We start from the raw sequence: 230,686 nt of genomic DNA on the forward strand, positions 1-230,686 counted from the left end.
TGTGTCCATGTAATTGACTTTATTCATAAGCAGAATGAGCGTTTTCGGTTTTGTTTGAACATGATCCAATATCGAATTTTCTAATGAATCTGTTGTGCCGAAAAAGAGCGGCCCTTCAATGGAATACATACTGATCCCTTTCTCCTCTGTCTGTTTTTCTAAAGCAGCTGCTGTTTCCATTTGAGGAACGGCGACATTTGTATGGATATTGGTCGTCTGGCTCATTTTTTTGATAAAGGCGATAAACGCTAAAATGAGACCAGCAGTGACGCCAATAATCAAATCACCGATCACTGTGAGCAGGAAAGTCACGACCAGTACAAGCGAATCAGCATTTTTCACTTTCAAAATATTGATAAACTCTTTTCTCTCACTCATATTCCAAGCAACAAACATTAAAATCGGTGCCATAGCAGCAAGTGGAATCATCGACGCATACGGCGCAAATACCATTAAGATCAGCAAGACGACAACGCCATGCACGACACCAGAAATCGGACTTGCCCCGCCATTTTTTATGTTCGTTGCCGTTCGGGCAATAGCTCCCGTCGCTGGAATTCCTCCGAACAGCGGTGCCGCCATATTGGCAATTCCTTGCCCCACAAGCTCTTTATTGCTGTCATGCTTAGAGCCTTTCATATGATCAGCGACCATTGCGGATAAAATCGATTCCACGCCGCCTAAAAGTGCAATGACAATTGCTGGAGGCAGGAGGTATATCATTTTTTCAATCGTCAATTCAGGAAAAGCGAAGGTTGGCAGCTGACGAGGGATTTCACCATATGCAGAGCCAATCGTTTCAACTTGTCCTTGAAAAAAGAGAACGGCTAGAAACGTAGAAGCCAATAAACCTAATAGAGCACCAGGTATTTTGGGAATGTATTTTTGTGCCGCCAAAATCACGATGAGCCCGATGACGGCTGTGATAATGGCGAGACTGTTTGTGGTACCAAGATGCACCACGATTTCTCTCATATTGAGGAAAAAGCTTTCATGTTTTTCAACACCCTTTAATCCGAGGAAGTTGGCAATCTGTCCTGAAAAAATAATGACAGCAATGCCAGCAGTAAAACCGATGATAACCGGACGAGGAATAAATTTCATGAGCTTTCCTAGTTTGAATATTCCGAATAATACAAGCATACAGCCTGCCATAAAACCGGCAATGAGCAAGTTTTCAATACCGTATTGGCTGACGATCCCGAATAAAATTGGAACAAACGCCCCGGTCGGCCCGCCGATCTGATACTTTGAACCACCAAACAATGAAATCAAAATGCCGGCAACGATGACTGTGTATAATCCATATTCTGGTCCGACACCAGATGCAATGGCAAATGCCATGCCTAAAGGAATTGCCACAACGCCCACGACAAGCCCAGCGATTAAATCGCGTCTAAACTTTGATGAATTGTACCCTTCAAATCTTCCATAAAAACGCATGGTATGTGTTGGCCTCCTTCAAGTATGTGTAGATGATTTAGGTATACTGTGGGTCAATTTGTTTGTCTTTCACTACGATATCCAGCTTTCCTGTCGCTGGGTGAATCACCAGTCCATGAACTGCCACATCACTTGGCATCAGTGGATGCTCTTTCACTAATTTCACACTTTGGGCCACGCTTTCTTCAACTGAATCAAAGCCTGTCAGCCAGCCCTTTAAATCAACTCCTGAGTTTTTCACAATGCTTAAGCATTTCTCTTCGATTCCGCGTGCTTTCGCCTTTTCAAGTAAAGGGTCCGCCGCAAGACCTGCCATTCCGCATTCATGATGCCCTACAATGCATACTTCCTCTGCCTTTAGCTCATAGATAGCTAGCAGGATACTCCGCATCACACTGCCGAACGGATGTGTCACGATGGCGCCTGCATTCTTAATGATTTTTGCATCCCCGTTGCGCAGACCCATAGATTGCGGCAATAATTCCAAAAGACGGGTATCCATGCACGTTAAAATAACCAGTTTTTTCTCAGGAAATTTTCCCGCTTTGTAAGGCTCATAATGTCTCTCATTCACAAACTCTGAATTGTGCTGAAGAATCTGTTCTAATTTTGATCCCATTTTGCCATCTCCCATCTTTTTTTAAGTAACGTAAGCTCGTGCCTATCCTCCTTTTCTTTCTTGTGTTCTCAAGAATAGAGAAGAAAAATGATAGAAAAAAAAGAAAAAAATGAGAAAACGATGAGAAGAAATATCATCATTTTCTCTATTTTACGCTGCATCCCAACGGCTTCGCGGGTTTGTTTTCAATCTATTATTCTCATCACATCAAAAGACAATAAAATGGTTTAGTAGAAAATGGCCATCCCGTTTAATACATTTCAAATATAATAAATTTTCTATCAAAAAGTCTCGATCTATTTTCCAGTTTGTCAGATAACCTCTCGTAAAATCTTGCAATTTCACATGTCTCATCTACTATCAGCTTATTTTTATATAGATAAAAAATGCATCAGATGGCATAAGAATCTACTTTTTCACTAAGAAAATGTCTTTCTTTACCGTTATTTCAGTATATTAAATATTGAGCTGCTCACATTCAAACGTGTTCTGCCGAAATCGTTGCTTTATAATAAAAGGAGTAAGATGACCATGTGAAAGGAGCGAATTGACTGTGACACCACACATTTTTGTCGCTAAACCCTTGCCTGCCTCTTTTGAGGAAATGCTAAAGGAACATTGTACATACGAGGTTTGGCAATCCAAAGACCCTATTCCAAGAGACATGTTGTTTGAGAAGCTGCAGCACGCTGATGGTCTTTTAACGTCTGGAACAAAAATCGATCAAGAGCTGTTAGATCACGCACCAAAACTCAAGGTGGTGAGCAATAACTCTGTCGGCTATGACAATTTTGATATAGAAGCGATGAGGCAAAGAGGCGTGATTGGTACACATACTCCTTATACGCTCGATCATACCGTGGCTGACCTTGCCTTTTCGCTCATTCTCTCCTCTGCGCGAAGAATCGCCGAGCTTGACCGTTTTATCCGTGAAGGAAAATGGACGAAATTCGTACAGGAAGAAGAGATCTTTGGCATCGACGTACATCACCAAACGCTCGGTATTATTGGCATGGGACGTATCGGAGAACAAGTGGCCAAACGGGCAGCTCATGGTTTTGATATGAACGTTCTTTATCATAACCGAAGCCGGAATGAAAAGGCTGAATCGGCGTATGGCGCTGTCTATTGTGCACTTGATGATCTTTTAAAACAAGCTGATATCATCGTGTTGATTACACCGCTGACCGAGGAAACATATCATATGATTGGGGAACGAGAATTGAAGTTAATGAAGCAAACGGCTTTATTTGTAAACATTTCCCGCGGGAAAACAGTAGATGAAAAAAGCCTCATTCAAGCACTTCAGGAAGGATGGATCAAAGGTGCTGGTCTTGATGTGTATGAGCAGGAACCGCTTCAAGAAGATCATCCTTTCAAAGAGATGAACAATGTCACCTTAGCCCCTCACATCGGTTCCGCTACTGAAACAACAAGGGATCTCATGCTGAAACGAGCCATTCATAATGTGATTCATGGAATAGATGGGAAGGCGCCTGTTGATGTTGTGAAGGAGCTTGCTTTATCTTGAACAGATAAGACGCAGAAATTGCGTCTTTTTATTTATTTCTTTAAGGAGAAAAGACTCATTTTAGCAAAGATCCTGATTCTTTACATTTCCTTCATGTGCGGGTGCTATAATATGAGCTAGACAAGCATCAAGAGGACGGCATCCGATTTCCTTAATAGGAGGATGAAGATGAAAAGATTGAGTTCGGTTTTTACTATGTTCGCTCTGATCACTGCTATTCTGTTTTCTGGATTTGTCCCGCAGCAAGCTCATGCAGAAACACCTCTTACACCAACAGCCACAACTGAAACTGCTTCTATTCAGCTCACGCCAGATGTGCGTACCCTTGCCGTCATTAATACGTTTGATGGTGTAGCAGATTATTTAATTCGCTACAAACGACTGCCTGATAACTACATTACGAAATCACAAGCAAGTGCTCTCGGATGGGTGGCATCTAAGGGAAATCTAGCCGAAGTGGCGCCAGGTAAAAGCATTGGTGGAGATATTTTCTCAAACCGGGAGGGACGTCTTCCTTCAGCAAGCGGCCGAACATGGCGTGAGGCAGACATCAACTACGTTTCAGGCTTCCGCAATGCTGACCGCCTTGTGTATTCAAGCGACTGGCTCATTTACAAAACAACAGACCATTATGCGACTTTCACACGTATTCGATAATCAATAAAAAAGACAGCCCTATTTGATCTGGGGCTGTCTTTTCGTATGGTGGTTTACGGTATAAGCTTTTTTACGTAATCCTCAAAAGGAATCGGAAGCGGCTTTTTCGATACTTCTTCATGTTCATGTGTGGTGACATGATCCTCAGTAACGATCACACGTCCTGTTGGCGTGAGCTTTGACGCAAGCGGTCTTTTGTTAAATGGAGAGGATTCATTTTCATAAATCTCGTGTCTCATTTGGGCTAATACAGACTCGTCCACTTCGTTCAATGTGAAAGCATAGCCTGTTTCAGCGCCATCTCCCTTATCTAATTGGAGCAGATGTGTCCCTTTTTCGGTTTCCTCAGCTTTGACGCGAAACCGCATTGACGCCCCTTCCACCCAATCTCCTGTAAAAGGCACAGGCTGAAGAGGTAAATTCACACCAAATCCCGCATCAATGAGGAAGCGTTCGTTGTGATGCTTCAACATGATGGCTACGTGCGTGCCATCAATTGCCCACGTATCCGCTTCTTTGTTATACACTGTGCCTTGAAGAAGCTGTACAGAGAGCCCTGCCTCTTTTAACACATAGTATAAGAGAGGATTGAGATCGTAACAAAGACCTCCTCGGTTTTCTTCAAGTAGATGCTGCTTCAACCCTTCTTGATTCAAAGCGTAGGATTGTTTGTTCAAAACAGATCTATTTTCGAATGGAAAGGTATAGGCCATTTTTTTTAATAATACAGGCAAGTCTTTCAAGGTGATGGACTGGCCTTCATATCCGACCTTCTGTAAAAAAGCTGATTGAATCATGACATTCCCTCCTAAAAAAACTGAGCCTTTGAAGAGACTCAGTTTTCTTGATTGATAAAATCTGTTAACGCCTCAATGGCTTCTTGTTCATCCGCACCATCTGCAATCAGTGTGACAGTAACCCCAGAGCTGATCGCAAGACTCATGAGACCCATGATGCTTTTCGCATTGACTTTTTTCCCATCTTTCTCTAGAAAAATATCAGCACCAAAGCGATTGGCTTCTTGTACGAACAAAGCAGCTGGACGTGCCTGCAAGCCTGTTTTCAGCTGGATGGTGACCGTTTTTTCCACCATATGATCTGCCTCCCTTTTTCATTCTCCTATTTGAGTGTAACAGCTTGTCCGTTTCGTAATTGTTCTGCGATTTGATCTAGCTTTCTTAAACGGTGGTTAATCCCGGACTTGCTGATCTTGCCGCTTTCCACCATTTCTCCAAGTTCCTTCAGCGTGACCTCTTGATAGTCGACTCGCAGTTTGGCAATTTCACGAAGCTTTTCCGGCAGGGCATCAAGCCCAATTTTTTCATCAATGAATTGAATGTTCTCGACCTGACGCAGTGATGCACCTATCGTTTTATTCAAGTTTGCTGTTTCACAATTGACGAGCCGGTTGACTGAGTTCCTCATATCTCGGACGATCCGCACATCTTCAAAGCGAAGCAGTGAGTTATGAGCACCCACAACGCTTAAGAATTCCGTGATTTTTTCTGCTTCCTTCATGTACGTAATGTACCCTTTTTTGCGCTCAAGTGTTTTACTATTGAGATGAAATTGATTCATCAGCTCACAAAGGGCATCATTATGTTCTTTATATAGTGAAAAAATTTCAAGGTGATAGGAGGACGTTTCTGGGTTATTCACAGAACCGCCTGCTAAAAAAGCACCTCTCATATAGGAGCGCTTGCAGCATCTTTTCTTCACAAGTTCTTCTGAAATATTGCGCTCAAATACAAATTGCTCACCTAATATTTTTAAATCCTCTAAAATGGTTTTCGCTCGTTCTACCAGTCTGACAATATACACGTTATTCTTTTTCAATCTCATTTTTTTACGGACGAGCAGTTCGACTGTCACATCGTATTTCTTTTTGAGCAGCGTATAAATCCGTCTTGCAATGGCTGCGTTCTCTGTCTGTATATCTAAAATCAATTTTCGATTAGAGAAAGATAATGAACCGTTCATACGGATGAGGGCAGAAAGCTCTGCTTTTGTGCAGCAGTCCTTCACGTCCAGATTAGTCAGCTCTTTTTTTGTTTCGGATGCAAATGACATCCTTGCCACCCCCATTCCTATTTTTTCTGTTGCAGCAGATCGACAAGCAGCGAGGCTACTTTCAGCGTGTCATGACGAATGACATGCTGGTCATATGTAATGATTTCTCCAGGAATCACTTCTAGTCCCATTGCTTTTAGTGCATCTGTGTCGAATTGGACAGGCTGTGCCTGTTCTTCTGCATATTTTGCTTTGATTTCTTCTGGAATTTCTTTATTGTTCACAAAAATCGTATCGATAAATGGACGATCCATATGATCATTTAATGCCTGCACATGATCAGCTGCACTGTAGGAAAGCGTTTCCCCCGGCTGCGTCATGACATTGCATATATACACTTTTTTCGCCTTAGAGCGAATCACTTCTTCTCCAATATGCGGGACAAGCAAGTTTGGCAAAATACTCGTATACAGGCTGCCAGGCCCAATGACGATTAAATCCGCCTCACGAATGACTTGAATGGATTCTGGCAGCGGTTCAATCGTATCGGGTGTGAGGAACACTCGTTTAATTCGCTTACCATAGGTAGGAATTTTCGATTCTCCTGTCACCATTTGCCCATTTTCTAATTCCGCATGAAGAACAACACTTGAGTTCGCTGCTGGCAATACTTTTCCTCTCACATTTAAAACCTTGCTCATTTCAGTGACGGCATGAAAAAAATCACCGGTTATATTTGTCATGGCCGCAAGAATGAGGTTGCCGAGTGAGTGGCCTGTTAAGTCATTCCCTTTGTTAAAACGGTGCTGAAATAAATCTTCTACAAGCGGTTCAACATCAGAGAGAGCCGCAAGGACATTTCGAATATCACCTGGAGGGGGAATATTCAAATCATGCCGCAGTCTGCCTGAGCTGCCTCCGTCGTCAGCAACCGTTACTATAGCGGTAATGTCCACCGGCTTCGTTTTAAGCCCTCTGAGCAAAACAGATAAGCCAGTGCCGCCGCCAAGAATGACCACCTTTGGTAGTGTCGTCATCTATTTTCTGCTTCTCTTTTCAATGTCCCGGTGAGTGACATGTGTATAGTAATCGTTTTTAAAATACTCCGATAAATAGTTGGCCAGTGTCACAGATCGATGCTGTCCGCCTGTACAGCCGATGGCAATCACAAGCTGGCTTTTTCCTTCTCGTTTATAGGACGGAAGCATAAAGCTGAGGAGATCGATTAATTTCTCCGTGAATTTTTGTGTTTCACTCCATTTCATCACATAGGAGCGCACTTCTTCATCGTTTCCAGTCTGTGGACGCATGCTCTCAATATAGTAAGGATTCGGCAGGAATCTTACGTCAAAGACAAGATCAGCATCAATCGGCAGACCGTATTTAAAGCCAAAGGACATCACGTTTACTGTAAACACCTGTCCTTGATTCGTGGCAAAGTGTGTGACAATTTTTTCTCGCAGCTGTTTTGGTTTTAAATCCGATGTATCAAAAATCATTTGAGACCGGCCTTTTAACTCCTCTAACAGCTCGCGCTCCATTGCAATTCCTTCAAGCGGCAAACCTGTTGTCGCAAGAGGATGCGAACGTCTCGTTTCTTTGTATCTTGAGACAAGTACCTTATCATTTGCATCTAAAAATAGAATTCTTGGGGTGATCCAGTCAAGATCACTCATTTCATCTAACGCGGCAATTAAGCTGTCAAAAAATTCGCGTCCGCGCAAATCCATCACAAGAGCGACCTTGCTCATCTTGGAATTCGATTCCTTCATGAGCTCTAAGAACTTCGGTAAAAGTGATGGCGGCAGGTTATCAACACAAAAGTAGCCTAAATCTTCAAAGCTTTGAATGGCGACGGTTTTCCCCGCACCTGACATTCCTGTAATAATCACAAGCTGAATATCTTCTTGTTTGTGTGTATTCATGCCTGCTTCCTCTCCTTCTTTATGAAAACGGTTCATGTATTATTCTCCCTGAGGATCTAACCGATAAGCAATCAGCTCAAAGTCGGGTGTATACGTAAAAGTGCCGTGCAGAAGTCCTTTTCCTTTAAGCATGAAATCAAGAATATGGGAATCTCCTGGGGCCATCGGCAAATGAGGCACATCCTTTACATCATGCCATTTTAAAATGCCTTCCTCTGACTCTGTTACATTTTTTCCGGTAAATGAATCTGCCATAAAGGTGAACATCATCCATTCTTGAACGATTTGATCGCCTTCTTTTATGATAAAGGTAAAAACACCTTTCAGCTGCGGATTTAAAATATAAATACCTGTTTCTTCTCTATATTCTCGAACGACTGAATCCTTGACCGATTCTCCGCTTTCCATTTTGCCGCCCGGTGCTACCCACCAGCCCCGTCTTGGCTTTTGCAGCAAGAGAACTTGATCTTCGTGATGCAGCACACAATTGGTTACTCGTTGCATCAACTGTCACCTACTCTTTTATGTCTTTAACTTATTATACAGGTTCAACCTGACTCCCACAATGAACATGCCCGTTCTTCCCCGAAAACAGACCGGTTTTCGTTTGAATGAGGTCAAGGGCAATTTCTCTACTCTTTATTTTACAGCATCTAACGGTTCTCCATGCGTCATTTGTGAACATCTCGTGAATTTCTGATTTCAGGCAAAAAAAAGGACACGGATTCACATCCGTGCCAAACATGTATTCCTTATAAAAGGGGGTCAATTACTAGTTTTATCATAACGGAAAATTATTTCACCCGTGTTACATTCCAGTTAAAAGCCCATGACGCTATATTAAGGATTTACGACAGCCTTTTATTTCGCTGCTTTGAGTTTTTCAGCAAGCTCTTCTACATAATGCTGTGCGCTTTGTGCTGCAATACTTCCGTCACCTGTTGCTGTCACAATTTGACGAAGTGTTTTTTCTCGAATGTCACCAGCGGCGAAAATACCTTCCACTCTTGTTTCCATTCTTTCGTTTGTCTCGATGTAGCCTTCTTTATTTGTAATGCCGAGATTTTCAAATGGTTTAGACAGTGGCAGCATGCCGATATAGATAAAGGCGCCGTCTGTTTTAAAGTCTTCTTCTTCACCAGTCACCGTATCAACCAATGTCACACTGCCGACTTTTCCATTTTCTTCATTGATCTGTTTCACGGTTTTGTTCCACTTGAAGTCAATTTTTTCATTATCAAAGGCACGCGCTTGTAAAATGCTTTGTGCACGAAGCTTATCGCGTCTATGGATAATTGTTACTTTAGAAGCGAAGCGTGTGAGATACACACCCTCTTCTACCGCAGAGTCACCGCCGCCGATGACGACAAGCTCTTTGTTTTTAAAGAATGCCCCGTCACATACTGCACAATATGATACGCCGCGGCCGCCAAGTTCTTTTTCACCTGGTGCACCGATTTTTTTGTATTCAGCCCCTGCCGCAATAATGACAGAGCGTCCTTTGTATTCTTTTGACCCGGCTTTGACGATTTTGTACTCTTCACCGTTCACGATTTCTTTAATATCGCCATATGCATACTCTGCACCGAATTTCTTCGCATGCTCAAACATTTTATTTGAAAGTTCCGGCCCTAAAATGCTTTCAAAACCAGGATAGTTCTCAACATCTTCCGTATTCGCCATTTGTCCGCCTGGAATTCCTCTTTCAATCATTAACGTTGAAAGATTTCCCCGTGATGTATAAACAGCGGCTGTCATTCCGGCAGGACCCGCTCCAATGATGATCGTATCGTAGATTTTTTCTTCTGACACAACTGTCACTCCCTCTTCAATTGCTGCTCGCATTTCTTATTAGAATGCCCTTGGGTGATGCTTCCATTCATGGCAGAGAGCATCATTTCCACTGTTAGCTTTTATTCCTTACCCATATCCTATTAAATCTGCGGGGAATAAGCGAATCATTTGCTCACATCTTCAAAAAAAGAAAAAGCTTCCTTAAACTGCTGTTTAAGGAAGCCTGTTTACGGTTATATAAAAAGTAATGATTTATTCAACGACTCTTCTTACAACGCCATTGAAAGCTTTTTTCCAGTATACGTTGTTCATTGAGTCAACTGAAACACCGCGAGAGCTGTTATCGTTCAAGAATGTACCATTTCCTAAGTAAATACCAACGTGTCCATTTACTTTATACGTATCAAAGAACACAAGGTCTCCGCGTTTCATGTCAGATGCACTTACAGCTCTTCCTTTACCTACTAGCGTATCTGTTGTTGTACCGCCAACTGGTCCAAGGTTGATACCTGCTGATGCAAATGCCCAGCGAACGAATGAAGAACAGTCAAAACGACGTGCGTCAATATCGGCTTGTGATCTGCCGCCGCCCCATTTATATGGAGATTGTCCAACAATCGTAGAACCTGTGCTGATTGCACCTTCAATTCCGCCTACGTTACTGCTGACAGGTGATCCACCGCCAGAAGATGGCTTCTTGCTTGGTGCACTGCTGTTGCTGTTATTGTTGTCATTAGAAGATGATCCACTATTACTTGAAGACGGGCTGCTATCGTTATTTGAGCTGTTGTCTTCCGCTTGAACACTAGCTTGACGCTGCTGCTGTTGTCTTTGCGCTTTTTCTTCTTTTGCTTTTTGAGCTGCTTCTCTTGCTTCTTTCTCTGCTTGTTTTTGTGCAGCGATTGTTGCGTCTTTTTCAGATGCAATGCTGTTAGCCTCACTGTTTAACTCGCTGATTTCAGAAAAAGCACTTCCTTTTTGCTTTTTCACTTGCTTGAATAGCTTGTCTTTTTCATCAAGCTGTTTATTCAAGTCTGATTGAAGCGTTTCAAGCTTTGCAAGTGTGTTTTGCACATTTTCAAGCTTTGTGTTTAATTCGTTTTCAGACTTTTGAAGTTCTGCTTTGTCTTTTTCCTGCTCTTTAATGATTTCACTGTCTGCGTTGATCAGTGTAGATACTGCACCTGCACGGCTGATGAAATCACTAAAGCTTTTTGCTCCTAGTAATACATCTATGTATTTCGTAGAACCGCCGCTCTCTTGAAGGGCACGTACGCGCTTTTTCAAGAATTTGTTTCTATCTTCAATACGTTTTTCTGTATCGGCAATTTCTTTCTTCAGTGCTTTGATTTCTTTTTTTGTTTTTTCATTTTCTTTTTGTTTTTCTTCGATTTGATCACTTGTTTTTAAAGCTTTCTCATCAATATCTTTAAGCTTTTGTGCAAGTTCCTCTTGTTTTGCTTCAAGCTTTGAAAGCTCTTCTTTTTTCTTTTGAAGATTCTTGTTTACCTCAGATTGCTTGCTGTCTAGTTCTTGTTTCTTTTGTTCAAAGTTCTGTGCGTTTGCTTCATACGTAAATGGAATAAATAAACCGCTCGCTCCGATCACCGAAGCTAAACCGAAAGTAATAAACTTTTTCACGAATAGTTCCTCCTTTAACAATTTCCCAAGCGACATTAGAAAGCAGCAAATTCTCTGCGACCAATCTGTGCTCTCTATGTCTTTCTTCCTGATTGTTCAGTCAGATGTTGACCAGATTGTTTCCATCACTAGGTGTTTCATTATGTATAGTAAAATATTTAAATATCTATCTTTGTTTTATCCACGAGTTTCATTATACATGAGACATCGACAAAATGAGCTAATATTTTTATTACATTTATGTTTCAAAAACATGTCGTGATTGTCATACTTCGCCAATTCCTTGCAAATCCCACCTTTTTATCCAAGAAAAAAGCATGACCTTTTCGGCCATGCTGGGATGTTCTGAATCTATTTACCTATTAATCGATTAACGTACAGATCTCTCGTTCGTATTTAGACAGTGTTTGAACACTGATCCGAAAAGCGGACGCAACGTCTTTTTTGCTGACAGCTGATTCTTCTTGTTCTTTCATCCATAGATAATAAGATGCTGCTGCCCAGGCAGGCGCATTTTTCTTATCAATACCAGAAGCACGTGCCTGCTGAATAATATGGAATAACCAAAAATAAGGCATATGGCTGTCAGGCTGAACGGCTTCCTCCAGACTGGATGCCGCCTGTTTTGCAAAAACTGCATCTTCTGAAAAAGACTTTTCTTTCATTTCATCTTCATACAAAAGCAGTTCTATGAATTGTTGTTCAAAAGCCGTTTTCGCTGCGCGTGCATCAAGGACAGCCTGCAGAATGTCATGTTCCCCTTTTTGTTTACTGACATAGTACGCAGTCAGCCGTTCCTCAATCGAGACCATTGGCTCAGTCTCCTCAGGTTTATCCTGCCACGGCTTGATTTCATCTGCATCGATATCTTCTTCGACCATCTTATCCCAAACCGTTTGGGCGAGCGTCTTGCGGCCTGTATGATAGGCTGCGCTTGCAAGCCAGTATAAAAATGTACTATCTCCTTGAAAACCTGTTTTGTACAAAGAATAAAGCCATTTAAAGGCCCATTCAAATTCTCCCACAAGGGCAAATGTTGCACCAAGCTTATAACGCTGTTCACTTAGTATTGGATACACGTGCGTTAATTGCTTCGCTAACATGTTGACCTTTTCTTCTTCTTTTTCATAATGGTAGAAGACAAGCTGATTGCAAAGGGCATGCAGATTACCGGGATTTTCATGAAGGACCCGGTTCAACATTTCTTTCGCCTGGTGGATTCGGCCAGAATAAAAATAGGCCAAAGCGAGATTATTATACGCTGACCAAAATTCTGGGTACTCAACAATCATCTGTTCCAGCATCTCAATGGCTTCATCAAGTCTGCCGCTTTCTAGCAAATGGTTTGCTTGATCCTGCTTCACAATCAGGTCATCCTGATCATAAGGAAAATCTTCGTCCTCTTCGTCGCTCATATCGAGCAGGTCAAGAAGGTCGTCATTTTCATCCGCAAATTCCCCGTTCTCTTCCAGCGCGGCATAAGCAGTAGCTGATTTATATGCCTCTTGAAACAGTCCTAGATTCGCATAATTATTGGCTTTAAAATAGTGGCACTCAGACATGTTTTCATCGATGTGTTCAAGGATGAAATCAAGCAGTTCGTTTGATTGCTGGTAATGACCCATTTCAGTATAAATAATGGCAAGCTGTGACAGCATTTCTACATTTTCAGGCTCAAGTACGATGGCCCGCTGTATCAGCTTACTTGCCCTAGACAGATTTCTTTCTCTATATGCTTTAAGACCTTTATGAAAAAAGTAATGCCCATCTTGAAATAGCTGGACGACTTGTGTGTGTTTATTTTGAGAAGTGTATTTACTCACCGATACCCTCCATTTCGAACAGTGTACCGTGTGTAGTATAACATACTTCACTAGTCGTCACATAGAACAAAAGGAAAGGAAGGATTTGTTTTTCATTTAAAAATAAAAAGCCTGGGATCTCTCCCGGCTTTTCATCCACCTTGATGACGTTTTTTTAATACCTTTAATACCTCATCAAGCGGCAATTGCTGTTCGCGTAATAATACAAGGAGATGATAGAGGAGGTCAGCAGTTTCCCATTTCAATTCTTCTTGATCCCGATTTTTCGCTGCAATGATCACCTCGGACGCTTCTTCTCCTACCTTTTTCAGAATTTTATCGACCCCTTTTTCAAATAGATAGGTTGTATAAGCCCCTTCTGGCATTTCCGCTTGACGCTTTGCAATGACCTGTTCAAGTTCATTTAAAATCGCAAAACGATCCTGCTCTTCGCTTTGGCGCTTCACGCCTTCTTCCGAAAAACAGCTATAGCTGCCAGTATGGCAGGCTGGGCCGCTTGGCGCGACAAGGACAAGCAGGGCGTCCTTGTCACAGTCATATCGAATAGAAGTCACTTGCTGGGTATGTCCAGAGGTGGCGCCTTTGTGCCAAAGCTCGTTTCTCGATCGGCTATAAAACCATGTTTCACCTGTCTCCAGCGTTTTTTCATAGGATTCTTGATTCATATATGCAAGCGTCAATACTTCCTTACTTTGAGCATCCTGTACAATCGCCGGAATCAGGCCCGCTTCATTAAAGGTTAATTCATTTGCCTGTTTCATCTGACCTTCACCCCGTATTCTCTCAAATATGTCTTCACCTCTTGAATGGAGGTTTCTTTATAATGGAAAATGGATGCTGCTAATGCTGCATCAGCTTCTCCTTTTGTAAAGGCCTCGAGCATATGCTGAGCATTGCCAGCGCCGCCAGAAGCGATCACTGGCACATTGACCGCCTCTGATACAAGCTTTGTCAATCGATGGTCAAATCCTGTCTTTTCACCATCAGCATCCATACTTGTCAGCAAAATCTCTCCTGCCCCTCTCTGCACAGCTTCCTTCGCCCAGTCGCTGACCTCTAAATCTGTTTGACGGCGTCCTCCGTGTGTATAGACCATGTATGCTTTTTTCTCTTCATCGTATTTTGCATCAATTGCGACAACGATACACTGGGAGCCGAAAAAGTCAGCACCTTCTGAAATCAGTTCCGGCCTTAACACAGCTGCTGTGTTGACAGATACTTTGTCTGCACCCGCTCTTAATATACGCTTCATGTCATCAAGGTGGTTAATCCCGCCTCCCACCGTAAATGGTATCGCAAGCGTAGACGCGACTTGTTTGACTACATCCACCATCGTTTTCCTGCCTTCATGAGAAGCAGAAATATCAAGAAAGACGAGTTCATCCGCCCCCTCCTCATCATAGATCTGCGCCAATTCAACCGGATCACCAGCATCTTTTAAGCCAAGGAATTGCACCCCTTTGACAACACGCCCTTCCTTCACATCAAGACATGGGATGATTCGTTTTGTCATCATATACGGTCAAGCCCTTCAAAAGCTTCTGTTAAAGTAAACTGCTTTGTGTAAAGTGCCTTTCCAACGATCGCACCAGACACACCAGACTGTTTTTGCGCTGACAGCTTTTGAAGATCAGCTACTGCGCTGACACCACCTGAAGCAATCACTTGTTTGCCGGTTGCTTCTGCTAAGCGAACCGTGCTTTCTACATTGGGACCAGACAGCATGCCATCCATTTGAATATCGGTGAAAATAAAGACCTCTGCGCCTTCCTTTGCCAATTCCCTGCCGAGTTCCTCTGCCTTTACTTTAGACGTTTCAAGCCACCCTTCAGTCGATACAAAGCCATTTCGCGCATCAATCCCAATTGCGATTTTCTCTCCATATTGCGCCAGCATTTTTTTCACAAAGGCTGGGTTCGAAACAGCTGAGCTGCCGAGAATCACTCTATCTACGCCGCTCTTTAAATAAAAGGCAACGTCTTCTTCTGTCCGAATACCGCCGCCGATTTGTACCTTCACATCTAAGGAAGAAGCAATCGCCAGCACATGCTCATGATTGACACGTTTCCCTGCTTTTGCACCATCTAGATCCACAAGATGAATCCATGCTGCTCCATCCTTCACAAATTGCGCAGCCATGTCGAGCGGTGAATCTCCATAAATGGTTTCTTGATCATAATCTCCTTGCACAAGACGTACACATTTGCCATTTCTCATATCAATCGCTGGATATAATGTAAACTCACTCATTTGCTCACCCTCTGTTCGTTTGCTAATTGAATAAATTGTTTGAGCAGCGCCATTCCCGTTGTACTGCTTTTTTCAGGGTGAAACTGTGCGCCAAGCACATTCCCCTTGCCAACAACAGCTGGTACTTGAACACCATAATCCGCGCTTGCTAATTGCTCATCTGGATTCATATCGCTCACATAATACGAGTGAACAAAGTACGCAAACCCTTCTGGTACACCGTCAAACAATGGGGAGGGCTGATGAAATGTGAGCTCATTCCACCCCATATGAGGTACCTTCAGCCTTTGCCCGTCCTGATCACGATTCTTTAAAAGAACGACACGCCCTTTTAACAGCCCCAATCCTTTTGTGCGGCCTGCCTCTTCGCTTTCTTCAAATAACAGCTGCATGCCAAGGCAAATGCCGAATAACAGCTTTCCTTCCTGCACAACTTGATGGATAAACGCCTCAAGTCCAGTCTCTTTTAACAGCAACATTGCATCACGAAACGAACCTACTCCGGGCAAAATATAAGCATCTGCTTTTTTCAGCTCCTCCACATCAGAGGAGACGATATAGCGGGCACCTGCTCGTTCCAGTGCTTTTGATACGCTGAACAAATTTCCCATTCCGTAATCAATGACTCCAATCATTAGAGCATCCCCTTTGTTGACGGTATCCCTTTCACACGTGGATCAATGGTTGTTGCTTCATCTAAGGCACGTGCCATCGCTTTAAAAATGGCTTCAATTATATGGTGTGTATTGGTTCCGTAGTGAACAATGACATGAAGGTTGATCCGGGCTTCAAGTGCAAATTTCCACAGAAACTCGTGCACTAGCTCTGTATCAAAGGTACCAACCTTTTGACTCGGAAAGGCCGCTCTCATTTCCAAATGAGGACGATTGCTTAAATCGACCACGACCTGAGCAAGTGTTTCATCCATCGGAACAAAGCTTGATCCATACCGCTTAATTCCCTTTTTATCGCCTAACGCTTCCTTAAACATTTGCCCAAGTACAATGCCGATATCTTCTGTTGTGTGGTGATCATCAACATCCGTATCTCCTTTCGCATCGACGGTCAAATTAAAGTGTCCATGCTTCGTAAATAAATCAAGCATGTGCGTCATGAAAGGGACATCTGTTTGAATATCCGCTTTTCCTTCTCCATCAATTTCTAGCGCTAATGAAATGTTCGTTTCATTTGTTTTTCTCGTTGTTTTCGCCTGTCTCATTACGATTCCTCCCGCTTTCTCGCTTCAATCGACCTTGCATGTGCTTCAAGCCCTTCTAATCTGGCAAAAGCCGCAATGCTTTCCCGGTGTGTTTCAAAGGCTTCTTGACTATATGAAATAATGCTCGTTTTCTTTTGAAAATCAGTCACTCCAAGCGGGCTGGAGAATCGAGCTGTTCCGTTTGTCGGCAGCACATGATTCGGCCCTGCAAAATAATCGCCCACCGGCTCTGGACTATAGCGCCCCAAGAAAATCGCGCCAGCATGCTTGATTTGACCAAGAAGTGCTTCTGGGTATGCTGTCAGCACCTCTAAGTGCTCTGGTGCTAATTGATTGATGACATCTACTGCACGATCGATCGATTCTGTCACGTAAATACGGCCATGATCTTGTATAGATTTTGCTGCGATTGATTTTCTCGGCAAAGTATCAAGCTGCTTTCTTACTTCAGTCTGCACGCTTTCAGCAAGTGTCTTAGACGGTGTTACCAAAATACTAGATGCCAGCGCATCATGCTCTGCCTGCGAAAGTAAATCTGCCGCTACCTCATGTGCGACTGCTGTTTCGTCTGCTAGAACTGCAATTTCACTTGGACCTGCGATCATATCAATGTCTACCTGACCAAATACTTCCCGCTTTGCCAGCGCGACATAAATGTTGCCTGGACCTGTGATTTTATCAACAGGCTTGATGCTTTCCGTTCCATAGGCAAGTGCCGCAACCGCCTGTGCACCGCCCATTTTATACATTTCAGAAATACCAAGCTCCTTCGCCGCAGCCAAGACAGCGTCAGAGAGACGGCCATCTTTTCCAGGGGGTGTCACAAGTACGATTCGTTCAACGCCAGCGACCAGCGCAGGGATCACATTCATTAATACAGATGATGGATAGGCAGCTGTTCCACCGGGGACATACACACCTACCGCATCAAGCGGTGTCACCTTTTGACCAAGCATTGAACCATCCTTTTGGTGATAAAACCAAGAGGATGTCAGCTGACGCTCGTGGTATGTGCGAATATGCTTGATAGCCGTTTGGATAATCTGAACCATCTCTTTATCCAAGCGGTCACAGGCTTTTGCCATTTCATCCTCTGTGACAAGCGGATCTTCAATCAACACACCGTCAAATTGCTTTGTAAAAGACCGTACAGCTTCATCACCATTTGTTCTCACTTCTTGTATAATGCGCTGAACAGCCTGACGCTGCTCTTCTGTTCCTGTATCCAAAGACCGTTTGAGTGAGAGAGTATCTGTCTCACCTTCTTGTATGCAGGTGATGTTCATGATGATTCCTCCCCTTCTCCAATGATTCTTGCAAGACGCTGCGCCATTTCATCGATCACCGTATCCTTCATCCTGTAGCTCACAGGATTGACAATAAAACGTGACGTGATATCACAAATATGTTCCGTTTCCACAAGTCCATTTTCTTTTAATGTTTGACCTGTAGAGACAATGTCTACAATGCGATCGGCAAGCCCAATGAGCGGTGCCAATTCAATGGAACCATTCAGCTTAATGATCTCCACCTGCTCCCCTTGCTCTCTAAAATAGGACGATGCGACATTTGGGTACTTTGTTGCCACACGCGGTGCGACACTGCCCCAGCTCGCTCCTGGCAAGCCAGCAACAGCTAAATGACATTTACTGATGTTTAAATCGAGCACTTCGTACACATCACGAGCTTCTTCAAGCATGACATCCTTCCCTGCAATGCCAACATCCGCCACACCGTGCTCTACGTAGGTGGTCACATCCATTGGCTTGGCTAAAATAAAGCGGAGGTTTTCTTCTGGTACATCAATGATTAATTTTCTTGAATCCTCGAATTCCTCTGGCAGCTGATACCCCGCCTGTCTTAACAGCCCTGCTGCTTCTTCAAATATCCGGCCCTTCGGCATCGCCATCGTCAACACTTTACCCATTCCGCTCTTCCTTTCTAGCGCCGATAAAATAAGTCACCTGTTCAAATGCCTTGGTCATCGCGTCAATATTTTCAACCCCCGCTAAGTCTTGCAGGACGATCTTTTTCCCTTTTGTCCGCTCCTTTTCTGCAAAAGCAAAGGCTTCCAGTCTTTGTTCTTTACTAAAAATCACAGCCTCCTGCGGCTCATTGATTTCTTTTGCATCGAGCGCTTCAAGAAGACGGTCTAGTCGAAGTCCGAACCCTGTAGCTGGTGCAGGTGCATCAAAGTGAGCAAGCAATTGATCATATCTCCCGCCGCTTCCGATGACCGACCCAACATGATCTGCAAATACTTCAAACAAAATACCCGTATAATAGCTCATATGACTCACCATGCTTAAATCTAAACGGATATATTCTGTACAGCCGTAATCTTCAAGTGTCTCCCAAAGCGCCTTTAACTGTGCGAGCACCTCTTTTCCTTCTTGTGAAACGACGATTTCCTCTGCCCGCTCTATAACCTCTTGGCCGCCTCTTAACTCTAAAAGCTGTAACAGCCTCGTTTTATCGATGGAGGAAAGCGGTAATTGTTTCACATGCTGACGGTATCCCACATAATTCTTTTCATATAAGAAGCGGCGAAGGACATTTGCACGCTCTGTATTTCCGAGTACATCAACAAATAACGTCTCTGCTAAAGCGACATGCCCGATCGCGATTTTGAAGGACCTTAGCCCGGCATTTTTTAAGGCAAATACGGCAAGCGCGATGACTTCAGCATCTGCACTAATTGAACCATCACCAATCAATTCAATTCCGACCTGCTCAAATTCTGACGGCCTTCCGCCTTCTCTTTCCTGAGCACGGAACACATTTGCTGCATACCCAACACGAAGCGGATACGCCTGTTCATGAAGCTTAGAAGCCGCCACCCTTGCAATCGGACCTGTCATATCAGGTCTCAGCACAAGGGTTTGCCCATTTTGATCAAGAAGCTTAAAAAGCTGTGTATCAGTAATCGCCGATTGCACACCGACTGTATCGTAAAATTCAAGCGTTGGTGTCTCCATCAAACGGAAACCCCAACCAGTCATGACCTCTGTTAAAGAATGTCTCACTTTTTTCTTCGTCTCATACAATCCAGGTAATGAATCCCGCATACCATATGGTTTCTCAAACATAAACATGTTCTTCCGCACCTCCAACACATTAAAACAAAAAATTCCGAATCCTTTAGTTCGCTAATATGATAATATGCTAACAAAATAAAGTGATTAAATCAATCATTTTTATTTCTCCCTATTTTCATCAACATATTCTGGAATTATTACATTCAAGTGACACCTGTACCTTTTCTGTATGTTCGATGAAAGAACGTGCTATAATACTTAAAAATATTGAATAACACAGGAGATAAACAGTGAAGTTCATCCAGACATTCATCTTAACTTTGTTGTGCGCATGTCTTGTTTATTTCGGCTTTATATACGTTTCGCAAATCGATCAAGTCAAGAAAACAGCTTCTCCGCAAAAAGCAGCAAAAGAAAACGATACGGCACTCGCGGCTGAAGAAACTCGTTCAACGAAAAAAGCAGAAACTACACATCATTCATTAAAAGGAAGCAAAAAAGCCATGGACGTCATTCTGTACAATCAAATGGATGCACCAAGGCTTTATAACGGATGCGAAGTCACGAGTTTAGCAATGCTGCTTCATTACAGCGGCTATGAGCAAGTAACGAAAAATGCATTGGCAAATGAAATCAAACGTGTTCCGCTCAATTATGAAAATGGCTTAAAAGGAGACCCTCATGACGGGTTTGTAGGCGATATGGAGAATGGGCCGGGTCTTGGTGTTTACCACGAACCGATTTATCAGCTTGCGAAAAAATATGCGGGCGACCAAGTAGTCGATTTAACCGGAAAACCTGTCAAAAAAGCCATCTATCAACCACTTGAAAAAGGCTATCCTGTTTGGGTAATTACGACATCCACCTTTGACAAAACCAATAACATCGAAACCTGGAATACACCAAATGGCCAAATAGATGTAAGCTTTAATGTGCATAGCGTGGTCATCACAGGCTATGACAGGGAGCATGTCTACTTGAATAACCCCTATGGAGAAAAGAATCAAAAAGTCGACCGTGATCAATTTGAAGATTCTTGGGAACAGATGGGCAGTCAGGCGATTATCATTAAAGCGTAAAAAAACAACCTCTATTCACGTAGAGGTTGTTTCAGCTTGTAGACAAAGTCTACAAGCTTTTTTGTATAATAAGGGTATTAACATTTCTGTGGGGGATGAACATGTTATCGAAACGTGAAGAAGAAAGAAGAAATCAATTAGAAGTAGTGGCATTAGATGAATTAGTGCCTGAAGATCATCTTGTACGGAAAATAGATCAAGCAATCGATTTTGACTTCGTTTATGATCTTGTCAAAGATCATTATAGTTCCGACAATGGCAGACCAAGTGTGGACCCCGTTGTTCTCATTAAAATGGTTTTGATCCAATATCTATTTGGCATTCGCTCCATGCGTCAAACGATTAAAGAAATTGAAACCAATGTGGCTTATCGTTGGTTTATTGGGTATGGATTTTCGGAGAAAATTCCGCACTTTTCTACCTTCGGTAAAAACTACGTGAGACGTTTCCACGATACAGATTTATTCGAACAAATTTTTTATCGAATCTTAAGAGAAGCGATGAAAAAAGGCCTCGTTGACCCTTCTGTCGCCTTCATTGATTCAACACATGTCAAAGCGAATGCCAATAAGAAAAAACTTGAAAAGAAAATCGTTCGAGTTGAGACGAGAAGTTATCAAAATCAGCTTCATGAGGAAATTAATATTGATCGTGAAGAACATGGAAAAAAGCCTTTACCCCTTCAGAATAAAGAAGAAATAAAAGAAATCAAGGTCAGTACAACTGACCCAGAGAGTGGCTACTATGTAAAGGATGAACGTGAAAAGTCATTTGCTTATTCATTTCATACAGCTTGTGATTCAAAAGGATTTATTCTAGGATCACTGGTCACAGGTGGCAATGTTCATGATAGTCGTATGTTAGATTCACTCGTATCAAAGGTGACAGAGAAAATCGGAAAACCAAATGTAGTCGCAGTAGATGCTGGATATAAAACACCTTACATCGCTAAGTTTTTAATGGATCAAGAGATAAGACCAGTCATGCCTTACACTCGTCCAAAAACAAAAGCTGGTTATTTGAAAAAGAATGAATACGTGTATGATGCATATTTTGATTGTTACATTTGCCCCAACGGGCAAATTCTCTCCTATCGTACAACGACTAGAGAAGGCTATAAGCAATATGCGTCCGACTCAGAAGTATGTAAGTCCTGCTCGTTTTTAGATAACTGTACACAAAGTCAAAATCATACCAAACAAATTCATCGGCATATTTGGCAGGATTACCTAGATGAAGCAGACAACCTAAGACTCACTGAAATAAATAAGAGCATCTATGCAAAACGGAAAGAAACAATTGAACGCGTTTTTGCGGATGCCAAAGAAAAGCATGGTATGCGTTGGACGAAACTTCGTGGACTAAAAAAAGTTTCAATGCAAGCGATGCTTACTTTCGCTGCCATGAACCTTAAAAAGCTAGCAAACTGGACATGGAAAGGACCATGTCCAGCGTAAAACACATGATATTTTTATCAAAAAATGTGAAAACCCCACTTTTAATTGAAGTAAAAGTGGGGTTTGTCTACGGTCTGAAACAACCTCTATTCACGTAGAGGTTGTTTTTATTGCTTCATTTTCTAGTAATTCCTTCAGGCGGTCTTCAAGCTTTTCAGCCGTCATTGCACCTCCGCCCAGGCTGAAGTATTCATCCTCTCTTTTTAATAAAAGTGTAGGATAGCCGTTCACTTGAAGTTGATGAACCTTCGCAAAGTCGTCATACGCATCATTGTTCGCTTCTTTTGTTTTCATGCGTTCAAATGAAAGATCAATCATACGTTAGACTCCCCATTTATCATTTTTAGGCGGCCATGAACTGCTTATTCAGCTTCAGATACAACGGTAAAACGTTCTCCAACATGAGCTGCCTGCTCCACTTCATCAACAAGTGCAATGGCGTAGTCAGCATAGCTCACATAGCTGTCACCTTTAGAATTGACAATCAGATGGTCTTTCCCTTTCACGTAAGAACCTGTACGTTTGCCAGCTGGATTAAAGAATGCAGCTGGGCTGAGGAAGGTCCATTTTAATCCCTCTGTCTGTTGAAGATCTTTTAGGTTTTCTCCTTGCTGTGAAGCCGTAGCAACAAATTCTTTAGGAAACTCTGATGTGTCCACTAGTCTTGTTGTTTTCGCCTCATCTACAAATAGACTTCCTGCTCCGCCCACAACGATCAAACGAGTCTCAGGTGCCTCTTTTAAAATATCGATCAGCTTTTTCCCAGCTTCTACGTGAAGATGCTCTTTTCCAGCAGGTGCGCCAAATGCATTTACAATCACATCAAAGCCTTTGATGTCTTCTGCTTGCAAGTGAAACACATCCTTCTCAAGAACAGCTAGAGATGAATCTGTCACCTTTTGTGCATCACGGACGATTGCCGTTACTTCATGTCCTCTTGATTGAGCCTCTTTCACAATTTCTTGTCCTGCTTTACCTGTTGCGCCAATAATTCCAATTTTCATGTTAACTCCTCCTGCAATATGATTTTATGTTGATCAAGAAAGATGTAACTAATTCGGTTACAACAGAGGTAAAAAAAATTGAATAGATCATCCAATTTTTTTGATTAGCACATGCGTTAGTTCACTTAATTTGATCTCAGCAAGTACTTGCTCCATCGCGTTTTGAGCGCGGCATAAAATTAATTCAAGCACCGCTTGAATATTTGCACCGATCGGACAGTCAGGATTTGGGCTTTCATGAATTTGAAACAATTCTCCCTCATCCACGACTTCAACCGCTTTATACACATCGAGCAGTGTGATGTCGTCTTCACTGCGGTTCAGCTGAGAACCACCTTTGCCAAGACTCGTTGAGATTAGGCCTGCTTTTTTTAATTTACTCATAATGCGGCGAATGACTACTGGGTTTGTATTCACACTTCCCGCGATATCCTCCGATGTCTGTAATGATCCTTTTTCAAGTGATAGCAAGGCCAGAATATGGACAGCGACAGTAAATCTGCTGCTGATTTTCATGTTTTCTCACCTCTGTTGTAATCATTATAGTTACACCATGTCACATTGTCAACAAAAAAGTCTGCCGAGCTACTCAGCAGACGTAGATTGACGTGCTTCCATTTCTTCCTTCGTATAAATCATGCGCATTGGATTTCCTCCAACAAATGAGCCTGCTGGCACATCCTTATGAACAAGTGTACCAGCCGATACGATCGCTCCATCCCCAATGGTCACACCAGGTAAAATAGTTGAATTAGCTCCAATTAAGACTTCATCACCAATATAGACTTCCCCAAGTCTGTACTCTTTAATCAAATACTCATGGGTCAAAATGGTCGTGTTATAACCGATCACACTATTTCGACCGACAGTGATTTTCTCAGGAAACATCAGATCAACCATCACCATTAAGGCAAACGCCGTACCCTCGCCGACCTTCATACGAAGAAAGGTCCGGTAAATCCAATTTTTCATTCCCATAAAAGGCGTGTACCTTGCCATTTGAATAAAAATAAAGTTTTTCACCACTTTGAAAAAGGGAACTGTCCGATAGACTTGCCGCAGCGAATTGACCCCTTTTACAGGATAACGATCTGTTTTTCTCAACTTAATCAGCTCCAACAATCGCCAGGAGATCACTCATTTTCTTCAGCATGAAATCAGGGCGATGATTTAAAAGGGCCTCTTCTCCCTTAATCGACCAAGCCACACCTGCCGTTTTTGTCCCTGCCGCTTGACCAGACAAAATGTCGTGATAATTATCACCGACCATCACCGCTTCATGCGGATCACTGCCAAGCTTTGATAATGCCAGCTGAACAGGCTCCGGATGCGGCTTCTCATTTTGGACATCATCGAGCGTCACAATGACCTCAAAGAACGGCTCTAAACCGGTCAGCTTCAATCCCATTAAAACCGTATCCCGTATCTTCGTTGTGACAATACCGAGCTTAAATCCTCGATCCTGCAGGACTTTCAATGTGTCTAAAACGGTCTCATATTCAGTCACAAGCAGATCATGCTGCTTATGGTTAAACGTGCGGTACATCTGAATCATGTCATCTGTCAAATCAGGGTCCATCGCAGAAAATGTATCAAACAAGGACGGACCAATGAAATGAAGAATATCCTCACGGCTGTACTGGCCAGGGTAATAATGATCCAGCGTATGCTGAAATGAAGCAATAATTAATTCATTTGTATTGATTAATGTGCCATCTAAATCAAATAGCACTGTGTTGATCGTTGATTCGTTCATATGGCTTCCTTTCTAACAGCTGCATGTTCCCGCTTCCGCCAAATATAGCTAATGGCAGCTGTCAATAAAATTGCAGAAATCAGGCGGATCACAAGAAGCGGCCATACTGGAATACCAAGTGGAATAAAAACCAGCGTATCTTCAACCACCGCATGGCAGGCAACGAGAAAAATAAAGGCGAGAGTTAAGTCCTTTTTACTCACACCGTCCTCTTCCACTGCCTTCATCATCACACCGGCTCCATACGCCAGACCAATTGTTAATCCAGCCACCATCGTCATAGACGTATTTTCTTTCATTCCAAGCATTCTAGTAAAAGGTGACAGCCACTTAGACAGTGTATGAAGCCAGCCTAAATCTCTCATGAATTGAATGATGATCATGAGCGGGATAACGATACAGGCAAGCTGCAGCACACCGAGTACTGCTTTTTGTATAGCAAGAAGGACGATCATGTACCAGCTGGAAGGCACATCAGCCGCCTGAGCTGCACTAAGCAGTCCATATTGCGCCGGTTCCTCGCCTCCATGCCAAACGAGATGAATGACAATAGCCGACATAACAGCAAGACTGATTCTGACCAGCAAAATCACAGATACTCTCAGTCCAACCTTTGCTGCCACTGTCGATTCGATGATCAAGTTATGGCAAAAGGACAGCATCACTGCCAAAATAAACACTTCCTTCACAGGAAGCTCTAATGTCAAAATGGCAGCAATCCCCGCATACAAATTCAGCATATTTCCTAATACAAGCGGAATAGCCGCTTCCCCCGAAAGACCAAACAGCCCCATAAATGGCTGAATGAATCGGATGAGCCAATCCATAACAGGCGTATGCTGCAAGATACTGACGAGAATGGTCACTGGAAAGATGACTTTACCAAGTGTCCAAGTTGTCGACAGCCCTGCTTTCAAGCCGTTTTTCCATGTCTCTCCCATCTCTTCTGCCCCCCCTGCTTAATTCGATGAGCTGTTCTCTTTATACGGAATCGATGCGTATCCTTTCATTCTTCTAAAGAAAATCAGTAGAACAGCCACTGCAAATATCGCAATCGAAATCATCTGTGCGATTCGAAGGTGCTCTGTCAGCATTAAGCTGTCTGTTCTCATCCCTTCAATGAAGAAACGGCCGATTGAATACCAAATTAAATAAGACAAGAAGATTTCGCCTCTGCGCAGCGAAGTTCTGCGTAATAAAATCAAGATGACAACACCAACAAGATTCCATAATGATTCGTATAAGAACGTCGGGTGATAATAGGTCCCATCAATATACATTTGATTAATGATAAACTCCGGCAGATGCAAATTTTCTAAAAAGGTTCTTGAAACCGCCTCACCGTGTGCTTCTTGGTTAATAAAGTTCCCCCAGCGCCCAATGGCCTGCCCTAGTAAAATACTAGGTGCTGCGACATCAGCTATTTTCCAAAAGGATACCTTTCTCACTTTTGTAAAAATGATGGCTGTCAGCACGGCACCGATCAGCCCGCCGTGAATCGCAATTCCACCATTCCAAATCTTAATGATTTCGTTTGGGTGCTGCTGATAGTAATCCCATTCGAAGGATACATAATAAATTCGGGCACAAATAATCGCTATAGGAATGGCAAATAAGATTAAGTCAATAAACATATCTTTATTGATTCCTCTTTTTTCACATTCTCTCAGTGCAAGCCAAAGTCCAAGCAAGGCCCCGACCCCAATAATCACACCATACCAATGAACCGAAATAGGTCCGAGGTGAAAAGCAATCGGATCAATTGGCTGAATTGCTTCGTTCATATAGTCAACTCCTATTCATCCTGGCCATTGTCTTCAATGACATCGGCAAGTTTACTTGTAAATTGTTCCGCTGCATTATGTCCCATACGTTTCAGCCTGAAGTTCATCGCAGCCACCTCAATGATGACCGCTAAGTTTCGTCCTGGCCGCACAGGGATCGTCAGCTTCGGCACATCTGTATCGATGATGCGCATTTTCTCTTCTTCAAGTCCTAAACGATCATACTGTTTGCCCTGTTCCCAAAGTTCAAGGTTCATTACAATCGTAATTCTCTTATAGCTTCTGACAGCGCCTGCTCCAAATAAGGTCATCACATTAATAATGCCTAACCCGCGGATTTCTAAAAGATGTTCAATCAGCTCAGGTGCGCTCCCGACTAACGTATCCTGATCCTCTTGACGGATTTCCACGCAATCGTCTGCGACCAGCCGATGTCCTCTCTTCACTAATTCTAAGGCTGTTTCACTTTTTCCTACTCCGCTTTTCCCAATTAATAATACACCTACACCATATACATCTACGAGCACACCATGAATGGCAGTCGTTGGTGCAAGCTTACTTTCTAAAAAGTTGGTCAATCGACTCGAAAGTCTTGTCGTTTTTAGGCTAGATCGTAAAACGGGCACGCCATTTTCATTTGATGCTTCGATTAATTCCTTCGGGACATCACGATCTCGTGACAAAATAATGGCAGGGGTAATATCTGTACAAAGAGACATCATTCTCTGCTTTCGTTCGCGTTCTGGGAGCTGTTCAAAAAAAGAAAGCTCTGTTTTCCCTAAAAGTTGAACTCTTTCTTTTGGGTAATATGTAAAATAACCAGCCATTTCAATACCTGGTCTGGAAAGATCACTGATGGTAATGGGACGATTAATCCCTTCTTCCCCACTTACCAATTCAAGATGAAATTGTTCCATTATGTCCTTCGTACGAACTTTCGGCACGCTTCTTCCTCCTTTTATCACAGGCGATTCAGAAATACAGCTCTATTTTATCACTTTCAATGATGAACCCAAAACAGTATTTTATCCTGTTCCTGTTTCACCGCCCCAACTGGTATAGACAACTATACTTAAAAAGAGTAAACTTAATGAAAGATAACGAATAAGGGGGCTCAAACATGAGCGGTTCTTTATTGCTCTCCAATATTCATATTGTGACAAAGACAAAGATCATTGAAAACGGTTTTGTCGGTTTACGCGATGGCAAGATTGACTATATTTCAACATCACCACCGACAGGAAATTATGAAAAAGTATATATTTCCCGGGAAAACTTTTATTTACTCCCTGGAATGATTGATATTCACATTCATGGCGGATATGGTGCAGACATGATGGATGCGACAGCCGAAGCAATGAATACACTTGCTGACAACCTTCCTTCCGAAGGAACGACAAGTTTTTTAGCGACAACCATCACACAGAATCATCATGAGATTGAGCAGGCACTTAAAAATGTCGCTCAGTGGAAACAAAGTAATGAAGAACGAGCAGGAAGTCAGGCACAATGTATAGGAATCCACCTCGAAGGTCCATTTATTTCTAAAGATAAGGCAGGGGCACAGCCTGTTCAATGGATTAAACAGCCCGATATTCCGCTTTTTAAAAAATGGCTGGATGCAGCTGATCAGCTCATTCGAATTGTCACGTTTGCGCCTGAAGAAGACACAGATTTTGCTTTTCTTTCCCTGTTACAGGAAAAGAACATGATCCCTTCTATTGGACATACGAATGCCCATCATGACATGATCAATTTAGCAGCTAAGCATGGTGCACGCCATGTAACGCACCTTTATAATGCACTGAGTTCGTTTCAGCATCGTGAACCGAATGCTGTAGGTGCTGCTCTTACGAATGAGAACCTTTATACCGAGCTGATCACAGATGGGATTCACTCCCATCCTCTTTCCATCAAGCTTGCGTATTTGGCAAAAGGCAGTGATCGTTTAATCATGATCACAGACTCGATGCGTGCAAAAGGACTCGGGAATGGAACGTACGAATTTGGCGGTCAGACGGTCACAGTCAGCGGAGAAAAAGCATTGCTGGACGATGGTACACTTGCGGGATCAATTTTGCGAATGAAAGATGGCGTCAAACGGATGAAACAGCTCACAAATTGTGAGTGGACAGAGATTGCGAAAATGACCTCAACCAATGCGGCCGCTCAGCTGGGACTTGATCAGCAGCTCGGTTCCATCGAAGTTGGAAAACTAGCAGATCTGGTGATTTGGGATGAATCTGGTGAACTGATGATGACGATCTGCCGTGGACAAATCGTCTTTGAAAAAAAGGAGGCCAACCACTCATGAACATCATCGAATTTGAAAGCAAAGATCAATTAGGAAAAGAAGCAGCTGCCATTATTGCAAGGACAATAGCTGCTAAACCCGATGCCGTACTCGGCCTAGCAACGGGCGGTACACCTATTGAAACTTACAAAGAGTTAATTCAACTTCATCAAGCGCATCAATTGTCTTTCAAGCAAACAAAAACAATCAATTTAGATGAATATGCAGGACTCAATCCAGAACACGAAAATAGTTATATGACCTACATGAAACGTCATTTATTTGACCATATTGATCTCCCTCACGATCAGTATTTTCTTCCAAATGGCAATGCAGCTCATTTAGAAAAGGAATGCTTAAGATATGACCAGCTCATTGAGGATACAGGCGGCATCGATCTTCAGCTCCTTGGAATCGGTCAAAATGGGCATATCGGTTTTAACGAACCAGGTACCTCTTTCAACTCAAAAACGCATGTCGTGCAGTTAGATGAAAACACGAGACAGGCTAACGCAAGATACTTTTCTTCTATTGATGAGGTACCTACACATGCCATCACAATGGGAATTGCGAGCATTCTTTCAAGTAAAAAGATTCTCCTTCTTGCTTCAGGAAAATCAAAAGCGAAAGTGATACAATATTTAGAACAGGCAGAGATTCATCCGGACTTCCCAGCGTCTGCACTGAAACTTCATGAAGATGTAACGGTCTTGATTGATCGAGAAGCTGGATCACTACGCTAAAAACGAGAGGATTTTCACATGTTTATTGATAAGCAGTCACCTATTCCGATGTACCATCAGATTATGGAGAACCTGAAAAAACAGATTGAGGATGGAACATTAGCACCTGATACACTCATTCCTTCTGAAAGAGAATATGCCGAACGCTTTGGTATTAGTCGAATGACTGTCAGACAAGCCTTATCGAATCTTGTGAACGAAGGATATTTGTATCGACAAAAAGGAAAAGGCACCTTTGTAAGCCGAAAAAAATTTGAACAGCCGCTTCAAGGCTTAACAAGCTTTTCAGAGGATATGCGCCAGCGAGGGCTCAAAGCATCAAGCCAGCTGATTGACTTTAAAAAAAACGCATGTCCAGAGCACTTGCTGCCAGTCTTACATCTGTCAAATGGTGATGCTGTATTTGAACTAAAACGAATACGCCTTGCAAATGATGAACCGATGGCGATTGAAACGAGCTATATACCTGAAAGATTTGCAGGAGATTTAACAAAGGAACATTTAACTGGCTCTTTATATGAATATATAGAAACTCACACTGGCCAAGTTATTGCTCATGCCAAACAGGAGCTTGAAGCAAATGTTGCCTCAAGGGAAGAAGCACACTTGCTGTCTATTCTAGCAGGAGACCCTGTGCTGTCCATAACAAGAACGACTTTTTTTCAACAAGACATTCCATTTGAGTATGTTGTTTCCGTTTATAGAGGGGATCGTTATAAGCTCATTCATACAATGGAAAGATAAACAGTGCCCCTGACACGGAGCACTGTTTTTTTATTTCCTAAGAAATTTTGTTTCGCCATCATCTTTTGTATGAATTTTCCATATTGGTGAAATGGCTTTTCCTTGAAAACGATCTTTTGCTACAGTGTACCAATAATAATCTTCATTTGGCTTTAAGCCCTTCCACTCAAAGCTCGCTTTTTTGCCGCTTTTTATACCGCGCACTTCTCCTAGAAGAACATTCGTATACACATTGAGTTCAAAATAATTGGTTTTGACAGATTTCATTTTCGGTGTCAAATCTACATCGATTGAAAATTCATCCTGATCTCCATACGTTTTAAGATCATAAAAATGCTCTTGATTCAAGTAAGGAGAGTATGTCGTAAAATGAAGTTGATTTTTTTCTTGATCGGCTGTTATAACCCTCATAAACCCTTGACCACCTTCAGGTCCTGACTGGTAATCGGCGAGGATCTGATATACTTTCCTGTCTACTTTTCCATCATGATCATCATCAAGCTCATCTACTTTCCTGCTTGCTCCATGGTAATGGCCGCTAAATACGGCCACAATATTAGGATGGCGTTTCACCACTTGGTGGAAGATGAGGTCGCCAATCGGGCTCCGGTTGCCGCTCACTAACAAATACTCATGGAAATTTAAAATGACGATACGATCTGGATGTTCAGAAATGACACGGTTTAACCAATCAATTTCATCTTGCTTAATCCCCCAGCCCATGTACACCATCATATAATCATTACCGCCGGCAGAGATGAGATCATAATGACCTTTATTGTTTCGATAGGATTCACCATAGTAAGGTTTATCAGCAAAGCGTTTTTCCCCGAAATATTTCCCATATTCCGCATATAAACCGTCCTTGTGTCTAACATCATGATTTCCTGCTAAAACCCCATAGGGAATGTGATTCTGATCCAATACACGCATAAATGTATCAGCACGGTGCCATTGCTTATCCTTTGAATCATCCACAATATCGCCTGTATGGAACACATATTGAATGTTTAATTTTTCCCTTTGATCTCTGATCCATTCGACCATTTGTTTAAAGATATGAGGATAGCTCTTTGCATAATATTGAGTGTCAGACATCCATATCATCTTATACGGCTTTTGCGATTTGCTGATTTCATCCTGTATTAGCAAATCAAACGTTTGATTTTTCATGTACTGTCTGACTGACAGCAGCCCTTTCAGGTAAAATTCCTTTTGATCCTTGGCAAAGTGATGAGTGATTTTATCCCACTTTTCCTGCTGGTGATTCCATGCGTACATTGTCACCTTTCTCCCTGACAATGAACTCCCTTTCCATACCGCTTCGACGACATCCTTTTCACGTACATCATGATGAACCTTAATTTGAAAACGATGATAAGGAAAACGCTGTAAATCCTTCGTTTCAACTGCCTTCCCATCAACAAATGCAATGCGGTTCCTTTCTTGATCAGAAAAAATCATTTCTCCTTTTTGGAGATAACTCTTAGGCGGTTCTGTCTCTGCTGCATACTTAAAAATCTTCATTGAAGGATGCAGCGATGTATATTGATAGGCACGATAAAAAGAGTAATCTAACTTATCATTCGTTGGATCCTTGGTTAGCACAGTTTGTTTTGATGATTTCGTTTTCGTCTTATCTGCCACCCGCTCTGGTGTTTCAGGATGCTCATGTACCGTCTTGAACTCTTTTTTTAACGTCGACATGTTCCCAGCTGCGTCTTTTGCTTTGATCGTAAACGTGTGCTTCCCAGGCTTTAATTCACTAGAGGACGTCTGATATGGCAAAGAAACTGGCTTGCCATCTACATATGCCTTCAACTCCTCTATGTCACTCCAGCGATCCGTTACTTTTGCTTTTAAGGTAAAGGCGCCTTTATATTGATCTTTTGTTTGGACGTTGGTCTTAATTCTCGGCCCAGTGTTATCAACTTTCACACGTACTGAAGCGTGTTCGTCTGAGGTTTTGGCTTCAATCAGGTGCGGCCCTTCTTTCAGCCTTTTTGTGTCCCACTTTATATAGGTTGAAACATACGCCTCTTTTGGAATCTCAAATTGAAACGTTCTCACCTTTTTTGCGTTCCCGCTGTCTCCCATTCTCCATTCTTTTTGCGGCTTCGCATTGATTGGCGGAATTTGTGTTCCATTTGATAAGATCATCCTGACGTTTTTCAATTCAAAATCATCATGATTCTCTCCAGGCAGCCGGTCCACCGGAGAAGACTTTGTGCCAGCGTGGATAGAGATCGTTTGGAGACCTGCCTTTTTTATCTCTTCTTCGGGTATTGGCATTGTATAGGTACGGTATACTTTTGTCGAATCATCAAAAATAGAAAGTAAACGCTTACCAATAGACACACCATTTTTAAAATATAAATTTGTTCCTTTGACATCAAATGCGATATATGGATCTGCTTCAAGGGCAGAGGATACTTGCTGATTCCGTTTTCCATCTATTCGCAATTCGATGTTTTTTTTCTGATCAGACGTTGCCTTTAATGAAAATAAACCTGATACCGTATCTCCCTCTTCTACATTGAACCGGAGACCGTGGGCTTTGCTGACCTGCTCCACATCAATCGTTTTTTTCAACGTCTTGGTTTCATTTTCGCCGTCTGACGCTTCAAGCTGATATTCCAATTGTTCTTTCCCAATCAACTCAGGTGAATAAATAATATGATGAAATAACCGGTCATTATGGTCTTTTTGCAGCAGGATTTCCTTAAACGGATCTTTTCGATTCGTCCGATAGCGCAGCTTGACGGTTTTTACAGCCTGATCATCTTGGACATCTGCTTTAATCTCTACACTTTCAGTTGGTTTCACCGGTTTCCTTACCGTCATATCTTCAATTACAGGTTTATGGATATCTTGAGAAATTTCCTTTTTCTCAGATGGAATTTGTGCTTTTAGCACTTTGCCTGGAGTGGGTTCTTCCTCAATTTTCGAAATCAGCTTCGTCTGCGTTGTACCATCCATTGGATACTTAAACAGCAAGGATTTATGCTCGCTAAACCATGATGGCTTCAAACGAAATGCGGCAGAAGACATTTCTTCACCTATATTTGTTGTGATCGAAACAAGACGAGATTTAGAGTTGGACAGCCCTTTGCTCTCAATAATGGATAGATGCTCGCCCTCTTTTAATTGGCTTTTGTACATGGCATTAAAGTCCGCTGCCGTTAAATGCTCCTGCCCTTTTTTTCTCAGCCAAAATACATAAGGTTTTCCAGGTGAAATGGTGACTGGATTAGTGTGAAAGGAATATACATCATCCATTTCGATGCCCTGTGCAGGATTGCGGTAGCGGAGCTGATAATGTTTAAGAGAGATAGGCGCATGTGTCGTGTTATACACTTCGATAAACTCAAAAGCATCTTTGCCTTTTCGGTTTTTTGAATTGACGACCATTTCTGTGATGAATAAGTCCGGAATATGTGAAAGATCTTCTTCAAATCCATTTAAATGAACCGACTTCTCTGCCGTTTTGATTACTGATTTTTGCGTAAGGAACTCTGTATAGTAACGAACGGTTGGATTCCATAATTGATCTGGCGGAATTTTCGCTGTAAATTCTGGCTTCATCCCTGGCAGCCGTTCCATTGGAATCAAGCGGTACCCCAGTTCATCACTTTGTTTATAATACAAGTTCGCAGACAAAATCTGTTCTTGGTCACTAATGGACGCACGAAACTGTAGATCATGGCTTTTTCCTAGAACCGGTCGGACGTCCACATGAAATTGGTCAAAGATAAAAGGCGAAAAAGGCTTGTCCGGTACATTCACTTCTGTTTGAAGAAAAGGTCCTGCTGAAGCAGGCTGACTGAAACAAAAAAGAATGATAAAAAAACATAAAAGCATGATTTGTCTGCTTACGTTCACCATCTTGCACCGCCTCCCTTCGGATATTGTGTCTCGTGAAGGTCGTTTTTATGTCAGATGGAACGGAGAAACGATGCAAATTTGCACAAAAAAACCGTTAGCTTTTTTTCGCTAACGGCTCTACAATTCCTTTTTGTATCAACAGATGGAAAATGGATAAAATGACAGCCATCCAAATGGCCGTTCCGAATCCATCAATGTTAAAGCTATCTCCCATAAAGCTCGATGTCATCATGAGTGTAACCGCATTGATGACAAATAAGAACAAGCCTAGTGAGAGAACGGTCACTGGAAGCGTTAAAATGATCAAAAACGGCTTCACTAAAATATTGAGCAAGGACAAAACGATACTTGCCACAATGGCTGCGCCAAAACCTTCAATATACACGCTCCCGAGCCCAGGCAGAATGCCCGAATCAAAATATCCAGCAATGACGATTAAAAGTAATGCATTTACTAAAATACTGACGATCCATCTAAGCATTTATTTAGTGCCTTCTTCCGGAACAACAAAATACCAGATGAAGTAGATCAGGAAGATCGGCATAAATGCTGTCAAAAATCCGAGGATGACGGTTAAAATGCGAAGCAGGGATGCATCCACATTTAGATATTCCGCAAGTCCACCAACAACACCCGCTATTTTTTTATCTGTTGCTGAACGATAAAGCTTCTTCATGTAGAATCACTCCTTGTCTGATTGGTGCTTTACTTGTATTGAGCCTGTTTTTGTTTCTGCAAAAATGGATATACTGTGCACCGCTTGTTGATTGGCTTTGATCATTTTCTCTTTTTGTAATGTTTCATTTTTTTCTTTAATCATCTCTGCATCAAGTAAATCGTGAGAGATAGACCCGAGATTGCTTTTCAGCTCAGCGGTCACTGCACATGCACGCGGAATCTGAACGTCCACACTGCCTGTTGTCGTTTTCGCATAGATGGAACGGCACTTTTCATCTGACAGCTGAACAGCAATATTTCCATTAAAGCTTTGAGCATCAATTGATTCACTTTTCCCGCGCAGGTCTATGAGCCCATTGATCGTTTCTACTTCAATCATACCACACTCGTGATCTGCCAGTTTGATTTGTCCATTTGCTGTTTCTATTCCGACTTTTTCTGCTTGTAACGAAGCAAAAGAGACAACACCATTTGTCGTTTTTGCGGCAAGTTCTTTTGTCTTTAGCTTTTCCCCGCGAATCGGCCCATTAAACAGCTTGACCTTGATCTTATCATATTGGATACGCGGTACGTATAATGTAACATTGACTTTCATCGTCTTCTTTTCGGTTCGAATAAAAAATTTATCTCCTTCAAGCCCGCAGTCCAATTGATTGAGAAATTGCTGTCTAGCCTGCTCTCCATCCTCTGCACGGTAAATTTTTGCATGACACTCTGCTCGAATATCTCGATCGTCCCAAGGCATCACATTGAGGCTGCCGTTCGCCAATTGAATATCTAAATGGGAAAGCGATGCGTCCTTGAACTGAAAAATGTGCTCAACATCAACGGACTGTCCAAAGTTCAAATCAAGATCCACGTCTTTTACCTTTTTCACCGCAGAGTCTAACCAGCCAAACAGCTTCGCTCCAAGATTTTCGGTGCCGTTTCCTTTGCTCTCTGCTCCAGCTTTTTCTTCATGAAAGGTGTGATCAGCCGTAGACTTTTCTAATGAAACTGACTGACCTTCTTCTAGTTTTTCCAGCAGCGTAATTGCTTCTTTTGCTGATAATACTCCGTCTTCTACTAATTTTAAAATTCGTTCTTTTTCATTCATACAAAGCCCTCCTAAGATTTGATGGATTGAAGTACTTTAATACCTTGAATGATATTCCAAATGACAGAGATCAAAAAGCCAATGACTACTAAAAAGGACAAGATGAACACCGTCATGACTGGAATGAGCGAGTCACCTGCCTGTGTCGTCAATAAAAATGGGATAGACCCAAAAATCAACAGAATGCACGCTGCGACCGGCAAAAGATGTGACCATAATGCCCGCAATGCGTGCCGCTTCGTTTCCTTTTGATCTACTACAAAAAACGCCACGATCGGTACGATAAACGGCATAAATAATACACTAAAATAACAAATAGAAGCAATAATCGACTGATCTCTATTCATATATATTCGCTCCTTCATAACGAAAATCCCTTTCTAACTCATACGTTTATTGCGTATAAAAAGTTTCAAAATCATTCGATTTACATATGACCTTAGACACAAATTATTTCTTTTTGCACCTAAGAGTAGATTCTTCACAGATTACCCTTTAAAATATGTTGAAAAGATGGTGATTATCATTATAGGGGGTAATTATTTTGACAGATCATCATAAATCAAATCACACGGCTCAAACGCTTTTAGACCTTATACAGAAACAGAAAAGCATGAACAGCGATATGATCAAGGAGCTTGAGACCATTCATCCGTCTCATCCAAAGTATGGTGATATCCGTTATTTAAAGGTACTGCTCGACAGCAGCAGCACCCATATTTTAAAGGATTTAACGCACCTCAGTAATTTAATGCCGAAGGAAGATGTGCAGTAAAAGAAAAACCCCTCTTATCAAGGGGTTTCAGATTGTTGACAAAGGGCTAAAATCAAGATCATTTTAGCCCTTTGTCTTCTTTTCAGCGTGATAGAAAACCTTTGCAGCCCTAGGAAGGACGAGCACTGGCGCGGAGCGAATTTGACATTCGTGAGCACCAGCGCGCAGGACTGACAAAGAATGCGAGGGTTTGTCTACACGCTGAAACCCCTCTTATCGAGGGGTTTTCTTTATGAAGAAGTCACACTTTCCGTTTCTTTAACCAATTGTTTCATGCGTTTACGGTCACGCTCTAAAATAGGCTTCAAGTATTGACCTGTGTAAGATGCTTCTTCTTTTGCAATGTGCTCAGGAGTGCCAGAGGCAATGATCGTGCCGCCGCCTGCACCGCCTTCTGGTCCGAGATCAACGAGATAATCAGCAGCCTTGATAATATCAAGGTTGTGCTCAATGACCAACACCGTATCTCCGTTTTCAACCAAACGCTGAAGCACCTTTAATAAACGGGCAATATCATCCACATGCAGTCCTGTTGTCGGTTCGTCCAAAATATAAAGAGACCTTCCGTTTGAACGGCGGTGAAGCTCAGATGCCAATTTCACGCGCTGCGCCTCTCCTCCGGACAATGTCGTTGCAGGCTGTCCAAGTGTAATGTATCCTAGCCCAACATCATAAATCGTTTGAAGCTTCCGCTTAATTTTCGGGATATTCTCGAAAAATTGGAGTGCGTCCTCCACAGTCATTTCAAGCACATCAGCAATGTTTTTCCCTTTATATGTGACCTCGAGTGTTTCGCGGTTATAACGTTTCCCGTGACATACTTCACAAGGCACATACACATCTGGCAAAAAGTGCATTTCAATTTTAATGATGCCATCTCCGCGGCACGCCTCACAGCGGCCGCCTTTGACGTTAAAGCTGAATCTGCCTTTTTTATAGCCTCGCACCTTTGCTTCGTTGGTCTGTGCAAACACATCCCGCACATCATCAAAGACACCTGTATACGTGGCAGGGTTGGATCTTGGTGTACGGCCAATTGGAGATTGATCAATATCAATGACCTTATCCAAATGATCCATTCCTTTGATTTCTTTGTGCTGCCCTGGCTTCGCCTTCGCTCTGTGCAATTTTTGTGAAAGTGATTTTAATAGAATTTCATTCACAAGCGTACTTTTTCCTGAGCCGGATACTCCGGTCACAGCTGTAAAGACGCCCAGAGGGAACTTCGCATTCACGTTTTTCAAGTTGTTTTCTTTTGCACCTTTTATCTCAATATAGCGGCCGTCAGGCTTTCTTCTCTCAATTGGCAGCGGAATAAATTTCTCACCTGATAAATATTGGCCTGTTAAGGATTTCGGGTCCTTCATGACTTCTTCTGGCGTTCCAGCTGAAATCACTTCTCCTCCATGAACTCCTGCTCCAGGTCCAATATCTATTAAATAATCAGCGGCTAGCATGGTATCTTCATCATGCTCCACGACAATCAGTGTGTTCCCGATGTCACGCATATTTTTCAACGTCCCGATCAACCGGTCATTATCGCGCTGATGCAGACCAATGGATGGTTCATCTAATATATAAAGAACACCTGTCAGCCTTGAGCCGATTTGAGTTGCCAGGCGAATCCGCTGCGCCTCTCCACCTGATAGTGTGCCAGCGGACCGGCTCAAATTCAGATAATCTAAGCCCACATTATTTAAGAAGGACAAACGCTCTTTGATTTCACGTAAAATGAGCTGGGCAATCTGCAAATCTTTCTCAGACAACTCAATTTTTTCATAGAAATCAAGGGCATCAGAGACAGACAAATCGGTAATTTCTCCGATATGCTTGCCATTGATGAGAACCGCCAGCGTTTCTTTTTTCAGACGATATCCTTTACATGTCGGGCATGGCTGATTGGCCATATATTTTTCCATTTGTTCACGAATATAATCAGAGCTGGTTTCCTTATAACGCCGTTCAATATTACGAAGAACGCCTTCAAACTCAATTTCATTTTCACGTACCTGACCAAAATCATTTTCATATTTAAAATAAATCCGTTCAGATCCGCTTCCATATAAAATTTTATCAAATAAATGCGATGGGATATCTTTCACTGGAATGTCCATGTCAATGCCATAATGTGTACAAACAGCCTCAAGAAGCTGCGGATAGTATTGCGAGCTTTGCGGCTCCCATGGTGCAATGGCATGCTGCCGTAAAGTCAGATCTTTATTAGGAATGACAAGTTCAGGGTCGACTTCCAGTTTTGAACCGAGCCCATCACAGCTCGGGCAGGCACCAAAAGGACTATTAAATGAAAACATTCTCGGCTCAAGTTCACCAATAGAGAACCCGCAGTGCGGACAAGCATGATGTTCGCTGAATAACAGCTCTTCTTGTCCAATCACATCAATCATCACCCGGCCTTCGCCAAGCCGCAGCGCCGTTTCAAGGGAGTCAGACAGCCGAGCAGCAACGCCTTCCTTCACGACAATTCGATCAATGACTACTTCAATGGAATGCTTCTTGTTCTTTTCAAGCTCGATATCTTCTGAAAGATCCTCCATCTCTCCATCGACTCTCACTCGTACATAGCCCTGCTTCCGAATTTGATCAAGCACTTTCACATGTGTTCCTTTGCGGCCGGATACAACTGGCGCAAGCACTTGTAATTTCGTTCTTTCAGGATACTCTAAAATACGATCTGTCATCTGCTCAATCGTTTGTGACGTAATTTCAATTCCATGTATAGGACAAATAGGTTTTCCGACTCGAGCATACAAGAGACGCAAGTAATCATAAATTTCAGTGACAGTACCAACTGTTGATCTAGGGTTTCGGCTCGTCGTTTTCTGGTCAATACTAATCGCCGGAGAAAGACCTTCGATGGCATCTACATCCGGTTTATCCATCTGCCCAAGAAATTGGCGTGCATACGCTGAAAGAGATTCAACGTATCTGCGCTGACCTTCTGCATAAATGGTATCAAAGGCAAGCGACGACTTTCCTGAACCAGATAATCCCGTAATGACCACTAGCTGGTCACGCGGGATATTGACATCAATATTTTTAAGGTTGTGGGCTCTAGCACCTTTCACCTCTATTCGTTCCATAGCCATCAGGCAATCATCCTTCCGCTTTTAGCTCTAGCAATAAATCTCTTAATTCTGCTGCTTTTTCAAAATCAAGCGCTTTTGCTGCATCTTTCATTTCCATCTCGACTTTTTCGATCACTTTTTCTCGTTCTTTTTTGCTCATTTTCGACAGCTTTGGTGCTGCTTTTGTTTCGTATTCTTCTGAATCCTCATGTATCTTTGTTGCCTTAATGACATCTCGAATTTTCTTATGGATCGTTTGCGGGGTAATCCCGAATTTCTCGTTATATGCTTCTTGCTGTTCTCGTCTTCGCTTCGTTTCTTGAATCGCAATGTCCATCGATTTCGTCATATTGTCTGCATACATAATGACCCGGCCTTCTGCATTTCTCGCTGCACGGCCAATCGTCTGGATGAGGGATCTTTCAGAGCGCAAAAAGCCTTCTTTATCCGCATCTAAAATGGCCACGAGCGACACTTCTGGAATATCCAGTCCTTCACGTAGAAGGTTGATTCCAACAAGCACATCATATTTACCGAGACGCAGATCACGGATAATCTCAATCCGCTCAAGGGTCTTAATTTCTGAATGCAGGTAATTCACCTTGATTCCGATTTCTTTTAAGTAATCTGTGAGATCCTCAGACATTTTCTTCGTCAGTGTGGTCACGAGCACACGTTCATTTTTCTCAATTCGTGCATGAATTTCTCCGATTAAGTCATCAATTTGTCCTTCAATCGGACGGACTTCAATGATTGGATCAAGTAATCCTGTTGGACGAATAATTTGTTCCACAACCTCTGGTGTTTTCTCAAGCTCGTATGGACCAGGCGTTGCTGATACATGCACAATATGATGGATATGCTTTTCAAACTCATCAAAGGTGAGCGGTCTGTTATCAAGTGCTGATGGCAGGCGGAATCCGTGATCAACCAACACTTGCTTTCTCGCTTGGTCCCCGTTGTACATGGCGCGGATTTGCGGAATCGTCACATGCGACTCATCGACAACAATCATAAAATCATCTGGGAAATAATCAAGCAGTGTGTACGGTGTTGAACCAGGAGGACGCAAGGTCAGATGTCTTGAATAATTCTCAATTCCTGAACAAAAGCCCATCTCTCTCATCATCTCAAGGTCATATCTTGTCCGCTGTTCAAGGCGCTGCGCTTCAAGCAATTTTCCATTTTCACGAAGCTTTTCAAGCTGTTCTTCTAGCTCTTGTTCAATATTGATAATGGCTTTTTCCATTTTTTCTTCTCTTGTGACGAAGTGAGATGCTGGGAAAATCGCCACATGATCACGATCACCAAGTATTTCTCCAGTCAGCGCATCCACTTCACGAATACGTTCAATTTCATCACCGAAAAACTCCACTCTGATACAATGCTCATCTCGTGAAGCAGGAAAAATCTCAACGACATCTCCTCGGACTCGGAAAGTTCCGCGCTGAAAATCTATATCATTACGAGAATACTGAATATCCACCAGCTTACGAAGGAGCTGATTGCGTTCAATCTCCATTTCAGTACGCAAAGACAGCACAAGCTCTCTATATTCCTCTGGCGAACCTAAGCCATAAATACAGGACACACTGGCAATGATGATGACATCTCTTCTTTCAAATAACGAGGACGTAGCCGAGTGTCTCAGCTTATCAATCTCATCATTGATGCTGGCATCCTTCTCAATAAATGTATCGGTCTGAGGCACATATGCCTCTGGCTGATAATAATCATAGTAACTTACAAAATACTCAACAGCGTTATTCGGAAAAAATTCCTTGAATTCGCTGTATAACTGACCGGCAAGTGTCTTATTATGTGCAATGACAAGTGTCGGTTTGTTCACTTCTTTGATCAGGTTGGAGACAGTAAAGGTCTTTCCCGTACCTGTAGCACCTAACAGCGTTTGATGCTGTTTCCCCTGATGGATCCCCTCAACAAGCTTTTCAATCGCCTTTGGCTGATCTCCTTGGGGCTGATAGTTAGAAACTAATTCAAAGCGGTCACTCACATCAAAGCCTCCGTTTCGTTTACGAAATCTATCTAATGAATATATTATCATAAAAGAACACAAAAATACGAACTAAAGTTCGGCTCTTACTTGATTTTTATTTCCAATACAGTCATACCCTCTCTCCCATGCCAAATAACCCTCTTAAGAGAACCTTCCTTTCAGTATGGAACATTTTGGAGTGAGATATTCGATGAGCAGAAAAAGAAAGCTGTGCTTACTAGAAATCGTAAGCACAGCTCTTGTTTTGATGGTGGTGACATCATTGGTTTTTTTCAGCCTTTTCTCTTTTTTCGATTTCTTTCTTAGCCATAAACAAAGCCCCAGCAACTAAAGAAATAATATCTAATCCTACAATAAAGTAGGTTTCTGTATAGCCCTTCATGTACGAAGCAAATAAAAGCGCTGCTGTTAACGCAATGCCCACGTAATGATTATAAGTAACCTTTGAAAATAAAATAACGAGCAAGAAAGGAAAAACTAGTGCAAATATGGCTTTTGTAATCACAAAAACCCTCCCTCTTCATGGTCTACTTCCTTGATTATAGTAAAGATTGGCATATTGAACAATTCACAGTTTTCAATTTCGCCTTTTTTCTCCATGTTCGGAGACTTTTGTTTTAGAAATAGAAGGAAATTAGTGAGATTGTCCCCTTTGTAAAGATAGGTCTTTCCGTCTTTGACAATAACATCCAATTAATCCTATGATTAAAATGATAGTGCGCACTATCATTTTGAAAAATAGAGAGACATACAAACCATTGGCTATTTGGATAAGGGGGCATTCCCATGTATTCAGTTTTATTTCATGCGGCTGAAGAATCCGCATCACTCGCAGGGGCAAAAGGCCTGAATTTAATCAAATTAAACAATCACGGCCTGCCAGTCCCAGATGGATTTATTATCAAAACCAACAGCTTTGAAAGCTTTCTTTCATATCACAATCTGCAGCCAGCAGAACAAAACCTTTCTCAAAAAATCAAAGAAGCATCGTTTCCTTTACAAATGGAAGCAGAGCTGCTTTCGTCCTTTCAATCCTTGCGGAAGACTTACCCCTCAGTTGCAGTCAGATCCTCTTCTGTTGCTGAAGATCTCGAAGGCGCCTCATTTGCAGGACAGTACGAGACTTATTTAAATATCAAAACAAATGAAGAGTTTTTACAGGCAGTCAAAGAATGCTGGTCTTCTTATTTTGCAGCGAGAGTCACAGAATATAAGGAAGAGATGAATGAAAATGAGGAAGAGATGCCGCTCATGGCCGTTGTCGTTCAAGGATTGATCTATTCTGACGTCTCCGGTGTCATCTTTAGTGAGAATCCCGTATCGGGAAAAACAAATGAAATGATGCTGACCGCAAGCTACGGATTGGGAGAAGCAATTGTCTCCGGTCTTGTGACACCAGACACGTTTATTGTAGATAAAGAGAACTTTTCGATTGAAAAAACACTTGGGGCGAAAGAGCTGCAAATTGTTCCTTTCCAAGAAGGTGTCATCGAGGAGCCTGTCTCGAAGAAAATGGCTGGTCATTTTTGCCTAAACGATGATCAATTGAAAGAAATCACACAAATCACGAAACAAGTAGAAGAACTTTACGGACATGGAGTCGATATCGAATTTGGAATTGCAGATGGGTCGTTTTATTTACTTCAAGCAAGGCCGATTACTACAGCTATTCCAAAAGCAGTAAATGAAACAGCAGGGGCTTCTTTTCAAATGAAGCCAGAAGAGCTGCAGGATTTCTGGATTTCAATGGATGATCATATGCCTGGTCCAACGAGCCCTCTTTTCTCAAGCCTGATCATACCAGCCTTAAAAAGCGGGATGAAGAAAAATGGAGAAAAGTATCAAGTACCTGATATGAACATCAAAGATATTAAACTTTACAGAGGCCACCTATACTCCGCACCGGATCTGCCAGAAGCGCAAGAAGGAGCTGCACCCATTTTTGATGAAAGCATATTTGAGTTATTTCCGCATTTAAGTGAACGGATGTATGAGATTCTAGAGAAAAATTTCTTTCCATTTTACGAAAAACTCGATCGCCAAATGAAGGAACCTATGACCATTGAAAAAGCCATCATTGGTTTTGAAGAATTAAAAGATTTTTATATCCAAGCATATGATGATCATTTTGATATCGTCATACCACAAGTCATTCTATCAGCCATCATTGAAGACATGCTTGTAACGTATACTGGTGATCAAACCCAAGTCGTCTTGCTGCACGAAATGATGATAGGCGTGATGAACAAATCTCTTGAAACAGACAAGGTGCTATCTGATATCGCAAAGGATGTCCTTCAAGATCCAGAACTTCATCAAGCATTTATTCAACATGAAAAGAACTCGGAGCTGTTACATGCACTCAATCACTCAGAAAAAGGAAGGCATTTCATGTCGAAATTGGAGGATTTTCTCCAAGTTTACGGCTGGCGATCTGTTAAAAGTCATGACCTTACAGATGAGACTTGGGCAGAAAACCCGGAGTTTATATTAGATATCATCAGAAATAACATCCATTGCCATTGTGATTTTGATGAGGAATTTGCAAAAGCAGTGATCAAAAGACAAGAGACAAATAAACGTTTTAAGAGTCAAGTGAAGGATGAATCGTTTAAAACAAAATTTGAGACGCTGTATCAATTTGCCCTTCGAGCAGCGAATATCCGAGATGACCACCACTTCTATATTGATGCCATGTTAGATGCAAAGACCCGGGTATATTTATTAAAAATAGGTGAACTTCTTGTACAAAAAGGATCCATTCCTCATCAAGAAGATCTTTGGTATCTCTACGATGAAGAGGTACAAAAAGCGCTCACAACGTCTATCTCATTTGATTCAGTTATCCAGCAAAGAAAGATAGAAATGAAGGAAAATGAAGACATTCAACCACCGGCTTACATTGGTACACCAACTGAAGCAGAATTGCAGCAAGTAGAAAGAATGCTTGGTTCATTAAGAGAAAATGAAAACAACACACACGATGTGATCCATGGAATTGGCGCATCCAGCGGTATTGTTTCTGGAAGAGTAAAAGTCATTACATGTGCCGACGAATTCTCACAATTTCAAAAGGATGATATTTTAGTTTGTAAAACGACCACACCTTTATGGACGAGCTTATTTAGAGATGCGAAAGCAGTCATCACCGATGCTGGAGGCATTTTATCTCATTCAGCTATTATCGCAAGAGAGTATATGATGCCAGCTGTCTTAGGTACTAGAATAGCAACTGAAACACTTCAATCCGGTGACCTTGTGACAGTAGATGGCAGCAATGGACGCATTCAGATATTAAAACAGCATTCGCGTGCATAAACTTATCATTTTGGATGATATTGGCGGTCATAGGTTTTATCGGTATACTTACTTTGTTGCAAACACATTCATAACCTGAGGTGAGTATGCTTGTTAAAATCTACAAATCAACGAATCATTCGCGCAACAATGGATTTATTAACTGAAAAGGGCTATCAAAAAACAACAACCAAAGAAATAGCAACAAAAGCGAATGTGAGTGAAGCAACTATTTTTCGCAATTTTAAAAACAAACGCGGCGTCATTGCTGCCATTATGAAAATGAAATCAACACCGACAAAAACCCTAGAAGCAGAATTCAAAGGCGATTTATACACCGATTTGAAGTTTCTCGGTACCTATTTCCTTGAAGATTTGACTTCCAAAAAAGAATTTATTTATATCAGCATGCGAGAACCGGCTATGTTTAAGGATTTAACCAGTCATGAAAAGATTTATCCTCAAGAATTGAGAGAAATGCTCTTACAATATTTCAAAAAGATGAGTGCCAAGCATCATGTATTAAAAGGAAATGAAGACATTTATGCAGACATTTTCATTAGTACGTATTTCGGATTTTTCATTCAGCAGCTAGAGCAAGATTTTCAACTCGTTTTCACACAAAAAGAAGATTTTATTGAAATATGCACACACATTTTCATGAGAGGAATTTCTCCCGCTTAAAGGGTGGAATTCTTCTTTTTTACAAAAGGTGGTATACACATTGAGGTTAAAAAAAGAGAGTTTCGTCATCTATTCATTGTTGCTTGGAGCTATACTAGTTCCAGTCAATTCAACGATGATCGCTGTCGCTCTATCATCCATATCAACTTATTATGATCAATCCCTTGCAAACATCACTTGGGTTGTCACAATTTATCTTATTGTCATGGCAGTCACTCAGCCTATCGCTGGAAAGTTAGGAGATATATACGGACACAGGCGAATGTATTTAATTGGGGTCACGCTCTTTTTAATTGGCTCAATTGGATGTGCTTTAGCTCCTAATCTAGCTTTTCTCATCACTTTTCGTTCCATTCAAGCAGCTGGAGGTGCTATTTTAACACCGAATAGCATTGCATTGATTCGTGCAACAGTATCCCCCGAAAAACTGTCTAAAACAATGGGTTATTTTGGGTTTGGAGCCGGTATTGGTGCCGCACTTGGACCTTTTATTGGTTCGATTCTTATTCAGAGTTTTGATTGGCACTCTATATTCTTTGTCAATATCCCATTCTTGTTCCTTACACTTGTTACCGGCGTATTACTCATTCAAAAAACAAAGCATACACGCTTACAAGCAAATGTAGACATCATTGGTTCACTATACTTAACCATCGGGATTGCCACACTCATTCTATGCACTAAAAGCCAATTGCTAAATGAATACTTGATCTATGGAATTCTAGCGTTAATCGTCATTCCTTTATTCTTTAAACATGTACGAAAAGTAAAAAATCCGATCATCGATTTGTCGCTTTTTAAAAACAGTTCATTTACAAATGCAAACCTGTCGATCATGCTAAGTAATTTTGTGATGTATGCCATTCTTCTAATTATGCCGCTGTTTATGGAACAACAACTTGCACTTTCTCATACACAAAGCGGTATTATTCTATCAGTATTTTCTCTTTGCATGTCTATTAGCGGCTTGTTAGGGGCAAGACTCCATCCGAAAAAAGGCGCGAAAAAAATGATTGGCTTTTCATTTCTCTGTCTCACTTTATCAGGCATCATGTTAATTACACTCAGTCAGTTCCCTACCTTACCACTGCTTATCGTGACACTTGTCGCATGTGGAATTTCATCAGGGATTGGGATGACCAGTATGCAGATGGCTTCGTTAACGTCTGTTGATCAAAGCTTATCTGGTTCAGCATCTGGTATTTTCTCTACCTTTCGATATTTTGGCAGTATCATTTCGTCTACATTGATTGGGACCATGAGTGGTTTTCAATCTTTATTTATTGTATTACTGGGTGCAGGCATTCTTGGCTTCTTTTTATCTCAACGTGTAAGAACCAAATCAACCTCCCCATCAACCGAACATTCCGCCTAATGACTCCCTTGCTCTATGTTTTTTTAGAGCGGGGGGGTTTTCGTTTTCATCATTTGTATCACTGTAAGCTATAGGAGGTCATCCATCAAATCCCGAAAATCATCTTTTAAAGAAGAAAAAATGGCATATGACCAGAGAAAAAAGGAACTTGAGGTACAAATGGTCTCCCTCACTTACCTAAAAGCTTTTTTTCATTCTTTCAGCATAGATAACTTCAATTTTTTTTCACAATTTTTGTGGTATGATTTTGAAAATAGAGAACGCAAAGGAGAGGAAGAATGGAACGTGTGAAATATGTTTTGATCTGTTTATCAGCTCTACTTTTATTCCTGACAGGCTGTGGAAAAGAGCAGCAATTTACGCCGCCAGGCAGCTCTCAATCCATCGCTGTCATCTCTCAATTAAAAAAAGCCTCCTTTTCAATAGTTGATATACAAAAAAATAAAATGCTCACTTCTGTGGATTTAAAGCACCCACTTACTGATCTTATTCAAATCAATAAAGACGTCATCATCGCTACAAGTAAAGAGGGAGAATCCCTTATCGAAATTAATTTAAAAAACGGAACAGCAACAGATTATATGGATGTGGATAAAGGACTGACTTCCCTTACATATGATGCAGCTTCTCATACATTAATCGCTGCCAACTCACAGAAAAATGTCGTTTATTTTATTGATACGGAGCGCAAAAAAATAAAATCGACTGTGAAAACCGGAAAATTACCTTCTTCTATGACTCTTTCTTCATCAGGTATTTTATTTGTTTTAAATGCAGAAAGTCATACTGTCTCCGTCATAGATATTGAAAAGGAAAAAAACATACGTACGTTTTCTGTACTTGAACGGCCTTCTGGGATTCATTTTGATGGACAGTTCATTTGGATCGGCGGCCATGGTAAACAAGGCACATTAAATAAGAGTATTTTTGCTTATGACCCTAAAACTGGCAAAAAACAGCGAGAAATAAAGCTAGGCGTTATGCCTGTTGCATTTTTTCCAGAGAAAAATTCTTCTACTTTATATGTACTATGTCATGGAGATCATACGCTATACAAAGTAAATACCAAAACAAATAAACAGCTTGCTTCTATTGAAACTGGTCAAAATCCGAATTATATCACCGCTGATACGACATCAATTTATGTGAGTAACTTGGATGACAACTCAGTATCTGTCATCGATAAACACTCACTTATCATGAAAAATCAACTGAATGTCCCATCAGGACCTTATGCTATCGTGTTGGAGGAAAAGAAATGAAGGAACAAATGCGTATTTTAATCGTAGATGATGAGCTTGATATGCTTGAGTTAATCGGGTCTTTTTTAAAGAGACATGGCTTTCACATTATCACTGCGAATAATGGAAAAGATGCCTTGCATCAGCTTGAAAAGGAATCTGCTGACCTTGTTGTATTAGATATCATGATGCCTGACATGGATGGATTTGAAGTTTGTCAGCGTATTCGACAAACATCTCAAATACCGATTTTATTTTTAACAGCGAGGAGTTATGAAGAGGACCGAATTAGAGGACTTGAAATTGGAGCGGATGACTACATCATGAAGCCTTTCAGTCTGCGTGAGCTTGCAGCAAGAATCGAAACCACTCTGAGACGAATTAGAGGTCTTTCGCTAAAGCGCAGCCGAATACAGATTGGTGACATGGAGATTGATCAAGATGGCAGACAAGTTTACCTCCATCAACAGCCCGTTAATTTAACAAGAAGAGAATTTGATTTACTCATGTTTCTTTTGCTCAACCAAGGACAAGTGTTTTCTCGAGAACACCTTTATCAAAAATTGTGGGAATCACATTCAGTGAGCGGCTCTTTAAGAACAGTCGATACACATATCAAAACGCTGCGACTGAAGTTAAAGGAAGCAGAACGATATATTAAAACCGTTTGGGGTGTCGGCTATAAGTTTGAGGAGGAAGAATGAAGCCATTATCGATTAAAAAGAAAGTACTCTTCTTCATTCTTGCAGTGATCGGAATCGTTGCAGCCTCAGCGCTTGCCCTTACCTTTTACTTATACCAGCATTTATATATTGATAAACAGATCGATTCCTTAAGTTTGCAAGGTAAGAAGCTGGCAGAAATCTATCACACACACGGGAAAGACAAGTATTTTACCGACAGAATGAAATGGGCAAATGACTCAAGTCAGGCGAACGTTATTTTTACAGATGATCCAATGGAGCTTTCAAGTGGTCTTCCTTTTGATACGAACACAAATGATAATCTCATTACGTTCAAGGAACGCCAAAAGCTCCTTCAAGGTGAAACCGTCGTGTTAATTAGAGAACACCCACAGTTTCACCAAGATATTCTTGGCATCGCCATCCCTGTTTTCTCAAGCAATGATGATCTATCGGGAACTATTTTCCTTTCCATGCCCTTATCAGATGTATATGAACCCTTTGTCCAAATTAGATTGACACTTGGCATATCCATCTTAATGATTCTGCTCCTGATATTCGTGATCGGATATAAGAGCTCCAATAAAGTAGTGCAGACAATTAATAAAATGAAAGAAATTGCAATGGAAATGGAATCTGGTGATTTCTCAAAGCGAATGGCCGTAACCAAAAAAGGAGATGAGTTAAACCAGCTCAGCCGCTCCTTTAATAAACTATCTTCAACCCTCGAAAAAGTTGAACAGCACCGCAGGGAATTTCTTGCGAATGTTTCTCACGAACTTAGAACGCCTTTAAGTTATATGAAAGGCTATGCAGAAGGAATTGAAGAAGGGATCATTGATCAAAAAAAAGGAATGCAAATCATCCAAGATGAGGCCACACGTTTAAGCCGGCTTGTGCATGATCTTTTAGATCTTGCACAGTTAGAAGGTGACTCTTATCCACTTACGATGGAGCCAATCGTCTTTGCACAGCTCATCCACGATGTTCTTGATCAAATGGCATTCATCGCTGACAAAAAAAGCATTACTTTCAAACGAACGCTTGAAGAGGATTGTATTGTTTATGGTGATAGCGATCGTCTCCAACAAGTGATACGTAATTTACTGGACAATGCCATTCATTACACACCATCTGGGAAATCAATATCGATTGAATTACAAGTTCACCACGGTGTTGCTGAATTGAAAGTGACCGACGAAGGCAGCGGTATTCCACAAGAAGATCTTCCGCATGTTTCTAAGCGATTTTATCGTGTAAATAAAGCACGAACAAGAAAAGATGGCGGCTCTGGCCTTGGACTAGCCATTGTCTATCAAATCATCAAAAAACATCATGGGACATTCGACATTCAATCTGAACCTGGCTCTGGTACGACAGCCATCATTCAACTTCCCAATGCTCCATTCAATGAGAGCTCACCTACTCTATAGCTGCTCACATATTTTACTCTCATTGGACTCACTACTTTATCTGATAAATTCAGATCCATAGGACTTTCTACAACTTGAACAGCTCTTTTCAACGGAACTTTTTTCACAAAGCTCAAAGCGCTTCCCTTTTCTATCGTTTTACGTCAAATCACTGAAGTAGATATCCCAATCGACACTGGTGACTTCAGGTTAATGGATGTAGAGTGTGCCATGAGAGGAGAAAAATACGAGAAAAAAATCCATTTGTTCGCGGCCTAGTCAGCTGGGTAGGTTTCAAACAAATTGCAGTAGAGTACGTTCGAGATGAACGTCTAGCAGGAGAAACAAAATACCCGCTCAAAAAGATGCTCAAGCTCTCGATGGATGGAATCACTTCCTTTTCCTATAAACCTTTGAGGCTAGCAAGTATAGCAGGAATTGCCCTTTCCGCTATCGGATTCATTTCAATGTTTCTTGTACTTTACTTAAAGCTTTTTACAAACAGCACTATTACAAGATGGAGTTCATTAATTGTCATACAGCTGTTTTTTAGCGGCATCATCCTCTTTATGCTGGGAATGATTAGGGAATACATCGGCCGCATCTACGACGAGGCAAAAGATCGACCACTTACATCGCAAGAGAGAGTTACGGGCTTCAGTCAAAGCCACATCCTGTTCATTTCAAGTAATACAAACAGCATTAAAAAAGCGTGTGAGACCTCTTTAAAGGTCCCGCACGCTTTTTGTATTAAGCGGCTGTTTCAAACCGCTTTCTGTTGATGAAGAAAGAAAGAGTAATCATCAGATAAATGCCCATTGTGACCATCGTTTGGACAATTGGAGTTGTTGACACAACGCCGATGAAAATGGCAATGATCGCAATCACAGAAAACCATGTTGTGAAAGGATACAGCTTCACGCGATATCCTCCTGGTTCTGCTACACTTCGAGACTTTAAATGCCCGACAGCAATAATAAACCAGATGAATAAGACCGTATAGCTTAAAGATCCCATTAAATAATTAAAGGTTTGACTTCCTACAAAAAGAGAAATCAATACAGCGGCATACAATGTAGATGTACACACTAGGATCGCTCGAACAGGCACCTGCTGTTTTGATAGCTTTGAGAAGCCCTTCCATACACGCCCATCCATCGCTTGCGTATAAAGTACCCTTGAGGATGCGTACAGCCCAGAGTTCATAGAAGACAAGATCGCTAGTAAAATGATACCGTTCATAATGTCACTTGCATATGGCACGCCAATCGTTGCAAACACGGTGACGAATGGACTCACTTGCTCATTGTTTACTTGATTCCAAGGAATCAAGCTGACGATGATGAAGAACGGCAGTACATAGAAACCGATGATTCGTACAAATGTACTTTGAATGGCCTTTGGGATGACTTTTTCAGGGTTTTTTGTTTCTGCTAATGTGACCCCGATCATTTCAGTCCCGCCATATGAGTACACCACAACAAGCATGGCCGCAATTAAGCCGCCTGTTCCATTCGGGAAAAATCCTCCGTGGCCGGTTAAGTTGGATAATCCCGGTGCTGCATGCTGACCAAATGAGACAAACAGCATGGTGAACCCAATGATAATAAATAAAAGAATGACTGCAATTTTAATAGAAGCTAACCAGTACTCCGTCTCAGCAAACATTTTAACGGAACACACATTGATCAATGTCACAACAAGTGAAATGATTAACACAAGTATCGAAATCGGCACTTGTGGGAACCAGTACTGAATAAAGATCGCAGATACGATTGCTTCTGCTGCAATGTTCAGCACCCACATTTTCCAGTATATCCAGTCTAAGAAATAAGCCGGATATTTGCCTAACACCGGTTCAATTAAATCACGGAATGTTCTTGCGCCAGGTCGTGCAACCGTCATTTCGGCAAGTCCTTGCATAATAAATAATAAAATAAGACCACCAATCATATATGCCAAAATGACTGCAGGACCTGCGATATCAATAGCAGAGCTGCTTCCTTTAAACAGACCAGCACCAATTGCACCGCCAAGTGCGAGCATCATAATATGCCTTGACGTCATTGTTCGTTTTAACTGCACATGTTCCTTTTCCATTTTCTATAGCTCCTTTAAATTCGAATCTTCAGACAAATATAGGATAAAAGCATATAAAAAAGGCCAGTCATCTCCTTGAAGAGACGACTGACCTTGCAACCGCGTTACCACTCTAATTGATTCAGCCATAGCTGAATCCAACTTAAAACCCGTTAACGGAGGTCACACGTAAAGACTTACTATTCATTCAGTCTTACCGCTCTTTGAGCGAGTTCAATGATTCGTTTTACTGCGTTGCACCAACCCGCAGCTCTCTTAAAAAAACGGATATTCATCTACTATTCTCAAGTCAAAGCGTTTATAGTCAATTTGTATATTCATCAAAGATTTTATTTTTTAAATATACTGACTAACCACGCAATTGTCAACATCCTTTTTCAGACATTCTCTTTTAACGAATCCAAACAGCTACTTCATCCATCGGACGTCGCGTTTTGCCGCGCTTCGGCTCGGTGACACGATAACCAAAGGCCGCCATGACAGAAATATCATACTGACCATCCTCAAGCAGCCCTTCTTCATCTAGAATGCGATGAATCTCATCGTAGCTGAATCCTTCGACTGGACATGAATCAATGCCAATTTGTGCAGCGGCTGTCATCATGTTTCCAAGGGCAATATACGTTTGTTTTGAAGCCCAATCAAAGAGCGTACGTTCATTTTCTAATAAATGAAGATCATTCTCTTGGAATTCTTTGTAGCGTCCCTTCACCATCTCGAACGTTTCGTCTGACATTCCTTTGATTTGTTTGTTGATGTATTCTGCATATGCTGAATCATAACGGGCGTCTGTTCTTGCCAAGATAATCACAAAATGACTGGCAGTAGGAAGCTGCTTTTGCGCTCCCCATGTATACTCTTTTAATTTTTCTCTAAATGCTTCATTTTGAACAACGAGGAACTTCCAAGGCTCAAACCCTACAGAGCTTGGGGAAAGTCTTCCTGTTTCTAAAATAAACGCAAAATCATCCTCTGATATTTTTTTCGTTGGATCAAACTCTTTTGTCGCATGGCGGAACTCATACGCCTCAATGATTTCCTTTTTTAATTGCTCTTTGTCTCGCATTGTATTCATCCTTTCTATTTACCAATTAGGGTGTGTGTTTCATCAATCCAATTTCTTTCCATTCCCATATAGAAATTGTTATGATAAAAAAACAACAGCCCGAATGTGTGATGTGATATCTCTATGGTATAAGAAAAGCTTCGAGTGATTCAAGTACGCACATTTTTGTTCGTTAGTTACCATCTTGTTCGTGTATCACCAAATTTGTCTTAGAAAGGAGTGTTAAGATGAGTGCACCATCCAATCCAGTCAGTATTGTCAATCATGGCTGTCCCGTTTCAGTGACGACAAGTGTCATCGGAGGGAAATGGAAAGGAGTGATCCTTTATCATTTGACTTGCGGACCAAAACGCTACAATGAATTGCGCCGGCTGCTGCCAAGAATTTCTCAGCGTGTCCTCACACTGCAATTGCGTGAGCTTGAACAAGACGGCGTTGTTCATAGAGAAGTCTATGAGGAGATCCCCCCTCGTGTCGAATATTCACTCACTTCTCTCGGAGATACATTAAAGCCTATCATCTTCGCCATGCGGGAATGGGGCGAATCCTATGGGAAAGAAGCGCGCCCAAAAGAAAAAAGCTGCCATCTCTAGCAGCTTTTTTTTAAGATGAAATTGCCGTTGGCTCTTGCTGTGGATCATCCTTCACAAACAGGATGCCAAGCTGATGATGCTCCCCTTCGTAAGAAGCACGTTTCTCAAATCTTGTCTGACCATTTAAGCCAATGATCTCGAGCTTTGTTAGAGCACGATTGGTTTGAAGGGCTTCATAAAATTCCGACACGGTTTTGACTTCAATTCCATTCACTTTTGTGATGATTTCTCCGATCTCAAGCTTTAAATCAGCCGCTGGTGTATTTGGAATAATCCCCAGCACCATCAGCCCTTGATTACGCTTAGAGAAGTAGAACGGGGCAGCATTGTCATTGACCCTCTGTTTCCATGAGAGAAAGGCTCTTCCTATCACCGCAATCAATACAGCTCCCCAAGCAATCGGTTCAAACCAAATACTTGCAGCACCTAATAAGGCGACAGCGAGTCCTAGCATAAGAATACGCCGCGCTGTAATTTGAATACTAACAATTGGCAGTGAGCCTTGAATTCTCTGACCGAATCCGATGATATATGGAATCAAAATAAATGAAAAGCTTTGATCATGCACTTGAAGCACCGGCCACCATGGCAGAGAAGAAGTGAATTCACCTGCCGGCATCAGCAAAACAAGCGGTAAAAGCCACAGACGGTTTGCCCGCTGCTGACCAATTAAAAGTCCTCTCGCACTCATCACCATTGCAGGCGATGTACGTAAATGCGCCGTTCGATAGGCTAGAATCCCCTCGGTCATTAATAGAAGTCCTAGCAGAATGACAACGGCTGATGCATTCATCATTGAGAGCTGCGGCAGCCAAGATTGACTCACTTGGAAATGCATCAGTCCAAGTGCCGCAATAAAACTGAAACCGAGTGTGTATGCAGACGAAAGCGCACTCGCCTTAAAGAATAAAGAGAAAACGATGGTCATCGCTGCAATCAGCACGATGAATCCAGGGGGGAGGGCAATCCCTAAGCCTACTGAAATAACGGATAGGCAAATCCCTAGAATCCAACCCTTTGAATATGTAAATTTAAGTTCATCGTATACATCTTCTATTCTTGTTTGAAACGCTTTTCTCTCCCGCTTTACGCGGATGTAGCCATGCAATAGGCTGATTAATATCATGAAATAAAAAAGAGGATGGATTAAAAACAGACCGACCGCTTTTAATCCGGCTCCCATCCACTCCGAGCTCATTATCGTTCACCGCCCAAGTCAAGCATTTTCTCTTATTCTATCAAATAAATCGATGCTTGACATCAGGTTTATTTCTCCTGATTCATCCAAAGTGTGACATTCGACAGTGAAAAATCTTTTAAGTAATGATTGACATCTACATCTAGTATGCCGCCGAGCAGCTGCATCGACCTCTTGATGTCGGTTAAGTTTATACCAAGTCTCTTATGATTATCCATTAAATAATTGAAGTATATCTCAGCACAGTCTTCATCGATTTCGTCGACTGATTCTACCGTTGTGTAATTGACCAAGTACCTGCTTAACAGCATGAGCAGACTTAATGCCTTTGTAGCGGAAAACGTCACATCTTTCGTACGACTCTTAAGTTCCTCTACCAACTCGTAATATTTTTTCTCTCTCACAATACTTGCCCTTTTCAATTGTGTACCCCCATTTACTAGTTCTTTTAAGAAAAGCGCAAACCTCGGTACAGCTTAATGCTCAAGCTGAATATCCGCAAAAAATAAAATATTTAAAATGAGTGCTACTTTTTATTGTAAGAATTATTTATGTAACATACAACTTTCAAAAGTTTCATTTTCATGACATGTTTAAATCAACAGAAAGTCTCTTATATACATATGTTATCGGGTAAAATTGAAGGAATGTTATGTTTTTTGTAAAATAAATGAATATATTTCTCGATATAATTTATTTTTAATCATAAATTATTACATCTTCATGACACTTATGAACCAAAAAAAAGAGGCTATTATTCGCCTCTTTATTTTTTAAGATATAGTGCTTTTAGTGCAGTCTGTAATTGAAGGTCATTTTTTTCGTAAGATTTCACTTCATCCACCATGTTGTTCATCATTTCCGCTGTTTTCAAATCAATGACACCTGATTTATCGAGATTGTATGTGCTTTGGAAGGCAAGTACGGCCTTTTTCGTTTCTTCATCAAAGTATCCATCTACTCTGCCAGGGTCAAATGACAGTCCCTTTAACAGCGTCTGCGCTTGTCTTACTTCTTCATTGTTCATATCAAGCTGAAGCGGTTCTTTCAGCTGAAGCGGACCTGCGGTAAAGTAATCCGGCTGATGAATCGCAATTGTCGGTACGACGCCTTTTTTGTGAATCCAATTGCCTTTTGGCGTGAGCCATTTATACAGCGTTAATTTAATATTACTTCCATCTCCCATCGGAACCGCCTGCTGCACAGTTCCTTTTCCAAAGGAGACATCACCGACAACTTCATACTTTCCAGCTTCTTTCATGGCTCCAGCAAGTATTTCCGAAGCGGAAGCACTGCCTTTATCAATTAAGACGTTGACTGGGTAAGGCTTTTGTTCTTTCAGTTTTGAAAAATATCGTTTCCGGTCGCCATTCCGTTCTGCGATTTGAATATAGGGCTGATCCTTCGTAATAAAATGTTTCAAAATATCTTCCACACTTTGCAGATAGCCGCCAGGGTTTCCTCTCACATCCAGTACAAGACCTTCTATGCCCTTTTTCTCGAGCTGTTTCAGGCTTGACGTGAAATCCTTCGCCGTATCTTCAGAGAAGCTGGAGATCGCAATATAGCCTGTTTTATGACCATTGACCTCTTTTACAGAGGAAGTCACTGTTTCAAGCGGGATTTCTTCTCGTTTGATATGGAACGTCAGCTCTTTTTCAATCCCGTTTCGTTTGATTGTTAAGGCGACAGACGTTCCTTTTTTTCCTCTTATTTTCAGTACAGCATCGTTTAAGCTTTTTTCTTTCATCGGTTCACCGTCAATGCTGATGACCTCATCTTTTGGCTTTAGACCTGCTTTTGCCGCAGGGGATTTTTTAAAGGCGGAGACGATAATGATCTTTCCTTCATCCATCCCCACTTCTGCCCCAATTCCCTCAAAGGAAGAATCAAGCGAATCAGAAAATTGCTTTGCGGTCTGCTTGTCCATGTATACTGAATACGGATCGTTTAACGTCGAAAGCATTCCTTGGATCGCGCCTTCAAGCAGCTTTTGCCGATCCACTTCCTCTACATATTCATTTGAAATAAGGTCATAGGCTTTCTCAATCTTTTCCATCCCATTCTCTTTCGCCTTATCACTTGATTGAGCTTGTCCAGCCATTGCAGCGGCTGCTTGCGGTGACTCCGCATGAGTTCCCTCTTTATGCGTCATCACACCCGCACTTATTAAGAGAACGACACTTGCCATAATAGATGCGATTTGTTTTTTCATATTCGGCCTCCTTCTTCAACTCTTCCTGATGACCTGAGTTATTATATGCCAGAAGAAGGGATTTCATGTAAAGACATTCTCCCGTGAAGGCTTGACGAATCATTTTATTAGGTGTAATTTTTATTTTGTTATGATTGAGAAGGAGTCTTCGCTATGTATATTATCTTGACGATGCTTTTATTAGGAATTTTATTAGGTTTTGTAGGAGCAGGCGGGGCCGGATTTGTCATCGCATTGCTTACATTAATTTTTGATATCCCTATTCATACCGCACTCGGGACGTCATTAGCCGCTATGGCATTTACGACATTATCAGGTGCATACAGCCACTACCGGGAAGGGAACATTCAGCTGAAATCTGGTTTGATTGTCGGGGCTCTGGCTTGTATCGCTTCTTTTGCTGGGGCTAAGGTTGCTCCTTTTATTCCAGAAGAGAGTCTGCACTATTTAACAGCAGGGATGCTTTTTTTATCCGCTGTTTTTATGATGATCAAACTATTTGTTCTTAATGAAGAGGCTGAACAGCAGCCGCTTTCTTCACGTCAGCTGATGACAAGAGGCATTATTTTAGGCCTTGTGTCTGGGATGCTTTCAGGTATGTTTGGTATCGGGTCTGCACCATTCATTCAAGTAGGACTTTTGATTTTACTGAAGCTGTCGATTAGACAAGCCGTTGGCACGACCATGCTTGTCATTATTCCGATTTCCATCGGCGGCGGAATTGGATATATTTCAGAGGGCTATGTTGATTTTATCTTGCTGATCCAAATATTAATTGGAACGGTATTAGGCGCATTTATCGGCGCGAAATTCACACGCCTTGCACCGAAGCTCTTATTGAAATCAGCTGTTTTGTTAACACCTATTATTGCCGGATTACTGCTGCTGTTTTAATTCTATCTAGACCAAAAAAGCCGATAACATCATCATGTTATCGGCTTTTTGATTAGCGGATATATTGCGCTGGATCGACTGCATTTGATTTCGCGCCATTCCATAATCCTTTATGAACTTCAAAATGAAGATGCTGACCATGTGATTGGCCGGTATTCCCCATATAGCCAAGGAATTGTCCTTGTTCAACTCTCTGTCCTGTCGACACACTTCTTGTAGACAGATGGGCATATACAGTTTGATACGTCTGTCCATTGATATTGTGCGTAATGAACACAACATTTCCATAGCTTGATGAGTAGCTTGAGTTTGTGACGGTTCCAGATGCTGCTGCATAGACAGGAACTGTGCCCTTTGCTGCAATATCTAATCCGAAGTGGTTTCCGCCAGAACGTCCGCCAAAGCCAGATGAGAAACGCCCTGCAGCTGGTTTAATAAAGCCTGAGCTGCTTGCTGGTGTATCAGATACTTGATCTGAGCCGCCGCTGTGAGATGCAGGTGTATTTTTTTCAGCAGCTTGCTTTGCTTTCTTCGCTTCTTCCTTTTGTCGGTGTGCTTCCTCAGATTTCACAGCCGCTTTTTGATTCGCTAGGATTTCTTGTTCATTCTCAAGCTTGCCTAGTTCATCATGTGCATGATTTTTTTTATCTGTCACATCACCTAAAATGTGTTCTTTTTCTTTGTGTTTCTTAGATAAATCTTTTTTCAGTGCTTCTAGCTCTTTCAGAGATGTTTCAAGTCCGCTTAGCTGATTATTTAGCTCTGCTTCTTTTTGCTCCACCAGCTTTAAATCATTTTCATGTTCTGTAATCATGTCTTTGTCTGCTTCGACAATCGTTGTGACAGCCCCAACACGACCGACAAAATCACTAAAGCTGCGAGCACCTAGCAGCACATCTAAATAGTTGATCGTACCGCCGCTTTTTTGCATTGAACGAATTCGGTCTTTGAAAATGGCTTTTCTTTTTTCAATTCGCTCATTGATGACTTGAATGTCTTTTTTTAGCTTCTTGATCTCTTGCTTCGTTTTTTTAACTTCTTTCTCTTTTTCAGCGACTTTTTCAGTTGCAGTACTTACCTTTTGGTCAATTTGTTCAATTTCTTTCTTGAGCTTTGATTCTTTCTTTTCAAGCTTTGCCAGCTCTGACTTCTTCTTCTTCAAGCTTGATTCAGTCTTCGATGTTTTCTCTTCGATTTGTTGACGTTTTTGATCTAGGTCTTCGTATGCGAATGCACGATTCTCGTTCCCTGGAATGTATAGCCACGTTGTTCCAATAAACGCTGCCATTCCAGCCATCATCAGCTTTCTTTTCAAAACGATATTCCCCTCCCATGACAACTGTCGACATGAAGAGCCGACCGGATGAATCGGATCAACCGGTCACATCTTCTATAGAATCTTCGAATGCTGCCATCAAAATATATTTATACTTTTAAGAATTTACGGATAGACGTTAAGCTTCCCCATACACCAATGATTGCACCGATCACTAGCAGGATCAGTGATACTTGATAGACAAACGGGTTGTATGGAAGCATTGAAATAAATGAGCCTTGTACTCTCGGTGCGACCCAGCCTACTGCATATTGATACGTGCCAAGCAATAGGGCAATTGGTATAATGGAACCAAATATACCAAGCAATAATCCTTCAATGAAGAATGGCCAGCGGATAAACCAGTTCGTTGCACCTACCAGCTTCATAATCTCAATTTCTTTACGTCTAGCAAAAATCGTAATTTTGATCGTATTGGAGATTAAGAACATAGCTGTAAATAACAGCCCAATAATGAGCACAATACCGACATTACGCGCTACTCCGACTACATTAAAGAGTCGGCTGACCTCTTCTTTTCCATAGGTTACTTTATATGTACCCTTTAGTTTTTCTAATTTCTTCGCTACTTTTGGTGTATCGTGAGGATCTGTTGTTTTCACAATAAACGCATCGTTTAATGGATTTTCTTGATCAACAAGCCCCATGGATTGTCCATTTTCTCCAAAGCTTTTAATCAGTGCTTTCAGTTCGTCATCCTTAGATGAGTACTTCACATCACTGATTTCAGGAATCTTTTCAATTTCTGCTTTTAATTCATCCTGCTGCTTTTGATTCGCCGTTAATTCGATTAATACTTTTACTTCTACTTCTTTTTCAGCGTTCGATGCCATGTTATTCAAGTTGAGCATAATCACAAGGAAAACCCCAACTAAAATCAATGTGACAGTAACCGCACTAATTGATGCAAATGTCATCCACGTGTTTCTTCCAAGTGAACGGAAGCTCTCACGTAAATGCCGCGAGAGAGTTTTAATCATAAATTCCGTACTCCCCTCTAGCTTCGTCACGCACAATCATTCCATCTTCGATTGCGATGACGCGTTTCTTCATGGTGTTTACAATTTCTTTGTTGTGTGTCGCCATAACCACTGTTGTTCCGCGGTTATTAATCTCTTCGAGCGTCTTCATGATTTCCCAAGAAGTATCTGGATCAAGGTTTCCTGTCGGCTCATCTGCAATGACGACCTCAGGGCTATTGACAATCGAGCGGGCAATAGACACACGCTGCTGTTCACCGCCGGACAGCTGGTCAGGAAATTGACGCGCTCTGTGCTTTAGCTGAACCAGATCGAGAACATCAAGCACTTTTTTCTTAATGATATGAGGCTGTTCACCAATCACTTCAAGAGCAAATGCTACATTCTCAAACACAGTAAGAGTTGGAAGTAGCTTGAAATCTTGGAATACTACGCCAATTTCTCTTCTTACGTAAGGAATTTCTTTTTCCTTCATTGAGCCTAAATCTTTGTTATTAATTAAGATTTGCCCTTTGGTTGGCTTCTCTTCACGATACATCATTTTGATGAAAGTGGATTTACCAGCACCACTGGGACCAACAACATACACAAACTCTCCCGGATGGATAGAGACATTGATTCCATTGATCGCCTTTACGCCATTAGGATAGATCTTGTAGACTTCCTTCATTTGAATCATGTAATCACCTAATCTTTTCTTATTCGCTGACTTACAGCTTATCATGATGTTTTGACACATCTCGTGAAAAACGTTATGTATGGTCACGCACATACCCTTCGATACTTACTAACAATTTATGTCCTTTTCATCCAAAAAGATGAAAAAATTGAATCGTCTAAATTTCAACAACTCCAATTATACGTCATGAATCGACGCAATGGTATTACATTTATATTTCAAAACTTATAAATAAAAGGTAAATAGAACAAGCAAAACCGAAAAACGTGCCTTTATACCCTTATTTTTTAAATAAAATTTAATATAATGCGTTTTCATACTATCCAAAAGTCTTTTTTTACATATAAAAAACAAAAAACCTTGTCGATTAGACAAAGGTTTTATTTTTTCTCTGCAAGCCATTTTGCTACTTCTTTTGCTTGCTTCTCATCTACCATACCGCTTGGCATAGAGCCTTTACCGTTTTGCGCAATATCTGCGATTTGGATTTCATTATATTTCTTCCCTACTTCTTTTAGGCTTGGTCCGCCTCCGCCAGATAGGTCTTTTCCATGACAGCCAATACAGTTTTGCTGATAGATCTCCTCACCACTGCTCACAGATGAAGCACTTTTGCTGCCTTCTTTGTCGCTGCTGCTTGAATTTCCTCCACAAGCCGCGAGAACAAGAAGCATTGCTGCAAATAGTATCGTTAATCCGCTTTTTTTCATCTATTTCCCTCCCTTACAATCATTTGGTCAACGCTATTATATCCTTGTTTAAGCCCTTTTAAAACCCTCACCAAGCACCTCTTTTGCATCCATCACAATGACAAATGCTGATGCATCGATTGCTTTCACGACTTGTTTCAACTTTGTGAATTGTGACTGCCCAACAACACACATCAAAATTGGGCGGTCATGATCGGTATATCCTCCGACTGCTGAGATCTTCGTCACACCGCGGTCAATTTGATCAAAAACCGCCTGTCTGACCTCATCTTCATGCCCTGTAATGATCATAGCCATTTTTGAATGACTGAAGCCAGCCTGTACCACATCAATCGTTTTACTAGAAATAAACACACCAATGACCGCGTACAGCCCTTCTTCAATTCCAAAGACCGTCATCGCAGCCAGAACAATCAACCCATCCATCATCGCTAAACAGGTGCCTAGCGTGAGTCCTGTGTACTTATTGATGATTTTGGCAGCGAGTGCCGTTCCACCCGTTGATCCATTCCCAAGGAACACGAGCCCTATTCCGATCCCAATGACCACTCCGCCAAAAATAGCCGCCAGCAGTGCTTCATGTGTGACAGGTGCAATATGTCTTGTGACAAACACCATGAAAGGTAAAAAAATCGAACCAACGAGTGTTTTCACTCCAAATGTACCGCCTAATAAATAAAAGCCAGCGATAAACAATGGAATATTGAGCCCCCATTGCACATAAGCCGCTTCAAAGCCGAATGACTGCATAATGGTACTAATGCCGCTCACACCGCCTGCTGCAATCTGATTCGGCAATAATAACGTATTAAATCCAATCGCCACGATGGCCGATCCGATTAAAATGAACAAATAATTTTTCACTTCGATCCAAAATTGTGAATGTCCCTGCTTCATGTCTTTCTTCCTCCGTTACTTCTGAATGCACACCTATTTTAAGCCCTCTTAATACGATTGTAAATAACAGCCAAATGCAGTGCTAATGGATTAATACTTTATCACACAGACGGATCAGCGCACTTGTCGTTGGCACTGAAGTAAATGATGGTATATTTAATATGTACATGAGAAAGAAGGGGCATGCGATGAGGAAAATACTGAAGATAACAGGTATGACATTACTTACACTGATCATCCTAGCTTTTGGTGCTTTCTATACATGGAGCCGCTTTACGTATGGACCATCAGAAGCATTAAAAAAACAGGTGAACATGGAGCAAGTGAAACATAAAAACAATGTTTATACATTTGAAGCACCAAAAAGTGATACTGGCATCATTCTCTATCCTGGGGCAAAGGTGGAACCACTTGCATATGCCTATATCGGAGATACGCTGATGAAAAAAGGCTACTCTGTCTTTATCCCTGACATGCCATTTTCCTTTGCGATCTTCAATCCAAACAAAGCGCAGGACATCATCAAAGATCACCAAACGATCAAACACTGGTATATTGGCGGGCATTCACTTGGCGGGGCGGCTGCCGCTATGTTTGCAGAAAAAAATCAGAGCAAGCTCGATGGACTCTTTTTCCTAGCATCTTATCCAGCATCAGATGGCCTGAAACAATCTTCATTGAAAGTACTTTCGATTTCAGGTGAAAAGGATGGGCTGGCCACACAAGAGAAAATCAAGAAATCGAAAGCAAATCTGCCGTCTCAAACTGTTTATCATGAAATAAAAGGCGGGAATCATGCGCAGTTTGGCATGTATGGCAAACAAAAAGGGGATCAGCCAGCGGACATTCCAGCCCTGTCGCAGCAAAATGATCTCATTCAGACAATGCTTGATTGGCTGCTGAAGCCAGTAAAAAAGCTCCCATCATAGGAGCTTTTCATTTTTTATTTTTTCGTCACTTCTAAAAATTCTTCAGCATCTGCTACAGCCAAACGAATGGCTTCTTCCCAAAATGCTTTTTGGGTAAGATCAACGCCTAGATGCTTTTCGGCTAAATCTTCTACTGTCATTGAAGCAGTATCCTTTAATAATGCAATGTATTTCTTTTCAAAAGATGTACCAGCCTGCAATGCTTTTGCATAAATCCCCAACGAGAACATGTATCCAAAGGTGTATGGGAAATTATAAAATGGAACATTCGTGATATGGAAATGCAGCTTAGACGCCCAGAAATGCGGATGGTATTCATCTAATGAGTCACCGAACGCTTCCTTCTGCGCTTCGACCATCAATTCATTCAACCGGTCAGCCGGCACTTCTCCTTGTTTACGCTCTTCATAAAAGCGCTGTTCAAATAAGAAACGAGATTGAATGTTCATGAAGAATGCTACACTGCGCTGCAGCTTATCCTCTAACAAGCTGAGCCGCTCCTCTTCATTTGCCGCTTCTTTTAATGAGGCATCAGCTACAATCATTTCTGCGAAGGTTGACGCTGTTTCAGCTACATTCATTGCGTATTTGCGATTCAGAATGCGAACATCCTGCATCACTTCCTGATGGAACGAATGACCAAGCTCATGCGCTAGTGTCGCCACATTGGATGGACTTCCTGAGAAGGTCATAAAAATGCGTGATTCTCCGCTGTCGGGGAATTTGTACAAAAGCCGCCTACCCGTTTGTTTGGACGATCCTCAGCTTCTACCCAGCGTTCGTTAAAGGCTTTTTCTGTAAAAGCAGCAAGCTCTTCTCCAAATCCAGCGAAATGTTTCACAATAAAAGCAGCTGCTTCTTGATTAGGATAGATTTTGGTCTCACTGCCGATTGGAGCCCCAACATCGAACCAGCTCAGCTTATCCACTCCAAGCATGTCAGCTTTTCGGTGTAAATAATCAATGAATGGCTGCTTATGTTCATCAATCACAGACCACATTGCATCAAGGGTTTCTTGTTTCATACGGCAAATTTCAAGCGGCTCTTTTAAAATGTGATCCCAGCCTCTTGCTTCATACACTTGCAAACGAAAACCAGCAAGGTGATTGAGTGTACTAGCAAATAAATGTTCATCCTGCTTCCATGCATGCTCTAGGTTGTGGTAAACGGCCTTTCTGACTTCACGATCTGAATCATCCATCGCATTTTCTGCTTGGCCTACAGAGATCATCTGCGTTTCACCATGCTGTTCAAACGGAATGGTAATTTTATTCACTAAGCTGGAATAAAGCTCATCCCATGCATGGTACCCATCTACAGCCAGCTTTTGAATCAGCGTTTCTTGTTCAACAGGTAATTGATCCTTCACACGGTCTCTCCGCTCATTTAATATGTAGCGGACATCTGAAAAGGCTGTTGAATTCATCAGTTCTTCCCACTTGTTTGCTGGGATAGCAGCAAGCGCTTGATCAAACAGTGCAAGGATGGTTCCTAAATCAGCTTCCAGCTTGGCAATCGTACCTCGAAGGCTGCCTGCTTTCATATCCTTCGTATTTTGAGCCTGGAGGCAGGTTACAAATGAACCTGCTTGAGATAATTTTTTATATGTAGTTTCATACGTGTCAAGGACAGACGTTAATTTGCTTTCAATGTGTGTATCTTCTTTTGAAAAGACATTCACCTTTTGTCGTAATTCATCTAATAGCTGCTGAATATGTTGCAGGTATGTCTTAAATTCTGGTGAAGAACTGCCTCCTTTAAAAAAGGTATCTAAATCCCACGTTTCTTGCAATGGTGTTAATCCCAAAATATTTCCCCCTTTATTTGCTAATTTCATCATACAAAGGATATAGAATCAGTATGTCGTATGTATTCCTTTATATTCATTATATTTTCTCACAATTAAAAAAACCCGGCAAGAAGCCGAGTTTTTATGATAATTTCGAACGCAGGTATGCATCGATAAATGAATCTAAATCTCCATCCATCACTGCTTGAACATTTCCCATCTCCGTATTGGTTCGATGGTCTTTCACAAGAGAATAAGGGTGGAATACATAAGAGCGGATTTGGCTTCCCCAGCCAATTTCTTTCTGCTCTCCTCTGATTTCATCCAATTCTGCCTGCTGTTCTTCGATCCGTTTTTGATAAAGTTTCGATTTTAGCATTTTCATCGCACGTTCTCTGTTTTTAATTTGTGATCTTTCTGTTTGGCACGTCACGACGACATTCGTTGGAATATGTGTGATACGAACGGCAGAGTCCGTCGTATTCACGTGCTGCCCGCCAGCTCCGCTTGCACGATACGTATCTACCTTGATATCCTCTGTCCGAATATCAATATCAATTTCTTCATTGAATTCCGGCATGACATCACAGGAAACGAAGGATGTATGTCTGCGGCCAGAAGAATCAAAAGGAGAAATACGAACCAAACGATGGACACCTTTTTCAGCTTTTAAGTAACCGTACGCGTTATGCCCTTTGATAAGTAAAGTCACAGACTTAATTCCTGCCTCATCACCTGGAAGGTAATCAAGCGTTTCGACCTTAAAGCCTCTGCGCTCCGCCCAGCGAGTGTACATTCGCAGAAGCATAGAACCCCAGTCCTGTGATTCAGTTCCGCCTGCACCTGGGTGAAGCTCCAGAATGGCATTGTTTTTATCATAAGGTTCGCTTAAAAGAAGCTGCAGCTCAAATTCGTTAAACTGCTTCGTTAAGTTCTTCAGCTCTTTTTCAAGCTCTGCATGAAGCTCCTCGTCATAATCTTCCTTTAATAAGTCATGCGTCATTTGCAGCTCTTCATGCGATTCACTGAGCTCATGGTAGGAATTCACAGAATCCTTCAATGCATTGGCTTCATTGATAACGCCTTGAGCTTTTTGCTGATCATTCCAAAAATCAGCCTCTGACATCGTCGCTTCAAGCTCTGCGATTTTGGCCTCTTTTGTTTCTAAGTCAAAGAGACCCCCTAAAATCAGCTAGCCTGCTAGCCATATTTTCAAGCTCTTGTCTAATTTCTACTAATTCCATATCCTTCACCTCATAGATGTATGGGGGCTGACATGAATAGAAAGAGGTTTTCACCTCTTTCCATTACTTATTCTGTCTTCCCATGACAATTTTTATATTTCTTGCCGCTTCCGCAGTGACATGGGGAGTTTCGTCCAATGTCTACGACTTTACGTACCGGCTTCTTCTTCACTGTCTTCTCCTCATCGCCCTCTTGCGGCTGATGAGCCGTTGTTTGACCTTGAACCACTTCTTCACGTTCTAAGTTGTTTTGGATCTCTGATTTCAAGACATACTTGGCCACATCATCTTCAATTGAAGCAACCATATGCTCAAACATCGCAAATCCTTCCATTTGGTATTCACGAAGCGGATTCGTTTGTGCGTACGCACGTAAATGAATACCTTGACGCAGCTGATCCATTGCATCGATATGGTCCATCCACTTCGAATCCACCGCACGAAGAACGATGACTTTTTCAAATTCACGCATTTGTTCTTCGCCAAATGTTTCTTCTTTTGCATCGTATTTTTCTTTAATACGATCCATGATGAAGGTTGTGATTTCATCTGCTTCTTTACCGAAGATATCTTTGACCGTAATGGCACCTTCGTCTAAATAGTTCGTGTTGATTAATTCAACAAGACCATCTAGTTTCCATTCTTCAGGCAGCTCTTCTTTTGGCGTATAAGATCCCACAGCACGCTCAATTGAAGATTGGATCATATTGATGACAATTGATTTTAAGTTGTCAGAATCGATGACTTCAAAACGCTGTTTGTAAATGACTTCACGCTGTTGACGAAGCACATCGTCATATTGCAGAAGCTGCTTACGGGAATCAAAGTTGTTCCCTTCTACACGTTTTTGAGATGATTCAACGGCTTTAGACACCATTTTACTTTGGATTGGTGTAGAGTCATCCATGCCAAAGCGGTCAAGCATCGCCATCGTCCGCTCTGCACCAAATCGGCGCATCAATTCATCTTCCATGGAGAGATAGAATTGGGTAATCCCTGGGTCTCCTTGACGTCCAGAACGTCCGCGAAGCTGGTTATCAATACGACGGGATTCATGACGCTCTGTCCCGATCACAGCCAGACCTCCAAGTTCTTTTACACCTTCGCCAAGCTTGATGTCTGTACCACGTCCTGCCATGTTTGTTGCAATGGTCACAGCACCTTTTTGACCAGCCTCTTCAATAATTTGTGCTTCACGCTCATGGTTTTTTGCGTTTAACACTTGATGAGGAATGCCTTTATTTTTAAGCAGCTTAGAAATAAGCTCAGATGTCTCAACTGCTACTGTTCCGACAAGAACTGGCTGCCCTGTCATATAGCGCTGCGCAACATCCTCAGCCACTGCTTTAAATTTACCATCCATTGTGCGGTAAATTAAATCAGGTCTGTCATCACGAACCACTGGCTGGTTGGTCGGGATTGACACAACCTGCATGTTGTAAATGTTACGGAATTCTTCTTCTTCCGTTTTTGCTGTACCAGTCATACCAGATAATTTTTCATACATACGGAAGTAGTTCTGGAACGTAATTGTTGCTAGTGTCATGCTTTCGTTCTGCACTTCAAGACCTTCTTTTGCCTCGATGGCTTGATGCAGACCCTCACTATAACGGCGTCCTTTCATTAAACGTCCTGTGAAGGAGTCAACGATGACTACTTGGCCTTCTTCTACCACATAATCCACGTCTTTTTGCATCGCAACATGTGCCTTCAGCGCCTGAGCGATGTGATGGTTCAGCGCGACATGTTTGACATCAAACAGGTTCTCAATGCCGAATGCTTTTTCCGCCTTCGTCATTCCGCTTTCAGTCAGCTGCACACTTTTTGTTTTAATATCATACGTGAAATCATCTTCGATTTTTAATGTGCGGACAAATGCATTGGCTTGTACATAAAGCTTTGTTGATTTCGCAGCTTGTCCTGAAATAATAAGAGGTGTTCTCGCTTCATCAATTAAAATGGAGTCAACCTCATCGATCACGGCATAATGAAGCGGTCTCTGAACCATTTGCTCTTTGTAAAGCACCATGTTATCTCGTAAATAGTCAAAGCCGAGTTCATTGTTTGTTGAATACGTGATATCAGCGGCGTACGCTTCTCTTTTTTCATCTTTGTCTAAGCTGTTTAAGTTTAAGCCGACTGTTAAACCAAGAAACTCAAAAATTTTGCCCATTTCCTGCGCATCACGGCTTGCCAAATATTCGTTGACTGTCACGATGTGGACGCCTTTTCCAGAAAGAGCATTTAAATAAACAGGCATTGTTGATGTCAATGTTTTACCTTCACCTGTTTTCATTTCAGCGATGTTACCTTCATGAAGCGCGATGCCCCCCATGAGCTGCACCTTAAACGGGAACATTCCTGTTACGCGGCGGGATGCCTCGCGAACCGTTGCAAATGCTTCAACCAGCAGGTCATCCACGGATTGTCCTTTTTCAAGCTTTTCTTTAAATTCAATCGTTTTATTTCGTAAAGCCTCGTCAGATAATTTTTCAAAATCTTGAGCGAGAGCTTCGATTTCATTTGCCTTTTTTTCATATCGGCTGATCGTACGTTTCGTAGGATCAAACACTTTGTTTAAGATTCCAAGCATATAATAACGCTCCTCTATTTCATGCAATTTTTCGGCATGTCCAAAAGTTTGACAGGTCCATATTTACCTGCATTTATCATACCATACCTTTTTTCATTTCCAAAGAATTTGCCATAATTTCGCACAAAAAACCCGCCCCTAATGAAGGGAACGGGTTTACTTTATTTAGGTTGTTTTTAAATCAGCATCAACTGATATTTAAGCGTTTGGCTCAATGAGTCCATATTTACCGTCATTTCGGCGATAAACCACATTGGTCAAATTTGTCTCAGCATTTGTGAAAACGAAGAAACTATGACCTAACATGTTCATTTGGAGAATGGCCTCTTCACTATCCATCGGCTTTAAGTTGAAACGTTTTTGTCTGACGATTTCTGTTTCATCAATTTCTTCGTCATCTTGAACGGCTACTTCAGCCGTACCATTTCCTCCAGCAAATAAGTGCTTTTTGGCACCTTGCTCGCGGAATTTACGGTTTACTTTTGTTTTGTGCTTTCTAATTTGACGTTCTAATTTACTGGCTGCTAGGTCTACTGCATTGTACATATCCTCATTATGCACTTCAGCTCGAAGTGCTAGATCAGTCATTGGAATGGTAACCTCAACTTTAGATTCTTGATCGTTGTAAAACTTCAAGTTCACGTTGACTGAAGCATCTACATCTGTCTCAAAATAACGCTCCAGCTTTCCAATTTTTTTCTCGACATGATCTCTTAGTGCAGGTGTTACGTCGATGTTTTCTCCTCTGACATTGTAATTCATGTAAAGAACGCCTCCTTTAAAATTAAGGATATGTAAACCTATTTCTACTTTTCCCTCCTTTTCTCCTGCTCAAACGTAAAAAAAATGTGAATATTTATTGAAATTTGTCGAATTTTGCGGTGCTTCAACTGTTGCTTGATAGGTGATGAATATATATTCGGCTGAATCTTGAAAAAGACCAGCGCACATTAAATGGTAAAAGATGAAATCGATGTTTTCAGCGATTGAGATAAGGATTTTAAATCCTCTGCAGCGGCTTTCATCTCTTCATTGGCCGCTAATGATTCTTCAACAGCAGCAGACATGTACTCTGTTTCTTCTGAGTTTCGTTTCGCACCTTCTTCAATGACACCAACCGTTTGAGAAATTTCCTCTGTACTAGCAGAAATTTGTTCTGCAGTCGCTGACAGCTCTTCTGCTTTCATTGAAATATCACGAATAGATTCCAAGATTTCATGGAAGCTCTGTTCAGATAATTGTGATACGTTTACCCCCTCTGCTACATCCCGCTCAACCTTCGTCATCGATTGTGATGACCTTTCTGTATCTTTGTTCACGTTCTCGAGTAATTGACTAATTTGATCTGTCAACTGACTAGATTCTTCTGCCAGCTTCCTCACTTCATCTGCTACAACTGCAAAGCCTCTTCCATGTTCTCCCGCTCTTGCTGCTTCTATCGCTGCGTTTAAAGCAAGCAAATTCGTCTGGTCAGCAATGGCATGGATATGACCTAACAGATCTTGAATGCCTGTAAACTGTGCTTGCACATTGGCCATTGTGGAATGATGTTCATTCACAGACTCTTTTATAGAGCTCATTTGCTTCACAAATTGTTGAATAAGGGCGGCACCCTCTTCAGCCTTTTCAGTCACTGAAATTGAGTGACCCGAAACATCGGATGTGTGTACAGCTGCATTTTGCATGCCAGTCGACACTTCCTGAATGGCGGATGCCACTTTTCCGACCGCATCTGATTGTTCACGTGAAGCTTCACTGACCTGTTCAATCGAGCTAGATGTCTGCTCACTAGCCGATATCGTTTGGCTGATGGTTTCCTCAAATTGAGCAGCAGAATCAGCAAGCTGTCTTGATCCGCTTTGCACCTGCAAAATAAGCTGACGCAAATGAGCCGTCATTTGATTAAAGGCTGTGCCGAGTTGACCAATCTCATTTTTAGAGGTCACTTCAATCTCTTCAAGGGTAAGATCACCATCTGCCATCCTTTTTGCGGCATTTGTGACAGAAACAATTGGTTTTGTCATGCGATGAACAAATCTGATCCCAATCACCAAAAGGCCAGCAATAATCGCTGCACTGACCAAAATGAGTGTAAGTAATAATTGATTACTATCTTGATTGAGCTGATTGATTTTTTGATCACGTTGTTTTAGCTGGTGTTGAGCGAATTCTTTTGTAAGGGTATGTATTTCTTGTTCGATAGGTTGTAATTCTTGACTGAGGCGGGTGTTGAATTCTTTTTGATTTTGCATATTTAATGAATTAAATAATCGATTCGTTGAGGTGTAGTAGAGATAATTTTTTTCTGAGATTTGATCTAATAGATTTTTTGCTTGTTTGACCGTACTCATTTTCGAAGCTTCTGCTGTTTTCTTATTAATATCTTCATATGTTTGCTCAATTTTCTGCAAATTTTCAGCATCTTGTACGACGACATATGTTTTAATCTGTGCTTCCTGCTTTTGAAGAAGCGCTTCTAATTCCAGCGAGGTCTGATAAAGCTTCACTTCCTTGCTTAATAGCGCTTTATAGGATTGATCTGTTTTGTAATAGAGAAAGCTTGAGAATCCTAACATACTGACAAACAATACACATATGACAATAAGCCCAAATAAAAATTGATTTTTTAGTCTCATAATTTCCTCCGAATGGTCTGAATTGGACAAAAATTAATGAATGACATACGGCCACATACAGGCATGTATTTCATCCATCCACTTTCTATATTCAGGTATAAAATATGATTTCAGGAATGATTGGAAGTGATTTGAAGGGAATGTATAGAAAGCTAGTATATCAAAACTTAAAAATATATGATCAAACGAACGAATCGTATTGGCAAAGTGTTCATTATCAATAATTGAAAGCAGAAGAGGATGTGTTGTGTCTAAATGAAAGAAGGCATGGATCAGATCATTAAAGATCCGATCCCCTTCTGTTTTGTCAAAATCTTTCTCAATTTCATCTAAATAGTTTAGACTCTCTTCTATCGTGTATAGAAGTTCATAATATGTGGTTAATAAAATATAGTCATTTGAACGATACGCCACAGGTCTCACCTATTTATTTCCGTTTATCGTAGTATACGCCGTCACTTGTTATAGGCTGGTATGGATTTTGATAATTCAGCTGTTTTGTTTTCTTTTTTTGAATAGCTTGAATATCTGCTTTTATCCCATTTTGGATAACCGTTAATTGTTGCGCCATCTGTTGATCTGTTTGGATGATTTCTCGGATTTTCTCTTTTTCTTGATCCGTCAATTCATGCTGTATATCTCTCATTAATTCGTCTCTCTCAATTAAAAAGGCATCAAAGTCTTCAACCAGTGTCTCACTTTGCGGATTTTCCGCTATTTCGGCTGCCATTTTTAATGTTTGATCATGCAGCTGGTCCACAATACTCATAGAGAGCCCCCGATAGAGTGGTGACGTCCTTTTCGATCGGTTTGAATGACTTCCTTCCACGCATCACGGAAATCAGTTACGTACTCTTCTACTTCATTCAACATTTCTTCGTCATTTTGAAGATTGGCTTCTATCAGTCTGCGATAAATGTAATCATACATACTTGCCATACTCTTTGATACGTCATAGGAACGATTTAAGGTGACATTTAATTCTTGAATGATGTTTTGAGCCTTTTTCAGGTTCAAGTTTCTCGTTTCTGCATCTTCTTTTTGAATAGCATGCTTCGCTAGTCTGATGAACTTTAAGCAGCCTTCATAAAGCATAAGCGTCAACTCGGCAGGTGTTGCGGTCTCAATAGAATTTTTCTGATAGGCGGCATAAGGGTTCTGTATTGCCATATGTTATAAACCTCCAATTATTGTCCAAGCAGTTGAGAAAGGTAGCCAGATTGGTTGTTTAGCTTTTGAATTGCACTATCCATGGCGTTAAACTTTTTGTAGTAACGGGCTTCAACCATTTTTAAACGATCTTGAAATGTACTCATTCGTTTTGTCAAAGAATCAAGGTCCTTACCAAGTCCGTATTCCTTTAATTCCATTGTTGTGCTGCCAGCCTTTTTTTGAATGCTCTTCGAAAAGTCTGATAAGGAATTTTTGACACGATAGATGATTCCTTGTTCTTGATATTGCTGCTGCGCTTTGTCTTTATCTTTTGAATCCACATTTAAACTACCCGAGATGAACATTTGTCTGACCTTCTCCGGGTCTTCTTCAATGGCTTTTTTTAATTTCTCTACTCCATCACTATCCTTACTAAATTCAAGCTTTCCTCCATCTTTATAGCTGGATGATGTCGAAATACCGATTTGTGTGAGTTGAATTTTATTCGCATCACTTGTCGTAATATTAGCATACAAATCACTTCTTAATTTAGAGGCACCAGATCGTAAAATGGAATCACTTCTCAGCAAACCAGACTTCGCGGTCGTTTCCCAGAGCTCTATTTCTTTTTCAGACATCGCTTTTTTCTCTTCAGCCGTTAATGGATGATAGTCTCTGTTTTTCTTTTCATTGACTTTACCATTAATCTGCTCAACGAGTTCATTATATTTATCAACAAATTGTTTAATTTTATCAAAGATTGCATCCACATCTGTTGAAACGTTTAAGCTGACGGGCTGATCTGTGGTTGCTTTAAGTTCGTACGTAATATCAGCCTGTGTGAATGTATTGTTGTTATTTTCCATTTTCAGACCATTAATCTCGTATTGCGCCTTCTGTCCTTGAGTGGTTGCAACTAACTTGTTATCTCCATCTACTTGGAATCCTAATTGCGTTAAAAATGAAGCAGAATTACCATCAGCTGCTTTAATATTGACACCTTCACCAGTTGTACGAGAAGTAAGAGCGATGGTATCCACGTAGTTAGTTCCATCAAAGATTTGGCCTTTGTAAGCCGTCACACCTAATTGCGCGCTGTTCAGCTTTTTCACGATGTCATCAATTGTATCGGTATCAGAAGTATTGATTGTTACCGTTTTTGGTTTCGTCGAATCTGGTGTCGTCACTTCAAACGAAAACGTTCCGTTTGCAGGTGTAAATCCAGATGTACCAGAGGATTTGAAGACAGAAGCTGTCGCTAGTTGAGTGACATGAATAGAGCCAGAGGTCGCATTTGTTGACCCAGTTGCCGTGACAGCAGATTCATTAGAGCTTGTCACCTTTTTTGCGCCATATGTACTTGGACGCGTTAAGTTTAAACTATTGATCAAATCATCTAATTCTTTGATTTTCGAGTTAACCTCGCGATAGCTGTCTCTTTGCCATTCAAGTGTTTGTTTCTGGCGTGTCATTGTATCAAGTGGTGCTTGCTCCGTTTTCATCAGCTTTGATACGATTTCATCAATATCGAACACATTTGAAAATCCAGTAATACGATTGACCATTGTTTATGTTCTCCCTTCATTTACATTCTTTTATCTACAAATAGACCGACAATTTCTGTCATTGCCGCATAGAAATCAAGCCATTCCTTGGACGGAATTTCTCTAATGACTTCTTCTGTTTGGTTATCTACGACTTTGACATAATATTCGTTGAGTTTTTCATGTAATTCAAATTGAAGATGAAACTGAGTAGGTTCAATCAGCTTGTTTGCGCCTTGAAGCGTTTTTTCAATTTCTTCTTTTGAAACAGCCCTGCCATTTGCTTGTGAGTCAGAGTTTACATTGTCATTCTGGTTATTAGAAACACGGGTTTGAAATGCATCGATAATTGGCTCTAGCGATGTCAACTTACCAACAGACATAGTTATTCAGCTCCTGTGCTTTAATCTATCTTTTATATCGGCTTTGAATTTGCAAATTAAATATAGATGGACCGATTTGTTAAAGTTTCCTATAGATCATGAACATCTGTATCGAAACGCTTTCACACGGAGAAGACAGCCGAATGCGATAAAAAAATCCTCACTTTTTTTGTGAGGATAATTGAGAGAGGAGATCTAAGGATAAACTCGCAGCACGATTGTTCTCTTCTTGAATAGACAGGTACACTTCTTTCCTGTGAATATCGATGTGCTTAGGTGCCTCAATCCCGACTTTCACTTGATCGCCTTCGATTGAAATAATCTTGACTTCAATATCATCGCCTATTTGAATCGACTGGTTTAATTTACGAGACAGCACTAACATGAGGATGCCACCTCTAACAAATGTTTTGTATGATAGGCTGAATCATGCAAAATCACCTGCTTGGCTTTCATGTTTTTCCGGTTCACAATAATAGGCGCTCTTAAATTGGCTGTTGTTTTTTCAATAGATGATTCCATTGTTAAAATAACCATTACTTCCACATCATTGGCATCTTCTACATCCAGAATGTCTACAACCGTTTCGTCTAAATCAAATTCGTATTGATTGAAGAATAAAAACGGGCTGCTGACGATAAAGCCTAATGCCGAGTTTTTCAATGATTGAAGAACTAAAAATGGAGACTCTTCTGATAAAGGCAAAATGACAAACTGTTTTTGATCCAGAAATCCTGGTATCCCGTTAGAGAAGTGAATGATTTGCTCCTCTTTGATTGTCACTTCACCATGGTATTTTGTTTGAATGATCATAATTCACGACCTTTTTCGTTTTTCTTAACTATACCTTATCACCATTTTGGCCCGTTTCGTCAACTTCTATTTTTAATTCCGGGTATTGTAACATATCAATATTAACCTTACCTGGCTGGTAGTTAACGATTGGTTTATGAGGTGTGGCCTCTATGACAGCTTTTTGCGGCTCCACATCAATTTGAAGCTCAGAAGGCTGATAGTGAATTTTCACACTAAAGAATGAAGGTATCACACCAATGGTGAATTGTTTTGCTGGGGGACTGCCATTGATTTTGGCAAACTCAGCAATCGCATTCCCGCCATTCTCGATCTTGATGAGTTCACTTCCTTCTTCCGCTCTTCGACCCATTCCTTCTCCAACAGCACGCTTCCCCTCAGCTGCCCATTCCTCAGAACGTCTAAAAATTGACTTGATGTCCATATCGGCAAATGCCTCGGTTTGATCAATGGTTAATTTCGACGGTGTCCTTTTGATATTCATGACAGCTCGTGGCTGCTGAATCTCAAGGTCCGCTCGTGGCTGCTCTACTTCTTGCCGGGAAGGAGTTGTCGACATTTGAAGCTTTGCATAGGTTTGCTGCATTAACAATCTAGGGATTTGCATATGTTCACCTCCATGATGCAAAAAAGCACCCATCGGATGCTTTTTATTATCTTAAGAAATCAACAAGGGATGGCTGAATAACTTTAGCTGTTGTCGCTAAAGCAGCTCTATTCACCGTCTCTTGTTGAAGAAGATCAAGAATTGCCTTTTCACTTTCAACATCTTCATTATCTGATTTAGCATTTTTCAGTACTTGGTATTGTGAAGTCAAACGACTTCCTACTAAGTCAACACGATTCGAACGCGCTCCTAGGTCAGATCGCTCAGCACTCATCACTTCTTTAAACTGATCGATACTTCCTAGTGCATCATCAGAATTCGCAAACGTTCCATTTTTCAATGAGTTTTCTAAATCAGTCAGCATTTCAATGACATTTTGACCGTTTGCTTGTCCGCCAAACGCTGAGATTGGATTTGAGTTTACATTTAAAGTGATACCATCAGAAATATTCGCTTGAACAGCATTCGCATCTGTATAATTTTCGAAGTTAAATGTATACGTTCCGTCTGCATTCTCAACAACTGGTTTAACATTTGTATTTGTCCCATTAAATACGAACTTACCTAGCATTTGAGTGTTCATTGCATCAATGATTTGATTCTTCATCTGGCCAATTTCCACTCCGATAGCTGCTAAATCTTCGGGCTGCTTTGTTCCATTTGCCGCATCAAGCACTTTATCTCGTATATTTGACATAATATCAATGATTTCAGTGACACTTGTTTCAGATGTATCAATCCAGTTTTGTGCTTCGTTTAAGTTATTTTTATATTGTTCATTTCGAAACAAGGCAGTACTATATTGCAGGCTTTTTACTGCTGCAACAGGATCATCAGACGTTTTCGTAAAACGTCTGCCTGTTTGTGCCTGCTCATTAATTTTAGAAAGTTTTTCATAACTTTTACTAATATTTCGAAGTGAGTTTTGAGAAATCATTCCTTGTGTGACTCGCATCCGTTATCCCTACCTTCCTACGACACCCATGCCGTTTATGACCTTATCCAATACTTCATCTTGTAATGTCATAATTCTCGCAGCCGCATTATATGCATGCTGAAATTGGATCATATTCGTCATTTCTTCATCAATGGAGACAGCGCTAGTCGACATTCTACGTTCATTGGCTGAATTGACAAGAGCAGCTGAACTGCTTTCAAGCGTCATGTTCTTTTTCCCTTGTACCCCCATCTCAGCAATGACATTTTGGTAATAATCCTGAATCGTCGTTGTATTGCCGCCGATTGGTAACTTTAAGTCTTGTATATTAGCTAATTTCGTAGCATTCGACCCGTCACCTTGTGTTTGATTGAGAGATGCAGCAATATTATCCGTTGATGTTAAAATGACATCGCTCACTTTAATACGAGCTGCTAAACCTTTATTCAACTCATTGTTATTTTCGATATCAAAAAAGTCTTGTCCACTTGCACCATTTAACGTGTACCCCTGCTTATGTACATTGTTAAATGTATCCATGAATACTTTTGCTACTTCATCCAGCTCTGCAAGCATATCTGGATACATGCCTTTTTCAGCACCGTTTGACATGTAGCCATAAGCCTCAACAAGTGCTTTTACTTTACCATTCACTTGTAATTGATCCGCTGCAATTGTTGTTGTTCCGAATTGAAGTGAGTTAACAAGTCCCGTTGTATTATCATAAGAGATTTGCAGTTCAGACTTTTCGTTCGTAATACCATTCAAAATGTTTCCAGCAGATTGTCCATTTGCACCGATAATGTCGATGTTGACAGTTCCTTCAGCAATTTTAAGTGCATTACCGCCAGGTGGATTGTAGCTGACCTTAATATCAACAAGTGAGGATAATTGATCGACCAAAGTATCACGTGTATCATAAAGATCATTTGGAAGATATCCATTTGGCTCAACTGCTGCAATCTGTTTGTTCACTTCATCTATTTGAGATAAAAGAGTGTTTACATCTTTGGCTTTTGAATCGAGTTCCGTTTTTAAATTCTTTTGTATCGTTGTTAAAGAAGAATTGAGCAGACGGAATTGGTCAACTAGAGCCTGTGCACTTGTTTTAACAACTGTACGTGCAGAGGCTGTATCAGCATTTTTTGTTTCTGATAAGACCTGTAATGATTTCCATAGGTTATCAAAAGCTCTGTTCAAGCCTTCATCCGTCAAATCATTCATAACTCCTTCCATTTGTGAAAGGGCATCTGACTTCGTTGAGTAGTAAGACAAGTTGTTGTTATGGTCTCTATATTGTAGATCTAAAAAGCTGTCTCGAATTCTTTCAACCGTTCCAACTTGTACACCTGTCCCCATTTGGCCATACGTCTTGCCGTCATAAACAGAAATGACTGGATAAGGATTTTCTGCTTTAAAGGTCACTCTTTGTCTTGAGTAGCCATCCGTATTTGCATTGGAGACGTTGTTTGATGTGACATAAAGCCCTGCACGCTGGGCTGTGATTCCTCTTTTTGCTGTTTCTAGTCCCATGAATGTAGAACCCATTGGTATCCTCCTTGTTTACGCCTTTGAATCAAACAAAGCCCTTTGCTGTTTAGGCTTTGAACTCTCAAGACCATTTTGTCCGTAATTCATATTTTCTTTATTAGGGTTAACGAGATCGAATGTCAGTGAAATAAATTGAAGTGACTGCTGAATAAGCTGCTTGTTCAGTTCATTTACATCTTTTAGTTCCACCATGATGTCATTTAGTTTCTCATATAATGAAATGAGCTCTTCTTGATCTGCACCTTCAGCCTTTTCGATACATGCAGTGATGGTTGGTGATTGATCACTTTGTAAAAATTGAACGGTCGCTTCAATTCGTTTTTCTTCTAATTGAGAAATGGCCTGAATATACTTTTGCTCTAAATTCAGAACCTCTGAAAGAGCATCAATCTCATTGCTTTTCAGCATTTCTGTTTTATCCTTAGACAACTTTAAAAGCTGTTCATGCAATCCATAGAGACGATGCAGTTCTTCAATAATTATTTTAACTGACATTCACGCTGCTCCCTTTTGTTATTGTTGTTTATAAAAATTCAGCATTTTATCTGCAATGCCTTTTGTATCTACTTGATATGTTCCGGCTTCAATGCTTTTTTTAATTTGGTCAATTTTATCTTGGCGTTCTCTCATAATATTCGGCACCTTTTGCATTTCGATTGCCTTTTTAGAAATTTCGACTTTATCAGTTGATTTAGCTTGATTCGATTGCAACGTTTGTTTCTCATATGTTTTCTTGTAAGGATTTACTGGTTGTGTTCCATATCGATTAATTTTCACGGGATTCCTCTCGCTTTCCGTTACAGTCTGTCTTGATTCTATCCATTTTATCGACCAAACTGCAACTTAGTTTAGGGAATCAGTCGTTTTTAGGATTAATGGCATAATAGGTGTCTTTTTTCCTAGATTCAATCTCCCTTTTACGCTCCTCTTCTTGGTTCATTTGGCTGATTTGCGAATGAATATCCTGTTCACACTGGCTGCAAAGCTTGTTTTTTCTGATCGCTTTGCCACATCTTTCACAAGGATAATTAATATTCGGAAATTGACTAATTTGCAGTCTTTTCAAACGAATAAATTTCAAGATTAATTCTTCATCAACTTCTGTTGCTTCTACTATTTCTGCAATAGTTGATTGTCTATTACTTTGTTTTCTCAAGAATTTATATACGATATCAAAAGAACGTTCTTCTTCTTCAAAGCATTTGTTACAAACCGTTTGGATGGTGGTTTTTAAAAATAGCTGATTACATTGTGGACAGTTTGCCAATTGATTCATAACCAAAACCCCTTACGTTATTTTCTTTTCTTATTATCGGTTAATTATCATGATTTTTAACTACGTATCAACGTAAAAGAAGAAACACTTTTAGCACCTGCGTCTTTCAAAGTTCTTGCCGCATCATAGATGGTTGCTCCCGTTGTATAGATATCATCAACTAATATAATATCCCTTTGAACAATCACATCTGTTTGCTTTATTTGAAACAATCCTTTTTGATCTAGGCGTTCATTTTTCTTTTTTTTAGACTGCTTACTCTGATGTATTTTCACGAGTGGCTGCAATATTGGCTTACCTAGCAAGGAAGCGATTATCATGGACTGATTAAATCCTCTTTCTTTTAGTCTTTCATGACTTAAAGGGATCGGTATCAGCAATGGGTCTTTTATGCAGAAGGAATGTTTAAATGCTGCTTTTACATCTCGTTTAAACAGCTCAACTAAAGCCGTATCACCCCGAAATTTAAAGCGGGCAAGGACATCTTTCATCAATTCGTTGTAAGTATAAACTGACCTATTTTTTACAAGGGCTTTAGTAGAATCAGAACGTTCATTCCATCTATTACAGTCCTGGCACAATTGGTCATTTGACTGCGCCCTTCCGCATGTTGGACAAATAGGACGCTCAATCTTTACTAATTGATTCTTACATGCTACACAAAGACGATCATCATTTAATAGTAGGAATGATTTCCATGTAAAAGCAGGCACAAAATGTCCCTCGCAAATTTGGCAAATCAATTGGTTTCTTTGTCCAGCATCAGACGATTTTCACACCTTGGAAATGCGGAGACCTTGGAAGCTGCTTCTGTCAGAATGACCAGCATCGCAGTATTCTTCTGTTTATCCACTATCTCGGATTTACTGTAAGATACTTTATCGATATCTGTTATATATTGTGGTTTCACTTTATTCAGTGAAATCGCTAATACATCTTCCATACACTTTTCACAATGACAAATCATGTTTAATTGGTTGAGATATTGATTGAGAATTTCCTTGAGTAGTATTTCTTTTGCATTGAGTAGCATATGTTGTCTCTCCTGTCATTAGTGTATTGTGAATATAATGTACCATGATTTAGTTGAACCCACACTGTTTTTCAGAAAACTCTTTTGCAGCCGTATCATTCATTTTTACGATATGCTTCTTTGCTTGTTTCATACTTCTCGTTAAACCAAAATGAAAAAGGAAAACATCTCCTGTACTATAATCCGGGTGTCTGCCTACCCGTCCAGAAATCTGAACAAGTGCACTCTCTGTAAAAATAGTAGATTCCGAACCTAGTACCCCCACTTGAACATTTGGAATGGTTACGCCTCTTTCTAGAATAGTAGTTGTAACTAGTACATCGTATACGTAATCTCTAAAGTGCTGAACCTTTTGTTTCCTATCCGGATCATCGGCAGATACTCCTTCCACGTTTAAGGATTGTTCTCGAAGAATCTTCGTTACCTTCTTCATGGTAGCAATTGAAGGAACAAAAAGTAATATTCTTCTCTTATTTGCAATATGTCTCTGCATCCAATTCATCACTTTAGAGGGCAGCTGGTTCTTTTTTAATTTCTTTTTCCAATGTCCGATCCAATGAAAGGTCGGTACGGGTAATGGTTGCTCGTGAAAACGCAAAGGAATTTTTATCGCTTCCAGTTTTCCACGAGCAACCTCTCTCGTCATTCTTTTAGAGGGTGTCGCACTTAAATAAATCCTAACCCCTCCGTTCTTTCTCATCGCCTTTAGAACAGCAAATTGGAGACGCTGATCCATTGAATAAGGGAAAGCATCGACTTCATCTACAATGAGCACATCAAAAGCATTTTTGTATCTCATCAGCTGGTGGGTTGTGGTGATCACAAGCGGTGATATTTGAAATCTTTGAGAACTGCCTCCATAAAGTACGGTAATTGTCACCCCTTGAAATGCTTTTCTAAGCCGTGGTTCGAGTTCAAGCACAACATCTGTTCTAGGTGTCGCAATACAGACACTCATTCCTTGATTTAACGCATATTCGATTCCGTGAAAAAGCACTTCCGTTTTCCCTGCTCCGCAAACCGCCCAAACAAGTAGATCAAATTTGTTTTTAATAGCTTCAATCATTCTTTCTGACGCTCTTTTTTGTCCTTTAGACAGCTCTCCCTGCCATGTTAATTCGGCTCGACATGTTTCTACCATTTGTGGACCTGTCCATTCATAAAGAAACCCACATTCAGTTGCTTTTCCCATCATGATGCATGATCTACAGTACACACAATCCTTTTGACACACTTCACATGGAGAATGAGCGAAATACCGCTTGTGTGATACACCGCACCGGCAGCATGTAAAACCATTTGCTTTCTTCTCAATGGCAGGAGACCGATTGACTAAGCCCTTCTTCTCCAGCCAATCTAAATTGGACTGCAGGCACTTTGTTTCAACGGTGAGCAGATGGCGTGAATGCAGCTGCCGCGTTAGTTCCATTGCTTTGTCCATATTCAACTTCACCCAAACACCTTTCAATTGATGTTTGCCTATTATGCGCAGAGACATGACCTTTCGTCCAACAGGTAAAATAGAAAAACAAAACCTCTTTTCCATACGAAAAGAGGTTTTTTAATAATTATCTAATCACCCAGCCAAGGGCTAAAGAGCCTTCTCCTAGATGGGTGCCGATCACGGCACCAAAGTAGCTTTTATAAAATTCAACATGAGGATATTTTTCTGATAAGTGCGCAATTAATTCTTCTGCTTCTTCTTCTCTATTACCATGTATTAGTGTTGCTCTCATCGGAACACCACGTGATGCATCTTCATCAAATAATTCAAAAATACGTGAAATGGCTTTTTTACGTGTGCGAATCTTCTCAAAAGGAACAATTACCTTGTTGTCAAAATGCAAAATAGGCTTTACCTTTAAGAGGCTTCCAATAAAAGCCTGAGCACCATTTAATCTGCCGCCTCTTTGCAAATGAGTTAAATCGTCTACCATAAAATACGCCCGCTGACTTTCTTTCAGGTAATTTAGATGTGCTAACACTTCTTCTAAAGAAGCACCTTCTTGGATTTTTTCAGCAGCTTCTAACACATAAAAACCTTGTGCCATACAGCTTGTTTCTGTATCAAACGGGTAAATATCAATCCCGTCAACTAGATCATTCGCTGAAACAGCACTATTATACGTTCCACTAATTCCACTTGAAAGGTGGATACTAATCACGGCTTCGTATGTTTCACTTAGTTTTTCATATAAGGCTATTAATTCACCGAAAGCAGGCTGAGAGGTTGTTGGAAGATCTTTGTGTTTTTTGATTTCTTCATAATATGTCTTCCAGTCCATTTCTATTTCTTCACGGTATGATTCACTGCCAAAGATGACGTTAAGGGGGATCATATGAATATTATGTTTATCACGCAGCTCTTGTGGTAGATAAGCAGTACTGTCTGTTACAACGGCTATTTTCATTCTTAAATACCTTCCTTATTCGTTAAGTTACTCTTTTTTATTTTAAAAGAATGATCATTTTTTCATTAGATTTATAATAGTAATCAAAAAAGCCTGCCTAATCAATAGGCAAGCCCGCTATATCCGAAAAAGACTCCTTACCCTGTCTATCATTTCCCTCCACCTCAAATGTGAGAGAAGAAAAAACAGGCGAAAAAGGAGTACTTGTCCGGAACATTATCTCATTTCTACCCAGCCGTTTTTAATAGCTACAACAACAGCTTGTGTACGGTCGTTTACATTCATTTTTTGCAAAATGTTACTTACGTGGTTTTTGACTGTTTTCTCACTAATAAAGAGCGATTCACCGATTCCTCTGTTGCTCTTTCCGTCAGCTAACATTTGAAGAACTTCACATTCACGTCTAGTTAAGATATGAAGTGGTCTGCGAATTTCAGGATATACCTCGTGCTGTGGATGTGCTGAAACGCCGCTAGTTGCTAGGCGTCGGAATTCATTTACTAAATTATGAGTGACTTTCGGATGTAAATAAGAGCCTCCGTCAGCTACAACTTTCACTGCTTCGATGAGCGTGTCTGCATCCATTTCTTTTAACAGGTAGCCTCTCGCTCCTGTTTTCAATGCATGTGTTACATAGTTTTCATCGTCATGGATAGATAGAATAATGACTTTTGATTCGGGATAAAGCTCAACAAGCTGCTTTGTAGCCTCAACACCATTTACATTCGGCATATTAATGTCCATAATGACAACATCCGGATGATAGTGTTCTACGATACGTGCAGCTTCGTCACCGTCGTCTCCTTCTGCAACTACTTCAAAAGTAGGTTCAAAATCTAAAATCCGTTTGACACCTTCACGGAATAATTGGTGGTCATCAATGATTACAATATTTACTTTAGTCACAAGCTACGCCTCCCCATGTTTATTGTTCTACACCTGAACTTTATGGTCAATATGTCTTTTGACTCTATTTTACAATTTTATTTTGCAATGTTAATGGCACGCGAATCATGATGAATGTCCCTAGACCTATTTTTGAGTCTATGGTCATTTTACCTTCCAGTAAGTCTACGCGTTCTTTCATGCCAAGTAAACCGAAGGATTTGTTTTTGTTTGTTTTCACATCTTTCATATCAAAGCCTTTTCCATCGTCTTTAATAATTAAGGTCACAAAGTCTTTCGTTACTTCTACTTTGACAGAGATTTCTTCAGCTTCAGAATGCTTTAATGAATTTGTGACAGCTTCTTGGGCTAGTCTAAACAGTGCTACTTCAAATTGAGAAGCAATTCTTTCGTTTTCTGTATCACCTAGGCATTGGAACGTAATTTTGGTTTTCCCATCATATTCTTCAATTGTGTTTAAGTATTTTCTCAGTGTCGGAATCAGACCTAAATCATCTAAAGCCATCGGTCTTAAATCATAAATGATTCTTCTCACTTCGTACAGTGCATTTCGCACATTCTGTCTGAGACTTCTAATTTCTTTAAACCCTTCTTCTGTACCGCGGTCTCTAAAAATCCGTTCAATTAATTCGGAACGCATCATCACGTTTGCCAGCATTTGAGCAGGACCGTCATGAATTTCCCGAGACACTCTTTTGCGTTCTTCTTCTTGGGCTTCAATAATTCTCAGACCAAAATCTTGTTTTGCCTGAGCATCTTCAAGTAAAACGCCAACCTGGCGTAAATCCTGGTTGAGATAGTTGAGAACAACTGTAATCTGACTCACAAGCGTTTCAGAGCGTTCAATGACGTCTTGTAAGCTTAATAATCGTCTTTCCAGATCGTCTCTTCTTTCTCTCAGCTGCTTCTCGCGCTGCTGAATCATGGTGAGTTCCACTTGCAAGTTATGTGCTTTTTCGTAAGCCTCACGTATTTCTTCTTCGCTGAATTTGTTGAAGTTTCTGCTGACCTCAGATAAGCGGTTTCTAGCATGTCTTGTATGGACTTCCAGCTTATCCCCAAAATCAATTACTTCGTTTACTTGCTGTTTGATTTGCTTCAGCTCTTCTACTAGGCTTTCATATTGTTGACGGGACTGTTCGCCTATTCTAAATACTTCGTCCTTGCTGCCATCAACTGTACTTAGCATTTTCATGATGATTGAATCCAATAATTTCGGATCCATTTTGGGTGTTGTCATGGCTCTTCCCTCCCGTAACAGTGATGTCATCTTTTTTTATTATAAATGTCATTGATCTGCATTTTATGTCGAATTATAATGAAAGAATGCGTATAATCATGAAGTTTTTATGACGACCCTTTTTCCACTCCTATCATCATAACAAAATACGCTGTAAAATTCTAAAACCAATGCAAATTTTCACTAGTCTTACAATTTGCTTGTCAGGAGGGTATGTCTTTTGCTGAATCGCTATCTTACAGTAAAAAGTCGTGGTGAGCATGAGATCGTCATCGAAAAATCACGTTTTATTTGTCATATACAGCGTGCTGTCTCAGAAGAAGAAGCACAAGCATTTATACAATCCATTAAAAAACAACATTGGAATGCCACACATAATTGTTCAGCCTATCTCATTGGTGAACATGACCTGATTCAAAAAGCGAATGATGATGGTGAACCAAGCGGTACAGCAGGTGTGCCAATGCTTGAAGTGCTAAAAAAACGGAAGCTGAAAGATACAGTCGTTGTGGTCACTCGTTATTTCGGCGGTATCAAGCTAGGTGCCGGTGGATTGATTCGTGCCTACGGAAAATCTGTATCAGAAGCTATCAACCATGTTGGAATGGTAGAGCGCTGTTTAATGCGTACAATGCACACAACAATAGATTATACATGGCTTGGAAAGGTAGAGAATGAGCTTAGAGCCTCATCTTTTCAGCTAAAAGAAATCCATTATGCAGAAGATGTTATTTTTGAGACATATGTTGAAGAAACACAAACAGAGCAGTTCATTGAGTGGATGACTGAGCTGACAAATGGAAAGAGTGTTACAAAAGAAGGCGAACTTATTTATTTAGAAAAGGACATTGGTCCGATAAAGGAGACAGATGAATGGCACAACGAGTAAAAGTGCGTGTACGAAAGAAAAAGAGTAAGAAGAAGAGAATTATCAAACGTATTCTGGTCTTATTTTTGCTTCTTATCATCTGCATGGGCGGATTTGCAGTATATAAAATCGTCAATACTCTTCAAGCTGCTGACAAAACATATGATGAACTAAACCGCGGAGAGAAATCGAATCTTCGTGATGCTGTCATTGATATTAAGAAAAAACCTTTCTCTGTATTATTTGTCGGAATTGAGGATTATGCCACAAAGGGTGATCATGGCCGTTCAGATTCACTCATTGTTGCAACGATTAACCCTCAAGACAAATCGATGAAAATGGTTAGTATCCCTCGTGACACACGCGTACAGCTTGCAAGTGATACGACAGGAAGTAAAGAAAAGATCAATGCAGCATTTGCTAAAGGTGGTAAAGACGAAACGATTGAAACTGTCGAACAATTCTTGCATATTCCGATTGATAAGTATGCAACCGTTGATTTTGACGGATTCAAGGATGTCATTGATGAAGTCGGCGGAATTGATATCGATGTTCCATTTGACTTCAATGAAAAAAGTGATGTTAAAAAATCGAAAAAGATTTACTTCAAAAAAGGCAATATGCATTTAAACGGGGAAGAAGCTCTTGCTTATGCACGGATGAGAAAACAAGATCCCCGCGGTGACTTCGGACGTAACGATCGTCAGAAACAAATTTTACGTGCAATAATTGACCAAATGTCGAAGCCAAATAACATTGCGAACGTCGATAACATCGCTAAAGAGGTCAGCGATCACATTACGACCAATTTCCGTATCACAGAAGGTCTCGCGCTTCAGCAAATCTACAGCGGATTTAAAGGAGACGACACAGAAACACTCTCTATTAAAGGATCAGACCTTTACTTAGGGCCAAATCGGACATATTACTTTGAGCCAAATCCAACCAATCTAGCTAACGTCCGAAATGAATTAAGGACGCATTTAAAGCTGCCTGCTGAGTCTTCAACAGAAACAGATTCACAAACCAATCCGTCGTCTGGTGAAACAGGGTCAAGTGATACAACTAACTCTTCGACCAGCACACCTGGACAATAATAAAAAACAGCCCAGTTCCTTGGAACGGGCTGTTTCAGCTTGTAGACAAAGTCTACAAGCTTTTTTGTATAATAAGGATATTAACATTTCTGTGGGGGATGAACATGTTATCGAAACGTGAAGAAGAAAGAAGAAATCAATTAGAAGTAGTGGCATTAGATGAATTAGTGCCTGAAGATCATCTTGTACGGAAAATAGATCAAGCAATCGATTTTGACTTCGTTTATGATCTTGTCAAAGATCATTATAGTTCCGACAATGGCAGACCAAGTGTGGACCCCGTTGTTCTCATTAAAATGGTTTTGATCCAATATCTATTTGGCATTCGCTCCATGCGTCAAACGATTAAAGAAATTGAAACCAATGTGGCTTATCGTTGGTTTATTGGGTATGGATTTTCGGAGAAAATTCCGCACTTTTCTACCTTCGGTAAAAACTACGTGAGACGTTTCCACGATACAGATTTATTCGAACAAATTTTTTATCGAATCTTAAGAGAAGCGATGAAAAAAGGCCTCGTTGACCCTTCTGTCGCCTTCATTGATTCAACACATGTCAATGCGAATGCCAATAAGAAAAAACTTGAAAAGAAAATTGTTCGAGTTGAGACGAGAAGTTATCAAAATCAGCTTCATGAGGAAATTAATATTGATCGTGAAGAACATGGAAAAAAGCCTTTACCCCTTCAGAATAAAGAAGAAATAAAAGAAATCAAAGTCAGTACAACTGACCCAGAGAGGCTACTATGTAAAGGATGAACGTGAAAAGTCATTTGCTTATTCATTTCATACAGCTTGTGATTCAAAAGGATTTATTCTAGGATCACTGGTCACAGGTGGCAATGTTCATGATAGTCGTATGTTAGATTCACTCGTATCAAAGGTGACAGAGAAAATCGGAAAACCAAATGTAGTCGCAGTAGATGCTGGATATAAAACACCTTACATCGCTAAGTTTTTAATGGATCAAGGGATAAGAGCAGTCATGCCTTACACTCGTCCAAAAACAAAAGCTGGTTATTTGAAAAAGAATGAATACGTGTATGATGCATATTTTGATTGTTACATTTGCCCCAACGGGCAAATTCTCTCCTATCGTACAACGACTAGAGAAGGCTATAAGCAATATGCGTCCGACTCAGAAGTATGTAAGTCCTGCTCGTTTTTAGATAACTGTACACAAAGTCAAAATCATACCAAACAAATTCATCGGCATATTTGGCAGGATTACCTAGATGAAGCAGACAACCTAAGACTCACTGAAATAAATAAGAGCATCTATGCAAAACGGAAAGAAACAATTGAACGCGTTTTTGCGGATGCCAAAGAAAAGCATGGTATGCGTTGGTCGAAACTTCGAGGACTAAAAAAGTTTCAATGCAAGCGATGCTTACTTTCGCTGCCATGAACCTTAAAAAGCTAGCAAACTGGACATGGAAAGGACCATGTCCAGCGTAAAACACATGATGTTTTTATCAAAAAATGTGAAAACCCCACTTTTACTTTAAGTAAAGGAGGGGTTTGTCTACGGTCTGAAACAGCCCAGTTCCTTGGAACGGGCTGTTTTTTATTGTCTTTTGACCATTCGTTTATAAAATTTCGTAAATGGTTTGAACTCTTCATTCACCAAGCCTGTGACTTCCGCAATCACTTGCATGAACATGACCAGTAAAAAGATAATAATCAGTGATAACCAAATGGTGGCGCTTGTCAGCAAAATTGCACTTAAGCTAAAGACTAAGCCAATCATATAAATCACGATGACAGCCATGCGGTGAGACAAGCCAAAGGCCATCAGTCTATGATGAATATGAGACTTGTCAGGTGCTGAGATCGGCTGTTTGTTTAATATTCGTCTAATGATGGCAAAGGTGGTATCGAAAATAGGGACACCTAGAATGATCACCGGGACAACAACACTAAACAAAGTGACACTTTTGTACAGCCCTAATAGTGACAACACCGAAATCATATAGCCTAAAAAAAGCGAACCGGTGTCACCCATAAAAATCTTCGCCGGATGAAAGTTGTAAAAGAGAAAGCCGATGGTACTGCCAATGACAACAAGAGATAAAGAAAGAATCAAAATTTTATCAGCTGAAAATGCCATCACCGCAATGGTTGATAAACCGATGACAGAAATTCCGGCAGCCAGTCCATCAAGGCCGTCAATTAAATTAATGGCATTTGTGATTCCGACAATCCATAACACGGTTAGGGGATACGCCATCCAGCCTAACTCAATTCGATCTGTTAAGAAAGGAACAGAGAAAAAGTCCATTTTTAAGCCTGTGCTTACAATCAGACAAGCAACAAGAACTTGTACGAGAAATTTAAATCTTGCACTTAAATTATATTTATCATCAAATATACCTAGAATGACGATAAGTACGGCTCCAACTGAAATTGCTGTAATTTTATTATGTAGAAACAGCCCGCCTGCTAATGCTCCAGCCGCTACCCCAATAAAAATTGCCAAACCGCCCATTCGAGGCATTACTTTATCATGAACTTTTCGTTTATTCGGCTGGTCCACTGCACCAATCTTAATTGCAAACTTTTTGACGATTGGTGTCACAATTAAAACTGTAGCCAGAGAGACAAAAAACGCTAATAAGGCGCGTTCGTAATCCATAGGTCAGTCTCCTTCTAAATTGAAATCTGTATTTTGTATATTGGCCGCTCTTTCCATTATACAATTGAATAGAGGATGATCACAAGCTCCCCCTATGAAGAAGAATCAAATAAAAACGCACAATCCCTGATGAATTATGCGTTTTCTTTAATATTCGTTAATTCCACCATGTTTGTGAACAGCGCGTGCCAATCTTTTTTCTTCGCACGGCTTTGTCTTAGATGTCTATAGGTCATGTCGTCTTTTTTGCTGATCACTTTTTGACAGGCTTCTACGAAGAGGGCAGGATCTTCTCCCTCTAAATATTCATACACATCATTCTCTTTTAGCCTTTCCGTTGACGGAAGATTTAAACCGACAACCGGTATTCCTGCGGCTAAAAATTCATATAGCTTGAGTGGAAACACGGCTTGATTGTAAGGAGATTGTTTGTATGGCATCATGCCTACATCAATCAGCTTCATATACGCAGGCACTTCTTCTGGTGCAACAGCACCTGTCCAAATCACATTCGGCAGTTGAAGTGCATGCTGAAAAGATGGATCGCCATTTGTTCCATCCGGACCGACAAATAAAAATGTCCAATCAGGCTGCAAGCGGGCTGCTTCTGCTATCATGTCAAAATCCAGCTTCGGCTTGATGCCTCCAATAAAACCAAGAACAGTTCCTTCTCTTCCTTGCAGCACATTCTCCTTACTTGGAAGGTTGCTTTTTGCAAACACATCGTACTCGACGCCATTTTCAACTGTAAAGACATCTTTCGGTTCACCCATGAGACGCTTTTTGATTTGATCGTGTAAGTATTGAGAAGAGCATGTAATGCTGTGTGCGTATTTGATGATTCGATTTTCTGCTTTCACAATGACACGCTGTCTCATATAAGAAAGCAAATTATTTTTGCCGCTTATCGGCTCTCCCCACAGGTCACTGCAGTCATAGACAATATGTTTCCATTCAAATAAAGAAGATAAGAGCGGAAAGCCCGGAAACGTATACCATAAGCAAACAGCGATTCCCTTCTTTTCTTCCTGCCGCAAATGCTCAAGAAGAGGGGACAATTTATGAATATAGAACATGTCTTGATATCGGCCAAAGCGAAAAAATTTACTCTTGAGCACATCAGGAATGGTCAATTGCTTCATTCGATCGGTTATGGGCTGAAAGGGAGCTGTATGACGGGATGCAGATGGGCATACCCAGATGACCTCTTTCGTTTCTGAATCAGATGCTAGAAATTCCGCCAGTCGATGCCGTCTGTACCTCAAGCCGTCCTGTCCCCATTCTCCCGTCGCTACGATAACATGTATGATCGAGTCTGCTTTCACCTTTATCACCTTTTTTCCCTTCTGTTTATAAGCGCTTCTTCACAGCATTTGTCGCATAGTGCATAAAACACCAAGATGCTTTAACAAAATGAAGCTGCTCAATTTCTCTGTAGACGAACCACGTTTTTTTCGCTGCTTTCCACTTGTTACTAGAGATCGAGTTTCCAACGATGCGGTATTCACTGAGCGGTTCACTCATTCCATAGGCTGTAAACCCTCTTTTTAATATGGACAGCCATGTAGCTAAATCCTGTCTTGTGCGAATGTTCGGCATTTCTACATGTCCTATCTTCTGTACATCAAGCATCACCGTTAAACAGCCGATAATGGTATTTTTCAAAGCTTCATCATAAGTTAATCTCACTGGTGCAGTGACGGTTTTTTCTAACGGTTCTCCATTTTCTGCAATGATGTCATATGCCGTGAATGTAAAGGCATAATCGTTTGTCAGCATGAAGTCTACCTGCTTTTCAAGCTTCGTCTCTTTCCACTTATCATCGCTGTCTAAAAAAGCGATGAAGCGGCCTTTTGCCTGTTTGATGGCTGCGTTTCTAGCGATGGCGGCTCCCCCATTTTGCTCTAAATAAATGACGTTGATTCTGTCGTCTGCTTCACTTAATTCCCCAAGCAGCTTCCTTGTTCCATCTGTTGAACAATCATCTGCGATGATCAGTTCCCAATTAGAATAGGTTTGGGCAAGGACGGAATGAACTGTATCCGTTAAATAACGTTCCGCATTGTAGGCCGGTGTAATGATTGATACTAACGGTTGATTGTTCACCTAAGACTCATCTCCAGTTCATCATTAAGATTCTTTGAACACTTCGGGTAAGACCACAAACATGAGCGAGATACTAAAGCCAATGACAAGCCCAAGCAGAGCCCGCTTTTTCGCTGACATGCCTTTATTGCCTTCATCAAGAACTTGGGCAGGATCAACAATTTTCGCCTGTTTCATTCCAAGCTTTGTAGACTCCAATTCATATAAAAATCGCTCTTTATCTACTTTGGAATCGTTGCTGACAGATTCGTCTTCTAGAGCAGATAATCTACTTTCAATCACCTGCTGCCTTTTTGTAAATAATGCTTTGTCTTGCTTCAGAAATGTATCCGACACCTGCTTCACGACAGCTAAAGCATGATCCTTATCAGCATCTGTGAAGGACAGCTGTAATTGTGTATCTGATTGATTGGTGAGGATGAGGCGGCTTTTCACATCCTGCCTTTCTTCTTCTTTCACATCACTGAGTGCTTCATTTAAAAATGCATCGCTTTTTAATAGAGATGTCACTTCTGCGATATTGTTATACACTCCGTCATCATATTTACCAAGTGTAAGCGTAACGGCAGCTGTGTAACTAGACTGCTGCACTGTTCCTTTGGCAAAAAAGAATCCAAAAGCGCCCAATACGACAGGCAGCAGCACAAGCCATACAATATACTTTTTGATTCGCTTCCCTATTCTAGATATGAAACCAGACATGTTCATTCTCCCAACATTGACGTATTTGCTTTTTCATTAGTGTAGCCATACCAGCGCAGCATCACACACGGTTTACCAAGCGCTGTTTGTTTTTCAACATATTCACCGCTGCGATCACGAGTCCTAAAAAGACCCAGTGGAAATATAAATTCGAGACAGAACTAGGACTGATACTTGAAACGAGAAAGCTCAACATGGCAGCAAACAAACCTTCAATGATCATTTTTGCTGATCTTGTGTCAGCCCATTGGTATTGTTTATACAGCGTGAACATGAGATAAGCGTAGACGGAGATATAGCCCAGCATGACCGCAAATCCAAAGTTCGTCATCACTTCCAGCAGCCAATTGTGAACTTCAACGACTTGATCTGTATCAAAGATCGAAAAGTGGGCTAAGTAGTAAGACACATTCCCCGCTCCGACACCAAACCCGTATGAATCCGTAAAGAAATGCCATGCATTTTTGATTAAATTCGCTCTCGCAATGTTGGATGGGAGTGGTTCACTAAAAGAATGCGCGACCTGAGAAGCGAGAAACCAGTCATAATAGACTGAATAAATCTTGTCTGAAAAAACAGCGATACAGATGACACCAAGTCCGCCTGCTGCGATGAGTGACCACTTTTTGAGAAAGCGCGGCATGAGAAGCCACACATAGATGGCCGCTCCTGCAAATATGCCAAGCATGCTCGCGCGGGATTCTGTTAACAAAATGAGATACAGTGCTGCAATCGCGCCAAATAATCCAAATGCTTTGATATAGCCATTTTTCATTTGCCGCATACACGCTAAATACAAGAAAAAGCTAATCGATAAAAACGTCGCAAAGTCATTTTGATTAAAAAAGACAGCTGTAGGATAGTGCTGTTTATACGCCGGCCCAAGATACAATGAAGTATTCGGTAAATGGTTCAAAGTAAAGTGATTATAAAACCCTATCCCCATGACAAATACAGTCATGACGAGCCAAATGCTATAAAAGGTAACCACTTGATCGATTCGCTGAATGTACATGACCACAAGAAAGACAAAACCCATCCCCATAGCAAGCAGGGACATATATTTGAGACCGTCTGTCACCGAATGAGCCCACAGCAGTGAGATGAGCCCGTAAAGAAACCATGCAGCGAAAAAACCAAGAATCCCTTTGACACGAATCTGCTGCCACTGCGATATGTACGTCCCCTTATCTCTCATCCGCCATATGAATAAAGCAAAGGCGGCAATGAGCATGATACGGTAGAGAAAAAGACTAAAGAACCCGGCACTAATTGAAAAGAAAGCGTTGTTGAGAAAGGTCAATGCAATTAAAAGATATATGGCTGACATGAACACTTGCTCACCGTTCATGTATAGCTTCATTAACACGAGAAAAGCCGTCAGGACTAAAAGCAGGACCGGAATGGCGACGATCTTTTTGAACCCGGCGGGCTGCGCAGACGCCAATTGTACAAGTCCTAGCCCTGCTGCAAATAATATACATCCGATCATGATTTGCCATGCTGTTTGTTTCACACTCATACCCATTTTCCTCCTAAGCAACCCATCCGATTTGAGGGATTAAGCCTTGACTTCCTGTTTATAGTAGGAAATGGTACGAGCCAAACCTTCCTGTAAACTCACAACAGGCTCCCATGCTAAGACTTGTTTCGTTTCCTCATTTGCCAATGTACTATGCACGATATCTCCTGCACGCTGCGGCTTGTAAATCGGTTCAAGCTGTGATCTCGTTACCCGTTTCATTGTTTGAAACAGTTCATTCACAGTGATGGAATCACCACACGAAATATTTAAACAAACGTTTGATTGGGCTGTTAAAGCTGCAACATTCGCTGCCGCTAGATCACCCACATAGATAAAGTCTCTTGTTTGTTCCCCATCTCCAAAGATAAAAGGAGCCTCATCCTTTGCAAACTTATCAGAGAAAATAGAGACAACACCGCCTTCGCCAAGTGCATCTTGGCGCGGACCATATACATTGCTGTACCTGAGAATACAATAGTCCACATCATAGAGTGATTTGGCCATTTCTAAATACCGCTCTACTGTCAGTTTTGCTAAACCATATGGTGAACCAGGATTCAGCCGGTGAGCGGTGTCTACTGGCAGATACACCGGGTCTCCATAGACAGCTGCTGATGAGGCAAAGATGACTTTTTCCACTCCTGCTTCAGCCGCAGCTTTTATGACGTGCAGAGATCCTTTTATATTGACCTCTTCGTCATAGATGAAATCCTGAACAGAAACGGCTACACTTACTTGTGCTGCAAGATGAATGATATACTCCGGTGCAATTTGTTTGATCAAATCAATCGTCGCTGGCTTTGTGATATCCGCCTCCATGCATTGCACGGAAAGATGGGCAATATTTTCTCGAGATCCAGTTGAAAAGTTATCAAGAACGATGGGCTCATAGCCTTTTTCTAGTAAAGCCTCTACCGTATGAGATCCAATAAATCCGCTTCCCCCAGTAACCAATACTTTCTTCATCCAAGCTCCCCCTGTTATTGTGCCTTCGATACCAATTCTGCTTCCCATACACTTGGGCGGCCGATAGACTGGTAAATAAATCCTCTCTCTTTCATTTCTGCTGGATCAAACAAATTCCTTCCATCAATTACAATCGGCGAACGAAGCAGCTGCTTGATCTGGTCTTTATCCATCTTCTGTACGTCATCCCATTCTGTTAGGATGAGACAAGCATCCGTATCTTTTACTGTTTCGTACAGGTCGTTGCTGAAAACCGCCTGCGGGCCAAGCTCACGTTCAGCTTCTACATAAGCAATCGGATCATAAGCTTTCACAAAAGCCCCCAGCTCTCTCAGCATTGGGATAATATCTAGTGCAGGCGCTGAACGCATATCATTCGTATTCGGTTTAAAGGCAAGGCCTAAGACAGAAATGGTTTTTCCTTTAATATCACCGAACACACTCATCAATTTGCTGACCAGGTGGGCTCTTTGGTTGTTGTTCGTTTCAATGACAGATTCGATCAGCTTGAACCGGTATCCGGATGTTTCGGCAATTTTGAGAAGAGCCATCGTGTCTTTCGGGAAGCAAGAACCTCCAAATCCAATGCCTGCTTTTAAAAATTTATGCCCGATTCGGCTGTCTAATCCAACTCCTTCACTGACTTTTTCAACGTCAGCGCCTACCCTTTCGCAAATATTTGCAATGTCATTAATAAATGAGATTTTTGTGGCAAGCATGGCATTTGCAGCATACTTAATCATTTCTGCACTTTCTAAGTTGGTCTCTACAACCTCTGTTTGAAACGGATCATGCAGTCTTTTGATGATGCTAGAGGCATGAGTGCTGGTCGAACCAATGACCGCCCGCTCCATATTCATCGTATCTTGAATCGCTGAGCCTTCTCGGAGAAACTCTGGATTGGATACGACATCAAAAGGATATTTGCTGCGCGATGCCTTTTCTACAATGGCTTGAACGAGACGGCCTGTTCCAACGGGAACTGTGCTTTTATTGACGATGATTTTATAGCCATTCAGGTGTTCACCAATCGTTTGAGCGACAGCCTTCACGTACGTTAAATCTGCTTCCCCCTGTGGTGTCATCGGTGTCCCTACGGCAATATAGATAATCTCTGATTCCCTAATAGCGGCAGGAATATTCGTTGTAAAAAACAGTCTTCCTTCTTCTGTATTCTTTTCAATCAATTCTTTTAAACCTGGTTCATAAATGGGAACGACACCACTTTTTAAGCTGTTGATTTTTGATTCATCGATGTCACAGCAGATGACACGATTTCCGATATCAGCAAAACAAGTACCCGATACTAACCCGACATAACCTGTTCCAATCACAGCAATTTTCTTCAACATTTTTCATCCTCTCAGTAAAAGCATATTGTCCGTTCCAAGCTGTTTATCTATCTATCATTCTTTGCACATTTCATCTTGTTTAAACGATGGATGTTGATTGATTGAGCACCTTCTCATATTGCTGAATGAGATGCTTCGCATTATGTTCTGATGAATATTCTGTATGAACCATTTCATGAAGATCGTTCTTCACTGCTTCATTCCATCTATTTTCATAAAGACAGGCGTGAATCGCCTCTTTCAGCTGACGCGTCGAACGCGGTTCAACGAGCAGGTGTTGATAGGTTGAAAATAAGGATGGGAGACCACCAACCCGTGTTGCAATGACAGGTACTTTTAAAGCGAGCGCTTCTAGAACGACGGTTGGCATTCCTTCACTGTAGGAAGGGAGTGCAAACAGATCAGCTGCCATTAAGTAGTCTCTCACCTGCTCATTCGGCACCTGCCCTGGGAGTATAATAGATGCACCTGCCCGTTCCTTGAGTTCGTTTGCAAGGGGGCCTTTTCCAACAAAGACTGCTTTCACTCCATCCATGCTGCTGACAACATCAGCTAATTCAAGCAAGCCCTTCTCTTTCACTAAACGCCCGACGAAAACAACGAGCTTATCTTGAAGCGGTAAACGTAAGTGCTTTCTGATGCCTTCTTGACCTTCTTCCGTTCCGGAAAATGATCGGAGCGGAATACCAAGCGGAAGACATTTTGCTTCTACCTTCGTCATCTCATTTGTCTTTTTAGCCAGCTCCTCACTCACTGTCAGAACAGCAGATGCCTGCCTCACCGCCGTTTCAAAGGCTGCCTTCGCCCCTTTGCTATAGTTCGGATATACGTTCACATCACTGCCGTGCAAGGTCAGAAGATAAGGGATTTTCGTTTCTTTCTGAATCACAGCCGCCGCTCCGCCAGACGGCATGGCAAAGTGCGCATGGATAAAATCTGGTGACAACTGATGACGCTGCATTGCTCTGAGAACGGAAGCCGCTATTCGTTTACTCGGCTGCGCCCATTTCAGCTGTCCAGGGAGCGCTGGATAAGGCGGTCTGTAAACCTTCACTCCGTTCCTCACTTCCTGTTCAGGCAGATCCCTTTTCTGCCGATAGGATGCCTTGAGCATCCGTAAAATCGGCGGATTCACTGGATTAGGACAAATGACAGTCACTTCTATTCCTTGTTTGAGCAGCTCCTGTACTTGCGTTTCATGAAATACGCCCTCACTCGGATGTTTTTCACTAGGATATACACTTGTCAGCCATAGTACCTTCATGACGAACGACCTCTTCTCAATAATTTGCCTGCAGCCTGCGGATACATTTTGATGAGCAGCAAGCCATATAATGCAGCACTGACACAAACAGTCAGTAGTAATTGAAGTGAAATATCTGCTGACGTCAGCTTCATCCCTTGATGTAAAGCTACCGCACAGACCGCCATGAACAGCGTCATGACAGCAGGTTTTCCAAGTGATTTTAAATACACCTTCATATCAAGCTGAATGACATATGCCATAAGCCATCTGCCGACAATAAAGTTGAGCAGACTGACACCTGAGTAGATCCAAGCTACTGTAAGCAGACTGCCTGTAGTGACACCTGCATATAATGCGCAGCCATACACGATGAGCATCCCCGTATCCCAATAAAAGGCTAAGTCAGCTCTCCCTTTTGCAAGAAGGATTGAACCGTTTGGATTCATCAGCACACGCAGCAGGCCGACAATGCACAATATATTTAAAACCGGGACCGCTACTAGCCATTTCTCTCCAAACACGACTTCTATAAAGCTGTCTGATACGGCAGCAAGACCGATTAATAATGGAAAACTAACCAATGCGAGCATATTCGTCATACTTAGGAAGCCCTCTCGCAGCATGGAGTGATCCCGCTGACTTTTTGCGAAAACCGGGAAAGCCACTCTCGTCACAATCGGATTTATCTTCAGCACGGGTATTGTCACAATTTGATACGCCAAGCTGTAAATACCTAACGCTTCCGCTCCAAGAAACCGGCCGATTAAAATCATGTCGATGTTTGATCCTGCTCGGTTGACCAGTCTGGATGCGAGCTGGAATGCACCGAATGAGAAAAATTCCTTTACTTCTCCTAATGCAAAAACAGGTGCTGGACGCCACTTCTTCCAATAAGCCGCTGCATACATGAGACCTTTTCCTGATTGCAGCAGCACTTGAGAAATGACATAGGCGACAATCGGATTCATGAAGAAGGCGAAAACGAGTAAAACGAGCAGCGATATGATGGTCGCAATGGCTTCAATGGTGCTTAATGTTTTAAAGGCTAAGTCTTTTTGCATCATATACTGGTACTGCTGGCCAATCGGTGCGATCAGAAACATGATCGATAATAGCTTGAGCAGACCCTCTAGCTCTGGCCGGTTATAAAAAGCGGCTATCATTGGGCTTAACAGGATGAGCAGACAAAACAAGAGAATCCCTGTGAGCAGGTTGATCCAATATAATGTAGATAATTGACGTTCTGTCGTTTGTTCCTTTTGAATGATTGCTGCCCCAATTCCTAGATCTAGTAAAATCTGCGTAAATATTGTGACAGTTGTGATCATGCCAACAAGTCCAAACTCCTTGAGTGACATCACGTTCCCTAAAAAGGCGAACTGTGCAATTTGGATGATGGTGATGATCAATGCGGACAAGCTTGTCCATTTTGCCCCGCCTAGCATGCGTTTTTTCATACTTGCCATTTCTCTTCCCTACTTTACTTATCTGGCTCCGTCACCAGTCATGATGACTTTTAACGTTTTTACCATAATCTTCGTGTCGAGAGAAAATGTCAAGTTTTGAATATACTGTAAGTCGTGTGTTAATTTTTCACTTGGACTCATTTCATATCCGCCATTTACTTGAGCAAGACCTGTCAGCCCTGGCTTTACCGCCAACCTTTTTGTAAAGCCTGGAATCGTCCGATTAAATTCTGCGGTAAACATCGGTCTTTCTGGACGAGGACCTACGATACTCATTTCTCCTTTTAACACGTTGATAAATTGCGGAAGTTCATCAATTCTTGTTTTACGGATGAATGCCCCCACTTTGGTGATACGCGGGTCATTTTTTTGCGCCCATTTCGCTCCTCCGCTTTCTGCGTCAATTCTCATCGATCTGAGCTTCCATAATTTAAAGTAAACACCGTCTTTCCCGACCCTTTCCTGCATATAAAAGGCTGGCCCTGGTGTTTCCAGCTTAATCAAAAGAGCAAACAGCAAAATGATTGGCGTACTCAACATCAATCCGATGAACGAGAACATTAAATCTATGAAACGTTTTGCAAATAAATAACGAACCATATGTTCTGTTAAGGCAAAAGAGTGATTTCGTCTCACTTCATATTCTCTGTAAAGATTCATCGCTTTCTCTGCACTCACTGACCTGCACCTCACCATTCAAAGTAGTTGTTGTGTAAAGAGATGTTCTATGAAAGTCAGTTTAGCAGAGCAACATTAAGCAAATGTAAATGCGCTGTTAAGTCTTGTAAAACTGTGTTAAGAATGTGCACTTATATCAAGTTATGCCCTTTTGAACGTAAAAAAGACCCGCAATTCTGCGGGTCTCCGGGTCTTTTCTTTATTTTGCTTTTACAGATTCGATCGTTTTTAATCGAAGTGTTCCGTTTGCATCTTTTGTATAGGTTACTTTTACTTTTGATTCTTCTTTTAAGCTGTTCACTTGTTTAGAAAATGTATTTCCGAATTGAATAGCTACTTCTTTTCCATCAATGTTGACAGCAATTGTATGTCCATCAGCCAAACCGACATATGTGCCTTCTTTGGTGACTTCATTTTTCTTACTAGTCGTTGATTCTTTCTTTGTTTTAGAGTCACCTTTTGAGTCAGCTTTTGATTGGTCTTTAGCAGGTTCTTCTTTTGTAATTTCTTTGCTTGAGCTGTCTTTTGCCTCTTCATCAGACTGACTTGCCGGCTCTTCTGTTTGAGCAGTTGTTTCTTTACTTTGATCATCTGCTTTTTCATTTGACGATTGATCCTCTGATTTTTTGTCCGCAGCCTTATCTTTGTTTTGGTCGGCTGCTTCAGTTGTTTCTTTTTTGCTGTCATCCTTTTTGTTATCGCTTGATTGATTTGTTGTGCCGCACGCTGTGAGCAATACTCCTAGAAGCAATACTAGAAACGGCACTGTGATTAATTTTTTCAAGATCGTCACCTCTTCATGATTTGTCGGTTTGCTGTCGTTTGAAGATTTATGTGTAAACCATTCACCTTCTATGTTTCAATTATAACAAACATAACCAAAAATGAAATGTATTTTTAACTTGACACATCATTCATGATTCATTTTACGTCAAAGTAGTTGGACACACCAGTTGCAATTCCAGAAGCCAGCCGATCCTTTGCAGCGGTTGATTTTAAAATACTCGCATCAATTGGGCTTGTCACAAAGCCGGTTTCTAGCAAAATACTCGGCATTCTGGAATATTTGATGACGTAGAACCCTGCTGTTTTCACTCCGCGATCTCTTGTTCCAAGGGCACTGACCATTCGGGGCTGAACCTGTTGTGCCAGCTTGACACTATGAGCAGCCGCATATGTCGTATCATAATACGTCTCTGTTCCATTCGCACGGCTATTATCATTTGCGTTGGCGTGGATACTGATGAAAATATCAGCATTGGCCTGCGCTCCTTTACTGACACGTGTCTGCAAGGAGTCAAATGTATCAGAAGCTCTCGACATGACAATAAGGGCACCCGCTTGGTGAAGCCTTGACCGCAGCTTTAATGCTACTTCTAAATTGATGTTCTTTTCAAGCAGCCCATTCCCTACCGCTCCAGCATCCTGCGCACCATGACCTGGATCAATAAAAATCGTTTCACCTAACACTGCATTTTTCAACTGTGTGATGACATTTGATTGAATGGTTGATGTTCCGCCTACCACAGAAAATGCTGACATCTGTTTTGTTCCAATGATTTTTCTGATAGCATCCGGCACCGTTTGAGCGTCTGTGAGAAGAAGGGTTTGGCCCTGTTTCGCTGCTATACTTGCCGAAGCGGCTGCATCTGCATAGGCATACCCATAACTTATAAATGTTTGGCTTGTCTTCATTGGATACGTTTTAGCAATTTGGGCAGCCACCTCATACCGATTGGCTCCGCTTATTCTGACTGGTGATGGAAGCTATTGAAAAGCCGTTTTATTGATACTTGCTTCTCCGCCAATCACAATGGTCCGCTTGACTGCTTTGTTTTTTAATAGATTGGCTGTTTCCTCTCGCAGTCCTTTCGCATCTGTTAATAAAATGGGATAGCCTTGTTTGGCAGCGTATGGAGCAATCGCGACAGCATCAGCAGAAGCAGAACCATTCACGACGACTGCCGCACTAGCACTCTTCATGTGCTTCGCCACATTTGCCGCCAATTCATAGCGGTTCTTTCCTTGAATACGGGAAACGGATAAATTCATTGCTTTTAGCTGCTTCACGACGTTTTCAGAAATACTCGCAGTTCCGCCAAGAATCGTTACCCGCTTCGTTTTCAGCTGCTGCAGCCCGGTTTTTACAGCACCTGAAAGACTGCCAGCATTCGTTAACAGGACTGGGGCCCTTTGCTGGTAAGCATAAGGCACAGCACTCAGGGCATCTGCATAAGCATCACCGCCCACAAGAACAACGGCAGGCGCTTCCTGCCAGCCCCTTTTCGCGGTATTTACAGCCACCTCATATCGATTGCTTCCTTCTATCCTCGATACAGTGTGCTGCGCAAAAACGGATGGTGTATATAAACATAGTGAAACAGCAATCAGTAACATACATTTGATATCAAAACGCATGAAGTCAACCTCCTTGGTTTGAACCCTTCACCCAGGATGCTTCATGGACTTTTGAAAAAAGGCTGCCGAGTACGTTCTCGAGCAGCCTAAGAGGAGTATCTGAGGCACCCCTCAGGTTTGTGTTTTCTTATCTAAAATAACCTGACACACCACTTGAAATGCCTGACGCTAATCGATCTTTATACGTAGCAGATTTCAAGATGTTTGAATCAATTGGACTAGAAACAAAACCAGTTTCTAAAAGAACGCTCGGCATCTTAGAATATTTAATGACGTAGAAGGCAGCTGTTTTCACACCACGGTCTCTTGTACCTAGTGCACTGACCATTTTAGGCTGGATGTTTTGCGCCAGCTTCAGGCTGTTTGCAGCCGCATATGTTTTGTCATAATACGTTTCTGTTCCGTTTGCACTGCTGTTATCATTTGAGTTCGCATGGACACTAATGAAAATATCTGCATTTGCTGAAGCACCTTTGCTCACTCTTGTTTGAAGACTATCAAATGTGTCTGATGTTCTTGACATGGTCACAAGTGCACCAGCGTTGTTTAATTTCGTATTTAAACGCTTTGCTACATCTAAATTCAAATTCTTTTCATATAATCCGTATCCTACAGCTCCTGAATCATGTGCACCATGACCTGGATCAATGAACACTTTTTTCCCAACAGCCGGGTTTTTTAATTGTGCTAAAACCTTTGTTGAGATTACATTTGTACCACCAATTGTAATAAAACTAGTTATTTTTTTAGTGCCTATAGCACTTCTAGTTGCATTTGGTAGACTGTTTTTATTTGTGAACAAGAATGCTTTCCCCTTTTTTGCTGCAATACTTGCGCCTGTTACAGCATCTGCATATGCAAAACCGTTACTGAGGTAAGTGTTATTTGTACTTATATTATATTTATTTACAATACTTGCTGCTGTATCATAGCGAGTAGCACCGCTAACACGAGTTGGAGAAGGTAGCTGATTATATGTCGTTCTGTTAATTTTCGATACTCCACCAATTACAATCGTCTGTTTGATTCCTCTACTTTTAATAGTTGATGCTGTCACTTTAACTAAATTTCTATCATTTGTTAACAAAATTGGATATCCCATTTTAGCAGCATATGGAGAGATCGCTACTGCATCTGCATATGAAAAACCATTTGCAACTATTGCGGTGCTCGAACTCTTCATCTGTTTCGAGATTTGTGCAGCCGTATCATAGCGAGTTTGACCATAAATTCTCGATACAGAAATCCCCATTTTTTTCATTGAAGTTGCAACATTATTGGAAACTGTATTTCCACCACCAATGATAATGACTTTTTTTGTTTTTAGATCTTTCAACCCTTTTTTTGTCGCTGCCGACAATGTGTCTTTATTTGTAAATAAAACTGGTGCATTTTTTTGATATGCAAAAGGTACCGCACTAAGTGCATCAGCATAAGCTGTTTTTCCAACTAAAACAACGGTTTCAGCTGTTTTCCACCCTGTTTTGGCTGCATTTACTGCTACCGCATAACGTGTACTGCCATCTATTTTTGTTACAGAGTTGTCAGCTAATATAGATGGAGTAAACATAAACAGCGCTATTACACTGATAAAAAAAGCTTTAATAGTAGCGTGCATCTTATTCTCTCCCTGTTAATAATTTGTTAGTTTTGTACCAGGATAGTAGAACGAAAGTATGGAAGAATATGAGTTTCCAGATTCAGCTCTCGCTTTGGCTCCGTATTGGCTCATACCAATGCCGTGGCCATACCCTTTTCCTGAAATCGTGAAGTCGTTTGTATTGTTTTTGACTGACGCAAACGTGCTTTTCACCTTTGTTGCGCCCATGACTGATCGAAACTCGGTCATCTTCATACTTGCCGTTGTGCTTTTGTTTACCGAATATGTGCCTGTTTTGTTTTTCAGATGGTATGTCAGTTTGATCGATACCGTCTTCGCACGCTGGCCTTTTGTTTTCCCTGAGAACGTCAGGTTTGAGATCGATGCGATTTTCATATCAGATGCAGCAGTTTCTTTGTTTTTGAGCAGCCATGATTTCAGGCCGGCAAGGTCAGCTGCATTTGTCTCTTTTGCTTTAGACCACTCAGATGCTGCTGTGCTAGCAGTCAATGTCGTGCTCAGTTGTTTCTTAGAGAGTTTCAGTGTCCATGGATTGACTGGATCTTTTGGATCCTTTTTGGCCACTAAGTATGGCAGTGCATTTCCCCATACTTCTTCACTTGCCTCTGTATAACCGCCATTGCTAGAGTAATAGGTTGCTGAAATAAGCTGATTGTTGTATTTCAGAACCTTTCCTTTTGTGGCATCGACAGCTTTTGTCGAATTTGTGTACCAGTTATATCCTCCATATACTTGGAAGGCTGTTGTATCAGGGACAACTTTTCCAATACTTTTCACTGAATACGTTCTAGCGGCAACCGCCTGTGCTTTTAGCGCTTCAACATGCCAGCTTGCAGGCATTTCATTTGGCACTACGCCTTTTAGATAGTCTTCAAATGGAATATTTTCGAGGGTCGGCCTAATATACCCTGATTCAATTGCAAAATTTACGCTGCCTAAATACGGCTTTCCTGCAATTTGAAGGACATTCTTCGTTGAATATTTCTCAGGAACAACTCTTACTGTGCTATACGTCTTTATGCCTTTTAATGAAATTTTTCCGTTAGAAATATTCAATTGGTAAGGTGTGTTTGTTCGTAGATAAAATTCATTAGCTAATCCCTTTAGAACCTTCTCTGTGACAGCACCTGTTCCACCAGCTATATGAAATGAATATGTACCTTTTTCTTTAAGCAGCTTTTTTACAGGTGTTGTTACATCATCCTTTTTAATGAGAACCATAGGACTGTTATTCTTTGCGGCTAATAACGAGAGCGAAATTGCATCTGAAAAGGAAGAGCCCCTTGCTAAGTATATATTTTTTGCTTCCATATTTAATTTTTTAACAATATTTACAGCAACATCATATCGGGTCAATCCATCAATACGTGTAACATTGGATGTTTTTTTAATTTGATTTTCCACACTTTTACTTACTGCATTCTCCCCACCAATTATCATTACTTTTTTAGGAAGTGAATAATTAGGCAGCTTAGATTTCGGTGTAAGTAAGATTGGATAACCATTCCTTGCAGCATAAGGCGCAATAGCTGCTCCATCTGCAAAAACTCGTCCAGTTACCATAATTGCTTGACTATATGTACCCATTTCCTTAGCAATATTTTTGGATACATCATATCGGGTAGCACCGCTAATTCTCTTGATTTTTCCATATTTCTTTAAGGCTTTTTCTGTCTGTATTGATATAACAGAATTTCCACCAATAATTAATATATTATCAGGATTCATTTTCTTTATTTGCGCTTCTGTCGCCTTAGTTAAAACTGATTTTTCTGTATAAAGAATTGGTGCATTTAATTTATAAGCTAACGGAGCTGCTGAGATAGCATCTGAAAATGCATCTTTATTTACAACAACAATTGTGGCAGGTCTCTTCCAACTATTTGATGCAATCAGATTAGCAGTATCGTATAGTGTCTTACCAGCATAACGCTGCACTGTTGAGACATTGTTACCAACTACTTTATAAGCCCCAGAAGTGGATACACTTAAACTTTTTTGATTGCCTACGTAATTTGATAATTTAACTGAAATCACAGAATTTGACGCAAATATTTGCGTTGGTTGGAGAGTGACTGTCAACATAAATAGTACAATAATTGATAAAATGTTTTTCTTCAATTTTGTTCATCCCGCCCATCTTTTTTACTTCTGTTTTTCAATCTTCTGGATTTCCTTTTGACCATTGTCATTAATAAAGTAAGAGATTTCTACTGTGTCTCCTGGTTTAAATTCATTTAACACATCTTTAAAATTATCCGTAAATTCATAGCTCAAGGTTGTATTCACTTTTTTCACTTCGACTGTATGTGCATCAGCCATTCCAATAAATTCAGCTTTCTCTTCCAGTACCTGAGGAGTTGAACTGCTTGTCTTGTTTTCTCCTGAGGACTGCTCAGCCGTTCCACATGCTGTGAGCACGATACCTAGTAGCAGTATTAAGAACGGTAAAACGACGATTTTCTTCATTTTTTTCACCTCATGTCTTTGTATCGTCTTATAAGTTATTATTTTAAGGTAAAATTAAGGTTTTTTGAAACCTTTTTTTTGTTACAACGTCTATATCTAGGTTCAGAGTAAAAAAATAACTTGTTTATCAAGATTCGTAAACCTATAATCATGGAAGAATCATAGAAAAGGTGAGGGACATTATGAGAGCTGAAAGAAAAAGAAAGAAGAAAAAGGTTCTTTGGATTGTTTTATCGATTATTGGCTTATTCGTATTAGCAACTGGCGGATACGCATATCATCTTTGGAACACAGCAACATCGACCGTCGCAGGCATTCAGGAGAATTTAAAGAAGTCAGATAAGCGTAACAAAGATGTCGATTTAAGTAAGAAAGACCCGATTTCTATTTTAGTCATGGGTGTCGATGAACGAAAAAATGACAGTGGCCGTGCAGATACATTAATATACATGACAGTAAATCCGAAAACGAAAACAACCGAGATGGTGAGCATCCCGCGTGATACGTATACGAAGATTGTCGGAAAAGGCACTATGGATAAAATCAACCACTCCTATGCATTCGGCGGTACACAAATGGCAGCAGATACTGTAGAGGAGCTGCTTGATGTACCTGTTGATTACTTCGTTAAAGTCAATATGGAAAGCTTCAAGGATATTGTTGATACACTTGGCGGTATTACAGTAAATAGCACGTTTGCATTTAGTTATGACGGCCACTCATTTGGTACAGGAGAAATTAACCTGAATGGTGATCAAGCCCTTGCCTACACAAGAATGAGAAAGCAAGATCCAAAGGGTGACTTCGGACGTCAGCAGAGACAGCGCCAGGTCATTGAAGGCATCATTGCAAAAGGCGCCAACATTTCATCTATAACGAAATTCGGTGATATGTTCAAAGTCGTGGAAAACAATATGAAGACAAATATGTCATTTGACGATATGTGGACGATGATGAATGATTATCGTGATGCAAGACAGCATGTAAAACAGCACGAGCTGAAAGGATCAGGCACACGTATCAATAACATTTATTACTATCAGCTTGATGACAGCAGTCTTGCGAATGTGAAGAAGGAATTGAAGGAAAGTTTGGAAGCCTCTTAATAAAAAGACACCTTTCAGGAAGAAAGGTGTCACAGATTGTTGACAAAGGGCTAAAATGATCTTTATTTTAGCCCTTTGTCTTCTTTTCAGCGTGATAGAAAACCTTTGCAGTCTAGGAAGGGCGAGCACCGGAGCGGAGCGAATTTGACATTCGTAAGTACCGGCGCGCAGACCTGACAGCAAATGCGAGGGTTTGTCTACATGCTGACAACTTTCATGAAGAAAGGTGTTTTTTACTTAATTTCTTTTTCATCATCTTCACTTTGCTCTAATAAGATGGCATCCACTACTCTTTTACTCGAAAGACCATCCAAATCATCAAAGAAGTACTGTACAAACGAATCTAATTTTTCAAATTCGTATTGATTATTTTTAACAATTGACACCAACTCATTACATGTTTTAGCAAGTGGTCCCGGAATAAAGGAGAAATACTCATAATAAAAATCACGAGTCCGAATATACTCATCCACATCAAAGCTAAAGAAGATCATTGGTTTTTTCAAAAGTGCAAATTCGAAACAAACAGATGAATAGTCAGTTACAAGAACGTCTGCAATTAAAAGCAGCTCATTAATCTCTCTAAAATCAGAAAAATCGTAGAAAAATTCACTATATTGATAAGGAATATTTATTTGATTCTTAACAAATGGATGTATCTTGAACAAAAAGATATATTCATCATTCAGCTCTTGATAGAGCTGATCATAATTTAATACTTCAAACGGATAATGCGCGGACTGCTGACCATTCCCTCTAAATGTCGGAGCAAATAAAATCACTTTTTTCCCTCTTAAAAAAGGATATTCTTCGTACAATCTTGATCTAACTTCTTCTTTTTTTAATTCATCGAAAAAAAAGTCTGTTCTAGGTATTCCTGTGGAAATGACATTTTCGATATCTACACCAAAACCTTCCGCATAATGCTTGCGGATATGGCCAGAACTGACAATGACCTTTGTATAATTCTTATGATTTTTGGATGTTGGTGACGGTCCGCCTGGCCGACCTATACGGCTGTAACCAAATGTCTTAAATGCACCCACTGCATGCCACAGCTGGACAAGATCTGCATTTTTACGAATTTTCAATGGGTAGATGATAGGATAGAAATCATCAATTAAAATATGCCGACTTGTAGCAAAGTGATAGGCCATTCGTATATATTCCGCAAAACTTTTTTTCGTATTAATGCTTTCTTTTAAGAAAAAATGAAAATCAAATGTTTCTTCTCTATTTAAAAGCTCTTGATAGACATATTCAAAATTCCCTGATAAGTCAGTACGACTATCTGATGCGAAAGTAATTTTGTTTTGTTTTACTGGCAGGAAACAAAATAGTTGATATAAGATTTGAAACATAACACGTTTCATTTTACGTATGATTCGATTTTCATTTTTCATAGTAGTTTCTATTGCACCTTGGTCAATTTCTTGGAGTTTATGTGATGATACTTGTGCAGTTTTTTCCTCTTCATCATATTTGACGATGAAATTATATTTCACTCTTTTCTTGGCTGAAAAATGTTCCATTTTCGTTGCATAAATATCCTGCTTCAGGAATTTGTTTATATTACCCAACTTGTGAGTCTCATGGTATTTGATATTATTTTCATCTAGTACTTCTAATTCTATATATAAATGAAAGTTCCCTTGCGGTAATGGTTTTCCACCATTAACCTTTGAAAAGTTTATTTCCTGGTAAAAACCAGCCCATTCATATTGTTCAGAAAGCCCTAGTTGTTGTCTTTTCGTTTTGTTTAATCTTTGATTTTTTAGAGGAATAGATTTTATAATAGCCCCTTTTTGAACGATCAATAACTTTCTTCTTACCGTATCTTCTCTTTGCAAGGGAATACCTTCAATGTACATATATCCCTCAATCGTTAAAAATGATTCGTTCCATTGAAACTGTGTTATTGCTCTTTCAGGAATATTTTTATTGACGATTACATCTTCTGCTTTATCGAAAAGTGAGAATAACTTTTCTTCACTCACTTCATCGTCATGGTCAAGATTTTTTTGAACACTCCTTTTCCTAAAAAATGTTCCTAGCTTAAACTTCAAAAACTCCCTCTCCTTCATTCATTGTTTCATTTATTAAGCTTAGTATTAATGAAACAACACGCTCTGTAGAATGTCCATCACAACAATTCATAAACCGCTCTGAAAATGAATGGTAATTTATTTGTTTTTTATTCAACATTAAATTCTTCAAATCATCTATGAGAGGCTCTATTTTTGTTCTTATTGGTCCTGGTGCAAACTCTGGAAAAGAATAATAAAAATCTCTCTCCTGCATATAGTTCTCTAGATCAGGACAATAGAAAAACATTGGTTTATTCAAAAGACTATATTCAAAAATGACTGAAGAATAATCTGTAATTAATACATCAGAAATAATCATTAACTCATACAAAGAAAATTTCTTAGATATATTTATATCTCCAAAAAAACTTTTCCGCATATAAGGGTGCACATTAATTAGGAATTCATAATGCTCCTGGCTTAAATGTTTAAAAAGTGTTTCTTGATTCAATAGAAATTGCTCGCCATACTGCCTATTTACTCCCCCTCTATAAGTTGGAGCATATAGTACTTTTACTTTATTCTTCAATTCAGGATATTCCTTGTCAAACCTCTTTTTTACTTCATTTATGTGTTCTTCAGAATAGAAGAAATCAGTTCTTGGAACACCTGTTGCTAGTATTTTCTCTTTGGGCATATTGAATGCTTCAGCAAAGGGTTCAATTGCTTCTTCTGAGCTCACAATTGCATAATCATAATTTGAATGAACAGGCACTACTTTTAAATATTCTGATGAAGGTCCTCCCTGTTTGTCTTTAATACTGTGCCCAAATTTTTTAAATGCACCACAGGCGTGCCAAATTTGAACTACCTTTGTTTCCGGCCGCTTTTTTATTAAATAAAGAGGATAATAGTAATCATCTAATAAGAGCACCTTACAAGTAGCAATGTGATAAAGAGATTTTAACAAATAAATGATATAGAAAATTTTTCCTAGAAAGCCGCTTTCCGATTTTCTAAATAAGAGAATAATCTTCAAACGGGATTGACTTCTTAATTCATCATAAACATTTTTGAAATTATCGTTTATTTCATTATCTCTATAGGAAGCAATCACGATTTTTTGCTGACTGACTTGAAACAATTTAGAAAATATCTTATAGACTATTTGGAAAAAATTTTTTACCATTTTTGTCATATGCATTGTTGTTAGATTTCCCATTTCATTATTGTTTTTCCCCAAGAAGACGTCAGATCTTCTTCAAATGCCTTTCCGATGTCCTCTATACTCCTCACAGTATGGACTGTGCCAATCAATGTCTCCAAATAATCTGTAATCTCAGGAAATTCATTTAGTAGATTTACTGTATTAGCAAAATCTTTGCTACCGCTTCTACTGCTTCCAATGAGAATAATTCCTTTCTCTAGAACCATTCTTGTGGAAATCTTCACAGGATATTCTGAGACACCTAATAATGCTACAGAAGCCTCTGGTTGAGTGAAATCAATGATTTGTTCAATCGCACTTTCACTGCCACGTCCACCGACGCATTCAAATGCATGATCAACGCGAACTTCTTTTGGAATGTCATTAATTTGGTAAACTTCATCAACAAAAGAGAAATGCTCTAGTTTATATTGGTTCTTTCCAAAAACATATACTTTACAAGAAGGATAACGTTTCTTTAGTATTAAGGAGGTGATAAACCCTAAATTACCGTCACCCCAAACCCCAAAAACATCTCGCTTTTGGTGAGCCACTCTTTCAAATCTACTCATCGCATGAACTGCAATTGTGATCAATTCAATGAAGGCGGCAACATGAAGATTCATTTTTTCCGGCAGCGCTACAAGTCGATCAGGATTCATGAACATATAATCCTGCATGAAACCGTCAAAACCACTTGATCTAAAATAACTTGAGCGCAAGTAGTTCTCTGCAATAAATCCACTTTCTTCATTTGGTATATTTGGTACCATCACTACATGAGTTCCGACTTTGAAGGTTCCTGTAGGGTCATACATTACTCTCCCTACCCCCTCATGAATCAGCGCCATTGGAAGCTTTTTATCCATTGCTTCCTTACCTCTTGTTCCTGTAAAATAACGCTGATCTGCAGCACATATTGATAGATGAGTTGGTCTAACAACGACTTGACCAGAACTAAACTCTTTGTCCTTATAAGTCACTTCAAATTGTCTAGCAGAAACCAATCGATATGTTTGATTAATCATTTTTTATGTTCTCCTGTAAAATAGCGTTTGCCACTTTTAAATCATATGGTGTCGTTACTTTTATATTAAATACCTCGCCACGAACTAAACTCACTTTCTGCCCTGCTAAAATACAAATTTTACAAGCGTCAGATAGTACTTCTTTCTGTTCTTCTGTCAACTCGCTGTAAAGCCTTTTTAAGAGTGATATCTTAAAACTTTGAGGTGTTTGTCCTTGATACATAACATCACGTACTGGAATATCAGTGATATTTTTTCCATCTTCTGAAGTCACAATAGTATCTATAGCAGGTATAACAGTATCGACAGCATCATGTTCTAGAACGGCATTTATATTTTCTTCAATAATTCTATGGGTTAAAAATGGTCTTACTGAATCATGTGTCACAATGACATCGTCATCATTTAGCCCATACTCTTTTTCAATAAAACGAACTCCACTCATAATTGATTCGTTTCGATCGATTCCACCCTCTATTACTACTAGTCTATCATCAGCATGTATGTATTTTTCTAGTAAATTCTTCGTATGGTTAATCCATTCTTTAGGAGTTACAATGATAATTTTTTCAAAACGATCATTTAATAGGAATTTTTCAACAGTGTGAATAATGATAGGGCGATTATTTAACGGCAAGAACTGTTTTGGCATATTTACATTACCCATTCTAGAGCCTTTCCCACCAGCTAATATTTCTGCATAAATCATACTTAATACCCCTCTCAATCATGTCAAATAAAAAAAATGGCAACATTTCAATATGAACGGACTGTAAATTATATTACAAAAAAACCATTCATATCTTAATATATGCCATTATAATACCACATTTTTAAAATTTTTTAATTATTGATTTAGAAAATGTAACACTTGTCGAAAATTGTCCTCTAGCTGATAGGGCTATCAGTTTTTAGAATGAAAGTGGCTTGACGTCCGTTAAGCCATATTGGTAAAGAAGCATCTCAACAATTCGTTTTGATGCTTGTCCATCACCATATGGATTAGACGCCTTCGACATGTTGTCGTACTCTTTCTGATCGACTAACAGCTGTTTTGCCATGTTGTAAATGGTCTCTTCATCTGTACCCGCAAGCTTAAGCGTACCAGCTTTCACACCTTCAGGGCGTTCTGTTGTATCGCGCAGAACTAGTACTGGCTTTCCTAGAGAAGGCGCCTCCTCTTGGACACCGCCAGAATCCGTTAATATAAAGTATGATGATGCAGCGAAGTTATGAAAATCAACGACTTCAAGCGGCTCAATTAAGTGCACACGATCAAGATCACTGAATTCTGTCTGAGCCGCATCACGAACAGCCGGGTTTAAATGTACAGGATATACAACCTGAACATCTTCAAACTCTTCTACAATACGTCTAATCGCTCTAAACATGTTTTTCATCGGCTGGCCGAGATTCTCCCTGCGATGAGCCGTTAACAAAATCATTTTATCTGTGCCTATTTTCTCTAAAATAGGGTGTTGATACTGCTCTGTAACTGTTGTTTGCAATGCATCAATTGCTGTATTACCTGTTACAAAAATAGATTCTGTTTTTTTATTTTCTACTAAAAGATTCTGCTTGGCCTCATGTGTAGGCGCAAAATGAATATCGGCAATACTTCCTGTCATTTGACGGTTTAATTCTTCTGGAAACGGTGAGTACTTATTATGTGTTCTTAAACCTGCTTCAACATGACCGACTGAAATTTGGTGGTAGAATGCGGCCAAGCTTCCTGCAAAGGTTGTTGTGGTGTCTCCATGAACAAGGACAATGTCAGGTTTTTCCTCTTGAAATAGTTGATCTAGTTTCAAGAGTGCATTTGATGTGATTTCAGATAATGTCTGGCGTTCCTTCATGATATTTAAATCATGATCCGGTTGAATGTTAAAGGCTTTCAACACTTGATCAAGCATTTCCCGATGCTGTGCAGTCACAGTGACTGAGGATTTGATTTGCGGATGTTTTTTCAACTCTAGGACAAGGGGTGCCATTTTAATCGCTTCAGGCCTCGTCCCGAATACAGTCATTACATGTAATGGTTTCAATAGTCGATGCCTCTTTCCTTCTCATTTATCATAAGTGTATTATACAAAAGAATAGGAACGAATCCTAATCATTCTATTTTCAATTTTTACATCGCCTTTACTCTTTTCAACATAAAAATTTACACAAACTCTTTAAAATAGATATTGAATCAGATCATGCATTATCGTAAATCATTTGTCATTTCTATCATTTGTAAGTTACACTTTATGAAAGATGAAAAATGAAGCCAAATCATTTTTTCTATATGTAAGGAAGGTGCAAAGTTCATTGAAAAAAGTACGTAAAGCCATTATACCAGCTGCAGGTCTCGGAACACGTTTCCTCCCTGCAACAAAAGCAATGCCTAAAGAAATGCTCCCAATCGTTGATAAACCAACCATTCAATATATTATTGAAGAAGCTGTTGAATCAGGAATCGAAGACATTATTATCGTCACTGGAAAAGGGAAAAGAGCAATTGAAGATCATTTTGATTTTGCTCCAGAGTTAGAGCGCAATCTTGAGGAAAAGGGAAAGAGCGAGCTTTTAGAAAAAGTGAGAAAATCCTCTAACATTGCTGACATTCATTACATACGTCAAAAAGAGCCGAAAGGACTCGGACACGCCGTTTGGTGCGCACGCAACTTTATCGGTGATGAGCCTTTTGCTGTTTTATTAGGTGATGACATTGTGCAAGCCGAAACACCTGGGCTACGCCAGCTGATGGATGAATACGAAAAAACCCTTTCATCTGTCATCGGTGTTCAGCAAGTAGCAGACAGCGATACACATCGCTACGGGATCATCGACCCTCTTACACAAGAAGGCCGCCGCTACCAAGTCAAAAACTTTGTTGAAAAGCCGCCGCAAGGAACAGCACCATCGAACCTAGCCATCTTAGGGCGCTATATTTTCACGCCAGAGATCTTTATGTACCTCGATCAGCAAGAGATTGGTGCAGGCGGAGAAATACAGCTGACAGATGCCATTCAAAAGCTGAATGACATCCAGCGCGTATTTGCCTATGATTTCGAAGGGAAACGATACGATGTCGGCGAGAAGCAAGGCTTCATTGAAACGACGCTTGAGTTTGCTCTTCAGGATGAAGAATTGAAAAAGAAGCTCATTCCATTTATGAAACAGCTTCTCGAAAAAGAAGAAGCGAATTAAAAAAGCTGCCGGCATCGGCAGCTTTTTTATTTAATGACTGAAATAGTCAGTGTATGCTGTTCATTATCAATGACAAACAGGTTGTTTTCGCCCTTCACTGCGAATTTTGTTCGTTTCTTATTCATCCAGACATTTTGTTCTGTCAACCCAAGTGTGGAAGGAGAGATTGGCATAATGTCGCGAAACACAATGGTGTTTGCCTGACCCTTTTGAATGACATAGTCGGTTTTCTCTGTGGTCAAACGCTCAATCGTATCTCCTTGATCATTTTTCAATGAACTCAGCGTTTGCATTCTTTGTTTCAGCACAGATTCTTCTTTTCCAAGGAAAGACAGTAAATACTCATACGAACCTGCCGATGCAGGTGATACATAGGAATTAAACTGTCCTGATCCAATCGATAATGACTTTAAATCCTCTGCATTTTGAAGCGCAGCAGGTTTAACAAAATACGTTTCTGACGCTGTTTTAATTTGAACGGTTTGTTTATTTTCAGCCACAGCCTGTACTTCTTGTCCAAATGGCAAAGTGACATCAGCCTTTTTTTTCATGGCTTGGTCTTTGTAAACATTGAGTGGATCAGCGGTGACAATCACCTGTTGATCCACCTTTTTCATATCAGGCGATCCTTTGGTCTCTGGGTTCTTCGACTGAGACGCTTCTGTCTTATCTGATGGGATTGCACCAAATGTCGCCAGTGTACGAAGCGGGCGATCTGAAAACATCGATAAGGCTAGCAATATCGTTAAGACCGCTAAAACTGTCACTTGAAATGCGGGTCCGAACAATGAGCGGCGTTTTCCGTTCTCTTGAAAGCGAGACACCTTTTCTGTCTTTTGTACGCCTTTTCTGCCTTCCTTCTGTTCCATTTGGTATTTTTGTTTCTCTTTCTTAGAAAGCTTGTTAAACCAGTCAACAAACTCCTTATATTCCTTCACGACCTTTTCCGTATCATCAAACATACGAAGCTCACCATAATGCATCCAAGCCACCCTGTCACAGATTTTTTGGATTTGGCTAATGGAATGACTGACAAAAAAGATCGTCTTTCCTTGTTCCTTGAATTCTGTAATGCGGTCTACACATTTTTGATAGAAGGTTTGGTCTCCAACAGACAGTGCTTCATCAATAATCAGGATATCTGGATCGATATGCGCTGAAATGGCAAAGCCAAGACGTGATTTCATTCCGCTTGAATAGCTCTTAACCGGCTGGTCAATAAAGTCGCCAATATCCGCAAACTCTACGATTTTTTCATAAAGCTCGTCTATTTCTTTATTCGTCAGCCCCATCATTAAGCACTTTAAGCGAATGTTGTCTTTTCCGCTTAACTGGTTGTTCAGCCCTGCCGCAATGGCAATTAACGAAGGCTGGCCATCCATATCAATTTCACCACTTGTCGGTGGAATGATTTTCGCTAGAAGGTTCGACATTGTCGATTTTCCAGATCCGTTAATTCCTACAAAACCAATCGTCTCGCCTTCATATACATCAAAGGACACATTACGAACAGCAAAAAAACCTTTTTCATTTTTATTAGGTAAAAACAGTCCTTTGATCTTATCCGACTGTTTTTTATATAGGACGTATTGCTTGGATACGTTTCGAAACGAAACTTTTAGTTTCATCGTATAATCTCCTTACTTTTTAAAGAAAATCGACAAATTTATCCCTAAATTTCATATGAAGCAATGAACCGACTGTTAAAAGAAGAAGCGTGATCAGCCAAAAATAAAGTGTGTATTTGACATCATGGAAGAACCATTCTCCCTTTAACAAACTATTTCTAAAACCATCAATAATGTAGAAAAGAGGATTCAGTCTTAAAATATCTCCAATCCACGCCTTATCCCCAGTAAGTTTCTCTGAAATATTCCAAAAAATCGGCAGCAAAAAGAAAAGTAATCGTGTCACGGATTGTAAAAGAAATTGATAGTCTCTCACGAGTACGCTAATCGTGGAATTAAACAAACTAAACGAAAACATAAACGCGATCATACAAATAAAATAGTATATATATTGCAGCCAATGCGCGTCAGGGTAGATGCCATAGGAAATCAGCACAATCAAATAGACCCCCATCATGACAAAGTAGCTGAACAAGTTGGACATAATCACCACAGACGGCAGCGCACTAATCGGAAAATTCATTTTCGATACCATATTAATGCGTTTAAACACACTGTTTGATCCATCAAGAATGGTCGGACTAATGAAAAACCACGGGATTAATCCGGCAAGCATCCAGATGATAAATGGAATCTCCACGCCGCCAATGACAATTGGCTGTCCTCCGCGAATGCCCATACCAAAAACAAACCAGTAAGCCAGCATTTGAATCAATGGATTTAAAAACTGCCATAAAACACCTAAATAATTCATCTGATATTTTGATTTTGTTTCATAAACAGCAAGTCGCATAATCAGCGGAAATGAGCGGATTTGCTCCTTTAGTATCGTCAACATTGCGTTCATTGTTATCTTCCTTAGATATAAGTTTTGGAATTACTTTTTTAAAAAGCACCGTTCATAATTGTAACAGATGTTGAGGAATATTTCACTTTATATCATGATAAAAGGCTTACAAGCCATCAGCTGTAAGCCTTTATCCTGTTATTTTATTTATTCAAACACTACTTCAACAACCCGCTTCGAAGATTCTCCAGTCTCTAAGTAACAGAATTTTTCATAAAACGGCGCAAATGATTCTGGAAGTGTAAAGTCTGGCTGTTCTGTTTCTCTCACCCAGTCAATGACACTTTCTGTCTCTTTCACAAGTGGTCCAGGTGCTTCTTGTTCAAAGTCGAAGTAGAAGCCTCTAAGCTTGTCACGATATGTTTCAATGTCTGGCACATAGAACAGCATTGGACGTTTGAGGTTTGCATAATCAAAGAACACAGATGAGTAATCTGTGATGAGCAGGTCAGAAATCATATAAAGGTCTCTAATGTCTTCGTAATGAGAGAAGTCATAGGCAAAGCCTTTATACGGCCCTAAATCAAAGTTTTCAGCAACTAGATAGTGCATACGCAGAATGATGATATATTCATCTCCAATTGCAGCTCTGAGCTCATGCAGATCAAGGTCTAAATCAAATTTGTACTGCCCTTTTTTATAAAATTGATCGTCTCTCCATGTCGGTGCGTATAAGATCAATTTTTTATCCAGCGGCAAGTTCATTTTTTGTTTCAGTGCTCTCATCGTTTCTTCATTGTTTTGATTGTGAAGGAAGTCATTTCTCGGATATCCTGACTCAATCATGGTCTTTTGGAATTGGAACGCACGTGTAAAGATTTCAGTCGAGTAGGCATTAGGAGAAATGAGATAATCCCAATTCGATGCTTCTTTTGTGAAATTCTTTTTATATTTCTTCGTGTTTGTTCCAGGCATATGCACCTCGTCCATGTCCATTGCCAGCCGTTTTAACGGCGTACCGTGCCAAGTCTGCAAGTATGTTGTGTGATCTGGCTTTGGAACCCATAGCGGCAAACGGCTGTTTACGACCCAATACTCGGCTCTTGCCATCGCAAAGATCCATTTTAATGACAGACGATTGATATAGTAGATGCCTTTTTCCTTAAACGGTGCTTCATGACCCTTTTTAACGCTCCAGATCAGCGTATATTCAGGGTGATGTTCTTTCATATACTCATAAATCCCACGCGGGTTACAACTGAATTGTTTTCCGTTAAAACTTTCAAAAACAACCGTTTTCTTTTTCACAGACAGCTTACTCGCCAGCTTAAAAGTCGTTTTAAACGTTCTTGTCACAAGGCGGTTACGGACTTTTTTGATTTTACTGATCTTCTTTTTAAATTTCTTCCACTTGCTTTTGACGTAATACTTGGCACGTGTTTTCATTGTGTAATCATTAATACGGATGCCAAGCGTTTGTCTTTTTTTCTTTCGGTACACTTCATATCGAATCGGTACATCGTTTCGTTTATGAATTTGAACAAGTCCTTTAAGTTTGTTCGAGCGGTCTCCAAGCACTAAAGAAGTGGTTGTTAATGTTTCTTCTACTCCGTTTACATCGCAGATAAATTCAAGATAGAAGCGATATACAAAGCGTTTGTTTAATGAATAGGTCAATTCCTCTAAAGGGACTTCTGCTAAAAATTGATAAAGCTGTGGTACATGTTGATCATCACGGTATTCGATCACTTCTTCTTTTATAGGGGTGATATTGACCGGAAAGCGATGTTCAATTGGTTCTTCACCATTTTTCTTCAATAGAAGCTTTGCTTCTTTGATCTCATACGGATGTTCTGCACTTAGTACACCTGCATACCCGGATAAAGATAACATACACCCTTTGTTGAGTTCGATATGATTGAATTTCACAACCTTTAGCTCACGCTTAATTTTCAAAGAAGCATTCCCTTTGTCTGTACGGTATGGAATGATACACAGCATGGCGTCTTTATTTTCTAAAAAAGTCAGCTCAGGCTTTTCTATTTCCATTTTTAAACGTTGTTTATAGGTTGACGTTTTCTCTTCAGATTCAATATCTGTATTGATATCCGCTTCTTTTACTTCTTCTTCCTCTTCTTCGGAATCAGAATCATAAGCTGAGTCCTCAAGCTCGTCCTCATCCTCTTCTTTGTTTGTGCTCAAATAGTCCGTGACATACAAGTTATATGTCTGGCCTTGCTCTAACGCAAGCGGCAGCGATGCTTCATCCAATACCAATTTGAATAGATTCTCTTCTTGATGAACAAGCGGAAGGAAAAGTTCTTGTTTCGAAACTCTCTCCCTCATAAACAAATAAAATTCTCTATCTGTTAATGGCATGTCATCGTTGATGCGAATCAGCATTTCTAGTTTCTCATGGTGATTTTTTAACCCTTCAACGACACTCTTCTTATGAATTCCCTCTTCAATCATTAATCGTTAATCTCCTCTGTTCAGAAATCTTACCGTTGTGTTATATCACTATTTCACTTTCCAAGAATAGTTTCCTTGTTTCGTTTGATATGACCATCCATCGATGGACGATGGTTTATTCGTAAGCAGCTCACCTTCTATTTCTAGACGATGCAAAACCTCTTGAAGTTCTTCTGTTTTAAAACGAATGTAAAAATCCACAAATTTCGTTTGATTGATTTCAATGTTTTTCTTTGTTTGATAATGGCCGATTGGAAAGCTGACTTGATGGTTCTCATCGATTGTTTGAGAGATGATTTCAGCTCCATTCACTCGATCATATCCTGCAAAATCAATTTGCACATGATCCGCATGACTCATTTCATCTTTTAACTCGAGTTGAAGGTGAAGAACATGATGCTCAGAGCTTAGATCACGCAAGACCCATTTCATGCGGTCAACGATCCCTATCAGTTCATCTTTATGCTCACGATTTTCAAGCATATGATGAATCGCCGTATTCCAAACAATCTCTTCATCAGAAGGAACAAAATAAAAATAGGCTTGTTCTCCCAATAGTTTTTCGACATCTTCTTTATATTTAGTATCCCCAAAAAAGACAGCATCCACTTGCTGTTTTCTTATTTGTTTAAATAATTCTCCATATTGAGAATTAACTTGATGCAGATCTTCTTCATAATGTGCGTGATGCACAAATGCAGCGTAATAGGTGGTTTCAGGCTGATCGATTTTAAATAGGTGGCGGTCTTGATCACGGTCCTCTGTGATCATCAGTTTCAAACGGTCATTTTGTGATTGAATGCTGGATAGCCATAATTGTTTAATATCCGTCTTCTTTGTAAATGTTTGAATTCCTGTTTTTTTATACCAATTAATATGTCGAACTGGATTCTTTTTTGCATCACCAGGATAGATGAGCTCCATATAAATACTGCCATCTTCATTGATTAATTCCTCTAAGTATAGTGCACCTGTATGGGGAACAAAGCTTTGTACTCTGCATAAAACGCCCTGCCAATTGTATTCTTCCCTCTTCACCAGTTGCTGCTCTTCATTATATTGATCAATATAACAAATGGGGGAAGCAGGCAATTCATATCTCGTCACTTGAATCGTGGATTCATCTGCTGGAATCACTGCTTCATTGATCGAATGCGATGATTCACCAACAATAAATTCCGAGTAACGTCTTTTACTACCACTTTCCGGTAGAATATAGTGTTCATATACATTCAATATGTCAACCTCAGGAGAAAAGAACTCTCCCATGCGATGAATACGTTCTTTCACATTTGCATCATAATTTAAAGTTAAAATTGCCGTACGTTTATGCTGATCAGCCAAGGGCTTAATTCTTGCCTTTAAAGACTTCGTTAAGCTCTCATCCTGTTTTGGCACATCACCCATAATAAAGTAATAGTCCATATCAGGCACGTCCATTGATGCCATTGTTTCATGTTGTTCAGATTGATCCAATGTGTCTTCAACTTTTTTCTTCATCCAATTTTGAAACAAAGGAAGCTCTCCTTAAAAATAATGATGACTTGCTCATTGTATTTTACATGAAAAAGTACTTCTCACCAAAAGATAAGAAGTACTTTTTTTCGATCTATTAAAGCCCTGCAATTTCTTCCTTAATTTGTGTTGTCGAGATGCCTTCTGTTCTTTTCAAGTATACGACTTCGCAATGTTCTTTTAAGAAATCGAATTTACCTTCCCAGTCATCTCCCATGACAAACACATCGATATCGTGCTCTTGCACGTCACGGACTTTTTGATCCCAGCTGTTTTCTGGAATGACTTCGTCTACATAACGAATGGTTTCAAGAATCAGCTTTCTATGCTCGTAGCTGTGATAAGCTTTTTTTGATTTTTGTAAATTAAACTCGTCTGTAGAGATGGCCACTACTAAGTAATCTCCGAGCTGCTTTGCACGTTCTAGCAGCTTAATGTGCCCCCAGTGTAATAAATCAAATGTACCGTAAGTAATAACTTTCTTCATTGCAAACATAAACTCCTTTCTTCAATCCTTATTCGACTGCATTCGTGCAGTAATTTATCCGTAATTCTGTGATATTCGATTCGCTCTTCGGAACCTCATTATATCACAGTGCCCACCAAACGTTAAGCAGATGTAAAGACAAACTATTTCCAATTTATTGGGCACAGGAGGAAAAGTCCGAAGAATCAATGTTTCACAGAGAATCGTCATTATGAATTGATGAAAATGTCACGAAATTTAAAGGTTTGTAAAGTTATTGTTAATATTTCATGGAGCATCTGTGATAAAATGATGAGTAGGCGAAGAATGAATTTACAATGAACGTTCATAGATAACAAGTTAAAAAGGAGGTCTAAACAATGCAAACAGAAGTGGTCTCTAACCTTTCTTATGTAAACGGCGACTTAGATGAATTTATCAGCTACATGAACCAGCATCATATTTCTCAAAGAAGAGGCGCCATGATTGCGACTGTCAATCCAGAGATAGGCTATGCCGTCATGAAGGATCATGCGTACCATCAAGTCGTCTCATCTGCGGATTATGTACTGCCGGATGGTGTAGGCGTCGTATTGATGTCCCGCATGACCCAAAGTCCGCTGAAGTCAAGAATTGCCGGCTTTGATGTCTTCATGTCTATGCTTGACCTAGCAAACAAACAGTCTAAAAGAATCTTTTTATATGGTGCGAAAAAAGAAGTGCTTGAGGCTGTGAAACAGCGAATTGATACGGAATATCCAAATGTAGTCCTTGCCGGAAGCTGTGACGGCTATCAAGCAGATAAACGTTTTGTAGCGAAGCAAATCGCGCGCTCGAAACCTGATATGGTGTTCGTTGCATTAGGTTATCCAAACCAAGAGAACTTTATTTACGAATACCGCCATTTATTCCCGCAGGCTGTTTGCATCGGTTTAGGCGGAAGCTTTGATGTATTTAGCGGAACGGTGAAGCGTGCACCACGCTGGATGATTAAGACAAATACAGAATGGCTGTACAGATTGATTGTGAATCCATGGAGATGGAAACGAATGCTGAATATTCCTAAGTACGCTTTTGCCGTATTGAAGGAAAGCAAAGGAAAAAAACGTTACTATCCTGAGCAGGTAAAGGATCAAACGAAGCAGCTGTGAGAGACTGAGAAATGATGAATATACGCTCAATGATAATTTCATGTTACGCAGCATTTATTTCATTCATTGGATGGCTGATGAGCGGCGTGAAGCCTCGTGAGAACCAGGTGACGCTGCTTGTTTCATTCCAAGAGAATGCGGCTGCTCTCATTCATACTTATCAACAACAGGCGAACATGACAATGAAGCTTACTGTCCTTTATACGAAGCATGCTTCTGCGATAGAAAAGGACGGGCCTCATTTGTCATTTCGCTATTTTCATGAAAAAAATCCTCTCCATCTCATTCAATGTATGTATACGATGTTTAAAAGCAAGGTTGTCGTGACGGATAATTACTTTCTCATGACGAGTGTGCTCAGAAAACGGCCTTCTACTACCTGTATTCAAGTATGGCATGCCAATGGGGCTTTGAAAAAGTTCGGGCTTGAAGATGCTTCAAATTCTGAACGAAGTTCCCGTGACATCGAACGCTTTAAACGTGTTTATGCATCTTTCGATTACATTGTGACAGGCTCAGATCACATGCGTGAGATTTTCAAGAACTCGTTTGGGGTCAATGATGAACGCTTTTTACCAACTGGTGTACCACTGACGGATGTGTACTATGAACAGCACCAGCCTTCCTTGAAGCTGGATGATATCCCAAAAGGCAAAAAGATCCTGCTCTATACACCAACCTATCGAGACTTTGCAATGGACAGTCTTGTCCTGCCTTTTTCAAAAGAGCAATTGCAAACCGAGCTGAATGGCGATTACATTCTGCTCGTCAAGCTTCATCCTGCGGTCAAACATTTAGCGAAAGCAGAAACAGACGGTGAATGGATATTTGATGTGTCCGATCATCCGCTCTATCCACTGCTTTGTGCTTGTGATGTCCTGGTGACAGATTATTCGTCCATTGTGTTTGAGTATGCACTGCTCGAAAAGCCTGTCTTGTTCTTCACTTATGACTTAGACACTTATCGAGAGAAACGCGGCTTAGCCGACCGGTATGAAGACATCATTCCTGGTAAGGCTTGCGTCACTCAAGACATGCTCTTGCAGGAGCTTTTGCACCTAAACGTATCAACCAATAAAGAACGAATCAAAACCTTTGCTGAGGAATGGAACCAATATTCAAAGGGACAATCCAGTCAGCAGCTCCTTTCATTTATTGAACAGCAGCTGCTCTCACAAAAAAAACGTCCGGCTTCTCATTAGGAAGCACGGACGTTTTTTTATTTGTTATACACCGGGATATCGTAATACAGCGTATAGTCATCAAGCAGGTTATACAAACTATACATGCGAGTGACTTGCTTAGAAGCCCAGCCAATATCTGTTGCATATTGATGAGTTGCTGAAGCTGACCAGCGCATTTTATAAATTGTATCTTGCTTGTATGTGGCATTATTGATATAGCTGTTGCCAATGAATTTTGCTCCGCCAATGATGGCAGCCTCTGGCGTGAACCATTGCTGTTCATACGCATACTTTGCACCAAGATAGTTCGGATTGCTGTCATATGCGCCAATGCCATACATGTTATATACTTTCTTTCCATTATACATTGTACCATTCGCTAAAATGGAACTTCCGTTACCTGTTTCAAGCAACGCATGAGAAATAAGATATATTTCGTTGATATGATACGTTTTTGCTGCTGTAATAAAGGCTTGTCCTTTACCCGCAAGAATCCCTTTGCCTGCTAAAATCTTTGAATTGACCTCTGTTGGATTGAGATTCGCAGCTTCAGAGAGTTTCAGAAATTGAAAATAAGATTGCGTGCCTTCTGCAATATTGGCAGGATCTACATATTTTTTCACCTCTGCTACACTTGCATTTCTCCAGCCAAGGTTGATCCTGATCCAGTTCCCTTCTTTCCCAAGCTGTTTCACTTTTGCTCCTTTATTGAGCTGTGCCACAATGTTGCTTGCAGAGCTCGAATCAGGTGTAGAACGGACATTTAAACCGTCCGTATTCACTGTCGATGTTGCTTGGTCTACATATGCTGCATAGACATAGGCCGCACCATCTGTCTGTGGTGACACCTTCATTTGTTTGTTGACCATCTCATTGACAGTAAGATTGTAGTTCGTTTGCATGACCATTGGGCCATTTTTAATTTTTACGGCTGTGGCGGTCCAGCCATATTGGCTTTTCACAAAAGCAATGGCTTCATTTACAGTGGGTAACCCTGTAAATTGCTGCGTAATGTTGATTTTGTAAGTTGGTTTCGTTGTTGTTGTATACGCAGCGGTTTCATTCCGTTTTTTGAAAAATGCCAAGCCTTGGTCACGCAGTGCAGCGGTTGAGATGGCACCTGTTTTGATCTGATATTGAGCATAATCGGCTGCGCCTGTTTTTTGAACAGCGGCCTTCATTTTTTGTTTGGTCAAATAGCTGAGTGCTTGATTCAGTTTTGTCTGATTCACTGTCGGCTCTGTCGTGATACGGTATTGCTTGACCGCTTCTGTCAGCGTTTTTGTACTGCTGGCCACGCCATTTTTCTTGATGATCTCTTGAGCCTGCTTCACTTTACTTTGTTCATATACAGGTGTTGTCTTGAGACGATACGTTTTGCTGACAGCCTGTCCCTTACTTGCCTTGATGCTGCTTGTCAGCTTCTGCGTTTTTAAGTAGGCGGCCCCTTTATTCACTTTCGCTTGGTCCGCTGCTTGATTGACGACGAGTCGATACGTGCTGTCTGATACCTTGCCAGTTTTTTTCGTTGTCGCAGATACTTTTTTCTTTTGGAAGAAAGCCGCTGCTTTTTTCGCTTGGTCATCTCCTAAAAGGTTTCCCGTCACGACTTGGTATGGCTGTGTAGAAGAAATCTTTTTGGACGTGTAGCGCCATTTCTTTTTCTTGAAAAAAGCCACCGTTTTGGCGTAAGCTGTATCGTTCAATTGATTGAGTTTCACGATATAATTTTTTGTTTTTCCCACGCGCTGCACAGTACCTGCAGCACCGGTTTGTTTCTTCATCTGAGCTGCAGCTGAAGCTGCTTGTTTGTTGTCTTTAAAATAGCCTGATTCCAAGCTGTAAACATTTTTTAAGGCACCTGTCTTTTGAATCTTCCCGCTGATCTTTGCTTCTTTTTGCAGCTGGGTAAGGAGCGCCTGTGCTTTCGACTGGTTCGCTTGTGCAGCGGATGTGACGATGTAATACGGCTTACCTGCTGTCACCGTTTGAAGCACTGGTTTTAAACCAGATGCCTTTTGAAAGCCCTGCAGAATGGTATTCGCCTTGCTTTGTCCAACAATACCGCTTGAAATCAGCTGATACACAGTGCCAGCTTTCGTTTCGGTTTGGTATGTACTGGTGACGCCTGCCTGCTTTTGCAGCTCGGTTTGAATATTTTTCACTTTCGTTTCAGAATCAATGGTTCCTGATATGACCTGATAAGAAGGTTTGCTTTGATTGATGACTTCATAGGAGCTATTGAGCCCTGATGTTTTTGTTAGTTCAAGTGAGAGCTTTTTCGCCTGACTTTCATCCTTGACTGGGTCAGATACGACCTTTTGTAAAGGAAGACGGTCACCTACTGGAGACACCGTACCGCTTATGCCCACTTCTTTTTTTAATGCAGCTGCACTTGCATTCGCTGCTGCTTGCGACTCATATCCTGAAGCAGTAAGCTGATAGGTCGACGTATTTCCTGAGGTTTGATAAGTGGCTGTCCACTTTTTGTCTTTCTTTAGTGTTTCCACTGCTTTTTTCACTTCTGCTTCTGTTGTAAATACCTTTGAGGTGTTCATCGTATAAATGGATTGATCGACATAGGAGGCTGCTTGCGCTTCTTTACCCGTGTGTAATGTCATACCAAAGGCAGCTGCGAGTAACATAATCTTGATGGTTTTTTTCACGTTCCCTGTCCCTCTCTTAACTTTGCATAATAGTCTACTAATCTCTTTATCGACAAAAACAAGTACTCTTTCAAGTCATTTATGCAATAGAAAAATAGAGGACCCCCTCGAAGTCCTCTTTTCCTTATATATGCGACACAATCAGTTCACAAGATCCTTCAATTGAGAAGCTTCCTGTTTCAGCCGGCAGAATAAAATGAGCGCCCTTTGGCAGTGGATATGTGTGTCCGTCATGCTCTAAAGACCCTTCTCCATGAATCACACTGCATAGCAAAAACGGATAATCTTGCGAAAGCTCTACTTTTTGATCAATTTCCCATTTATACACAGAGAAATATTCTGCTTCGACAAATGTACGAATGGTCACTCCCCGGCGTGTTTCAACTGATTCATCTGCATACCCGTCTACATGAGGAACTGTTGTGACATCAATCGCTTGCGCAAAATGAAGTTCACGTTCGTTGCCATCTTGGTCTTTTCGTTCATAATCATATACGCGATAGGTTGTATCTGAGCTTTGCTGCGTTTCAAGGACAAGTGTTCCTTCGCAAAGCGCATGGATGGTACCGCTTGGCACATAATAAAAATCACCAGGCTTAATCTTCACCCGCCGCAAAAGACCTTCCCAATCTCCGCTATTCATCATGGTGACAAGCTCAGTTCTTGTTCTTGCATTGTGCCCATAGATCATTTCTGCTCCTTCTTTGCAGTCAATGATATACCAGCACTCTGTTTTTCCAAGCTCGCCGTTTTCATGTCTTTCCGCATAATCATCATCTGGATGTACTTGAACGGACAAGTCTTGGTTTGCATCTAATATTTTGGTTAACAGCGGGAAGCGGTCGCCTTCTATCCCCCCGAACAATTCTCTATGGTTGTCCCAAAGTTCGATCAGCGTTTTCCCTTTATATGGACCGTCTTTCACGACACTTGGCCCGTTTGGATGAGCAGAAATTGCCCAGCATTCTCCCGTTTGATCAGAAGGAATATCATAGCCAAATTGATCCCTTAAGGCTGTACCTCCCCATATTCTCTCCTTCAATTCAGGCAGTAAAAAAATTGGTGACTGCTTCATTCAGGATGACTCCTCCCTTTGCTACCCTTTGATAATTCCTACCTAGCTTGATTGAAAACTAGTAAGTCTCAACTTTTATTATGACGCTATCTAAAGAGAAGTCAATCCTTTCAGTACACCGAATGAAAACGATAACACAAAAATGTTTTACCCTTTGACAGAGCCTGCGAGAAGCCCTTTAACAAAGTATTTTCCAAGAAGAATATAGACGAGTAGTGTCGGCAGCGCAGCCAATATCGCCCCTGCCATTTGGACGTTCCATTGCACAATTTGACTGCCTGATAGATTTTGCAGCGCAACCATTACCGGCTGATGCTCCGCAGTGGTCATCGTAACCGCAAATAAGAATTCATTCCACACATTTGTGAACTGCCAAATGGCGACCACGACAAATCCTGTGATCGAAAGCGGAAGAATCATATGTCTGAAAATCCCGATAAACCCTGCGCCATCCATTTTCGCCGATTCAATCATTTCATCTGGGATACTCACATAGAAATTTCGGAACATGAGTGTTGTGATCGGAAGTCCGTATACGACATGGACAAGCACAAGCCCTGGAATTGAATTATACAATCCGACTTCACGCAAAAATTGAATGAGCGGGATCAGGATACTTTGATATGGAATAAACATTCCAAACAGCATCAGCGTAAAGACGATTTCTGATCCTTTGAAACGCCATTTTGATAATACATAGCCATTCATTGCACCTAAAACAGCTGACAATAAAGTAGCAGGAATGACAAGATAAAGAGAATTCATTAAATTGGGCGCTAGCTTTTCAAACGCGATTTGATAGCTTGAAAAGTCGATAGTAGATGGCAGCGACCACATTCGCTCAAGGGTGACTTCACCTAATGGCTTCAAGCTTGTGACGAGCATGACATAAACAGGCATCAGAAAAAAGAGACTGAACAATATCAATAAAGCATAAAGAACTGGACGAACAAACCATCTGGCTGTCATGATGAAGCCCCCTTCCGGCTCGACAGGAGATATGGCACGATAAAGACCGCAACAGAGATCAGCATGACAACCGCAATGGCGGCACCGCCTGCATAATGGTTTCCTCTAAAGGTCATTTCAAACATATACACGCCCGGAACATCCGTGACAAAGTTCGCACCCGGCCCTGTCATCGAATAAATCAAATCGAAAATTTTTAATGAAATATGAGCCATGATGATAACGACACTTGCAGTAATCGGTTTTAAAAGAGGGAAGATGATTTTCCAGTAAATCTGCCACTCCGTTGCACCATCCATTCTAGCAGCCTCTCTTACTTCCTCTGGAATTCCTCTTAGACCCGCCAAATACATCGCCAGAGAGAAGCCTGTCATTTGCCAAACTGCTGCAATCACAACAGCAATCATGGCCGCAGGTACACCAAACTCAATTTTCCCCCAGACAAATCCGGCCAATATGTTCGTATCCGTATACCACTTAGGCTGGATACCAAGTGTTTTCAAAAATAAATTCACCCCAGTTGACGGGTTTAAAATCCATTGCCATACGACTCCTGTGACAACGAAGGAAAGGGCCATCGGAAAGAAGAATAAATTCCGAAAAAGAGATTCCCCCTTGATCTTCTGATCTAGTAAAATCGCAAGTGCGAGACCAGTGACAATGACCGCTCCAATAAAAAATAAAGTAAAAAAGACCGTGTTTCGAAGATCTGATTGAAAGCGGAAATCTTGAAACAGCATGACATAATTGTGAAGACCTGCGAAAGAGAAATCAGGAACAAGCGTGGTCCAGTTTGATAATGACACATATCCTGTCCAGCCAATAAAACCGTAAACAAAGATGAATAATAAAACCGCTGACGGGGCTAAAAAGAGCAGCGCCAGCAGCTGGTCTCCATTCCATTTTTTCCGCATACGTTTAACTTTGGACACAGGTGTTTTTGTTATCGGCGATGTGTCTATGCGCATGAAACTGCACTCCTTTCTAAAAAAGAGGCGGTGCCTAGCCGCCGCCTCCTTCGTCTTTATTTCATTGCCTCTTTTAATGATGAAACAAACTGACTGCTGTCTTTTTGTGTCACGAAGATATTGACGGCTTGATTCGCTTTTGTCACAAACCCTTCTTCAGCAGCTGAGCCATGAGCAAGAGACGGCGCCAGTTTTGACTCTTTAAATGCCTTCATCGCCGATTTTCCGTATTCATCATATTTTGATACATCTGCATCCACACGTGCTGGAATCGATCCTTTTAGCGGATTAAACGCATCCTGTCCTTCCACAGATCCTAAAACGGATAAGAATTTCTTCACGTTTTCTGGCTGTTTCACACCCTTTGGCAGTCCAAATGTATCGGTGATCACCATAAAGCTTCCTTCCGTTCCAGGAGTCGCCGTGTATCCAAAGTCTTGATTCACCTTCAAATCAAGATCATTCACAAAGTACCCCTTCGCCCAGTCGCCCATGACATTCATTGCCGCTTCTCCTTTTGCCACGAGCTGTGAGGCATCCTGCCAGTTACGTGAACTGTGATCATCATTGACGTATTCGAGCATACGTCCAAAGATGTCTGCCGCTTTCTTCACTTTCGGGTCATCCATTTTCATGTCGCCAGCCCAAAGTTTTTGATAACCATCTGCACCTAATACACCCAGCAACACACTTTCAAACAAATGAGTCGCTGCCCAAGGCTCCTTATCTCCAAGTGCAAGTGGTGTGATTCCTTTTTTCTTTAATGCATCTGCTGTTTTGAAAAATTCATCAAATGTCGTTGGCGGCTCTAAGCCTGCATCATCAAATACCTTCTTGTTATACCAAAGCACATTGCCCCTGTGAATGTTTACTGGTACGGAATAGATTTTCCCATCTTTGCTGACAAGCTCAATCAGTGATTCTGGGAATTTGTCTTTCCAGCCTTCTTTTTCATATAAATCATCCAGCGGCTCCATTTTGCCTGCCGCGACCCAGCTCTCATTCAGCTCCGCCCCGCCATGCACTTGAAACGTAGCAGGCGGATCATTTCCCTGCATACGGCTAGTCAGGACAGCCTTTGCATTCGTACCAGCACCGCCTGCGACAGCTGCATTTTCAATTGGAATGTCTTTATTCTTCTCTTCAAACAATTGAATGAGTGCCTTCAGCCCGTCTTCCTCACCTGCTCCTGTCCACCAAGAGAAAATCTCGAGCTTTTCCGTTCCACCTTCTTTTTTTTCCTCTGAGTTCGTCGATGAACTGCAGGCAGTGACGATAAGCATACAGAGTGCCAGCAGCGTAAAGCCTAATTTGAACTTCATAATTGATCCCCCCGTCCCTATTTTGTAAGCGTTATCAAAATAAGTATAATGGCAGATCCTTGCTTTTTTTCAGGCAAACTTCTTCACTTTTTTATGAAATTCTTCATTTTTTTACGGCCTGTTTTCGATATTCCTTCGGTGAACAGCCGACCATCTTCTTAAACACACGGCTGACGTAATTAGGATCTGTATATCCTGCCTGATAGGTAATTTCTTTTAAGCTAAGCGAGCTGTCTATGAGAAGCTTTTTGATTTTATCCATCCGGCAGGCTGTCACATACTCTTTAAATGTCAGACCCGTCTCGTCTTTAAATCGTTTTGTGAAATAGGTCGGACTTAAATCAACATAAGCGGCCGTTTGCTCAAGTGTGATCTGTTCACAATAATGCGTTTTGATGTAACGTTTTGCCCGCTCGATGTCATTGATGGTCTGTGTCCTCGCTTCATACACATCAAATAGATGTTCACAGCACTGTCGGCATTCAGCTGCGGTGCTGATTGTCAATATCGATAGGTCTGTACGGAGGCGTGATTTGAAGAGAATCAGCAGTTCTTTTACTTGTGAAATCGTCGCTCCTTCTAATTGAAAAGCATCAAATAAAGCCAGCGCATCCTCTCTTCTCCCTTCCTCGAGCGCCTGCATCATGCTGTCTGCAAGCTCCGGCAGATGAATCAATGGACCGGGCTTCACCTCTGTTTGGTAAAAGCCATAACGAACAACGCCGCCGCTCTTTTTTCGCTGATAATAGGAAAGCTTCGCCTCTGCTGCACTTTTTTGAAGATGAAGCGGGTTTGAGACTGGATGCCCTATGCCAACGACAGGTGAAGGCTGACCGCTTGTCATGGCAGCTCGAATGGCTTGCAGCACCTCTGCCTTTAGCTGACCTGATCCCTGCTGACTATAAATGAGGCATGTAAACAGTTCTCCTCCCATCTGAATCGGCACCGTATGAAATCGTGCAGATTTCTGTAAATCGGTCAACAGCTGATCTCCTTTTGTTCGCTGCACAGCGATGATAAGACCTGCTTCATATTCGGAAAATAGTTGTTGAAACTCCATGGATGTATAGGATTGACCGTTCACGACATGCGCTTCAAGCCACTTTGACTGCTGATCGGCTGCTGCCGCCTGCCGGAGAGACGCCTCCTGCTGAATCTCTGCTGCTACAAATCGAATGGCTGCGATGGTTTCGTCTTTGTCAGCTGGTTTGACAAGGTATTGTTTCACCCCTTCCTGCATCGCTTGCTTGGCATAATCGAATGTATCGTAGGCTGTCAGCATAATGAATTTGGTATGAGGACTGCTTGCTTTGATCTGTTTGATCGCTGTCAGTCCATCCATGCCAGGCATCTGAATATCCATGAGCACAAGGTGAATGGACTCAGATCGCACGAATTCAACCGCCTTCTTTCCATTTTCCGCTTCTCCTGCTATATGACACTCTGGAACCCATTCGGTTAAGAATTTCCGCATCGCTAGCCGTTCTATTTTTTCATCATCGACAATCAGCACGTTCAGCATGCCGGTCCCTCCTTCATCGGAATAGCCAATTGTATGGTGGTGCCTTCGTTTGGTTTTGAATCAATTTGAAGGGCATCTTGCACCCCGTAAAACAAGCGCAGTCTTGACATTACATTTCGAAGACCGATTCCTGTCGAGTGGCCTTTACTCAGAATGTTCGGATCTTCGTCTTCTTTTTCTGACAGCAATCTTCTTTTCTCCTGTTCATTGATGCCCATCCCATTGTCCCGAATCCGAATCATCACATAGCCGCCTTCTTGATAGATCGAGAGCTCGACAAGTCCCTCTTCCTCCTTTGGTTCAACGCCATGAATGAAGGCATTTTCAACAAGCGGCTGTAAGGTGAGACTTGGGATATGCACAGATAAACACGATTCATCGATGGACGTTTTGCACGTAATACGATCGGCAAATCTCGTTTCTTGTATATGAAAATATTCTTTTACCACTTTCACTTCTTGTTCTAATGTAACGGATGTACTAAGAGCAGACAGCGAATACCGCATCAGCGTGGAAACGGATTGAATCAACCTCGATGTGGCTTCCGCTGATTCTAAGTAAGCCATACGTGAAACGATGTTTAATGTGTTAAATAAAAAATGCGGGTTCATTTGGTTTTGCAGCGTTTTTAGCTTCATATCTTTGATTTTTTGATCCAATGCTGCCTTTTGTTTGATCTCTTCAATCATCATTTTCATCTCTTGCCGCATTCGCTGAAAGGCTTCATTTAAAACAGATATTTCATCCTTTGAGGTAACATGCAAATTCGCTCCATCAAAATGTCCTTCTGATACTTCTTTTACGCTTCGGGACAGATGAACGATGGGTCTTGAGATCCCGCCAGCAATCATATACGCCATCCATAATGCGACCCCGATTGATAATGTAAACAGGCACAAGGTAAAGAGCGCATAGGTTTGATGCCTTTTTTGAAGAGATTGATAGAGTATCTGATACTCAGATAATTCATCATCAAGCAGGGTCATCGTCTGCTCTTGTATATAGGAGGAGACGGTTCTCACTTCCTTCACACTTGCAGCATATTCTTCGATTTTCCCTTCTTTCACATGTGTCATGGTCGCATCACTTTCATTGATGAGCGTCCGCATCATATATTGATATTTTTCAATAGAAGGAATTGTCGCATGAAGACCAGCATCCTTTCGCAGCGCTTGATCGTATGATTTCATTTTCTGTTTTGACGTAAGATATTCTTTGGCAAACTTCCGTTCCTTTTCAATGGCATAGGCATTGACCTTTTCATACATCGTTTTCGCCTCTGTTGATATATCATTGAGCAGGAGAAAAGAACGAAAGCTCCGGCTATATTCTGATGTGATTTTTGAACTGCTCCAGTAGACAAAAAAAGCGGCTACGTTGCCAAGAAGCACAAGGATTAAAAATGCCAACAACAGCTTACTTCGAATCCTTCTCATGGCTGCACCCCCTGCTTTCTGTCTGTTTGCTGAAGAGGCAGATCCCCGCGCCGGATTACACTCGTTCCCGTGTACTGAAGCGGTTCTTCTTTTTCACCTTTCTGCAAACGAACAAGCGATTCAACCGCTTGATAGCCCATTTCATAAGGATGCTGTACGACCACGGCATCAATTGTTCCATCATCAAGTGCCTGAATCGTGTCAGGCAATGTGTCAAATGCAAGCACATAAAAATCAGTGGTTGATCGATACTGTGCGATTGCTTGAATGATGCCTGCGCCATCTAATGCACTTGTGCCATAAAATGCGGTGAGCTTCTCATGATCGTTTAATAGTTTATAAGCAGCACCTGAAGCACCTGACTTCGTAATGGCTGATTCTTCTATTCCAGCAATATGAATGCGTTTTTCAGCAGCAACGGCATCTCGAAAGCCTTTGACGCGCAGCTTTTGATGAATGGCATCCAGCCTGCCTGTGACAATTCCTACATACTGTTCACCTTTTGTATCTGCGATGAGTGCCTGTCCTGCGATAAAGCCTGAATAGTAATTGTCCGTCCCTACATACACTTGACGATTGCTCCCCTCTGCATCTGTATCGACGGTGACGACATCAATTCCTTTTTCCCTCGCCTTCCGAAAAAGCGGTTTGTATTTTTTCGCATCAAGTCCCTGCGTCATAATGCCATCAACATGTCCAGCGATTGCCATATCAATGGTTTTCAGATGATCGTCCACATCCGCTTGTTTTGGGCCCAAATATTCTAGATACACGTGATGAACGTCTGCCGCATCCGCAGCTCCCTTTTGTACAAGCTGCCAATATTCGTTATCAAGTTCCTCCGGTACAAGGACAAAATGGTATTGATACGTTGACGCTGTTTTGTCGGAAGCGCTCTCAATTTGAAATAAATCTTGACCTAAAAACGTTAAAAAGATGACAGATACCACACAAAATGTGAGAAATGCACTCATTCCGAACCACTTAGATAATTTCACCGTACCCTCCTCCTTTCCACTATTTCCGCATAAAAAAAGAGCTGCTTATAAGCATACTCTCTCGACCTCTATAATTCCTTTGTCATAAATAAACTGTTTGGATCTTCTTGATATGTACCAAAAGGCGGGCAATACTGAAACCCAGCGCTCTCATATAGTTTTCTTGCTGGTTCAAAGAAAGCCATTGCCCCTGTCTCTAAGCTGACACGTGTGTAGCCGCGCCGTTTTGCCTCTTGGAGAAGATGATTCAGCATATACCTCGCTACACCTTTTCGCATATGGAGGGCTGCGGTTCTCATCGATTTGATTTCCCCATGTTCACTTGACAGTTCTTTTAACGCTCCGCAGCCAAGAAGCTCCTCTCCATCTCGCACACTCCACACCGTGACATCTTGCTTTTTTAAATCAGTCAACGGAAGGGCATGAATGCTTTCTGGCGGCGAATGCTCCTTCATCTCTTCTATATGTGCGGTAATCAGCTGGTCAATTCGTCCATCCGTGAGTTCATCTTGTAGAATGTACATTTTCAATCACTCCTTCACGATCATTGTACGTGAAGAGTTGAAATTTTATCTGCTGTTATGTCAGATAAACGAACAAACAACCGGCATCAACGAGCCAGTTGTTTGTTCGTTTGACAAGTATTTATGAGGAAAGAACGGCTTGTAATTCCTCTGCTGTACTGCTTTCAAGCTGACTTCCGACACCGACAGCCACCGCGCCTGCTTTGAGCCACTTTGGAACATCAGCTGGATGAATGCCGCCCGTAGGAATAAATTCAATTTCTGGAAATGGACCTTGTAAGTTTTTCATATAGGATAAACCGAAAGAGCCGCTCGGAAAAAGCTTGAGCAAGCAATAGCCATCTGCTTTAGCCTGCATGATTTCACTCGGGGTGAGAACCCCTGGTACATAGAGTGTGTCGTAAAATGAAAGATGTTCTCCAATCATAGGAAGATAGCCTGGGCTGACGATAAACTGTGAGCCTGCCTCAATGGCTGATTGCGCCTGCTCCAGCGTCGTAATTGTTCCCGCTCCTACTATGAGGTCCTGCTCCTCCTGGAAGGATGCGATGATGCGTTCAGCATTTGGCGTAGTATACGTTACTTCAATGGCACGAACCCCTTTTTTCTTTAAACGCTCAATCATTTCAATGCCTTCTGCTTCACTACCTGCTCTTACCACTGCAATTAATTTACAAGACGCTAGCTGCTTTTTAATGCTCAAACTTGCTGACTTTTCCATATCTCTCATCCCCTTTCATGTACTCCCGCCTTTGATATCGCTTGGCTTCTTTCATAAAAGCCTGAAGCTCCTCCCGGGTTGGCAGTCCGTCCTTATCGCCAGGTGACATCACTGCAAGTGCCCCGACCGCATTGCCTCTTGTCACGGATTTTTCATGTGATAAGCCGTCAAGCAAGCCGCTGATGACCCCCACTGCAAATCCATCACCAGCTCCAACTGTGTCTACGACATCCTGCACATAAAATCCATTCACAATCCCCTGACCGGCTGCACTTTTATAAAAGGCACCTTCTGCCCCTAGCTTAATGACCACTAGTTTGACACCTTTTTGCAAATAAACATCGGCAATCTCTTCTGGCTCGTGATAACCTGTGAGCCTTTGCCCTTCTGCAAGCCCTGGAAAAAACCAATCCGATTGTGAGGCGATATGATTCACCGTCTGAATCATATCTTTCTCCTCTTTCCATAGCTGAAGCCTTAGGTTTGGATCAAATGAAATGGTTTTGCCCGCTTCCTTCATTTCTTGAAGGGCATGAAAAGAAAACGCTCTCATTTCATTAGATAAGGCAGGCGGAATACCAGTCATATGAAGGTGGCCTGCCTGTTTGAAATAATCGGCGGGAAAGTCGCTTGGACTCATTGTGCTCGCAGCAGAGCCTTTCCGATAATACGTGACGTCAGGGTCTCCTTCCGTCACTTTTGATTTAAGTAAGATTCCCGTTTGAGACCCATCATTTGAACGGAGCACTGCACTTGTATCGACCCCTTCTTTTTGAAGCTCTTCTAAAATGAATGTGCCAAGTGAATCTGCTCCGACTTTGCTCATCCATCCCACATGAAAGCCCAGCCTCGCCAAGCCGACAGCTACGTTACTCTCTGCACCAGCAAGCGCCTTTTGGAATGTATGCACTTGATGAAGCTCTCCAACTTCTTTTGCATAAAACATCGCCATTGATTCCCCAAATGTGACCGCATCCAATGCTTTCATTCATTTCTCCCCTTTCTCGGTACCGGTTTCAAATCAGTTGAAAAAGAGAGAGCATGCACGTATGTATACTCTTCTCTGCCTATCATTTATAAAGATTTCCTCACAATGATTTCTCCATCAAGCTGAATGGTTTGGGGCGCACTTTCATCCCCTTCTAGCCGCGTCTTGATTTTTTGCATGGCTGCTTTCCCCATTTCATGAGATGGCTGGGCGACCGTTGTAATTCCAGGTCCAATCAGCTTATACCACTCTGTATCATCAAACCCTGCAATGCCGATCTCATCAGGAATCTTCACCCCAAGCTCTACAAGTTCACTAATCAGCTTCAGCATGAGTAATCCATTACCGGCTAAAATCGCTTTTTTCTGTTCGTTTGATTCTAAAAAACGGACAATCTCTTTACGCATTTGTTCCTTTTGCTTTAAATCAATTTCTGCAATGACCGGCTTCTTCTGTTTACTCAAAGCTGTCTGTTCATATGCTTCCTTTCGTTCTTCACGAGGGCTGATTCCATCGACAGGCTCAGTAAAGAAAGCAATGTGATCATAGCCTTTCTCATACATTTGTTGAAGCAGCCGGATGGTGATATCACGGTTGTTCGTGGTCACTGTGTCGACTTTCAGTTCAGGCAGCTTCCGGTCCACAAGAACAATCGGTACACCGTTTTTCTTAAAATTCCCCAGAATGTCATTGTTCTGTCCTGTCGTATTGATGATGAGCCCTTCAATATAATGTGCATTCAGTTTTAGGAGCATTTCCCGTTCTTTTTCTGGACGATTATCTGTGTTGCACACCATGATGCTGTATCCATATTCATCACAAATCTCTTCGACCCCGCGAAGTGTTGCCACAGAGAATGGATTCGTAATGTCGGCTACAATAAACCCAATGACCTTGCTTTTTCTGACCTTCAATCCTTGAGCAAGCTGACTCGGACGATAATGGAGTTCCTCAATGGCTTTCTTGATTTTTTTTACCTTTTCAGAAGAAATTTCATTTGTTCTGCCATTGATATATCTGGATACAGTTGATTTTGAGACCCCTGCATAAGCTGCAACTTCATTAATGGTGACTTTCGTTTGCTTTTTCTCTATCATTCAAAAAAACTCCTACAATTGATCTTCTCATTTGATTCGAAACCGATTTCAAATAAACTTAAAAAAAGCATATCATAATTGAATGCTTTTCAGAAGATTTTTTTGCATGATGAGGGCAAAAATTTGTTTAACCAGAGAAAAAGAAAGCGATTTCAAATTAACGGTTGACGACGCCCTCCTTTTCCTCTAGAATTTTCCTTGAAACCGATACCAAATAAATATCAATTTTTGTTTCAGATGGAAAGGGAGGCTTATCCAAATGGAAAATCGTTATGCTGTACATCCTGAGCAGGTCAAACGTTTTACAACAGAGGAACTTCGTCGACATTTTCATATTCCTACGCTGTTTGTCAGTGGTGAATTAAAGCTCTATTACTCGCATGAGGACCGCGTAGTGATTGGCGGAGCCATGCCGGCAGCAGAGCCACTCACACTAGATGCTGGTGACTTTTTACGGACGGAGTATTTTCTTGAAAGACGAGAAATCGGGATTGTGAATGTCGGCGGACAAGGAACGGTCACTGTTGATGGTGAAGCCTTTGTGCTGGAGCATAAAGATTTCTTATATATTGGTCTTGGTCACGAAGATGTACAGTTTGCTAGTTCGTCAGGCGAGCAGGCCAAGTTCTATTTAGTATCAGCCACGGCTCACAGGGCGTACCCTACGCAAAAAGCAGCCATCGCTGACTTAACACCAAACCACTTAGGGGAAGCAGCTTCCTCCAACGTACGAAACCTGTATCAAGTCATCCATGCAGACGGCATTCAAAGCTGTCAGCTCATGATGGGCATCACTCAGCTTGAAACCAATAATACATGGAACACGATGCCCGCTCATATTCATGATCGCCGGATGGAAGTGTACTTATATCTTGATATCGAAGAGGATGCACGGGTCTTTCATTTTATGGGGGAGCCATCTGAAACAAGACATCTCGTGGTGGCAAATGAAGAAGCAGTCATTTCACCTGCCTGGTCCATTCATTCAGGCTCAGGAACAGCGAATTATTCATTTATTTGGGCAATGGCGGGCGAAAACTATACGTTCAAAGATATGGACTTTGTCCCAATGGATCAGCTGAGGTAACGAGGGTGATGACAACTTCATATGCAGCGTCCCTCTTCTCCCTTGAAGGAAAAACAGCCCTTGTGACAGGTCCTGGAACCGGCATTGGGCAAGGCATTGCCGTGGCGCTTGCCAAATCAGGTGCAGATATCATCGGTACGTACCATCACACACCGCTTGAAGAAACAAAGACACTTGTCGAACAGGCAGGTCGATCATTTCATGCGGTTCAGGTTGACTTTTCTAATCCTCAGTCTGCAAAGCAGGCTGTCGATGCCATATTAAAGAAGCATACGATTGATATTTTAATCAATAATGCTGGAACCATTAAAAGAGAGCAGGCGTCTCACTATTCAGAGGAAGATTGGCATACGGTCATGGATGTGAATATCAACAGTCTCTTTTTCCTCACGCAAAAGGTTGGACAGCAGATGCTGAAAAATGGGCAAGGGAAAATCGTCAATATCGCCTCCCTTCTATCGTTTCAAGGCGGCGTCTTTGTCCCTGCTTATACAGCTAGTAAGCATGCTGTCGCTGGGCTGACGAAAGCTTTTGCCAACGAATGGGCGAGCCAGCATATTCAAGTCAATGCGATTGCGCCTGGGTATATTGCGACTAATAACACACAAGCCATTCGTGACGATGAAAATCGAAATGAAGAGATTCTGAAACGAATTCCCGCCGGGCGCTGGGGAAAACCTGAGGATCTAGCCGGTGTTGCTGTTTTCCTTAGCTCACCAGCTTCTGATTATATGAACGGCCACATTTTAGCTGTTGATGGCGGCTGGCTTGCAAGATAAACAAACGAGAGAATTCCTATCCGGGATTCTCTTTTTTCTATTTGCATAATTCTCCACCTTCCGAGTCACTCTATAAAAAACATGTGATGAGGGTGAGGTATTATGAAAAGTCGTATTGAACAAGATATAGCGTCCGTCATTAAGCGTGTCAAAAGCTTTGCCGGAAGAAGTGATGATATCGTGTTTCACTCTTTTTCATTTGGTCCTTCCACTATTTCTGCATGTCTCGTGTACGTTGAAGGACTCACAGAATTTGAGATGCTTTCTAAGCAAATCATTTCACCAATGCAAAAGGAAATCGACATCACAGAGGTGGGTTCTACTACACTTCCCTCCCTTTCAAAAACGTTCTTTGGCATTCAAAATGATGTGCTTGATGATATGAACCTTGCCATCGAGCAGTTATATAGCGGCAAGGCTATTTTATTTGTAGATGGAACGGATCAAGCGCTTGCGCTTCATACGAATCTTTTTCAATTTAGAGAAGTAGAAGAGCCGCAATCTGAAGTTCTTGTAAGAGGACCGCGGATTGGATTTATTGAAAACCTTGAAAAAAACACGGCTTTACTCCGTGAACGGGCAAACGACCCTCATCTTGTGATTCAAAAGGTGAGTATAGGTACTCGCAATAAAAAATCCGCTGCTCTTGTGTATGTTCGCGATATTGCTGATCCTAAACTAGTAGAAGATGTTCTATCACGCATGATGGAAATCAAAATGGATGACATCCCTGAAACCGGCTATATTGAACAGTTGATTGAGGACAGTCACATTTCTATTTTTCCACAGATTCAAAACACAGAACGTCCTGACCGGGTGATTGCATCTGTGCTTGAAGGAAAAGTCTCGATTTTGCTCGATGGGACTCCTTTTGCTCTTATTTTACCTATGACACTTACAGCTTTGATGCAATCTCCGGAGGATTATTATCAGAGGTGGACAAGTGCAACTCTTTTGCGTTTACTTCGTTATATTGCCGTGCTGCTCACGATTTTTTTACCCGGGCTTTACATTGCACTTGTCTCTTATCATCCCGGTTTATTACCGACAAGAATGGCACTCACCATCGCAGGCAGCAGGCAGAATGTTCCCTTCCCTCCTGTTGTCGAAGCCATTCTCATGTCTTTTACGATAGAGCTGCTGCGGGAAGCTGGGCTACGGCTTCCAAGAGCCATCGGACAGACAATTGGGCTCATTGGCGGCGTGATTATTGGTCAGGCAGCTGTCCAAGCCAATATCGTCAGTGCCTTAATGGTGATTATTGTATCGCTGACCGCACTGGCTGATTTCACGGCACCGTCATATGACTTTAGTTTCCCACTGCGTATTTTACGGTTTATGGCCATTTTTAGTTCAGCATTGTTTGGATTATACGGCTTAATCATGTGTTATTTATTTGTGCTTTGTCACTTGATGCAGTTAAAGACCTTTGGTTTCGACTATTTCACACCGGTATTGTCTTCACCGTTTTCAGATTTAAAGGATACGTACGTTCGTTTACCAATCGGGCTATTTAAATCCAGACCGAAAACAGCAAAAATAAAAAATCTCAAAAGACAAGGAGATTAAACGATGTACAGACCTGAAAAGCTATCATTGTTACAAGTCACCATTCTATGCAGCTCTACAATGATAGGCGCTGGAATTTTAACCATTCCACGCAGTTCTGCCAATTCAGGATTCCCTGATGGCTGGATCATTATATTAATACAGGGAGTCATCTTTGCTTTCGTTGCTTTTTTGTTGGGCTGGATTGCCGAAAAGAATGCACCAGACACCATTTTTGAGTCAAATACAAAAGGAGCAGGGGCATTCTTTGGCACGATCTTTAATTTAATGCTAATCGCCTATTTACTAGGCATTGTCGGCTTTGAGGCACGTGTTCTCGGCGAAGTGGTTCAGTTTTTTCTTCTGCAATCGACTCCCATGGCAGTGATTGTGATGATTTTTCTACTTGTAGCGATCTATCATTTGAAAAGCGGTATCTTTCCAGTCGTCAAAATGGTGACCTATATTTATCCAATCACGATGGTCATATACATAGCCCTCATGCTGTTTTGTTTGAAAATATTTGATTTTGATTATTTGCGTCCTGTGATGGCGCATGGTTTTAAAGATTTTAGTAAGCTGTTCTCTCAAACCTTTATTCAATTTACAGGCTTTGAAGTGATTTTGTTTATTGTACCGCTCATCTATAAAGATAAATGGTCGAAAGCAAAATGGGCTGCTGCGATCGGGGTAGGGATTACTTCTCTTGTATACTCCCTCACGCTTTTTGTAGTGATTGGCTCCATGACCGTTGGTGAAACGAAATCTCTCACCTGGCCGACAGTTTCCCTCATTCAAGCGCTTGAACTTGAAGGGGTGTTTATCGAACGATTTGATATTTTCTTACTGACAATTTGGACGTGCCAGCAGTTCATTTGTATGCTGGGCTTTTTCCAGTTTGCGATTAAAGGCTGCTTCACCGTTTTTAAAACAACCAATTTAACGAGACTGCTATGGCTGCTATTTTTGATTACATCAGCTCTCTCACTTTTCCCTAAAAATATCAATGAAGTCTTTTACTACTCTACTTTACTCGGCTACGCATTGTTCGTGATTTTAGCCATTCCTTTTATTACAGCTATCCTGCTGATAATACGTAAAAAATGGGGAGGTCGTTCTGCATGAGAGGAAGGCGTATGCTGTTATTCTTTTTTTCCTGCTGCCTTTTCCTTTTTTCAGCAGGCTGCTGGGACTTAAAGGATATTGAAAAACTATCGTTTGTACGCGGTGTTGGCATAGATGAGGAAGACGAGAATGGGGTTAAGCTGACCTATCAAAACCTTGTACCGAAAACGGGCGGATCACAAGAAGCCGATTCTCCCGGCTATGTGAATGTCGTCTCGAAGGGAAAAAATGTGCTGGAGGCTGTCAGTAATGTCGCCTTGAAGGATCCGCCGATCTATAGTGATCACCTGAAAATCTTTTTATTTGGCAGAAACCAAGCGGAGCATCACGATATTCAAGGAACACTCAATCATTTTATTCGAGATGATGAGGTTCGGCGCAGCAGCTATCTCCTCGTGTCACGAGGAGATGCTTCAAAAATTATTAACCAAAAACTGAAATCGCAGCAAAAGATCCCGGTTGAACATATCTTCGAAACATCTAAAAATCGAAGCTTTAACGGAAAGATCGCACTGCCAACTCGTATTGGCCGGGCGTCTGATTATTTTCAAATGGGTGTTAGCTTCCTTGTGCAAAGTGTAGATGCGGTAAACGGTGAACTTATTTATGATGGGGCAGGTATCATTCACGGAAAAACAAGAAAGCTGATCGGTTTCATCTCTGCGAAGGATGTCCAATATTTAAACTGGGTAATGAATCGGATCTCAGGCGGTGTTGTACCCGCCACCTACAAAGGCTTTCCGATTACGTATGAAATTAAGAAAGCCAAAACCAAGATTGAACCCTACCTGAAAGATGGAAAGGTTTCCTTTAAAATTAGCATACAAACAAATGGAAAATTGTCAGAGGATCAATATCCCCCTGAAAACTCATACGATGAACAGTACATCAAACGATTTGAGAAGGTTTTTTCTCGTAAAATTAAAGAGCGCATACAAAAAACGATCAGTCGTATGCAACATGAAGTAGGTGTTGATCCTATTTTTTTAAGCCGGCAGTTTCGTATTAAGTATCCAGAATATTGGGATCAGCATCGTGATGAATGGGACAAACTATTTCAAGAAGCAGACATAACGTATGACATCAAAGTGAGCATCTTGAACTTTGGTGCAGAAGGCGCAACAAAAAGCTTCAAGTGGTAATGCCAAAGGGCGGCTATCTCTCAGGAGAGCCGCTTTTTTTACATGCAACGATTAGAAGCTGGTATAGCGTCACTTGATCAGACAACGCTTTTGTTTGAAAGCCAAGTGATGCGCCTATTCTTGCCACCTCGTCAAAAAACAATTGGACGTTTTGATCAATCTGCACATTGATCCGCTGCTCGATCACACGTTCAAACAATGAGTCTGGGAAAAGCGCACGCATCGTGTTTGGTGTGAAGAACCGTATATGGGTTCGGTCTAAAATTCCTACATCTTGATACGTAAAATCCCCTGTCATCAAAGGAAGAAGCACCTCTGCATGCATCATGTTAGGCAAACAGCAAATGATAACACCGCCTGGCTTTAAAGAGGCGTGGGCTTGCTCAATGATGTGCCAAGGATCTGACACATGCTCTAAAACATCAGAAAAAATGACCGCATCAAAAAAGGCCTCTTTCTCTGACCATGGGTATTCATCCGCATTTGCCTCGATGACTTCTTCGTAATACGCCTTTGCGACCGCTGCTTTTAACGCATCCGCCTCTACCCCGTACATATGTACAGACTGACGATTCATTAGTTCAAGCCCGGTAGCCCCTGCGCCGCATCCAACATCCAGCACGTGTGCAGCGTCCTCAGGAAGTAATTCCGCAAAATACGGATGAGGAGTGATCAAATTTAGATCTATGCCCCACTTATCTAAAAATCGAAGTCGATTCTCAGTAAACAGTGTAGAGATGTTCGTTTCTTCGTTTGCATGGAACGTTGCATGACCATGATGATGCACAAAGGAATCATGCACAATTTGCAGCTGATATCCTTTTAGTAATGAACGTAAGCAAAGATCGTCATCCTCAAATGATCCATATACGAACCGCTCATCAAATAACCCCACATCCTCGATCAGCTTTCTTTTCACGAGCAAGCAAAACCCTACGAGCCGGTGCACATAAGTTCTCTGACCTTTTCTCTTAGACGTATACTCCTTAGCAAAGGCTGGGAGCTCCTTCACATCTGTATACGATGGCTGGACCATCTGAGGGCCGCTGACATAATTAGAGACGGGCCCCACCATCCCAATCTGTTCTGATGCGAATAGCGCCTCTTTTAATGGAGGCAGCCAATTTTCCGTCACGATCGTGTCATTATTTAAAAAGAGAATGCTGTCTCCTGAAGCTTTTTTTGCCCCTTGATTACATCCCTTTGCAAAACCTTCATTCTCTTCATTATCAATGAAAATCACATCATCCAGCTCTCTTACATATTCCTTCGTGCCGTCAGTTGACGCATTATCGACGATAATGAGTTCATATTGGCCGCTATTCGTATGCTGTTTCATGCTATCGATACATTTTTTCGTCAAATGCAGTTCATTGTACGTCAGCATGACAATGCTTGTTTTCCCTTTCATCTCATTTCCACCTTTCACCCGCCTGTTCCATATGTATGTGATAGGCAGCACGTTCAGAAGATGAGGGAATGTCCTTTCTTGATTAAACGTTTGTTTAACATAGAAAAACCAGCTGCACACAGCAGCTGGCCATTGTTCATACCGTTTTTCCTTCGCCACTTGCGACGGCACGATTTCTCTTTTTTAAATCTTCTTCGATTTCTTCAAGACTTTTCCCCTTCGTTTCGGTCACCAAGTATTTCACAAATAAGAAGGCGCCTACGCCAATGACCGCATAGATGAGGAAAAGATTACTGATACCAATCGCGCTTAATAAAGCTGGGAATGTCAGCGAGATGATTAAATTTCCTGTATGAAGAAGGAAGGTGGAGACACCTGTACCGATTCCCCTGACATGTACTGGGAACAGCTCTGGGAGCATCACCCAAACAACTGGCCCCCAGCTGACAGCAAAGATGACGATAAAGAGACCTAAACAAATAACGGTTGTCCATCCTGCAGCTGTTGATCCATCGAAAAACCGGTTGACCACTGACAGGACAATTAAACTAAGGACCATTCCTGCATTTCCAAATAGGAGCAGCGCTTTACGCCCTACACGGTCAATGATTTTAATGGCAACAAACGTCATGATGACATTCACTGCTCCAATTCCGACAGTTCCTAAAATTGCCGCTGAATTCCCAAAGCCAACACTTGTGAATGTTTTTGGTGCATAGTAAATGATCGTATTTGTACCGATAAACTGCTGCAGGAAGGCAAGTCCGACACCGGCAATCAATGCTGGTCGTACCCATGGCTCAAATAATTCCTTAAAATCGCCTTTCTCTTCACTTTCCGCCTTTTGAATATCTGAAATTTCTTCTTCCACTTCTTGCTCACTTTTTCTGAGTTGAGATAATATCTCCTTCGCACGGTCAGCCTGTCCGTGGACAAACAGCCAGCGGGGACTTTCCGGCATAAACAAAATCCCGAATAATAAAAGAACAGAAGGAACAACCGCAATTCCAAGCATCAAGCGCCATGCCTCTGCATCCGCTAAAGCGTAGTTCACAATATAGGCAAGAAGAATACCAAATGTGATCATGAGCTGGTTTAAAGAGGACAGTGCCCCTCGTGATTCCTTTGGCGCAAGTTCAGATAAATATAATGGAACAATCGTTGTCGAGCACCCGACAGCAAGCCCTAGTACAATTCGGAATAAGACCATCACTTCTGTATTCGGCGCAAGAGCTGTACCAAATCCGCCGATAATAAACAAAATAGCTGCGGCGATGATGGCTTTTTTCCGCCCAAATTGGTCTGTCAGCTTTCCAGAAAGTGAGGAACCAAGCATCGCCCCGATTAAAATCGAGCTGACGACAAGCCCCTCTGTAAACGCATTTAAACCTAAATCCTCTTTCATAAATAAGATGGCGCCAGAGATGACACCTGTATCATAGCCATATAAAGCACCGCCAAGGGCGCCGAAGAAATAAAGCCATCCATTCCGATTTTTCATATACATAACCCCACTTTTGTTTCTGTACTCTATGAAAAGTCATTTTCCTCACTTCCTGTCATTTCAAACATTTCGATGTTTTATGACAAATATATTTCATTTGTGTATCTTTGAAACTTTTTATAAGAAGGAAACGTCAATTAAGCGTTAGTGAAAAAAATGTCGCACTATATCCCGTTTTAAGGTATATTTGATTTAGTTTGTAAGCAGAAAGAAGGATATCTTTACTATAAAATCATAGCGAGGGTTTAAAATATATGGATCAATCACGAAGTAAACGCAAAGTGAAAAAGCGTTTAAAACCATGGGTGAAAGTCACTTTATTTATATTTGGTATTCTTTTGCTGACAACCGCTTCTGTTTCTGGCTATGCCTACTATAAAGTAACAAATGCTGCTAAAAAGACTCAAGTATCTCTTGATCGCGGCGCACAATCTGTGAAACGGATTGAAGCATTCGATCCAGGAAAAGACAGCTTTTCTGTCTTGCTGCTTGGAATTGACAGCAGACCGGGCGAAACAGTGAAACAAGCACGAAGCGACGCAATGGTTTTGGCAACCATTAACCGCACAAATAAAACCATGAAATTATTAAGTATTCCTAGGGACTCATACGTTAATATTCCAGGCCGCGGTTTTGATAAAATCACTCACGCACACGCATTTGGCGGTGCAGATTTAACAGTGAGCACAGTTGAAGATTTACTAGATATTCCGGTCGATTTTGTCATCCAAAGTAATTTCGTAGCGTTTAAAGAAATCGTCAACGAATTAAACGGTGTTCCTATTAACATCAAGGATGAGTATCTTGTGAAACAGATTAAAAAGGATACAAAAGGCAAGGTTGTGCTTCAAACTGGAACTCATACACTAGATGGTGATCAAGCGCTCGCATATGTGAGAACGAGAAAAGCAGATAGTGACTTGATGCGTGGACAGAGACAAATGGAAGTGTTAAAAGCCATTTTTAATAAATCAAAATCATTAACATCTATTCCGTCATACGACAATATCATTGATACACTTGGTGATAATGTGTCAACCACCCTTTCTATGAAGCAGTTAGTCGGCCTTTTCCCGCTTCTGACTTCATTGAAATCGGTTGACACCATTCAGCTTAAAGGAACTGATTACCAGCCAAACGGGGTTTATTATTTCCAATTGGATCAAAACCAGCTGAACGAAGTGAAAACTGAATTGAAGAAGCAGCTTGAATTATCAAAATAGAAGCGTCCCTTTGGGGCGCTTTCAGATTGTTGACGAAGGGCTAAAATGATCTTTATTTTAGCTCTTTGTCTTCTTTTCAGCGTGATAGAAAACCTTGCAGCCCTAGGAAGGGCGGCTACTTTTGCGGAGCGAATTTGACATTCGTGAGCACCTGCGCGCAGGACTGACAAAGAATGCGAGGGTTTGCCTACACGCTGGAAGCGTCCCTATGGGCGCTTTTTCTTATTTCCTTGATCATTCACTCATTTTTGTTTAGCCTTGATAGAGAGGAATCAACCATCCTTTTTATGAGAATGAAGGAAATCGTACATACTTTGAAGAGGTTATTGCATGAATGAAGGAGGATTTGACAGCGATGAAAAAAATGATTGCGATTGATTTAGACGGTACACTCTTAAATACAAAAAGTGAAATATCCGCTCAAAACCGCGAGGCATTGATTCGTGCGAAGGATGCTGGATATATTGTGACCATCTGTACAGGGCGGGCAACTTTTGATGTAAAGGAGCTGCTTGGCGATTTAGACATCCCCATTATTGCGGCAAACGGCGGGACTGTCCATACAGAAGGATACGAGCTCTTCAGCCGAATCACACTGGACCAAGAAGCGGGCAAGCGGGCCGCAAAGGCATTAGTGGAACGAAACATTTACTTTGAAGTTTATACAGATGATGCTCTTCTCTCTCCTTTTGATGGAAAAGAGAAGCTGAAAGCAGAATTTGACTTGATCGAGAGCGCAAACCCAAATGAGGATCTCGCTGATCTTTGGGAAGGGGCCATGACGCAATTTAAACAGTTTGGTATCAAACCAGTGGATGATATCCGTGAAATTTTTGAGTCGAACGAACCGACCTATAAATTACTCTGCTTCTCATTTGATATGAACAAACTGAACGAAGCTCGAAATCTTTTGGCAGACATGCCTGAGCTTTCATTGACCTCGTCTGGAAAACATATTATTGAAGTGCTGCCAAAAGAGTCTGGAAAAGGACATGCCCTGAAAAAGCTCGCAGCACATTATGGTGTAGACCGCTCACATATTTATGCAATTGGTGACAGCCCAAACGATCTTTCTATGTTTGAAGAAGCAGGCCACCGCATTGCAATGGGGAATGCGGTGGATGTCATTAAAGAAAAGAGCACCTTCATCACAAAAGGAAATCATGAAGATGGTGTCGCTTATTTTATTGATCTTCTTTTACAAAATCAATTCCATGAAAAAAAGACGCTTGTCTAGTCAGCGCCTAGAGAGAAGTCCAGAAGTCCGATACAAGTATTGTTCGGGCTTTTTTTTTATTTTTTGATTCTGACAGCCGTTTCATATTTGTCCTGCCAGTACGTACTTGTTTTCATATTAGTTAAAACAACACCGTTTGAAACAGTCACATGAATGACTTGATTGGATCCTGCATATATCGCCGGCATCAATGATGTTCCGCTGAAGAAGACAAGATCTCCCGGCTGAAGCTCAGAACGTTTCACAGGTGTACCTGCTTTGACTTGACCTGATGCATAGCGGGGCAGCTTAATGCCAAGCACTTCTTGATACACGTACTGCGTGAACCCTGCTGTATCAAATCCTTCCTTTGGGTTCGTACCGCCTTTAACATAAGGGACTTCGCCAATATACGTAGCGGCTTTTGATACGATAGGGTCCTCTTTCGAAAGCTCTAGATCTGTTAATCGTTTCGCACCTGTCCATTTCTCGCGCCAATACGATTCAGACAAATAAGATATTGTCACACTTTCAGAACGGCTCGCATGAATAAAGCGGTCGCCCCCAATATACATACCTACATGAGAAATTCCGGGCTTATATGTGTTGCTAAAAAAGACAAAATCCCCAGGGCGAATATCGTCTAATGCCACTTTTTCTCCAACGATCCACTGCTGTTCAGCACTTCGAGGTAGATAGATTCCAAGTGATTTTTCAAATAAATACTGTAAAAATCCTGAGCAGTCGAATCCAGTCTTTGGATCTGCTCCTCCAAATACATAAGGAATTCCTAAATAGGTCATCGCATCTTTCACAAGCGGGTCATCAGAAATTCCTTGTGTGCCGGGCAGGCGTTTAACCGCATAAAATCGATCAGTCCAATATTTGCTTTTGCTGACATCCGTTTTCACCACACCTTGACTAAGCGTGATGTGGATGATCTGATTGTTCCCAGCGTACAACGCCACATGTGTTGGGATATCCTTCGTTTCTTCAAGGCTTCGGAAATAAACAAGGTCACCGGGCTGCGCTTTATCCCATGATACCTTTTCTCCAATCTGATATTGGTCGATTACCTTCCGCGGCAAATCAAATGTTTCGGATGTCTTGTACACATATTGAATAAACCCAGATGCATCAAAACCCGTTTTCGGATCGGTTCCTCCTTTATAATAAGGTGTTCCAATCAGCTTTTCCGCTTGCTCCAAAAGAGATGGTGTTTGAGCAGATACCGCTGTTTGAGACATGAACATCAGCCCTACAAGCACACACCCTCCAATCAATATTCCTTTCCATTTCATGATCCTTTCCCTCCTATCTTCATAGTTTCGGCATGACACCTTTCATTTTACACCCTTTTTCGACAAAAAAAGAGCACGCGATGTGCGTGCCCTTTATCCTTTTCAGGTTATTTACCTGCTTCCGCTTTTGACTGCTTTTGCTGTTCAATTTTCTGCATTTCCACCGAAATCTTTTGTTTTTCGTGATCTGTCAGACTGTCACTAAATTTAAATGCAGACATAAAGACAAAGACTAAAATTAACGCAACAAACGGCCAGCTTGCTTTTAGGAATTTCATTTCTTCTTTTTCCCTCCGTTTTCTTTTAAGTTTTTAACTTTATCAGCGTGATCTACTTCAAAGAAAATGTGTCCGTCTTTTTCTTTCCAATCCGCATTCGTTCCATTGGTCAGCATACGGATAATGGCTTTTGATTCTAGAGATCCTGCTTTTACTGGAGCAGGTGTTGCTTCTTTGATGTACATTGGGACAATTTCAAATGTCGCTTTTCCATCTTCATTCAGATGATACTGAACAAGTGCAGAATCACGTGTTCTTGACCAGCCTTGGTCAAAAATAAAGTTGCCTAGGCTATAGAAAATCGCTGTTCCGTTATAGACTTCCATTGGTTCAAGGACGTGCGGGTGAGCACCGATAATGATATCAGCTCCGGCCTTAGACATCGCTCTTGCCAATTCTCTTTGTCTGTCGTTTACTTCATTGTTGTACTCCTGTCCCCAGTGAGCATGAACAACGACGAGATCTGCCTTTTCAGCAGCCTGCGAAATCATCGGAATAAAGATAGATGGATCGGCTGGCAGAATACCCGCCTGGCGATTCGTTGCTTTGAAATCTTTCCCATACACATCTGTAAAACCAAGTGTAGCAATTTTGACACCATTTACTTCTTTGTACGAAATGTTCTGCTTCGCATCTTGGAGGTTACGGCCTGCACCCGTATAATCCATGCCGGCTTGTTCAAAGGCATTGATCGTGTTGTTCAGCCCTTTTTCACCATAGTCTGCCGCATGGTTATTCGCAAAGTTTAAGACAGAGACATTTAAATCTTTCAACGCTTGGACAGAATCTTCATCTGTTTTTAAATGAATATTCTTTTGGGCTGCCTGTTCCTTATCTGATGCGACAGGATGCTCAAAGTTACCTGTCACATAATCTGACACATCAAAATATGGCTTGGCATAACGAAAGAGATGCTCTTTTCCATAGCGGTCTGTTACTTTCTCTACGTTTCTTCCAAACATAATGTCACCGACAAACGAAGCGGTCAGGATGTTTTCTGGATTCTTTTGTACAGTTGGCACTTGTGCTTTCCCGATAAACGTAAATAGAAATGTACAAGCAATGACGATCGGTAAAGCAATTAGTACGTGTTTATTCGTCTTTTTCTTTTGATTCTTTGTGATTTTCAGCAGTTTTTCCTGAAAGCTCAATTTTTTATTCATCATTGGACACACCTTATCTTAAAATAGATAGTAAACATACATGATGGCAAATGTTGCACCACTTAGAAGTAACGTGCTTCCAAGGGTAATTGTAAGACCTTGCTTTTGAATCGTATTTGCAATCAATCCAGGGACGATGATTCCGATTCCGCGGAATTCTGCTATTTCAAATGGGACCACTGGATAGAAGAAATCAAATATCAGCTTTAAGGCAATCCCTGTAATCAGCATCGCAGCAAACTTTCTGCGTCCGTATAAAATCATGAATTTTGATAAGCCAAAGCGAACGATCACATACGTAAGCAAGCTGACAGATAAGACGATTAAAATGAAGACTGGCTGGTTAAATACGAGCGCCAGATAACCCGGGACAACAAGTCCAGCTGGTACGATTCCTGTTTTTTCTGCAAAGATTAAACTAAGTAGAACACCTAAAATTAACGAGATATAAAGATCTGATCCGAACATTTTCTAAATTTCCTCCTAGCTGACAAGCTGCTTAATTTTGTATTCTTGAATTTTTTCGATTAACGGTTCAGCGGCACCATGGATATTGCCGACTCCATAAACCACTCGATTATGAAGCTTCTTCTCAAGCATATTCATAATTTCTTCTGTAGATTGATATTCAAGGTTGTGTAAGTGGTCAGCCGGAATTTTCCCTTCCTCATATGCCTTCACAATTGGATCAGTTGTTTCACCAATTAAGACAAGATCACTTGCTTCAATATAGGGAAGTACATCCTCCGCAAACTGGATCGTTCTATCTACTCGATCCGCACGGCAGTTCATAATAATAATCGGTTCATCTGTTGGATATCCAATTTCTTTCACACGCTTCCAAATATTCAATGTAGATGCTGCGTCATTTGCCGCAAATCCATTTACAAAGTGTCCAGGTGTTTTCGCGTCTATTAATGGAAGAATTCTCATCGCTCCTGGATCAGGCGGCGCATTTAACATTCCTCTGAATGCCGTATCTTCATCAATTCCTAATGCTTGGGCAACACCAAGTGCCAGTGAAGCATTATCTGGGAAAACCATGTACTCAAATTTCCGCAAAAACTCATCGGAAATCTTGGAATTATCTGCAACAATGACTTCTGTATTGCGTTTTTTCGCAATCTCTTTAAAGAAATCTGTATATTCACTATCCGTAATAACCAAGTGTCCATTGTAAGGAATTGTCGCTGTAAAAGCTTCTGCTATTTCATCAAGTGTCGGTCCCATAACGTCCATATGGTCTTCAAGAACGTTTACGATCACGCCAATGTTTGCTTGAAGCAGCTCTTCCTGAAAGATAATTTGGTAATCTGGATTTACCGCCATACATTCACTGACGATGGCATTTGCTCCTCTTTCAACTGTTTCTCTCATAACTTCTTTCTGCTCTCCGATATTCGGTCCTTGCGGTTTCCTTTTAATCGGTTTCTCCTCTGGCGTATCCCAATAAATCATTCTTGCATCCGTTCCCGTTGTTTTACCGACAGTTTTATAACCTGCCTCCATTAAGATACCGGTTGTCAATCTTGTGACGGTAGACTTTCCGCGAATACCATTAATATTGACGCGCACCGGCAGGGCATCGATATTTTTCTGATGACGCTTCTTTTCAATAAAGCCAATCCCTAACATGATGACACAGGCTATAACGATTAACCACATCGCTATCTACATCTCCTTTTTTTATGAGTGTGATATGTAAATTCAATCAACAGTATATCTGTTCAGCATAAAATCACAATCGGTATTATGTAACATAATCTTTCACTTCCTCGTATGCCAAATTCCTCTAATCAAAAGGCTTTTTTGCCTATCCTTCCTTTAAATGAAAAGGCCAAAAGACGGACAAAAATCAGTCTGAATTTCTGCTGAATTCACGAGAAAGCGTTACCATCAATAATCCGAAAATCTTTTGTCCTTTTCTCCCTAAATTTTTTGACAATTATTAAGATGTATTTTGAATCAATGTTTTAAAACCTGCTCTTCTCTATAACATCAGTCATATCAGCGCTTTAAATGAATAGTGCGTGTTTTGGAATGTTTTATATTTTTGAACGAACAGGTTAGAAAGTCATTCTCATTCGTCAGATTGCTATGTGTTGACCTATGACAAAGGTCACCTCTAAAAAAATCAAGTCATCTGCTTATTTTTAGGTCACGAAAAATTGGGATAAGATGTAAAAATTTGATCATTTCGGTATACCTTCTCTTTACGAGATTCGCACCTTATGACCTAAACAATGAAACATTATTCATTTGTTTTTATCAAGATTCATCATTTCTTAACATTTTTAATGTGAATTTAGTTGAAAGTTGTCAGCTTATGTCATGCTTTCCCCAAAGGAGACGAATAAAATCCGCTCCTCCGCTTACACTATGGTTAAAAATCGGTGAGAGGAGGCTAAAGATGCCAAACACCAATGAGCAGACACGCCTGCATTTTTTATCAGGCAGCTTTGAGGAAAAAATCCGTATCCTCAAAAAAACATTTCAGCAAAGCGGCGATTTTGAATACCGAGAGTTAATGGTGAATGAAACGAAATCTGTGCTGTTTTTTATTAAAACAAGAATAGATGAAGGCAAATTAAATGATTTCATTATCGGCAACTTGTTAGGTCCTCCTGGAAAGCAGAATTATATAAAATCTCTTAGCACACTTGAAACAGGCGACTTGACGCTGATCACAGACAGTATTATTGCGGGAAGTATTGCCTTTCTTGATGAAAACTCCTCGCAAATCAAGCTGTTTGCTGTCGGACAGCCGCCGCTGCGCTCTATTACAGAACCTTCTTCTGAAAGTATTATCACGGGTGCACATGATGGTTTTGTTGAAAGTCTTGATACCAATATCTACTTACTGCGTTCGCATTTAAATGATCGGAAGCTCGCCATTCAGTATCATAAGATTGGTACAAAATCAGAAACAAAGCTTGCAACGGTGTATATATCTGATATTGCCAATCAAGAAAAGGTCGAAGAAGTCAACAGACGGATTTCTTCTATTAAAGTAGACACACTGATAAGTCCTGGCTCTATCGTTGAGGCAATTGAGGATGATTCATTTTCTATTTTCCCGCAGCTGATTGATACAGAACGTCCCGACAAGGTGAGATCTGCCATTCTTGAAGGTCGGATTGTGGTGCTGATGGACGGGAGTCCTATGGCCATCATTCTTCCTGTGACCTTTTTTAGTTTTTTTCAGTCGCCAGATGATTATAACAGCCGCTGGATTCCTGCAACGTTTATTCGTGTTCTTCGTTATCTTGCCTTCTTCATCGCGGTTGTCTTGCCCTCTTTCTATATTGCTGTTATTGCGTTTCATTATGAGGTTGTCCCAGATGAACTAGCTATTACGATGAAGAACTCTATTATTGGCATTCCCTTTCCTCCATTGATAGAGGCCATGCTGATGGAAATCACAATTGAACTTATACGTGAGGCTGGGGTGCGTCTGCCTAAACCAATCGGGCAAACCATTGGAATCGTAGGTGGTTTGGTCATTGGGGATGCGGTTGTACAAGCAGGGCTCATCTCGAATGTCCTAGTAATTGTGGTTGCTGTAACCGCTGTTGCTTCGTTTGTACTTCCTTCATTTGAAATGACAGCCACTATCAGGATGCTTCGTTTCCCGCTCATGCTTATGGCATCAATGTTTGGGTTTATCGGCATCTCATTCGGACTCACTCTCATTCTCATGAATTTATGCCGCCTTGAATCACTAGGGGTGCCATACTTATCACCTCTTGCTCCATTTAACTGGCAGGATTTAAAAGATACGGTGATTCGTCTCCCAATGTGGATGTACAAGAACCGCCCTGTTTATTTAAATCCGCAAAAGAAAAAACAAGTTGAACAACTGAGAGGGTGGACAAAGAAAAATGAAAAATAAACTCTCTCCACCTCAAGCTGTCTGTTTTATCGTCCAATCTCAAATTGGTGTCGGTATTTTAGCACTCCCCCATTTGCTGATGAAAGACATGGGGCACGATGGCTGGATGGCGATTATTTTAGCGTGTTTTTTCATCCAAATCATCAATACGATTTTTCTTTATATTATCTACAAGTATCCTGAGACATCGTTCTTCCATGCGCTGGTTGAAGTCTTTGGAAAATGGATTGGGCGCACCTTGGTCGTGCTCTATGCACTCTACTTTGCCTCCGTTTGTATTGTTGTACTAGCTATATTCACTAGGATTCTTGGCATCTGGGTGCTCCCGCTCACACCAAACTGGGTCATTAATCTATTACTGGTCATATGCATCATCTATATCGCAAAAGAGCAAATTACAGCCGTTGTCAGGTTTAATTTTATTTTGACACCCATTATACTCTTCCTCTCTCTTTTGATGTTCTATGCATTAAAAGGCACCAATATTGACTACCTTTTGCCTTTTTTCAAAACAGATCTTTCTCAAATTCCGCTTGGGTTGAAGGATGTGGTACTGTCAATGAATGGATTTGAGATGATTCTGATGATCTCTCCGATGATGAAGGGAACCATTAAGGAACGATATAAAGTCATGACCATTTCAAATATATGCACGACCCTTTACTATCTATTTATTACCTTAATTTGTTTTATGTTTTTCAGTCCGGCTGAGCTTGATTTGATTCCCAATCCTGTTGTGTATTTATTAAAAACCATTACTTTTGGAGTCATCGAAAGAACCGATTTAATTTTTCTTAGTATCTGGGGCTTCGTCATTTTAGCCACACTCAGCAATTATCTGTACTTTTGTGCAAATGGTGTGGCCAGTATTTTAAAGAAAAAAAATCACAAAAAATATGTCTACTATTTCGCCATTTTGATCTATGCTGCCAGCAGTTATCTTTCAACCGATAATTTTAGAATTCAGCGCTTTAATGACTTTACGACCGTTGCACAATATTCATTTATTTACACACTTCCGATCATGATGGCCATTATCGTCTTGATCAAACACCGCAAAAAGAAGGTGAAATCACATGCATCATAAGTACATGTTGACGCTGCTTATGTGTGTTTCTCTCATTTTCATGCCTGGGTGCTGGGATCAAAACCTATTAAAAGACATCTCTCTCGTACTTACTTCAGCTGTTGATCAAGGAGAGGATGACAATGCGAGATATTCGATTACCTATCGAAAGGTGCAGCAGTCTCAAAGTATGCAGCAAGGGAATTCTGGCAGCTATTTAACCACTGTTCTCACAACCGATGCGCCTACTTTAAGAAAAGCAAGAAGCAACTTTAGCCGGAGTGTAGACCAAAAAATTGATATGTCGAAAATGAGGGTGCTGCTGATCGGTGATGAATTTGCCCAAAACCGGCTGCTCCCTTACTTAGATATGTTTTATCGCGATCCCAAAAGCCCTTTGCTCGCTAACATGGCGGTGGTGCAAGGGGGGAGCTGTGTGGACTTAATCAATTCTCTGCTCAAGGAAAAACTCATTGTGAGCGACTATTTAAACAACCTGATCACTTCTGCATCACGCTCCTCACAAGTTGCACCTAAGAACATTCAAAATATCCGGTCCAAAATGCTGCAAACCGGCGAGGATTTCACACTGCCATTACTCTACTACGATCAATCAAAAAAGTTAACGAGTATAAGGGGGGTCGCCTTATTTGATAATGAGAAAAAGAAAGGTGAACTTTATGCGCAAGATGCCATTCTGCTCACCATCATGGATGGCAAAATGGGCAGTTATGCAAACTTCACAAAAAAAGTAAGAAGTGATATGAAATCAAAGGAGAACAATTACATCAGCATTCAAGTTACCGATACAAAGAGAGACATTAAAATCGTCAATCCTGATCATCGAAACGTAACCTTCTCTCTTGAGTTTGAATTCAATACCTCTGTTATTGAATATCCGAAAGATAATTTAGATACAGACAAGAAAATTAAAATGTTAAATAAAAGGCTGTCAGCTATTTTGACTAAAGACGCCGAAAGAGTCATTGCGGCCCTGCAAGAAGCAAATTCTGACGTCCTAAGCCTTGGCAGAAAATATCGGGTAAAACACTATGATGAATATATGAAAATGAACTGGGTCACCGATTATCCGAAGGTGAAAATCATTCCAAAAGTGAAAGTGAACATTACACAGACAGGTATTATTAGTTAAAGAAAAGGAAGGAGCCATCTTTCTTTTCTTTTTTATTTTTTTTAGATTGTCATTTCGATGCGATCGTGATAATCTATGTGTGTAAACGGTTACACATTCATGAAGGGAGGCTCTCCATTGGCTACAATTAAAGATGTCGCAAAAGCTGCACAAGTGTCTGTTGCCACTGTTTCACGCGTGCTCAATGATACTGGATATGTTCATTCAGATACGAAAACCCGCGTGACACAAGCGATGCAGGAGTTGAACTACTTTCCCAATGAAGTGGCTAGATCCCTTTTCAAAAGAGAATCACGCTTAATCGGCTTGATCTTGCCTGATATCACAAACCCCTTCTTTCCTCAGCTTGCTAGAGGCGTTGAAGATGAGATTCATGCGCACGGTTTTCGGTTATTATTCGGAAACAGTGATGAAGATCGAGAGAAGGAAATGGCTTACTTACAAACCTTTAAACAAAATCAAGTAGTCGGTGTCATCGCGGTCACAAATGAACCTGAATCAGATATATACAATGATGATGATCTGCCCGTTGTGTTTTTAGATCGAACGGTTCCACATGCACCTTCTGTTTTTGCAGATGCTCTAGCTGGCGGACAAATGGCCGCAATGGAATTAATCAGACGCGGTAGCCGGCAGATCACACTGCTAAAAGGACCTGCCCATCTGCAAACAGCGCGGCAGCGATTCAAAGGCGCACTCGATGTTCTCACCGAAACAGGTGTCGACTTTCATGTGATGTCTAATGCTTCCTTTTCCTTTCAAGAAGCCCGAAAAAGTGCTAAGGCCCTTTTTCAGCTGTACCCTGAAACAGATGGCATCATTGCCAGTAATGACATCGTCGCAACAGCGGTCATCCATGAAGCACTTCGGATCGGAAAAGCCATACCAGAGGACGTTCAAATCATTGGATTTGATGATATTCCGCAAAGTGAGCTGCTCTTCCCTTCCTTATCGACCATAAGGCAGCCCGCCTATGAGATGGGAAAAGAAGCGGCACAGCTGTTAATCAAAGCGATTCAGAAACAATCAATAGATCAACCAGTTATCCAAATGCCCGTCTCTTTTATTGAACGAGAGACCACAAGAAAGGTGGATTCATAATGAGTCATATTGTTGTAGTAGGAAGCTGTTCAATGGATTTAGTCGTCACATCAGATAAACGGCCAAATGCCGGTGAAACGGTTTTAGGCGAATCGTTTAAAACGGTCCCAGGCGGAAAAGGTGCCAATCAGGCAGTCGCAAGCGCCAGACTCGGTGCAGATGTATATATGATCGGCCGAGTTGGTGATGACGCTTATGGCCATGATATTCTCAGCAATTTACAAGCACAAGGTGTCCGCACCTCATATATGAAACCGGTTACCGAAATGGAGAGCGGCACAGCTCATATCATTTTAGCAGAAGGTGATAACAGCATTGTTGTGGTCAAAGGGGCAAATAATGAGGTCACTCCTCACTATGTAAATGATGCTCTTTCTACACTTGATGATATTGGGATGGTTCTCATCCAGCAGGAAATACCTGAAGAAACGGTCGAAGCGGTCTGCGCTATTTGCAGTGAAAAAGAAATCCCTGTCATTTTAAACCCTGCACCAGCCCGCAAAGTATCAAAGCAGGTTTTAGAGCAGGCTGCTTACATTACACCGAATGAACATGAAGCTGTTCTGATGTTTGATGGTCTGTCAATTGAAGATGCCTTGCGTCAATACCCTAACAAATTACTAGTCACAGAAGGAAAAAATGGCGTTCGATATTTTGATGGAACGAAAGAAGTGCTGGTTCCAGGCATTCCTGTCGAAGCAGTCGATACAACAGGAGCTGGCGATACCTTTAACGGAGCCTTGGCTGTCGCTCTAACAGAAGGCAAATCTCTATATGACGCACTTGCCTTTGCCAACCTTGCAGCATCAATGTCCGTCACAAAGTTTGGCGCACAAGGCGGCATGCCAACAAAAGAAGAATTGGAGAAAAAGAAATGAAAAAAAACGGCATCCTAAACAGCCATATCGCCAAGGTGCTTGCTGACCTTGGCCACACAGATACAATCGTCATCGCAGACTGCGGTCTCCCTATCCCAAAAGGTCCAGTCAAAATCGACCTGGCGTTATCGATCGGTACACCATCCTTTCAGGAGGTCACCTCCCTCCTTCTTCAGGAAATGGCCGTTGAAAACATCACTGTAGCTAGTGAAATCAAAGAAGCCAATGAACGAGATCATTTGTTTCTTAAGAAAGCGTTCTCAAAAACGTTGCATGAAGTAGACCACGAGACGTTCAAAGACATGACCAAACAAGCAAAAGCAGTCATTCGAACCGGTGAAGCCACCCCATACGCAAACTGCATTCTACATGCCGGTGTCATTTTTTAAAAGGAGGAGCCAGATATGAACATAGAGATGCATAACATCCATAAGGCTTTTGGAAAAAACACCGTTCTCTCCGGGGTCTCCTTTGACCTCGTCACAGGTGAAGTCCACGCACTCATGGGTGAAAATGGTGCGGGGAAATCAACTTTAATGAATCTGCTTACAGGCCTTTATTCTTTAGATCAAGGAACGATACAAATCGACGGAAGAGAAACCGCTTTCAAAAATCCGAAGGAAGCGGAACAGCACGGCATCGCCTTCATTCATCAGGAGCTCAACATATGGCCGGATATGACCGTCTTGGAGAACCTATTCATCGGGAAAGAAATCTATACGAAACTCGGACTGCTAGATACTAAGAAAATGAAGACCCTCGCCCAAACGCAGCTGGCCCGTTTGTCTGTGAATCTCTCACTTGAACAAGAGGCAGGCAGCTGTTCTGTTGGACAAAAACAGATGATTGAGATTGCAAAGGCATTAATGACCGATGCAAAGGTCATCATCATGGATGAGCCGACAGCAGCTCTAACGGAACGGGAAATCGAGAAGCTCTTCCAGGTCATTGAATCTCTCAAAAAAGAAGGCGTTTCCATTGTCTATATTTCTCACCGTATGGAGGAAATCTTTGCAATCTGTGACCGGATTACGATCATGCGTGATGGGAAAACGGTCGATACGAAGGCCATACCTGAAACGAATTTCCATGAAGTCGTCAAAAAAATGGTCGGCCGGGAATTGACTGATCGATATCCTGAGCGAACGCCTTCTACAGGAGACATTGTCCTTGAGGTGAAACAAGCAGCGAGAAAAGGGCAATTTCAAGATATCAGCTTCTCAGTTAAAGCTGGAGAAATTGTCGGTGTTGCAGGCTTAATGGGTGCTGGCCGGACCGAAATGATGCGGTCGCTGTTTGGTCTTGATCCTCTTGACCAAGGAGAAATCTGGGTTCATGGAAAAAAGGCTGTGATTAAAAAACCAAGTGATGCCGTCAAGCTCGGTATCGGCTTTATCACAGAGGATCGCAAGGATGAAGGGCTCATGCTTGATGCTTCCATCCGAGAAAACATCGGTCTGCCAAACTTAAAAAGCTTCTCTCCAAAGGGACTGATTGATAAGAAAACTGAACAAGATTTTGTCGACCTTCTCATCAAACGACTGACGATTAAAACGGCTTCCTCTGACATCTCTGCCCGAAGCCTGTCTGGTGGAAATCAGCAAAAAGTTGTCATTGCCAAATGGATCGGCATACAGCCGAAGGTCTTGATTTTAGATGAACCGACACGAGGTGTCGACGTCGGAGCGAAACGGGAAATCTATCAGTTAATGAATGAATTGACCGATCGAGGCGTTGCCATTTTGATGGTCTCCTCTGAACTCCCAGAGATACTCGGGATGAGCGATCGAGTGCTCGTCATTCATGAAGGAACCATCAGCGGAGAATTAGACAAAACAGAAGCAACGCAGGAACGAATTATGACACTAGCTACAGGAGGGAAGTAACATGAAACCACTTACTTCAAATGGACGATTTGATCACATCATGCAAAAGCTTGGGCCATTCTTAGGACTCATCATCCTTGTCGCCATTGTTTCTATTTTAAACCCGGCCTTTTTAGAGCCATTAAACATCTTAAACTTACTGAGACAAATCTCCATTAATGCCCTCATTGCCTTTGGCATGACGTTTGTTATTTTAACTGGAGGTATTGATTTATCTGTCGGTGCCATTCTTGCACTGTCCAGTGCCCTGACTGCCGGCTTTATCGTTTCTGGCATGGATCCGATTTTAGCCATTATCGTCGGCTGTATCATCGGTGCCGTTCTTGGGATGATCAACGGTCTTTTAATCACAAAAGGAAAAATGGCTCCATTTATCGCAACGCTCGCGACGATGACGATTTTCAGAGGTTTGACACTCGTTTATACAGACGGAAACCCGATTACTGGGCTTGGCTCTAACTATGCCTTTCAGTTATTCGGCCGCGGATATTTCTTAGGTATCCCTGTTCCAGCGATCACGATGCTTTTCACCTTTATCGTACTTTGGGTACTGCTTCATAAAACACCTTTCGGCAGAAGAACATATGCCATCGGCGGGAATGAAAAAGCAGCTCTCATCTCAGGAATTAAAGTACCGCGCGTGAAAATGATGATCTATTCATTAGCCGGCTTCATGTCTGCCTTAGCAGGTGCGATCTTAACATCTCGCCTAAATTCTGCGCAGCCAACAGCTGGTACGTCCTATGAGCTTGATGCCATTGCTGCCGTCGTACTTGGCGGGACAAGCCTGTCCGGCGGAAGAGGACGAATTGTCGGCACACTCATCGGGGTGCTCATTATCGGTGTCCTGAACAATGGTATGAACTTACTTGGCGTTTCATCATTCTATCAATCTGTTGTGAAAGGGATTGTCATCTTGATTGCAGTCCTATTAGACAGAAAGAAATCTGCTTAAGGAGGCAGCCGCTATGAAAAAATATCTTATTCTCATCCTGACTCTCTCATTGTTCATGCTTTCTGCCTGCTCACTTGAACCGCCGGAGTGGGCCAAGTCATCAAAGGATGGCAAGAAAAAAGACATCAAAATTGGGCTGTCGATCTCGACGTTAAATAACCCATTCTTCGTTTCTCTGAAAAACGGTGTGACAAAAGAAGCGAAAAAGCTGGGCATTGAAGTCGTGATTGCAGATGCACAAAATGATTCAGCTAAACAAACAAGTGATGTAGAAGATTTAATTCAGCAAGGTGTCGACGCATTGCTCATCAACCCAGCGGATTCATCTGCCATATCAACCGCTGTCGAATCAGCAAATGCTTCAGATATACCTGTCATCACATTAGACCGCTCAGCCGAAAGTGGAAAGGTAGAAGCACTTGTCGCCTCAGATAACGTCAAAGGCGGTGAAATGGCAGCTAAATTTATCATCGACAAGGTTGGCAAAGGAGCAAAAGTCGCGGAATTAGAAGGCGTACCAGGCGCTTCCGCTACACGTGAGCGTGGAAAAGGATTCCATCAAATAGCGGATAAAGATTTAAAAGTGACAGCAAAACAAGCTGCTGACTTCGACCGGACAAAAGGACTGAATGTCATGGAAAACCTCCTTCAAGGAAACCCTGACATCAAAGCCGTTTTTGCCCACAATGATGAAATGGCACTTGGCGCACTAGAAGCGATTCAAAGCTCTGGGAAAGACATTCTAGTCGTTGGCTTTGACGGAAACGAAGATGCACTCAGCTCCATCAAAGCAGGAAAGCTCTCTGCAACGGTTGCGCAGCAGCCAGAGCTGATCGGTCAACTGGCAGTCGGTGCCGCAAACGATGTATTAAAAGGGAAAAAGGTACAAAAGAACATCGCAGCTCCACTCAAACTAGAACAGAAGAAATAAATAGAAAACCCCCGATTTCCTTCGGGGGTATTTTCTATTACTGTGGTCTTTTCAGCACAAATGACGTGCCTAAATGGGCATAATCATTACCTGCTAGGCGAGCGACTGGTTTCAGTTCATTAGTAGAAACATAGCCTTTTTCTGCATCATAAACACCCTCATCTAAATGTGCACATACAACCCGGCCAATGATATGATCAACTGTGATCTCCCCTTCATCATTTTGAAAGGTCAGATGTTTTTCCAGCTGACATTCAAAACGAATGCGCGCTTCCTTGATTCCCGGCACTGAAATGACATGACTCTCTACTTGATGAAGTCCGGTGCGATCCAGCTCACTCTCTTCCCGAGGCAATGTAGCAGCTGTTTCATTAATATCTTCTATCATGTCTTCATCACTCACATGGACGACAAACTCTTCCCTGTCAATGATATGCTGCGCAGTATCTTTCATCTGACCATCACGTCGTCCGATAGAAACCGCAATGAGCGGCGGGTGTCCGCTGATGACATTAAAGAAACTAAATGGTGCGGCATTGACAACATCTTCTTTAGACAGACTTGTAATAAACGCTATCGGTCTTGGAACGATAGAACCAGATAATAATTTATATGCCTCTTTTCGTGACAGCTGATCCATTTGCAATGTAATCAATTCAGGTACGCCTCCTTTTCATGTAACGACATCATACCATAACCCTTTCCCTATACCTCTTATTCCAGCTCGGTGCGATGCAGGATATGGTGAACAAGATGAAATAAAGCAGGATTATGATTTTCCCGTCTATAGGAAATCGTCCATTCCGCCAGAAGCTGTTCATCCTCAATGGCCCGATATACAACATCCAGATTAAATAAACGCCGGGCTGATTTTGGAATCACTGCAATACCGATCCCTGCTGTGACGAGGCCAATGATCATTTGATATTCCGCCGCTTCCTGCACGATATTTGGAGAAAACCCGTACTTTTCACATAGCAGGACAAAGTGCTGATAAAGAGACGGCCATGATTCCTGTGATAAAGAAATAATCGGTTCATGACGAATATCTTCAATCGCGACCGTCTCTTGATCAGCCAATCGATGATTTTTTGGAATCGCAAAAATACATTCACTTTGCTTCATCAAACGACTGACTAGTTCTTCATGCGGCGATGTAGGGTGTAAAAAGCCGATATCAATCTCACCATTTAATAGTGCCTCTAGCTGCTGCGGAACAGAAAGCTGCTGCAGCTCAATACTGACAGAGGGATACAGCTCCCTGAATTCACGTACAACGGGCGGCAGAATATCATACGTCGCCGTTCCAACAAAACCTATGATGATTTTCCCCAGCTCTCCTCTTGCTGTATGACGGGCATGATCAACGGCTTTATCAAGCTGCTGCAGCACTCCCCGAACCTCATGTAAAAAGACCTTTCCAGCTGCTGTTAGCTCCACCACCCGCTTCGACCGGTGAAATAAAGGAAAACCCAATTCTTCCTCAAACTGCTTAATTTGCTGACTAAGTGGAGGCTGTGTCATATTCAACCGCGCGGCTGCTCTGCCAAAATGCAGCTCCTCCGCTACTGTGACAAAATACTGCAAATGTCTCAGTTCCATCCTTTCACTCCTCCCACACTTATTCGTGAAACATATCAAAACCACGTTAAACATATATTGGAAAATTTATTTTATGAAATGTATAGTAAATCATATCATGAAAATATATTTTCATAAAAAATTTTACTTGCCGAAAGGAGTGCGGGGTAAATGAAATCTCAAGCACAACCCCTAACAAGACGAGGAGCAGAGTTGATTGTTGATACGCTGATTGCTCAAGGTGTGACCCATGTTTTTGCGATTCCAGGTGCAAAAATTGACGCTGTATTTGATGTATTAAAAGACAGAGGTCCAGAGCTTGTCCTATGCAGACACGAACAAAATGCAGCCTTTATGGCAGCTGCTGTTGGACGTTTAACCGGCAAACCAGGTGTATGTCTTGTCACATCAGGTCCTGGGGCATCTAATTTAGCAACAGGTCTATTAACAGCCAATACAGAAGGTGATCCTGTTGTCGCAATCGCTGGAAACGTCATTCGTGCAGATCGTCTGAAACGAACACATCAATCACTCGACAATGCGGCATTATTCAAACCAGTCACAAAATATAGCGTTGAAGTACAAGACGTTCATAATATACCAGAAGCATTAACAAATGCTTTTCGCGCGGCACAAAAAGGGCAGGCTGGAGCAGCATTTATCAGCTTTCCACAAGATGTCGTGACAGAACACACCACACAAACACCAGTGTCTGCTCACCCTTCTCCAGAATTAGGTCCTGCACCAGATGCTCTCATCAGTTCGGCTATCGCCAAAATTCAAAATGCACACTTACCTATTGCGATTGTGGGAATGAAAGCTAGTCGTCCAGCTGCTGCAAATGCCACAAGAGCATTATTAAAAACACTTGGTATCCCATTTGTTGAAACGTACCAAGGAGCCGGCGTTCTCTCAAGAGAGCTCGAGTCTCAATATGTAGGCAGAATCGGCTTATTCCGTAATCAGCCGGGTGATCTTCTCATTGAACATGCAGATGTCCTTTTGACCATTGGCTTTGATCCAATTGAATATGATCCGAAGCATTGGAATCTTCAGCCGCAGCAGCGTCAGATCATCCATGTTGATGACATGCAGGCAGATATTGACCATTTTTATGAGCCAGCGCTTGAGCTTGTAGGTAATATTTCTAAAACCGTCAAACATCTAGCGCATGACAGTGTTCCCCTTTCTCTAAGCAAAGAGAACATAGAATTCGTCACTGAATTACAGGAACTATTAAGCGACATCGAAAAGACACCAGAAAGAGAAAGTCATCGATCTCACCCGCTGGATGTCATTCATACATTGAGACGTTTGATTCCTGATAACACGAAGGTCACGTGTGATATCGGATCTCACGCGATTTGGATGTCCCGTCACTTCCGCGTCTATGAACCGAACTCATTCCTTGTGAGTAACGGCATGCAAACATTAGGCGTCGCATTACCATGGGCAATTGCGGCTTCTATCATGAATCCAGATGAAAAGATTATCTCGGTCTCAGGTGATGGCGGTTTTCTCTTCTCCGCAATGGAGTTAGAAACAGCTGTCCGCAAGAAAACAAACCTCGTTCACCTTGTTTGGAACGACAGCACATACGACATGGTCGCGTTCCAGCAGGAAATGAAATATGACCGTACATCCTGCGTTGAATTCGGGCAGATCGATTTAGTGAAATATGCGGAAAGCTTTGGAGCGACTGGACTAAGGGTCAACTCACCTGAGGAGCTTTCAACCGTCCTTCAAAAGGGTATAAACATAGAAGGACCTGTGATTATTGATATTCCGATTGACTATCAAGACAACCCTGACCTTGCCAGTCAAAAATGGCCAGAAGTCTTTCGCAAAAAACACGCAATGAACGTCAGATAAGACTTCGATACATTACATTAAAGGAGTGAGCGGTTATGGGTATGATGCACCCAATGAATCAACAGAATGACACAAGACAGCATGACAAACAGCAAGAGGTCTATCAAGTATCGACAATGACCTCCCTGCTGGAAGCCGTATATGATGGAGATTTCTCCCTCGCACATATTCCTGAACACGGTGATTTTGGCATCGGTACATTCAATCAATTAGATGGAGAGCTGATCGGCTTTGACGGCGCATTCTACCGGCTGCGCTCGGATGGAACAGCGACACCGGTCACCAATCAAGATTATTCACCATTCTGCTCTCTAGCATTCTTTGAAACAGATATCGTTCATCGAATTGATGCACCTATGACGTCCAAAGAACTGGAAGAAGAAATCGACCGCATTTTACCAAGTAAGAATATCTTTTATGCGGTCCGCATTGATGGATCATTCAAAAAGGTTCAAACACGTACAGTTGAAAAACAGGAAAAACCATATGTTCCGATGGTAGAAGCAGTCAAGTCTCAGCCTATTTTCGACTTTGAGGATATTCAAGGTACGATCGCGGGCTTCCGTACACCGCAGTACGCACACGGTATTGCGGTGAGTGGATATCATCTTCATTTCATTGATGAAGACCGAAGTGTTGGCGGACACGTATTTGATTACACCGTTGATCAAGTCACCATCCGAATTTCTCAAAAACGTCATATGAATTTACATCTGCCAAATACGCAGGAATTCCTCCAAGCAGACATTGATCGAGCTGACCTTGCACAGCAAATTGCCAGTGCAGAAAGCAGTCCGGATCAATAAATGAAGACACCCCGTTGAGCCCGGGGTGTTTTTTTATGCATAAAGACGATTTTCCACCCGCAACATTTTCGTTTCGATACCAAATAACAAATCATTCATTCTATTCGTAATAAAATATGATAGAATATCAACAGAAGAAAGGTGGTTATACGGTGTCAAAAGACTATAGCATTCCGAACCTAACATTAGACGAAAGAGATAAACAAATTTTATCCCTATTACACGAGGACGGACGTATGTCTTATACAGATCTCGGCAAACAGGTCGGTCTGTCACGTGTTGCCGTACAAGCCCGCATTCAGCAGCTCATTGAAGCAGGGGTCATTGAACGATTCACCGCTGTAATTAACCCCGCGAAGGTCGGCATTCATGTCTCTGTCTTCTTTAATGTAGAGGTAGAGCCGAAATTTTTAGAAGCGGTGGCCCTTCAGCTTGAAAAGGAAACGGCTGTCACAAGCCTTTATCACATGACAGGACCAAGCAAGCTGCATATGCATGGCATTTTTCAACATGAACAGGAAATGGAGACTTTTCTGACAAAAAAGCTATACCCGCTAGAAGGCGTTGTCAGTGTGGACTGCCAAATGCTCATTAAACGATATAAAAGCCGCATGGGCATGAAATTGTAGACAGGAGTTGAACCACTTGCAATCATATATCGAACTTATTATCGCTATGGTGCGAACCGGGATTCTCGGTTTTGGCGGAGGCCCTTCCGTCATACCGCTTATTCGCCATGAAGCGGTGGTGAAATACCAATGGATCAACGATGACGAATTCGGAGAAACACTCGCCATCGCCAATGCCTTACCAGGCCCGATCGCAACGAAAATGTCAGCATACCTCGGCTATCGATTAAAGGGCGTATCTGGCGCAATTGTCGCCACAGCTGCTCATATTTTACCAACATGTCTCGCTATGGTAGCCCTTGTCACACTTGTCAGCGTCTTAAGCTCCTCACAAATCATTCAAAATATGATTGGTGCTGTGACTCCAGTCATTGCCGTTCTGTTAGGCCTCATGGCATATGAGTTTGGACAAAAAGCGCTGAAAGGCTTCGGCATGATCTTCGGCGTCGCTCTATTTCTTCTTGCCTTTATTGGACTGCAAGTGCTGTCCATTCATCCAGGAATCATCGTGATGATCTTTTTATTTTATGGCGCTTTTCATTTTAAACTGAAAAATCATTGGAATCGGTCAAATAAAGAGAAAGGAGTGTCTTCATGATGCTGATTCTCTTTTTATTCTGGGCATTCTTTTTATCCAATCTTTTAGGATATGGCGGTGGTCCTGCATCCATCCCGCTCAATTATGAAGAAATCGTCCATCATTTTCATTGGATGACGAACGAAGGATTCTCCAATATGCTGGCTTTAGCCAATGCACTGCCGGGGCCAATCGCTACGAAGATTGCAGCATATGTCGGCTATGACGTCATGGGCTGGCCAGGCTTTATCGTGGCACTGCTTGCCACTGTCCTGCCGTCCGCTGTTGGGCTGATTTTATTGCTCAAGCTGATTGACCGCTTTCGTCAATCTCCCGTCGTAAAAGGCATGACCTTATCCGTTCAGCCTGTCATTGCGATGATGATGCTTTTATTAACATGGGAAATCGGCGGAGATGCTGTGAAAGCCATCGGCTGGACGCAATCGCTCGCCATTGCTGCGATCTCCTTTTTCTTGATGACCAAATTCAAGCTGCACCCTGCTTTTCTGATTGTGGCTGCATTTTTATATGGCGGATTCATTCTGCCGCATTCATAAAAACCGATAACATTCACTGTTATCGGTTTTCTTTTACATATAAATTGGAGAAACTGATCTGCGCCCAATCGAATGATACTCGACCCCCGCTTGTTCTGCCGCTTCAAGTGTATGACAGTTTCGTCCATCGAAAATAAGCGGCCGCTTCATCCATTTCTTATAGGAAGCGAGTGGAAACGACTGAATATCCGCCCACTCTGTTAGTAGACAGACCGCATCGGCATCCTTGATCGCTTCCTCAATCGTTTGAGCATATAAGACTTGATCCGGCAGCTTGCGAGCTGCATGCCGGGCAGCAACAGGATCATATGCCACAAGCTCCGCACCTAATTGATGGAGCTCATGAGCGATCGGAATAGATGGCGCCTCCCTCATATCATCTGTATTCGGTTTAAAGGACAGACCAAGAAGCGCAATTCGCTTCCCTTCAAGAGCTGCCCCCAGCCGCTCCTGAATATGTCGGATAAAACCTGCCCGCTGCTCATTATTTACTTTGATGACAGCCTTTAACAGTTCAAAATCATGGGACACATGCCCTGCAATTTGGACAAGTGCATTTGTATCCTTTGGAAAACAAGAGCCTCCGTAGCCAATGCCCGCTCTGAGAAAGGAAGCACCAATCCGCTGATCAAGCCCCATTCCCTGCGCCACCCATTCAACATCAGCCCCTGTTTTTTCACAAATGGAGGCAATCTCATTCATAAAGCTGATTTTTGTCGCCAGAAATGCATTTGATGCATACTTGATCATTTCAGCACTTTTACGGTCTGTTTTCACCAATGGAAGGTGGAAATCAGCATACATGTCTTCCAGCTGATCTAATACGGCTTTTGTTTCAGCCCCAATCACAAGCCGATCCGCCCGCAATGTATCTGAAATGGCAGAGCCTTCCCGTAAAAATTCTGGGTTAGATGCAATCGCTAGTGGCTCCTTCCGTCCTAATTCTTGATGGATCAACTGATCGATTTGATCCCCCGTTCCGACAGGCACTGTACTTTTCACCACAAGAATCGCCCCTGACTTTGCTTTTATGCCCATCTCTTTTGCAGCCTGAAACACATACTGTAAATCAGCTTGGCCATCTGCCTGCTGCGGGGTGCCGACTGCAATCATTAACACATCAGCCCGCGGGTAGACTCCCGCTCCATTTATGTGAAAATGAATTCGTCCCTGCTCAAGATTGCGTTTCAACAACTCTTTTAACCCTGGCTCATACATTGGGGGATTTCCTTGTTTCAGCTGCATGACCTTTCGGCGGTCAATATCAATACACGCTACATCATGACCTGCCTCTGCTAAACATACACCTGTTACAAGCCCCACATACCCACAGCCTGCAATCGCAATATTCATGACACCATCAGCTCCCCATACTCCTTATGCTTGTAATGACATCGTATGCCGGGAGCTTACATTCCATTCTTAAAAGCATACAAAAACCCCCTGCCATCACTAGCAGGGGGTCACTTTTATGAAACAAGACCATTTCGAATATGAGCAATCAGATTTTCAAGCATTTCTTTTGTTGTGACATCATTTGAATTTTCACCAATATCATGAGCGTACATCAAAATCTTTAAAAACTCTTCTTGATTTAAACCCTTATTATCCATGTCTGTATCCTTTCGAATCCACTAATTTCATTATTATATGCTGTAAGGTTGGTTTATGCAATACTCTAATACATCATTCGACAGCTTTTGAAATTTATGACCATTTTCATGAAAAACTTTTTTATAAATCCCCATTGAGCTATAATAAAAGAATTGGAATCTTTTACTTGGTTAGGAGCGGATCAAATGCTTCAGCACAACATCAACGAAGAAGAAATCAAACAAACAGCCGAACAGATCAAAGAACTTCTTCCTGCAACAGATGAAAACAAACAACTCATCAAAAAAGCATTGATTACTTATAGACAGGACAGCGTATATCGGCTCAAGCAAGAGTCTGATACCGAATGGTCAGCTTATGTACATGATGTCGTGGCAGCAAGAGTCCACCTTCATGTGCTGTTTCCTGTGAGAAGCAGCTGCTCATGTCCAGCAGATGGACTTTGTAAACACATTCTTGCTGTCTTCTTTTCGCTATACGCTCAAGTAGAGAGTGTGACCGGGTTTACAGAACATTGGTCAGAAAAAGATGAATTACAGCGCAGCAAAGAACTGATTCGCCAGCACTTCCAAGTGAAGCGCCCAGACGAACAATCACTCCAAAGCTGGCTGACTTTTTTCCAAGAGGAATTTAACCTCTGGCTGAAACGGACACCGAAGCACCAGCAAACACCGCAGCATTTATATTACGGCTATTTATCGATCCTAAAAAAACACGCACCTGCTTCACCTGAATTCAAGAGCTTGTATGCGATTCATACGTCGATCGATGTATGGCTGAGGCTTCATGAACTCGTCGACCTCGGCCGGCTTGATGCCGAAAAAGACTTTTATTCCATGAATCCCTATGTAGAACAGCTCATGAACACCATTTTCGATTCAGTGGATCATTTGAAGACATACGCCCTTTCCTTTTCCCTCGATCCGTTTCTTGAAAACACACCAACTGCCGTTCGCACACTTCTTCAAATCAATGGACCTTTCCAGCATGAACGAGTAGCGGTCTTTATGGAGATTTGGGGCACCATATTAAATAGAGGGAAATGGGTCAAAAAAGAAACAGAATTACTAAAGAGCGCCCAGAAGAAAGAACAAACGGTTGAACGTACCATCGGGCTGATGCACATGGATTATTTACTGAAAGAAGACGAAAGCCTCTTTCAGCAATTACAGCTGCTCAATGCGGATATGCTGCCAAATGTGCTCAATTGGCTGAAGGATCTCACAAACCGAAAGGACTGGAAGCGGCTCAAGCTCTGGTATCATGAAATCACCTATATATTAGAGGAATATTGCCAGCTCGACCTTTCCTACAGAGAACTGCGGGGAGCCGTCAGTGATTTCTTCTTTTATTTAGATGCATACTTTAAGCAGACGAAGGATCATCATTTATATGAACGTTATCTCCAAATCTGTATGCCCTATGCGTTTACAGAATACAGTCAGCTCTTGTATGCACAGCAGCGTTATGCGGAATGGATTGAGATTCACAGCCTTGTTGGTTTCTCCATTAGTGAACTGGAGAAGGATCTCATCAAACAGATTGCAAAAGAGGAGCCGGAAGCCCTCATTCCATCGTACCACCGTGAAATCTCACTGCTTCTCGATCAAAAGAATCGAAGTGCTTATCGAGAGTCTGTGAAAATGCTGAAGAAACTGCGCACGCTTTATCATAAAACGAAAAAAACCGTGATCTGGGAAAGGTATGTAAAGCAGCTGCAAGATTCAACAAAACGGCTGCGTGCGTTCCAAGAGGAAATGAAGAAAGGAAAATTGATTGATGACACGCCATAAACAAATTGTCATTCATGCAGAACAAACTGAAGATTTCTCTTTCACCATTTCAGCGCAAGCAGAGGACGGACACCCTGTTCCGCTTAATGAAATGAAGAGGCAGCTTTTCCAATGGCACGAATCTTCTTTCTACGGAACATTTTTAGAAGATGTCAGCTTTATTGGCACTCCTGCCTTTCTGTTAAGCCCTTGGATGACCGTTGAATTGCTAGGAAAAAATTCATTTAATACGTTTAGTCATGTGACATTAACGGATGAAACGGAACCACTGATGAAGACTGCCTCCACCATTTACGAATTCATCGAGGACGAAGATTTCGTTCCCGATTATGAGGCGTGGACAAAAGGCGAGCTTCGGTTTAAAGATAAAGAAGGCCTATTAGATGGTTATACGGCTGATTGGTTCTCCTTTGCTGTACAGGATTACATTCAGTATGATGATGCCTTGCAGCACAAATGGGAACTCATGAACGCACAATCGCCTGCGCTCTCAACCTTCCAAGGACATTTTCTAGATGAGCAGGATTTCTTGGAGACGATTGGCTGGATAGATGATGAGACGCCGTTCACTGTCGGCTTGCGCTTAAATGAACCGGATTTTGACGGAGATGATTGGAAAATCGAATTGTTTTTGCGGGACAAGAAAAACAGTGACCTTCACTTTTTTGAAGGCATTCGTTCATTGAAAAGGTCTTGGCATCCGTATCAAGATAAAATTTCAAGAGAGCTGGAACGATTCAGTCAAATCGTCCCTTGGCTTTCTTTCACATCTGGCACCACACTTATGTCAGAAGAAGAAGCATGGCTCTTCCTATCTGAAGCAAGTGAAACACTTGTCAATATGGGCATTGAGATTCTGCTCCCATCGTGGTGGCAAATTGTTAAAGACAGCACGATGATGTTAAAAGCAAGGATTTCTTCTACACCGCGAGGCGAATCACATGTCGGAATGGACGCATTAATGGACTTTAATTGGCGCTTTGCTACAAACGGCATTGAGCTGACAGAAGATGAGTTCAACGAGCTTGTCCAAAGCAAACGACGCCTTGTCAACATTCGAGGACAATGGATCAAAATAGACCCGACCTTCATTCAGCAAATGAAAAAGTGGATGGAGCGTGCCGAAAATGAAGGGCTTCACATGTCTGATATTTTGTCACGCGAACTGGCAGATCAAGAAGCTTCCTCTGAATCGATTCCAGAACTACTAGACAGTTCAGCATTTGCCCATATTCAATTTGAACTTTCATCGCAATTAAGAGGGCTTGTCCACCAATTAAATGATTCGCACGAGCTGCCTTCTTACGAAATGAGTGAGTCCTTCAAAGGCACACTGCGTCCGTATCAGCAGCATGGCGTGAATTGGCTTTTATTTTTAAGATCTCATGGATTTGGGGCTTGTTTAGCAGATGATATGGGACTTGGGAAAACGATTCAAATGATCGCGTATTTCACGTATTTGAAGGAGCAGGAGCAAAATGCCGCTCCCTCTCTCATCATTGCGCCGACCTCAGTTTTAGGAAACTGGCAGCGAGAGCTCGAAACATTCGCACCACATTTGAAGGTTGCCCTGCATTATGGCCCATCGCGTCCACAGGGAGAGGACTTCACAAAAGCATACGAGTCAACAGATATTGTTCTGACGTCTTATGGACTCTCACATTCTGATCGTGATGAATTAACGGCAGCAAAGTGGAATACCATTTGCTTAGACGAAGCCCAAAACATCAAGAACGCCCATACGAAACAATCGAGAGCGATTAGACAGCTCAAAGGACAGCATCACATTGCCCTCAGCGGGACACCAATGGAAAACCGTTTGACAGAGCTTTGGTCCATATTCGACTTCGTCAACAAAGGATATCTCGGCAGCCTGACCAGCTTCCATAAAAAGTTCGTCCTTCCGATTGAAAAAGACCGTGAAGAAAAAAGAATTGAACAGCTCCAGCAGCTGATCAAACCATTTTTATTAAGACGAACAAAACAAGATGAAGAGGTTGCCCTGAACCTGCCTGAGAAACTCGAAGAAAAAGAATTCATTCCGCTCTCCGCTGAGCAGGCGTCTTTATATGAACAGCTCGTGAAGGATACATTTGAACACATGGCATCATTAACAGGGATGCAGCGAAAAGCCATTATTTTAAGTATGCTTGGCAGACTCAAACAGATCTGCGATCACCCTGCGCTCTATTTAAAAGAGAGCGGAACAGATGTGAAACTGCTGAAACGTTCGTTAAAAATGGATAAACTCGCAGAGCTGTTAAAAGCGATACATGAGCAAGGAGAAAGCTGTCTCATCTTTACGCAGTATATTGAAATGGGCAACATGATCAAGCAGCTGGCAGAAAAGATGTTTGGAGAACCGGTCCAATTTTTAAATGGCAGCCTCTCAAAACAAGAGCGGGACAAAATGGTGGACCGCTTCCAGAAGAAAGAATTCAACATCTTAATTCTCTCTTTAAAGGCAGGAGGAACAGGACTCAATCTAACCGCCGCAAACCATGTCATTCACTACGATAGATGGTGGAATCCTGCTGTGGAAAACCAAGCGACAGACCGAGCTTATCGGATTGGCCAAAAACGATTTGTTCACGTCCATAAGATGATCACAACAGGCACAATCGAGGAAAAAATCGATCAAATGCTCGAAACAAAACAAACATTAAATGATCAAATTATCCAAAGCGAGAGCTGGATTACAGAGCTATCGACAAACGAACTAGAAGACTTATTTACCTTAAGTGCCGCCGCTCAATCATCTTAATCACAGCAAAAAGAGGACTTTTCATTAATCTTGAGAAAAGTCCTCTTTTTCATTTCATATAACGTACGCTAAATGTTCAGTTTTTTCAATGCAGATTTCACATTCATATACGTATTTAATTCACGGAAGTCCTCTCTCATTTCTCCCATTTTCATTGCAAGATTCGGTTTAATTCCTGTCACAATGAGTTCAGTACCTGTCATTAAAATCAAATCGTTCAGCTTAAAGATCGCATCTGCCACAAATGAATCCACTTCTAATAATCCAGACAGATCGACAATAAAATAATCATCCTTGGATTGAGAGATATAGGTGGAAACCGTTGAAATGATCTTATCAAATCTAGGCGCTGTTAACGTACCAATGATCGGTAACACAGAGATCCCATCTTTCACAGGAACGATTGGGACAGAAATATTCAGCACTTCATCAATTGATTGCTCAAGAAGCTCCTGCTGTTCCTTCTCTTTCGTGACATCCTTTTGCAGACCAACGAAATAAAGACGTTTTCCTTCCTTTTCGTCAATCCAAAGAGGAGCGACACTTAACTCGTTCCAAAACATTTGTCCAGATTTTTTATAATTTTTCAGCTGAACAGTGACAGCCTCTTTGTTCTCAATAGCTGTTCTAATTTGTTTCAGGGCGATTTGTTCAGTTTCATCTCCCTGAAGGAAACGACAATTCCTCCCCAATACTTCTGATTCTTGATAGCCTGTCATATCTAAAAAGCCCTTGTTCACATATATTAAAGGATTATCAGGTAAAGACGGGTCCGTCACCGTCAGGCCAACCTGAGTATAGTCCAAGGCTTCCTTGATTAAATGCAGATTTTCGGACTTATAAGATTCCAGCGCCATTCGTTTACTCTCCTTATTTTCCTTACAAGCGGGTTATATTCATAATTAAATTATATGATGTTCCACATCATGTGTAAATAGAAGTGGTTCCGAATTCCTCTTTTGTAGAATGCGCTTCATCCTATGTGATTTATACCACGACATCTGATTCATCTATTTCAAAAGGTTGCGGATCATATGTGCGACACCATGTTCATCATTTGATAACGTCACGTGATCAGCGATTTCTTTTATATCCTGTCTCGCATTCCCCATTGCAACCCCAACACCAGCAGCTCGAAGCATTGATTCATCATTTAAACTGTCTCCTACAGCCGCTGCCCTACTTAAAGAAATACCCAGTCTTTCTGCCAGCCTTGTTAATGCCTGCCCTTTAGACGCGTCCTTTGAACCAATTTCAAAGTTATGATCAGCCGAACTGACCAATGTTAAATCTGAATCATCACCAAACATATCCCATCCGGCTTTCAATCTGTCCTGAAAGAAAGAAAAACCTAAGATATTGTAAAATGAAAGCTTTCGATCCTCACGAAACAATTCTTTATATGTATCAATATAAGAAAAACCCGACTGGCTGTATTGAACTTCTGCCGCTTGCTTTAAGACATTTTGATCCGTTTCTGGATTTGCACTTTTTAAACGGTCCATTTCAATCGCAAGAAGCTCTCTGCCGCGATTCGGTGTGAAAATGGCTTCGTTTGTAAAGACTTCATAATAATAATCACGTTCTTCAAGCCATGACAATATGTGTTTAGCCTTTTCTTCTTGTAAAGCAGCTGAATGGTACACTTGTCCAGTTGGATCATGAATCACAGCTCCATTGGCACTAATCACCCATGTATTCATACCAAGCTGGTCAAAAATAGACCTCACATCAAAATACGCTCTCCCTGTTGAAACGACAACCTCAATTCCATTCGCAGCTGCTTCCTTTAATGCCTGCTCGTTTTCCTGACTCACTTTGTGTTCACTGTTCAATAAAGTTCCATCTAAATCCGTTGCGATTAATCGAATGTTTGTCATCGTTCTCTCCATTTTGTTTTTATTTTCAACCGACATACCGTTAACAAAATCCATCATCATTATGAAATGAGTATCCACTATTTGCAAGAGCTGATCGGTTAACAGTGAATAAAAGGGTATCCGGCCACGCAAATATGACCGGATACACACAAAGGGGATTCATAAGGGGACACATGACCTATACAAAGAAGCATTGGTTCTATTACGCAGTGTTCATATGCACAAGGCAGCATCTATCAGCTTTAGCTAGAGGGGGGCTGTCAGATGATAGACGTTACCTTTTGATTCGGAACTTGCCTCCTTTCCTTTCAGCTACCTCTAGTCTACGGAGAAAGGCCGCATGTGACAAAACATGAAAATAGCAAAATAGGCCTTCAAATTCTCCATATCCTCATTACTTTCTGTTTTTTACCGCTTGCGTATAAAACATCATCTTGTTTTGTTTGATGAAATACTTATTTTTCATAAATTGATAAAAAATATCTGAATGAATCCAATTACTAGAAGGCATGTGAATATAATCAGATCCGTCCCACGCAAACCAATAAAAACAAAGCCGGCCATCATGAATCGACAGCTGAAACTCAAAACAGTCCATTTGATCCTCGGTGACATATTGAAACGTGAGTGACTCTCCTTCTTCCATATACACATCACAAAATGAAAGAATATCTCCCCACGAATAAACACGTATATCACTTTTTGCCTTGTCGTCGCCAATATGAATATTTCTCAATTGATAGGACTCCATAAAACATCTCCTTTCACTCATGTGCAGCTAGTTCTAAGCAGGCAGCGGTTTCATTTATACAGATGTTGTATGCTATAATAATACTTACGAATAATGAACGCTTGTGAGGTGATAAATATGAAAACCTTTAGGCTGATTGATTTAAAAATTGAACTTGATCCACAGCAAGATAAAATGTCCAGCATTCCCCTTCGTGACGGTTTAATCATTAATAAAGAAGACGGTGAAAATCACTGGATGATCGAGGCACTCATTCCAAAGAAACATAGACAGGTGTTTGAGGTACTCTTTCAGCAGCACACAGAAGTGAAGATTCTTGTAACGATCACGAAAGAAAACAACCGCCCTGTTCATCTATCTGTCCAAGTCAAAAACATCGTTGCCTTAGAAGAAAACATTTCTGTGTTACTCGATGGTAAAATGATTACAAATCGTTACAGAACAGAAACTGAAGAAGTATTAAAAGACCTCGTCAAAGAGGGGCTGTCAGGAGAAAAACTACTGGATGCTTTTAAACAAAACACATAAAAAAGAGCGGGATCAGCCGCTCTTTTTCTATTGCACATCTTTAGACTGGCTTTGATTTTTCAATAGATCTCTAATTTCAGTTAGCAGAACTTCCGTTTGATCCGGCGTTTCCACAACCTCTTCTTCCTCAACCTTTTTCCGTTTTAACTTATTCAAATAACGAATAAAGATAAAAATGGAAAACGAGATAATTAAGAAATCAACCACTGTTTGAATAAAGTTCCCATATAAAATTTGAGCAGCTCCGATTTTAATGGATAAACCGCTAAAATCATGTCCTCCAATAATAATACCGACAAGCGGCATGATCAAATCATTCACAAGAGAAGTGACGATTTTGCCAAATGCTCCCCCAATGATGACACCTACTGCCAAGTCAATGACATTGCCCTTGACGGCAAACTCTCTAAATTCTTTCAGCATCATTTATCACCTTCATCTTTTTTTGTCTAATATGACGTTTTTTTGTCAAAATTGCAAGTCCTTATCCGTTCTAACTGAACGTTTCTAAATAAAAAAGCGATTCATGCTTGATGAACCGCCAGGAAAATCATGATACTTTAGGACCGATAGAAAATGTCAGTTCTGCTTCACATACAACTTCGCCATCTACTGTCGCTACTGCTTTTCCTTTTGCAACCGGCCCGCGGAGGCGCGTCACTTCAACCTCTAAACGAAGCTGGTCACCAGGCTTGACCTGTCTTTTGAAGCGGCATCCGTCAATCCCTGCAAACAAACCAATTTTTCCTTTGTTTTCTTCCTTGCCTAGCATAATCACACCAAAAACCTGTGCGAGTGCTTCTACAATAAGCACACCCGGCATGACTGGGTAACCAGGGAAATGGCCATTAAAAAATTCTTCATTCACTGTGACATTTTTAATTCCAACCGCTCTTTTTTCTCCCTCAACCTCTAGAATACGGTCGACCAATAAGAATGGATAACGGTGTGGAATAATGTCTTGAATTTGCTGAGCATCAAGCATATCTTGATCTCTCCTTCTTTTCTATATCACTGATCTTCATTTGATTCCTATAGAAGTATATTATGAAAGCTCGCATTTTTCAATATTCGCCTTACGCATATAGCAAAAAAATGGAATCTACCATTACCAATTGTCATCAAATATAATCCACACTACACTCATTGTTTTTTCACAAATATGGTAATATATATTACATCATTGATTGAATAAGAGGGTAAAAATGAATTTTATGAGCGATAAATCCATAAAAAAACTTCTCCATTCCTGGTATACAATGCTGAAGCATCGACATTTTTCGAAGGCTGAAGAAATCAAAAAAACACTGCTAAAATATAAACGTAAATTATCAAAGAAGCAGGAGCTCTATTTCCATTATCAGCTGATGCTTTTCCGTCATCTGCTCTGGATGAATCAGACAGAGGACTTAGAAAAACTCAAACATGAACTGCTGCCCCACAAAGAGGAAATGAACGAAGAACTGCAATATTATTTTTATTTCTTTCTCGGATTATATGAATCTTTAAAAAGTGATCAAAATGATGCGATTCATTATCTCGAAAAGGCAGAAGAACGACTGCCATTACTTGATGATGAGCTGGAGGAAGCAGAGTTCCATTTCCGTACAAGCGGTGTTTATTATAACAACCGTTACTCGTTGTTATCGATTCGTCATGTTCAAAAAGCCATGGATATTTTTGCAAAGCACGGAGATATCCATAGCATCTATCGGTGTAAAATTGTGCTCGCTCTTAACTATAGCGACCAAAAAAAATATAAGGAAGCAGAAGATATTTTCATTGAAATTATTGATTACGTGAAAAAGATTGATGATCAAGAGCTGCTCGGTATCGTTTACTATGATGCTGGCTTTATTCAGTCAAGACAAAACCGTCATAAGGAAGCGCTAGAATACTTCAAAAAAGCACTTCGTCTTCCAGCATATCGAAAGTCAGCGCACTCCTATGTATCGTGCCTATACGAAACTGTGCGTTCCTGTTTTAAAGAAAATTTAACCGATGAAGGGATGAAATATATTCAAAAAGGACTGAAAGAAGCCGTTGCTTCCCAGTTTGATATATTAAGAATGAAGTTTCAAATCTTATCTCTTCTGTACAGCCAAACGCCAAAGGCAGATGAGCAGATCGCCACGCTCGTCACATGTCTTGAACGAAAAGAAGCCTGGATTGATCTTGAGGATCTGCTTGCTGATGTCTCAGATTTTTACAAAAAAAAGGGCGACTTTGAGCGAGCCGCCTTTTTTATCATGAGAGGCTGATACCAGCCTCCTGGTTATCGAATTGTATTAATTAATCCCAGCATTTGATCGCCCATCGTAATCGTTCTTGAATTCATTTGATAGGAACGCTGTGTTGTCATGAGGTCTGTTAATTCTTTTGACATGTCCACATTTGACGTTTCCAGTGCACCTTGCTGAAGCTGGATCGCCTCTCGGTTTGCTCCATTTAGTGCTGTTAATGCACCTTGATAGGTTCCGTCGACTGAGAACAAATTATCTCCTTCAGAGACAAGTGCTGATGAATTGTTGACTTGTACAACGCCTAGATTCACTTGCAGATTCGGTTGATTATCTCTAGAAATCGCCGTCAGCCGTCCATTTTTATCGATTGAAATATCACGGAAATTCGCATTTAAGACGATCGCATTTCCGTTTTCATCAAGAATCGGATAGCCTTCGCTCGTGACAAGCTGCACTTGGTTACGGTTATTGCCCGGCTGTAAGTAAAGTGAACCAGCTCTTGTATAACGGATATTACCGCCGGCGTTAACCTGCAAATACTGTGACGGTGCTCCAAAAGCAACATCAAGATCACGTCCTGTTTCTTTCAGCGAGCCTTGCAGCGAGTTAATGGACGCATTGACCATTGTCCCCGTTCCAAGCCTTAACCCAGCAGGTGTCAGACGACTGTTTGCCACCTGCTCATTTTTTTCATCTACCTGATTAAACTGCTGTCTGATCAGCTCTGAGAAACGGGTGTTTTTCGCACGGTACCCTGTTGTTTCACTGTTCGCGATGTTGTTGCTGATGATGTCAAGCTGCTTTTGCACTTCATTCATCGATACAGCTGCATTTATCATCGTTCTAAGCATAATTTTCCTCCTTTCTTTTTCATTTCTTGATTAGTACACTCTGCCAATTTCATTCACTGCTTTTTCTAAGCTTTTATCATACGCCTGAACCACTTTTTGGTTTGTTTCAAATGCTCGGTAAGCCGTTGTCATATCTGTATATGATTTCGTCACATCCACGTTCGACAGCTCTGAGACGCCTTGGCTTAACGTATAGGACATTTGACCGTTATTGACTGCACTTGGCAGGGGCTGATTATCAGCTGTACGGTATAAATCATTTCCTTCACGCGCTAGGTTTCTTGTATCCATCGCAACACGTACATCGATTTGACCAAGATTTTGGCCATTTTCAGTCACAGTACCATCTGCATTCACTTTGAAATTCTCACTCTGAACCGTAATCGGCTGACCCGTCACGGAAAGAAGCGCGCGGCCATTAATCGTCAGCTGATTTTGTGCGTTCAATGTAATGGAGCTGCTTTTCGTATAACGAACGCCTTCTGGTGTGTTGACTGCATAAAACAGCGCTGATTTCTGATTGGTCTCAGGATTGATCGGCACATTATTTTCAACTAGTGCTACGTCTGTTGTTTGATCTGTTGTTTTTAAAGTTCCCTGTGTAAATTGAGGGATTAATTCCTGCATATATGTCCCAGTATTGATTCCGCCAATCGGCGATTGCAGTGGAACACTAAAGCCTTTGCCTGAGGATGTTTGGAAACGTCCTGATTCCATTCGGCTCAGCAGCATTTCTGGAAATGCACGCATTGCCCCTTCATCCGCTTTATAGCCTGGGGTATTCGCATTTGCGATATTATTTGAAAGCATTTCTGTCCGCCGCTCTTGAGCGATCATGGCAGATGTTGCGGTGTATAGTCCTTTTAACACGTGCTCACCTCATTCAAATTCTTTCACACGACCTAAACACAATCTTCTATGAAATATATCGGCTGATTAGCAGGGTTCTTTAATAAAAATCCCCCATTCTTTCTAAAAAGAATGAGGGAAATCATTAGCTGAGTTTACGTTTTGGCAGCTTGTCCATATTATCAAGCATCACGCCAGTACCAACTGCTACACAGTCCATTGGATTTTCAGCAACGAAAACTGGTACTTTCAGCTCTTCTGCAAGCAATTGATCAAGCCCGTTTAGAAGAGCTCCGCCACCTGTAATGATGACGCCGCGATCGATAATATCAGCTGATAATTCAGGCGGTGTTCTTTCAAGAACTTGTTTCGCAGCCTGAACAATCGCAGATACAGATTCACGCAATGCTTCTTCTACTTCTTTGCTTGTGACGGTAATCGTTCTTGGTAATCCTGTCACCATGTCACGTCCACGAATTGAAATCTCTTCGTGACGTGCATCTGGGAATACCGTTGCAACTTGGATCTTAATATCCTCAGCCGTGCGCTCACCGATCAACAGCTTGTACTCTTTTTTAATGTAGTTTAGAATTTCCAGATCAAATTTGTCTCCAGCCATTTTAATAGAAGAGGCGGTTACAATGTCACCCATTGAGATGACAGCGATATCTGTCGTTCCGCCTCCAATATCTACGACCATGTTTCCACTTGGCTGAAAAATATCCATACCAGCACCAATCGCTGCTACTTTTGGCTCTTCTTCAAGAAATACATGCTTACCACCGCTTTTTTCAGCAGCTTCTTTGATCGCCTTCTGCTCAACAGATGTAATATTTGTCGGGCAGCAGATGAGCATACGCGGCTTAGAGAACAGCCCTTTCACATTTAATTTGTTAATAAAATGCTTGAGCATCGCTTCAGTTACTTCAAAATCAGCGATTACGCCATCTTTTAATGGACGAATCGCAACAATATTCCCAGGCGTACGTCCAACCATACGTCTAGCCTCTTCTCCAACAGCCAAAACTTTCCCGCTGTTTTTGTCAAGAGCTACCACAGATGGTTCATTTAACACAATTCCTTTTCCTTTGACATGAATCAGTACATTGGCAGTACCAAGATCAATTCCAATATCCCTAGCAAACATCTATATATATCCTCCTTGAAAATCTGTTTCCATAGCAAATACCACATTCTGCCCTAATTATATATTCTATCATAATTTGCAGAAAAAAAGATATTTCTTTACAAAAGTCTTTACAAAATTTGTGGTTAGAAACTACCGATATGAGGAAGATATATATATTATGTTTATGAACAAAGAACTAAGCTTACTGTTTCACAGGTTCGCCTTCTAAAATTTCTTCTTTTTTATACTTTAACTTCGTGGCTTCTCCTCCTCGCAAGTGGCGGATTGATTTATGATAATCCAGTATCTCCTTTACTTCATTAGCCAGATCTGGATTAATTTCTGGCAGTCTTTCTGTTAGATCCTTGTGTACAGTACTTTTAGAGACTCCAAATTCTTTCGCAATAACACGAACGGTTTTCTTTGTCTCCACGATATACTTTCCTATCTTGATTGTTCGCTCTTTGATGTAATCGTGCACACCACTCGACCTCCCTAAAATGGATGTGAGAAGTGTGAAATGAGATCCGTATGAAGATTATCCATTTTCAGCGGCGCTTGTTCGTCGTAATTTCTCATCCATTAGGTAGTAAATGCCAAACACGACCCCTCACCTCAAACACTCTCTTTGTCAGGTTTGTAACAGTGTATTAGCATTGAATAGGGAATATGCTAAAAATGAAGATGGGACAAGGGATTTATCAGAAAAGGCAAAACAAAAAATCATTTCGGGGCGCGAAAATTTCCACTTTACAAGAAGAGGTTCACCACGTAAAATAGAAAAGGTGAATTTATTTACCTAGCTAAATATTTAAAAAAGGTGAGCATATGGATACGTTAAATAGAGAGTGTTTACATCAAATACATCAAGGCGCACGGCTGCTGTCTAAAAAGGCGAACGAAGCGCTTGCTGCTTATGACTTGTACATGTCCCAGTGGACTGTGCTTTTTTGTTTGGATACATTCGGCCCAAAAACCCAAAAAGACATCTGGACATATTTGAATGTCGAAGCACCGACCATTACCAGAACCGTCACCCGCTTAGAAGCAAACGGCTGGGTGAAACGTGTACAAGGCAAAGACAAACGTGAGAATCTGATCGTGATGACAGATGATGCAAAAGCCCGATTTGAAGAAATCAAACGCACGATGGAACAATTTGAAGAAGAATGTCTTTCAGATTTTACCTACGAAGAAAAACAACTCCTCCATACACTTTTACACAAATTATCAACTGAATAGGAAGTGACATACATCATGAACGAACGCATATGGACAAAAGATTTTATCATGATTGTCCTGGTGAATTTATTTACGTTCACCTCTTTTTATGCCCTCTTGACATTACTGCCCATTTACACAATGGATGAACTAAATGGAACAGAATCACAGGGCGGTCTCCTTGTGACGGTCTTCTTATTGTCTGCTATTGTGACAAGACCGTTTTCTGGCGCCATTATTGAGAAATTCGGCAAAAAACGAATGGCGATTTTCTCTTCAGCGGCCTTTGCCTTACTCACTTATTTATACATTCCGATTGATCAATTCCAAACGCTCCTTGTGCTGCGTTTCGTACAAGGGATCTTTTTTAGTATTTTGACGACCGTTGCCAGTGCCATTGCGGCTGATATGATCCCGAAACATAAACGCGGGGAAGGACTCGGATACTTTGTGATGTCCATGAACCTCGCTGTTGTCATCGGTCCGTTTATCGCACTGAATCAAGTAGGAAAAATAGGATTCCATTCCTTATTTCTTCTCTTTTCCATTATCGTGACAATCGGAGCTGCTTTTACGATGCTGATTAGACAGCCAGAGCCTGAAAACGGTGGAAGCATCGTCTTCCGATTCACATTTTCTCACCTTTTTGAAAAAGGCGCATTAAAAACAGCGGCCGTCGGCATTATTATTTCCTTCTGTTATTCGCCGATTATTTCATTTATTTCAGTTTATGCCAATTCACTCCATTTGATGGGTGCAAGCAGTTATTTCTTTATTGTGTTTGCGGCTGCAATGCTTGGATCACGTCCATTTACAGGCAGACTTTTTGACCGTGTTGGAGCTCACGTTGTGATCTACCCTTCGATTGCCCTTTTTGCCATTGGTTTATGGATGCTGACAGCGACACATTCAGCTGCAATGCTCCTTCTATCAGGCGCTGTGATTGGACTTGGCTATGGTTCGCTCGTGCCATGTTTACAAACACTTGCGATTCAGCACTCACCAGCTCATCGTACGGGATATGCGACGGCTACTTTCTTCACCCTGTATGATACAGGTATTGCGGCTGGCTCATTTGTCTTTGGACTTCTTGTCAGCTTCACAGACTTTTCAAATGTGTACCTCATTGCGGGTATTGTGGTCTTACTGAGTATGGGCGTTTTTTATTGGAGTGAACGAAAACCCCAGGAAGCAAAAGCACAAAAGGTCTCCCTTTCAGAATAAAAGGATACTATTTTAAACTTCGCCGGAAACATGCTAAAATATAGGATATTCCAAATAGAGCATACAGGCTTTGTTGAAAAATAGTTAGCATTAAGCGAAAGTATAGGTGATGTTTTGAATTACGAATTGTTTAAAGTCATACACGGGATGGCTCACCATTCTGAGTTTTTAGATCAGGCGATGATCTTTATTACGAAAAAGGCCATTCTTGTGTATGCCCTTGTCTTATTGATTTGCTGGTTTTTAGGGAATCACCAATTTAAGAAGCATGTCTTCTTTTCCGGTGTAACAGGCATTGCAGCACTTATCGCCAACTTTGCCATTACATTGTTTCATTATGAAGAGCGGCCGTTTGTGGCGCATAAAGTCGACACACTCATCCCGCATTCAGCAGACGCTTCCTTCCCAAGTGACCATACAACAGGTGCATTGGCTCTTTCACTAGCCATTCGATCCCGTAATAAAAAGCTCGGCAATATCTTGCTCGTCTTTGGATTACTTACAGGATTCTCCCGCATCTGGGTCGGTCATCATTATCCATTTGATGTTTTAGGCAGCTTGGTCGTATCGATTGTGGTTGTCTTTATCATGAATAAATTATGGAAGTTCTTTGACTCTCCAATTGATCGCATCGTGACATTTTACGAGACAATTGTAGGGAAAATTTTCAGAAGGAAGACAAAGGATCAGGGCTCAGACCTATCCAACTCTTAAGCGGCCTTGCGATAACGTGATGAAGATTCTTCTCTCACTTATCGCGCCGCTTTTTTTATTGGCTGTCTCCCTCTAACCATATTTGAAAAATAAAGACTGACGCCAATGCCAATAAGAGAAATGATGATCAACGTCCAGCCTAATTGCGCAAAATGAGCACCAGCAATTTCATCCCCAAACAGCATACCAAGCACAGCAGACGACAGAATAGAACCAAGGTAGCGGCATGTTTGAAAAAGTCCAGAGGATGTGCCAATCATTTGCTGAGGACTTTCCTTGAGCATCGCAGCTTGAAGCGCAACATTCCCAATCCCATAACTGAGCCCAAGCAGCGCCAGAACCAATCCTTTTCCCCATAATGGCGCAGGAATAAAAAAGAAAGTCATAGCAGACGCTCCAGCCAGCATCAATACAGCACTCGCTAAAACTGGATGGCGTTCATCCCCGCGATCCACCCACTTTCCTGTCAGCGGCGACACAATAATGCTCACCCCTGACATACACAGCATAAAAAGACCCGTCATCTCCACACGCCAGCCTAACTCATCCTGAAAATAACTCGGCAAACCAAAAAAGAGACAATAGAAAAAGATATTTAAAATGATAAATTGCACATACACAAGTGACAGCCGCTGCTCTTCTCTGAACATCCGTATTTGAATAAACGGTTCATCCACCTGATACTCCCACCAGATAAAAGCGCCTGCACTCAGGAGACAAAGAATGCCTTGAACATATTGAATGCCGTCACCCAGTGATAATAAAAATGAAAGCAGGAGAACAATGCAGACGGTAAAAAGAAGCATCCCTGGCAAATCGAGTGTTCGCACAGTTTCGCCTATGCGCAGCTTTCTCTTTTTCTGCTCCTTCGGAAACAACAATAGACCAAGAAAGAAACTGATCAAAATAAACGGCAGATTCACTAAAAAGATAGCCGGCCAGCCGCCAATGGTCATCAGAAATCCGCCAAGCGTCGGTCCAAGCGCCGTCATCGCTGAAGCAAAAATGGATAATACCGCTAACGCCGAAGCCTGTTTTTCTTGAATATGATCCCGAATAAGTCCGACCCCAGAAGGATAAATGGCACTGCTTCCAATCGCCTGTAACAAACGGATCACAATCAGCACCGCAAACGTTGGGGCAAACGGCGCGCAAATGGCTGAGACTGCAACAAGAACGAGACCGAATAAAAATAAGGTTCTGCGGCTCATCACATGATCCCCAATCCGGCCGCTCACTGGCTGTGTTACTGCACTGGCTAAATAAAAAGAAGAAATAAGCCAAGATACGGTCGTAAACGACAAACCGAATTCATGCTGAATTTGATGCAAGGCCAAAGAAATCATTGATGAATTCAGCGGATTCAACATCGTTCCAAAGGCAATAGCGGTTAAAAAAACTTTTCGATTGTCTCTCCACTTGTTCATACACTGACCTCCTTTTTGCAACCCTTTCGTTATTATGAGATTCATTTCCCTTTTTTACCCTAATCAATTCAAGTTCTCTCTTAGAAAAGCAAGACATACATTCTAAAAAGGACGATTGTTGGAATAACACATATAAAATTGAGAATATGAGGAACAAATGGTAAGATGCTACACATATTGAAAAGCCTACTTTCTCCTTATATGGAGAACGGCTGAAAAGGAGGAGAAGCTTATTATTAAAAAAAGACGGTTTTGGGTCCCAGCCCTTTTCTCGGTTGCAGTATTACTTCTGTCTTCGTGTGGTTCAAATGAAACAAATGGGAACGGAGATAAACGTAATTCTACAGCGAAAGGGTCGCCAATCTTGGAGGATGGAAAATTTATTTTTGCAGCATCAGGTGAATTTCATCCGTTTAGTTACATGGATGGAAATCAGATGTCCGGCTTTGATATCGATGTAGGCAATGCGATTAGTGACAAACTAGGTCTCGAACCTATACAGAAAAAATATAAATTCGCAGGCATCGTCGAAGGCGTGAAAGCAGGTAAATTTGATGCGGCAGTTGCAAGTCATACCATCAATGAGGAACGAAAAAAACACGTCCTTTTTTCTAAGCCCTATTACTACTCTGGTCCGCAAATTTTCACAAGACCCGGATCAGACATTCAGCATGCTGATGACTTAAAAGACAAAGAAATTGCTGTATCCAAAGGATCGTCCTACGCTGATATTGCTAAGGAACATAGCGGGCAAGAACCAAAATATTATGATAGTGATGTCGTCGCCTTAGAAGCACTGGCCAACGGAAAACACGATGCAGTCGTAACAGATTTCGCCACAGGTGCAGAAGCGATGAAGAAAAAATTGAACATCACAGCGCAAGAAAGACTCGGACAAAGTGAGCAGGCAATTGCTGTATCAAAAGAAAATGAACAGCTCATAAAAGAGATCAACGATGCGATTGACGCACTAAAAAAAGACGGAACATTAAAACAAATTAGTGAAAAGTACTTTGATGAAGACATCACGGTCAAACAAGATTAAAACCACGATTGTGCGCCCTTTTTATAGGCGCACTTTCTTCAAATGGAGATGATTGTTTTGCCTACCCTATCACACTTTTTTCAGACGCTGATTGATTCTAGAGGTATTTTCTTAGAAGGAATGCTGATCACCTTACAGCTGACGGTGATCAGCATCTTCATCGGTATGTTCATCGGGCTTTTCTTTGCTTTATTGAAAATATCCCGCATAGCCGTTTTCGGTTATATCGCCAATGCCTATATCTTTCTTGTACGCGGAACACCACTTATTGTTCAAATTTTCATCCTATACTTCGGCCTCACAGAATTGAATATACCCGACTTCTGGGCTGCTTCCATTGCGCTCGCCTTTCATAATGGGGCCTATATAGCCGAAATATTTAGAGGTGCTATCCAATCCATCGATCAGGGGCAAAAAGAGGCAGGACGCTCTCTTGGCATGGGTCGTTTTTTAACAATGAGGCGCATCATTCTCCCGCAAGCGATGCGGCGTGCCCTCCCCCCTCTTGGCAACCAGTTCATTATCGGCTTAAAAGATTCATCACTCGCCGCCTTTATCAGTGTCAATGAACTATTTAACGTCGCCACCACGCAAGGCTCCAACAGTTTTGATAATATGACGTATTTACTTGTTGTCGCCGTCTATTACTTAGTTCTTGTCCTGCTGTTAACATTCGCTGTCCAAACCTTTGAGAAGAAACTATCAGCCAGTGACCAATAGGAGGAGAAGCATGACAGAATCAAAGGAAATCATTCGTGTTGAAAAACTCAATAAATACTTTGGAGAGCTTCATGTTTTAAAAGATATCGATCTCACTGTTTATGAAAATGATGTGGTCGTCTTAATTGGCGCAAGCGGTTCTGGAAAAAGCACCTTGCTCCGCTGTATGAACTTTTTAGAAATAAAAAATGATGGAGATATTATCATTGATGGCAGCCCTGTTCATCCAAAGCGCGATCAATTAAACGAAATGAGACAAAAAATAGGGATGGTGTTTCAGCATTTTAATCTTTTCCCGCACAAAACTGTGCTTGAAAATATCATCGAAGCGCCTGTTATGGTGAAAAAAACAAAGAAAGCACAAGCCATCGCTGAAGCCAGCGCCTTGCTAGAAAAAGTCGGACTTGCGGATAAAGCCAACGTATATCCTTCTAAACTATCAGGCGGCCAAAAACAGCGTGTAGCCATAGCCAGATCTCTCGCCATGAAGCCTGATGTCATGTTATTTGACGAACCTACATCTGCCCTTGATCCAGAGCTTGTAGGCGAAGTGCTGCAAACGATGAAAAGCCTCGCAAAAGAAGGCATGACCATGGTCATTGTCACACATGAAATGGGCTTTGCGAAAGAAGTTGCCGATCGTGTCGTCTACATGCACGAAGGCCGCATCGTCGAAGAAGGCGTCCCTTCGAAATTGTTTGACTCTCCTAGGGAGGAACGTACAAAACTGTTTCTCAGCTCCATTTTATAGGTCAAACGCCCTTCATTTTTAGTGCTTAACTTACGTTTTTGCTCATTTTTTACGAACTTTTCATCCATTTATATTGAACTTAACCAAAAAACCATGTCAGATAAACTTACATGTATATGTTATATATGACTTTTCTCTCTATAATGAAGAATTAAGAAAACAATAATTCTGAATGATTCGGGGGAATGCAGCATGCAAATGGGTGATACAGTATTTATGTTCTTCTGCGCACTACTCGTGTGGTTAATGACACCGGGTTTAGCTTTATTCTACGGAGGACTCGTGAGAAGTAAAAACGTGTTAAGCACAACCATGCACAGCTTAACGTCACTAGCGATCGTTTCAATCGTATGGATCGTATTCGGTTATTCCTTAGCTTTTGCACCAGGCAATGCATGGATCGGAGGATTAGACTGGGTGGGCCTGAAAGGCGTAGGCTTTGAACCTGGTTCGTATAGTGAGACCATTCCACATTCATTGTTCATGATGTTTCAAATGACTTTTGCCGTCTTAACAACAGCCATCATCTCAGGGGCCTTTGCTGAACGGATCCGCTACTCAGCAGTCGTTGTATTTACACTCCTTTGGGTCACATTTGTATACGCTCCAGTCGCACACTGGGTATGGGGCGGCGGTTGGATTGGCGAGATGGGTGCACTTGACTTCGCAGGCGGAAACGTGGTTCACATCTCATCCGGTGTTGCGGGTCTTGTCGTGGCGATTGTGCTCGGGAAGCGTAAAGAAGCGGCAAGCTCTTCTCCGCATAACTTGATCTACACCCTTCTTGGCGGAGCTGTCATCTGGTTTGGCTGGTTTGGTTTTAACGTGGGTAGTGCTCTTACATTAGACAGCGTGGCCATGTTTGCCTTTATTAACACCAATACAGCTGCTGCTGCAGGAATCATCGGCTGGCTGTTAGTAGAGTGGATGATCAACAAAAAACCGACCATGCTCGGCGCGATCTCTGGAGCCATCGCAGGTCTTGTCGCCATTACACCTGCCGCAGGTTTTGTTACACCGTTTGCTTCTATTATAATAGGAATCATTGGCGGGATCGTCTGTTTCTGGGGAGTCTTTTCACTCAAAGCCAAATTTGGCTATGATGACGCACTAGATGCATTCGGCCTTCACGGAATTGGCGGTACTTGGGGAGGAATTGCAACAGGACTTTTCGCCACAACTTCTGTCAATGACGGCGGAGCCAATGGCTTATTTTACGGAGATCCCAGCTTACTTTGGAAGCAAGTGGTCGCGATTGTTGCCACGTACGCTTTTGTTGCCGTTGTGACATACGTAATCATCAAAGTGGTCAATGTCTTCTTCAAAATTCGTGCAACCGAAGAAGAAGAATCAGTGGGTCTTGATCTAACCATGCACGGTGAAAAAGCTTATCAAGATTAAAGAAAAAGGGGTGTCTCTATGAGCAAAATGTATAAAGTGGAGATTGTCACACGTCCAGCTAATTTTGAAACATTAAAGGTGGAGCTTGGAAAGATTGGTGTCACCTCGATTACCTTTTCAAATGTACACGGCTGCGGCTTACAAAAGGGACATACAGAGCTATACCGCGGCGTCAAAAAGGAAAGCAACGTGTACGAACGATTAAAGATCGAAATCGTCCTAAGCAAAGTACCTGTCGAACAGGTCGTTGAAACAGCTCAAAAGGTACTTCGTACAGGCGAACCAGGGGATGGGAAAATTTTTATATATGAGGTAGCGAATACAATCAACATCCGGACAGGTGAAGAAGGACCTGCCGCCCTATAGTGTATCCTCCGCCGAGTGGCGGAGGATCTTTTTAAGCAGAAAAAACCTCTGCATATTCATATACACAGAGGACCTTGTAAGACATTAAGATTGTTTTGTTTCTTCTGACTGACTGCTGTCTTTAGAGGAATCAGAAGACTTTTCTTGATCAGAGGATTTACCCTTCTCATCAGACTTTTCTTCAGATTTTTCTCCAGCTGGCTCTTTGGCTTTATCTTCAGCAGCAGGTTCTTTCGTTTTTTCCTCAGTCTTTGGCTGAGCAGGTTCTTTTGCTTGTTCCGTCACTTCTTGCGCTGCTTTTTCAATTGTAGAAACAGGCTTGTCAATGAAGCTAAGCGGATTAAGCGCTAAACCTTCCATACGAATTTCAAAATGCACATGGTTGCCGCTTTCAGCACCATATAGATTTTTACCAGAAGCACCAATGACATCATTCTGCTTGACTTCATCGCCTTCTTTGACACTCACTTGTGACAACGATTGATAAACAGTCGATAATCCATCTTCATGTTCAATTTCAACAACGTGACCAAGAACTGGATCTTTTTTCGCTTGAACCACTGTTCCACTAAGAGCAGCTGTGACATCAAACACTTTGCCATCTTTATCTGCAAGATCAATACCTTTGCTCAAGGTATAGGTGTTATTATAGTTTACAAGTGCTGCTTCTTTTTCTTTTTGGTCAGCATCTGCTTCATAGAACTTTTTCACGACAGAAACATTATCAGAATTCTGGACCGGCATTGCGACATTTTCAATTGGCTTTCCAACTTCAACGGCATCATCGCGCTGTTCTTGCCCTGTTTGATTTCCATCAGATAGTTGGTCTTTCACATCTTTTGATACAGCTTGATACCAAAGAACGGCTGTTAACACGACCGCTGCGCTGACCAAGTAAATAGCAGGGAATACCCAGCGCTTACGGAAAAATTGCTGAACTTTTGTGATTTTGGAAGTACGTTTCTTTTCTTCCTCTCTCATTTTTCATCACCTCAGCAACATTCTGAACACTTTTCAAAAAATATATACACACGAAATCATTTTTCTTTTTATTTTGCGCAATCGCATCAATAATATGTATGATAAATGAAAAAAAGATGGGAGACTTAATTGTGAAAACTTTCAACCGTATAGCAACAGAAGATGACCTCAAAGCGATCGTTGATATCTACAATTCAACCATTGCTTCAAGAGAAGTGACCGCTGATACAGAACCAGTTTCTGTTGAGGACCGCCGGCAATGGTTTTTGAATCATTCCGAGAAAAGACCTCTCTATGTGAAAACAGATGAGGATGGAAATATCTACGGCTGGCTCAGCTTTGAAACCTTTTACGGAAGACCTGCATACAACGGGACCGTTGAATTGAGTATCTATTTAAACCAAGACTATCGAGGAAAAGGCTTAGGATCACTTTTCTTGCAAGAAGCCATTGATTTAGCACCCTCATTAGGCATTAGAACGTTACTTGCCTTTATTTTCGGGCACAACGAAGCCAGCATTCGACTATTTAAAAAGCACGGCTTTGAGACATGGGGCCACCTGCCGCGCATCGCAGAAATGGACGGCAGCAGATACGATTTAGATATCCTGGGAAAAGAATTATAAAACGAGCGTCTCCCTAAAAAAGAGACGCTTTTTTATGACGCATGTAACAGTTGTTCAAACTGTTTCGCATTTTGAAGAGATTTTCTTTGCAGAATGATACCATGTTTATCAATGAGAATCGCTTGTGGAACAACCGTTACTCCGTACAGCTCCATGATTTGTGAAGAACGAGTATACACAGCCTGGGACGGCAGCAATTCAAGGATCTGCGTATCATCCGCCTGCTCATCTCCATTAATAAAAATAAATTGAGTATCATCAACAGCGATTTGCTGCTGCAGGTCTGCTAAAATGCTTTTGCACGTCATACAAGTAGAGTTCACAAATAACAGCATCACAGCACTCCCGCTTTGAAAATATTCCTTCAACATGACCTTCTCCCCTAAATGGGAATAGCTTCGAAATAACGGTGCAGGATCCCCCACAGCCGCTTCCTTTAATTCAATTCCATCAAGAGTTTTAATTTTATTCATGAATTTTCCGATAAAACGAGCGAGCAAAAATATCACAGCCAGCTGAGCAATGACAATGAATAACACAATAATCAATAGAATATCTGTCATTTCACATCGTCTCCTTCTATAAATAATTCAAATTGATTGATCCATTTTCGTTTAAACATTAAAACTTCTTGACTCACCGCTATCATGAAAAAGACAGCCACGGCAATGAGAAAACAAATAATGTTATATTGCCATGGAATGGTTTCTACATAGGGATGCACATAAAACAACCCGATCACAAGAGCCAGCATCGACACATTGCGAATCACAATTCCCCAGTGAAGGCGTTCATTATTAAGCAGTCCACCACAGCCGCAAGAAATATCACGATGTCCTCTCAATAAATTGAAGGTCACCGCTCCAGTATAAATACATAAAAGTGCTGTAAGACCAATCGCAGGTACAAGAGTCATTTGCCATACGAATAAAAAAACAGTACAAACCAATTCAACAGTTAAAAACAAATAAAACATGGGTCCCGTGAAAGAAGGAGGCAGCAGCCGATAAGCATTCATCTGCTGCATATGCGCCGTCTGTTTTTTTACTTTATCAAGCCAAGCACCAGCAAAAATGATACCTAATAAATAGATACCTATGTAATAAAAGACACTCACCTTACACCATCTCCTTTTGTTGAAATAATTGAGATTGTGCCTCGTAAAGCCTTTTGTACTCTCCGTTTAACACCATCAGTTCATCATGGCTCCCCTCTTCAACGAAAGCACCATCTTTCATTACGATTATACGGTCTGCTAAACGGGCCGCTCCCATTCGATGTGTGATAAACAAGACACCCTGATCCTGCGTGTGATCGAATAGCTTTCGAATGAGTGAAATTTCCGATAGTGGATCAAGAGCAGAAGTTGGTTCATCTAAAATGATAAAATCACTCTCTCTAAAGAAGGTTCTAGCCATCGCGAGCTTTTGCCATTGTCCGCCAGACAGTTCATGACCTTCTTCAAAAAATCGGCCAAGCTGTGCATCATACATTTCTTCCATTTGATGAATTCTTTTCTCTATGCCTGCTTGCCGTGCAGCTGAGATCATCCGCTCTCCCTCGTCCATATGATCAATACGGCCAAACCCGATGTTTTCTTTCACAGTGAACTCGTACTTCATAAAATCTTGAAAAAGAACTGCCATTCTCGCATGATATGACTTTTTATGAATAGTAGAAATGGACTCACCGTTGACTTTTTGCATATTTGGCTGATCTGGATCATATAAACCGGTCAAACATTTGATCAAGGTGGTTTTACCTGATCCGTTATCCCCCACCAATGCAATACGTTCACCTTTATTGATATGAAAATGTATATGCTCAATGGCAGGTGTTTTCATATTCGGATAAGTAAAAGAGAGATTTTCAAGTGAAATGGACTGAATACACTCGATTTTTCGAAGCGATGCCCCTTCTTCTGTCTGCTCATGAATTTCTTCTTCTCTCTTTTGAAAAGCTCTCATTTCATCAACATAAAGACTTGTTTCATATAAACTAGAACATTCCCTTGTTAAGTCCTGAAAACCACTTTGGATGTTTTGCACCGCTTGCAGCACAGCGACAAATGTCCCGGCAGCTAATTTTTTTTGAAAAATAAGAAAGACAATAAAAAGACCGCAGCATACATAGGCAAATGTCATAAGCAATCCGCCCGCCATCTCCCAGCGGACTTGCCGCTTAAGCAGTTTATATTTTTCATCTGCACTTTTTACATAATGATCTTTCCATTTCTGAAGAAGATAATTCCCGATTCCATATAAACGGATTTCCTTCAATGAATCCCGTTGTGCGACAAGATCGGACACATACATTTCTCTTCTGTCATTGGCTGTTAACATACGGTTTAATTGATAACGCGCTCCTCCAAAGAAAAGCTCAATCCACAAGACAGGCAGGGTAAACACGATCAGAATGACCGCCAAGCCCCAATGGATACCGATCATATAGATAAGAAGTGATACAACAGTAATCAATGCGCTCATGATGGTAAAAATACTTCTAACCATACTCAGAACATGCTGATGACTGTTCATCACACGTTGACTTTCATTGTAAAAAGACGGGTGTTCAAATGTAATAAACGGCAGCCTGATCGCCTTTTGAAGCAGTTCACCCTTCAAATGCAGACCAATCAAATTTGTCGCTTTCTGCTGGCTAAGCTGAAGAACGAATTGAAGCCCATATCCTAAAACCACAATGACCATTTGCAGCCCAAATAACCACAAAACCTTTTGAATGTCTCCTGAAGACGTCATGAATAAAATAATTTCATTAATCAAAGTTTGAATAATCCAGACACTAGCTAAAGGCATAAAACCAACGATCACTTGGATCAACAAAGTTAAAAGAAGATAAGATCGGCTTCTTTTCCAAGTATAGGAGATTGCATATAAACAATGGTTCACTGTACTCATCAAACGCTCCACCTTACACCATTTAGTATAATTGACATATTTTTGATATTTATATTATGATAGCTTTGCGTAACTTTACTCTGAGAGGACGATATACGATGAATTCAATCCTACTTTTACAGCTCACTCTTATTCTTTGCAGCCTATTATTAACGATCGGAGTCATCATCTATTTAAAACAACAAATGGAACTGATCATCTTACCGATACAGCATGTTGGACAAAAACTTGTGCATCCGCTGCTTGAAAAACCATCACCTATTCCAGTGAATGATTTACTGCAAACCAACAACAAGCAGCAGCTACTTATTTTCACTGATACATCATGTCCGCATTGCATCCCATCACTTGAACAATTCCTAGAAACGAAAAAGCAGCGTAAATTGGACGTTCCATTTAGTATTTTGCTAAAGAATGGGCAAAAAGAGGATCAAGAATTATATCGTGATAATAAAACCAACATGCGAATTATCCCTGTGGACGAGCAAATGATAGACGCATTCCAAATTGAAGAATTTCCTTATTACATTATGGTAGAAGAAGATGAAATCATCTCATACGCAGCACCTTTTCCGGATGGTCTTTATTCAAGGATATCTGCAAAATAAAGATAAATGAGGCATGTGAAGACTATCAAACACATGCCTCATTTTTTTATTGTGGATCTGACTGAACATCTTGATCTTTTTCTCCTGCAGCAGCTTCACTCGCTTCACCTGAAGCCTGTTCCTCAGCTTGTTCAAACTCACTCCGAGCCTCATTTGAAATGTCTACTTGATCTCCATGCTGATTCACAGTAACAGACGAAGAAGACGTCTCTTTTGAAGCCTCTTTCTCTAGTTCCTTTAATTTAGAAACATGAAGTTCTAAATCTTTTCCTTGCTGAACTAAAGTAAGTTGTTGAAATAATGCCTTTCTCTCTTCTGGAGAATGGTCACCTTGAACAATTTGAGCCGCTTGGGTTAAAAAAGAATTTGATGTTTGACCCGCTTGACGTCTATTTGACGTCTGCATAGCATTTGTTAAGAATGAAATTGAAGATATGCTCATGCGTTCACATCCTATTAAATATGATCCTTAGATTTAGCAGCCACATCTAACGCGTTCTTGACTAGTACAAATCTCACCTGTGTCACGATCCACGTAGTAACGGAAAGTTCCAACACCTTGAAGAAAACAAGTCGGTGCTGATTTACATGAAGTGACTAATTTTTGCAAAATACATCTTGCAGCTGCAGGTTGAACATTGGTCATCTTGTTTAAGAAACGATCTAATATATGAATTCCACCTTCCAATTTTTATGGTAACACAACACAATAATAACCAATTACTAGACAACTAACAACATATTTTGATAAATTTACTAATTATTTTTTACTACCAATCTTATTTATGACATAATTTGTCGATAATTTTTATAGTAAATGTTACTTTTTTCTTATTTGAAAATAATTTATTTATCTGTAAATGATGAAGTGAAGATAGAAACATTTTAATTAAACAACATTCACTCTTCCTAAAGCACTACTTACTCAAGTATGATAAAGAGTGAATACATAAAGGAGTGAACACCATTGCAACAAACTGAGAAAATCATTCAATCTCTTCATTCAATCGTAAAGTGGGGAAAGGTTGGTAGTATCTTTCTCTATATTTCAGGCGGTCTGGCTATTCTTATTGGTTTTTGGCTTGTTCTTCCTGCAGCCCTTGGCGTCTTCCTCATTATGATGGGAATTCATGTACAAAAATCTGTAAAAGCAGCTGAACACTTGATTCAGGCTCCAGATACTTCTTACGAAGAATTATTAGAACAGTACGCTAAGATGATGAAAATGCAAACACTGTTTGCCATTTCAAGTATTGCCGCAGTTATTCTTTCATTCATTGCTATCGTTTTGATACTTATACTAGGCGGGTTAGCCTTCCTCCAAGAAATTCCTTATGATGTCCAGCAGTATGAAGGTGATTACGAACAAGAACTCGGTGATTTTTATTAATTGACAGGGGTATCAATGGTTGTTCGATACCCCTTTCGTTTTTATCATTTGGCTTGGATCATTCTCCTATACTTGACATTCAGTCTTGATCATTTTAAAATACAAATCGTAACTATTACGAATTAAAGGAGGATCCTATTACTTATGCGCGTGAATATTAACTTGGCCTGTACTGAAACAGGTGACAGAAACTATATCACAACAAAAAATAAAAGAACGAATCCTGACCGATTGGAGTTAAAAAAATATTCTCCTCGATTAAAGAAATACACCCTTCATAGAGAAACAAAATAAATTTTTTAGATTACAAATCGTAATGATTACTTTTTAAGTGAGGCGGAAAACAAAATGAGCGTTTTCAAAAGGACAAAAACAAATGAATAAGCGTATACCTGTTACAGTATTAAGCGGCTTTTTAGGAGCAGGAAAAACAACGATATTAAATCATGTTCTTCAAAACCGCAAAGGATTAAAAGTGGCTGTGATCGTCAATGACATGAGCGAAATTAATATTGATGCAGAACTAGTCAAACAAGGCGGCGAGCTTTCTCGATCAGATGAGAAACTAGTTGAATTATCTAACGGCTGTATTTGCTGCACTTTGAGAGAAGACCTGTTAATCGAAGTAGAACGCCTTTGTAAGGCGGGTAATATCGATTACATTGTCATTGAATCAACCGGAATTAGTGAACCAATTCCCGTCGCTCAAACCTTTTCTTATATTGATGAAGACATGGGCATAGATTTGACCCGCTTTTGCCGTCTAGATACGATGGTCACAGTAGTAGATGCAAATCGTTTCTGGACTGATTTCCAGTCAGGAGAGAGTTTATTAGATCGTAAAGAAGCGGTTTCCGATGACGACGAGCGAGAAATTTCCGATTTACTCATTGATCAAATTGAATTTTGTGACGTGCTTATTATCAATAAATGTGATCTAGTATCTCCCTCTGAATTAGATCGACTTGAGCATGTGCTGAACAAACTACAACCAGAAGCATCTATCATCAAAACCTCAAAAGGTATAGTACAGCCAGATGACATTTTGAATACTGGTTTATTCGACTTTGAAAAATCAAGTGCTTCTGCTGGGTGGATCAAAGAAATCAACGCAGGACATGGTCAGCATACACCGGAAACAGAGGAATACCAAATTTCATCTTTTGTTTACGAAAGAAGACTCCCTTTTCATACTGGCAGACTGAATGCTTGGTTAGATCAAATGCCCGAGCAGGTCGTTCGTGCGAAAGGTTTTACTTGGCTTGCCACACATCATGATTTAACCATTTTAATTTCACAAGCTGGGAAATCTGTAGCGATTGAACCAATTGCATACTGGATTGCTGCTTTGCCTGAACAAGAAAAAGCACGGATATTAAATCAGGAACCAGAGCTTCTAGATGAGTGGGACGCAGAGTTTGGTGATCGCCATACAAAACTTGTGTTTATTGGTGTAGATTTGCCTAAAGCAGAAATCATTCGCACTCTTGATCAATGCTTGCTCACACCTGAGGAATTTGATCAAGATTGGACTACATTTGAGGACCCCTTTCAATGGAAAATACAAAATTAGGACAGGAGGGCTTCAATTGGCAAAGAAATCTAAGATTGCTAAAGAAAAAAAACGACAGCAGCTTGTATTGAAATATGCAGAATTAAGGAAAGAGTTAAAAGAAAAAGGTGACTATGAAGCTTTACGAAAATTACCTAGAGACTCTTCCCCTACCCGCTTAAAAAACCGCTGTGAATTAACGGGCCGTCCCAGAGGTTATTTACGAAAATTCAAAATGTCTAGGATTGCTTTTCGTGAGCTTGCCTATAAGGGTCATATCCCTGGAGTGAAAAAATCGAGCTGGTAAAGATTGATTTGATCTTATCACATCACTCGTAAAAGTAAAGCAGCGCACAATGAGGAAAAATCTATTTTCCAATCTTATTTCAATCTTTTTGAGGTGCAAAATAGCAATTTAAAAACCAGCAGGGATTCTGCTGGTTTTTATAGTGACTGAGTTCATAAGATAAAAAGACTTGTTTTCAAAAAAGGATTTTCAACCACGATTATGATATTTTCTCTTCTTTTCAAAAATACATGATCATGATAATTTATTGTCATTACCCACCGATGTATGACATCTCAACCTTTTTCTGATCTTTTTTCTGCTCTCTCTCGGCTGAATATTGGTCATGTCTATTCAACCATAATTCCTTTAACTTGTTCGTTAATTCTTCATTATCTTTTGTCGTACGAATCATCTGTTTCAGATCAAAACCCGATGATGCAAACAGACATGTAAACAATTCTCCCCGTGCAGATAGCCTTGCTCTGTTACATGTTCCACAAAAAGCATCTGAAACGGAAGAAATAATGCCTATCTCTCCTGAACCATCTTTGTAAAAAAATCGATTAGCTACTTCACCTGCATATTGAGGAGGTTCTGGTTTGATAGGATATGTTGAATCAATTAATTCAATTATTTCTTTCTTTGTCATGACATGTTCTAGATTCCATTTATTCGTATTACCGACATCCATAAATTCAATAAATCTGAGAACGTGTCCTTCTTTTTTGAAGTAAGCTGCCATTGGTAAGACATCCTGATCATTCACACCTTTTTGAACAACCATATTAATCTTGATAGCAAGTCCAGCCTTTTTTGCAGCCTCAATACCATCAAACACTTTTTGGATAGAAATATGCCTTCCGTTCATTTGCTTAAAACGGTCGGGATTTAATGAATCTAAACTAATGGTGACTCTATTAAGACCAGCTCTCTTCAACTGATCAGCATATAAAGGTAAAAGCGTTCCATTGGTTGTCATCGCAATGTCTTCAATCCCTGGAATTTTTGCGAGCTTTTCTATTAAGACAGGCAGATCCTTCCGCATTAAAGGTTCTCCGCCCGTGATGCGTATTTTTACCACACCTAGGTTCTTTACAAAAAGGGCAGCAAGCCGTTCAATTTCTTCGAAACTAAGCAGTTCTTCTTTTTTCAAGAAAGGATAATCTGGTCCAAAAATTTCAGCAGGCATACAGTACGTACATCTAAAGTTACAGCGATCAGTTACTGATATTCTTAAATCGCGCAATGGTCGATGTCTTTTATCTAAAATACTGACCATACTTTGCCTCCTATTCTGTAATACGCTGAGGATGCGTGTAAATGTTAAAGGATTTTCCTCTGACGAATCCAACTGTCGTAATATTTAATTCTTCTGCCATTTTAAGCGCCAGCTCAGTAGGTGCTGATTTTGAAATGACGATAGACACTCCTAGTTTTGCTGCCTTCAATAGAACTTCTGACGATATCCGGCCGCTAAAAACAAGGATTTTATCTCTAAGTGGAATTCGCTGAAGTAAACAATATCCATAAATTTTATCTAAAGCATTATGTCTTCCTATATCAGTTCTAGTAATGAATAGCTTCTCTGTGTCACACAGTCCAGCATTATGCACTCCACCAGTATGTTGAAATAATTGGCTTTCTTCTTGCAAACACTTCATGAGATGCATACAGGTTTCAGCAGGAATACTGATTCGATCAATGGCTGTTTTTGCCGTCTTCACATCTTGAAGAAAATAAAAGTGTCTTCCTTTCCCGCAGCATGAACCAATCACTCGTTTTGTAAAATCTGATGAATCAAATCCACTTGAGTGAACTAAATCAACATAGGCAAAACCCATACTTTCATCTATTTTAAACCTTTTAATCTCATTTTCAAATCGAATGACCCCTTCTGAAGCCAAAAAGCCGATAACCAATTCTTTCAGGTGCTCTGGTGAACAAACAAGCGTCACAAATTCTTCTCCATTCACCATCACAGTTAAAGGAAATTCTTCTACAATTTCATCAGTTTTGCAGGTAAACTGACCTTCACGGTATTGGTGTATGACTCGTTTCTTTTTAACAGAAGGATTCATTGTATGATCTTCCTTTCAATACAAATTTAGTTATATGATCCAATCAAATTGTGATATTATTTTAAAAAGTCATAAAAATGTAACATATTTCTATCTTATCAAACTTCTTGATTGCTTTATATGGGGGGGAACAAAATGAACAAATCGAAAAATCGCTGGCTCATTGCAGCAAGTGCTGTAGGAATTCATTTATCTATTGGGTCTGTTTATGCTTGGAGTGTTTTTACGAATCCTTTACATGAAGCCTTTCATTGGTCATTAACAGAAATAAGTCTCACCTTCAGTATTGCTATTTTATTTTTAGGTTTATCTGCTGCTTTTATGGGACATTTCGTTGAAAGGTATGGTCCAAGGGCATCGGGGCTCTTCTCAGCTATTTTCTTCGGCATCGGAATGACTGGGTCAGGATTCGCTGTCCACATGTCCTCACTGCCTCTCCTTTATTTATTTTATGGTGTACTCGCTGGAATCGGTTTAGGGGTAGGCTATATTGCACCTGTATCAACTCTAGTCAAATGGTTTCCGGATCGAAGAGGTCTTGCAACTGGCTTAGCCATTATGGGGTTTGGATTTGCTTCTCTTATTTGCAGCCCAATTATTCAATATCTCATTGAAAAAGTGAATATCGCAAATACTTTTTATATTCTTGGAATCTCCTATTTTATCATCATGGTGATCTCATCTCTTTATTTATCACCACCAACACCTGATGACGTCAAACAATTTGACGTATTCAAAACAAAGAAAAGAAAAATCCCTCAAGATTTATCACAGCTTACAGCAAATGAAGCGATCAAAACAAGACGTTTTTATTATTTGTGGCTTATGCTTTTTATTAATATCACATGCGGAATCGCTATTATTTCAGTAGCGTCACCTCTTGCTCAAGAAAGTGTTGGGTTCACTGCAGGTGCTGCAGCTACTCTTGTGGGCATTTTAGGTGCTTTTAATGGTTTAGGACGGATTGGATGGGCAGCGTTCTCAGATTATATAGGAAGGCCGAATACGTATACGATTTTTTTCAGTATCCAGCTTATTGCTTTTCCTTTACTCCCCTACTTAAAAGAACCGCTCATCTTTTCAATCGTCATGGCGATCATTTATACGTGCTATGGGGGAGGATTTGCTTCAATTCCAGCCTATATTGGGGATTTGTTTGGTACAAAGCAGCTTGGTGCCATACATGGTTATATTTTGACCGCTTGGGCCGCTGCGGGATTAGCAGGACCACTATTTTCATCCTTCATCCGAGATATAACAGGTAATTACACACAAAGCCTTATGGTGTTCTCTGGCTTATTTTTCATTGCTTTTATCATATCACTTCTCATTCGAAAGGATATTCAGCAGCTAAGAGAAAAAAACCTATCTGCTACTTCCTCTGTCTCTGCCCGATCTTAATTTGAATTTGACAGAATCACAATCTAAAGGTAATTTTTAGATATGAAAACGCTTTATAAAGTAATAGGAGGGTGATGATCTCATGGGGAAAACAAAACATAAGGGGCCTGTTAAACTCAATAAAAAACCCTCACCAAAGCTATGGGCCTCTTTTGTACCAATGGGGCTTGGCAAAGTGAAACCGAAACACATTCGAGATACGATGAAAGTGGCATGGGAGAACAAAGATAACCTTCCCTACGCGTACCGTATTTTAACGCAAGGTGTTTGTGACGGCTGTGCCCTTGGCGTCTCAGGACTGTATGATCAAACGCTCGCAGGACCTCATATATGCACAACAAGACTAAATGTGCTTCGTCTTAACACAATGCCAGCTATTGATCCAAAATGGTTTGAAGATATTCATCAGCTAAAGCAAATGGACAGCACCTCTCTTCGCAAACTTGGGCGGATTCCTTATCCATTGATCCGAAAAAAAGGGGACAATGCCTTTACACGAATTTCTTGGGATGATGCACTAGATCAAATCGCAGCTAAAATCCAATCAATTGATAAACGGCAGCTTGCTTTTTATTTAACCGCCAGAGGAATTACAAATGAAGTTTATTATACGGCTGCAAAAGCTGCTCGATTTATAGGGACGAATCATATTGATAATGCTTCTCGCATTTGCCATTCACCAAGTAAAACCGCTCTTAAACGGTCCCTTGGCATCGGTGCTTCCAGCTGTAATTACAGTGATTGGATTGGAACGGATGTATTAATCTTTTGGGGATCTGTCGCAGCAAATAATCAGCCTGTTTCCACTAAATATATGTACGCTGCTAAAAAGAAGGGAACAAAAATTATCGTCATCAATCCGTATAAAGAACCTGCTATGGAAAAGTATTGGGTTCCTTCTATTCCAGAGAGTGCTTTATTCGGCACAAAAATTGCAGATGATTTTTACCAAGTCAATATAGGCGGAGATATTGCGTTTATGAACGGCGTCATCAAGCATTGGTTTGACATGGAGCAGCATGCTCCCCATTCGGCTCTTGATCACGAATTTATTCAAAAACATACAACAGGCATACAGGATTTAAAGCAGCATGTCGCACAATTGAAGTGGGAGGACCTAGAAGCATCATCAGGTTTATCAAAAGAAAGAATGAAAGAATTTGCGACACTGCTTGCCAATGCTAATTCAGGCGTTTTTATTTGGAGTATGGGCCTTACTCAGCACCGCTTTGCAACTGATAATATATCACAGGTTGCCAACCTTGCCATGCTGCGCGGATTTATCGGCAGAAAACATTGTGGTGTCATGCCAATTCGGGGGCATAGCGGCGTCCAAGGTTCTGGTGAAATGGGCGCTGATCCATTCGTTTTGCCAGGTAGTGATTTTGATGAAGAGAATATTGAAAGAATCGAACATATATGGGGGTTTGACATTCCTAAATGGCATGGTGACACCATTGGGCAATCCTTTGAGAAGATGGCTCTCCCAAAAGACCATCCACAAAAACTCAAAATGCTGTTTACGAGTGGTGGAAACTTTTTAGAAACGATGCCAAATCCGGAAGCGATTGAAAAAGCATTATCTGAACTTGAACTCCGTGTTCACCAAGATATCATTTTGAATACCTCTACGCTGGTAGACGCTGAAGAGGCGGTGATTGTGCTGCCCGCTATGACAAGGTATGAACAACCAGGCGGCGGCACATCAACCAGTACGGAACGCATGGTATATTTCAGTCCAGAAATTGAAGGACCTCGTATTGAGGAAGCCAGAGCAGAATGGGACATTTATGTTGATCTTGCGAAAAGAGTCCGGCCAGAAGATGCCGAGCTGATACATTTTGAAACAGCTGAAGACATTCGTCGTGAGATTGCGGTCGCCAACCGAAACTATGATGGCATCCAGCATTTACGTCACAAGGGAGACGTTTTTCAATGGGGAGGCGCATGGCTTTGTGAAGATGGCGTGTGTCCAACACCAGACGGCAAGGGACATCTTCTTCCTGCCCAGCTGCCTCAATATCGAAAAACTGAAGGACATTTCAATATCACGACAAGAAGAGGAAAGCAATTCAACTCGATGATCTACAGTGAAAAGGATGCCTTTAATGGTGGAAAACGTCATTCTATCCTAATGAATGAAGAAGATGCAAAAGAGCTTTACGTCCAAGAAGGTGATCCAGTTGTTCTCTTTAATCAATATGGATCCTATCAAGGAGTGGCTCAATTCGGAGAGTTGAGACGCGGCAATATCGCAGTTTATTGGCCGGAAGGGAACGTTTTAATTCCTAAAGGTGTGTATGAGAGCTACTCACAGATTCCCGAGTATAATACAGCTGCCATATTAGAAAAAGCCGAAACCTTCCATGCAAGAAAGGATCAGCATTATGTAGAGAAACGAATTGATGAATTAGAAACGACTTTGAATTAATCGTCAACTTAAAAACAGCTGGGGTTGTTTTCCCCAGCTGCCATTCACTCTCTACTGACCAAATGCGCTCGCTTCTTGTTGAAGAATACGGTTCAATTCTTCGGCATTTGCAGCCGGTTGATATTGTCCTCCACCCGCTTTTGCAACAGATTTAAGACTTTTTGCTTCCTTTTCATTCACATCGAAGCCAATGATATTGACGATTGTATCTATTCCGTCTTCATGTAATTCCTTTGCTGCTTGTGAAGGGCTTCCACCACAAGTTTCTTCACCATCACTGACAACATAGACAATATTTTTCCCTTCAGCTTGGTGATCTTCAAAATCTTGTTTCGTATCCGTTAATGCTTTTGCAAGTGGTGTCCAGCCAGTTGGCTTATACACATTCAGTGCTTGTTGAAATGTTGATGGCTCATATGATCCAAATCCGTAAACGGCTTCAGAACTTGAACAAGAAACGGCTTTCCCTGCATTTTTATTGGTTCCTTCATGGCCAAACACACGAAGCAGAACTTGTGTATCTTCTGATAAAATGCTCGCAAAGCTTTGAATAGACCGTTTGGCGATTTCGATTTTCTTTTCACCTTCAACTGACTGTGCCATGCTCCCGCTTAAATCGAGTAATATCACCACATGAGCAGGCGGCTCCTGTTTTGTTACAGCATGAGCTGGTGAAGAAAGAAGCAGGACAAGACTAGCCAAAATGGTTAATACGATATTTCTTTTCATCAATAAAGACCTCCCTTTTTTACTTTTGTACAGAAAAAGAGAAACGAAGCATGAATCAATCGTTTCCCTTTTGTTCAGCAAGTTATTCGTGTAGTTTTAATGATTCTGCTGAAAAGATAGAACCCATTTCTTTACCTGTGCTTGCTTGGTAGTAATGACCTTTACCCGCTTTGGCTACTTGCTTCAATTGACCTTCATAGCCATCGTTAAAGTCTAACCCGATCACATTTACAACCGTTGATCCTTTTGAGTTATGCAATTCTTTTGCTACTTTTACTGGATCTCCGCCACAAGTTTCTTCACCATCAGTGATTAAGTACACAATATGCTTTGTTCCTTCAGTAAGCTGTTCATCCGCTTGCTTTGCATTTTCAAGTGCACGTGCAATCGGTGTCCAGCCATTTGGCCCAAGTCCGTTTAAAGAGTTTTCAAAGCTGTCTTTTTCATAAGGCTGTACGCCGTAAACGCCTCTAATGACTTCACATGATTGAGCTTTACCTGAATTTTTGTTGTTTCCTTCAGAACCAAACAAGCTCATACGAATTTTAGCGTCTTTTGGAAGTGACTGAGCAAATTTAAATACCTCTTGTTTAGCGAGATCAAATTTGCGCTCTCCCTCTACTTTTCTTGCCATACTTCCGCTTGCATCAAGTAAGATTGTGACTCTTACATCTTTATTATGTTTTTTGACTGTAGATGCTTCTGCAAATACTGGTGAAGAGATTGACATAGATAATGTCAATACAGCTAAGGTTACGAGTGAGAATACTTTTTTCAACATAATTTTCCTTCCTCCTTATGTATTTAATTGAAACACCTTAATCGTAAATTATTCTGTCTTGGAATGGTATAGGACTCGGTCCCTTTTTCTCTTTCATCAAAATCACTAAAATTCTGTCAGATGTCTAGATATTTTCACCTAATGTGCCAATTATCCTCTCGATTTCTCCTCCTTTTGAGGGGCTTTGTATCGGCCATCAGTTCTTATCGGGACGTAAATGTTTAAGTTTTCCTACGGTGCGTCTTAAGTCGCAATTTGTCACATTCTGTTCAAACCTCTTTGAACACAAAAAAAATGCCTCATTTCTGAGGCACTGTTGATTTATTTTTTAGCCATATACGTGTTGAGAAAACGATCGGCTGATTCGATTTGAATTCCTTTATAATAATGTTTCACGATGGCATCTACTTTCTTGCCTGACTGCGCCATATAATGTGCACCATATTGACTCATGCCTACACCATGACCATATCCTTTTGTTGTAATGACAATCTGCTGGCCCTTGCGTTCCCATGTGAAGTCCGCTGAATGAAGGCCTAGTGATTCCCGAATGTCTCGGCCTGACAGTGTTTTACCGTTGATCACGGCTTTCGCTACTTGGTTTCCTGGTGTCCGTTCTACAATCTGTCCGACCTGAGCCTGCTGCGTGAGCGTCACACCTAATTTTTGCTGAAATTCACTGACCGAGATGGTTTTCTTATTTTGAAATTTTGGCGATTTTTCGTCCCATTTACTTGAGACACTTTTCAAATAAGGGATTTCGTTTTTCCAATAGGCTTCGGCATTTTCCGTTTTTCCGTTACTTGTTGAAAAGAATGAAGCATCAATTGGTTTCTCGTCATAAGTCAGCACTTTTCCTTGTGTGCTGGCGACAGCTTCCGTGACCTTTTTTAATTTCCAATTGTACGCTTTCCCCCAAATTTTCTTGAGTTCCTGTTTGTTTTTGTAAACTTGGAACATTTGGGTATCATCTACAAGAGAGCCCTTAGGTGATTTGACAGTCTTATCACTGATCATTTGTCTGACGATATACGTTCTTGCTGCGAGCGCCTGTGCCTTGAGTGCTTCCATTTCAAAATCAGCTGGCATTTCAGATGCTACGACACCGATCACATACTCTTCTAAGGGGATGTTTTCTACCTGCTGATGAGCAGAGCGATAGACGGGGATAGCGACGGGTGATTGCTTCAATTTGACTGAACCCTTCACTTCTTTTTTAACTGATGGTTCTGCTGCTACGTGCTGGCTTGCCGCCGGTTTCCCTTGGAACGTCGGCAACACAAGTAATGTTGGAATCATTAAAATGATGATGCATATTCCTGCGATTGTCCATATCATTGGTTTCATATTTGGCTGCCCCCATTTGTCATTGAATCTCTTTTATCCTATGGGCAGGGACAAGCTAATATGACAGCTTCTTTCATTTAGTGGACAAGTCTTTTATGAAAGGTATGGGCCTGTTCTTAGAATGGATTTTACTGTTCGTCTGTATGAATAAAATTTAAGATGGTTGGATACACTAATGATAAGCTTCGTGAAATGAGGCATTCTATGATTCTAAAAAAAATCAGCATGCCCCAATGGACACACTGATTTCTTTCATGGTTAAGCGTTCAGATCTGATACAACTTGTTCTTGTGTCACATCTGCTGATTCATCGTTAACTCTTTCAATATCTGCACCGATTGCTGCAAGCTTTTGGTGGAAGTTCACATAACCACGGTCAATATGCTTTAACTCAGTGACACGTGTATGACCTTCTGCCACTAATCCAGCAAGTACAAGTGCGGCTCCTGCTCTTAAATCAGTCGCTGCCACTTCAGCACCTTGAAGTTGAACCGGCCCATTGATAATGACAGAGCGACCCTCAATTTTAATATCACCATTCATGCGGCGGAATTCTTCAGCATGCATAAAGCGGTTTTCAAACACCGTTTCTGTGATCATACTTGTTCCGTTCGCACGAAGCAATAGCGCCATCATCTGTGATTGCATATCCGTTGGGAACCCAGGATGCGGCATTGTTTTTAGATCGATTGGCTTGAGCTCAGATGGTCCAATGACTCTTAAACCTTCTTCTTCTTCAATGATCTGAATACCCATTTCTTCCATTTTTGCAACAAGTGATGTCATGTGCTCTGGCACTGCGCCTTTTACAAGAACATTTCCTTCTGTAATGGCTGCTGCCACCATGAAAGTACCTGCTTCAATTCTGTCAGGGATGATGTTGTGTTTTGCACCGTGAAGTGTTTCCACACCTTCGATTTTGATTGTACCAGTACCAGCACCGCGAACCTTACCGCCCATGGCATTGATGTAGTTTGCTAAATCAACAATTTCAGGTTCTTTTGCTACGTTTTCTAAAATCGTCGTTCCTTCAGCTAACGCTGCTGCCATGATGATGTTTTCAGTTGCCCCTACACTTGGGAAATCCAAATAGATTTTTGCACCTTTTAAACGGCCTTTTACTTCAGCCTCGATGAAACCATTACCTACTTGAATTTTAGCTCCCATTGCTTCAAAGCCTTTTAAATGCTGATCAATTGGTCTTGAACCAATCGCACAGCCTCCAGGTAATGCAACTCTTGCATGACCTGTTCTTGCTAAAAGTGGTCCCATGACAAGCACGGATGCTCGCATTTTACGGACATACTCAAACGGAGCCTCAGTTTCTAGTGCATGTGATGCATCAACTGATACTTCGTTATTTTCAAAATGTACTTCTGCTCCTAAATGACGTAACACTTCATTGATTGTATATACATCGGAGAGCGTAGGTACATCACAAATTACGCTTTTTTCTGTACTTGCTAACAAAGATGCAGCGATAACTGGTAAAACGGCATTTTTTGCGCCTTCTACTTTAACTGTGCCGTTTAACTTTTGACCGCCGCGGACGATGATTTTTTCCAAGGTCTTCCCCTCCGCGTCCCAAATTCTCTATATTAATATTCAGTCGTTACGATTGGTGTGCCAACCGTAATCGTATGATTTTCGTTCATTTCCGAACTTCTGATGGCAATTTGAACATTCATTTTATCATTTGAAGTCATAATGAACTGTTCCCACTTATCTGTGTAAGCGGAAAGCGACACAAAATTAGACTCAACGAGATACTCAACTGGTTTTGCTTGAAATTCATTTGCTAACATTTCAGCTTTTTTTTGCAAAACAACATCCATCATACCATTTACATGACCATCGAGACAAGTAAAAATTACAATTTTCTCTTGTAATATGCTTTTTGCATGACGTACGAACTGATCATATGTATGCTCCCAGGTATTCAGTGGGCGAGCACCTTTTTGCTCATATAATAAATACGACTTTTGATTTGATTTTGTGTCGGTCTTCACGAGTAAAATTTTCGATTCTGTATCATTTTTTTCATCTTTGTAAATTCCTGTGACTTTGGTGACATGTTGTTCTTTTTTTTCGGTCCACTCATACTGTCGTAGTTCGTCTTTCAAACGTTTCACTTTTTTTGAAAATTGTTCGAATGAAATATCTACATTTGTTTTGGCATGAAGGGTCCACCCATCGACTTCGATTTGCTGGTTTTTTAGACCTTCTGCTATTTGAGCGAGCGGGGAAGATTCTTCCGCACGAACGCCTTGAATCATCAGAACAAAAAAAAGAATAAACGCAAATAATGGCCAACCTTTCAAATACTTTCTCACTTGTCATTCCCCCTTGCTACAAGTGTTGCCGCAAGGAGGGCAATGCATACGTGGAAAAGTCAACAAACGGCGAGCCTTTTGACCCTTCTTTTTACGTTCCCGCAGAAGGCCGTGACCAAACCTTTTATGTTAGAACATATAAGGAATTTGTCTCGAGAAATTTAAGTAATCAAGGAAGAAATTGCTGACCGCAGATGCGATAGCAATGGTAATGAGCATCATCAGCAGCCTTGCTTGAACGATTTTCCCCTTTTTAATGAGTGGGTCAATATTTACAGCAAGCAGTGCCCACCATGTAACCGCGATAAAAAATAGGTGGATCACAATGCCCACGATTGCTTGTTGTCCTACGTCTTCCATACAGTTGAATCCTCCTTTTATTTATTTCTGTAAAGGAAAACTCCCTTTCATTATATCCTCGAAAATCGGAAAGATGAATCATTTGGAAAAAAGAGCTACATTTAGTGTAAATCCCCTCTTATCCTGATGCCAAGGAGATGATATACTGCGTGTGGAAGGAGCTGAACACATTGAAAGATTCTTTTCCTGACTTTGTTGATTTGTACGGAGAATTGGTTCCCTCATTTGATCATGAATGGGAGGCCATTGCTTTCTACTTTGATTATAGACAGACACAGCTAGAAGAATTAGCACAATTGTGTCATTTTCATAACATTTCTTTGGATTACTCTGAGGAAAGCTTGTATCAGTTAGAATCACTATACTTTGATGCATTGACCAAGCAGCTGTTCGCTGAGTGGAAAATGCCAATAGATGCATTAGAAGCGATGATGAGTGTGTATATAGGAGAGGTTGTCATCCGTCATCATTCAGATGCTGTCTGGGTGGTGCGGCCTTATATGGATTCTCCGCATAAATATACGCTTGGCTTACGCAGAAACAATAAAACATGGCATTGTAGTACGCAATTTTGCGAGCACTTATATCTAGAAAAGCAAGCATCTCATCCTTATGTGTCGATGTACCAATCTCTCATGTCATCCTAAAAAAAATCCTTCTTATCTCTGTGATAAGAAGGATTTTCTGTTTTATTTCCCTGCTACATTTAAACGGTTTAACGCCCGTTTTAATGCGAGTTCCGCCCGGCGTACATCACTTTCATTCGGGTGGTTCAAATGCTCTTCAGCACGCTGTTTCGCTGATTTAGCACGATCGACATCAACTTTGTCTGATGTTTCAGCGGCCTGAGCCAGAATTGTTACTTGTTCAGGGCGGACTTCAACAAATCCGCCACTTACTGCAACCAATTCAGTTGATCCACTATGTTTTAAGCGAACTGCACCGATTTTTAGCGGAGCAACCATTGGAACGTGGCCAGCTAAAATACCAAGCTCACCGCTTTCTGCTCTTACACTGACCATTTCCACATCCGCTTGATACACTGGGCCGTCGGGAGTAACGATATTGACTTGAACGGTCTTCATGCTTTTACCCTCCTAAGGACCAGATTAGGCCTCTACACCCATCTCTTTGGCTTTTTCAACCACTTCTTCAATGCGTCCAACTAAGCGGAATGCATCTTCTGGAAGGTGATCGTATTTACCAGATAAGATTTCCTTGAAGCCTTTAACAGTTTCTTTCAATGGCACATAAGAACCCTTTTGGCCAGTGAACTGCTCTGCTACGTGGAAGTTTTGAGATAGGAAGAATTGAACACGACGTGCTCTGTGTACCACAAGCTTATCGTCCTCAGATAATTCATCCATACCTAAAATGGCAATAATATCCTGCAGCTCTTTATAACGCTGTAATGTTTGCTGCACTTCACGCGCAATCGCATAATGCTCTTCGCCAACGATCTCAGGTGCAAGTGCACGAGATGTTGAAGCAAGAGGATCAACCGCTGGGTAAATACCCATTTCAGTCAGCTTACGCTCAAGGTTTGTCGTTGCATCAAGGTGAGCGAACGTCGTTGCAGGAGCTGGATCTGTATAGTCATCCGCAGGTACATAGATCGCTTGAATCGATGTAACCGATCCTACGTTTGTAGACGTGATACGCTCTTGCAGCTGACCCATTTCTGTTGCAAGTGTCGGCTGATAACCTACCGCTGAAGGCATACGTCCAAGAAGGGCTGATACTTCAGAACCTGCTTGTGTAAAGCGATAGATATTATCGATGAAGAACAATACGTCTTGACCTTGTTCATCACGGAAATGCTCTGCCATTGTCAAACCAGTTAGGGCAACACGCATACGTGCACCTGGCGGCTCGTTCATTTGACCGAAGACCATGGCTGTTTTTTCGATAACGCCAGAATCTTTCATTTCGTAGTAAAGGTCGTTTCCTTCACGTGTACGCTCTCCAACACCAGCGAATACAGAAATACCGCCGTGTTCTTGTGCGATGTTGTTGATCAATTCTTGAATCAGAACGGTTTTACCTACACCAGCTCCACCGAATAGACCGATCTTTCCACCTTTGATGTAAGGAGCAAGCAGGTCAACAACTTTGATACCTGTTTCAAGAATTTCAACTTCTGTAGAAAGTTGATCAAAAGAAGGCGCTTGTCTGTGGATTGGATCTCTTTGAGCTTCCACACCAAGTGGCTCATCTAAGTCAATGTTATCTCCCAGTACGTTGAATACACGTCCAAGTGTTACGTTACCAACTGGTACTGAAATTGGTTTTCCAAGGTCTACAGCTTCCATACCGCGCTTCACACCGTCTGTTGATGCCATTGCGATGGTTCTCACTGTATCGTCACCTAAATGTAGTGCTACTTCTAAAGTTAAGTCGATATCAACTTCACTTTCGCTTTCCGCTTTATGCGAAACTTTGATCGCATTATAAATCTCAGGCAAGTGACCGTCTTCAAAACGAACGTCTACGACTGGTCCCATGATCTGACTGATGCGTCCTGTTTTCATTGCATTCCCTCCTGACAATTATTTCTATTCTAAGGCAGCTGCTCCGCCGACAATTTCTGTAATCTCTTGTGTAATCGCTGCTTGACGAGCACGGTTGTAAGAGAGTGTCAGGCTGTCGATCAATTCTTTTGCGTTGTCTGTTGCACTCTTCATTGCTGTCATTCTTGCAGCATGTTCACTTGCTTTGCTGTCAAGAAGCGCACCGAAAATCAAACTCTCTGCATATTGAGGAAGGAGAACTTCAAGAATTTCTTCTTCAGAAGGCTCGAACTCATAAGATGCGGAACGTTTATTTGGTGTCGATGCGGCCGAAAGGTCCGTTAGCGGCAATAATTTCTTCTCTGTTACTTCTTGTGAAATCGCACTGACAAAGTGGTTGTAGAACATGTAAAGTTCATCAAACGCTTCATCAGAGAACATTTGAACTGTACTGCTTGCTAATTCTTTAATATCAGCAAACGCTACTTCGTCTCCAAGCCCTGTTACTTCAGAAATAACTGGAATACCACGCTTTTTGAAGAAGTCGCGTCCGATTTTACCAATGACAATCACCGCATATTCATCAGCGGATTGATGACGAGATTGAATGGTTTGGTAAGCGGCACGCAAAATCGAGCTGTTAAAAGGTCCTGCAAGCCCTCGATCAGATGTAATAACGAGATACCCTGTTTTTTTGACAGGTCTTGAAAGAAGCATTGGGTGCTTAGCACTTGTTCCAGTTGCGATTGCACCAACCACTTCCTGGATTTTCTCCATGTAAGGAACAAAAGACTTCGCATTGTTTTCAGCACGATTCAGTTTCGCAGCTGATACCATTTGCATCGCTTTTGTGATCTGACTCGATTTTTTCGTTGACGTGATCCTTGACTTTATATCGCGTAATGAGGCCAAAGATTTCACCACCTTTTTTCAGGAATCCGTGTTCATTTACGTGAAAAGAGAGAAAAAGAGAATCTTTTTCTCTCGGAAAGATTACTAATTAGTTGCTTGGTGCAAACGTACGTTTAAAGCCTTCGATTGCTGTCTTCCACTCTTCATCAGCAGGCATATTTCCTGTTTGAGAGATTGTGTCAAACAAGCCTTTATGGTTTTCTTCAATGTACAAGAATAACTCAGCTTCAAAACGTTTAACATCAGCAATGGCTACATCGTCTAAGTATCCTCTTGTGAGTGCGTAAAGAATCGCTACTTGTTTTTCAACTTTAAGCGGTTTGTTCAAGTCTTGTTTTAAGACTTCAACTGTTCTTGCACCACGGTTTAATTTCGCTTGAGTGGCTTGGTCTAGATCAGATCCAAACTGAGCGAATGCTTCAAGCTCACGATAAGAAGCAAGATCCAGACGAAGTGTACCTGCTACCTTTTTCATCGCTTTGATTTGTGCAGAACCACCTACACGGGATACAGACAATCCTGCGTTTACCGCTGGACGTACGCCTGAGAAGAAGAGGTCAGATTGTAAGAAAATCTGTCCATCTGTGATGGAAATAACGTTTGTTGGGATATATGCAGAGATATCGCCAGCCTGCGTTTCTACGAAAGGCAATGCTGTGATAGAACCGCCACCCTTTTCGTCACTAAGCTTTGCTGCACGTTCTAATAAACGAGAGTGAAGATAGAAAACATCACCAGGGAATGCCTCACGACCTGGAGGACGACGAAGCAATAGTGAAAGCTCACGATAAGCTGCCGCTTGTTTAGAAAGGTCATCATAGACAACAAGTACGTGCTTGCCGTTATACATGAATTCCTCACCCATCGTTACACCTGCATAAGGAGCAAGGTAAAGAAGTGGAGCCGGCTGTGATGCAGAAGCTGTGACAACGATTGTGTAGTCAAGCGCACCATGCTTACGAAGTGTTTCAACCACACCACGAACCGTAGATTCTTTTTGTCCGATAGCTACATAAATACAGATCATGTCTTGATCTTTTTGGTTTAGAATCGTATCGATTGCAACAGATGTTTTACCTGTTTGACGGTCACCAATGATCAATTCACGCTGTCCGCGGCCGATTGGAATCAAGGCATCAATTGCTTTAATTCCTGTTTGAAGCGGCTCATGTACAGATTTACGATCCATAACGCCAGGTGCTTCACTTTCGATTGGACGTGTTTTGCTTGTTAAGATTGGACCTAGTCCATCAACAGGCTGACCAAGCGGGTTCACAATACGTCCGATTAACTCTTCACCTACTGGAACCTCCATGATACGACCTGTACGTTTTACGTCGTCACCTTCGCGGATATCTTTGTAAGGTCCTAAAATAACGATACCTACGTTAGACTCCTCAAGGTTTTGAGCCATACCCATTACACCGTTAGAGAACTCAACCAGCTCTCCTGCCATAATGTTGTCAAGGCCATGTACACGCGCGATACCGTCCCCTACTTGAATGACTGTACCGACATCTTTTACTTCAATTTCTGATTGATAGTTTTGGATTTGCTGCTTTATCAGCGCGCTAATCTCTTCAGCTTTGATACTCACTAAGGTTTCACCCCTTCTAACGATTTTCGCCTGCAAGCTGACGTTCAATGCGGGAAAGCTTTCCGCTGACACTGCCGTCATAAATGCGGTTTCCGATACGGATTTTCACTCCGCCTATTAGATCCTTGTCAATCACATTTTCAACACGCAGTGATGTGACTCCGGCTTTTTTGGCAAATACTTCAGATAAAGATTGAATTTCAGCACCGCTCAGCGGTTTCACTGAATACACGACCGCATCGTCTATTTGTTTCGTGCGGTTTGCAAGTTTCACAAACTCAGACGTCATTTCAGAGAAAATATTCGTGCGTCCGCGGTCAATCAGTAAATACATTGTGTGCAATACATAAGTAGACACACCTTTGAAAGCTTCAGCAATCAACTGTTTCTTTTTGTCTGCTGTAATCTTTGGATGAACAAGGAAGTCATTGAGTTCTTGATCAGCCTTTAGAACTTTTTTGATCTCATTCAGCTCTTTTTCAGTTTCGTCTACTGCCGAAGAAGCAAGAACGATGTCAAAAAGAGCAGAAGCGTAACGCTTAGAGACAATAGTTACGCTCATCGGCTTTCGCCTGCCTCTTTAAGGTACTCTTGAATCAATTTCTCTTGTGCCTGCTCATCAAGTTCCTTTTCAATCACTTTAGATGCAATCAGCACAGATAGTGATGCAACCTGCTCACGCAGTGCAGCCACAGCTTGTTCTTTTTCTTTCACGATTTCAGTTCTAGCAGACTCTTTCAAGCGCTCTGATTCTTGACGTGCTGCTTGAATGATCTCTTCTTTTTGTTTCTCACCAATCTTTTTCGCATTTTCGATAAGTGTATGTGATTCTTCGCGTGCTTCTTTCAATAAGACACGTTGTTCTTCAAGAAGCTTTTCAGCTTGAACGTGCTTTTCTTCAGCACTTGAAATTTCATTTCCTATATAATCTTCACGCTGCTTCATAATACCTAATAAAGGTTTAAGCGCAAATTTCTTTAAAAGTGCAAGCAGGATAAGCATAGCGATTAGCTGGAATAGTATATCCCCACCATTAAAACTAGCTCCTAAAACCACTGGTAACTGAGACATTTAGTACGGCAACTCCCTTCTTTAAATAATATGTTAAGAAACAAAACATAAAGGAATGGCGAAGTTTCGAACTAATCTGATCTTCGCCATTAAAATTCATATTAGAACGCTTCTCACATATTAACCAAAGAATGCCAAGAATGCGATAACGACAGCGATAATTGGAAGTGCCTCAACTAAAGCGACCCCTATGAACATAAGTGTTCTTAGTTCTCTACCAGCTTCTGGCTGACGAGCGATTCCTTCAACTGTTTTAGATACGATTAGACCGTTACCAATACCTGCTCCTAGTGCTCCTAAACCGATTGCAATTGCTGCTGCTATTAAATTCATTAAAAAGCTCCTCCTTTAAAATAACGTCCTTTTTGGACTCTCAATTTTTTAGTGTTCGTCGCTGACTTTATGGGAAATGTACACCATTGTCAGCATGGTGAAGATAAATGCCTGGATTGTTCCGACAAACAAACTGAATGCCTGCCATACAATCATCGGCACGATGGCACCTAATGTACCAATGATACCAAGCGCAATGTTTTGCGAGTAGAAATTGGTCGCAAGTCCTGCAAGTAACCCAAGAAGAATCTCTCCAGCGAAAATATTTCCGTAAAGACGCAAACCAAGTGTTAGCGTGTTTGCAAATTCTTCAATGATTTTCAGCGGCACTAGATATGGGATTGGCCTGAAGAAGTCTTTCGTATATTCCTTGACTCCTTTTGCCTTGACACCATAGAAGTGTGTAAGTCCCATGACCATAATTGCTAGTGTCATTGTGATTGCAGGATCAGCAGTTGGTGATTTCCACCACAAGTTGTGATCGACCGTAATCGAGAATGGCAGTCCAAGCATGTTTGAAACAAATATGTACATGAGTAATGTAACGCCAAGCGCTAGAAATGGGGCTCCTGTTTTCATGTCCATCGAACTACCTATGATATTTCGAACAAAATCAACGATCCATTCCATGAAGTTCTGCGCCTTAGTCGGACGAATAGACAGAACACGAGTAGTCAGCACCGCTATGAGAAGAACGATGATACTAGCAATCGTAATCATGAGAACATTGGATAAGTTGAACGTTAACCCTAAAAATTCTGTAGTTTTTGAACTGTGACCCAAAGAGTATTCACCTCTCTTCCATAGTAGAACGTTTAAGTTGAATGAAGGAATCTATCATAATGACAGGATATATTGTCATTAATCCTATAACAACACCTGCCAGATGAACTTCATTAGGGTAACGCCAAGCAATCGCTACTGCGAGAATCGCGTTGGCCCACCTGGCTGTACTTCCCATTGAACGAATGGATTTTCCTTTTTTAACCGCTCGATCAAAAGCGTGCATTCTCCGTATAAGTAGGAATAAATTAAAGAAAGCAAAAATTGTGCCGATAATGAAACCAAGAAACAGTGGTTTAAAACCAGGCATGGCATAGCCAAACACAAAAATTGCCAATAGATAGAACATGTATTTACTCTGTCTGCGGAAAATCGCGTTTGGATCGTTCATTCATCTGACTCCCGATGAAAAGTATTGTAAAAAAGGTGATAAATGGTGATGAAAACTGCGTAGAAGACGCTGATGATCAGCCGTCCTATTCGAAAAAAATCAATCACCCATCGGTCTAATTGCACAATCAGACTTGAAATCTTTAGATCTATGGGATGCTGCTTCATTCGTTGATACAAACCCTGTTTATTAAAGGGTTCACAATGAGGATTAGTAGAGTGCTATAGGCTATGAAAACCTTACCATAATACCCTCGTTTAGCATACAATAGCGTCTATGATGTGTCAATCGGTTGAAAGTTAAAAAACTTTTCTATAGTGATAGAGCACACAAAATGTTCACAATTTCATCAAACTTTAGGAGAGATGTGGCATTCATTGAAAAAAACAGCCAATGTTCAGTATACATTGATTTTTCTAAGAACGGTATCAACCGTTTGTCATATATTTCAAAAAGCCCACATGCACGTTTGCATGTGGGCTTTTATTAAGACTTTCTTATTTCGTTCCGTACATACGGTCACCAGCATCACCGAGACCTGGGATGATGTAACCTTTTTCGTTTAGTTTCTCATCTAATGCTGCAATGTAGATATCAACATCTGGATGATGCTTTTGCATTTCTTCTACACCTTCAGGGGCAGCAATCAGACACATAAAGCGAATGTTTTTCGCGCCGCGTTTTTTCAAGCTGTTTAACGCTTCGACTGCTGAACCGCCAGTTGCAAGCATTGGGTCTACTACGATAAATTCACGTTCTTCCACATCTGATGGAAGCTTCACATAATATTCAACAGGCTTTAATGTTTTCGGATCACGGTATAAACCAACATGTCCCACTTTAGCAGCTGGAATGAGTTTCAAAATCCCGTCTACCATTCCAAGACCTGCTCTTAAAATTGGCACAACCCCGAGTTTCTTCCCTGAGATCACGTTTGATTTCGCTACTTGTACAGGCGTTTCTACATCTACCTCTTCAAGCGGTAAGTCTCTTGTGATTTCAAATGCCATTAATGTTGCGACTTCATCCACTAGCTCTCTAAATTCTTTAGTTCCTGTATGAACGTCACGAATATATGTAAGTTTGTGCTGAATAAGCGGGTGATCAAATACATAAACCTTTGCCATTGCTTGCTACAACTCCTTTTCTGTCATCTTCCGGTGAACTTTGCACACTTCCTACAATTCTACATAAAAAGACATCATCTTTCAATATGATTCGCAAATCCTACAAAAAAAACCCACATGCCAAAAATAGGCAAATGGGTCTGTTTTTTAATAATCTAATTCGTTATATAGAGGGAAACGGGCCGTAAGATCAGATACACGCTTTTTCGCCTCTTCTAATTTCGCTTCATCTTCATGATGTTTTAGCGCAAGGGCAATAATGGAACCGACTTCTTTCATCGCCTCTTGATCAAAACCGCGGCTTGTTACTGCTGCTGTACCTACACGTACACCACTTGTGACAAATGGTTTCTCTGGATCATAAGGAATTGCATTTTTGTTCACTGTAATACCGATTTCATCAAGAACGTTTTCTGCAATTTTCCCTGTGATGCCAAGAGAACGCAAGTCGATGAGAACAAGATGGTTATCTGTTCCGCCAGATACAAGCTGAATATCTTCAGATAAAAGAGTTTCAGCTAGTTGTTTTGCATTATCAATGACGTTTTGTGCATATGTTTTGAAATCTCCGTTCAATACTTCACCGAAAGAAACAGCTTTTGCAGAGATGACATGCATCAGTGGTCCACCTTGAATACCAGGGAAGATCGATTTGTCGATCTTTTTACCAAACTCTTCACGGCATATGATCATTCCGCCGCGAGGTCCGCGTAATGTTTTGTGAGTTGTTGTTGTCACAAAATCTGCGTAAGGAACTGGATTTGGATGAAGACCTGCTGCAACAAGACCAGCAATGTGAGCCATGTCGACCATAAAGTAAGCACCGACTTCATCAGCAATCTCACGGAACTTTTTGAAATCAATTTGGCGTGGATATGCACTTGCACCCGCAACGATCAGTTTCGGCTTATGTTCACGTGCTTTTTCAAGTACATCTTGATAGTCGATATGCTGAGTTTCTTTATCTACACCATATTCGACAAAGTTGTACTGAACACCACTAAAGTTTACAGGGCTTCCGTGTGTTAAATGCCCGCCATGTGATAAGTTCATGCCCAGTACTGTATCGCCATGCTCAAGAATGGTAAAGTATACGGCCATGTTCGCTTGAGCGCCTGAGTGAGGCTGTACGTTCACATACTCAGCGCCAAAAATTTCTTTTGCGCGGTCACGTGCGATATCTTCCACAACGTCTACATGTTCACAGCCGCCATAGTAGCGTTTACCAGGATAGCCCTCAGCGTATTTGTTTGTTAATACAGAGCCCTGTGCTTCCATGACTGCTTCGCTTACGAAGTTTTCTGATGCAATTAATTCGATTTTGTCCTGCTGGCGTTTCCGCTCTAGTTGAATTGCTTTGAATACTTGTGCGTCTTGCTCAGGTAAATATTTCATCAGCGAAATCCTCTCCAATCTATTTCCATTCGATGTTTTCACCATCTCATTGTACACGGTTTTTGAGTAAAATGTAAAAGTTTTTTTTGGAAAATCGACTTCTTTTTTATGAAAACCCGAATATTCAAGTGGTAAAGCGTCTCCATCATTCAACATTATATTAGAAATATATCGAAGCTATGATCTTGTATAAACGGCTCGTTCTCCGCCAATCAGCTTCGGACGCGTTTTCGCAAAAGTCACATGTGCATGTCCTAATCGATGACGACTGAGGCGGACAGGTACTGCGACTCTCTTTAAGTGCATCCCAATTAACGTATCGCCGATATCAATTCCAGCATGTGCCTCAATGCATTCGACCAATACAGGATGTTCCATTTGCTGATACGCATGAGCCGCCATCGAACCACCCGCTTTACGGACAGGTACTGCAGCTACGATCTCCAGGTTAAAACGGAAAGCCACTTCTTCTTCAACAACAAGGGCACGATTTAGATGTTCACAGCATTGAAAGGCGAGCTCGATGCCGGTCTCTCGTCTTAACTGATCCAATTCTCGATAGATAGAAGCAGCAATTTGCTCACTTCCTGCAGTACCAATATGCTCACCAGCCACTTCTGACGTACTGCAGCCAATGACTAAGATTTGCCCGGCACGCAATTCAACTGTTTGATGAAATTCTTTTAACATTTCAAGCCAATCTTGACCAATGTTCATGTTAAGCGCTCCTTACAGGTGCTTTTCTTCGTATTCAGCAATTTTGCCAATCCGTACAGCATGGCGTCCTGCTGTAAACTCTGTCGTCAGCCAAATGTGCGCAATCTCACGTGCTAATCCCGGTCCAATCACTCGCTCTCCCATTGCAAGAACGTTCGTATCATTATGTTCTCTCGTTGCTTTCGCACTAAATGTATCATGAGCCAATGCACAGCGAATTCCTTTTACTTTATTTGCTGAGATGCTCATGCCGATGCCTGTCCCACAAATTAAAATACCGCGTTCGACTTCTCCGTTTGCCACCATATTGGCTACAGGGAAAGCATAATCTGGGTAGTCTACAGAACCTGATCCGCATTCACAACCCATATCAATGTATTCAATCTTCAATTCATCCATCAGTTGTTTGATTTCTTCACGAATATTCGTTCCGCCGTGATCGGATGCAATGGCTACTTTCATCGGGCAATTCCTCCTAAGGGTGAGTTGATCTGTTATGTCTTACATTCATTCTTTATTTACAGTTATATTTTAACCTCTGCCTAGTGATTTGCAAACAATAGCAGAAAAACCGTTGAAGCAACGGTTTTACAGGTTATCTATTATGATGATCTTTTTTCAGCTTCTCAGCGAGCTGATACAGCAAGGTTTCTAGTTCATCTCGGGTTTCCTGATAAACAGAAAGACTTCCTCCAAACGGATCGGATACATCGCCTTCTGTTCCTGTCGCAAATTCCTTTAAAGTGAAGACCTTGTCTTTTGCATGCGCATATTGCTCTGCAATCAACTGTTTATGCTGCATCGTCATCGTGAAGACGTAATGAGCTTCGCGCAGAAGATCATCTGTCAATTTTGATGATGAGTGATTCAGGGGAATGCTTTTTTCAAATAATGCTTCGATCGCTTGAGGAGAAGCCTTCCCTTCATCGGAGGCAAAAATGCCCGCTGATTTTACAGTGACCTCTAAACCTCTTTCATCTGCAATGGAAGCAAAAAGGGCTTGAGCCATTGGACTTCTGCATGTATTACCCGTACAAACAAATAAGATTTTCATCTTTCGCCCTCCTTTTCTTCTATTATATAGCATTTCATTCTACATGTTATGTAAGGAGACTGGCTAGAGCGGAAATAATAATTTGATACCAAAGGCTAGTAAAATGATTCCGCCAAGCGCGCCGCTATATGAACCAACCCATGACCGAACCTGTTTACCGAGTAATAATCCGAGCCATGTGAGGAGCATACTAAAAAAACCAAACAATAATATAGTCATCCACACATGAGAACCGTAAATCCCGAGGCTTAAACCAACGGAGAAGCTGTCTAGGCTTACACTTGTCGCAAAAAGAACAAGACCAGCCCCAACTGGTGCGATAAAGGGCTTATCCTCTTTGCGGATAGAAGCAACAATCATTTGCAGTCCCAGCACCAAAAGCAGCGCCCCGCCAATATAGGTGGCAAGAAGACCGAGCCATCCGGATAAGAGCTGACCTGTTAGCATGCCAAAAAGCGGCATAAACATATGAAATATCCCAATGACAAGTCCAATATAAATGATCTGGCGGAACTTCAGCTGAATCATCCCCATACCAAGTCCAACCGAAAAAGCATCCATCCCAAGTGCAAAAGCCATGATGCTGAGTGTCAGCAATTCGCCAGCTAGTTCGTTCATGTAAATCCCCCTTGGACACACATTCTCCTTTAACCTATGTTTGTCCAAGAAAGGTTAGAACTATTGGAACGAAGGGAGTGTACGCCCTCCTGCGGCTTTTTGCAGACGGTTCATAATGGCAGAACCAACTCCCTCTTCTGAAAAGGCTTCTGAAATGATCAAGTCTACATCTGTTTCATCAAATTGTCTCAGTACACGATAAAGGTTTGCAGCAACCGTTTCAGGTTTTTCTCTATATCCACAGCTGTACACAACATCTGCCGCAAACAGCGATTTCTTTTCTTCAGTTGTCAGCACTCCGACTTTTAGCCCTTCAGCTTTGTATTTCTGTATGTGACGCTGCATGTCTTCATCACTTCCATGAAAGATATACATCTGGGCTTCAGGTGCATAATGTGTGTATTTCATTCCCGGCGATACAGGCGCTTCATCCTTTTTTGTCAGCCCTGGGTCCACACTCACCGTCCCCACGACCTCTTCTAATGCTTCTTTTGTAATTCCGCCTGGTCTTAAAATCACCGGCGTTTCACCGACACAGGATACAACCGTTGACTCAACGCCAATTCCAGTTGAACCGCCATCCACAATCCCGGCGATTCTTCCTTCGAGATCACTCGCTACATGGTCAGCTTGTGTTGGTGAAGGCTTTCCCGAACGATTGGCACTTGGTGCAGCAATTGGCAGACCCGCTGCTCGGATGAGCTCAAGCGCAATGGGATGGTCAGGCATTCTCACACCTACTGTGGATAAACCTGCTGTAACCTGCTTTGATAAAGTGCCCGGCTTACACGGCAGAACGATGGTTAAGGCGCCCGGCCAAAAGGTATCCATCAGCGCCTTCGCTTTTTCGCTTTCTATTTGTGCAAATTCGTGAAGCTGCTGCACCTCCGCAATGTGAACAATCAATGGATTATCACTCGGACGCCCTTTCGCTTCATAAATTTTCATCACGGCTTCTGTCTCTTTCGCATTTGCCCCGAGTCCGTAAACAGTCTCTGTCGGGAAAGCAACCACTTCATTTTGCTGCAGCAAATCGGCCGCCTGTTTAATTTGTGGATAGTATGTGGATAAATCCTTTTCTAAATCCACAGACCACCTTTTTGTATTTAACATCCTACAAACTCCTTTTAAAAAAGATAAAACTGTTGATATATCTCAATTATCCTTTTGAAAGTATAAAAGATGATGATCAATAAAACAAGCGTTGTCCACAATTTGTGGATAACGCTTGTTTTGTAGTGGATAAGTATGTGTATAAGTCCATCAAAATGTGATTAACTGCCTTTTTTTTGCAGGACCACAGCCTGTTCCTTCCCCAATGTCTCTTTTGCATGTGCAGAGCTCCATATGCTTTCTGGAATTTCCTTTAAAGGCGTAAAGCCCATTAATGCCAAAAAATCATGGGAAGAGGAATGGTTTGCGACGACATAAAAAGTATCCACACCCATTTTTTCACCAAGCGTTTGAACACTTTGGAACAAAGAGACAATGTGTCCCTGACCGAGCTTATCTGATATGACAAGAGACCGCAGCAATCCCTCTTGTTCATTGAGCTGTTCAAGACCTAAGCAGCCTGCCAGCTGACCATCCGCATCTTCCATCACTACAAATGCCGTTCGCTCCGCAAGCGTGACTCCGCCTTTTGCTTGTCCCTTTTCAAGAAAAGCATTGATCGCCGGGACATCTTCTTCTGTGGCTATTCTTAATTGATAATACATGCTTTCACCTCTTTTTGATCTCTTACTTCAACTCTATGAGGCAAAAACCGATTTATACCTTTTTTAAGAGAAAAGACTAGAGATCCATTCGAACAAAAAGAACTTCACTTCACCTGTCTCTTCTTCCTCTTCTTTCACTACTTCATTGACAGACTCTTTCGTTTGCTGCGCTGTCACTTGTTTATCATCATCCCCTTCTGGTGAGGCGATGGCTTCTCCGTTTGAAAAATCGAGAAAGCAGAGCGGCGGAAATAACACACACCACCAGTTGGCTCCGTCTCCTTCTCCAAGCGTAATTAAAATGGCTTCATATTTCCCAGCAGGGTAGACGAAATTTCCATAGAGCTTTGTTGGAAATGAAGCTTTTTGAAAACTGACCGATACGGATTGATCAATGTGCTGCTTCTTCAATTTCGCTTTAGCAATACGATTGATTTCTGGCAGCTTTGATCGAATAACACGTCTTGCTTCTTCAATGGACGTGAGGTCTTTGACCCACTCTGTCATACTCGCATTGACCTCGTCACGAATACTTCTTTTCACATCCTGATCCGCTGAACGATCACTATTTGCTAAAATGCGTAATCGAATCGCCTCATCTGGTATAACAACAGGCTGATTTGCAGAAGCAGCGGCTGTCTCCTCCTTGCCAAGGTTTGCAAAAGCACCGCATAATAATAGAAACATATAAAGACAAATCATCGTTTTACTTTTCAACATTGTGTGTTCCCCCCACTTTTTCTCTTCGCTACAAACATTGTGTCCAGGAAACACATTTCATAAACAGTGAACATGAATTTTTTAATAGATTATGAGTCAAAACAAAAAGCCGTTCTCATTAAGAACGACTTTTGAGTGAGGATTGGTAGTCAGAAGGGTACAGTCTCCCATCCCAATCTCGGCTGATTTTTAAACCAGATTCTGTTTTGATGACAGTCATGGCTCCTTTTTTCTCGATTTCTTTTTTGACTTCTCCTTTTTGATCGATAAATTGGATCACCATTTCATAGTTAAATTCAATTCTGTCATCGCTTTCATCTGAAGGCGTAAACATAATTTTCTTCAGCTTAATTTGACAATCTTGATCCTTCGCCGCTTCTAATATGCTCGGGAACATGCTGTCTTGTGTATATTCTTGATATTCATGTTCGGTTAAATAAACCTTCAGCTTCTCTTTCATGTCAGATAGGTCATCCGTTCGATTCACTGTGTATTGTGCTTTTTTATAGCTTTCTCCAAATGCTGCTGCCTCTTTTTTAAAGCTCGGTTTACCACAAGCACTCACAATCAATAGTACACTGACGATGACCAACACCATCGCATACCTTTTGTTCACACCATTCGCTCCTTCAAAACAAATTTATGTAAAAAATCATGATCAGAATGTTCATTCTTCTATATATACGTTTCTCTTTTACCATAAGTTTCATCTTTACATAATAAAATAGTCCGGCTTTCTTCAGCCGGACTTTCCGTTTTGAATGTGTGCGCAAACAGCTCGATCTTTTCCGTTAATATCTTTGACGATGCAGACATCCGCTTTAGGAAATGCCTGCTCAAGAAGCGCTGTGACATCTTGACCTTGCGTATGTCCAATTTCAAAGACAACAATTGCCTGCTCACTCAGCACGCTGGGAAGATCACGAACGAGACGATGATAAAACCACAAGCCATCACGTCCGTCCGTCAGCGCATTCACCGGCTCATGCTTTGTCACAACCTCAGACAAACTGTCCATTTCTCCCGCCGCAAT

Annotated in this window: 223 protein-coding genes, 4 pseudogenes and 1 other annotated feature (2 of these 228 only partly in view); of the genes and pseudogenes, 67 read left to right on the forward strand and 160 right to left on the reverse strand. The window is 41.3% G+C overall.

Features of this window, described 5'->3' with window-relative positions; translation table 11 throughout:
• Together M1D81_RS16375 and M1D81_RS16380 are read right to left on the reverse strand one after the other, a co-directional pair.
• Positions 1-1,443, reverse strand: the 5' portion of a protein-coding gene (locus tag M1D81_RS16375; RefSeq protein ID WP_103131650.1) for a SulP family inorganic anion transporter. The gene continues 180 nt to the left of window position 1, outside the view; the window shows 1,443 of its 1,623 coding nt (coding positions 1-1,443); the start codon lies at positions 1,441-1,443; the stop codon falls past the left edge of the window.
• Between the two features lie 37 nt (positions 1,444-1,480).
• Positions 1,481-2,062, reverse strand: a complete 582-nt coding sequence (locus M1D81_RS16380; protein WP_456266338.1) for a beta-class carbonic anhydrase — start codon at positions 2,060-2,062, stop codon at positions 1,481-1,483.
• A 553-nt stretch (positions 2,063-2,615) separates the two neighbouring features.
• Between M1D81_RS16380 and M1D81_RS16385 the strand changes: the two genes are divergently transcribed.
• Positions 2,616-3,593 (forward strand): 2-hydroxyacid dehydrogenase, encoded by a 978-nt coding sequence (locus tag M1D81_RS16385; RefSeq protein WP_456266337.1) that lies wholly within the window; start codon positions 2,616-2,618, stop codon positions 3,591-3,593.
• Between the two features lie 168 nt (positions 3,594-3,761).
• Complete coding sequence (locus M1D81_RS16390) at positions 3,762-4,250, forward strand: ribonuclease (protein ID WP_087977349.1); 489 nt, start codon at positions 3,762-3,764, stop codon at positions 4,248-4,250.
• A gap of 53 nt (positions 4,251-4,303) precedes the next feature.
• Here the strand turns inward: M1D81_RS16390 and M1D81_RS16395 are convergent, their stop codons facing one another.
• The 17 genes from M1D81_RS16395 to M1D81_RS16475 all read right to left on the reverse strand — a co-directional run bounded on the left by M1D81_RS16395 (position 4,304) and on the right by M1D81_RS16475 (position 20,007).
• Positions 4,304-5,047, reverse strand: a complete 744-nt coding sequence (locus M1D81_RS16395) for an arylamine N-acetyltransferase family protein (protein ID WP_456266336.1) — start codon at positions 5,045-5,047, stop codon at positions 4,304-4,306.
• A gap of 38 nt (positions 5,048-5,085) precedes the next feature.
• Positions 5,086-5,343 (reverse strand): HPr family phosphocarrier protein, encoded by a 258-nt coding sequence (locus M1D81_RS16400; RefSeq protein ID WP_024423549.1) that lies wholly within the window; start codon positions 5,341-5,343, stop codon positions 5,086-5,088.
• Between the two features lie 26 nt (positions 5,344-5,369).
• On the reverse strand, positions 5,370-6,320 hold the full coding sequence (gene whiA / locus M1D81_RS16405) for a DNA-binding protein WhiA (RefSeq protein ID WP_024423550.1): 951 nt from the start codon (positions 6,318-6,320) through the stop codon (positions 5,370-5,372).
• Positions 6,321-6,337: 17 nt separating this feature from the next.
• On the reverse strand, positions 6,338-7,297 hold the full coding sequence (locus M1D81_RS16410; RefSeq protein WP_024427676.1) for a gluconeogenesis factor YvcK family protein: 960 nt from the start codon (positions 7,295-7,297) through the stop codon (positions 6,338-6,340).
• Positions 7,298-8,185: an RNase adapter RapZ gene (gene rapZ / locus M1D81_RS16415; RefSeq protein ID WP_039183329.1), complete on the reverse strand. Its 888-nt coding sequence runs from the start codon at positions 8,183-8,185 to the stop codon at positions 7,298-7,300.
• Positions 8,186-8,224: 39 nt separating this feature from the next.
• On the reverse strand, positions 8,225-8,689 hold the full coding sequence (locus M1D81_RS16420; RefSeq protein WP_024423553.1) for an 8-oxo-dGTP diphosphatase: 465 nt from the start codon (positions 8,687-8,689) through the stop codon (positions 8,225-8,227).
• Positions 8,690-9,046: 357 nt separating this feature from the next.
• Complete coding sequence (gene trxB, locus M1D81_RS16425; RefSeq protein ID WP_456266335.1) at positions 9,047-9,997, reverse strand: thioredoxin-disulfide reductase; 951 nt, start codon at positions 9,995-9,997, stop codon at positions 9,047-9,049.
• Between the two features lie 234 nt (positions 9,998-10,231).
• Positions 10,232-11,620, reverse strand: coding sequence for a C40 family peptidase (locus M1D81_RS16430; RefSeq protein ID WP_456266334.1), 1,389 nt, complete (start codon positions 11,618-11,620; stop codon positions 10,232-10,234).
• 362 nt (positions 11,621-11,982) lie between these two features.
• On the reverse strand, positions 11,983-13,443 hold the full coding sequence (locus M1D81_RS16435; RefSeq protein ID WP_456266333.1) for a tetratricopeptide repeat protein: 1,461 nt from the start codon (positions 13,441-13,443) through the stop codon (positions 11,983-11,985).
• 131 nt (positions 13,444-13,574) lie between these two features.
• Positions 13,575-14,204, reverse strand: a complete 630-nt coding sequence (gene hisIE / locus M1D81_RS16440) for a bifunctional phosphoribosyl-AMP cyclohydrolase/phosphoribosyl-ATP diphosphatase HisIE (RefSeq protein ID WP_456266332.1) — start codon at positions 14,202-14,204, stop codon at positions 13,575-13,577.
• On the reverse strand, positions 14,201-14,959 hold the full coding sequence (hisF, locus tag M1D81_RS16445) for an imidazole glycerol phosphate synthase subunit HisF (protein WP_024423557.1): 759 nt from the start codon (positions 14,957-14,959) through the stop codon (positions 14,201-14,203). The genes hisIE and hisF overlap by 4 nt, the downstream gene beginning before the upstream one ends.
• Positions 14,956-15,693 carry a 1-(5-phosphoribosyl)-5-[(5-phosphoribosylamino)methylideneamino]imidazole-4-carboxamide isomerase gene (gene hisA / locus M1D81_RS16450; protein ID WP_456266331.1) on the reverse strand — a complete coding sequence of 246 codons (738 nt, stop codon included), beginning with the start codon at positions 15,691-15,693 and terminating at the stop codon, positions 14,956-14,958. Before hisA ends, hisF begins: the two co-directional genes overlap by 4 nt.
• A complete protein-coding gene (gene hisH / locus M1D81_RS16455; RefSeq protein ID WP_456266330.1) occupies positions 15,690-16,328 on the reverse strand; it encodes an imidazole glycerol phosphate synthase subunit HisH in 639 nt (212 codons plus the stop codon). The genes hisA and hisH overlap by 4 nt, the downstream gene beginning before the upstream one ends.
• Positions 16,328-16,912 carry an imidazoleglycerol-phosphate dehydratase HisB gene (gene hisB, locus M1D81_RS16460; protein ID WP_087978125.1) on the reverse strand — a complete coding sequence of 195 codons (585 nt, stop codon included), beginning with the start codon at positions 16,910-16,912 and terminating at the stop codon, positions 16,328-16,330. The genes hisH and hisB overlap by 1 nt, the downstream gene beginning before the upstream one ends.
• Positions 16,912-18,198 (reverse strand): histidinol dehydrogenase, encoded by a 1,287-nt coding sequence (hisD, locus tag M1D81_RS16465; RefSeq protein WP_456266329.1) that lies wholly within the window; start codon positions 18,196-18,198, stop codon positions 16,912-16,914. The genes hisB and hisD overlap by 1 nt, the downstream gene beginning before the upstream one ends.
• The gene (gene hisG / locus M1D81_RS16470; RefSeq protein ID WP_456266328.1) at positions 18,195-18,839 is read right to left on the reverse strand and encodes an ATP phosphoribosyltransferase; all 645 of its coding nucleotides are present in this window, start codon (positions 18,837-18,839) and stop codon (positions 18,195-18,197) included. Before hisG ends, hisD begins: the two co-directional genes overlap by 4 nt.
• On the reverse strand, positions 18,832-20,007 hold the full coding sequence (locus M1D81_RS16475) for an ATP phosphoribosyltransferase regulatory subunit (protein ID WP_456266327.1): 1,176 nt from the start codon (positions 20,005-20,007) through the stop codon (positions 18,832-18,834). The genes hisG and M1D81_RS16475 overlap by 8 nt, the downstream gene beginning before the upstream one ends.
• 233 nt (positions 20,008-20,240) lie before the next feature.
• On the opposite strand from M1D81_RS16475, the gene M1D81_RS16480 reads away from it, so the two are divergent.
• Both M1D81_RS16480 and M1D81_RS16485 read left to right on the forward strand, forming a co-directional pair.
• Positions 20,241-21,029 (forward strand): C39 family peptidase, encoded by a 789-nt coding sequence (locus tag M1D81_RS16480; RefSeq protein WP_456266326.1) that lies wholly within the window; start codon positions 20,241-20,243, stop codon positions 21,027-21,029.
• A 101-nt stretch (positions 21,030-21,130) separates the two neighbouring features.
• A complete protein-coding gene (locus M1D81_RS16485; RefSeq protein ID WP_456265168.1) occupies positions 21,131-22,486 on the forward strand; it encodes an IS1182-like element ISBpu1 family transposase in 1,356 nt (451 codons plus the stop codon).
• A gap of 90 nt (positions 22,487-22,576) precedes the next feature.
• Here M1D81_RS16485 and M1D81_RS16490 read toward each other — a convergent pair whose 3' ends face one another.
• The 8 genes from M1D81_RS16490 to hprK form a co-directional block, all read right to left on the reverse strand.
• On the reverse strand, positions 22,577-22,804 hold the full coding sequence (locus M1D81_RS16490; RefSeq protein ID WP_456266325.1) for a hypothetical protein: 228 nt from the start codon (positions 22,802-22,804) through the stop codon (positions 22,577-22,579).
• Between the two features lie 44 nt (positions 22,805-22,848).
• Positions 22,849-23,490: an NAD(P)-dependent oxidoreductase gene (locus M1D81_RS16495; RefSeq protein WP_456266324.1), complete on the reverse strand. Its 642-nt coding sequence runs from the start codon at positions 23,488-23,490 to the stop codon at positions 22,849-22,851.
• Positions 23,491-23,577: 87 nt separating this feature from the next.
• On the reverse strand, positions 23,578-24,006 hold the full coding sequence (locus M1D81_RS16500; RefSeq protein WP_456266323.1) for an Rrf2 family transcriptional regulator: 429 nt from the start codon (positions 24,004-24,006) through the stop codon (positions 23,578-23,580).
• 69 nt (positions 24,007-24,075) lie between these two features.
• Positions 24,076-24,594, reverse strand: a complete 519-nt coding sequence (locus tag M1D81_RS16505) for an acyltransferase (protein WP_456266322.1) — start codon at positions 24,592-24,594, stop codon at positions 24,076-24,078.
• A 1-nt stretch (position 24,595) separates the two neighbouring features.
• Positions 24,596-25,246, reverse strand: a complete 651-nt coding sequence (gene ppaX, locus M1D81_RS16510) for a pyrophosphatase PpaX (protein ID WP_456266321.1) — start codon at positions 25,244-25,246, stop codon at positions 24,596-24,598.
• The gene (locus M1D81_RS16515; RefSeq protein WP_456266320.1) at positions 25,243-26,187 is read right to left on the reverse strand and encodes a nucleoside recognition domain-containing protein; all 945 of its coding nucleotides are present in this window, start codon (positions 26,185-26,187) and stop codon (positions 25,243-25,245) included. The genes ppaX and M1D81_RS16515 overlap by 4 nt, the downstream gene beginning before the upstream one ends.
• 18 nt (positions 26,188-26,205) lie before the next feature.
• Positions 26,206-27,030 (reverse strand): prolipoprotein diacylglyceryl transferase, encoded by an 825-nt coding sequence (lgt, locus tag M1D81_RS16520; protein ID WP_456266319.1) that lies wholly within the window; start codon positions 27,028-27,030, stop codon positions 26,206-26,208.
• 11 nt (positions 27,031-27,041) lie between these two features.
• The gene (gene hprK, locus M1D81_RS16525) at positions 27,042-27,974 is read right to left on the reverse strand and encodes an HPr(Ser) kinase/phosphatase (protein WP_024423572.1); all 933 of its coding nucleotides are present in this window, start codon (positions 27,972-27,974) and stop codon (positions 27,042-27,044) included.
• Positions 27,975-28,150: 176 nt separating this feature from the next.
• Here hprK and nagA point away from each other — a divergent pair, with 176 nt between their 5' ends.
• From nagA to M1D81_RS16540, 3 genes are read left to right on the forward strand one after another with little or no spacing between them, the layout of a single operon-like run.
• Positions 28,151-29,344 (forward strand): N-acetylglucosamine-6-phosphate deacetylase, encoded by a 1,194-nt coding sequence (nagA, locus tag M1D81_RS16530; protein ID WP_456266318.1) that lies wholly within the window; start codon positions 28,151-28,153, stop codon positions 29,342-29,344.
• Positions 29,341-30,066: a glucosamine-6-phosphate deaminase gene (gene nagB / locus M1D81_RS16535; RefSeq protein WP_456266317.1), complete on the forward strand. Its 726-nt coding sequence runs from the start codon at positions 29,341-29,343 to the stop codon at positions 30,064-30,066. The genes nagA and nagB overlap by 4 nt, the downstream gene beginning before the upstream one ends.
• 18 nt (positions 30,067-30,084) lie before the next feature.
• Positions 30,085-30,810 carry a GntR family transcriptional regulator gene (locus tag M1D81_RS16540; RefSeq protein WP_456266316.1) on the forward strand — a complete coding sequence of 242 codons (726 nt, stop codon included), beginning with the start codon at positions 30,085-30,087 and terminating at the stop codon, positions 30,808-30,810.
• Positions 30,811-30,840: 30 nt separating this feature from the next.
• On the opposite strand, the gene M1D81_RS16545 is transcribed toward M1D81_RS16540, so the two are convergent.
• The 5 genes from M1D81_RS16545 to M1D81_RS16565 form a co-directional block, all read right to left on the reverse strand.
• Positions 30,841-34,695, reverse strand: a complete 3,855-nt coding sequence (locus tag M1D81_RS16545; RefSeq protein WP_456266315.1) for a metallophosphoesterase — start codon at positions 34,693-34,695, stop codon at positions 30,841-30,843.
• Between the two features lie 94 nt (positions 34,696-34,789).
• Entirely contained in the window at positions 34,790-35,176 is a 387-nt protein-coding gene (locus M1D81_RS16550) for a phage holin family protein (RefSeq protein WP_456266314.1), read from the reverse strand.
• Complete coding sequence (locus tag M1D81_RS16555) at positions 35,177-35,371, reverse strand: PspC domain-containing protein (protein WP_456266313.1); 195 nt, start codon at positions 35,369-35,371, stop codon at positions 35,177-35,179.
• 6 nt (positions 35,372-35,377) lie between these two features.
• The gene (locus M1D81_RS16560) at positions 35,378-36,469 is read right to left on the reverse strand and encodes a DUF4097 family beta strand repeat-containing protein (protein WP_024423579.1); all 1,092 of its coding nucleotides are present in this window, start codon (positions 36,467-36,469) and stop codon (positions 35,378-35,380) included.
• 11 nt (positions 36,470-36,480) lie between these two features.
• Positions 36,481-36,816 carry a hypothetical protein gene (locus M1D81_RS16565; protein WP_024427655.1) on the reverse strand — a complete coding sequence of 112 codons (336 nt, stop codon included), beginning with the start codon at positions 36,814-36,816 and terminating at the stop codon, positions 36,481-36,483.
• Positions 36,817-37,013: 197 nt separating this feature from the next.
• Here M1D81_RS16565 and M1D81_RS16570 point away from each other — a divergent pair, with 197 nt between their 5' ends.
• A complete protein-coding gene (locus tag M1D81_RS16570) occupies positions 37,014-37,244 on the forward strand; it encodes a hypothetical protein (protein ID WP_456266312.1) in 231 nt (76 codons plus the stop codon).
• A gap of 230 nt (positions 37,245-37,474) precedes the next feature.
• Here M1D81_RS16570 and uvrA read toward each other — a convergent pair whose 3' ends face one another.
• From uvrA to M1D81_RS16585, 3 genes are all read right to left on the reverse strand, one after another.
• A complete protein-coding gene (gene uvrA / locus M1D81_RS16575; protein ID WP_034623782.1) occupies positions 37,475-40,351 on the reverse strand; it encodes an excinuclease ABC subunit UvrA in 2,877 nt (958 codons plus the stop codon).
• A 7-nt stretch (positions 40,352-40,358) separates the two neighbouring features.
• Positions 40,359-42,344, reverse strand: a complete 1,986-nt coding sequence (gene uvrB, locus M1D81_RS16580) for an excinuclease ABC subunit UvrB (RefSeq protein ID WP_456266311.1) — start codon at positions 42,342-42,344, stop codon at positions 40,359-40,361.
• A gap of 262 nt (positions 42,345-42,606) precedes the next feature.
• Positions 42,607-42,852: a CsbA family protein gene (locus M1D81_RS16585; RefSeq protein ID WP_034281059.1), complete on the reverse strand. Its 246-nt coding sequence runs from the start codon at positions 42,850-42,852 to the stop codon at positions 42,607-42,609.
• 281 nt (positions 42,853-43,133) lie between these two features.
• Here M1D81_RS16585 and M1D81_RS16590 point away from each other — a divergent pair, with 281 nt between their 5' ends.
• From M1D81_RS16590 to M1D81_RS16620, 7 genes and pseudogenes are all read left to right on the forward strand, one after another.
• The gene (locus tag M1D81_RS16590; protein WP_456266310.1) at positions 43,134-45,665 is read left to right on the forward strand and encodes a PEP/pyruvate-binding domain-containing protein; all 2,532 of its coding nucleotides are present in this window, start codon (positions 43,134-43,136) and stop codon (positions 45,663-45,665) included.
• A gap of 90 nt (positions 45,666-45,755) precedes the next feature.
• Positions 45,756-46,328, forward strand: coding sequence for a TetR/AcrR family transcriptional regulator (locus tag M1D81_RS16595; RefSeq protein WP_456266309.1), 573 nt, complete (start codon positions 45,756-45,758; stop codon positions 46,326-46,328).
• Between the two features lie 40 nt (positions 46,329-46,368).
• Positions 46,369-47,703 carry an MFS transporter gene (locus M1D81_RS16600; RefSeq protein ID WP_456266308.1) on the forward strand — a complete coding sequence of 445 codons (1,335 nt, stop codon included), beginning with the start codon at positions 46,369-46,371 and terminating at the stop codon, positions 47,701-47,703.
• 278 nt (positions 47,704-47,981) lie between these two features.
• Positions 47,982-48,965, forward strand: coding sequence for a YncE family protein (locus M1D81_RS16605; RefSeq protein ID WP_456266307.1), 984 nt, complete (start codon positions 47,982-47,984; stop codon positions 48,963-48,965).
• On the forward strand, positions 48,962-49,648 hold the full coding sequence (locus M1D81_RS16610) for a response regulator transcription factor (protein ID WP_456266306.1): 687 nt from the start codon (positions 48,962-48,964) through the stop codon (positions 49,646-49,648). The genes M1D81_RS16605 and M1D81_RS16610 overlap by 4 nt, the downstream gene beginning before the upstream one ends.
• Positions 49,645-51,060, forward strand: coding sequence for a HAMP domain-containing sensor histidine kinase (locus tag M1D81_RS16615; protein WP_456266305.1), 1,416 nt, complete (start codon positions 49,645-49,647; stop codon positions 51,058-51,060). The genes M1D81_RS16610 and M1D81_RS16615 overlap by 4 nt, the downstream gene beginning before the upstream one ends.
• 126 nt (positions 51,061-51,186) lie before the next feature.
• Positions 51,187-51,730 (forward strand): annotated as a pseudogene (locus tag M1D81_RS16620) (glycosyltransferase); the annotation flags it as partial.
• Between the two features lie 59 nt (positions 51,731-51,789).
• On the opposite strand, the gene M1D81_RS16625 reads toward M1D81_RS16620, so the two are convergent.
• Together M1D81_RS16625 and M1D81_RS16630 are read right to left on the reverse strand one after the other, a co-directional pair.
• Entirely contained in the window at positions 51,790-53,139 is a 1,350-nt protein-coding gene (locus M1D81_RS16625) for an amino acid permease (protein WP_456266304.1), read from the reverse strand.
• Positions 53,140-53,215: 76 nt separating this feature from the next.
• Positions 53,216-53,441: a binding site (T-box leader), on the reverse strand.
• Positions 53,442-53,530: 89 nt separating this feature from the next.
• Positions 53,531-54,205 carry an NAD(P)H-dependent oxidoreductase gene (locus M1D81_RS16630; protein WP_456266303.1) on the reverse strand — a complete coding sequence of 225 codons (675 nt, stop codon included), beginning with the start codon at positions 54,203-54,205 and terminating at the stop codon, positions 53,531-53,533.
• Positions 54,206-54,432: 227 nt separating this feature from the next.
• Between M1D81_RS16630 and M1D81_RS16635 the strand changes: the two genes are divergently transcribed.
• On the forward strand, positions 54,433-54,798 hold the full coding sequence (locus M1D81_RS16635) for a winged helix-turn-helix transcriptional regulator (RefSeq protein ID WP_456266302.1): 366 nt from the start codon (positions 54,433-54,435) through the stop codon (positions 54,796-54,798).
• 10 nt (positions 54,799-54,808) lie between these two features.
• Here M1D81_RS16635 and M1D81_RS16640 read toward each other — a convergent pair whose 3' ends face one another.
• The 3 genes from M1D81_RS16640 to ctpB all read right to left on the reverse strand — a co-directional run bounded on the left by M1D81_RS16640 (position 54,809) and on the right by ctpB (position 58,211).
• Complete coding sequence (locus M1D81_RS16640; protein ID WP_456266301.1) at positions 54,809-55,996, reverse strand: PDZ domain-containing protein; 1,188 nt, start codon at positions 55,994-55,996, stop codon at positions 54,809-54,811.
• Between the two features lie 68 nt (positions 55,997-56,064).
• Entirely contained in the window at positions 56,065-56,418 is a 354-nt protein-coding gene (locus tag M1D81_RS16645) for a swarming motility protein SwrAA (protein WP_007500014.1), read from the reverse strand.
• Between the two features lie 344 nt (positions 56,419-56,762).
• On the reverse strand, positions 56,763-58,211 hold the full coding sequence (gene ctpB, locus M1D81_RS16650; RefSeq protein WP_456266300.1) for a carboxy-terminal processing protease CtpB: 1,449 nt from the start codon (positions 58,209-58,211) through the stop codon (positions 56,763-56,765).
• 153 nt (positions 58,212-58,364) lie between these two features.
• Here ctpB and M1D81_RS16655 point away from each other — a divergent pair, with 153 nt between their 5' ends.
• Positions 58,365-59,105: a sulfite exporter TauE/SafE family protein gene (locus M1D81_RS16655; protein WP_024423598.1), complete on the forward strand. Its 741-nt coding sequence runs from the start codon at positions 58,365-58,367 to the stop codon at positions 59,103-59,105.
• A gap of 52 nt (positions 59,106-59,157) precedes the next feature.
• Here M1D81_RS16655 and M1D81_RS16660 read toward each other — a convergent pair whose 3' ends face one another.
• The 5 genes from M1D81_RS16660 to M1D81_RS16680 all read right to left on the reverse strand — a co-directional run bounded on the left by M1D81_RS16660 (position 59,158) and on the right by M1D81_RS16680 (position 63,707).
• Positions 59,158-60,420: a murein hydrolase activator EnvC family protein gene (locus M1D81_RS16660; RefSeq protein ID WP_456266299.1), complete on the reverse strand. Its 1,263-nt coding sequence runs from the start codon at positions 60,418-60,420 to the stop codon at positions 59,158-59,160.
• Between the two features lie 110 nt (positions 60,421-60,530).
• On the reverse strand, positions 60,531-61,421 hold the full coding sequence (gene ftsX, locus M1D81_RS16665) for a permease-like cell division protein FtsX (RefSeq protein ID WP_456266298.1): 891 nt from the start codon (positions 61,419-61,421) through the stop codon (positions 60,531-60,533).
• Positions 61,414-62,100, reverse strand: coding sequence for a cell division ATP-binding protein FtsE (gene ftsE, locus M1D81_RS16670; protein WP_024423601.1), 687 nt, complete (start codon positions 62,098-62,100; stop codon positions 61,414-61,416). The genes ftsX and ftsE overlap by 8 nt, the downstream gene beginning before the upstream one ends.
• 380 nt (positions 62,101-62,480) lie before the next feature.
• Positions 62,481-62,810, reverse strand: a complete 330-nt coding sequence (gene cccB, locus M1D81_RS16675; RefSeq protein ID WP_456266297.1) for a cytochrome c551 — start codon at positions 62,808-62,810, stop codon at positions 62,481-62,483.
• Between the two features lie 48 nt (positions 62,811-62,858).
• Complete coding sequence (locus tag M1D81_RS16680) at positions 62,859-63,707, reverse strand: YitT family protein (protein ID WP_024426245.1); 849 nt, start codon at positions 63,705-63,707, stop codon at positions 62,859-62,861.
• A gap of 188 nt (positions 63,708-63,895) precedes the next feature.
• Here M1D81_RS16680 and M1D81_RS16685 point away from each other — a divergent pair, with 188 nt between their 5' ends.
• Positions 63,896-64,636 (forward strand): alpha/beta family hydrolase, encoded by a 741-nt coding sequence (locus M1D81_RS16685; RefSeq protein ID WP_456266296.1) that lies wholly within the window; start codon positions 63,896-63,898, stop codon positions 64,634-64,636.
• A gap of 14 nt (positions 64,637-64,650) precedes the next feature.
• Here M1D81_RS16685 and M1D81_RS16690 read toward each other — a convergent pair.
• The 24 genes and pseudogenes from M1D81_RS16690 to M1D81_RS16805 form a co-directional block, all read right to left on the reverse strand.
• Positions 64,651-66,443 (reverse strand): annotated as a pseudogene (locus tag M1D81_RS16690) (M3 family oligoendopeptidase).
• A 124-nt stretch (positions 66,444-66,567) separates the two neighbouring features.
• A protein-coding gene (gene prfB / locus M1D81_RS16695) for a peptide chain release factor 2 (protein ID WP_098677688.1) occupies positions 66,568-67,669 on the reverse strand; the annotation gives its coding sequence in 2 pieces (ribosomal slippage) (positions 66,568-67,596 and positions 67,598-67,669; 1,101 coding nt in all).
• 67 nt (positions 67,670-67,736) lie between these two features.
• Positions 67,737-70,262, reverse strand: coding sequence for a preprotein translocase subunit SecA (gene secA / locus M1D81_RS16700; protein ID WP_034281086.1), 2,526 nt, complete (start codon positions 70,260-70,262; stop codon positions 67,737-67,739).
• A 198-nt stretch (positions 70,263-70,460) separates the two neighbouring features.
• Entirely contained in the window at positions 70,461-71,024 is a 564-nt protein-coding gene (hpf, locus tag M1D81_RS16705; RefSeq protein WP_024423608.1) for a ribosome hibernation-promoting factor, HPF/YfiA family, read from the reverse strand.
• Between the two features lie 188 nt (positions 71,025-71,212).
• Positions 71,213-72,898, reverse strand: coding sequence for a methyl-accepting chemotaxis protein (locus tag M1D81_RS16710; RefSeq protein ID WP_456270883.1), 1,686 nt, complete (start codon positions 72,896-72,898; stop codon positions 71,213-71,215).
• Positions 72,899-72,931: 33 nt separating this feature from the next.
• Complete coding sequence (locus M1D81_RS16715) at positions 72,932-73,312, reverse strand: hypothetical protein (RefSeq protein WP_456266295.1); 381 nt, start codon at positions 73,310-73,312, stop codon at positions 72,932-72,934.
• Positions 73,313-73,325: 13 nt separating this feature from the next.
• Positions 73,326-73,667, reverse strand: a complete 342-nt coding sequence (fliT, locus tag M1D81_RS16720) for a flagella biosynthesis regulatory protein FliT (RefSeq protein WP_024423611.1) — start codon at positions 73,665-73,667, stop codon at positions 73,326-73,328.
• Complete coding sequence (gene fliS, locus M1D81_RS16725; protein WP_456266294.1) at positions 73,664-74,068, reverse strand: flagellar export chaperone FliS; 405 nt, start codon at positions 74,066-74,068, stop codon at positions 73,664-73,666. Before fliS ends, fliT begins: the two co-directional genes overlap by 4 nt.
• A gap of 17 nt (positions 74,069-74,085) precedes the next feature.
• Complete coding sequence (locus tag M1D81_RS16730) at positions 74,086-75,615, reverse strand: flagellar hook-associated protein 2 (protein ID WP_456266293.1); 1,530 nt, start codon at positions 75,613-75,615, stop codon at positions 74,086-74,088.
• A 20-nt stretch (positions 75,616-75,635) separates the two neighbouring features.
• The gene (gene flaG / locus M1D81_RS16735) at positions 75,636-75,977 is read right to left on the reverse strand and encodes a flagellar protein FlaG (protein ID WP_039181788.1); all 342 of its coding nucleotides are present in this window, start codon (positions 75,975-75,977) and stop codon (positions 75,636-75,638) included.
• A 160-nt stretch (positions 75,978-76,137) separates the two neighbouring features.
• Positions 76,138-76,362 carry a carbon storage regulator CsrA gene (csrA, locus tag M1D81_RS16740; protein WP_008360181.1) on the reverse strand — a complete coding sequence of 75 codons (225 nt, stop codon included), beginning with the start codon at positions 76,360-76,362 and terminating at the stop codon, positions 76,138-76,140.
• Positions 76,356-76,790: a flagellar assembly protein FliW gene (gene fliW / locus M1D81_RS16745; protein ID WP_456266292.1), complete on the reverse strand. Its 435-nt coding sequence runs from the start codon at positions 76,788-76,790 to the stop codon at positions 76,356-76,358. The genes csrA and fliW overlap by 7 nt, the downstream gene beginning before the upstream one ends.
• Positions 76,791-76,818: 28 nt before the next feature.
• On the reverse strand, positions 76,819-77,397 hold the full coding sequence (locus M1D81_RS16750; protein WP_041088049.1) for a DUF6470 family protein: 579 nt from the start codon (positions 77,395-77,397) through the stop codon (positions 76,819-76,821).
• A 46-nt stretch (positions 77,398-77,443) separates the two neighbouring features.
• The gene (flgL, locus tag M1D81_RS16755; RefSeq protein WP_456266291.1) at positions 77,444-78,352 is read right to left on the reverse strand and encodes a flagellar hook-associated protein FlgL; all 909 of its coding nucleotides are present in this window, start codon (positions 78,350-78,352) and stop codon (positions 77,444-77,446) included.
• A gap of 9 nt (positions 78,353-78,361) precedes the next feature.
• A complete protein-coding gene (gene flgK / locus M1D81_RS16760; RefSeq protein ID WP_456266290.1) occupies positions 78,362-79,882 on the reverse strand; it encodes a flagellar hook-associated protein FlgK in 1,521 nt (506 codons plus the stop codon).
• 15 nt (positions 79,883-79,897) lie between these two features.
• Entirely contained in the window at positions 79,898-80,380 is a 483-nt protein-coding gene (locus tag M1D81_RS16765; protein ID WP_456266289.1) for a flagellar protein FlgN, read from the reverse strand.
• Positions 80,381-80,398: 18 nt separating this feature from the next.
• A complete protein-coding gene (gene flgM / locus M1D81_RS16770) occupies positions 80,399-80,662 on the reverse strand; it encodes a flagellar biosynthesis anti-sigma factor FlgM (protein WP_024423620.1) in 264 nt (87 codons plus the stop codon).
• Positions 80,663-80,741: 79 nt separating this feature from the next.
• Positions 80,742-81,161: a TIGR03826 family flagellar region protein gene (locus M1D81_RS16775; RefSeq protein ID WP_024423621.1), complete on the reverse strand. Its 420-nt coding sequence runs from the start codon at positions 81,159-81,161 to the stop codon at positions 80,742-80,744.
• Positions 81,162-81,217: 56 nt separating this feature from the next.
• Positions 81,218-81,874, reverse strand: coding sequence for a ComF family protein (locus tag M1D81_RS16780; protein WP_456266288.1), 657 nt, complete (start codon positions 81,872-81,874; stop codon positions 81,218-81,220).
• A 26-nt stretch (positions 81,875-81,900) separates the two neighbouring features.
• Positions 81,901-82,194, reverse strand: a complete 294-nt coding sequence (locus M1D81_RS16785; protein WP_456266287.1) for a late competence development ComFB family protein — start codon at positions 82,192-82,194, stop codon at positions 81,901-81,903.
• Between the two features lie 49 nt (positions 82,195-82,243).
• The gene (locus M1D81_RS16790) at positions 82,244-83,641 is read right to left on the reverse strand and encodes a DEAD/DEAH box helicase (RefSeq protein ID WP_456266286.1); all 1,398 of its coding nucleotides are present in this window, start codon (positions 83,639-83,641) and stop codon (positions 82,244-82,246) included.
• A 121-nt stretch (positions 83,642-83,762) separates the two neighbouring features.
• The gene (locus M1D81_RS16795) at positions 83,763-84,605 is read right to left on the reverse strand and encodes a DegV family protein (RefSeq protein WP_456266285.1); all 843 of its coding nucleotides are present in this window, start codon (positions 84,603-84,605) and stop codon (positions 83,763-83,765) included.
• 216 nt (positions 84,606-84,821) lie between these two features.
• The gene (degU, locus tag M1D81_RS16800) at positions 84,822-85,511 is read right to left on the reverse strand and encodes a two-component system response regulator DegU (protein WP_008348273.1); all 690 of its coding nucleotides are present in this window, start codon (positions 85,509-85,511) and stop codon (positions 84,822-84,824) included.
• Between the two features lie 64 nt (positions 85,512-85,575).
• Entirely contained in the window at positions 85,576-86,751 is a 1,176-nt protein-coding gene (locus tag M1D81_RS16805; protein WP_024719243.1) for a sensor histidine kinase, read from the reverse strand.
• 220 nt (positions 86,752-86,971) lie between these two features.
• Between M1D81_RS16805 and M1D81_RS16810 the strand changes: the two genes are divergently transcribed.
• The 3 genes and pseudogenes from M1D81_RS16810 to M1D81_RS16820 all read left to right on the forward strand — a co-directional run bounded on the left by M1D81_RS16810 (position 86,972) and on the right by M1D81_RS16820 (position 90,173).
• Positions 86,972-87,640 (forward strand): YigZ family protein, encoded by a 669-nt coding sequence (locus M1D81_RS16810; protein WP_012011434.1) that lies wholly within the window; start codon positions 86,972-86,974, stop codon positions 87,638-87,640.
• Entirely contained in the window at positions 87,625-88,716 is a 1,092-nt protein-coding gene (locus M1D81_RS16815) for an LCP family protein (protein ID WP_456266284.1), read from the forward strand. Before M1D81_RS16810 ends, M1D81_RS16815 begins: the two co-directional genes overlap by 16 nt.
• Before the next feature lie 104 nt (positions 88,717-88,820).
• Positions 88,821-90,173: pseudogene (locus M1D81_RS16820) on the forward strand (IS1182 family transposase).
• A 109-nt stretch (positions 90,174-90,282) separates the two neighbouring features.
• Here the strand turns inward: M1D81_RS16820 and M1D81_RS16825 are convergent.
• The 15 genes and pseudogenes from M1D81_RS16825 to M1D81_RS16895 all read right to left on the reverse strand — a co-directional run bounded on the left by M1D81_RS16825 (position 90,283) and on the right by M1D81_RS16895 (position 107,899).
• Complete coding sequence (locus M1D81_RS16825; RefSeq protein ID WP_024423627.1) at positions 90,283-91,350, reverse strand: glycosyltransferase family 4 protein; 1,068 nt, start codon at positions 91,348-91,350, stop codon at positions 90,283-90,285.
• Between the two features lie 134 nt (positions 91,351-91,484).
• A complete protein-coding gene (gene tuaH / locus M1D81_RS16830) occupies positions 91,485-92,681 on the reverse strand; it encodes a teichuronic acid biosynthesis protein TuaH (RefSeq protein WP_456267095.1) in 1,197 nt (398 codons plus the stop codon).
• 19 nt (positions 92,682-92,700) lie between these two features.
• Positions 92,701-93,456 (reverse strand): teichuronic acid biosynthesis protein TuaG, encoded by a 756-nt coding sequence (gene tuaG / locus M1D81_RS16835; RefSeq protein ID WP_456266283.1) that lies wholly within the window; start codon positions 93,454-93,456, stop codon positions 92,701-92,703.
• A 24-nt stretch (positions 93,457-93,480) separates the two neighbouring features.
• A complete protein-coding gene (gene tuaF, locus M1D81_RS16840) occupies positions 93,481-94,158 on the reverse strand; it encodes a teichuronic acid biosynthesis protein TuaF (RefSeq protein ID WP_024426261.1) in 678 nt (225 codons plus the stop codon).
• A gap of 61 nt (positions 94,159-94,219) precedes the next feature.
• Positions 94,220-95,680, reverse strand: coding sequence for a teichuronic acid biosynthesis protein TuaE (gene tuaE, locus M1D81_RS16845; RefSeq protein ID WP_456266282.1), 1,461 nt, complete (start codon positions 95,678-95,680; stop codon positions 94,220-94,222).
• A gap of 39 nt (positions 95,681-95,719) precedes the next feature.
• Positions 95,720-96,649 carry an NAD-dependent epimerase/dehydratase family protein gene (locus M1D81_RS16850; protein WP_456266281.1) on the reverse strand — a complete coding sequence of 310 codons (930 nt, stop codon included), beginning with the start codon at positions 96,647-96,649 and terminating at the stop codon, positions 95,720-95,722.
• 14 nt (positions 96,650-96,663) lie between these two features.
• Positions 96,664-98,001, reverse strand: coding sequence for a UDP-glucose 6-dehydrogenase TuaD (gene tuaD, locus M1D81_RS16855; RefSeq protein WP_456266280.1), 1,338 nt, complete (start codon positions 97,999-98,001; stop codon positions 96,664-96,666).
• A 79-nt stretch (positions 98,002-98,080) separates the two neighbouring features.
• Positions 98,081-99,265 (reverse strand): teichuronic acid biosynthesis protein TuaC, encoded by a 1,185-nt coding sequence (tuaC, locus tag M1D81_RS16860; RefSeq protein WP_342492104.1) that lies wholly within the window; start codon positions 99,263-99,265, stop codon positions 98,081-98,083.
• The gene (gene tuaB / locus M1D81_RS16865) at positions 99,262-100,713 is read right to left on the reverse strand and encodes a teichuronic acid biosynthesis protein TuaB (protein WP_456266279.1); all 1,452 of its coding nucleotides are present in this window, start codon (positions 100,711-100,713) and stop codon (positions 99,262-99,264) included. The genes tuaC and tuaB overlap by 4 nt, the downstream gene beginning before the upstream one ends.
• A gap of 18 nt (positions 100,714-100,731) precedes the next feature.
• Positions 100,732-101,391 carry a sugar transferase gene (locus tag M1D81_RS16870; protein ID WP_024423636.1) on the reverse strand — a complete coding sequence of 220 codons (660 nt, stop codon included), beginning with the start codon at positions 101,389-101,391 and terminating at the stop codon, positions 100,732-100,734.
• A gap of 199 nt (positions 101,392-101,590) precedes the next feature.
• Positions 101,591-102,184, reverse strand: a complete 594-nt coding sequence (locus tag M1D81_RS16875) for a hypothetical protein (RefSeq protein ID WP_456266278.1) — start codon at positions 102,182-102,184, stop codon at positions 101,591-101,593.
• Positions 102,185-102,312: 128 nt separating this feature from the next.
• Positions 102,313-103,809, reverse strand: a pseudogene (locus tag M1D81_RS16880) (N-acetylmuramoyl-L-alanine amidase).
• Positions 103,810-103,936: 127 nt separating this feature from the next.
• On the reverse strand, positions 103,937-105,427 hold the full coding sequence (locus tag M1D81_RS16885) for an N-acetylmuramoyl-L-alanine amidase (RefSeq protein WP_456266277.1): 1,491 nt from the start codon (positions 105,425-105,427) through the stop codon (positions 103,937-103,939).
• A 15-nt stretch (positions 105,428-105,442) separates the two neighbouring features.
• A complete protein-coding gene (locus M1D81_RS16890) occupies positions 105,443-107,551 on the reverse strand; it encodes a SpoIID/LytB domain-containing protein (RefSeq protein ID WP_456266276.1) in 2,109 nt (702 codons plus the stop codon).
• Between the two features lie 24 nt (positions 107,552-107,575).
• A complete protein-coding gene (locus tag M1D81_RS16895) occupies positions 107,576-107,899 on the reverse strand; it encodes a LytA (protein ID WP_456266275.1) in 324 nt (107 codons plus the stop codon).
• A gap of 182 nt (positions 107,900-108,081) precedes the next feature.
• Here M1D81_RS16895 and tagU point away from each other — a divergent pair, with 182 nt between their 5' ends.
• A complete protein-coding gene (gene tagU, locus M1D81_RS16900) occupies positions 108,082-109,005 on the forward strand; it encodes a polyisoprenyl-teichoic acid--peptidoglycan teichoic acid transferase TagU (protein ID WP_456266274.1) in 924 nt (307 codons plus the stop codon).
• A gap of 233 nt (positions 109,006-109,238) precedes the next feature.
• Here the strand turns inward: tagU and M1D81_RS16905 are convergent, their stop codons facing one another.
• From M1D81_RS16905 to wecB, 5 genes are all read right to left on the reverse strand, one after another.
• Positions 109,239-111,071, reverse strand: coding sequence for a CDP-glycerol glycerophosphotransferase family protein (locus tag M1D81_RS16905; RefSeq protein ID WP_456266273.1), 1,833 nt, complete (start codon positions 111,069-111,071; stop codon positions 109,239-109,241).
• A complete protein-coding gene (locus M1D81_RS16910; RefSeq protein ID WP_456266272.1) occupies positions 111,061-112,275 on the reverse strand; it encodes a CDP-glycerol glycerophosphotransferase family protein in 1,215 nt (404 codons plus the stop codon). The genes M1D81_RS16905 and M1D81_RS16910 overlap by 11 nt, the downstream gene beginning before the upstream one ends.
• Positions 112,242-113,267: a ribitol-5-phosphate dehydrogenase gene (locus M1D81_RS16915; protein WP_456266271.1), complete on the reverse strand. Its 1,026-nt coding sequence runs from the start codon at positions 113,265-113,267 to the stop codon at positions 112,242-112,244. Before M1D81_RS16915 ends, M1D81_RS16910 begins: the two co-directional genes overlap by 34 nt.
• Positions 113,260-113,976: an IspD/TarI family cytidylyltransferase gene (locus M1D81_RS16920; RefSeq protein ID WP_456266270.1), complete on the reverse strand. Its 717-nt coding sequence runs from the start codon at positions 113,974-113,976 to the stop codon at positions 113,260-113,262. Before M1D81_RS16920 ends, M1D81_RS16915 begins: the two co-directional genes overlap by 8 nt.
• A 202-nt stretch (positions 113,977-114,178) precedes the next feature.
• Positions 114,179-115,312, reverse strand: coding sequence for a non-hydrolyzing UDP-N-acetylglucosamine 2-epimerase (gene wecB, locus M1D81_RS16925; protein ID WP_456266269.1), 1,134 nt, complete (start codon positions 115,310-115,312; stop codon positions 114,179-114,181).
• A gap of 268 nt (positions 115,313-115,580) precedes the next feature.
• Here wecB and galU point away from each other — a divergent pair, with 268 nt between their 5' ends.
• Positions 115,581-116,462, forward strand: coding sequence for a UTP--glucose-1-phosphate uridylyltransferase GalU (gene galU / locus M1D81_RS16930; protein WP_284363748.1), 882 nt, complete (start codon positions 115,581-115,583; stop codon positions 116,460-116,462).
• Positions 116,463-116,488: 26 nt separating this feature from the next.
• On the opposite strand, the gene tagH is transcribed toward galU, so the two are convergent.
• The 5 genes from tagH to tagD form a co-directional block, all read right to left on the reverse strand.
• On the reverse strand, positions 116,489-118,090 hold the full coding sequence (gene tagH / locus M1D81_RS16935; protein ID WP_456266268.1) for a teichoic acids export ABC transporter ATP-binding subunit TagH: 1,602 nt from the start codon (positions 118,088-118,090) through the stop codon (positions 116,489-116,491).
• A gap of 19 nt (positions 118,091-118,109) precedes the next feature.
• Positions 118,110-118,937, reverse strand: a complete 828-nt coding sequence (locus tag M1D81_RS16940) for an ABC transporter permease (RefSeq protein ID WP_456266267.1) — start codon at positions 118,935-118,937, stop codon at positions 118,110-118,112.
• A 147-nt stretch (positions 118,938-119,084) separates the two neighbouring features.
• A complete protein-coding gene (locus tag M1D81_RS16945) occupies positions 119,085-121,349 on the reverse strand; it encodes a CDP-glycerol glycerophosphotransferase family protein (RefSeq protein WP_456266266.1) in 2,265 nt (754 codons plus the stop codon).
• A 48-nt stretch (positions 121,350-121,397) separates the two neighbouring features.
• Positions 121,398-122,864: an alpha-glucosyltransferase N-terminal domain-containing protein gene (locus M1D81_RS16950; protein WP_456266265.1), complete on the reverse strand. Its 1,467-nt coding sequence runs from the start codon at positions 122,862-122,864 to the stop codon at positions 121,398-121,400.
• Positions 122,865-122,961: 97 nt separating this feature from the next.
• Positions 122,962-123,351 (reverse strand): glycerol-3-phosphate cytidylyltransferase, encoded by a 390-nt coding sequence (gene tagD, locus M1D81_RS16955; RefSeq protein WP_008343212.1) that lies wholly within the window; start codon positions 123,349-123,351, stop codon positions 122,962-122,964.
• Between the two features lie 359 nt (positions 123,352-123,710).
• Here tagD and M1D81_RS16960 point away from each other — a divergent pair, with 359 nt between their 5' ends.
• Positions 123,711-124,481, forward strand: coding sequence for a WecB/TagA/CpsF family glycosyltransferase (locus tag M1D81_RS16960; RefSeq protein WP_024426277.1), 771 nt, complete (start codon positions 123,711-123,713; stop codon positions 124,479-124,481).
• Between the two features lie 11 nt (positions 124,482-124,492).
• A complete protein-coding gene (locus M1D81_RS16965; RefSeq protein WP_456266264.1) occupies positions 124,493-125,683 on the forward strand; it encodes a CDP-glycerol glycerophosphotransferase family protein in 1,191 nt (396 codons plus the stop codon).
• Positions 125,684-125,700: 17 nt separating this feature from the next.
• On the opposite strand, the gene M1D81_RS16970 is transcribed toward M1D81_RS16965, so the two are convergent.
• The 12 genes from M1D81_RS16970 to M1D81_RS17025 all read right to left on the reverse strand — a co-directional run bounded on the left by M1D81_RS16970 (position 125,701) and on the right by M1D81_RS17025 (position 139,951).
• The gene (locus tag M1D81_RS16970; protein ID WP_456266263.1) at positions 125,701-128,331 is read right to left on the reverse strand and encodes a glucosaminidase domain-containing protein; all 2,631 of its coding nucleotides are present in this window, start codon (positions 128,329-128,331) and stop codon (positions 125,701-125,703) included.
• 124 nt (positions 128,332-128,455) lie between these two features.
• Positions 128,456-129,406 (reverse strand): mannose-6-phosphate isomerase, class I, encoded by a 951-nt coding sequence (gene manA, locus M1D81_RS16975; protein ID WP_456266262.1) that lies wholly within the window; start codon positions 129,404-129,406, stop codon positions 128,456-128,458.
• A 147-nt stretch (positions 129,407-129,553) separates the two neighbouring features.
• Entirely contained in the window at positions 129,554-130,375 is an 822-nt protein-coding gene (locus M1D81_RS16980) for a carbohydrate ABC transporter permease (protein ID WP_456266261.1), read from the reverse strand.
• A complete protein-coding gene (locus tag M1D81_RS16985; protein WP_456266260.1) occupies positions 130,372-131,343 on the reverse strand; it encodes a carbohydrate ABC transporter permease in 972 nt (323 codons plus the stop codon). Before M1D81_RS16985 ends, M1D81_RS16980 begins: the two co-directional genes overlap by 4 nt.
• 56 nt (positions 131,344-131,399) lie before the next feature.
• Complete coding sequence (locus M1D81_RS16990; RefSeq protein WP_456266259.1) at positions 131,400-132,665, reverse strand: ABC transporter substrate-binding protein; 1,266 nt, start codon at positions 132,663-132,665, stop codon at positions 131,400-131,402.
• 103 nt (positions 132,666-132,768) lie between these two features.
• Complete coding sequence (locus M1D81_RS16995; RefSeq protein WP_456266258.1) at positions 132,769-134,187, reverse strand: response regulator transcription factor; 1,419 nt, start codon at positions 134,185-134,187, stop codon at positions 132,769-132,771.
• Positions 134,181-135,623 carry a histidine kinase gene (locus M1D81_RS17000; RefSeq protein ID WP_456266257.1) on the reverse strand — a complete coding sequence of 481 codons (1,443 nt, stop codon included), beginning with the start codon at positions 135,621-135,623 and terminating at the stop codon, positions 134,181-134,183. Before M1D81_RS17000 ends, M1D81_RS16995 begins: the two co-directional genes overlap by 7 nt.
• Positions 135,620-136,621, reverse strand: a complete 1,002-nt coding sequence (locus M1D81_RS17005; RefSeq protein ID WP_456266256.1) for a sugar-binding protein — start codon at positions 136,619-136,621, stop codon at positions 135,620-135,622. Before M1D81_RS17005 ends, M1D81_RS17000 begins: the two co-directional genes overlap by 4 nt.
• 68 nt (positions 136,622-136,689) lie before the next feature.
• Positions 136,690-137,145 carry a GNAT family N-acetyltransferase gene (locus tag M1D81_RS17010; protein ID WP_024423655.1) on the reverse strand — a complete coding sequence of 152 codons (456 nt, stop codon included), beginning with the start codon at positions 137,143-137,145 and terminating at the stop codon, positions 136,690-136,692.
• 121 nt (positions 137,146-137,266) lie between these two features.
• Complete coding sequence (locus M1D81_RS17015; RefSeq protein ID WP_456266255.1) at positions 137,267-137,866, reverse strand: bifunctional 4-hydroxy-2-oxoglutarate aldolase/2-dehydro-3-deoxy-phosphogluconate aldolase; 600 nt, start codon at positions 137,864-137,866, stop codon at positions 137,267-137,269.
• Positions 137,838-138,854 (reverse strand): sugar kinase, encoded by a 1,017-nt coding sequence (locus tag M1D81_RS17020; RefSeq protein ID WP_456266254.1) that lies wholly within the window; start codon positions 138,852-138,854, stop codon positions 137,838-137,840. Before M1D81_RS17020 ends, M1D81_RS17015 begins: the two co-directional genes overlap by 29 nt.
• An 86-nt stretch (positions 138,855-138,940) precedes the next feature.
• Positions 138,941-139,951, reverse strand: coding sequence for a LacI family DNA-binding transcriptional regulator (locus tag M1D81_RS17025; RefSeq protein ID WP_456266253.1), 1,011 nt, complete (start codon positions 139,949-139,951; stop codon positions 138,941-138,943).
• Positions 139,952-140,210: 259 nt separating this feature from the next.
• Between M1D81_RS17025 and kduI the strand changes: the two genes are divergently transcribed.
• The 5 genes from kduI to M1D81_RS17050 all read left to right on the forward strand — a co-directional run bounded on the left by kduI (position 140,211) and on the right by M1D81_RS17050 (position 145,632).
• The gene (kduI, locus tag M1D81_RS17030; protein ID WP_456266252.1) at positions 140,211-141,038 is read left to right on the forward strand and encodes a 5-dehydro-4-deoxy-D-glucuronate isomerase; all 828 of its coding nucleotides are present in this window, start codon (positions 140,211-140,213) and stop codon (positions 141,036-141,038) included.
• Between the two features lie 8 nt (positions 141,039-141,046).
• Positions 141,047-141,817, forward strand: coding sequence for a 2-dehydro-3-deoxy-D-gluconate 5-dehydrogenase KduD (gene kduD / locus M1D81_RS17035; protein ID WP_456266251.1), 771 nt, complete (start codon positions 141,047-141,049; stop codon positions 141,815-141,817).
• Positions 141,818-141,919: 102 nt separating this feature from the next.
• Positions 141,920-143,386, forward strand: coding sequence for a spore germination protein (locus M1D81_RS17040; protein WP_456266250.1), 1,467 nt, complete (start codon positions 141,920-141,922; stop codon positions 143,384-143,386).
• Between the two features lie 3 nt (positions 143,387-143,389).
• A complete protein-coding gene (locus M1D81_RS17045; RefSeq protein WP_456266249.1) occupies positions 143,390-144,490 on the forward strand; it encodes a GerAB/ArcD/ProY family transporter in 1,101 nt (366 codons plus the stop codon).
• Positions 144,487-145,632 carry a Ger(x)C family spore germination protein gene (locus M1D81_RS17050; protein ID WP_456266248.1) on the forward strand — a complete coding sequence of 382 codons (1,146 nt, stop codon included), beginning with the start codon at positions 144,487-144,489 and terminating at the stop codon, positions 145,630-145,632. Before M1D81_RS17045 ends, M1D81_RS17050 begins: the two co-directional genes overlap by 4 nt.
• Before the next feature lie 13 nt (positions 145,633-145,645).
• Here the strand turns inward: M1D81_RS17050 and M1D81_RS17055 are convergent, their stop codons facing one another.
• Both M1D81_RS17055 and M1D81_RS17060 read right to left on the reverse strand, forming a co-directional pair.
• Positions 145,646-147,043 carry a glycosyltransferase gene (locus tag M1D81_RS17055; RefSeq protein WP_456266247.1) on the reverse strand — a complete coding sequence of 466 codons (1,398 nt, stop codon included), beginning with the start codon at positions 147,041-147,043 and terminating at the stop codon, positions 145,646-145,648.
• 136 nt (positions 147,044-147,179) lie between these two features.
• Positions 147,180-148,544 (reverse strand): sugar porter family MFS transporter, encoded by a 1,365-nt coding sequence (locus tag M1D81_RS17060; protein WP_456266246.1) that lies wholly within the window; start codon positions 148,542-148,544, stop codon positions 147,180-147,182.
• Between the two features lie 257 nt (positions 148,545-148,801).
• Between M1D81_RS17060 and M1D81_RS17065 the strand changes: the two genes are divergently transcribed.
• The gene (locus tag M1D81_RS17065) at positions 148,802-149,770 is read left to right on the forward strand and encodes an LCP family protein (protein ID WP_456266245.1); all 969 of its coding nucleotides are present in this window, start codon (positions 148,802-148,804) and stop codon (positions 149,768-149,770) included.
• Between the two features lie 355 nt (positions 149,771-150,125).
• Positions 150,126-151,007 carry a Cof-type HAD-IIB family hydrolase gene (locus M1D81_RS17070; protein WP_456266244.1) on the forward strand — a complete coding sequence of 294 codons (882 nt, stop codon included), beginning with the start codon at positions 150,126-150,128 and terminating at the stop codon, positions 151,005-151,007.
• Positions 151,008-151,063: 56 nt separating this feature from the next.
• Here the strand turns inward: M1D81_RS17070 and M1D81_RS17075 are convergent, their stop codons facing one another.
• The 5 genes from M1D81_RS17075 to pgsB form a co-directional block, all read right to left on the reverse strand.
• Entirely contained in the window at positions 151,064-152,287 is a 1,224-nt protein-coding gene (locus M1D81_RS17075) for a C40 family peptidase (RefSeq protein ID WP_456266243.1), read from the reverse strand.
• Positions 152,288-152,394: 107 nt separating this feature from the next.
• On the reverse strand, positions 152,395-152,565 hold the full coding sequence (locus M1D81_RS17080; protein WP_087976066.1) for a hypothetical protein: 171 nt from the start codon (positions 152,563-152,565) through the stop codon (positions 152,395-152,397).
• Entirely contained in the window at positions 152,562-153,728 is a 1,167-nt protein-coding gene (locus tag M1D81_RS17085) for a CapA family protein (RefSeq protein WP_456266242.1), read from the reverse strand. The genes M1D81_RS17080 and M1D81_RS17085 overlap by 4 nt, the downstream gene beginning before the upstream one ends.
• Before the next feature lie 18 nt (positions 153,729-153,746).
• Positions 153,747-154,196: a poly-gamma-glutamate biosynthesis protein PgsC gene (gene pgsC, locus M1D81_RS17090; protein WP_024426301.1), complete on the reverse strand. Its 450-nt coding sequence runs from the start codon at positions 154,194-154,196 to the stop codon at positions 153,747-153,749.
• A gap of 15 nt (positions 154,197-154,211) precedes the next feature.
• Positions 154,212-155,393 carry a poly-gamma-glutamate synthase PgsB gene (gene pgsB / locus M1D81_RS17095; RefSeq protein ID WP_456266241.1) on the reverse strand — a complete coding sequence of 394 codons (1,182 nt, stop codon included), beginning with the start codon at positions 155,391-155,393 and terminating at the stop codon, positions 154,212-154,214.
• A 745-nt stretch (positions 155,394-156,138) separates the two neighbouring features.
• On the opposite strand from pgsB, the gene M1D81_RS17100 reads away from it, so the two are divergent.
• The 9 genes from M1D81_RS17100 (at position 156,139) to rbsB (ending at position 165,590) form a co-directional block, all read left to right on the forward strand.
• A complete protein-coding gene (locus M1D81_RS17100; protein WP_456266240.1) occupies positions 156,139-157,620 on the forward strand; it encodes a spore germination protein in 1,482 nt (493 codons plus the stop codon).
• Positions 157,610-158,707: a GerAB/ArcD/ProY family transporter gene (locus M1D81_RS17105; RefSeq protein WP_456266239.1), complete on the forward strand. Its 1,098-nt coding sequence runs from the start codon at positions 157,610-157,612 to the stop codon at positions 158,705-158,707. The genes M1D81_RS17100 and M1D81_RS17105 overlap by 11 nt, the downstream gene beginning before the upstream one ends.
• Entirely contained in the window at positions 158,697-159,839 is a 1,143-nt protein-coding gene (locus tag M1D81_RS17110; protein WP_456266238.1) for a Ger(x)C family spore germination protein, read from the forward strand. Before M1D81_RS17105 ends, M1D81_RS17110 begins: the two co-directional genes overlap by 11 nt.
• A gap of 117 nt (positions 159,840-159,956) precedes the next feature.
• A complete protein-coding gene (locus tag M1D81_RS17115) occupies positions 159,957-160,940 on the forward strand; it encodes a LacI family DNA-binding transcriptional regulator (RefSeq protein WP_456266237.1) in 984 nt (327 codons plus the stop codon).
• Positions 160,940-161,818, forward strand: a complete 879-nt coding sequence (rbsK, locus tag M1D81_RS17120) for a ribokinase (protein WP_456266236.1) — start codon at positions 160,940-160,942, stop codon at positions 161,816-161,818. The genes M1D81_RS17115 and rbsK overlap by 1 nt, the downstream gene beginning before the upstream one ends.
• The gene (rbsD, locus tag M1D81_RS17125; protein WP_456266235.1) at positions 161,815-162,207 is read left to right on the forward strand and encodes a D-ribose pyranase; all 393 of its coding nucleotides are present in this window, start codon (positions 161,815-161,817) and stop codon (positions 162,205-162,207) included. Before rbsK ends, rbsD begins: the two co-directional genes overlap by 4 nt.
• A 15-nt stretch (positions 162,208-162,222) precedes the next feature.
• Complete coding sequence (locus M1D81_RS17130) at positions 162,223-163,704, forward strand: sugar ABC transporter ATP-binding protein (RefSeq protein WP_456266234.1); 1,482 nt, start codon at positions 162,223-162,225, stop codon at positions 163,702-163,704.
• A 1-nt stretch (position 163,705) separates the two neighbouring features.
• Entirely contained in the window at positions 163,706-164,659 is a 954-nt protein-coding gene (gene rbsC, locus M1D81_RS17135; protein WP_456266233.1) for a ribose ABC transporter permease RbsC, read from the forward strand.
• Positions 164,660-164,672: 13 nt separating this feature from the next.
• The gene (gene rbsB / locus M1D81_RS17140) at positions 164,673-165,590 is read left to right on the forward strand and encodes a ribose ABC transporter substrate-binding protein RbsB (protein WP_024423679.1); all 918 of its coding nucleotides are present in this window, start codon (positions 164,673-164,675) and stop codon (positions 165,588-165,590) included.
• A gap of 37 nt (positions 165,591-165,627) precedes the next feature.
• Here rbsB and M1D81_RS17145 read toward each other — a convergent pair whose 3' ends face one another.
• Positions 165,628-166,245, reverse strand: coding sequence for a flavin reductase family protein (locus M1D81_RS17145; protein ID WP_024423680.1), 618 nt, complete (start codon positions 166,243-166,245; stop codon positions 165,628-165,630).
• A gap of 59 nt (positions 166,246-166,304) precedes the next feature.
• Entirely contained in the window at positions 166,305-167,192 is an 888-nt protein-coding gene (gene alsR / locus M1D81_RS17150; RefSeq protein ID WP_456266232.1) for an acetoin biosynthesis transcriptional regulator AlsR, read from the reverse strand.
• Between the two features lie 150 nt (positions 167,193-167,342).
• Between alsR and alsS the strand changes: the two genes are divergently transcribed.
• The 5 genes from alsS (at position 167,343) to M1D81_RS17175 (ending at position 171,612) form a co-directional block, all read left to right on the forward strand.
• A complete protein-coding gene (gene alsS / locus M1D81_RS17155; RefSeq protein WP_456266231.1) occupies positions 167,343-169,043 on the forward strand; it encodes an acetolactate synthase AlsS in 1,701 nt (566 codons plus the stop codon).
• A 35-nt stretch (positions 169,044-169,078) separates the two neighbouring features.
• A complete protein-coding gene (gene budA, locus M1D81_RS17160) occupies positions 169,079-169,849 on the forward strand; it encodes an acetolactate decarboxylase (RefSeq protein WP_456266230.1) in 771 nt (256 codons plus the stop codon).
• 152 nt (positions 169,850-170,001) lie between these two features.
• Positions 170,002-170,478, forward strand: coding sequence for an Lrp/AsnC family transcriptional regulator (locus M1D81_RS17165; protein ID WP_024426311.1), 477 nt, complete (start codon positions 170,002-170,004; stop codon positions 170,476-170,478).
• A gap of 16 nt (positions 170,479-170,494) precedes the next feature.
• Positions 170,495-171,076 carry a chromate transporter gene (locus tag M1D81_RS17170; protein WP_456270884.1) on the forward strand — a complete coding sequence of 194 codons (582 nt, stop codon included), beginning with the start codon at positions 170,495-170,497 and terminating at the stop codon, positions 171,074-171,076.
• Positions 171,076-171,612 (forward strand): chromate transporter, encoded by a 537-nt coding sequence (locus M1D81_RS17175; RefSeq protein WP_456267093.1) that lies wholly within the window; start codon positions 171,076-171,078, stop codon positions 171,610-171,612. The genes M1D81_RS17170 and M1D81_RS17175 overlap by 1 nt, the downstream gene beginning before the upstream one ends.
• Positions 171,613-171,645: 33 nt before the next feature.
• Here M1D81_RS17175 and M1D81_RS17180 read toward each other — a convergent pair whose 3' ends face one another.
• Together M1D81_RS17180 and M1D81_RS17185 are read right to left on the reverse strand one after the other, a co-directional pair.
• Positions 171,646-172,965, reverse strand: a complete 1,320-nt coding sequence (locus M1D81_RS17180) for a UDP-glucose dehydrogenase family protein (RefSeq protein ID WP_456266229.1) — start codon at positions 172,963-172,965, stop codon at positions 171,646-171,648.
• 116 nt (positions 172,966-173,081) lie between these two features.
• Positions 173,082-173,225: a hypothetical protein gene (locus M1D81_RS17185; RefSeq protein WP_003214884.1), complete on the reverse strand. Its 144-nt coding sequence runs from the start codon at positions 173,223-173,225 to the stop codon at positions 173,082-173,084.
• 186 nt (positions 173,226-173,411) lie between these two features.
• On the opposite strand from M1D81_RS17185, the gene M1D81_RS17190 reads away from it, so the two are divergent.
• Positions 173,412-175,019, forward strand: a complete 1,608-nt coding sequence (locus tag M1D81_RS17190) for an SWIM zinc finger family protein (protein WP_024426314.1) — start codon at positions 173,412-173,414, stop codon at positions 175,017-175,019.
• The gene (locus tag M1D81_RS17195; RefSeq protein WP_410553010.1) at positions 175,006-177,783 is read left to right on the forward strand and encodes a DEAD/DEAH box helicase; all 2,778 of its coding nucleotides are present in this window, start codon (positions 175,006-175,008) and stop codon (positions 177,781-177,783) included. The genes M1D81_RS17190 and M1D81_RS17195 overlap by 14 nt, the downstream gene beginning before the upstream one ends.
• Positions 177,784-177,851: 68 nt before the next feature.
• Here M1D81_RS17195 and M1D81_RS17200 read toward each other — a convergent pair whose 3' ends face one another.
• The 3 genes from M1D81_RS17200 to M1D81_RS17210 form a co-directional block, all read right to left on the reverse strand.
• Complete coding sequence (locus tag M1D81_RS17200; RefSeq protein WP_456266228.1) at positions 177,852-178,640, reverse strand: PAS domain-containing protein; 789 nt, start codon at positions 178,638-178,640, stop codon at positions 177,852-177,854.
• Between the two features lie 153 nt (positions 178,641-178,793).
• The gene (locus M1D81_RS17205) at positions 178,794-179,654 is read right to left on the reverse strand and encodes a Cof-type HAD-IIB family hydrolase (protein WP_456267092.1); all 861 of its coding nucleotides are present in this window, start codon (positions 179,652-179,654) and stop codon (positions 178,794-178,796) included.
• A gap of 403 nt (positions 179,655-180,057) precedes the next feature.
• Complete coding sequence (locus tag M1D81_RS17210) at positions 180,058-180,414, reverse strand: hypothetical protein (RefSeq protein ID WP_456266227.1); 357 nt, start codon at positions 180,412-180,414, stop codon at positions 180,058-180,060.
• A 117-nt stretch (positions 180,415-180,531) separates the two neighbouring features.
• On the opposite strand from M1D81_RS17210, the gene M1D81_RS17215 reads away from it, so the two are divergent.
• Complete coding sequence (locus M1D81_RS17215) at positions 180,532-180,942, forward strand: YwpF-like family protein (RefSeq protein ID WP_024423692.1); 411 nt, start codon at positions 180,532-180,534, stop codon at positions 180,940-180,942.
• A 27-nt stretch (positions 180,943-180,969) separates the two neighbouring features.
• On the opposite strand, the gene mscL is transcribed toward M1D81_RS17215, so the two are convergent.
• Positions 180,970-181,365: a large conductance mechanosensitive channel protein MscL gene (gene mscL / locus M1D81_RS17220; protein WP_024423693.1), complete on the reverse strand. Its 396-nt coding sequence runs from the start codon at positions 181,363-181,365 to the stop codon at positions 180,970-180,972.
• Positions 181,366-181,492: 127 nt separating this feature from the next.
• Positions 181,493-181,927 (reverse strand): 3-hydroxyacyl-ACP dehydratase FabZ, encoded by a 435-nt coding sequence (fabZ, locus tag M1D81_RS17225; RefSeq protein ID WP_456266226.1) that lies wholly within the window; start codon positions 181,925-181,927, stop codon positions 181,493-181,495.
• 220 nt (positions 181,928-182,147) lie between these two features.
• On the opposite strand from fabZ, the gene M1D81_RS17230 reads away from it, so the two are divergent.
• Entirely contained in the window at positions 182,148-183,203 is a 1,056-nt protein-coding gene (locus M1D81_RS17230; RefSeq protein WP_456266225.1) for a tetratricopeptide repeat protein, read from the forward strand.
• 14 nt (positions 183,204-183,217) lie between these two features.
• Here the strand turns inward: M1D81_RS17230 and M1D81_RS17235 are convergent, their stop codons facing one another.
• From M1D81_RS17235 to spoIIID, 4 genes are all read right to left on the reverse strand, one after another.
• On the reverse strand, positions 183,218-184,036 hold the full coding sequence (locus tag M1D81_RS17235) for a flagellar hook-basal body protein (RefSeq protein WP_456266224.1): 819 nt from the start codon (positions 184,034-184,036) through the stop codon (positions 183,218-183,220).
• Between the two features lie 30 nt (positions 184,037-184,066).
• Positions 184,067-184,906, reverse strand: coding sequence for a flagellar hook-basal body protein (locus M1D81_RS17240; protein WP_039182029.1), 840 nt, complete (start codon positions 184,904-184,906; stop codon positions 184,067-184,069).
• A gap of 124 nt (positions 184,907-185,030) precedes the next feature.
• Complete coding sequence (gene mbl / locus M1D81_RS17245; protein WP_007497573.1) at positions 185,031-186,032, reverse strand: cell shape-determining protein Mbl; 1,002 nt, start codon at positions 186,030-186,032, stop codon at positions 185,031-185,033.
• 184 nt (positions 186,033-186,216) lie between these two features.
• Complete coding sequence (gene spoIIID, locus M1D81_RS17250) at positions 186,217-186,495, reverse strand: sporulation transcriptional regulator SpoIIID (RefSeq protein WP_008343327.1); 279 nt, start codon at positions 186,493-186,495, stop codon at positions 186,217-186,219.
• Between the two features lie 347 nt (positions 186,496-186,842).
• On the opposite strand from spoIIID, the gene M1D81_RS17255 reads away from it, so the two are divergent.
• The 3 genes from M1D81_RS17255 to M1D81_RS17265 all read left to right on the forward strand — a co-directional run bounded on the left by M1D81_RS17255 (position 186,843) and on the right by M1D81_RS17265 (position 189,173).
• Positions 186,843-187,256 carry a MarR family winged helix-turn-helix transcriptional regulator gene (locus M1D81_RS17255; protein ID WP_024423697.1) on the forward strand — a complete coding sequence of 138 codons (414 nt, stop codon included), beginning with the start codon at positions 186,843-186,845 and terminating at the stop codon, positions 187,254-187,256.
• Positions 187,257-187,271: 15 nt separating this feature from the next.
• On the forward strand, positions 187,272-188,459 hold the full coding sequence (locus M1D81_RS17260; protein WP_456266223.1) for an MFS transporter: 1,188 nt from the start codon (positions 187,272-187,274) through the stop codon (positions 188,457-188,459).
• 114 nt (positions 188,460-188,573) lie between these two features.
• Positions 188,574-189,173 (forward strand): undecaprenyl-diphosphatase, encoded by a 600-nt coding sequence (locus tag M1D81_RS17265; RefSeq protein WP_456266222.1) that lies wholly within the window; start codon positions 188,574-188,576, stop codon positions 189,171-189,173.
• 38 nt (positions 189,174-189,211) lie between these two features.
• Here the strand turns inward: M1D81_RS17265 and M1D81_RS17270 are convergent, their stop codons facing one another.
• The gene (locus M1D81_RS17270) at positions 189,212-190,600 is read right to left on the reverse strand and encodes an MFS transporter (RefSeq protein WP_025093910.1); all 1,389 of its coding nucleotides are present in this window, start codon (positions 190,598-190,600) and stop codon (positions 189,212-189,214) included.
• A 199-nt stretch (positions 190,601-190,799) separates the two neighbouring features.
• On the opposite strand from M1D81_RS17270, the gene M1D81_RS17275 reads away from it, so the two are divergent.
• The 5 genes from M1D81_RS17275 (at position 190,800) to M1D81_RS17295 (ending at position 194,883) form a co-directional block, all read left to right on the forward strand.
• A complete protein-coding gene (locus M1D81_RS17275) occupies positions 190,800-191,645 on the forward strand; it encodes a transporter substrate-binding domain-containing protein (protein ID WP_225315515.1) in 846 nt (281 codons plus the stop codon).
• Between the two features lie 42 nt (positions 191,646-191,687).
• Positions 191,688-192,365: an amino acid ABC transporter permease gene (locus M1D81_RS17280; protein WP_080652918.1), complete on the forward strand. Its 678-nt coding sequence runs from the start codon at positions 191,688-191,690 to the stop codon at positions 192,363-192,365.
• A gap of 10 nt (positions 192,366-192,375) precedes the next feature.
• A complete protein-coding gene (locus M1D81_RS17285; protein WP_456266221.1) occupies positions 192,376-193,116 on the forward strand; it encodes an amino acid ABC transporter ATP-binding protein in 741 nt (246 codons plus the stop codon).
• A gap of 192 nt (positions 193,117-193,308) precedes the next feature.
• On the forward strand, positions 193,309-194,517 hold the full coding sequence (locus M1D81_RS17290; protein ID WP_024426325.1) for an ammonium transporter: 1,209 nt from the start codon (positions 193,309-193,311) through the stop codon (positions 194,515-194,517).
• Positions 194,518-194,535: 18 nt separating this feature from the next.
• Positions 194,536-194,883, forward strand: coding sequence for a P-II family nitrogen regulator (locus M1D81_RS17295; protein WP_024423704.1), 348 nt, complete (start codon positions 194,536-194,538; stop codon positions 194,881-194,883).
• 84 nt (positions 194,884-194,967) lie between these two features.
• Here M1D81_RS17295 and M1D81_RS17300 read toward each other — a convergent pair whose 3' ends face one another.
• Entirely contained in the window at positions 194,968-195,864 is an 897-nt protein-coding gene (locus tag M1D81_RS17300) for a peptidoglycan DD-metalloendopeptidase family protein (protein WP_034281210.1), read from the reverse strand.
• A 116-nt stretch (positions 195,865-195,980) separates the two neighbouring features.
• On the opposite strand from M1D81_RS17300, the gene M1D81_RS17305 reads away from it, so the two are divergent.
• Complete coding sequence (locus tag M1D81_RS17305) at positions 195,981-196,490, forward strand: N-acetyltransferase family protein (RefSeq protein WP_456266220.1); 510 nt, start codon at positions 195,981-195,983, stop codon at positions 196,488-196,490.
• Positions 196,491-196,522: 32 nt separating this feature from the next.
• Here the strand turns inward: M1D81_RS17305 and M1D81_RS17310 are convergent, their stop codons facing one another.
• The 3 genes from M1D81_RS17310 to M1D81_RS17320 are packed head-to-tail and all read right to left on the reverse strand — an operon-like array spanning position 196,523 to position 199,408.
• A complete protein-coding gene (locus M1D81_RS17310) occupies positions 196,523-197,053 on the reverse strand; it encodes a TlpA family protein disulfide reductase (RefSeq protein WP_456266219.1) in 531 nt (176 codons plus the stop codon).
• Positions 197,050-197,607, reverse strand: coding sequence for a MauE/DoxX family redox-associated membrane protein (locus M1D81_RS17315; RefSeq protein ID WP_456266218.1), 558 nt, complete (start codon positions 197,605-197,607; stop codon positions 197,050-197,052). Before M1D81_RS17315 ends, M1D81_RS17310 begins: the two co-directional genes overlap by 4 nt.
• A 1-nt stretch (position 197,608) precedes the next feature.
• A complete protein-coding gene (locus M1D81_RS17320) occupies positions 197,609-199,408 on the reverse strand; it encodes an ABC transporter ATP-binding protein (RefSeq protein WP_456266217.1) in 1,800 nt (599 codons plus the stop codon).
• 98 nt (positions 199,409-199,506) lie between these two features.
• On the opposite strand from M1D81_RS17320, the gene M1D81_RS17325 reads away from it, so the two are divergent.
• A complete protein-coding gene (locus tag M1D81_RS17325; protein WP_024423710.1) occupies positions 199,507-200,016 on the forward strand; it encodes a thioredoxin domain-containing protein in 510 nt (169 codons plus the stop codon).
• A gap of 46 nt (positions 200,017-200,062) precedes the next feature.
• On the opposite strand, the gene M1D81_RS17330 is transcribed toward M1D81_RS17325, so the two are convergent.
• The gene (locus M1D81_RS17330) at positions 200,063-200,458 is read right to left on the reverse strand and encodes a hypothetical protein (RefSeq protein WP_456266216.1); all 396 of its coding nucleotides are present in this window, start codon (positions 200,456-200,458) and stop codon (positions 200,063-200,065) included.
• Between the two features lie 525 nt (positions 200,459-200,983).
• Between M1D81_RS17330 and M1D81_RS17335 the strand changes: the two genes are divergently transcribed.
• The 4 genes from M1D81_RS17335 to rpsN all read left to right on the forward strand — a co-directional run bounded on the left by M1D81_RS17335 (position 200,984) and on the right by rpsN (position 203,265).
• On the forward strand, positions 200,984-201,406 hold the full coding sequence (locus M1D81_RS17335) for a DUF5362 family protein (protein ID WP_024426331.1): 423 nt from the start codon (positions 200,984-200,986) through the stop codon (positions 201,404-201,406).
• 144 nt (positions 201,407-201,550) lie between these two features.
• Positions 201,551-201,700 carry a 50S ribosomal protein L33 gene (rpmG, locus tag M1D81_RS17340; RefSeq protein WP_456266215.1) on the forward strand — a complete coding sequence of 50 codons (150 nt, stop codon included), beginning with the start codon at positions 201,551-201,553 and terminating at the stop codon, positions 201,698-201,700.
• Between the two features lie 82 nt (positions 201,701-201,782).
• Positions 201,783-202,979 carry a GTP-binding protein gene (locus M1D81_RS17345; RefSeq protein WP_456266214.1) on the forward strand — a complete coding sequence of 399 codons (1,197 nt, stop codon included), beginning with the start codon at positions 201,783-201,785 and terminating at the stop codon, positions 202,977-202,979.
• 16 nt (positions 202,980-202,995) lie between these two features.
• Entirely contained in the window at positions 202,996-203,265 is a 270-nt protein-coding gene (rpsN, locus tag M1D81_RS17350) for a 30S ribosomal protein S14 (RefSeq protein ID WP_025093900.1), read from the forward strand.
• A 253-nt stretch (positions 203,266-203,518) separates the two neighbouring features.
• On the opposite strand, the gene moaA is transcribed toward rpsN, so the two are convergent.
• Both moaA and fdhD read right to left on the reverse strand, forming a co-directional pair.
• Positions 203,519-204,526 carry a GTP 3',8-cyclase MoaA gene (gene moaA, locus M1D81_RS17355; protein ID WP_456266213.1) on the reverse strand — a complete coding sequence of 336 codons (1,008 nt, stop codon included), beginning with the start codon at positions 204,524-204,526 and terminating at the stop codon, positions 203,519-203,521.
• Positions 204,527-204,536: 10 nt separating this feature from the next.
• Complete coding sequence (fdhD, locus tag M1D81_RS17360; RefSeq protein WP_456266212.1) at positions 204,537-205,325, reverse strand: formate dehydrogenase accessory sulfurtransferase FdhD; 789 nt, start codon at positions 205,323-205,325, stop codon at positions 204,537-204,539.
• Positions 205,326-205,460: 135 nt separating this feature from the next.
• On the opposite strand from fdhD, the gene M1D81_RS17365 reads away from it, so the two are divergent.
• Both M1D81_RS17365 and M1D81_RS17370 read left to right on the forward strand, forming a co-directional pair.
• The gene (locus M1D81_RS17365) at positions 205,461-206,726 is read left to right on the forward strand and encodes an L-lactate MFS transporter (RefSeq protein WP_456266211.1); all 1,266 of its coding nucleotides are present in this window, start codon (positions 205,461-205,463) and stop codon (positions 206,724-206,726) included.
• Positions 206,727-206,808: 82 nt separating this feature from the next.
• On the forward strand, positions 206,809-209,157 hold the full coding sequence (locus M1D81_RS17370) for an FdhF/YdeP family oxidoreductase (protein WP_456266210.1): 2,349 nt from the start codon (positions 206,809-206,811) through the stop codon (positions 209,155-209,157).
• Between the two features lie 51 nt (positions 209,158-209,208).
• On the opposite strand, the gene M1D81_RS17375 is transcribed toward M1D81_RS17370, so the two are convergent.
• The 6 genes from M1D81_RS17375 to M1D81_RS17400 all read right to left on the reverse strand — a co-directional run bounded on the left by M1D81_RS17375 (position 209,209) and on the right by M1D81_RS17400 (position 214,707).
• The gene (locus tag M1D81_RS17375; protein ID WP_456266209.1) at positions 209,209-209,886 is read right to left on the reverse strand and encodes a VWA domain-containing protein; all 678 of its coding nucleotides are present in this window, start codon (positions 209,884-209,886) and stop codon (positions 209,209-209,211) included.
• A gap of 82 nt (positions 209,887-209,968) precedes the next feature.
• Positions 209,969-210,667 carry a VWA domain-containing protein gene (locus M1D81_RS17380; protein WP_125585867.1) on the reverse strand — a complete coding sequence of 233 codons (699 nt, stop codon included), beginning with the start codon at positions 210,665-210,667 and terminating at the stop codon, positions 209,969-209,971.
• A 321-nt stretch (positions 210,668-210,988) separates the two neighbouring features.
• Positions 210,989-212,014 carry a stage II sporulation protein D gene (spoIID, locus tag M1D81_RS17385; protein WP_456266208.1) on the reverse strand — a complete coding sequence of 342 codons (1,026 nt, stop codon included), beginning with the start codon at positions 212,012-212,014 and terminating at the stop codon, positions 210,989-210,991.
• A gap of 258 nt (positions 212,015-212,272) precedes the next feature.
• Positions 212,273-213,580, reverse strand: coding sequence for a UDP-N-acetylglucosamine 1-carboxyvinyltransferase (gene murA / locus M1D81_RS17390; protein ID WP_024423722.1), 1,308 nt, complete (start codon positions 213,578-213,580; stop codon positions 212,273-212,275).
• Between the two features lie 32 nt (positions 213,581-213,612).
• Complete coding sequence (locus M1D81_RS17395) at positions 213,613-214,347, reverse strand: YwmB family TATA-box binding protein (RefSeq protein WP_456266207.1); 735 nt, start codon at positions 214,345-214,347, stop codon at positions 213,613-213,615.
• Positions 214,348-214,476: 129 nt separating this feature from the next.
• Positions 214,477-214,707: a DUF1146 family protein gene (locus M1D81_RS17400; RefSeq protein ID WP_024423724.1), complete on the reverse strand. Its 231-nt coding sequence runs from the start codon at positions 214,705-214,707 to the stop codon at positions 214,477-214,479.
• 170 nt (positions 214,708-214,877) lie between these two features.
• Here M1D81_RS17400 and M1D81_RS17405 point away from each other — a divergent pair, with 170 nt between their 5' ends.
• Entirely contained in the window at positions 214,878-215,354 is a 477-nt protein-coding gene (locus tag M1D81_RS17405) for a hypothetical protein (RefSeq protein WP_456266206.1), read from the forward strand.
• A 42-nt stretch (positions 215,355-215,396) separates the two neighbouring features.
• On the opposite strand, the gene M1D81_RS17410 is transcribed toward M1D81_RS17405, so the two are convergent.
• From M1D81_RS17410 to prmC, 20 genes are all read right to left on the reverse strand, one after another.
• Entirely contained in the window at positions 215,397-215,792 is a 396-nt protein-coding gene (locus M1D81_RS17410; RefSeq protein WP_003214592.1) for a F0F1 ATP synthase subunit epsilon, read from the reverse strand.
• Positions 215,793-215,816: 24 nt separating this feature from the next.
• Positions 215,817-217,238 (reverse strand): F0F1 ATP synthase subunit beta, encoded by a 1,422-nt coding sequence (atpD, locus tag M1D81_RS17415; RefSeq protein ID WP_008354929.1) that lies wholly within the window; start codon positions 217,236-217,238, stop codon positions 215,817-215,819.
• A 24-nt stretch (positions 217,239-217,262) separates the two neighbouring features.
• Complete coding sequence (locus M1D81_RS17420) at positions 217,263-218,129, reverse strand: F0F1 ATP synthase subunit gamma (RefSeq protein WP_456266205.1); 867 nt, start codon at positions 218,127-218,129, stop codon at positions 217,263-217,265.
• A gap of 88 nt (positions 218,130-218,217) precedes the next feature.
• Positions 218,218-219,726, reverse strand: coding sequence for a F0F1 ATP synthase subunit alpha (gene atpA, locus M1D81_RS17425; RefSeq protein WP_024423728.1), 1,509 nt, complete (start codon positions 219,724-219,726; stop codon positions 218,218-218,220).
• A 16-nt stretch (positions 219,727-219,742) separates the two neighbouring features.
• Positions 219,743-220,288, reverse strand: a complete 546-nt coding sequence (locus tag M1D81_RS17430; RefSeq protein WP_024426340.1) for a F0F1 ATP synthase subunit delta — start codon at positions 220,286-220,288, stop codon at positions 219,743-219,745.
• Entirely contained in the window at positions 220,285-220,797 is a 513-nt protein-coding gene (gene atpF / locus M1D81_RS17435; RefSeq protein WP_456266204.1) for a F0F1 ATP synthase subunit B, read from the reverse strand. Before atpF ends, M1D81_RS17430 begins: the two co-directional genes overlap by 4 nt.
• 120 nt (positions 220,798-220,917) lie before the next feature.
• Positions 220,918-221,130, reverse strand: a complete 213-nt coding sequence (atpE, locus tag M1D81_RS17440) for a F0F1 ATP synthase subunit C (RefSeq protein ID WP_003214968.1) — start codon at positions 221,128-221,130, stop codon at positions 220,918-220,920.
• A gap of 48 nt (positions 221,131-221,178) precedes the next feature.
• Positions 221,179-221,913 carry a F0F1 ATP synthase subunit A gene (atpB, locus tag M1D81_RS17445; RefSeq protein ID WP_456270885.1) on the reverse strand — a complete coding sequence of 245 codons (735 nt, stop codon included), beginning with the start codon at positions 221,911-221,913 and terminating at the stop codon, positions 221,179-221,181.
• 7 nt (positions 221,914-221,920) lie between these two features.
• Positions 221,921-222,304 carry an ATP synthase subunit I gene (locus tag M1D81_RS17450; RefSeq protein WP_024423731.1) on the reverse strand — a complete coding sequence of 128 codons (384 nt, stop codon included), beginning with the start codon at positions 222,302-222,304 and terminating at the stop codon, positions 221,921-221,923.
• A gap of 497 nt (positions 222,305-222,801) precedes the next feature.
• On the reverse strand, positions 222,802-223,431 hold the full coding sequence (gene upp, locus M1D81_RS17455) for a uracil phosphoribosyltransferase (protein WP_003214553.1): 630 nt from the start codon (positions 223,429-223,431) through the stop codon (positions 222,802-222,804).
• A gap of 147 nt (positions 223,432-223,578) precedes the next feature.
• Positions 223,579-224,826: a serine hydroxymethyltransferase gene (gene glyA, locus M1D81_RS17460; RefSeq protein WP_456266203.1), complete on the reverse strand. Its 1,248-nt coding sequence runs from the start codon at positions 224,824-224,826 to the stop codon at positions 223,579-223,581.
• A gap of 177 nt (positions 224,827-225,003) precedes the next feature.
• On the reverse strand, positions 225,004-225,543 hold the full coding sequence (locus M1D81_RS17465; protein ID WP_456266202.1) for a TIGR01440 family protein: 540 nt from the start codon (positions 225,541-225,543) through the stop codon (positions 225,004-225,006).
• A gap of 12 nt (positions 225,544-225,555) precedes the next feature.
• Entirely contained in the window at positions 225,556-226,005 is a 450-nt protein-coding gene (gene rpiB / locus M1D81_RS17470; RefSeq protein ID WP_456266201.1) for a ribose 5-phosphate isomerase B, read from the reverse strand.
• A gap of 133 nt (positions 226,006-226,138) precedes the next feature.
• A complete protein-coding gene (locus M1D81_RS17475) occupies positions 226,139-226,597 on the reverse strand; it encodes a low molecular weight protein arginine phosphatase (protein WP_456266200.1) in 459 nt (152 codons plus the stop codon).
• Between the two features lie 63 nt (positions 226,598-226,660).
• A complete protein-coding gene (locus tag M1D81_RS17480) occupies positions 226,661-227,215 on the reverse strand; it encodes a manganese efflux pump MntP (protein WP_456266199.1) in 555 nt (184 codons plus the stop codon).
• A 60-nt stretch (positions 227,216-227,275) separates the two neighbouring features.
• A complete protein-coding gene (locus M1D81_RS17485; RefSeq protein ID WP_456266198.1) occupies positions 227,276-228,328 on the reverse strand; it encodes an L-threonylcarbamoyladenylate synthase in 1,053 nt (350 codons plus the stop codon).
• 161 nt (positions 228,329-228,489) lie between these two features.
• Positions 228,490-228,933, reverse strand: coding sequence for a GNAT family N-acetyltransferase (locus tag M1D81_RS17490; RefSeq protein ID WP_044330897.1), 444 nt, complete (start codon positions 228,931-228,933; stop codon positions 228,490-228,492).
• A 63-nt stretch (positions 228,934-228,996) separates the two neighbouring features.
• Positions 228,997-229,653, reverse strand: a complete 657-nt coding sequence (spoIIR, locus tag M1D81_RS17495; protein ID WP_456266197.1) for a stage II sporulation protein R — start codon at positions 229,651-229,653, stop codon at positions 228,997-228,999.
• A gap of 118 nt (positions 229,654-229,771) precedes the next feature.
• Positions 229,772-230,251 carry a hypothetical protein gene (locus tag M1D81_RS17500; RefSeq protein ID WP_456267090.1) on the reverse strand — a complete coding sequence of 160 codons (480 nt, stop codon included), beginning with the start codon at positions 230,249-230,251 and terminating at the stop codon, positions 229,772-229,774.
• A 141-nt stretch (positions 230,252-230,392) separates the two neighbouring features.
• Positions 230,393-230,686 carry the 3' end of a peptide chain release factor N(5)-glutamine methyltransferase gene (gene prmC, locus M1D81_RS17505; protein WP_456266196.1) on the reverse strand. 591 nt of this gene lie beyond the right edge of the window, so the window shows 294 of its 885 coding nt (coding positions 592-885); the start codon falls outside the window, past its right edge; its stop codon occupies positions 230,393-230,395.

The organism is Bacillus sp. JZ105 (assembly GCF_053903125.1).

Excerpts from the sequence above, each read along its gene's own strand:
- M1D81_RS16380 (WP_456266338.1), bottom strand. The coding sequence starts at position 2,062 with ATGGGATCAAAATTAGAACAGATTCTTCAGCACAATTCAGAGTTTGTG.
- M1D81_RS16390 (WP_087977349.1), top strand. The coding sequence starts at position 3,762 with ATGAAAAGATTGAGTTCGGTTTTTACTATGTTCGCTCTGATCACTGCT.
- M1D81_RS16395 (WP_456266336.1), bottom strand. The coding sequence starts at position 5,047 with ATGATTCAATCAGCTTTTTTACAGAAGGTCGGATATGAAGGCCAGTCC.
- M1D81_RS16400 (WP_024423549.1), bottom strand. The coding sequence starts at position 5,343 with ATGGTGGAAAAAACGGTCACCATCCAGCTGAAAACAGGCTTGCAGGCA.
- whiA (WP_024423550.1), bottom strand. The coding sequence starts at position 6,320 with ATGTCATTTGCATCCGAAACAAAAAAAGAGCTGACTAATCTGGACGTG.
- M1D81_RS16410 (WP_024427676.1), bottom strand. The coding sequence starts at position 7,297 with ATGACGACACTACCAAAGGTGGTCATTCTTGGCGGCGGCACTGGCTTA.
- rapZ (WP_039183329.1), bottom strand. The coding sequence starts at position 8,185 with ATGAATACACACAAACAAGAAGATATTCAGCTTGTGATTATTACAGGA.
- M1D81_RS16420 (WP_024423553.1), bottom strand. The coding sequence starts at position 8,689 with ATGCAACGAGTAACCAATTGTGTGCTGCATCACGAAGATCAAGTTCTC.
- hisIE (WP_456266332.1), bottom strand. The coding sequence starts at position 14,204 with ATGAAACAGGCAAATGAATTAACCTTTAATGAAGCGGGCCTGATTCCG.
- hisF (WP_024423557.1), bottom strand. The coding sequence starts at position 14,959 with ATGATGACAAAACGAATCATCCCATGTCTTGATGTGAAGGAAGGGCGT.
- hisA (WP_456266331.1), bottom strand. The coding sequence starts at position 15,693 with ATGAGTGAGTTTACATTATATCCAGCGATTGATATGAGAAATGGCAAA.
- hisH (WP_456266330.1), bottom strand. The coding sequence starts at position 16,328 with ATGATTGGAGTCATTGATTACGGAATGGGAAATTTGTTCAGCGTATCA.
- hisB (WP_087978125.1), bottom strand. The coding sequence starts at position 16,912 with ATGAGACAGGCGAAAACAACGAGAAAAACAAATGAAACGAACATTTCA.
- hisD (WP_456266329.1), bottom strand. The coding sequence starts at position 18,198 with ATGAACATCACCTGCATACAAGAAGGTGAGACAGATACTCTCTCACTC.
- hisG (WP_456266328.1), bottom strand. The coding sequence starts at position 18,839 with ATGGGTAAAGTGTTGACGATGGCGATGCCGAAGGGCCGGATATTTGAA.
- M1D81_RS16475 (WP_456266327.1), bottom strand. The coding sequence starts at position 20,007 with ATGTTTATGTTTGAGAAACCATATGGTATGCGGGATTCATTACCTGGA.
- M1D81_RS16485 (WP_456265168.1), top strand. The coding sequence starts at position 21,131 with ATGTTATCGAAACGTGAAGAAGAAAGAAGAAATCAATTAGAAGTAGTG.
- M1D81_RS16490 (WP_456266325.1), bottom strand. The coding sequence starts at position 22,804 with ATGATTGATCTTTCATTTGAACGCATGAAAACAAAAGAAGCGAACAAT.
- M1D81_RS16495 (WP_456266324.1), bottom strand. The coding sequence starts at position 23,490 with ATGAAAATTGGAATTATTGGCGCAACAGGTAAAGCAGGACAAGAAATT.
- M1D81_RS16500 (WP_456266323.1), bottom strand. The coding sequence starts at position 24,006 with ATGAAAATCAGCAGCAGATTTACTGTCGCTGTCCATATTCTGGCCTTG.
- ppaX (WP_456266321.1), bottom strand. The coding sequence starts at position 25,246 with ATGAACGAATCAACGATCAACACAGTGCTATTTGATTTAGATGGCACA.
- M1D81_RS16515 (WP_456266320.1), bottom strand. The coding sequence starts at position 26,187 with ATGGGAGAGACATGGAAAAACGGCTTGAAAGCAGGGCTGTCGACAACT.
- lgt (WP_456266319.1), bottom strand. The coding sequence starts at position 27,030 with ATGAACGAAGCAATTCAGCCAATTGATCCGATTGCTTTTCACCTCGGA.
- nagA (WP_456266318.1), top strand. The coding sequence starts at position 28,151 with ATGAGCGGTTCTTTATTGCTCTCCAATATTCATATTGTGACAAAGACA.
- nagB (WP_456266317.1), top strand. The coding sequence starts at position 29,341 with ATGAACATCATCGAATTTGAAAGCAAAGATCAATTAGGAAAAGAAGCA.
- M1D81_RS16540 (WP_456266316.1), top strand. The coding sequence starts at position 30,085 with ATGTTTATTGATAAGCAGTCACCTATTCCGATGTACCATCAGATTATG.
- M1D81_RS16545 (WP_456266315.1), bottom strand. The coding sequence starts at position 34,695 with ATGGTGAACGTAAGCAGACAAATCATGCTTTTATGTTTTTTTATCATT.
- M1D81_RS16550 (WP_456266314.1), bottom strand. The coding sequence starts at position 35,176 with ATGCTTAGATGGATCGTCAGTATTTTAGTAAATGCATTACTTTTAATC.
- M1D81_RS16555 (WP_456266313.1), bottom strand. The coding sequence starts at position 35,371 with ATGAAGAAGCTTTATCGTTCAGCAACAGATAAAAAAATAGCGGGTGTT.
- M1D81_RS16560 (WP_024423579.1), bottom strand. The coding sequence starts at position 36,469 with ATGAATGAAAAAGAACGAATTTTAAAATTAGTAGAAGACGGAGTATTA.
- M1D81_RS16565 (WP_024427655.1), bottom strand. The coding sequence starts at position 36,816 with ATGAATAGAGATCAGTCGATTATTGCTTCTATTTGTTATTTTAGTGTA.
- uvrA (WP_034623782.1), bottom strand. The coding sequence starts at position 40,351 with ATGGCTATGGAACGAATAGAGGTGAAAGGTGCTAGAGCCCACAACCTT.
- M1D81_RS16590 (WP_456266310.1), top strand. The coding sequence starts at position 43,134 with ATGTATTCAGTTTTATTTCATGCGGCTGAAGAATCCGCATCACTCGCA.
- M1D81_RS16605 (WP_456266307.1), top strand. The coding sequence starts at position 47,982 with ATGGAACGTGTGAAATATGTTTTGATCTGTTTATCAGCTCTACTTTTA.
- M1D81_RS16610 (WP_456266306.1), top strand. The coding sequence starts at position 48,962 with ATGAAGGAACAAATGCGTATTTTAATCGTAGATGATGAGCTTGATATG.
- M1D81_RS16615 (WP_456266305.1), top strand. The coding sequence starts at position 49,645 with ATGAAGCCATTATCGATTAAAAAGAAAGTACTCTTCTTCATTCTTGCA.
- M1D81_RS16625 (WP_456266304.1), bottom strand. The coding sequence starts at position 53,139 with ATGGAAAAGGAACATGTGCAGTTAAAACGAACAATGACGTCAAGGCAT.
- M1D81_RS16630 (WP_456266303.1), bottom strand. The coding sequence starts at position 54,205 with ATGCGAGACAAAGAGCAATTAAAAAAGGAAATCATTGAGGCGTATGAG.
- M1D81_RS16635 (WP_456266302.1), top strand. The coding sequence starts at position 54,433 with ATGAGTGCACCATCCAATCCAGTCAGTATTGTCAATCATGGCTGTCCC.
- M1D81_RS16640 (WP_456266301.1), bottom strand. The coding sequence starts at position 55,996 with ATGAGCTCGGAGTGGATGGGAGCCGGATTAAAAGCGGTCGGTCTGTTT.
- ctpB (WP_456266300.1), bottom strand. The coding sequence starts at position 58,211 with ATGAAAAAACAAATCGCATCTATTATGGCAAGTGTCGTTCTCTTAATA.
- M1D81_RS16655 (WP_024423598.1), top strand. The coding sequence starts at position 58,365 with ATGTATATTATCTTGACGATGCTTTTATTAGGAATTTTATTAGGTTTT.
- ftsX (WP_456266298.1), bottom strand. The coding sequence starts at position 61,421 with ATGATTAAAACTCTCTCGCGGCATTTACGTGAGAGCTTCCGTTCACTT.
- ftsE (WP_024423601.1), bottom strand. The coding sequence starts at position 62,100 with ATGATTCAAATGAAGGAAGTCTACAAGATCTATCCTAATGGCGTAAAG.
- cccB (WP_456266297.1), bottom strand. The coding sequence starts at position 62,810 with ATGAAAAAAAGCGGATTAACGATACTATTTGCAGCAATGCTTCTTGTT.
- M1D81_RS16680 (WP_024426245.1), bottom strand. The coding sequence starts at position 63,707 with ATGAAGCAGGGACATTCACAATTTTGGATCGAAGTGAAAAATTATTTG.
- M1D81_RS16685 (WP_456266296.1), top strand. The coding sequence starts at position 63,896 with ATGAGGAAAATACTGAAGATAACAGGTATGACATTACTTACACTGATC.
- secA (WP_034281086.1), bottom strand. The coding sequence starts at position 70,262 with ATGCTTGGAATCTTAAACAAAGTGTTTGATCCTACGAAACGTACGATC.
- hpf (WP_024423608.1), bottom strand. The coding sequence starts at position 71,024 with ATGAATTACAATGTCAGAGGAGAAAACATCGACGTAACACCTGCACTA.
- M1D81_RS16710 (WP_456270883.1), bottom strand. The coding sequence starts at position 72,898 with ATGAGACTAAAAAATCAATTTTTATTTGGGCTTATTGTCATATGTGTA.
- fliT (WP_024423611.1), bottom strand. The coding sequence starts at position 73,667 with ATGAGTATTGTGGACCAGCTGCATGATCAAACATTAAAAATGGCAGCC.
- fliS (WP_456266294.1), bottom strand. The coding sequence starts at position 74,068 with ATGGCAATACAGAACCCTTATGCCGCCTATCAGAAAAATTCTATTGAG.
- M1D81_RS16730 (WP_456266293.1), bottom strand. The coding sequence starts at position 75,615 with ATGGTCAATCGTATTACTGGATTTTCAAATGTGTTCGATATTGATGAA.
- flaG (WP_039181788.1), bottom strand. The coding sequence starts at position 75,977 with ATGTCTGTTGGTAAGTTGACATCGCTAGAGCCAATTATCGATGCATTT.
- csrA (WP_008360181.1), bottom strand. The coding sequence starts at position 76,362 with ATGTTAGTGCTGTCTCGTAAATTAAACCAGTCGATTCAAATAGGCGAT.
- fliW (WP_456266292.1), bottom strand. The coding sequence starts at position 76,790 with ATGATCATTCAAACAAAATACCATGGTGAAGTGACAATCAAAGAGGAG.
- M1D81_RS16750 (WP_041088049.1), bottom strand. The coding sequence starts at position 77,397 with ATGCAAATCCCTAGATTGTTAATGCAGCAAACCTATGCAAAGCTTCAA.
- flgL (WP_456266291.1), bottom strand. The coding sequence starts at position 78,352 with ATGCGAGTCACACAAGGAATGATTTCTCAAAACTCACTTCGAAATATT.
- flgK (WP_456266290.1), bottom strand. The coding sequence starts at position 79,882 with ATGGGTTCTACATTCATGGGACTAGAAACAGCAAAAAGAGGAATCACA.
- M1D81_RS16765 (WP_456266289.1), bottom strand. The coding sequence starts at position 80,380 with ATGTCAGTTAAAATAATTATTGAAGAACTGCATCGTCTCTATGGATTG.
- M1D81_RS16775 (WP_024423621.1), bottom strand. The coding sequence starts at position 81,161 with ATGAATCAATTGGCAAACTGTCCACAATGTAATCAGCTATTTTTAAAA.
- M1D81_RS16785 (WP_456266287.1), bottom strand. The coding sequence starts at position 82,194 with ATGCTACTCAATGCAAAAGAAATACTACTCAAGGAAATTCTCAATCAA.
- M1D81_RS16795 (WP_456266285.1), bottom strand. The coding sequence starts at position 84,605 with ATGAAAATAGCCGTTGTAACAGACAGTACTGCTTATCTACCACAAGAG.
- M1D81_RS16805 (WP_024719243.1), bottom strand. The coding sequence starts at position 86,751 with ATGACAACACCCAAAATGGATCCGAAATTATTGGATTCAATCATCATG.
- M1D81_RS16815 (WP_456266284.1), top strand. The coding sequence starts at position 87,625 with ATGGCACAACGAGTAAAAGTGCGTGTACGAAAGAAAAAGAGTAAGAAG.
- M1D81_RS16825 (WP_024423627.1), bottom strand. The coding sequence starts at position 91,350 with ATGGATTACGAACGCGCCTTATTAGCGTTTTTTGTCTCTCTGGCTACA.
- tuaF (WP_024426261.1), bottom strand. The coding sequence starts at position 94,158 with ATGTCTGGTTTCATATCTAGAATAGGGAAGCGAATCAAAAAGTATATT.
- tuaE (WP_456266282.1), bottom strand. The coding sequence starts at position 95,680 with ATGAGTGTGAAACAAACAGCATGGCAAATCATGATCGGATGTATATTA.
- M1D81_RS16850 (WP_456266281.1), bottom strand. The coding sequence starts at position 96,649 with ATGAAGAAAGTATTGGTTACTGGGGGAAGCGGATTTATTGGATCTCAT.
- tuaD (WP_456266280.1), bottom strand. The coding sequence starts at position 98,001 with ATGTTGAAGAAAATTGCTGTGATTGGAACAGGTTATGTCGGGTTAGTA.
- tuaC (WP_342492104.1), bottom strand. The coding sequence starts at position 99,265 with ATGAAGGTACTATGGCTGACAAGTGTATATCCTAGTGAAAAACATCCG.
- tuaB (WP_456266279.1), bottom strand. The coding sequence starts at position 100,713 with ATGGCAAGTATGAAAAAACGCATGCTAGGCGGGGCAAAATGGACAAGC.
- M1D81_RS16885 (WP_456266277.1), bottom strand. The coding sequence starts at position 105,427 with ATGCACGCTACTATTAAAGCTTTTTTTATCAGTGTAATAGCGCTGTTT.
- M1D81_RS16895 (WP_456266275.1), bottom strand. The coding sequence starts at position 107,899 with ATGAAGAAAATCGTCGTTTTACCGTTCTTAATACTGCTACTAGGTATC.
- tagU (WP_456266274.1), top strand. The coding sequence starts at position 108,082 with ATGAGAGCTGAAAGAAAAAGAAAGAAGAAAAAGGTTCTTTGGATTGTT.
- M1D81_RS16915 (WP_456266271.1), bottom strand. The coding sequence starts at position 113,267 with ATGATTAATCAAACATATCGATTGGTTTCTGCTAGACAATTTGAAGTG.
- M1D81_RS16920 (WP_456266270.1), bottom strand. The coding sequence starts at position 113,976 with ATGATTTATGCAGAAATATTAGCTGGTGGGAAAGGCTCTAGAATGGGT.
- tagH (WP_456266268.1), bottom strand. The coding sequence starts at position 118,090 with ATGAAACTAAAAGTTTCGTTTCGAAACGTATCCAAGCAATACGTCCTA.
- M1D81_RS16940 (WP_456266267.1), bottom strand. The coding sequence starts at position 118,937 with ATGAACGCAATGTTGACGATACTAAAGGAGCAAATCCGCTCATTTCCG.
- M1D81_RS16945 (WP_456266266.1), bottom strand. The coding sequence starts at position 121,349 with ATGATTGAAGAGGGAATTCATAAGAAGAGTGTCGTTGAAGGGTTAAAA.
- tagD (WP_008343212.1), bottom strand. The coding sequence starts at position 123,351 with ATGAAGAAAGTTATTACTTACGGTACATTTGATTTATTACACTGGGGG.
- M1D81_RS16960 (WP_024426277.1), top strand. The coding sequence starts at position 123,711 with ATGCAAACAGAAGTGGTCTCTAACCTTTCTTATGTAAACGGCGACTTA.
- M1D81_RS16965 (WP_456266264.1), top strand. The coding sequence starts at position 124,493 with ATGATGAATATACGCTCAATGATAATTTCATGTTACGCAGCATTTATT.
- manA (WP_456266262.1), bottom strand. The coding sequence starts at position 129,406 with ATGAAGCAGTCACCAATTTTTTTACTGCCTGAATTGAAGGAGAGAATA.
- M1D81_RS16980 (WP_456266261.1), bottom strand. The coding sequence starts at position 130,375 with ATGACAGCCAGATGGTTTGTTCGTCCAGTTCTTTATGCTTTATTGATA.
- M1D81_RS16985 (WP_456266260.1), bottom strand. The coding sequence starts at position 131,343 with ATGCGCATAGACACATCGCCGATAACAAAAACACCTGTGTCCAAAGTT.
- M1D81_RS16990 (WP_456266259.1), bottom strand. The coding sequence starts at position 132,665 with ATGAAGTTCAAATTAGGCTTTACGCTGCTGGCACTCTGTATGCTTATC.
- M1D81_RS16995 (WP_456266258.1), bottom strand. The coding sequence starts at position 134,187 with ATGCTGAACGTGCTGATTGTCGATGATGAAAAAATAGAACGGCTAGCG.
- M1D81_RS17000 (WP_456266257.1), bottom strand. The coding sequence starts at position 135,623 with ATGAGAAGGATTCGAAGTAAGCTGTTGTTGGCATTTTTAATCCTTGTG.
- M1D81_RS17010 (WP_024423655.1), bottom strand. The coding sequence starts at position 137,145 with ATGTACATTCTACAAGATGAACTCACGGATGGACGAATTGACCAGCTG.
- M1D81_RS17015 (WP_456266255.1), bottom strand. The coding sequence starts at position 137,866 with ATGGAAAAGTCAGCAAGTTTGAGCATTAAAAAGCAGCTAGCGTCTTGT.
- M1D81_RS17020 (WP_456266254.1), bottom strand. The coding sequence starts at position 138,854 with ATGAAAGCATTGGATGCGGTCACATTTGGGGAATCAATGGCGATGTTT.
- M1D81_RS17025 (WP_456266253.1), bottom strand. The coding sequence starts at position 139,951 with ATGATAGAGAAAAAGCAAACGAAAGTCACCATTAATGAAGTTGCAGCT.
- kduI (WP_456266252.1), top strand. The coding sequence starts at position 140,211 with ATGGAAAATCGTTATGCTGTACATCCTGAGCAGGTCAAACGTTTTACA.
- kduD (WP_456266251.1), top strand. The coding sequence starts at position 141,047 with ATGACAACTTCATATGCAGCGTCCCTCTTCTCCCTTGAAGGAAAAACA.
- M1D81_RS17040 (WP_456266250.1), top strand. The coding sequence starts at position 141,920 with ATGAAAAGTCGTATTGAACAAGATATAGCGTCCGTCATTAAGCGTGTC.
- M1D81_RS17045 (WP_456266249.1), top strand. The coding sequence starts at position 143,390 with ATGTACAGACCTGAAAAGCTATCATTGTTACAAGTCACCATTCTATGC.
- M1D81_RS17050 (WP_456266248.1), top strand. The coding sequence starts at position 144,487 with ATGAGAGGAAGGCGTATGCTGTTATTCTTTTTTTCCTGCTGCCTTTTC.
- M1D81_RS17055 (WP_456266247.1), bottom strand. The coding sequence starts at position 147,043 with ATGAAAGGGAAAACAAGCATTGTCATGCTGACGTACAATGAACTGCAT.
- M1D81_RS17060 (WP_456266246.1), bottom strand. The coding sequence starts at position 148,544 with ATGAAAAATCGGAATGGATGGCTTTATTTCTTCGGCGCCCTTGGCGGT.
- M1D81_RS17065 (WP_456266245.1), top strand. The coding sequence starts at position 148,802 with ATGGATCAATCACGAAGTAAACGCAAAGTGAAAAAGCGTTTAAAACCA.
- M1D81_RS17070 (WP_456266244.1), top strand. The coding sequence starts at position 150,126 with ATGAAAAAAATGATTGCGATTGATTTAGACGGTACACTCTTAAATACA.
- M1D81_RS17075 (WP_456266243.1), bottom strand. The coding sequence starts at position 152,287 with ATGAAATGGAAAGGAATATTGATTGGAGGGTGTGTGCTTGTAGGGCTG.
- M1D81_RS17080 (WP_087976066.1), bottom strand. The coding sequence starts at position 152,565 with ATGAAATTCCTAAAAGCAAGCTGGCCGTTTGTTGCGTTAATTTTAGTC.
- M1D81_RS17085 (WP_456266242.1), bottom strand. The coding sequence starts at position 153,728 with ATGAATAAAAAATTGAGCTTTCAGGAAAAACTGCTGAAAATCACAAAG.
- pgsC (WP_024426301.1), bottom strand. The coding sequence starts at position 154,196 with ATGTTCGGATCAGATCTTTATATCTCGTTAATTTTAGGTGTTCTACTT.
- pgsB (WP_456266241.1), bottom strand. The coding sequence starts at position 155,393 with ATGTGGTTAATCGTTATAGCCTGTGTCATCATGTTAGGGATTGGCTTT.
- M1D81_RS17100 (WP_456266240.1), top strand. The coding sequence starts at position 156,139 with ATGCCAAACACCAATGAGCAGACACGCCTGCATTTTTTATCAGGCAGC.
- M1D81_RS17105 (WP_456266239.1), top strand. The coding sequence starts at position 157,610 with ATGAAAAATAAACTCTCTCCACCTCAAGCTGTCTGTTTTATCGTCCAA.
- M1D81_RS17110 (WP_456266238.1), top strand. The coding sequence starts at position 158,697 with ATGCATCATAAGTACATGTTGACGCTGCTTATGTGTGTTTCTCTCATT.
- rbsK (WP_456266236.1), top strand. The coding sequence starts at position 160,940 with ATGAGTCATATTGTTGTAGTAGGAAGCTGTTCAATGGATTTAGTCGTC.
- rbsD (WP_456266235.1), top strand. The coding sequence starts at position 161,815 with ATGAAAAAAAACGGCATCCTAAACAGCCATATCGCCAAGGTGCTTGCT.
- M1D81_RS17130 (WP_456266234.1), top strand. The coding sequence starts at position 162,223 with ATGAACATAGAGATGCATAACATCCATAAGGCTTTTGGAAAAAACACC.
- rbsC (WP_456266233.1), top strand. The coding sequence starts at position 163,706 with ATGAAACCACTTACTTCAAATGGACGATTTGATCACATCATGCAAAAG.
- rbsB (WP_024423679.1), top strand. The coding sequence starts at position 164,673 with ATGAAAAAATATCTTATTCTCATCCTGACTCTCTCATTGTTCATGCTT.
- alsR (WP_456266232.1), bottom strand. The coding sequence starts at position 167,192 with ATGGAACTGAGACATTTGCAGTATTTTGTCACAGTAGCGGAGGAGCTG.
- alsS (WP_456266231.1), top strand. The coding sequence starts at position 167,343 with ATGAAATCTCAAGCACAACCCCTAACAAGACGAGGAGCAGAGTTGATT.
- budA (WP_456266230.1), top strand. The coding sequence starts at position 169,079 with ATGGGTATGATGCACCCAATGAATCAACAGAATGACACAAGACAGCAT.
- M1D81_RS17175 (WP_456267093.1), top strand. The coding sequence starts at position 171,076 with ATGCTGATTCTCTTTTTATTCTGGGCATTCTTTTTATCCAATCTTTTA.
- M1D81_RS17180 (WP_456266229.1), bottom strand. The coding sequence starts at position 172,965 with ATGAATATTGCGATTGCAGGCTGTGGGTATGTGGGGCTTGTAACAGGT.
- M1D81_RS17185 (WP_003214884.1), bottom strand. The coding sequence starts at position 173,225 with ATGGATAATAAGGGTTTAAATCAAGAAGAGTTTTTAAAGATTTTGATG.
- M1D81_RS17190 (WP_024426314.1), top strand. The coding sequence starts at position 173,412 with ATGCTTCAGCACAACATCAACGAAGAAGAAATCAAACAAACAGCCGAA.
- M1D81_RS17195 (WP_410553010.1), top strand. The coding sequence starts at position 175,006 with ATGACACGCCATAAACAAATTGTCATTCATGCAGAACAAACTGAAGAT.
- M1D81_RS17200 (WP_456266228.1), bottom strand. The coding sequence starts at position 178,640 with ATGGCGCTGGAATCTTATAAGTCCGAAAATCTGCATTTAATCAAGGAA.
- M1D81_RS17210 (WP_456266227.1), bottom strand. The coding sequence starts at position 180,414 with ATGGAGTCCTATCAATTGAGAAATATTCATATTGGCGACGACAAGGCA.
- M1D81_RS17215 (WP_024423692.1), top strand. The coding sequence starts at position 180,532 with ATGAAAACCTTTAGGCTGATTGATTTAAAAATTGAACTTGATCCACAG.
- mscL (WP_024423693.1), bottom strand. The coding sequence starts at position 181,365 with ATGCTGAAAGAATTTAGAGAGTTTGCCGTCAAGGGCAATGTCATTGAC.
- fabZ (WP_456266226.1), bottom strand. The coding sequence starts at position 181,927 with ATGCTTGATGCTCAGCAAATTCAAGACATTATTCCACACCGTTATCCA.
- M1D81_RS17230 (WP_456266225.1), top strand. The coding sequence starts at position 182,148 with ATGAATTTTATGAGCGATAAATCCATAAAAAAACTTCTCCATTCCTGG.
- M1D81_RS17235 (WP_456266224.1), bottom strand. The coding sequence starts at position 184,036 with ATGCTTAGAACGATGATAAATGCAGCTGTATCGATGAATGAAGTGCAA.
- mbl (WP_007497573.1), bottom strand. The coding sequence starts at position 186,032 with ATGTTTGCTAGGGATATTGGAATTGATCTTGGTACTGCCAATGTACTG.
- M1D81_RS17255 (WP_024423697.1), top strand. The coding sequence starts at position 186,843 with ATGGATACGTTAAATAGAGAGTGTTTACATCAAATACATCAAGGCGCA.
- M1D81_RS17260 (WP_456266223.1), top strand. The coding sequence starts at position 187,272 with ATGAACGAACGCATATGGACAAAAGATTTTATCATGATTGTCCTGGTG.
- M1D81_RS17270 (WP_025093910.1), bottom strand. The coding sequence starts at position 190,600 with ATGAACAAGTGGAGAGACAATCGAAAAGTTTTTTTAACCGCTATTGCC.
- M1D81_RS17280 (WP_080652918.1), top strand. The coding sequence starts at position 191,688 with ATGGAGATGATTGTTTTGCCTACCCTATCACACTTTTTTCAGACGCTG.
- M1D81_RS17285 (WP_456266221.1), top strand. The coding sequence starts at position 192,376 with ATGACAGAATCAAAGGAAATCATTCGTGTTGAAAAACTCAATAAATAC.
- M1D81_RS17290 (WP_024426325.1), top strand. The coding sequence starts at position 193,309 with ATGCAAATGGGTGATACAGTATTTATGTTCTTCTGCGCACTACTCGTG.
- M1D81_RS17295 (WP_024423704.1), top strand. The coding sequence starts at position 194,536 with ATGAGCAAAATGTATAAAGTGGAGATTGTCACACGTCCAGCTAATTTT.
- M1D81_RS17300 (WP_034281210.1), bottom strand. The coding sequence starts at position 195,864 with ATGAGAGAGGAAGAAAAGAAACGTACTTCCAAAATCACAAAAGTTCAG.
- M1D81_RS17305 (WP_456266220.1), top strand. The coding sequence starts at position 195,981 with ATGGGAGACTTAATTGTGAAAACTTTCAACCGTATAGCAACAGAAGAT.
- M1D81_RS17310 (WP_456266219.1), bottom strand. The coding sequence starts at position 197,053 with ATGACAGATATTCTATTGATTATTGTGTTATTCATTGTCATTGCTCAG.
- M1D81_RS17320 (WP_456266217.1), bottom strand. The coding sequence starts at position 199,408 with ATGAGTACAGTGAACCATTGTTTATATGCAATCTCCTATACTTGGAAA.
- M1D81_RS17325 (WP_024423710.1), top strand. The coding sequence starts at position 199,507 with ATGAATTCAATCCTACTTTTACAGCTCACTCTTATTCTTTGCAGCCTA.
- M1D81_RS17330 (WP_456266216.1), bottom strand. The coding sequence starts at position 200,458 with ATGAGCATATCTTCAATTTCATTCTTAACAAATGCTATGCAGACGTCA.
- rpmG (WP_456266215.1), top strand. The coding sequence starts at position 201,551 with ATGCGCGTGAATATTAACTTGGCCTGTACTGAAACAGGTGACAGAAAC.
- M1D81_RS17345 (WP_456266214.1), top strand. The coding sequence starts at position 201,783 with ATGAATAAGCGTATACCTGTTACAGTATTAAGCGGCTTTTTAGGAGCA.
- moaA (WP_456266213.1), bottom strand. The coding sequence starts at position 204,526 with ATGGTCAGTATTTTAGATAAAAGACATCGACCATTGCGCGATTTAAGA.
- fdhD (WP_456266212.1), bottom strand. The coding sequence starts at position 205,325 with ATGAATCCTTCTGTTAAAAAGAAACGAGTCATACACCAATACCGTGAA.
- M1D81_RS17365 (WP_456266211.1), top strand. The coding sequence starts at position 205,461 with ATGAACAAATCGAAAAATCGCTGGCTCATTGCAGCAAGTGCTGTAGGA.
- M1D81_RS17370 (WP_456266210.1), top strand. The coding sequence starts at position 206,809 with ATGGGGAAAACAAAACATAAGGGGCCTGTTAAACTCAATAAAAAACCC.
- M1D81_RS17375 (WP_456266209.1), bottom strand. The coding sequence starts at position 209,886 with ATGAAAAGAAATATCGTATTAACCATTTTGGCTAGTCTTGTCCTGCTT.
- M1D81_RS17380 (WP_125585867.1), bottom strand. The coding sequence starts at position 210,667 with ATGTTGAAAAAAGTATTCTCACTCGTAACCTTAGCTGTATTGACATTA.
- spoIID (WP_456266208.1), bottom strand. The coding sequence starts at position 212,014 with ATGAAACCAATGATATGGACAATCGCAGGAATATGCATCATCATTTTA.
- M1D81_RS17400 (WP_024423724.1), bottom strand. The coding sequence starts at position 214,707 with ATGGAAGACGTAGGACAACAAGCAATCGTGGGCATTGTGATCCACCTA.
- M1D81_RS17410 (WP_003214592.1), bottom strand. The coding sequence starts at position 215,792 with ATGAAGACCGTTCAAGTCAATATCGTTACTCCCGACGGCCCAGTGTAT.
- atpD (WP_008354929.1), bottom strand. The coding sequence starts at position 217,238 with ATGAAAACAGGACGCATCAGTCAGATCATGGGACCAGTCGTAGACGTT.
- M1D81_RS17430 (WP_024426340.1), bottom strand. The coding sequence starts at position 220,288 with ATGAGCGTAACTATTGTCTCTAAGCGTTACGCTTCTGCTCTTTTTGAC.
- atpF (WP_456266204.1), bottom strand. The coding sequence starts at position 220,797 with ATGTCTCAGTTACCAGTGGTTTTAGGAGCTAGTTTTAATGGTGGGGAT.
- atpE (WP_003214968.1), bottom strand. The coding sequence starts at position 221,130 with ATGAATTTAATAGCAGCAGCAATTGCAATCGGTTTAGGAGCACTAGGA.
- M1D81_RS17450 (WP_024423731.1), bottom strand. The coding sequence starts at position 222,304 with ATGAACGATCCAAACGCGATTTTCCGCAGACAGAGTAAATACATGTTC.
- upp (WP_003214553.1), bottom strand. The coding sequence starts at position 223,431 with ATGGCAAAGGTTTATGTATTTGATCACCCGCTTATTCAGCACAAACTT.
- glyA (WP_456266203.1), bottom strand. The coding sequence starts at position 224,826 with ATGAAATATTTACCTGAGCAAGACGCACAAGTATTCAAAGCAATTCAA.
- M1D81_RS17465 (WP_456266202.1), bottom strand. The coding sequence starts at position 225,543 with ATGAACATTGGTCAAGATTGGCTTGAAATGTTAAAAGAATTTCATCAA.
- rpiB (WP_456266201.1), bottom strand. The coding sequence starts at position 226,005 with ATGAAAGTAGCCATTGCATCCGATCACGGCGGAACGAATATTCGTGAA.
- M1D81_RS17475 (WP_456266200.1), bottom strand. The coding sequence starts at position 226,597 with ATGAAAATCTTATTTGTTTGTACGGGTAATACATGCAGAAGTCCAATG.
- M1D81_RS17480 (WP_456266199.1), bottom strand. The coding sequence starts at position 227,215 with ATGAACGAACTAGCTGGCGAATTGCTGACACTCAGCATCATGGCTTTT.
- M1D81_RS17485 (WP_456266198.1), bottom strand. The coding sequence starts at position 228,328 with ATGTTAAATACAAAAAGGTGGTCTGTGGATTTAGAAAAGGATTTATCC.
- M1D81_RS17490 (WP_044330897.1), bottom strand. The coding sequence starts at position 228,933 with ATGTATTATCAATTAAGAATAGCCACAGAAGAAGATGTCCCGGCGATC.
- spoIIR (WP_456266197.1), bottom strand. The coding sequence starts at position 229,653 with ATGTTGAAAAGTAAAACGATGATTTGTCTTTATATGTTTCTATTATTA.
- M1D81_RS17500 (WP_456267090.1), bottom strand. The coding sequence starts at position 230,251 with ATGGTGTTGGTCATCGTCAGTGTACTATTGATTGTGAGTGCTTGTGGT.